At 60.1% G+C, this 210,821-nt stretch carries 189 protein-coding genes, 5 tRNA genes, 1 other RNA gene, 1 pseudogene and 1 riboswitch (1 of these 197 running past the window's edge); of the genes and pseudogenes, 133 read left to right on the top strand and 63 right to left on the bottom strand.

Annotated elements, in window-relative coordinates:
- Both U367_RS0115040 and U367_RS0115035 read right to left on the bottom strand, forming a co-directional pair.
- Window positions 1-1,139, bottom strand: a 1,139-nt coding sequence (locus tag U367_RS0115040) for a ribonucleotide-diphosphate reductase subunit beta (protein ID WP_028617623.1), incomplete at its 3' end; no start/stop codon positions are given.
- 484 nt (window positions 1,140-1,623) lie between these two features.
- Window positions 1,624-1,893, bottom strand: coding sequence for a DUF2790 domain-containing protein (locus U367_RS0115035; RefSeq protein ID WP_028617622.1), 270 nt, complete (start codon window positions 1,891-1,893; stop codon window positions 1,624-1,626).
- 397 nt (window positions 1,894-2,290) lie between these two features.
- Here U367_RS0115035 and acs point away from each other — a divergent pair, with 397 nt between their 5' ends.
- The 7 genes from acs (at window position 2,291) to U367_RS0115000 (ending at window position 10,338) form a co-directional block, all read left to right on the top strand.
- Window positions 2,291-4,246: an acetate--CoA ligase gene (acs, locus tag U367_RS0115030; protein WP_028617621.1), complete on the top strand. Its 1,956-nt coding sequence runs from the start codon at window positions 2,291-2,293 to the stop codon at window positions 4,244-4,246.
- 684 nt (window positions 4,247-4,930) lie between these two features.
- Complete coding sequence (locus U367_RS0115025; RefSeq protein ID WP_028617620.1) at window positions 4,931-5,716, top strand: ABC transporter substrate-binding protein; 786 nt, start codon at window positions 4,931-4,933, stop codon at window positions 5,714-5,716.
- Between the two features lie 91 nt (window positions 5,717-5,807).
- Window positions 5,808-6,497: an ABC transporter permease gene (locus tag U367_RS0115020; protein ID WP_010208305.1), complete on the top strand. Its 690-nt coding sequence runs from the start codon at window positions 5,808-5,810 to the stop codon at window positions 6,495-6,497.
- Window positions 6,494-7,192 carry an ABC transporter permease gene (locus U367_RS0115015; RefSeq protein WP_028617619.1) on the top strand — a complete coding sequence of 233 codons (699 nt, stop codon included), beginning with the start codon at window positions 6,494-6,496 and terminating at the stop codon, window positions 7,190-7,192. The genes U367_RS0115020 and U367_RS0115015 overlap by 4 nt, the downstream gene beginning before the upstream one ends.
- 1 nt (window position 7,193) lies before the next feature.
- On the top strand, window positions 7,194-8,306 hold the full coding sequence (locus tag U367_RS0115010; protein ID WP_028617618.1) for a succinylglutamate desuccinylase/aspartoacylase family protein: 1,113 nt from the start codon (window positions 7,194-7,196) through the stop codon (window positions 8,304-8,306).
- Between the two features lie 27 nt (window positions 8,307-8,333).
- Window positions 8,334-9,098: an ABC transporter ATP-binding protein gene (locus U367_RS0115005; RefSeq protein WP_010208310.1), complete on the top strand. Its 765-nt coding sequence runs from the start codon at window positions 8,334-8,336 to the stop codon at window positions 9,096-9,098.
- Window positions 9,099-9,357: 259 nt separating this feature from the next.
- Window positions 9,358-10,338 (top strand): GlxA family transcriptional regulator, encoded by a 981-nt coding sequence (locus tag U367_RS0115000; RefSeq protein WP_016979802.1) that lies wholly within the window; start codon window positions 9,358-9,360, stop codon window positions 10,336-10,338.
- Window positions 10,339-10,352: 14 nt separating this feature from the next.
- Here the strand turns inward: U367_RS0115000 and U367_RS0114995 are convergent, their stop codons facing one another.
- Complete coding sequence (locus tag U367_RS0114995) at window positions 10,353-16,280, bottom strand: leucine-rich repeat domain-containing protein (RefSeq protein ID WP_028617617.1); 5,928 nt, start codon at window positions 16,278-16,280, stop codon at window positions 10,353-10,355.
- A gap of 308 nt (window positions 16,281-16,588) precedes the next feature.
- Between U367_RS0114995 and U367_RS0114990 the strand changes: the two genes are divergently transcribed.
- The 7 genes from U367_RS0114990 to astE all read left to right on the top strand — a co-directional run bounded on the left by U367_RS0114990 (window position 16,589) and on the right by astE (window position 24,438).
- Complete coding sequence (locus tag U367_RS0114990; RefSeq protein ID WP_028617616.1) at window positions 16,589-17,809, top strand: aspartate aminotransferase family protein; 1,221 nt, start codon at window positions 16,589-16,591, stop codon at window positions 17,807-17,809.
- Window positions 17,810-18,009: 200 nt separating this feature from the next.
- Complete coding sequence (gene aruF, locus U367_RS0114985) at window positions 18,010-19,029, top strand: arginine/ornithine succinyltransferase subunit alpha (protein ID WP_003175655.1); 1,020 nt, start codon at window positions 18,010-18,012, stop codon at window positions 19,027-19,029.
- A gap of 51 nt (window positions 19,030-19,080) precedes the next feature.
- A complete protein-coding gene (gene astA / locus U367_RS0114980) occupies window positions 19,081-20,106 on the top strand; it encodes an arginine N-succinyltransferase (RefSeq protein ID WP_028617615.1) in 1,026 nt (341 codons plus the stop codon).
- On the top strand, window positions 20,103-21,572 hold the full coding sequence (gene astD / locus U367_RS0114975; RefSeq protein WP_161634126.1) for a succinylglutamate-semialdehyde dehydrogenase: 1,470 nt from the start codon (window positions 20,103-20,105) through the stop codon (window positions 21,570-21,572). The genes astA and astD overlap by 4 nt, the downstream gene beginning before the upstream one ends.
- Before the next feature lie 188 nt (window positions 21,573-21,760).
- Complete coding sequence (gene astB / locus U367_RS0114970) at window positions 21,761-23,107, top strand: N-succinylarginine dihydrolase (RefSeq protein WP_028617613.1); 1,347 nt, start codon at window positions 21,761-21,763, stop codon at window positions 23,105-23,107.
- A gap of 24 nt (window positions 23,108-23,131) precedes the next feature.
- Window positions 23,132-23,422 carry a hypothetical protein gene (locus U367_RS0114965; protein ID WP_003214319.1) on the top strand — a complete coding sequence of 97 codons (291 nt, stop codon included), beginning with the start codon at window positions 23,132-23,134 and terminating at the stop codon, window positions 23,420-23,422.
- 11 nt (window positions 23,423-23,433) lie between these two features.
- The gene (astE, locus tag U367_RS0114960) at window positions 23,434-24,438 is read left to right on the top strand and encodes a succinylglutamate desuccinylase (protein WP_028617612.1); all 1,005 of its coding nucleotides are present in this window, start codon (window positions 23,434-23,436) and stop codon (window positions 24,436-24,438) included.
- Window positions 24,439-24,631: 193 nt separating this feature from the next.
- Here astE and U367_RS0114955 read toward each other — a convergent pair whose 3' ends face one another.
- Window positions 24,632-25,138, bottom strand: coding sequence for a 6,7-dimethyl-8-ribityllumazine synthase (locus U367_RS0114955; RefSeq protein WP_010208324.1), 507 nt, complete (start codon window positions 25,136-25,138; stop codon window positions 24,632-24,634).
- 96 nt (window positions 25,139-25,234) lie between these two features.
- A riboswitch (FMN riboswitch) is annotated at window positions 25,235-25,404 on the bottom strand.
- Window positions 25,405-25,595: 191 nt separating this feature from the next.
- Here U367_RS0114955 and ltaE point away from each other — a divergent pair.
- From ltaE to mgtE, 8 genes are all read left to right on the top strand, one after another.
- Window positions 25,596-26,600 (top strand): low-specificity L-threonine aldolase, encoded by a 1,005-nt coding sequence (ltaE, locus tag U367_RS0114950; RefSeq protein WP_028617611.1) that lies wholly within the window; start codon window positions 25,596-25,598, stop codon window positions 26,598-26,600.
- A gap of 146 nt (window positions 26,601-26,746) precedes the next feature.
- Window positions 26,747-29,365 carry an alanine--tRNA ligase gene (alaS, locus tag U367_RS0114945; protein ID WP_028617610.1) on the top strand — a complete coding sequence of 873 codons (2,619 nt, stop codon included), beginning with the start codon at window positions 26,747-26,749 and terminating at the stop codon, window positions 29,363-29,365.
- A 95-nt stretch (window positions 29,366-29,460) separates the two neighbouring features.
- Window positions 29,461-30,702 carry an aspartate kinase gene (locus U367_RS0114940; RefSeq protein WP_028617609.1) on the top strand — a complete coding sequence of 414 codons (1,242 nt, stop codon included), beginning with the start codon at window positions 29,461-29,463 and terminating at the stop codon, window positions 30,700-30,702.
- 175 nt (window positions 30,703-30,877) lie between these two features.
- Window positions 30,878-31,066: a carbon storage regulator CsrA gene (gene csrA, locus U367_RS0114935; protein ID WP_003175645.1), complete on the top strand. Its 189-nt coding sequence runs from the start codon at window positions 30,878-30,880 to the stop codon at window positions 31,064-31,066.
- 62 nt (window positions 31,067-31,128) lie between these two features.
- Window positions 31,129-31,219: transfer RNA gene (locus U367_RS0114930), tRNA-Ser, on the top strand.
- Window positions 31,220-31,327: 108 nt separating this feature from the next.
- Window positions 31,328-31,404, top strand: a tRNA-Arg gene (locus U367_RS0114925).
- Window positions 31,405-31,476: 72 nt separating this feature from the next.
- A tRNA-Arg gene (locus tag U367_RS0114920) sits at window positions 31,477-31,553 on the top strand.
- A 340-nt stretch (window positions 31,554-31,893) separates the two neighbouring features.
- Window positions 31,894-33,336, top strand: coding sequence for a magnesium transporter (gene mgtE / locus U367_RS0114915; RefSeq protein WP_028617608.1), 1,443 nt, complete (start codon window positions 31,894-31,896; stop codon window positions 33,334-33,336).
- A 169-nt stretch (window positions 33,337-33,505) separates the two neighbouring features.
- On the opposite strand, the gene U367_RS0114910 is transcribed toward mgtE, so the two are convergent.
- The 3 genes from U367_RS0114910 to U367_RS0114900 form a co-directional block, all read right to left on the bottom strand.
- Entirely contained in the window at window positions 33,506-33,832 is a 327-nt protein-coding gene (locus U367_RS0114910; protein WP_003175643.1) for an Arc family DNA-binding protein, read from the bottom strand.
- Between the two features lie 379 nt (window positions 33,833-34,211).
- Window positions 34,212-34,391 carry a PA3371 family protein gene (locus U367_RS0114905; protein WP_028617607.1) on the bottom strand — a complete coding sequence of 60 codons (180 nt, stop codon included), beginning with the start codon at window positions 34,389-34,391 and terminating at the stop codon, window positions 34,212-34,214.
- Between the two features lie 10 nt (window positions 34,392-34,401).
- Window positions 34,402-34,629 carry a hypothetical protein gene (locus U367_RS0114900; RefSeq protein WP_028617606.1) on the bottom strand — a complete coding sequence of 76 codons (228 nt, stop codon included), beginning with the start codon at window positions 34,627-34,629 and terminating at the stop codon, window positions 34,402-34,404.
- A gap of 325 nt (window positions 34,630-34,954) precedes the next feature.
- Between U367_RS0114900 and U367_RS0114895 the strand changes: the two genes are divergently transcribed.
- A tRNA-Arg gene (locus tag U367_RS0114895) sits at window positions 34,955-35,031 on the top strand.
- Window positions 35,032-35,300: 269 nt separating this feature from the next.
- A complete protein-coding gene (locus U367_RS0114890; protein ID WP_028617605.1) occupies window positions 35,301-36,686 on the top strand; it encodes an MFS transporter in 1,386 nt (461 codons plus the stop codon).
- A gap of 60 nt (window positions 36,687-36,746) precedes the next feature.
- Here the strand turns inward: U367_RS0114890 and U367_RS0114885 are convergent, their stop codons facing one another.
- The 4 genes from U367_RS0114885 to flgA all read right to left on the bottom strand — a co-directional run bounded on the left by U367_RS0114885 (window position 36,747) and on the right by flgA (window position 39,340).
- Window positions 36,747-37,496 (bottom strand): flagellar brake protein, encoded by a 750-nt coding sequence (locus U367_RS0114885; RefSeq protein WP_028617604.1) that lies wholly within the window; start codon window positions 37,494-37,496, stop codon window positions 36,747-36,749.
- 95 nt (window positions 37,497-37,591) lie between these two features.
- Entirely contained in the window at window positions 37,592-38,062 is a 471-nt protein-coding gene (locus U367_RS0114880; RefSeq protein WP_028617603.1) for a flagella synthesis protein FlgN, read from the bottom strand.
- 48 nt (window positions 38,063-38,110) lie between these two features.
- Window positions 38,111-38,434: a flagellar biosynthesis anti-sigma factor FlgM gene (gene flgM, locus U367_RS0114875; protein ID WP_028617602.1), complete on the bottom strand. Its 324-nt coding sequence runs from the start codon at window positions 38,432-38,434 to the stop codon at window positions 38,111-38,113.
- A gap of 141 nt (window positions 38,435-38,575) precedes the next feature.
- The gene (gene flgA / locus U367_RS0114870; protein ID WP_028617601.1) at window positions 38,576-39,340 is read right to left on the bottom strand and encodes a flagellar basal body P-ring formation chaperone FlgA; all 765 of its coding nucleotides are present in this window, start codon (window positions 39,338-39,340) and stop codon (window positions 38,576-38,578) included.
- Between the two features lie 94 nt (window positions 39,341-39,434).
- On the opposite strand from flgA, the gene U367_RS0114865 reads away from it, so the two are divergent.
- The 7 genes from U367_RS0114865 to U367_RS0114835 all read left to right on the top strand — a co-directional run bounded on the left by U367_RS0114865 (window position 39,435) and on the right by U367_RS0114835 (window position 45,739).
- Window positions 39,435-40,367: a chemotaxis protein CheV gene (locus U367_RS0114865; protein WP_028617600.1), complete on the top strand. Its 933-nt coding sequence runs from the start codon at window positions 39,435-39,437 to the stop codon at window positions 40,365-40,367.
- A gap of 44 nt (window positions 40,368-40,411) precedes the next feature.
- Window positions 40,412-41,239, top strand: coding sequence for a protein-glutamate O-methyltransferase CheR (gene cheR / locus U367_RS0114860; protein ID WP_025854126.1), 828 nt, complete (start codon window positions 40,412-40,414; stop codon window positions 41,237-41,239).
- A 311-nt stretch (window positions 41,240-41,550) separates the two neighbouring features.
- On the top strand, window positions 41,551-41,958 hold the full coding sequence (flgB, locus tag U367_RS0114855) for a flagellar basal body rod protein FlgB (protein ID WP_028617599.1): 408 nt from the start codon (window positions 41,551-41,553) through the stop codon (window positions 41,956-41,958).
- A 3-nt stretch (window positions 41,959-41,961) separates the two neighbouring features.
- The gene (gene flgC / locus U367_RS0114850) at window positions 41,962-42,405 is read left to right on the top strand and encodes a flagellar basal body rod protein FlgC (RefSeq protein ID WP_010208347.1); all 444 of its coding nucleotides are present in this window, start codon (window positions 41,962-41,964) and stop codon (window positions 42,403-42,405) included.
- 16 nt (window positions 42,406-42,421) lie between these two features.
- Entirely contained in the window at window positions 42,422-43,150 is a 729-nt protein-coding gene (flgD, locus tag U367_RS0114845) for a flagellar hook assembly protein FlgD (RefSeq protein ID WP_028617598.1), read from the top strand.
- A 31-nt stretch (window positions 43,151-43,181) separates the two neighbouring features.
- Window positions 43,182-44,498 carry a flagellar hook protein FlgE gene (gene flgE, locus U367_RS0114840; RefSeq protein WP_028617597.1) on the top strand — a complete coding sequence of 439 codons (1,317 nt, stop codon included), beginning with the start codon at window positions 43,182-43,184 and terminating at the stop codon, window positions 44,496-44,498.
- A 275-nt stretch (window positions 44,499-44,773) separates the two neighbouring features.
- Entirely contained in the window at window positions 44,774-45,739 is a 966-nt protein-coding gene (locus tag U367_RS0114835) for a hypothetical protein (RefSeq protein WP_032864279.1), read from the top strand.
- Between the two features lie 89 nt (window positions 45,740-45,828).
- Here U367_RS0114835 and U367_RS0114830 read toward each other — a convergent pair whose 3' ends face one another.
- Window positions 45,829-48,723, bottom strand: a complete 2,895-nt coding sequence (locus U367_RS0114830; protein WP_028617595.1) for a ribonucleoside-diphosphate reductase subunit alpha — start codon at window positions 48,721-48,723, stop codon at window positions 45,829-45,831.
- A 553-nt stretch (window positions 48,724-49,276) separates the two neighbouring features.
- On the opposite strand from U367_RS0114830, the gene U367_RS0114825 reads away from it, so the two are divergent.
- Window positions 49,277-50,002: a response regulator gene (locus U367_RS0114825; RefSeq protein ID WP_028617594.1), complete on the top strand. Its 726-nt coding sequence runs from the start codon at window positions 49,277-49,279 to the stop codon at window positions 50,000-50,002.
- On the top strand, window positions 49,999-51,609 hold the full coding sequence (locus U367_RS0114820; RefSeq protein WP_028617593.1) for an ATP-binding protein: 1,611 nt from the start codon (window positions 49,999-50,001) through the stop codon (window positions 51,607-51,609). Before U367_RS0114825 ends, U367_RS0114820 begins: the two co-directional genes overlap by 4 nt.
- An 81-nt stretch (window positions 51,610-51,690) precedes the next feature.
- Here U367_RS0114820 and U367_RS0114815 read toward each other — a convergent pair whose 3' ends face one another.
- Window positions 51,691-52,407 carry a 4'-phosphopantetheinyl transferase family protein gene (locus U367_RS0114815; RefSeq protein ID WP_028617592.1) on the bottom strand — a complete coding sequence of 239 codons (717 nt, stop codon included), beginning with the start codon at window positions 52,405-52,407 and terminating at the stop codon, window positions 51,691-51,693.
- A gap of 147 nt (window positions 52,408-52,554) precedes the next feature.
- Between U367_RS0114815 and U367_RS0114810 the strand changes: the two genes are divergently transcribed.
- Genes U367_RS0114810 through U367_RS0114800 form a run of 3 tightly spaced genes read left to right on the top strand, consistent with a single transcriptional unit; the run spans window position 52,555 to window position 54,902 of the window.
- Window positions 52,555-52,863 carry a hypothetical protein gene (locus U367_RS0114810; protein ID WP_028617591.1) on the top strand — a complete coding sequence of 103 codons (309 nt, stop codon included), beginning with the start codon at window positions 52,555-52,557 and terminating at the stop codon, window positions 52,861-52,863.
- Between the two features lie 18 nt (window positions 52,864-52,881).
- A complete protein-coding gene (locus tag U367_RS0114805; RefSeq protein WP_016973689.1) occupies window positions 52,882-53,559 on the top strand; it encodes a response regulator transcription factor in 678 nt (225 codons plus the stop codon).
- Window positions 53,556-54,902 (top strand): ATP-binding protein, encoded by a 1,347-nt coding sequence (locus tag U367_RS0114800; protein ID WP_028617590.1) that lies wholly within the window; start codon window positions 53,556-53,558, stop codon window positions 54,900-54,902. The genes U367_RS0114805 and U367_RS0114800 overlap by 4 nt, the downstream gene beginning before the upstream one ends.
- Before the next feature lie 130 nt (window positions 54,903-55,032).
- Here the strand turns inward: U367_RS0114800 and U367_RS0114795 are convergent, their stop codons facing one another.
- Window positions 55,033-56,031 (bottom strand): AraC family transcriptional regulator, encoded by a 999-nt coding sequence (locus U367_RS0114795; protein ID WP_028617589.1) that lies wholly within the window; start codon window positions 56,029-56,031, stop codon window positions 55,033-55,035.
- Between the two features lie 339 nt (window positions 56,032-56,370).
- Between U367_RS0114795 and U367_RS0114790 the strand changes: the two genes are divergently transcribed.
- From U367_RS0114790 to U367_RS0114780, 3 genes are all read left to right on the top strand, one after another.
- Window positions 56,371-57,702 (top strand): dicarboxylate/amino acid:cation symporter, encoded by a 1,332-nt coding sequence (locus tag U367_RS0114790; RefSeq protein ID WP_028617588.1) that lies wholly within the window; start codon window positions 56,371-56,373, stop codon window positions 57,700-57,702.
- 139 nt (window positions 57,703-57,841) lie between these two features.
- Window positions 57,842-58,828, top strand: coding sequence for an XdhC family protein (locus U367_RS0114785; RefSeq protein ID WP_028617587.1), 987 nt, complete (start codon window positions 57,842-57,844; stop codon window positions 58,826-58,828).
- Window positions 58,825-59,415: a nucleotidyltransferase family protein gene (locus U367_RS0114780; protein WP_028617586.1), complete on the top strand. Its 591-nt coding sequence runs from the start codon at window positions 58,825-58,827 to the stop codon at window positions 59,413-59,415. The genes U367_RS0114785 and U367_RS0114780 overlap by 4 nt, the downstream gene beginning before the upstream one ends.
- A 103-nt stretch (window positions 59,416-59,518) precedes the next feature.
- On the opposite strand, the gene rne is transcribed toward U367_RS0114780, so the two are convergent.
- Window positions 59,519-62,677: a ribonuclease E gene (gene rne, locus U367_RS0114775; RefSeq protein WP_028617585.1), complete on the bottom strand. Its 3,159-nt coding sequence runs from the start codon at window positions 62,675-62,677 to the stop codon at window positions 59,519-59,521.
- Between the two features lie 768 nt (window positions 62,678-63,445).
- On the opposite strand from rne, the gene rluC reads away from it, so the two are divergent.
- Genes rluC through U367_RS0114760 form a run of 3 tightly spaced genes read left to right on the top strand, consistent with a single transcriptional unit; the run spans window position 63,446 to window position 66,059 of the window.
- Window positions 63,446-64,405, top strand: a complete 960-nt coding sequence (rluC, locus tag U367_RS0114770) for a 23S rRNA pseudouridine(955/2504/2580) synthase RluC (RefSeq protein ID WP_028617584.1) — start codon at window positions 63,446-63,448, stop codon at window positions 64,403-64,405.
- Window positions 64,392-65,054 carry an HAD-IA family hydrolase gene (locus tag U367_RS0114765; RefSeq protein WP_028617583.1) on the top strand — a complete coding sequence of 221 codons (663 nt, stop codon included), beginning with the start codon at window positions 64,392-64,394 and terminating at the stop codon, window positions 65,052-65,054. The genes rluC and U367_RS0114765 overlap by 14 nt, the downstream gene beginning before the upstream one ends.
- A 21-nt stretch (window positions 65,055-65,075) precedes the next feature.
- Window positions 65,076-66,059 carry a S49 family peptidase gene (locus U367_RS0114760; protein WP_028617582.1) on the top strand — a complete coding sequence of 328 codons (984 nt, stop codon included), beginning with the start codon at window positions 65,076-65,078 and terminating at the stop codon, window positions 66,057-66,059.
- Window positions 66,060-66,173: 114 nt separating this feature from the next.
- On the opposite strand, the gene U367_RS0114755 is transcribed toward U367_RS0114760, so the two are convergent.
- Window positions 66,174-66,752 (bottom strand): Maf family protein, encoded by a 579-nt coding sequence (locus U367_RS0114755; RefSeq protein ID WP_028617581.1) that lies wholly within the window; start codon window positions 66,750-66,752, stop codon window positions 66,174-66,176.
- A gap of 105 nt (window positions 66,753-66,857) precedes the next feature.
- On the opposite strand from U367_RS0114755, the gene U367_RS0114750 reads away from it, so the two are divergent.
- From U367_RS0114750 to U367_RS0114655, 20 genes are all read left to right on the top strand, one after another.
- Window positions 66,858-67,388 carry a YceD family protein gene (locus U367_RS0114750; RefSeq protein ID WP_010566563.1) on the top strand — a complete coding sequence of 177 codons (531 nt, stop codon included), beginning with the start codon at window positions 66,858-66,860 and terminating at the stop codon, window positions 67,386-67,388.
- Between the two features lie 13 nt (window positions 67,389-67,401).
- Window positions 67,402-67,584 (top strand): 50S ribosomal protein L32, encoded by a 183-nt coding sequence (gene rpmF / locus U367_RS0114745; RefSeq protein WP_008152339.1) that lies wholly within the window; start codon window positions 67,402-67,404, stop codon window positions 67,582-67,584.
- Between the two features lie 4 nt (window positions 67,585-67,588).
- Window positions 67,589-68,599, top strand: coding sequence for a phosphate acyltransferase PlsX (plsX, locus tag U367_RS0114740; protein ID WP_073860031.1), 1,011 nt, complete (start codon window positions 67,589-67,591; stop codon window positions 68,597-68,599).
- Between the two features lie 126 nt (window positions 68,600-68,725).
- Window positions 68,726-69,664: an ACP S-malonyltransferase gene (fabD, locus tag U367_RS0114735; protein ID WP_028617579.1), complete on the top strand. Its 939-nt coding sequence runs from the start codon at window positions 68,726-68,728 to the stop codon at window positions 69,662-69,664.
- A gap of 24 nt (window positions 69,665-69,688) precedes the next feature.
- Window positions 69,689-70,432: a 3-oxoacyl-ACP reductase FabG gene (fabG, locus tag U367_RS0114730; RefSeq protein ID WP_005790544.1), complete on the top strand. Its 744-nt coding sequence runs from the start codon at window positions 69,689-69,691 to the stop codon at window positions 70,430-70,432.
- Between the two features lie 191 nt (window positions 70,433-70,623).
- Window positions 70,624-70,860, top strand: coding sequence for an acyl carrier protein (gene acpP, locus U367_RS0114725; protein ID WP_003175607.1), 237 nt, complete (start codon window positions 70,624-70,626; stop codon window positions 70,858-70,860).
- Between the two features lie 128 nt (window positions 70,861-70,988).
- Window positions 70,989-72,233, top strand: a complete 1,245-nt coding sequence (gene fabF, locus U367_RS0114720; RefSeq protein WP_028617578.1) for a beta-ketoacyl-ACP synthase II — start codon at window positions 70,989-70,991, stop codon at window positions 72,231-72,233.
- A complete protein-coding gene (pabC, locus tag U367_RS0114715; RefSeq protein WP_028617577.1) occupies window positions 72,233-73,048 on the top strand; it encodes an aminodeoxychorismate lyase in 816 nt (271 codons plus the stop codon). The genes fabF and pabC overlap by 1 nt, the downstream gene beginning before the upstream one ends.
- A gap of 1 nt (window position 73,049) precedes the next feature.
- Window positions 73,050-74,183 carry an endolytic transglycosylase MltG gene (gene mltG, locus U367_RS0114710; protein WP_028617576.1) on the top strand — a complete coding sequence of 378 codons (1,134 nt, stop codon included), beginning with the start codon at window positions 73,050-73,052 and terminating at the stop codon, window positions 74,181-74,183.
- Window positions 74,184-74,202: 19 nt separating this feature from the next.
- Entirely contained in the window at window positions 74,203-74,835 is a 633-nt protein-coding gene (gene tmk, locus U367_RS0114705) for a dTMP kinase (protein ID WP_028617575.1), read from the top strand.
- Window positions 74,828-75,817 carry a DNA polymerase III subunit delta' gene (locus U367_RS0114700; protein ID WP_028617574.1) on the top strand — a complete coding sequence of 330 codons (990 nt, stop codon included), beginning with the start codon at window positions 74,828-74,830 and terminating at the stop codon, window positions 75,815-75,817. The genes tmk and U367_RS0114700 overlap by 8 nt, the downstream gene beginning before the upstream one ends.
- Before the next feature lie 63 nt (window positions 75,818-75,880).
- Window positions 75,881-76,666 (top strand): TatD family hydrolase, encoded by a 786-nt coding sequence (locus U367_RS0114695; RefSeq protein WP_028617573.1) that lies wholly within the window; start codon window positions 75,881-75,883, stop codon window positions 76,664-76,666.
- Between the two features lie 445 nt (window positions 76,667-77,111).
- Complete coding sequence (locus tag U367_RS0114690) at window positions 77,112-77,765, top strand: TetR/AcrR family transcriptional regulator (protein ID WP_028617572.1); 654 nt, start codon at window positions 77,112-77,114, stop codon at window positions 77,763-77,765.
- A gap of 115 nt (window positions 77,766-77,880) precedes the next feature.
- Window positions 77,881-78,849 carry a GTP 3',8-cyclase MoaA gene (locus U367_RS0114685; protein ID WP_028617571.1) on the top strand — a complete coding sequence of 323 codons (969 nt, stop codon included), beginning with the start codon at window positions 77,881-77,883 and terminating at the stop codon, window positions 78,847-78,849.
- A 95-nt stretch (window positions 78,850-78,944) separates the two neighbouring features.
- A complete protein-coding gene (locus tag U367_RS0114680) occupies window positions 78,945-79,550 on the top strand; it encodes a DUF4823 domain-containing protein (RefSeq protein ID WP_016979738.1) in 606 nt (201 codons plus the stop codon).
- A 16-nt stretch (window positions 79,551-79,566) separates the two neighbouring features.
- Window positions 79,567-80,127 (top strand): DUF1285 domain-containing protein, encoded by a 561-nt coding sequence (locus U367_RS0114675; RefSeq protein ID WP_028617570.1) that lies wholly within the window; start codon window positions 79,567-79,569, stop codon window positions 80,125-80,127.
- A 70-nt stretch (window positions 80,128-80,197) separates the two neighbouring features.
- Window positions 80,198-80,911 carry a GntR family transcriptional regulator gene (locus U367_RS0114670; RefSeq protein WP_050587884.1) on the top strand — a complete coding sequence of 238 codons (714 nt, stop codon included), beginning with the start codon at window positions 80,198-80,200 and terminating at the stop codon, window positions 80,909-80,911.
- A complete protein-coding gene (locus tag U367_RS0114665; RefSeq protein ID WP_028617568.1) occupies window positions 80,908-81,909 on the top strand; it encodes an ADP-ribosylglycohydrolase family protein in 1,002 nt (333 codons plus the stop codon). The genes U367_RS0114670 and U367_RS0114665 overlap by 4 nt, the downstream gene beginning before the upstream one ends.
- 78 nt (window positions 81,910-81,987) lie before the next feature.
- Window positions 81,988-83,454 carry a purine-cytosine permease family protein gene (locus U367_RS0114660; RefSeq protein ID WP_028617567.1) on the top strand — a complete coding sequence of 489 codons (1,467 nt, stop codon included), beginning with the start codon at window positions 81,988-81,990 and terminating at the stop codon, window positions 83,452-83,454.
- Window positions 83,447-84,364: a PfkB family carbohydrate kinase gene (locus U367_RS0114655; RefSeq protein WP_028617566.1), complete on the top strand. Its 918-nt coding sequence runs from the start codon at window positions 83,447-83,449 to the stop codon at window positions 84,362-84,364. Before U367_RS0114660 ends, U367_RS0114655 begins: the two co-directional genes overlap by 8 nt.
- Window positions 84,365-84,523: 159 nt before the next feature.
- Here the strand turns inward: U367_RS0114655 and U367_RS0114650 are convergent, their stop codons facing one another.
- The 3 genes from U367_RS0114650 to U367_RS0114640 all read right to left on the bottom strand — a co-directional run bounded on the left by U367_RS0114650 (window position 84,524) and on the right by U367_RS0114640 (window position 86,450).
- On the bottom strand, window positions 84,524-84,790 hold the full coding sequence (locus tag U367_RS0114650) for a hypothetical protein (RefSeq protein WP_028617565.1): 267 nt from the start codon (window positions 84,788-84,790) through the stop codon (window positions 84,524-84,526).
- A 51-nt stretch (window positions 84,791-84,841) separates the two neighbouring features.
- Complete coding sequence (locus U367_RS0114645) at window positions 84,842-85,174, bottom strand: hypothetical protein (RefSeq protein ID WP_028617564.1); 333 nt, start codon at window positions 85,172-85,174, stop codon at window positions 84,842-84,844.
- Window positions 85,175-85,259: 85 nt separating this feature from the next.
- Window positions 85,260-86,450 carry an MFS transporter gene (locus U367_RS0114640; protein WP_028617563.1) on the bottom strand — a complete coding sequence of 397 codons (1,191 nt, stop codon included), beginning with the start codon at window positions 86,448-86,450 and terminating at the stop codon, window positions 85,260-85,262.
- A gap of 184 nt (window positions 86,451-86,634) precedes the next feature.
- Between U367_RS0114640 and U367_RS0114635 the strand changes: the two genes are divergently transcribed.
- From U367_RS0114635 to U367_RS0114610, 6 genes are all read left to right on the top strand, one after another.
- Window positions 86,635-87,114 (top strand): GNAT family N-acetyltransferase, encoded by a 480-nt coding sequence (locus tag U367_RS0114635; RefSeq protein ID WP_010208407.1) that lies wholly within the window; start codon window positions 86,635-86,637, stop codon window positions 87,112-87,114.
- A 256-nt stretch (window positions 87,115-87,370) separates the two neighbouring features.
- Window positions 87,371-88,192 carry an SDR family oxidoreductase gene (locus U367_RS0114630; RefSeq protein ID WP_028617562.1) on the top strand — a complete coding sequence of 274 codons (822 nt, stop codon included), beginning with the start codon at window positions 87,371-87,373 and terminating at the stop codon, window positions 88,190-88,192.
- A gap of 32 nt (window positions 88,193-88,224) precedes the next feature.
- Window positions 88,225-89,205 (top strand): substrate-binding domain-containing protein, encoded by a 981-nt coding sequence (locus tag U367_RS0114625; protein WP_028617561.1) that lies wholly within the window; start codon window positions 88,225-88,227, stop codon window positions 89,203-89,205.
- Entirely contained in the window at window positions 89,202-90,701 is a 1,500-nt protein-coding gene (gene araG / locus U367_RS0114620) for an L-arabinose ABC transporter ATP-binding protein AraG (protein ID WP_028617560.1), read from the top strand. Before U367_RS0114625 ends, araG begins: the two co-directional genes overlap by 4 nt.
- A 17-nt stretch (window positions 90,702-90,718) precedes the next feature.
- Window positions 90,719-91,684: an L-arabinose ABC transporter permease AraH gene (gene araH / locus U367_RS0114615; protein WP_028617559.1), complete on the top strand. Its 966-nt coding sequence runs from the start codon at window positions 90,719-90,721 to the stop codon at window positions 91,682-91,684.
- 183 nt (window positions 91,685-91,867) lie between these two features.
- Entirely contained in the window at window positions 91,868-92,671 is an 804-nt protein-coding gene (locus tag U367_RS0114610) for an IclR family transcriptional regulator (protein WP_028617558.1), read from the top strand.
- Here U367_RS0114610 and U367_RS0114605 read toward each other — a convergent pair whose 3' ends face one another.
- A complete protein-coding gene (locus tag U367_RS0114605; RefSeq protein ID WP_028617557.1) occupies window positions 92,672-93,724 on the bottom strand; it encodes an NAD(P)-dependent alcohol dehydrogenase in 1,053 nt (350 codons plus the stop codon).
- A gap of 181 nt (window positions 93,725-93,905) precedes the next feature.
- Between U367_RS0114605 and U367_RS0114600 the strand changes: the two genes are divergently transcribed.
- A complete protein-coding gene (locus U367_RS0114600) occupies window positions 93,906-94,799 on the top strand; it encodes an AraC family transcriptional regulator (protein ID WP_028617556.1) in 894 nt (297 codons plus the stop codon).
- Window positions 94,800-94,992: 193 nt separating this feature from the next.
- Here the strand turns inward: U367_RS0114600 and U367_RS0114595 are convergent, their stop codons facing one another.
- Window positions 94,993-96,657 (bottom strand): electron transfer flavoprotein-ubiquinone oxidoreductase, encoded by a 1,665-nt coding sequence (locus U367_RS0114595; protein WP_010208416.1) that lies wholly within the window; start codon window positions 96,655-96,657, stop codon window positions 94,993-94,995.
- 506 nt (window positions 96,658-97,163) lie between these two features.
- Here U367_RS0114595 and U367_RS0114590 point away from each other — a divergent pair.
- The 14 genes from U367_RS0114590 (at window position 97,164) to U367_RS0114525 (ending at window position 108,745) form a co-directional block, all read left to right on the top strand.
- Window positions 97,164-97,913, top strand: a complete 750-nt coding sequence (locus U367_RS0114590; protein ID WP_028617555.1) for an electron transfer flavoprotein subunit beta/FixA family protein — start codon at window positions 97,164-97,166, stop codon at window positions 97,911-97,913.
- A gap of 2 nt (window positions 97,914-97,915) precedes the next feature.
- Window positions 97,916-98,845, top strand: coding sequence for an electron transfer flavoprotein subunit alpha/FixB family protein (locus tag U367_RS0114585; protein ID WP_028617554.1), 930 nt, complete (start codon window positions 97,916-97,918; stop codon window positions 98,843-98,845).
- 70 nt (window positions 98,846-98,915) lie between these two features.
- Window positions 98,916-99,731 (top strand): substrate-binding periplasmic protein, encoded by an 816-nt coding sequence (locus U367_RS0114580; RefSeq protein ID WP_028617553.1) that lies wholly within the window; start codon window positions 98,916-98,918, stop codon window positions 99,729-99,731.
- Window positions 99,732-99,740: 9 nt separating this feature from the next.
- The gene (locus U367_RS0114575; RefSeq protein WP_016980006.1) at window positions 99,741-100,103 is read left to right on the top strand and encodes a DUF4398 domain-containing protein; all 363 of its coding nucleotides are present in this window, start codon (window positions 99,741-99,743) and stop codon (window positions 100,101-100,103) included.
- Window positions 100,100-100,915, top strand: coding sequence for an OmpA family protein (locus U367_RS0114570; RefSeq protein WP_028617552.1), 816 nt, complete (start codon window positions 100,100-100,102; stop codon window positions 100,913-100,915). The genes U367_RS0114575 and U367_RS0114570 overlap by 4 nt, the downstream gene beginning before the upstream one ends.
- A 277-nt stretch (window positions 100,916-101,192) precedes the next feature.
- Window positions 101,193-102,632, top strand: a complete 1,440-nt coding sequence (locus U367_RS0114565; protein WP_015885400.1) for an aminotransferase-like domain-containing protein — start codon at window positions 101,193-101,195, stop codon at window positions 102,630-102,632.
- Between the two features lie 104 nt (window positions 102,633-102,736).
- Window positions 102,737-103,222: a hypothetical protein gene (locus U367_RS0114560; protein WP_028617551.1), complete on the top strand. Its 486-nt coding sequence runs from the start codon at window positions 102,737-102,739 to the stop codon at window positions 103,220-103,222.
- A gap of 162 nt (window positions 103,223-103,384) precedes the next feature.
- Window positions 103,385-103,639, top strand: a complete 255-nt coding sequence (locus tag U367_RS0114555; RefSeq protein ID WP_016979374.1) for a YkgJ family cysteine cluster protein — start codon at window positions 103,385-103,387, stop codon at window positions 103,637-103,639.
- 41 nt (window positions 103,640-103,680) lie between these two features.
- Window positions 103,681-104,286, top strand: coding sequence for an START domain-containing protein (locus U367_RS0114550; RefSeq protein WP_028617550.1), 606 nt, complete (start codon window positions 103,681-103,683; stop codon window positions 104,284-104,286).
- A 103-nt stretch (window positions 104,287-104,389) separates the two neighbouring features.
- Window positions 104,390-104,626, top strand: a complete 237-nt coding sequence (locus U367_RS0114545; protein WP_015885396.1) for a hypothetical protein — start codon at window positions 104,390-104,392, stop codon at window positions 104,624-104,626.
- A gap of 212 nt (window positions 104,627-104,838) precedes the next feature.
- The gene (locus tag U367_RS0114540; RefSeq protein ID WP_010208429.1) at window positions 104,839-105,180 is read left to right on the top strand and encodes a ribonuclease E inhibitor RraB; all 342 of its coding nucleotides are present in this window, start codon (window positions 104,839-104,841) and stop codon (window positions 105,178-105,180) included.
- Window positions 105,181-105,580: 400 nt separating this feature from the next.
- Window positions 105,581-106,990 (top strand): circularly permuted type 2 ATP-grasp protein, encoded by a 1,410-nt coding sequence (locus tag U367_RS0114535; RefSeq protein ID WP_028617549.1) that lies wholly within the window; start codon window positions 105,581-105,583, stop codon window positions 106,988-106,990.
- Window positions 106,991-106,994: 4 nt separating this feature from the next.
- On the top strand, window positions 106,995-107,945 hold the full coding sequence (locus U367_RS0114530; RefSeq protein WP_016979378.1) for an alpha-E domain-containing protein: 951 nt from the start codon (window positions 106,995-106,997) through the stop codon (window positions 107,943-107,945).
- Window positions 107,942-108,745: a transglutaminase family protein gene (locus tag U367_RS0114525; protein WP_028617548.1), complete on the top strand. Its 804-nt coding sequence runs from the start codon at window positions 107,942-107,944 to the stop codon at window positions 108,743-108,745. Before U367_RS0114530 ends, U367_RS0114525 begins: the two co-directional genes overlap by 4 nt.
- Window positions 108,746-108,784: 39 nt before the next feature.
- Here the strand turns inward: U367_RS0114525 and U367_RS0114520 are convergent, their stop codons facing one another.
- Window positions 108,785-109,591, bottom strand: coding sequence for a c-type cytochrome (locus U367_RS0114520; protein WP_028617547.1), 807 nt, complete (start codon window positions 109,589-109,591; stop codon window positions 108,785-108,787).
- A 647-nt stretch (window positions 109,592-110,238) separates the two neighbouring features.
- Between U367_RS0114520 and U367_RS0114510 the strand changes: the two genes are divergently transcribed.
- The 3 genes from U367_RS0114510 to U367_RS0114500 all read left to right on the top strand — a co-directional run bounded on the left by U367_RS0114510 (window position 110,239) and on the right by U367_RS0114500 (window position 114,446).
- Window positions 110,239-111,444, top strand: coding sequence for an acetyl-CoA C-acetyltransferase (locus U367_RS0114510; RefSeq protein ID WP_028617546.1), 1,206 nt, complete (start codon window positions 110,239-110,241; stop codon window positions 111,442-111,444).
- Between the two features lie 16 nt (window positions 111,445-111,460).
- Complete coding sequence (locus tag U367_RS0114505) at window positions 111,461-113,608, top strand: 3-hydroxyacyl-CoA dehydrogenase NAD-binding domain-containing protein (protein ID WP_028617545.1); 2,148 nt, start codon at window positions 111,461-111,463, stop codon at window positions 113,606-113,608.
- A gap of 112 nt (window positions 113,609-113,720) precedes the next feature.
- Window positions 113,721-114,446, top strand: a complete 726-nt coding sequence (locus U367_RS0114500) for an amidotransferase (RefSeq protein WP_028617544.1) — start codon at window positions 113,721-113,723, stop codon at window positions 114,444-114,446.
- On the opposite strand, the gene U367_RS0114495 is transcribed toward U367_RS0114500, so the two are convergent.
- From U367_RS0114495 to U367_RS0114485, 3 genes are all read right to left on the bottom strand, one after another.
- Window positions 114,443-115,414: a magnesium and cobalt transport protein CorA gene (locus U367_RS0114495; RefSeq protein WP_028617543.1), complete on the bottom strand. Its 972-nt coding sequence runs from the start codon at window positions 115,412-115,414 to the stop codon at window positions 114,443-114,445. The genes U367_RS0114500 and U367_RS0114495 overlap by 4 nt on opposite strands.
- A 130-nt stretch (window positions 115,415-115,544) precedes the next feature.
- Window positions 115,545-116,267 (bottom strand): 1-acylglycerol-3-phosphate O-acyltransferase, encoded by a 723-nt coding sequence (locus U367_RS0114490; protein ID WP_028617542.1) that lies wholly within the window; start codon window positions 116,265-116,267, stop codon window positions 115,545-115,547.
- 212 nt (window positions 116,268-116,479) lie between these two features.
- Entirely contained in the window at window positions 116,480-117,172 is a 693-nt protein-coding gene (locus U367_RS0114485; RefSeq protein WP_028617541.1) for a crotonase/enoyl-CoA hydratase family protein, read from the bottom strand.
- Between the two features lie 336 nt (window positions 117,173-117,508).
- Here U367_RS0114485 and U367_RS0114480 point away from each other — a divergent pair.
- Both U367_RS0114480 and U367_RS1000000132585 read left to right on the top strand, forming a co-directional pair.
- Window positions 117,509-117,598, top strand: a tRNA-Ser gene (locus U367_RS0114480).
- A gap of 116 nt (window positions 117,599-117,714) precedes the next feature.
- Window positions 117,715-117,912, top strand: a complete 198-nt coding sequence (locus U367_RS1000000132585) for a hypothetical protein (RefSeq protein ID WP_028617540.1) — start codon at window positions 117,715-117,717, stop codon at window positions 117,910-117,912.
- A 267-nt stretch (window positions 117,913-118,179) separates the two neighbouring features.
- Here the strand turns inward: U367_RS1000000132585 and U367_RS0114470 are convergent, their stop codons facing one another.
- Window positions 118,180-118,812 carry a hypothetical protein gene (locus U367_RS0114470; protein ID WP_028617539.1) on the bottom strand — a complete coding sequence of 211 codons (633 nt, stop codon included), beginning with the start codon at window positions 118,810-118,812 and terminating at the stop codon, window positions 118,180-118,182.
- A 268-nt stretch (window positions 118,813-119,080) separates the two neighbouring features.
- Here U367_RS0114470 and U367_RS0114465 point away from each other — a divergent pair, with 268 nt between their 5' ends.
- The gene (locus U367_RS0114465; protein ID WP_028617538.1) at window positions 119,081-119,449 is read left to right on the top strand and encodes a hypothetical protein; all 369 of its coding nucleotides are present in this window, start codon (window positions 119,081-119,083) and stop codon (window positions 119,447-119,449) included.
- Between the two features lie 145 nt (window positions 119,450-119,594).
- Here the strand turns inward: U367_RS0114465 and U367_RS0114460 are convergent, their stop codons facing one another.
- On the bottom strand, window positions 119,595-120,173 hold the full coding sequence (locus U367_RS0114460; RefSeq protein ID WP_028617537.1) for a DUF4337 domain-containing protein: 579 nt from the start codon (window positions 120,171-120,173) through the stop codon (window positions 119,595-119,597).
- A 54-nt stretch (window positions 120,174-120,227) separates the two neighbouring features.
- Window positions 120,228-120,592, bottom strand: a pseudogene (locus U367_RS01000000130160) (DUF2784 domain-containing protein).
- 109 nt (window positions 120,593-120,701) lie between these two features.
- On the opposite strand from U367_RS01000000130160, the gene U367_RS0114450 reads away from it, so the two are divergent.
- Window positions 120,702-121,388: an HAD-IA family hydrolase gene (locus U367_RS0114450; RefSeq protein ID WP_028617536.1), complete on the top strand. Its 687-nt coding sequence runs from the start codon at window positions 120,702-120,704 to the stop codon at window positions 121,386-121,388.
- A gap of 132 nt (window positions 121,389-121,520) precedes the next feature.
- Here the strand turns inward: U367_RS0114450 and U367_RS0114445 are convergent, their stop codons facing one another.
- A complete protein-coding gene (locus U367_RS0114445; protein ID WP_028617535.1) occupies window positions 121,521-122,267 on the bottom strand; it encodes a 3-oxoacyl-ACP reductase family protein in 747 nt (248 codons plus the stop codon).
- Window positions 122,268-122,393: 126 nt separating this feature from the next.
- Between U367_RS0114445 and U367_RS0114440 the strand changes: the two genes are divergently transcribed.
- Window positions 122,394-123,317 carry a LysR family transcriptional regulator gene (locus U367_RS0114440; RefSeq protein ID WP_028617534.1) on the top strand — a complete coding sequence of 308 codons (924 nt, stop codon included), beginning with the start codon at window positions 122,394-122,396 and terminating at the stop codon, window positions 123,315-123,317.
- A gap of 104 nt (window positions 123,318-123,421) precedes the next feature.
- On the opposite strand, the gene U367_RS0114435 is transcribed toward U367_RS0114440, so the two are convergent.
- From U367_RS0114435 to U367_RS0114425, 3 genes are all read right to left on the bottom strand, one after another.
- Window positions 123,422-124,150 carry an aspartate/glutamate racemase family protein gene (locus tag U367_RS0114435; RefSeq protein ID WP_028617533.1) on the bottom strand — a complete coding sequence of 243 codons (729 nt, stop codon included), beginning with the start codon at window positions 124,148-124,150 and terminating at the stop codon, window positions 123,422-123,424.
- 13 nt (window positions 124,151-124,163) lie between these two features.
- Window positions 124,164-125,690, bottom strand: a complete 1,527-nt coding sequence (locus tag U367_RS0114430; RefSeq protein ID WP_028617532.1) for an NCS1 family nucleobase:cation symporter-1 — start codon at window positions 125,688-125,690, stop codon at window positions 124,164-124,166.
- Between the two features lie 344 nt (window positions 125,691-126,034).
- Window positions 126,035-126,769, bottom strand: coding sequence for a phosphoadenylyl-sulfate reductase (locus U367_RS0114425; protein ID WP_028617531.1), 735 nt, complete (start codon window positions 126,767-126,769; stop codon window positions 126,035-126,037).
- Window positions 126,770-126,922: 153 nt separating this feature from the next.
- On the opposite strand from U367_RS0114425, the gene thrH reads away from it, so the two are divergent.
- Window positions 126,923-127,540: a bifunctional phosphoserine phosphatase/homoserine phosphotransferase ThrH gene (gene thrH, locus U367_RS0114420; RefSeq protein WP_028617530.1), complete on the top strand. Its 618-nt coding sequence runs from the start codon at window positions 126,923-126,925 to the stop codon at window positions 127,538-127,540.
- A gap of 124 nt (window positions 127,541-127,664) precedes the next feature.
- On the opposite strand, the gene U367_RS0114415 is transcribed toward thrH, so the two are convergent.
- The 6 genes from U367_RS0114415 to rloA all read right to left on the bottom strand — a co-directional run bounded on the left by U367_RS0114415 (window position 127,665) and on the right by rloA (window position 133,042).
- On the bottom strand, window positions 127,665-128,021 hold the full coding sequence (locus tag U367_RS0114415; RefSeq protein ID WP_028617529.1) for a helix-turn-helix domain-containing protein: 357 nt from the start codon (window positions 128,019-128,021) through the stop codon (window positions 127,665-127,667).
- Window positions 128,021-128,323 (bottom strand): type II toxin-antitoxin system HigB family toxin, encoded by a 303-nt coding sequence (locus tag U367_RS0114410; RefSeq protein ID WP_028617528.1) that lies wholly within the window; start codon window positions 128,321-128,323, stop codon window positions 128,021-128,023. Before U367_RS0114410 ends, U367_RS0114415 begins: the two co-directional genes overlap by 1 nt.
- 229 nt (window positions 128,324-128,552) lie before the next feature.
- Window positions 128,553-129,896: an aminodeoxychorismate synthase component I gene (gene pabB / locus U367_RS0114405; RefSeq protein ID WP_028617527.1), complete on the bottom strand. Its 1,344-nt coding sequence runs from the start codon at window positions 129,894-129,896 to the stop codon at window positions 128,553-128,555.
- A gap of 85 nt (window positions 129,897-129,981) precedes the next feature.
- Window positions 129,982-130,968: an alpha-L-glutamate ligase-like protein gene (locus U367_RS0114400; RefSeq protein WP_016979244.1), complete on the bottom strand. Its 987-nt coding sequence runs from the start codon at window positions 130,966-130,968 to the stop codon at window positions 129,982-129,984.
- Window positions 130,968-132,500, bottom strand: coding sequence for an osmotic stress tolerance membrane protein RloB (rloB, locus tag U367_RS0114395; RefSeq protein ID WP_028617526.1), 1,533 nt, complete (start codon window positions 132,498-132,500; stop codon window positions 130,968-130,970). Before rloB ends, U367_RS0114400 begins: the two co-directional genes overlap by 1 nt.
- Window positions 132,501-132,505: 5 nt before the next feature.
- Complete coding sequence (gene rloA, locus U367_RS0114390) at window positions 132,506-133,042, bottom strand: retropepsin-like aspartic peptidase RloA (protein ID WP_028617525.1); 537 nt, start codon at window positions 133,040-133,042, stop codon at window positions 132,506-132,508.
- A 272-nt stretch (window positions 133,043-133,314) separates the two neighbouring features.
- On the opposite strand from rloA, the gene U367_RS0114385 reads away from it, so the two are divergent.
- The 6 genes from U367_RS0114385 (at window position 133,315) to prpD (ending at window position 141,805) form a co-directional block, all read left to right on the top strand.
- The gene (locus tag U367_RS0114385; protein WP_016979247.1) at window positions 133,315-134,025 is read left to right on the top strand and encodes a GntR family transcriptional regulator; all 711 of its coding nucleotides are present in this window, start codon (window positions 133,315-133,317) and stop codon (window positions 134,023-134,025) included.
- Window positions 134,025-134,918, top strand: a complete 894-nt coding sequence (gene prpB, locus U367_RS0114380) for a methylisocitrate lyase (RefSeq protein ID WP_028617524.1) — start codon at window positions 134,025-134,027, stop codon at window positions 134,916-134,918. The genes U367_RS0114385 and prpB overlap by 1 nt, the downstream gene beginning before the upstream one ends.
- Window positions 134,919-135,068: 150 nt before the next feature.
- Complete coding sequence (prpC, locus tag U367_RS0114375; RefSeq protein WP_028617523.1) at window positions 135,069-136,196, top strand: bifunctional 2-methylcitrate synthase/citrate synthase; 1,128 nt, start codon at window positions 135,069-135,071, stop codon at window positions 136,194-136,196.
- Window positions 136,197-136,326: 130 nt separating this feature from the next.
- Window positions 136,327-138,921: a Fe/S-dependent 2-methylisocitrate dehydratase AcnD gene (gene acnD / locus U367_RS0114370; RefSeq protein WP_028617522.1), complete on the top strand. Its 2,595-nt coding sequence runs from the start codon at window positions 136,327-136,329 to the stop codon at window positions 138,919-138,921.
- 9 nt (window positions 138,922-138,930) lie between these two features.
- The gene (gene prpF / locus U367_RS0114365) at window positions 138,931-140,121 is read left to right on the top strand and encodes a 2-methylaconitate cis-trans isomerase PrpF (RefSeq protein WP_028617521.1); all 1,191 of its coding nucleotides are present in this window, start codon (window positions 138,931-138,933) and stop codon (window positions 140,119-140,121) included.
- Between the two features lie 199 nt (window positions 140,122-140,320).
- On the top strand, window positions 140,321-141,805 hold the full coding sequence (gene prpD, locus U367_RS0114360; protein WP_028617520.1) for a 2-methylcitrate dehydratase: 1,485 nt from the start codon (window positions 140,321-140,323) through the stop codon (window positions 141,803-141,805).
- 102 nt (window positions 141,806-141,907) lie between these two features.
- Here prpD and U367_RS0114355 read toward each other — a convergent pair whose 3' ends face one another.
- From U367_RS0114355 to U367_RS0114335, 5 genes are read right to left on the bottom strand one after another with little or no spacing between them, the layout of a single operon-like run.
- A complete protein-coding gene (locus tag U367_RS0114355; RefSeq protein WP_028617519.1) occupies window positions 141,908-142,636 on the bottom strand; it encodes an alanyl-tRNA editing protein in 729 nt (242 codons plus the stop codon).
- 2 nt (window positions 142,637-142,638) lie between these two features.
- Entirely contained in the window at window positions 142,639-143,631 is a 993-nt protein-coding gene (locus U367_RS0114350) for a serine O-acetyltransferase (RefSeq protein ID WP_028617518.1), read from the bottom strand.
- 37 nt (window positions 143,632-143,668) lie between these two features.
- Window positions 143,669-144,583 (bottom strand): PLP-dependent cysteine synthase family protein, encoded by a 915-nt coding sequence (locus U367_RS0114345; protein ID WP_025999978.1) that lies wholly within the window; start codon window positions 144,581-144,583, stop codon window positions 143,669-143,671.
- Window positions 144,584-144,598: 15 nt separating this feature from the next.
- Window positions 144,599-146,461 (bottom strand): molybdopterin-synthase adenylyltransferase MoeB, encoded by a 1,863-nt coding sequence (moeB, locus tag U367_RS0114340; RefSeq protein WP_028617517.1) that lies wholly within the window; start codon window positions 146,459-146,461, stop codon window positions 144,599-144,601.
- A gap of 26 nt (window positions 146,462-146,487) precedes the next feature.
- On the bottom strand, window positions 146,488-147,381 hold the full coding sequence (locus U367_RS0114335; RefSeq protein WP_161634125.1) for a DMT family transporter: 894 nt from the start codon (window positions 147,379-147,381) through the stop codon (window positions 146,488-146,490).
- Between the two features lie 160 nt (window positions 147,382-147,541).
- Between U367_RS0114335 and U367_RS0114330 the strand changes: the two genes are divergently transcribed.
- Window positions 147,542-148,966, top strand: a complete 1,425-nt coding sequence (locus U367_RS0114330; protein ID WP_016979259.1) for an aminotransferase-like domain-containing protein — start codon at window positions 147,542-147,544, stop codon at window positions 148,964-148,966.
- Window positions 148,967-149,042: 76 nt separating this feature from the next.
- Here U367_RS0114330 and ppsR read toward each other — a convergent pair whose 3' ends face one another.
- Window positions 149,043-149,861, bottom strand: coding sequence for a posphoenolpyruvate synthetase regulatory kinase/phosphorylase PpsR (gene ppsR / locus U367_RS0114325; RefSeq protein ID WP_003193298.1), 819 nt, complete (start codon window positions 149,859-149,861; stop codon window positions 149,043-149,045).
- A 178-nt stretch (window positions 149,862-150,039) separates the two neighbouring features.
- On the opposite strand from ppsR, the gene ppsA reads away from it, so the two are divergent.
- From ppsA to U367_RS0114285, 8 genes are all read left to right on the top strand, one after another.
- Window positions 150,040-152,415 (top strand): phosphoenolpyruvate synthase, encoded by a 2,376-nt coding sequence (gene ppsA / locus U367_RS0114320; protein ID WP_028617515.1) that lies wholly within the window; start codon window positions 150,040-150,042, stop codon window positions 152,413-152,415.
- Window positions 152,416-152,521: 106 nt separating this feature from the next.
- Window positions 152,522-153,511 (top strand): alpha/beta fold hydrolase, encoded by a 990-nt coding sequence (locus tag U367_RS0114315; RefSeq protein ID WP_028617514.1) that lies wholly within the window; start codon window positions 152,522-152,524, stop codon window positions 153,509-153,511.
- Window positions 153,512-153,699: 188 nt separating this feature from the next.
- Window positions 153,700-154,191, top strand: coding sequence for a ribonuclease E activity regulator RraA (gene rraA / locus U367_RS0114310; RefSeq protein WP_028617513.1), 492 nt, complete (start codon window positions 153,700-153,702; stop codon window positions 154,189-154,191).
- 13 nt (window positions 154,192-154,204) lie between these two features.
- Window positions 154,205-155,200 (top strand): zinc transporter ZntB, encoded by a 996-nt coding sequence (locus U367_RS0114305; RefSeq protein ID WP_028617512.1) that lies wholly within the window; start codon window positions 154,205-154,207, stop codon window positions 155,198-155,200.
- An 86-nt stretch (window positions 155,201-155,286) separates the two neighbouring features.
- On the top strand, window positions 155,287-155,532 hold the full coding sequence (locus U367_RS0114300; protein ID WP_005790375.1) for a hypothetical protein: 246 nt from the start codon (window positions 155,287-155,289) through the stop codon (window positions 155,530-155,532).
- 2 nt (window positions 155,533-155,534) lie between these two features.
- On the top strand, window positions 155,535-156,359 hold the full coding sequence (locus U367_RS0114295; protein ID WP_003175519.1) for a mechanosensitive ion channel family protein: 825 nt from the start codon (window positions 155,535-155,537) through the stop codon (window positions 156,357-156,359).
- A gap of 87 nt (window positions 156,360-156,446) precedes the next feature.
- Window positions 156,447-157,037, top strand: coding sequence for an RNA polymerase sigma factor SigX (gene sigX, locus U367_RS0114290; protein ID WP_003175518.1), 591 nt, complete (start codon window positions 156,447-156,449; stop codon window positions 157,035-157,037).
- Window positions 157,038-157,144: 107 nt separating this feature from the next.
- Window positions 157,145-158,125, top strand: a complete 981-nt coding sequence (locus tag U367_RS0114285; protein ID WP_010208496.1) for an OmpA family protein — start codon at window positions 157,145-157,147, stop codon at window positions 158,123-158,125.
- 60 nt (window positions 158,126-158,185) lie between these two features.
- Here the strand turns inward: U367_RS0114285 and cobA are convergent, their stop codons facing one another.
- From cobA to U367_RS0114260, 5 genes are all read right to left on the bottom strand, one after another.
- Entirely contained in the window at window positions 158,186-158,926 is a 741-nt protein-coding gene (cobA, locus tag U367_RS0114280; RefSeq protein ID WP_028617511.1) for a uroporphyrinogen-III C-methyltransferase, read from the bottom strand.
- A gap of 26 nt (window positions 158,927-158,952) precedes the next feature.
- Complete coding sequence (locus tag U367_RS0114275) at window positions 158,953-160,623, bottom strand: bifunctional protein-serine/threonine kinase/phosphatase (protein WP_028617510.1); 1,671 nt, start codon at window positions 160,621-160,623, stop codon at window positions 158,953-158,955.
- Window positions 160,623-161,834 (bottom strand): nitrate/nitrite transporter, encoded by a 1,212-nt coding sequence (locus tag U367_RS0114270; protein WP_016979267.1) that lies wholly within the window; start codon window positions 161,832-161,834, stop codon window positions 160,623-160,625. Before U367_RS0114270 ends, U367_RS0114275 begins: the two co-directional genes overlap by 1 nt.
- Window positions 161,835-161,991: 157 nt before the next feature.
- On the bottom strand, window positions 161,992-162,567 hold the full coding sequence (locus U367_RS0114265; RefSeq protein ID WP_028617509.1) for an ANTAR domain-containing response regulator: 576 nt from the start codon (window positions 162,565-162,567) through the stop codon (window positions 161,992-161,994).
- A 13-nt stretch (window positions 162,568-162,580) separates the two neighbouring features.
- A complete protein-coding gene (locus U367_RS0114260) occupies window positions 162,581-163,807 on the bottom strand; it encodes a CmpA/NrtA family ABC transporter substrate-binding protein (protein WP_028617508.1) in 1,227 nt (408 codons plus the stop codon).
- 274 nt (window positions 163,808-164,081) lie between these two features.
- Here U367_RS0114260 and sctC point away from each other — a divergent pair, with 274 nt between their 5' ends.
- The 5 genes from sctC (at window position 164,082) to U367_RS0114235 (ending at window position 167,865) form a co-directional block, all read left to right on the top strand.
- A complete protein-coding gene (sctC, locus tag U367_RS0114255; RefSeq protein WP_028617507.1) occupies window positions 164,082-165,509 on the top strand; it encodes a type III secretion system outer membrane ring subunit SctC in 1,428 nt (475 codons plus the stop codon).
- 15 nt (window positions 165,510-165,524) lie between these two features.
- Window positions 165,525-165,749, top strand: a complete 225-nt coding sequence (locus U367_RS0114250) for a FliM/FliN family flagellar motor switch protein (protein ID WP_028617506.1) — start codon at window positions 165,525-165,527, stop codon at window positions 165,747-165,749.
- A 155-nt stretch (window positions 165,750-165,904) separates the two neighbouring features.
- Entirely contained in the window at window positions 165,905-166,300 is a 396-nt protein-coding gene (locus tag U367_RS0114245; RefSeq protein ID WP_028617505.1) for a winged helix-turn-helix domain-containing protein, read from the top strand.
- Between the two features lie 31 nt (window positions 166,301-166,331).
- Complete coding sequence (locus U367_RS0114240) at window positions 166,332-166,754, top strand: transglycosylase SLT domain-containing protein (RefSeq protein WP_308907856.1); 423 nt, start codon at window positions 166,332-166,334, stop codon at window positions 166,752-166,754.
- Between the two features lie 85 nt (window positions 166,755-166,839).
- Window positions 166,840-167,865, top strand: coding sequence for a quinone-dependent dihydroorotate dehydrogenase (locus U367_RS0114235; RefSeq protein ID WP_028617503.1), 1,026 nt, complete (start codon window positions 166,840-166,842; stop codon window positions 167,863-167,865).
- Window positions 167,866-168,067: 202 nt separating this feature from the next.
- Here the strand turns inward: U367_RS0114235 and rmf are convergent, their stop codons facing one another.
- Window positions 168,068-168,283 (bottom strand): ribosome modulation factor, encoded by a 216-nt coding sequence (gene rmf / locus U367_RS1000000130940; RefSeq protein ID WP_002553055.1) that lies wholly within the window; start codon window positions 168,281-168,283, stop codon window positions 168,068-168,070.
- A gap of 532 nt (window positions 168,284-168,815) precedes the next feature.
- Here rmf and rlmKL point away from each other — a divergent pair.
- Both rlmKL and U367_RS0114225 read left to right on the top strand, forming a co-directional pair.
- The gene (rlmKL, locus tag U367_RS0114230; protein ID WP_028617502.1) at window positions 168,816-171,080 is read left to right on the top strand and encodes a bifunctional 23S rRNA (guanine(2069)-N(7))-methyltransferase RlmK/23S rRNA (guanine(2445)-N(2))-methyltransferase RlmL; all 2,265 of its coding nucleotides are present in this window, start codon (window positions 168,816-168,818) and stop codon (window positions 171,078-171,080) included.
- 140 nt (window positions 171,081-171,220) lie between these two features.
- Complete coding sequence (locus tag U367_RS0114225; RefSeq protein ID WP_028617501.1) at window positions 171,221-173,653, top strand: sensor domain-containing diguanylate cyclase; 2,433 nt, start codon at window positions 171,221-171,223, stop codon at window positions 173,651-173,653.
- Between the two features lies 1 nt (window position 173,654).
- Here U367_RS0114225 and dacB read toward each other — a convergent pair whose 3' ends face one another.
- Window positions 173,655-175,115, bottom strand: coding sequence for a D-alanyl-D-alanine carboxypeptidase/D-alanyl-D-alanine endopeptidase (dacB, locus tag U367_RS0114220; protein ID WP_028617500.1), 1,461 nt, complete (start codon window positions 175,113-175,115; stop codon window positions 173,655-173,657).
- A 237-nt stretch (window positions 175,116-175,352) separates the two neighbouring features.
- On the opposite strand from dacB, the gene U367_RS0114215 reads away from it, so the two are divergent.
- Window positions 175,353-175,697, top strand: a complete 345-nt coding sequence (locus U367_RS0114215) for a YggL family protein (protein ID WP_028617499.1) — start codon at window positions 175,353-175,355, stop codon at window positions 175,695-175,697.
- Window positions 175,698-175,733: 36 nt separating this feature from the next.
- Here the strand turns inward: U367_RS0114215 and U367_RS0114210 are convergent, their stop codons facing one another.
- Window positions 175,734-176,924, bottom strand: a complete 1,191-nt coding sequence (locus U367_RS0114210) for a benzoate/H(+) symporter BenE family transporter (protein ID WP_028617498.1) — start codon at window positions 176,922-176,924, stop codon at window positions 175,734-175,736.
- Between the two features lie 226 nt (window positions 176,925-177,150).
- Between U367_RS0114210 and U367_RS0114205 the strand changes: the two genes are divergently transcribed.
- Window positions 177,151-177,915, top strand: coding sequence for a GntR family transcriptional regulator (locus U367_RS0114205; protein ID WP_015885332.1), 765 nt, complete (start codon window positions 177,151-177,153; stop codon window positions 177,913-177,915).
- A 140-nt stretch (window positions 177,916-178,055) separates the two neighbouring features.
- Here the strand turns inward: U367_RS0114205 and guaD are convergent, their stop codons facing one another.
- The 4 genes from guaD to xdhA are packed head-to-tail and all read right to left on the bottom strand — an operon-like array spanning window position 178,056 to window position 184,077.
- On the bottom strand, window positions 178,056-179,360 hold the full coding sequence (gene guaD / locus U367_RS0114200) for a guanine deaminase (RefSeq protein WP_028617497.1): 1,305 nt from the start codon (window positions 179,358-179,360) through the stop codon (window positions 178,056-178,058).
- A 12-nt stretch (window positions 179,361-179,372) separates the two neighbouring features.
- Window positions 179,373-180,212, bottom strand: a complete 840-nt coding sequence (xdhC, locus tag U367_RS0114195) for a xanthine dehydrogenase accessory protein XdhC (protein ID WP_028617496.1) — start codon at window positions 180,210-180,212, stop codon at window positions 179,373-179,375.
- A gap of 21 nt (window positions 180,213-180,233) precedes the next feature.
- The gene (xdhB, locus tag U367_RS01000000130155; protein ID WP_050587883.1) at window positions 180,234-182,636 is read right to left on the bottom strand and encodes a xanthine dehydrogenase molybdopterin binding subunit; all 2,403 of its coding nucleotides are present in this window, start codon (window positions 182,634-182,636) and stop codon (window positions 180,234-180,236) included.
- A complete protein-coding gene (gene xdhA / locus U367_RS0114185) occupies window positions 182,629-184,077 on the bottom strand; it encodes a xanthine dehydrogenase small subunit (protein ID WP_028617495.1) in 1,449 nt (482 codons plus the stop codon). Before xdhA ends, xdhB begins: the two co-directional genes overlap by 8 nt.
- A 280-nt stretch (window positions 184,078-184,357) precedes the next feature.
- On the opposite strand from xdhA, the gene U367_RS0114180 reads away from it, so the two are divergent.
- The 10 genes from U367_RS0114180 to U367_RS0114140 all read left to right on the top strand — a co-directional run bounded on the left by U367_RS0114180 (window position 184,358) and on the right by U367_RS0114140 (window position 198,052).
- Entirely contained in the window at window positions 184,358-185,017 is a 660-nt protein-coding gene (locus U367_RS0114180; protein WP_028617494.1) for a GntR family transcriptional regulator, read from the top strand.
- A 2-nt stretch (window positions 185,018-185,019) separates the two neighbouring features.
- Window positions 185,020-188,508, top strand: a complete 3,489-nt coding sequence (gene smc, locus U367_RS0114175) for a chromosome segregation protein SMC (protein WP_028617493.1) — start codon at window positions 185,020-185,022, stop codon at window positions 188,506-188,508.
- 259 nt (window positions 188,509-188,767) lie between these two features.
- Window positions 188,768-189,637, top strand: a complete 870-nt coding sequence (gene zipA, locus U367_RS0114170; protein ID WP_028617492.1) for a cell division protein ZipA — start codon at window positions 188,768-188,770, stop codon at window positions 189,635-189,637.
- A gap of 88 nt (window positions 189,638-189,725) precedes the next feature.
- Window positions 189,726-192,083, top strand: a complete 2,358-nt coding sequence (gene ligA, locus U367_RS0114165; protein ID WP_028617491.1) for an NAD-dependent DNA ligase LigA — start codon at window positions 189,726-189,728, stop codon at window positions 192,081-192,083.
- 240 nt (window positions 192,084-192,323) lie between these two features.
- Window positions 192,324-193,487 carry a zinc-binding metallopeptidase family protein gene (locus U367_RS0114160; protein ID WP_028617490.1) on the top strand — a complete coding sequence of 388 codons (1,164 nt, stop codon included), beginning with the start codon at window positions 192,324-192,326 and terminating at the stop codon, window positions 193,485-193,487.
- Window positions 193,488-193,636: 149 nt separating this feature from the next.
- Window positions 193,637-193,733: signal recognition particle sRNA small type (gene ffs / locus U367_RS1000000130935), an RNA gene on the top strand.
- A gap of 127 nt (window positions 193,734-193,860) precedes the next feature.
- Window positions 193,861-194,274 carry a hypothetical protein gene (locus U367_RS0114155; RefSeq protein ID WP_028617489.1) on the top strand — a complete coding sequence of 138 codons (414 nt, stop codon included), beginning with the start codon at window positions 193,861-193,863 and terminating at the stop codon, window positions 194,272-194,274.
- A 20-nt stretch (window positions 194,275-194,294) separates the two neighbouring features.
- A complete protein-coding gene (locus tag U367_RS0114150; RefSeq protein WP_028617488.1) occupies window positions 194,295-196,256 on the top strand; it encodes an AAA family ATPase in 1,962 nt (653 codons plus the stop codon).
- A 157-nt stretch (window positions 196,257-196,413) separates the two neighbouring features.
- Window positions 196,414-197,460: an N-acetylmuramidase family protein gene (locus U367_RS0114145; protein WP_028617487.1), complete on the top strand. Its 1,047-nt coding sequence runs from the start codon at window positions 196,414-196,416 to the stop codon at window positions 197,458-197,460.
- Between the two features lies 1 nt (window position 197,461).
- Window positions 197,462-198,052 carry a hypothetical protein gene (locus tag U367_RS0114140; RefSeq protein ID WP_028617486.1) on the top strand — a complete coding sequence of 197 codons (591 nt, stop codon included), beginning with the start codon at window positions 197,462-197,464 and terminating at the stop codon, window positions 198,050-198,052.
- A gap of 127 nt (window positions 198,053-198,179) precedes the next feature.
- Here U367_RS0114140 and U367_RS0114135 read toward each other — a convergent pair whose 3' ends face one another.
- The gene (locus U367_RS0114135) at window positions 198,180-199,043 is read right to left on the bottom strand and encodes a LysR family transcriptional regulator (RefSeq protein ID WP_028617485.1); all 864 of its coding nucleotides are present in this window, start codon (window positions 199,041-199,043) and stop codon (window positions 198,180-198,182) included.
- A gap of 102 nt (window positions 199,044-199,145) precedes the next feature.
- Here U367_RS0114135 and U367_RS0114130 point away from each other — a divergent pair, with 102 nt between their 5' ends.
- Window positions 199,146-200,093 carry a DMT family transporter gene (locus U367_RS0114130; RefSeq protein ID WP_028617484.1) on the top strand — a complete coding sequence of 316 codons (948 nt, stop codon included), beginning with the start codon at window positions 199,146-199,148 and terminating at the stop codon, window positions 200,091-200,093.
- Here U367_RS0114130 and U367_RS0114125 read toward each other — a convergent pair.
- Together U367_RS0114125 and U367_RS0114120 are read right to left on the bottom strand one after the other, a co-directional pair.
- On the bottom strand, window positions 200,019-200,390 hold the full coding sequence (locus U367_RS0114125; protein ID WP_028617483.1) for a VOC family protein: 372 nt from the start codon (window positions 200,388-200,390) through the stop codon (window positions 200,019-200,021). The genes U367_RS0114130 and U367_RS0114125 overlap by 75 nt on opposite strands.
- A gap of 55 nt (window positions 200,391-200,445) precedes the next feature.
- A complete protein-coding gene (locus tag U367_RS0114120; protein ID WP_028617482.1) occupies window positions 200,446-201,195 on the bottom strand; it encodes a substrate-binding periplasmic protein in 750 nt (249 codons plus the stop codon).
- A 133-nt stretch (window positions 201,196-201,328) separates the two neighbouring features.
- On the opposite strand from U367_RS0114120, the gene dnaX reads away from it, so the two are divergent.
- The 5 genes from dnaX to U367_RS0114095 all read left to right on the top strand — a co-directional run bounded on the left by dnaX (window position 201,329) and on the right by U367_RS0114095 (window position 206,849).
- Complete coding sequence (gene dnaX, locus U367_RS0114115) at window positions 201,329-203,389, top strand: DNA polymerase III subunit gamma/tau (protein ID WP_028617481.1); 2,061 nt, start codon at window positions 201,329-201,331, stop codon at window positions 203,387-203,389.
- A gap of 43 nt (window positions 203,390-203,432) precedes the next feature.
- Window positions 203,433-203,771, top strand: coding sequence for a YbaB/EbfC family nucleoid-associated protein (locus U367_RS0114110; RefSeq protein WP_003175481.1), 339 nt, complete (start codon window positions 203,433-203,435; stop codon window positions 203,769-203,771).
- A gap of 134 nt (window positions 203,772-203,905) precedes the next feature.
- Complete coding sequence (locus U367_RS0114105; RefSeq protein ID WP_028617480.1) at window positions 203,906-204,931, top strand: NADP-dependent oxidoreductase; 1,026 nt, start codon at window positions 203,906-203,908, stop codon at window positions 204,929-204,931.
- A gap of 58 nt (window positions 204,932-204,989) precedes the next feature.
- Entirely contained in the window at window positions 204,990-205,592 is a 603-nt protein-coding gene (recR, locus tag U367_RS0114100; protein WP_028617479.1) for a recombination mediator RecR, read from the top strand.
- A gap of 108 nt (window positions 205,593-205,700) precedes the next feature.
- Window positions 205,701-206,849, top strand: a complete 1,149-nt coding sequence (locus tag U367_RS0114095; RefSeq protein WP_028617478.1) for an acyl-CoA dehydrogenase family protein — start codon at window positions 205,701-205,703, stop codon at window positions 206,847-206,849.
- On the opposite strand, the gene U367_RS0114090 is transcribed toward U367_RS0114095, so the two are convergent.
- Entirely contained in the window at window positions 206,850-207,398 is a 549-nt protein-coding gene (locus U367_RS0114090) for an adenine phosphoribosyltransferase (protein ID WP_028617477.1), read from the bottom strand.
- A gap of 80 nt (window positions 207,399-207,478) precedes the next feature.
- Window positions 207,479-208,213: a fumarate/nitrate reduction transcriptional regulator Fnr gene (gene fnr, locus U367_RS0114085; RefSeq protein WP_016979302.1), complete on the bottom strand. Its 735-nt coding sequence runs from the start codon at window positions 208,211-208,213 to the stop codon at window positions 207,479-207,481.
- A 153-nt stretch (window positions 208,214-208,366) separates the two neighbouring features.
- Between fnr and U367_RS0114080 the strand changes: the two genes are divergently transcribed.
- Complete coding sequence (locus tag U367_RS0114080) at window positions 208,367-208,834, top strand: hypothetical protein (protein ID WP_084651060.1); 468 nt, start codon at window positions 208,367-208,369, stop codon at window positions 208,832-208,834.
- Here U367_RS0114080 and hemN read toward each other — a convergent pair whose 3' ends face one another.
- Window positions 208,835-210,217 (bottom strand): oxygen-independent coproporphyrinogen III oxidase, encoded by a 1,383-nt coding sequence (hemN, locus tag U367_RS0114075; RefSeq protein WP_028617475.1) that lies wholly within the window; start codon window positions 210,215-210,217, stop codon window positions 208,835-208,837.
- 103 nt (window positions 210,218-210,320) lie between these two features.
- Window positions 210,321-210,821, bottom strand: the 3' portion of a protein-coding gene (locus U367_RS0114070; protein WP_028617474.1) for a sulfite exporter TauE/SafE family protein. The gene runs 183 nt beyond the window's last position; only the last 501 of its 684 coding nucleotides appear in the window; its start codon lies off the right edge, out of view; its stop codon occupies window positions 210,321-210,323.

Here is a 210,821-nt window from a genome sequence, read left to right as displayed (position 1 = left end):
GTCCCCGGATACTCTTCTTTCAGACCAATCTGCGACAGACGACGGTTGGCGATGAACTTGAGGTAGTCCTCCATCATCGCCGCGTTCATGCCCAGCACACCGCGTGGCATGGTGTCGCGCGCGTATTCGATCTCCAGCTGAGTCCCTTGCAGGATCATCTGGGTCGCTTCTTCCTTCATCTCGGCATCCCACAGGTGTGGGTTTTCGATTTTGATCTGGTTGATCACGTCGATACCGAAGTTCAGGTGCATCGACTCGTCACGCAGGATGTACTGGAACTGCTCGGCCACGCCGGTCATTTTGTTGCGACGGCCCATGGACAGGATCTGGGTGAAGCCGCAATAGAAGAAGATGCCTTCCAGCACGCAGTAGTAGGCGACCAGGTTGCGCAGCAGCTCTTTGTCGGTCTCGACGGTGCCGGTTTCGAACTTCGGATCGGAGATCGAACGGGTGTACTTCAGGCCCCAGGCGGCTTTCTTAGCGACCGATGGGATCTCGTGGTACATGTTGAAGATCTCGCCTTCATCCATGGCCAACGATTCGATGCAGTATTGGTAGGCGTGGGTGTGGATCGCTTCTTCGAAGGCCTGGCGCAGGATGTACTGGCGGCACTCCGGGTTGGTGATCAGGCGGTACACGGCCAGCACCAGGTTATTGGCGACCAGGGAGTCGGCGGTGGAGAAGAAGCCCAGGTTGCGCATGACGATGCGACGCTCGTCGTCGGTCAGGCCTTCAGGGTTTTTCCACAGCGCGATGTCGGCGGTCATGTTGACCTCTTGCGGCATCCAGTGGTTGGCGCAGCCGTCGAGGTACTTCTGCCAGGCCCAGTCGTACTTGAAGGGTACGAGCTGGTTGAGGTCGGCGCGGCAGTTGATCATGCGCTTTTCGTCAACGGCGACACGGGCGGCGGAGCCTTCCAGCTCGGCGAGGCCTTCGGCGACGTCGAGTTTGTCGAGGGCGGCCTTGGCGCGCACGATGGCGGCGGAGTCACTGGCGGTGACGGCGCGGGCTTCGAGGGCCGCTTTGGCGCCATCACCGTCGAGGCGGTCCATGTTGGCTTCGGTAGCGTGGCCAGCGTTGGCGCCTTTAGCGGCAACTTCGCCTTCTTCTTCTTTGTCGAATTCGTCCCAGCTCAGCATGACGTGTCGTCTCCTGCGTGAGGGCTCAAAGGTGCCCGTGTGAAACCGGATGGTTGGGTGTTCACACGGCCCTGAGGCCGCGGTGGATCTTAAGGAATCGTTTGTTGCAGCTAGCGCACGCATTAAACGGAATAGGGTTACGGGTGCTCTGCGTGAGGCTTGAGGTGCGGAGCGGTAGGTGCTTGCTCCAGCGGGATGCCTCAGGTCTGGCTCTTCATCCCAGCGTAAAGGGATATTGCAGGCCCGATTTACCCGCGCATTATAGGGAAAAAATCGGCTTTGTGTTGTGGCGGATGCTCACGGATCGCAGACAAAAAGCCTACTTTTCAAGCCAAGACGCGGGTTTGCTGGGGTTGGTCGGAGGGACGAGCGGCAGGATTTTTTTCGAGGGGGCGCAGCGAGGGGCGGAGGGGGCCGGTTCTTTGCCGCAAGAACGATTTCTTGCGGCGAATAAGATCAGGTTCAGATCGAACGCATCAAGTTATTACCCGTTAGAGCAACCGTTGCCCATCACATGGTAATTAAGAATATGGCGCTGACCTTGTGAGTCTTCATATTCCATCTTCACCGGTACAACTTCGCACACTTCCGGAATACTGCTCATGGACAATACTTTGGCAACATCCAAGTGGGTGCTGTAAGTGTAGTCTTCAACGATCGGGGTGTTGCGGCCAGCTACGTCAGTCGGGGCTTCGTCGGCCAGGGCGGCGGTTGCGCACAAGCTGCTGAGGGCCATAACTACTAAAGCTTTCATTTCTCTATTTACCTTATTTAGGTCGAATGGGGTCACGGGGCCCTTGTGAGGCCACGTGTGTAACTTAAGAGTTGGGAAGTTCGGATTAACGTTGCCTTCGTGGGGGCTGTTGCGTTGTTAATCACAGTGCCTTGTTGGCGGAGTTGATTTTAGGCCCCCAGGTTATATTCATATACCCGTACTTTTGATAAACACTATTGGCGGTTTTTGTAACAATCCCGTGGTAAAGCTTTTTTCACATAGCTGCGAAACGCCGCAGCCCGCGGGCTAGAGGTGCAAACGGGGATATCAGGGCAATTTGTAGGGGCTTGTTACTACCATCGTCGAATGGTTCTATAGGTCAGCCCCGGCTACAACAGGGCCATACAAAAACAACTATGTCACCGAGGTAAGAAAGATGAGTGCGGCTTCCCTGTACCCCGTTCGCCCCGAAGTAGCAGCCAACACGCTGACCGACGAGGCGACCTACAAGGCCATGTACCAGCAGTCGGTGGTCAACCCCGATGGCTTCTGGCGCGAGCAAGCCAAGCGCCTTGACTGGATCAAGCCTTTCACCACGGTGAAGCAGACCTCGTTCGACGATCACCATGTCGATATCAAATGGTTCGCCGATGGCACCCTGAACGTTTCCTATAACTGCCTGGACCGTCACCTCGCCGAGCGCGGTGACCAGGCGGCCATCATCTGGGAGGGCGACGACCCTTCCGAAAGCCGCACCATCACCTACCGCGAGCTGCATGAAGAAGTCTGCAAGTTCGCCAACGCCCTGCGCGGCCAGGATGTGCACCGCGGCGACGTGGTGACTATCTATATGCCGATGATCCCCGAAGCCGTGGTCGCCATGCTGGCCTGTACCCGCATTGGTGCGATTCACTCTGTGGTGTTTGGCGGTTTCTCGCCGGAGGCCCTGGCCGGTCGCATCATCGACTGTAAGTCGAAGGTGGTGATCACCGCCGACGAAGGCATCCGCGCCGGTAAGAAGATTCCGCTGAAGGCCAACGTCGACGACGCCCTGACCAACCCGGAAACCAGCAGCATCCAGAAGGTCATTGTGTGCAAACGTACCAATGGCAACATCAAGTGGAACCAGCATCGCGACATCTGGTACGAAGACCTGATGAAAGTGGCGGGCACCGTCTGCGCGCCAAAAGAGATGGGCGCCGAAGAAGCGCTGTTCATCCTCTACACCTCGGGTTCCACCGGCAAGCCCAAGGGCGTGCAGCACACCACCGGCGGCTACCTGCTGTATGCGTCCCTGACCCACGAACGTGTGTTCGACTATCGCCCGGGCGAAATCTACTGGTGCACCGCCGACGTCGGCTGGGTCACTGGCCACACCTATATCGTCTATGGCCCGCTGGCCAATGGCGCGACCACGCTGCTGTTCGAAGGTGTGCCGAACTACCCGGATATCACCCGGGTGGCGAAGATCGTCGACAAGCACAAGGTCAATATCCTCTACACGGCACCGACTGCAATCCGCGCCATGATGGCATCCGGCACCGCTGCGTGCGAAGGCGCAGACGGCTCCAGCCTGCGCCTGCTCGGTTCGGTGGGTGAGCCGATTAACCCAGAGGCGTGGGACTGGTACTACAAGAACGTCGGCCAATCCCGTTGCCCGATTGTCGACACCTGGTGGCAGACCGAAACAGGTGGCAACATGATGAGCCCGCTGCCGGGCGCCCATGCGCTCAAGCCGGGTTCGGCAGCACGGCCATTCTTTGGCGTGGTGCCGGCGCTGGTGGATAACCTGGGCAACCTGATTGAGGGCGCTGCCGAGGGCAACCTGGTGATCCTCGATTCGTGGCCAGGCCAGGCGCGTACGCTGTACGGCGACCATGACCGCTTCGTCGACACCTACTTCAAGACCTTCCGTGGCATGTACTTCACCGGTGACGGTGCGCGTCGTGACGAGGATGGTTACTACTGGATCACCGGTCGCGTGGACGACGTGTTGAACGTGTCCGGCCACCGTATGGGCACTGCCGAGATCGAAAGTGCCATGGTTGCCCACCCTAAAGTCGCTGAAGCAGCGGTGGTGGGTGTGCCACACGACATCAAGGGGCAGGGCATCTATGTGTATGTCACGCTCAAAAATGGCGAAGAACCGAACGAAGCGCTGCGCCTGGAGTTGAAAAACTGGGTGCGCAAGGAAATCGGGCCGATTGCTTCGCCAGACGTGATCCAGTGGGCACCGGGCTTGCCGAAGACGCGGTCGGGGAAAATCATGCGCCGTATCCTGCGCAAGATTGCCACGGCCGAGTATGACGGTTTGGGCGATATCTCCACTCTGGCGGACCCGGGCGTGGTGGCGCATTTGATCGAGACGCACAAGACCATGAACGTCGCTTAAAGCAGGTTTGAGCGATGGAGCCCCATTCGGCGTAGGCCGGGTGGGGCTTTTTTATGCGCTCTCAAAAACACTGAAGATCAACTGTGGGAGCGGGCTTGCTCGCGAAGGTGGTGTATCAGTTGGCTGATATGCTGACTGACACATCGCCTTCGCGAGCAAGCCCGCTCCCACAGTTTGATTGCATTCCAAGGTTGCTCATTGGTGGGACGACTTCATAAGGTCAATAAATATCGGATTGTGTTGTGGGATATGTCTGAATGTTACCGTCGAGCGCAAATGTGTAACCCGCCGCTCAAACATGAGGCAAAGCGCTACGCCAATGCCCCGAAAAACCGCGTTTTAGACACCCCAGCAAATAAGATTAAACGCCAGACTTGCCGTGCTAGAAGGGTTTGCGAATAATAGGCCCGCAATTTGCAGCGTCTACAGGTTTAATGTCTTTTGTCTCTGCATAAAATACAGAGGCTGTCAATGAGCTGGAACCGCTTTCTCGGTGCTTCTGTAAATTGTTGTCGCATTGAGGAAATATCGGCTTCCGGCCTGTCGTTAGAATGCCGATCACTCGCTCGTCGTCTCCGGTGTGTAACTGGCGTAGGACGCAGCACCGCAATTCGGTTTCCCTTAAGTCGCATCGTGGGCCATGGCTCATACTGCTGTTTTGCCCTATACCGATGGAGTCCCAAGATGAAGAAACTCGTGCTGTTGGGCGCCCTGGCGCTGTCCGTGCTGTCCATGCAGGCTTTTGCTGAAGGCAAGCCCCTGAAAATTGGTATCGAAGCGGCTTACCCTCCGTTTGCCTCCAAAGCGCCCGATGGCAGCATCGTCGGTTTCGACTACGACATCGGCAACGCCCTGTGCGCAGAGATGAAGGTCAAGTGCACCTGGGTCGAGCAGGAATTCGACGGCCTGATCCCTGCGCTGAAAGTGCGCAAGATCGACGCGATCCTGTCGTCCATGTCCATCACGGAAGACCGCAAGAAGTCCGTGGACTTCACCAACCGCTATTACCTGAGCCCAGCGCAACTGGTGATGAAGGAAGGCACCACCGTCAGCGACAGCCTGGATGAATTGAAGGGTAAGAAAATCGGCGTACAACGCGGTTCGATCCACGATCGTTTCGCCAAGGAAGTCCTGGCTCCTAAAGGCGCCACGGTTGTGCCTTACAGCTCGCAGAACGAAATCTACCTGGACGTTGAAGCCGGTCGCCTCGACGGCACCGTGGCCGACGCCACTCTGCTGCAAGACGGCTTCCTGAAGACGCCTGCCGGTAAAGGCTACGCGTTTGTGGGCCCACAGTTCACCGACGCCAAGTACTTCGGTGACGGCATCGGCATCGCCGTACGCAAAGGCGACAAGGAAAACCTCGACCGTATCAACGCAGCCATTGCCGCGATCCGTGCCAACGGTGAGTACAAGAAAATCCAGGACAAGTACTTCGACTTCGATATCTACGGCGCTGACGCCAAGTAAATCGTCGCAGCTGTCTGTCCAAAATGGCGCAAGCAACAGAATTCCTGAGGTTTGCGCCATTTTTTCATCCCCCTTTTCGAGGACCTGAATCATGTTGAAAGGCTACGGGGCCGTCATCCTCGATGGCGCATGGTTGACGCTTCAGCTCGCCTTGTCGTCCATGGCCTTGGCCATTGTTCTGGGTCTGATCGGGGTCGCGTTACGCCTGTCGCCGGTGCGCTGGTTGGCTTGGCTGGGTGACTTGTACTCCACGGTGATCCGCGGGATCCCCGACCTGGTGCTGATCCTGCTGATTTTCTACGGCGGTCAGGACCTGCTCAACCGCGTCGCGCCGATGCTGGGCTACGACGACTATATCGACTTGAACCCCTTGGCCGCCGGTATCGGCACCCTGGGTTTCATCTTTGGCGCCTACCTGTCGGAAACCTTCCGCGGCGCCTTCATGGCCATTCCCAAGGGCCAGGCCGAAGCCGGCCTTGCATATGGCATGAGCAGTTTCCAGGTGTTTTTCCGGGTGATGGTGCCGCAGATGATCCGGCTGGCGATCCCCGGTTTCACCAACAACTGGTTGGTCCTCACCAAGGCCACTGCGCTGATTTCGGTGGTGGGCCTGCAAGACATGATGTTCAAGGCCAAGCAGGCGGCAGACGCCACCCGCGAACCTTTTACCTTCTTCCTCGCAGTGGCGGCGATGTACCTGGTGATCACCAGCGTGTCGTTGCTGGCCTTGCGTCATCTTGAGAAGCGCTACTCGGTAGGCGTAAGGGCGGCTGATCTATGATCTTCGACTACAACGTCATCTGGGAGGCCATGCCGCTGTACCTTGGCGGCTTGCTGACCACCCTGAAACTGCTCGCCATCTCGCTGTTCTTCGGCCTGCTTGCCGCCTTGCCTTTGGGCTTGATGCGCGTGTCCAAGCAGCCGATCATCAACGGCGCGGCGTGGCTCTACACCTACGTGATCCGTGGCACGCCGATGTTGGTGCAGCTGTTCCTGATCTACTACGGCCTGGCTCAATTTGAAGTGGTGCGCGAAAGTTTCCTCTGGCCGCTGCTGTCCAGTGCCACGTTCTGTGCGTGCCTGGCGTTTGCGATCAACACCAGCGCCTACACCGCCGAGATCATCGCCGGTAGCCTCAAGGCCACCCCCAATGGCGAGATCGAAGCGGCCAAGGCCATGGGCATGTCGCGCTACAAACTGTATCGCCGCATCCTGTTGCCATCGGCCTTGCGCCGTGCGCTGCCGCAGTACAGCAACGAAGTGATCATGATGCTGCAAACCACCAGCCTGGCCTCCATCGTCACCCTGATCGACATCACCGGTGCTGCACGTACAGTGAACGCGCAGTTCTACCTGCCGTTCGAAGCGTATATCACCGCCGGTGTGTTCTACCTGTGCCTGACCTTCATCTTGGTGCGCCTGTTCAAGTTGGCCGAGCGCCGCTGGCTGAGCTACCTGGCTCCACGGAAGCATTGATATGGAACGTATCGATCACCTGTTGCCTTGGGGCCACCTGGGCTGCGAGCGTCAACTGAGCGTATTCCGTTTCGGCCAGGGCGAGCGCAAGGCGTATATCCAGGCCAGCCTGCACGCTGATGAATTGCCCGGCATGCGCGCCGCGTGGGAGCTGAAAAAGCGCCTCGCCGAACTGGAACAGCAAGGCGCGCTCAACGGCGTGATCGAGCTGGTGCCGGTGGCCAACCCAATGGGCCTGGGCCAACTGCTGCAAGGCAGCCACCAGGGCCGTTTCGAGGTGGGCAGCGGCAAGAACTTCAACCGTGATTTCGTCGAGTTGAGCGAGCCGGTTGCCGAGTTGCTCAGCGGCAAGTTGGGTGATGACCCCCACGCCAATGTGCGTTTGATCCGTCAGGCGATGAGCGATGTACTCAGCGCGTTGCCCGAGCCAAGCAGCCAGTTGCAAGGCATGCAGCGCATCTTGCTGAGCCACGCCTGCACCGCCGATGTGGTGCTCGACCTGCATTGCGACGCCGAAGCCGCACTGCACATGTACGCGCTGCCGCAGCACTGGCCGCAGTGGCGTTCGCTGTCGGCGCATTTGAATGTGAAGGTCGGCCTGCTGGCGGAGGACTCCGGCGGCAGTTCGTTCGATGAGGCCTGTTCGCTGCCGTGGTTGCGTTTGTCTCAGGCGTTTCCTGAGTCGCAAATCCCGTTGGCTTGCCTGGCGACTACGCTGGAGCTGGGCGGTCAGGCTGATACCGGGCGTGACGAGGCGATTTTTCACGCCGAAGGTATTCTCGCGTTCCTCGCTGAGCAGGGCTTGATCAAGGGCGAATGGCCTGCGCCGCAATTCGAACCTTGCGAAGGCGTGCCTTTCGAGGGCACTGAATTGCTGTTCGCGCCCCACGCCGGGGTGATCAGTTACCTGCGCAAAGCCGGTGAATGGATCGAAAAAGGCGAGCCGATTTTTGAAGTGATTGATCCCCTGGAAGACCGCGTCAGCACCATCTGCGCAGGTACTTCGGGGGTGTTGTTTGCCGTTGAACGGCTACGTTATGCCCAAGCGGGTTTCTGGCTGGCCAAGGTGGCGGGGCGCGAAGCGCTGCGTCACGGGCGCTTGCTCAACGACTGACCACCTGTTTTTGTGAGAACCGACCGCATGTACAAACTTGAAGTCCAAGACCTGCATAAACGCTATGGCAGTCATGAAGTGCTCAAAGGCGTGTCCCTGGCCGCCGCAGCCGGTGATGTGATCAGCATCATCGGTTCCAGTGGTTCGGGCAAAAGTACCTTTTTGCGCTGCATCAACCTGCTGGAGCAACCCCACGCCGGCAAGATTCTGCTGAACAACGAAGAGCTGAAACTGGTGGCCAACAAGGACGGCGCCATGAAGGCTGCCGACCCTAAGCAACTGCAACGCATGCGTTCGCGGCTGTCCATGGTGTTCCAGCATTTCAACCTGTGGTCACACATGACCGCGATTGAAAACGTGATGGAAGCCCCGGTGCACGTGCTGGGCGTGTCGAAGAAAGAAGCCCGTGAAAAGGCCGAGCACTACCTGGCCAAGGTCGGTGTGGGTCATCGTAAAGATGCGTTCCCCGGTCACATGTCCGGCGGCGAGCAGCAGCGCGTAGCCATCGCCCGTGCCTTGGCGATGGAACCGGAAGTGATGTTGTTCGACGAGCCCACCTCGGCGCTCGACCCGGAACTGGTCGGTGAAGTGCTCAAGGTGATGCAGGACCTGGCCCAGGAAGGCCGCACCATGGTGGTGGTGACCCATGAAATGGGCTTTGCCCGTGAAGTGTCGAACCAACTTGTGTTTTTGCACAAAGGCATCGTCGAAGAGCGCGGTAACCCGCGTGAAGTGCTGGTGAACCCGCAGTCCGAGCGTTTGCAGCAGTTCTTGTCCGGCAGCTTGAAATAATCAAGACTGCCGTTGTGCACTGAAGTAGTGCATGCTCCACAGTCTTGAAACTGGCCCCAATCCCTGTAGGAGCTGGCTTGCCAGCGATAGCGATCTACCTGGCCCACCGCGATCGCCGGCAAGCCGGCTCCTACAGTAGATCGTCAGTTGATCGTTATCGGGTTTGCGTAGCTCGCTGTTTGTTTTGAGATTTGTGTTGGTTTACGGGCTAGCATTAGCCCTTGTCTTCATTACTGTTACTGGCTCCGGATAGCACTCCATGACCGCCCACAAAATTGGTTTCCTGATTTGGCCCAGCACAAAAGCCCTGACGCTTGCGCTGGCTGAGGAGGCCTTGCGCGTTGCCCAGCGGGTGCATCCGGATGTGGTCTACGAGCTGTCGTTCCTGCAAGCCGAGCCGGCAACCGAAGGCGCCTGGCAACTGCCGGGCGAGCCGTGGGCTGGCAAACTGGAAGGCTTTCAGAAACTGTTCCTGCTGGCGGATGAACCGCCGACGGTCATCGCTTCCCAACTGAGCACCGCGCTCAAGCAACTGGTCCGCGCCGGCTGTGTGATCGGCGGCTTGTCGGCCGGTGTGTACCCGCTGGCCCAACTCGGCCTGCTCGACGGCTACCGCGCCGCCGTGCACTGGCGCTGGCAGGACGATTTCGCCGAGCGTTTCCCCAAGGTTATCGCCACCAGCCATCTGTTCGACTGGGACCGCGACCGTCTCACTGCCTGCGGTGGGATGTCGGTACTCGACCTGCTCTTGGCAGTGTTGGCCCGTGATCATGGCGCCGAACTGGCGGGTGCGGTGTCCGAAGAACTGGTGGTGGAACGCATCCGTGAAGGCGGTGAGCGTCAACGCATTCCGCTGCAAAACCGCCTGGGTTCCAGCCATCCAAAGCTGACCCAGGCTGTTCTGTTGATGGAGGCGAATATCGAAGAACCGCTGACCACCGACGAAATCGCCCAACATGTATGCGTGTCGCGACGACAGCTCGAACGGATCTTCAAGCAGTACCTCAACCGCGTCCCCAGCCAGTACTACCTGGAACTGCGCCTGAACAAGGCCCGCCAGATGCTCATGCAAACCAGCAAGTCGATCATCCAGATCGGCCTGTCGTGCGGCTTCTCCTCGGGCCCGCATTTCTCCAGTGCCTATCGCAATTTCTTCGGCGCCACCCCGCGTGAAGACCGCAACCAACGCCGTAGCAGCAGCCCGTTCGAGTTGTCGTCGGTGCCGTCCGAGCGCGGTTGACCGCTGGCGAGTCGTTATTCCTCCGTGGGCTCTGGGGAGCTGGACCTCGCCAGTGGATTGCCGTTTGCATCCAGGCCCGCTGCCGCCACCTCCAAGTCATCACCGGTTTGCATGTAGTACTGCCTGAGGATATCCAGACTCGCTGCCGACAATGGGTTGCCGCTCAGGTCTGATGCGGTGTCGAGCTGCGTGGCCAGTTGTAAAAAGTCCGCAGGCACCTCTTCGATCAAATTGTCGCTCAAGTCCAAGGTGCGCAACTCGCGCAAGGCGAATAGCCCTTGTGGGATTTGAGTAATGTCGGTGTCTGGCAGGTACAGCGTCTCCAGCTCGGTCAGTTGACTGACGTCAGGCGTGAGGCCCAGCCGGTTGCCGCCCAGGTCCAGGTACTGCAGGGTACTCATCCCCGACAAGGCGTCGGCACTGGTGGGTGTCAAACGGATAGCAGATTCAGTCAGGCTGAGCGCGTTGAGCTCAGCCAGGCTGAACGCGGTGAGGGGAATATCGCCCAGGCTGAATCGTGAGATGACCAGGCTCCTGAGTTTGGGGAAGCATTTGAGCAGTCCGTCGATACGGGTGGTGGTGCCATTGCCTTCTAGGTCGAGTGTTGTCACATGCTCAAACCGGGCGCTCAGTTCGGGTAGCTCCCCTAGGATCGGCGCGTCAAAGGTCAGCTTATGGCTCGGCTCAAACCTGTCGTCGTTGTCGTCCACTTCGCTTTCGCGGCGCCAGGCTTCTTCAAGCAGCGCTTTGAATGCCCGGCGATTGAGCTGATCCTGTGCCCGCGTTTGTTCATCCAAAAGCGTGTCCACGACGGGGTGCCGTTCTGGCACATCCACCACCCATTCTTCAAGGTCGGTGCGCAGTTGCGCGTATTCGGCTTCAAGCTGTTCGATGGCAGGCTCTGCCGCGTCCAGGTCACCGGGTAGCTCAAAAAAGAAGCGGCTGGCTTCGTTTTCGGTGAAAGTGGGGTACAGCGCTTCGATCCTTTCTCGCAACGACGTCGGCGCATCGACGCGCCAATGCTCGCCAGTGCGCTGGCAATGGCGTTTGATCTGCATCAGTGCCGAGCGGTTCAGTGGGTTGCGGGAGAGTTCGAAGACGGCGGTGACTGCGTCGGGCAGCCTGAACATGCTGTCGGGAACCTGGGTGATCAGGTTATTGCTCAGTTTGACGTGTTGGCGCTCCACGGCTGTCAGCAAGCTGTCGGGGATGGCCGTCAAGCCGATGTCTTCAAGGTCGATGCTGGAAAGCCTGGGCATCGCGCTGAAATCCGGCAGTTGCCCCAGAGGGTTATGGCTCAAGTCCAGTGTCCCCAGCTCGCTCAGCGTGGCCAGTGATGTGGCACCGTCGGTTGATAATGTGAGCGCGCATCGGGGTAGGCGCAATGATGACAGTTGCTGCAGGTCCCATAGCGATGCGGGAATATCGCCCATCACATAACCCTCGATAAATAAGTGGTTAAGCGTCGGGAATCCTCTAAAAAAAAGCGGCGACTGCAGGGGGAATGGACCTTGCGCACCCTTCAAGCGCAATGAAGACACGTGCTTGAACACGCCGCTGTCAAGTGACGGGAATGTGCCAGTCACAGGCTGTGGGCTTTCCACGGCGAACGTGGGAATGACCTGAGGGTTGCTCGCATCCAATGCACCTTCTCGGCGCCAGCAGGCTTGGAGTTCCTCTTTGAATTCCTCTCGCCAGGCTTGCTCCTCCGGTGCGGGGGCTTGCTGTGCCCACGTATCAAGCACGTCGGACAGGTCAGCATATTCAACTTCCAGTCGCGCCAGTTCGATCTGACCCATTTCAATATTGCCAGTCAGACCAAAGAGAAAGCGGTTGACTTCGTTCACGCTGAAGTCCGGGAAGAGCGTATTGACGCGCTGAATATCGATTGCCAATGCGTCTGTGCTCCAATAGAGGCCTGTTCGCTGGTAATAGCTTTTTACCTGCTCCAAGGTCGCTCGCGACAGCGGATTTCCCGAGAAGTCGAAGGTGGTTGGGGTGTCGGCGGGCAGATCGAAAAGCGCGGAAGGCAGCTGTGTAATCTGGTTTCGGGACAGCACTGCCAGCTCCAGCGATGCTCGGCTGAGCAGACCGGTAGGTACGGCGCGAATGCCAGTCTCGGACAGGTCCAGGTTGCGCAGATCAATCATGCGTTCAACGTTGGGGGTGAACCCCAGCGGGTTGTTGTACAGGTCCAGGGTTCGAAGTCTATTCATGGCCGTCAGCGCATTCAGGCTGTCGGGTGTCAGGGTGATACCGCAGTCGCTGAGGACCAATGTGTTGAGGCGTGGCATTGCGCTGAGAGAGGGTGGCAGTTGACCCAGTTGGGTATTGGCGATGCTGAGGTGGCGAATGTTGGGAAAGCTACGCAAAAAACCATCGACATTATTCAGTGCGGTCTGGTTGCCATTGAATTCAAGGTAGGAAATATGCTCGAAATTAGCCTGCAGCGCCGGTAGCTCTCCAGACAGAATGGCGTGCGATTTGAGTTTCTGACCGTTTTGGCTGGGATGCTCGAAGTAGGTATCTGTCTCGGTTTCCCGGCGCCAGGCGCTCAAGAGTTCACGCCAGAAAAGCACGCGGTTTTGCCGCATGTCACTGTATTCCTCACGGCCCATGTTCACCTCGGTGCCCGGGTAGCGGCGCGGGGTGCGGGCTGCCCAGTCGGCCAGGAGACGATTAAGTTGCAGATACTCCTGGCGTAGGGCGGTTAGTGCCGGAAAGGCTCCACCCGGACGGCGTTCCAGTGCCTGGATCATCTCGCCGATTTGTTCATCGGTGTGGGCTGGATACAGCTCTCGTGCCAACGCCTGCGCGTTGGGCTGTTCAGCCGGTGCAGCCGGTGGGTAGTTGTCCATGCCCAGCAGGCGCAGATGGGTGCGGGTGTCGGTAGGCGCGCGGGCGGGCTCGGCGGTGATCAGCTTGCGCAAGGGGGCGCGTTTCAGTGCATGGGTGCGCAGGGCCAGCCGCAGATCGGGGCCTTGGCCGATGCGCAGGCCTAGGGCGTTGCGCTCGGCATCGGGCAGGGCCTGGAGCACCGCGTTGTACAGGTCGGTTGCGCCGGACAGTTCGCCGCTGTCGTCTTGCGGGGTGTAACGCCCATCGGCCGAGCGCACCAGGACTCTTTTGATGCGTGCCTTGGGTTTGCCGATGGCATCCAGGAGGGTGGTCTCGGGTGTGGAGCTTCTGATCTCAATGCGCACCCTTTTTCCTGCCCAGCCGGGCAATTGCTCCAGGGAGTGCAAGGCCAGTCGGTGGGTGTCCAGGTTGTCCGTAGAGTCGAGGTATAAACCGTCGTAGGCATGGTTCACCCCGGCTTCGTCTCGCAACGCTTGCGCCAGCTCGGTCAAGCGCGCGGGAACTGTTCCTTCGTCAACGGCCTTGAGTTCCTGGCTGTTGGCGGTGTCCAGCAGGGCGTCGGCTGCGGTGAGCGGCAATCCGGGTGTGTTGTCGATCATGGCCTGTTGGCGAGGGGTGACAGGGCGATCCAGCTGTTGGTAGCGGGTGTTGAACAATTCAGCTCGATGCGATTGAGCCAGCCCGGCCAGTTTTTTCCTGAGTTTAAGCGCGCGATTGTCCAGGGAGGTTGGCGGGTCGCCGAATGCTTCTCCCAGCAAGGTTTTGCGTTGGGGTTCATCCAGCGCTTCCAGCAGGGTTTTCAGCAAGTCACCGTTTTTCAACTGGGCTTCGTGTATTTGCACCACGCTGGCGTTTGTTTCGCCGGGCAACTCCCAGGCGGTTCTGCCTTCGGCATCTACAAACCGAAGGGTCTTGGCTTTTGGCCAAAGGTCCAGGTTGGCCAGCAGGTGCAGTTGGGACTGCGCATCGGCCCGCTTGAAAAGCGCGGGATCATCGCTGTTCATTTGATCAATGAAGTCCTGCAGCGTCTGGTCGATCTGGACGCGGTCGACGGTATCGGTCAGCAAGGGCGGCGGCTGGTGCTGGTTGACGTACATCTTGCGCAACGCGCCGTCGTCCGTGGCGCTGATGCGCCGAGCGGTGACCAATTGTTCATCGCTGAGCCCGGCGGTTTTAGGGCCTTGGCGTTTCATGAGGGTGGCGCTGTCCCAGCTCAGGGGGGTGTCCAGTTCGCTCACCCAAGCGCCTTTGCCGTTGGTCAGCAGGGGCGGGCGGTAGGCGTTGGCCCGGGTGGGATGTTGAAGGTAAGGCTGCTGGGTGACAGGGTCCTTCTGTACAACAAACGGTTTGTCCGGGAGCAGCAGGATATTTTTACCGTTGTGGGCGTGCAGGCCCTCGGCGTTTGGATAGGCGTGGTCGGCCAGTTTTATAGCGTGGGCGTAGGGTGCAAGGTCTGGCTTCCAGAGTCGTGCCTTGCCGTTGGGCAATGTGACGGGCTTGAGACCATTGAAAAACGTGATGACTTCGGCAGGCAGCGCAGCACGCAAGGCGCCAGCGGCCAGCGGCGCGCCCGCGATGAACAGGCCCAATTCTAATCCTTGCTCCACGAATGACAGAAAATGCCCCCAAGCTACGGTCGCGTCGCCCACAGCCAGGTCGATGATCCATTCAAAAGCGTCATCAAGCATTTGATAGGCGGCGTAGCCGAGCATCAACAGGCCCACCGGGGGGGCAAATGGGGCGACAACCAGCGCTGCGATTTGCAGGATGGCCGCGGCCACTTTCTGCACGATGGCCCAGCGCTCCCAGCGTACTCGCTGATCGACGCTGGCGGTGGACACCGCGATGATGCGGGCATCGTTGAACACCTTGCTGAATTTTGTCTCAAACAGATGCTCGAACAGGTTGCCGCTGATGCTGGAGGCGCTGAACGTCAGGTGTGGCTTATCGATGGGTGTCTCGCGCCAGGAGGGCAGTGGATCGCCACGTGTGTGCTCGTGCCAAGTGACCTTGGACAGCCTGCGGTTGAGGTCGGCAAAGAAGAGGCCACGCTCTTCGTGATTGACGAAGCGGCTGAAGAACTGTTGATACTCAGCGGTGCGCAGGTTGTTGCCCAGTGCGGTCATGAAGTCGACGAGTGTGGGGTATTGCTTGAGCGGCGCGTAAGGGTCATCCGGGATATAGGCGATAACACCCACCGGGCGACGGCTGCCAATGTTCTCGGCAAACAGCACGATGCCGGTGAGTGGGGTGGACATGATGCTCAGGTTGTAACACCGCAGCGGGAAGCAGGTACTCAGGCTGCCGTCGCTGTTGATCAGGCGTTGCAGGAGTATGAATGACTGATCATCGTGCAGATCGTCTTTCATCCAGGCCATTTGCAGCGCGACGTGCAGGTTCGCTGCCTGGCTTTGCCTGACCTTCAATTTCAGGCTCGCCATGGCCACTGGGTTTTTGAAATCAAAGAATTGTTCAAGATAGCGCTGGTACTTGGCGCCGATGTCCAGTTCCCGGCACAAGGCAGTGAATTGCGCCACGGTGATTCGCGTGTGGAGCGCCGGCAGCTTGTCGAATTGCCCGGTGCTGGTGGGGTGGGTGATGAAGGCTGATTGCGCTTCGAATGCCTCGCCGTCTTCAAAGTTGTGCAGGGCGGCGTCGATCAATGACACCGTCCAGGTTCTTGCGCCGCCTGATCGAACGGGGAACCAAGGTATCGTTTGGGGAATGTAGAGCCGCAGGTAAGTGGTTTTGACGTCAGTTTCGATACCGAAGCGTTGCTTGAGTAACTGTTGTAGCAGCGGCGCGCCGAAGTCTTGCGCCGACTTCAGCTCGGCCAGGGTCTGGTCGAGTTGCAGTTGTGCCTCCCAGGCGGTATTCATGCGGTTTTTGAGGCGGTCATGATCTTCCGGGGAGGCCGTTTTGTACCACTGCGCAAAGTCTGGCTTTACCGTGCGAAACGCTGCGCGCTTGTCAGGAGAGAGCTTGGGCAGCCAGTCGGGAACCGCCTGCGTGAGGATCTCCAGATGCAAGTCGCGATAAGTCGACAGGTCCGGGAGCGGGATGGAAGGAGTAGGTGGGGTCACGAGAGAACGCCTTTGTGTGATGAATAGGCGTGAGAGCAGACCAATTTCTTCCGACCGACCAGAGGTAGATAGATAGCCGACCACCCCTTGCGTTGCATCTATCTTGCTGAACACCTGCCGCTGCGACACCACAGTGTTTAAACTGCGCCATTGCGACGCTATTTGTCGCATTGGCGTAAACCCGCCAAAATCGCGGGTTGGCGCTATAAGAAGTTGTCGCTTGGCGGCAAGGCCGCGCTGAAAACTGTCCTTACAATCCCTGCATCGCCCGCCAGTTCCAGGCAGGCGTTCCTCTTCAGGAGACTCCGATGTCCGTTGAGCAAGCCCCGGTGCAACGTGCCGATTTCGACCAGGTCATGGTGCCTAACTACGCACCGGCCGCATTCATTCCTGTACGTGGCGAAGGTTCGCGCGTGTGGGACCAGGCGGGTCGCGAGCTGATCGACTTTGCCGGCGGCATCGCGGTCAACGTATTGGGCCACGCCCACCCGGCGCTGGTCGGTGCACTGACCGAACAGGCCAACAAGCTGTGGCACGTCTCCAACGTTTTCACCAATGAGCCGGCCCTGCGCCTGGCCCACAAGCTGATCGACGCCACCTTTGCCGAGCGCGTGTTCTTCTGCAACTCCGGCGCCGAGGCCAACGAGGCCGCATTCAAACTGGCCCGTCGCGTTGCGTTCGACCGTTTCGGCAGCGAGAAATACGAGATCATCGCCGCGCTGAACAGTTTCCACGGTCGTACCCTGTTCACCGTCAACGTTGGTGGCCAGTCCAAGTACTCCGATGGTTTCGGTCCTAAAATCACCGGTATCACGCACGTGCCTTATAACGACCTGGCCGCGCTGAAAGCCGCCGTGTCGGACAAGACTTGCGCTGTGGTACTGGAGCCGATCCAGGGCGAAGGCGGCGTACTGCCGGCTGAGCTGGCTTACCTGCAAGGCGCCCGTGAGCTGTGCGACGCGAACAACGCGCTGCTGGTGTTCGACGAAGTGCAGACCGGCATGGGCCGCAGCGGCCATCTGTTCGCTTACCAGCATTACGGCGTGACCCCGGACATCCTTACCAGCGCCAAAAGCCTGGGCGGCGGTTTCCCGATCGCGGCGATGCTCACCACTGAAGCGCTGGCCAAGCACCTGGTCGTCGGCACTCACGGCACCACCTACGGCGGCAATCCGCTGGCGTGCGCGGTGGCCGAGGCGGTGATCGACGTGATCAACACCCCAGAGGTGCTGGCCGGCGTCAACGCCAAGCACGACCTGTTCAAGGCGCGCCTGGAGCAGATTGGCAAACAGTACGGCATCTTCACCGAAGTACGCGGCATGGGCCTGTTGATTGGTTGCGTACTAAGCGACGCATTCAAGGGCAAGGCCAAGGACGTATTCAACGCGGCCGAGAAAGAAAACCTGATGATCCTGCAAGCCGGCCCGGACGTGGTGCGTTTCGCACCGAGCCTGGTGGTGGAAGAGGCGGATATCAAGGAAGGCCTGGACCGGTTTGAGCGTGCCGTAAAAACACTGACGCAAGCCTGATAGCGACATATTTTGCTGGTCGGACCGTTTCCAAATGTGGGAGCGGGCTTGCTTGCGAAAGCGGTGGTTCAGTCGCTAGATGTATTGACTGACAGATTGCATTCGCGAGCAAGCCTGCTCCCACATTGGATCTGTGTGAATCAAAATTCCGTGTCCGGCATTTTTCCCTCTGTGAGTTTTTCGAGTTAAGGAGTGACACCATGCTGGTGATGCGCCCCGCGCAAATGGCTGATCTGGGCGAGGTACAGCGTCTGGCTGCGGACAGCCCGATTGGTGTCACCTCCTTGCCGGACGATGTGGAACGCCTGAGCGACAAGATCGCCGCCAGCGAAGCGTCCTTCGCGGCCGAGGTCAGTTTCAACGGCGAAGAGAGTTATTTCTTCGTGCTTGAAGACACCGAGACCGGCAAGCTCGCCGGTTGCTCGGCCATTGTCGCGTCGGCGGGCTACTCGGAACCTTTCTACAGTTTCCGTAACGAGACCTTCGTGCACGCCTCCCGCGAGCTGAAGATTCACAACAAGATCCACGTGCTTTCCCAGTGCCACGACCTCACCGGCAACAGCCTGCTCACCAGTTTTTATGTGGTGCCCGAGCTGGTCGGTTCGCCGTGGTCGGAACTCAATTCCCGTGGCCGCCTGCTGTTCGTTGCCAGCCACCCCGAGCGCTTTGCCGACTCGGTGGTGACCGAGATCGTCGGCTACAGCGACGAGAACGGCGACTCGCCGTTCTGGGACGCCATCGGGCGCAACTTCTTCGACCTCAACTATGCCGCCGCCGAGCGCTTGTGCGGGCTGAAAAGCCGTACCTTCCTCGCCGAGCTGATGCCGCACTACCCGATCTACGTGCCGCTGCTACCGGACGAAGCCCAGGAAGCCATGGGCCAGGTGCACCCGCGTGCGCAGATCACCTTCGACATCCTCATGCGCGAAGGCTTCGAGACTGACCATTACATCGACATCTTCGACGGTGGCCCGACGCTGCATGCACGGGTGTCGGGCATTCGCTCGATCGCCCAGAGCCGCGTGGTGCCGGTGAAGATCGGTGAGATGGTCAAGGGTGTCGGTCGCCAGTACCTGGTGAGCAACGCGCAGTTGCAGGATTACCGCGCGGTGATGCTGGAGCTGGACTATGCGCCGGGTAAACCGGTGACGTTGGACCTTGCAGCGGCCGAAGCCCTGGGTGTTGGTGAAGGCGCGAGCGTGCGCCTGGTAGCGGTTTAAAAAGAGAGTTTCGCGGGTGGCTGACAACAGCGGCCCGTTCGAGGAGATAGCATGATCGTTCGTCCCGTACGCAGCAGCGATTTACCGGCCCTGATTGATCTGGCGCGCAGCACCGGCACCGGCCTCACCACCTTGCCGGCCAACGAAGAGCGCCTGACCCACCGCGTGGGCTGGGCCGAGAAAACCTTTCGCGGCGAAGCCGGGCGTGGCGATGCCGACTACCTGTTCGTGCTGGAAAACGACGAAGGCCGTGTGGTGGGCATTTCCGCGATTGCCGGCGCCGTTGGCCTGCGTGAGCCCTGGTACAACTTCCGGGTCGGCCTGACGGTCAGTGCCTCCCAGGAGCTGAACATCTACCGCGAGATCCCGACGCTGTTCCTGGCCAACGATCTCACTGGTAACTCCGAGCTGTGCTCGTTGTTCCTGCACGCCGATTACCGCACCGGCCTCAACGGCCGCATGTTGGCCAAGGCGCGCATGTTGTTTATCGCCGAATTCCCGCAGTTGTTTGGCAATAAGATCATTGCCGAGATGCGCGGCGTGTCCAACGACGCCGGCCGTTCGCCGTTCTGGGAAAGCCTGGGCCGCCACTTCTTCAAGATGGAATTCAGCCAGGCTGACTACCTCACCGGCGTGGGCAACAAGGCGTTTATCGCCGAGCTGATGCCGAAGTTTCCGCTGTACAGCTGCTTCCTGTCCGAGGATGCGCGCAACGTGATCGGCAAGGTCCACCCGGACACCGAGCCGGCGCTGAGCATGCTCAAGAGCGAAGGCTTCAGCTACCAAGGCTATGTCGACATCTTCGATGCCGGCCCTGCGGTGGAATGTGAGACCACCAAGATCCGCGCTGTGCGCGACAGCCAGTCGCTGGTGCTGGCGATTGGTACGCCGGGGGACGATGCCACGCCGTTCCTGATCCATAACCGCAAGCGCGAAGAATGCCGCATCACCGCCGCCCCGGCTCGTCTGGCGGCAGGCACGCTGGTGGTCGATCCACAGACCGCCAAGCGCCTGCAACTGGTGGTGGGTGATCAAGTGCGCGCTGTTCCGTTGTCCGCTGCTCGGGAGTCGAAATAATGAATTCGTTGTATATCGCAGGTCAGTGGCTGACTGGCCAGGGTGAACTGTTTGAATCGCGCAACCCGGTGACCCAGCAGGTGCTGTGGGCCGGTAATGGCGCCACGGCCGAGCAGGTCGAGTCCGCCGTGCAGGCTGCGCGCCAGGCGTTCCCAGCCTGGGCCAGGCGCCCGCTGGAGGAACGCATCAGCGTGCTGGAAACTTTCGCCGCCACCCTGAAAAGCCGTGCCGACGAAATCGCCCGTTGCATCGGTGAGGAAACCGGTAAGCCGCTGTGGGAATCGGCCACCGAAGTGACCAGCATGGCCAACAAGATCGCGATCTCGGTGCAAAGCTACCGCGAGCGCACCGGTGAGAAGAGCGGCCCGCTGGGCGACGCCACCGCCGTGTTGCGCCACAAGCCCCACGGTGTGGTGGCGGTGTTTGGCCCGTACAACTTCCCTGGCCACTTGCCGAACGGGCATATCGTGCCGGCGTTGCTGGCGGGTAACACCGTGCTGTTCAAACCGAGCGAACTGACCCCTAAGGTTGCCGAGCTGACCGTGCAATGCTGGATCGAAGCCGGGTTGCCGGCGGGTGTGTTGAACCTGCTGCAAGGCGCGCGGGAAACCGGCATCGCGTTGGCGGCCAACCCAGGTATCGATGGATTGTTCTTCACCGGCTCCAGCCGTACCGGCAATCATCTGCACCAGCAATTCTCCGGGCGCCCGGACAAGATCCTCGCCCTGGAAATGGGTGGCAACAACCCGCTGGTGGTCGATGAAGTGGCCGATGTGGATGCGGCGGTCTACACCATCATCCAGTCGGCGTTTATTTCCGCCGGCCAGCGCTGCACCTGTGCGCGCCGCCTGCTGGTGCCGCAAGGTGCTTGGGGCGACGCGTTGCTGGCCCGCCTGGTGGCGGTCAGCTCGACCATTGAGGTGGGCGCATTTGATCAGCAACCCGCGCCGTTCATGGGCTCGGTAATCTCCCTCGCCGCCGCCAAAGCGTTGATGGACGCCCAGGAACTGATGCTCGCCAATGGCGCTGTGGCGCTGCTGGAAATGACTCAGCCTCAGGACCAGGCCGCCTTGCTGACCCCCGGCATCATCGACGTGACCGGCGTGACCGAGCGTGAAGACGAGGAACTGTTCGGCCCACTGTTGCAGGTGATCCGCTACGCTGATTTTGAAGCGGCGATTGCCGAGGCCAACAACACCCAATACGGTTTGGCCGCTGGTCTGTTGTCGGACTCCGAAGCGCGCTACCAGCAGTTCTGGCTGGAAAGCCGCGCGGGCATCGTCAACTGGAACAAACAGCTGACCGGCGCCGCCAGTACCGCGCCGTTTGGTGGGGTAGGTGCCTCGGGCAACCATCGCGCCAGTGCGTATTACGCGGCGGATTATTGCGCGTACCCGGTGGCCTCGCTGGAAACCCCGACCTTGGTGGTGCCAGCAACCCTGACCCCCGGCATTACGCTGATCTAATGCAGGAGCCGGTTTTGTGGTGAGCGGGCTTGCCCCGCGCTGGGCTGCGAAGCAGCCCCAGAATTCGGCGGTGTATCCGTCGGGGGGCAAGCCCCCTCACCACAGCAAGCCCGCTCCCACATTAGGTCGGTGGTGTGTTCAAGTAATTTGATGCCTATAAAAATACAGATGTTCGTGGAGCCTCGCCGATGAAATCCTATGAAGTCAATTTTGACGGTCTAGTGGGGCCGACCCATAACTACGGCGGTTTGTCTTTCGGCAACGTCGCGTCCCAGAGCAACAGCCAGCAGCATTCCAATCCCAAGGAAGCGGCGTTGCAGGGCCTGCAGAAAATGAAAGCCCTGATGGACATGGGCTTTGTACAAGGTGTGTTGGCGCCCCAGGAACGTCCTGATGTGGCTGCCTTGCGCAACCTGGGTTTCAGCGGCACCGACGCTCAAGTGATCCAGCAAGCGGCCAAGGATGCGATGCCGTTGCTGGTCGCGAGCTGCTCCGCGTCGAGCATGTGGGTGGCCAACGCCGCCACCGTCAGCCCAAGTGCCGACACCTTTGACGGCCGCGTGCATTTCACCGCCGCCAACCTCAACTGCAAATATCACCGCAGCATCGAACACCCGACCACCAGCCGTGTGTTGGGCGCGATGTTTGCCGATGATAAACACTTCGCCCACCACGCCGCCTTGCCGGCCGTGGCGCAGTTCGGTGATGAAGGCGCGGCCAACCACACGCGCTTCTGCCGTGAATATGGCGAGGCGGGCGTCGAATTTTTCGTGTTTGGTCGCAGCGCGTTCGATCCCCGTTATCCGGCGCCGCAGAAATATCCGGCGCGCCAGACCCTGGAAGCGTCCCAGGCGGTCGCACGGCTGCACGGCTTGAAGGATGACGGCGTGGTCTACGCCCAGCAGAACCCGGCAGTGATCGATGCCGGGGTGTTCCACAACGACGTGATCGCGGTCGGCAACGGCGAAGTGCTGTTCTATCACGAAGATGCCTTCCTCAATACCGAACAGATGCTCGCGGAACTGCAAGGCAAACTGGGTAAGTTGGGCGGTCACTTCCAGTCCGTCTGCGTGCCGCGCGCGCAAGTCAGTGTCGAAGACGCGGTACGTTCCTACCTGTTCAACAGCCAGTTGCTGAGCCGCGCTGACGGCTCGATGCTGCTGATCGTGCCGGAAGAGTGCCGTGCCAATGAGCGCGTCTGGCAGTACCTGCAAGGCCTGACCGCTGCCGGTGGCCTGATCCGCGAAGTGAAGGTGTTCGACCTCAAGCAAAGTATGCAGAACGGCGGTGGCCCGGCGTGCCTGCGTTTACGTGTGGCGTTGAACGAAACGGAACTGGCGGCGGTGAATCCAGGCGTTATCATGACCGCGCCGTTGTACGAAACACTGACCCAGTGGGTAGGCAGGCACTACCGCGACAGCTTGCGCGAAAGCGACCTGGCTGACCCGCAGTTGCTGCTTGAATGCCGGACGGCACTGGATGAACTGACGCAAATCCTTAAACTGGGCTCGGTTTATCCTTTCCAGATCAATTAAACGCCGCATGGCTGAGAGCTATTTATGACCACCGACACCCTGAAACTGATTCTTGAAGACACCGACGGCACCCAGCTGGAAACTTCCTGCACCCGCGTCGCCGTGGTCTGGCAGGGCAAGGAAATCTGGATCCAGCACGACGGCCGTGGCCAACTGCTGATCGGCGTTGACGTGGAAGAAGGCGATGCGGAATACGCCAATCTGCTGATGCGCCCACTGGCCACCAACCTGATGAGCCTGCAACTGGAAATGGAACCGGCCGACGTTGAAGGTGATGACGACGATCACGTCCACGGCCCAGGCTGCAACCACTAAGGAAGCTGCGTATGCTCGCCCTCGGCAAACTGCTTGAACTGACCCTCGCCGGTCGTGAACCGGCGCAAAAAATTCAACTGACTGTCGACGGCGTGCAGATGCGCTGGCTCAGCGAGGGCGCGCTTGAAGTGCGCCCACCTGAAGCGAAGGACAGCGGCGGCGACCTGCTGCTGTCGTCCGGCATCCATGGCAACGAAACCGCGCCGATCGAATTGCTCGACCGCCTGTTGCATGGCATCGCCCGTGGGGAGATCAAGCCCCGCACCCGTATTCTGTTCCTGTTCGGCAACCCCGAGGCCATGCGCCGCGGCGAGCGTTACCTGGAACTGGACGTCAACCGGCTGTTCAACGGCCGTCACGAACAAAATATCGGTCCGGAGGCCATGCGCGCCGCCGAGCTTGAGCAACTGGCCCGCAGCTTCTTCAGCCTGCCTGGCCGCTCGCGCCTGCATTACGACCTGCACACGGCCATTCGCGGCTCGAAGATTGAGCAGTTTGCACTGTATCCCTGGAAGGAAGGTCGCCAGCATTCGCGCCATGAGCTGGCACGCCTGAACGCTGCCGGCATGCAAGCGGTGCTGTTACAGAACAAGACCTCGATCACCTTCACCGCGTTTACCTACGAGCAACTCGACGCCGAGGCTTTCACCCTGGAGCTGGGCAAGGCGCGGCCGTTCGGGCAGAACCAGGGCGTGGATGTATCTCGCCTGGAAACCCGCCTGAAGCAGATAATCGAAGGCACCGAGCCGCCCACCGACAGCCTGGACGGCCTGCAATTGTTTGCCGTATCGCGCGAAGTCATCAAACACAGCGATGCCTTCCTGATGCACTTGCCCGCTGACGTGGAGAACTTCTCGCCGTTGGCGCAGGGCTACCTGCTGGCCGAAGACGTGGCCAAGACCCGCTGGGTGATCGAGGAGGAGGGTGCGCGCATCATCTTCCCTAACCCGAAGGTGAAGAATGGCTTGCGGGCCGGGATTCTGATTGTGCCCACCACCGACGCAGCACTGGTTTAAGCACGTGTCTGTGTCGACCTGGATGCAGTACGCGGCGGCAGCCCCAACTCTTTGCGCAAACCGTTCTCGCTGAAAGGTTCGGGGTTGGTCGTAGTGGGTTCGGTGCTTGGGTCGTTATCATGCAGCAGCGCCCCCATAAAAAACGCCCCGGCAAGCGAGCTTGTCGGGGCGTTTTTTATGGGCTCAGTCTGTGTCAGACCGCCAGTTTTTGCTCACTGCGGCGGATCGCCCGCACTTTATGCAAGGTGTCGGCGCAGGTGCGCGCAGCTTCCTGGCCTTTGTGTACGAAGTGCTCGTAGAAGAAGGTCTGGTGTTCGCTGCCGGCGTGGAAGTGATGCGGGGTCAGGGACACCGAGAACACCGGCACTTCGGTTTCCAGCTGCACCTGCATCAGGCCGCTGACCACCGACTGGGCGACGAATTCGTGACGGTAGATACCACCGTCCACCACCAGCGCGGCGGCGACGATACCGGCGTAGCGGCCGGTCTTGGCCAGCAGCTTGGCGTGCAGGGGCATTTCAAATGCGCCGCCGACTTCGAAGAAATCGATGTCCGACTCCTGGTAGCCCTGGGCGATCATTTCGGCGAGGAAACCTTTGCGCGATTGGTCGACAATATCCTTGTGCCAGCAGGCCTGGATAAACGCGACGCGCTCGCCGTGGTGGTTTTTGCTTTTGCTGTCGATTGCGGTGGGTTGCATGTTCTGACTCCTGTTTAAGAATAAAACAGGGCGTTATGAATCGAATGGGATTTAAGGGTACGCAAGCACAATTCGTGCGCGGCCCTTAGGTGCCAATCCCGTTCTCTCTTCATCCGGACTATGACCGTCGGCCCCGGGATCACACCGGGTCTGCTGACCTTGTCGCCGTCCTGCCGGAGCAGTTCGAGGCGCCAAGCGCTCGCGGGCTATACACATTGCGTGTAATTACCGCCGGTGGGGAATTGCACCCCGCCCTGAGAACGTTGCCACCAGAACCCTGGCGGCGGAGAGTTTTTAACACGCTTTTTCGAAAACTGCACGACCGCTGTATCGATAAGCTATATCGCTTTGTTTGGTTGGTATTCGATTGAATGCATTGGGGGCTTGATATTCCGTGGCGTTGCCCGCAGTAATCACTCACAAAAGGAACTTACTCAACCCTTCAGAGGCTTGTTTCATGTCTGTGATCGACCTGCGCAGCGACACCGTGACCCAACCCACCCCCGGCATGCGGGACGCGATGGCCGCTGCCGTCAGCGGCGATGACGTATATGGCGAGGACCCCAGCGTCAATCGCCTCGAAGCCGAACTGGCCAAGCGCCTGGGTTTTGCCGCCGCGTTGTTTGTGCCGACCGGCACCATGAGCAACCTGTTGGCGTTGATGGCCCACTGTGAACGCGGCGAGGAATACATCGTCGGCCAGCAGGCCCATACCTACAAATACGAAGGCGGTGGCGCGGCGGTGCTCGGTTCGATCCAGCCGCAACCCCTGGAAGTGCAAGCCGATGGTTCCCTGGACCTGGACCAGGTGCTGGCGGCGATCAAGCCCGACGACTTCCACTTCGCCCGCACCCGTTTGCTGGCGCTGGAAAACACCATGCAAGGCAAGGTACTGCCGCTGGATTACCTGGCAAAGGCACGGGCGTTCACCCGTGAACACGACCTGGCCCTGCATCTGGATGGCGCGCGGCTCTACAACGCAGCGGTCAAGCTCGGCGTGGATGCGCGCGAGATTGCCCAGCATTTCGATTCGGTGTCGGTGTGCCTGTCTAAAGGCCTTGGCGCGCCGATTGGCTCGGTGCTGTGCGGTTCCACGGCGTTGATCGCCAAGGCCCGGCGCCTGCGCAAGATGGTCGGCGGCGGCATGCGCCAGGCCGGCTCACTGGCGGCAGCGGGGCTGTATGCCCTGGATCACCAGGTGCAGCGCCTGGCTGACGACCACGCCAATGCCCAATGGCTGGGCGATGCGTTGCGCCAGGCCGGTTATGAGGTGGAGCCGGTGCAGACCAACATGGTCTACGTGCAGATCGGTGGCCAGGCTCAAGCCTTGAAGGCGTTTGCCGCCGAACGCGGGATCACATTGAGCGCCGCCCCGCGCCTGCGCATGGTCACGCATTTGGATGTCAGCCGGGCGCAGATCGAGCAGGTCGCGCAGACATTCGTCGAATTTTCGCGGAAATGACCGTGCAGACCGTCTAATTGAACGTTTCAATCGTATAAACACGCTGTACCACCGGCAAAGGGCCGATATAATGCGGCCCTTTGCCGTCGCTCCGTCTGATGATGTTGCGCACTGGCCTTTGGCCGCAGCCTCCGTGGAAGAACCTAATGAAAAGCGCAGAAATCCGTGAAGCCTTCCTTCGCTTCTTCGAAGAGCAAGGCCACACCCGTGTAGCCTCCAGCTCCTTGATCCCAGGCAATGACCCCACCCTGCTGTTCACTAACGCGGGAATGAACCAGTTCAAGGACTGCTTCCTGGGCCAGGAAAAGCGCGCCTACACCCGCGCCACCAGCAGCCAGAAGTGCGTACGCGCCGGCGGCAAGAACAGTGACCTGGAAAACGTCGGTTACACCGCGCGCCACCACACCTTCTTCGAAATGCTCGGCAACTTCAGTTTCGGCGACTATTTCAAGAAAGACGCGATCACCTTTGCCTGGACCTTCCTGACCGGCGTGCTGAAGCTGCCGAAGGAAAAACTCTGGGTCACCGTCTACGCGACCGACGACGAAGCGTATGACATCTGGACCAATGAAATCGGTGTACCTGTGGAGCGCATGATCCGCATCGGCGACAACAAGGGCGCGCCGTACGCCTCCGACAACTTCTGGACCATGGGCGATACCGGCCCGTGCGGCCCTTGCACCGAGATCTTTTACGATCACGGCGCCGACATCTGGGGCGGCCCGCCGGGCTCGCCGGAAGAAGACGGCGACCGTTACATCGAGATCTGGAACAACGTGTTCATGCAGTTCAACCGCACCGCCGATGGCGTGTTGCATCCGCTGCCGGCGCCGTCGGTAGACACCGGCATGGGCCTGGAGCGGATCAGTGCGGTGATGCAGCACGTTCACTCCAACTACGAAATCGACCTGTTCACCAACCTGCTGAGCGCCTCGGCTGCCGCGATTGGCTGCGCCAACGAAAACCAGTCGTCGCTCAAAGTAGTGTCGGACCACATCCGTTCCTGCGGTTTCCTGATCGCCGATGGCGTGCTGCCGTCGAACGAAGGCCGTGGTTATGTGCTGCGTCGCATCATCCGTCGTGCCTGCCGTCACGGCAACAAGCTGGGCGCCACCGGCAGCTTCTTCTACAAAATCGTCGCCGCGCTGGTTGCCGAGATGGGCGAAGCCTTCCCGGAACTCAAGCAGCAGCAAGACAACATCGAGCGTGTGCTCAAGGCTGAAGAAGAGCAGTTCTCCAAGACCCTGGAACACGGCCTGAAGATCCTGGAGCAGGACCTGGCCGGGCTCAAAGGCACCGTGGTGCCGGGCGACGTGGTGTTCAAGCTTTACGACACCTACGGATTCCCCATGGACCTGACCGCCGACATTGCCCGTGAACGCGAGCTGACCGTCGATGAGGCCGGTTTTGAGCGTGAGATGGAAGCCCAGCGCGTGCGCGCTCGCTCCGCCAGCTCCTTTGGCCTGGACTACAACACCCTGGTCAAGGTTGATGTGCCTACCGAGTTCATTGGTTACCAGGCGACCGTTGGCTCGGCCAAAATTGTTGCTATCTATAAAGACGGTAAATCGGTCGACGTGTTAAACGAAGGCGATGAGGCCGTTGTGGTCCTGGACCAGACGCCGTTCTACGCCGAGTCCGGCGGCCAGATTGGTGACTGTGGTTTCCTCAGCTCGACCTCCGGGCGTTTTGAGGTGCGCGACACCACCAAGACCGGCGGCGCGTTCCTGCATCACGGTGTGCTGGTGCTGGGCAACCTGACGGTCGGTGCGCCGGTAGACACCCAGGTCGATGCAGACGTACGGCATGCAACCGCTTTGAATCACTCCGCCACTCACCTGTTGCACGCCGCGTTGCGTCAGGTATTGGGTGATCACGTTCAGCAGAAGGGTTCGTTGGTCGACAGTCAGCGCCTGCGCTTCGACTTCAGCCACTTTGAAGCGATCAAGCCGGAGCAGATCAAGGCCTTGGAAGACATCGTCAACGCCGAGATTCGCAAGAACACAGCGGTGGAAACCGAAGAAACCGATATCGAAACCGCTAAAAAGAAAGGCGCCATGGCGCTGTTTGGCGAGAAGTACGGCGATGAAGTGCGCGTGCTGAGCATGGGCGGCAGCTTCTCGGTGGAGCTGTGTGGCGGTATCCACGCCAACCGTACCGGCGACATCGGCCTGCTGAAAATCATCAGCGAAGGCGGTGTGGCGTCCGGCGTGCGTCGTATTGAAGCGGTGACCGGCGCTGCGGCGCTGGCTTACCTCAATGCGGCTGAAGAACAACTCAAGGAGGCGGCGGGCCTGGTCAAGGGCAGCCGTGACAACCTGATCGACAAGCTGTCCGCCGTTCTGGAGCGCAACCGTGCGCTGGAGAAACAGCTGGAGCAGTTGCAGGCCAAGGCAGCCAGTGCGGCGGGCGATGATCTGTCGGCCAGCGCGCTGGACGTCAAGGGTGTGAAAGTCCTGGCCGTGCGCCTGGACGGTCAGGATGGCAAGGCGCTGTTGGCCTTGGTCGATCAGTTGAAGAACAAGCTCGGCCGCGCAGTGATCCTGCTCGGCGGTGTCCATGAGGAAAAGGTCGTTCTGGTTGCCGGTGTAACCAAAGACCTGACTGGCCAACTCAAGGCCGGTGATTTGATGAAACAAGCCGCCGCGGCAGTGGGCGGGAAGGGCGGTGGTCGTCCGGACATGGCGCAAGGCGGTGGTGTAGACGCCGGTGCCCTGGACGCGGCACTGGCCCTGACCGTGCCGTTTGTCGAGGCAGGTATTTAAGGCGCTGTTAATGAGCCCATGGTCTAGTCATGGGCTCGCTCGGTTGCTTGAATTTGTTTATTGGGCGCCCCTTTACGGGCTGAGGCGGCTTAGAAATGGCTTTGATCGTACAGAAATTTGGAGGCACCTCGGTCGGTTCTGTCGAAAGAATCGAGCAGGTGGCCGACAAGGTTAAGAAATTCCGCGATGCCGGCGACGACCTGGTGGTGGTGCTGTCGGCCATGAGCGGCGAGACCAATCGCCTGATCGACCTGGCCAAGGCAATCAGTGGTGATCAACAGCCGCTGCCACGTGAGCTGGATGTGATCGTGTCCACCGGCGAGCAGGTGACCATCGCGTTGCTGGCCATGGCGTTGAACAAACGCGGTGTGCCGGCGGTGTCCTACACTGGCAGTCAGGTGCGCATCCTCACTGACAGCGCGCATACCAAGGCGCGGATCCTGCAGATCGACGATCAGAAAATCCGTACGGATCTGAAAGCCGGGCGCGTGGTAGTTGTAGCAGGGTTCCAGGGGGTGGATGAGCACGGCAATATCACCACCCTGGGGCGTGGCGGTTCAGACACTACCGGCGTGGCACTGGCCGCGGCTCTGAAGGCCGATGAATGCCAGATCTACACCGATGTGGATGGCGTTTACACCACGGATCCGCGCGTTGTCTCCGTGGCCCAGCGCCTGGACAAGATCACCTTTGAAGAGATGCTGGAAATGGCCAGCCTCGGTTCCAAGGTGTTGCAAATCCGTGCGGTGGAATTCGCCGGCAAGTACAACGTTCCGCTGCGCGTATTGCACAGCTTCAAAGAGGGTCCGGGCACCCTCATTACTATTGATGAAGAGGAATCCATGGAACAGCCGATCATTTCCGGTATCGCTTTCAACCGTGATGAAGCCAAGCTGACTATCCGTGGCGTGCCGGATACCCCGGGTGTGGCTTTCAAGATCCTGGGCCCTATCAGCGGCGCGAACATCGAAGTCGACATGATCGTGCAGAACGTTTCGCACGATAACACCACCGATTTCACCTTCACCGTGCACCGCAACGAGTACGATGCGGCGGAGAAGATCCTGCAGAACACCGCGAGCGAGATTGGCGCCCGTGAAGTGGTCGGCGATACCAAGATTGCCAAAGTGTCGATCGTGGGTGTGGGCATGCGTTCCCATGCCGGCGTTGCCAGCCGCATGTTCGAGGCACTGGCCAAGGAAAGCATCAACATCCAGATGATCTCCACCTCGGAAATCAAGGTCTCGGTGGTCATCGAAGAGAAGTACCTGGAATTGGCTGTACGCGCACTGCATACCGCTTTTGAGCTGGACGCTCCGGCCCGACAGGGCGAGTGACGAAGTGCCAGGAAGGCGCGGTTTACCGCGCCTTTCCTTTTTTTGTAGGGCGCATGTTCTTTTGCGTGCGCTCGACAATACTTAGGCGGGTAGGGCTATGGCCTTTGGGTTGTAGGTCGAAGGCCTTTTTTTTGCAGACTGTTGTTCCTGAACTGAAATGCGTGAGGAGAAAGGTATGCTGATTCTGACTCGTCGTTGCGCAGAAAGCCTGATTATCGGTGATGGCGAAATCACCGTGACCGTGCTCGGCGTCAAAGGCAATCAAGTGCGTATCGGGGTTAACGCTCCGAAAGAGGTGGCGGTACACCGCGAGGAAATCTACCTGCGGATCAAGAAAGAGAAGGACGAAGAACCAAGCCTTTAATTTTTATCGTTTTTTATGTTTGCAAACGGGGATGAACGTGGTTAATATACGCCCCGTGTTGCGGAGAGCTGGCCGAGTGGCCGAAGGCGCTCCCCTGCTAAGGGAGTACACCTCAAAAGGGTGTCGGGGGTTCGAATCCCCCGTTCTCCGCCATTATTTGCTTAGTACGTTGCAATCTGGTTTTTTCGCTAAGTTGTTGAAAATTAACGAAAAAATAGCTTTACATAGAGATTGAACGGCCTATAATGCGCGGCAACAAATGCACTCGTAGCTCAGCTGGATAGAGTACTCGGCTACGAACCGAGCGGTCACAGGTTCGAATCCTGTCGAGTGCACCATTTAAGAGTCAGTTGCAGTAATGCAAGTGATTCGGTTACAACCAGTTGTGATCTGGTCTAAAAACACAATCTGCACTCGTAGCTCAGCTGGATAGAGTACTCGGCTACGAACCGAGCGGTCACAGGTTCGAATCCTGTCGAGTGCACCATACAAACAAAAAGCCCGCCTAGTGCGGGCTTTTTGCCGTCTGGGGTTTATGTAGGATTTTTTGTTTTTCTCTCGCGTCCATGTGTTTTCCTGCTTCACTGCGTCGTCGCAGTTCATAGATGCAGCCAATACTCAGCTTTGGCTCGCAAGCGCTTGTTCTTCCCAGTTTTTTGACGTTTAAAGTGGCCGGGCGGTGTATGATTGCGCCCGTCAGCCCCGCCGGGGCTTGTGGAATACCTCCATGGACTTACCCAGTAGTTGCTCAGTACCCCGTTTTACCAATCATGAATTGACTGATTGATCCTTCCGGCGTGCCCCGCTGCTGGGAGTGGAGTTCGCCTATGACCGAAGTAGAAGTAAAGAAAACACAAGAAAGCCTGCAGGACCGTCTGGCTCAAGTCATCGAGCTGCTGCAGCGCCAACGCGTGGTCGAAGACCTCACGCACCGCCAGGATGGCCCGAACAACAACCTGGTCGAAAACCTGGTTCACCGGCAAAACCTCGTTGAGTTGCAACGCAAGCTCGACGACCTTCACTCTGCCGACGTCGCCTACATTCTCGAAGCCTTGCCGCTGGACGATCGACTGACCCTCTGGCAGTTGGTCAAGGCTGAGCGAGATGGCGACATCCTGCTCGAAGTATCCGACTCGGTTCGTGAAACCCTGATCGCCGACATGGACGATCACGAACTCCTGGCTGCGGCCAAGGAGATGGATGCCGACGAACTGGCCGACCTGGCCCCTGAACTGCCCCGTGATGTTGTCCATGAGCTGATGGAAGCCCTCGATGGCCAGCAACGTGAGCGTGTGCGCTCCGCGCTGTCCTACGACGAGGATCAAGTCGGCGCGCTGATGGACTTCGAGATGGTCACCATCCGCGAAGACGTCAGTCTGGAAGTGGTCTTGCGTTACCTGCGTCGTCTCAAAGAGTTGCCGGGCCATACCGACAAGCTGTTTGTGGTCGACTATGAAGGCATTCTCAAGGGTGTTTTGCCAATCAAGCGGCTGCTGGTGAATGATCCAGACAAGAAAGTCGCAGACCTGATGGCCAGCGACACGGTGAGTTTCCACCCGGATGAAGACGCGTACGAGGCCGCACAGGCGTTTGAGCGTTATGACTTGATCTCGGCGCCGGTGGTCGACAAGAACGGCAAGCTGATCGGCCGTTTGACCATCGATGAAATGGTCGACCTGATTCGTGAAGAGAGTGAGACTGAAGTCCTCAACATGGCAGGTTTGCGTGAAGAGGAAGATATCTTTGCCTCGGTCTGGCGCTCACTGCATAACCGCTGGGCGTGGCTGGCCATTAACCTGATCACCGCTTTTATCGCGTCGCGGGTTATCGGATTGTTCGAGGGTTCGATCGAGAAGCTGGTGGCGCTCGCAGCACTGATGCCGATTGTGGCTGGTATCGGCGGTAACTCCGGTAACCAGACGATTACCATGATCGTGCGCGCCATGGCGCTGGATCAGGTGAGTACAGCGAACTCGTCGCGTCTGCTGCGCAAAGAGTTGGCGGTTGGCCTGATCAATGGCCTGGTGTGGGGTGGGGTGATCGGTGTGGTGGCCTACTTGCTGTATGGCAGTTGGTCGCTCGGTGTGGTGATGACCGCAGCTATGACGCTCAACCTGCTGCTGGCGGCGCTGATGGGGGTACTGATCCCGATGACCCTGGCCCGCCTTGGGCGCGACCCGGCAATGGGTGCCAGCGTAATGATCACGGCCATGACCGACAGTGGTGGCTTCTTCATATTCCTGGGTTTGGCAACGATCTTCCTGCTCTGATCTTGCATGGCGCGCCGGCTTCCTCTGCAGGAGCTGGCTTGCCTGCGATCGCATCCCCTCGGTTTAACTGATAGACCGTATCGCTGGGATCGCCGGCAAGCCGGCTCCTACAAAAAATCCCACGCAAAAAAAAGCCAGCACAGGGCTGGCTTCGGCTTTCAGTTGCAGATCAATTGGCTTCTGCGGCCGCCTCAACGTCATGCGCGATAAGCGAGACGAGAGCATTTTGCTGGCGGTGGGAGAGCTGACGAAAACGCTGCAGCAGTTCGCGTTCGTGCAGCGACAGCTCGGGGCTGTCCAGGCGCATGCTCAACTCGTCGCCCAGCGCACCTTCCTGAATGAGGCTTTGTTCCAGGCGCGCGATGATTTCGGAGTTCATGCTGCGGTGATGATTGCGAGCCACCTCGGCAATGCGTTCCCGCATTCCGTCTGGCAGACGTACGACGAACTTGTCAGCCGTACGGCTGGAATAAATTGCCTGTTTCAATGGGCGCATATATTTAACCGGTTAGTTCAGGGGAGCGGTTTTTGGAATTGGCCGCAAGATGAGTGTTAAGACAAGGCTCACGACCAAAGTTCAACCTGAATTGCAAAGAGGCCGCATCATGCCTCAGATTTGACATTTCCTTGGCGTCAATTCTGTGACAAATATTGAACTGGCTAAAGGCTTTATGCCAGCACTGATTTGCATTTTTGCGGACTGGTTGGAAAAATTTTCAACGCGTGAATCCGCGATGGAACTTGCCGTCAGCCCATGCCGCCACAGGGTTTGAGGCCGCACATCCTATAGCAAAGTGGCCTTTTGCCCTTAAGTTTAAGACTAGTGGCAATTTGCCGATTAGCGAGGGGAAGGCGACATAAGGTAGGGAGGTGGGTTAGCGCAAGACTGGGTCGAATTTGATGCGTCGACCCACGATCAAGGTGAGCAACAACAGGCTGGCAAACACGCCACTGGCGACGAATGCGGTCGTTTGGCCGTCTTGGGATTCAGCCCCCAGGCCGAGAATCCCTGTTGATGCGGTCATGCATAAAAACAGCCAGGCAAATTTGTTCATCAGAGGTTCCTCAGAAAACCCAGTGCCCAGAGGCGGGTGCGGACTGAGTGTCTTGGGTAAGGCGTACAGGCGATTGCGCATTGGGGGTCATCACCGCCAGTTGCGGGCGTTGCTGCAGGTGATGTGGCACGGCCTGGCTGATCTGCGCAGGATCGTTGCTGCCGGTCGATTGAAAGTGAAACATCAGCAATGCAGCCAGGGCTACGGTGTTGAGGGCTAACAGAAGGGCACTGTTCATGGTCATGTTCTCCGCTTAACGCCGTGGCTTATTGGGTTTGTAGGAGAAGTATTGCAGGTGTCGTGCCAATCTATTAGTTCAATAAAATCAAAGGCTTGAGTCTACTTTAAACGATTGAAAGGTTGCAATTTGCAATGATGGCTTTTTGGGGGAGTGCATTTTGCACGATGGGCTCGCGGGCCTGTATTTTCGGGGTCAGGGCGGGATAAATGAGGTCGGTATCGGCCTACACTCAAAAAGCCTACGGACGACATGACAAAACCCACCTCGGCCGTTAACATGCACGCCGTCCGTCGCCGCGCCTTCAGCGCAGCGGCTGTCATTTGTCCCAGTAGCTCAATTGGATAGAGCATCCCCCTCCTAAGGGGAAGGTTGGCCGTTCGAACCGGCCCTGGGACACCAGATCCAAAGCCCCGCACAGATCCGTCTGGCGGGGCTTTTTTGTGGGCATTTTCTGAAGATGCGTCGAACCTTGCCAGGGTTCTGGGTTCACACCCCTTGCGTCGTGTATTTATCGCAATCCGTGTATCCCGCGAGCAGCCAGACAGCGTCTGAGCCTTAAAGCAAAATAATCCCCGGAAACAGCGCATACCGCCTGTCCGGACCCGGCCACCCCGGACTATCATGCCGATAGCCCTGTCTCTCACCGCAAGGAGCCGCTCGGAACGCCGATGCGCCAGATCTGGAAATCTTTTCGAGCCCTTTATTTCGCCTCCTTGATGATGCTGATCGGCTCCGGCCTGCTCAGTACTTACCTTGCCCTGCGCCTGGCGGCTGATCATGTCGACAGCCTGTGGGTGGGTGCGTTGATGGCGGCCAACTATTTTGGCCTGGTACTGGGTGGCAAGATCGGGCACCGCCTGATTGCCCGGGTCGGGCATATCCGCGCCTATGCAACCTGCGCCGGGATTGTCGGTGCGGCCGTGCTGGGCCATGGCCTGGTCGACTGGCTGCCGGCGTGGATCGTGCTGCGGATGATCGTGGGCCTGGGCATGATGTGCCAGTACATGGTTATCGAGAGCTGGCTCAATGAGCAGGCGGACGCCAAGCAGCGTGGCGTGGTGTTCAGCGGTTACATGATCGCTTCCTACCTGGGCTTGGTCCTCGGTCAACTGATCCTGGTCATGCACCCTCAGCTTGGCCTTGAATTGCTGATGCTGGTGGCGCTGTGTTTCGCCCTGTGCCTGGTGCCGGTGGCCATGACCCGGCGGATTCACCCGGCGCCGCTGCATCCTGCGCCGATGGAGCCGCGCTTCTTTATCAAGCGCGTGCCGCAGTCGTTGAGTACAGTACTTGGGGCGGGTGTAATCGTGGGCTCGTTCTACGGCCTGGCGCCGCTCTATGCCTCTCAGCAAGGCTTGACCACCGAGCAGGTGGGTCTGTTCATGGGTAGCTGCATTTTCGCCGGCCTGTTGGTGCAGTGGCCGTTGGGCTGGTTGTCGGACCGTTATGACCGTGCGCTGCTGATCCGTTGTTTTGCCCTGTGCCTGGCGGTGGCTGCATTACCGCTGGCGATAATGACTCAGGTGCCGCTTGAAGTGTTGTTCGTGGCGGGCTTCCTGTGTTCGCTGGTGCAGTTCTGCCTGTATCCACTGGCGGTGGCGTTCTCCAACGACCATGTGGAAGGTGACCGCCGCGTGTCGCTAACGGCGATGCTGCTGGTGACCTATGGCGTCGGCGCGAGTGTCGGGCCGTTGCTGGCGGGTGTGGTGATGAAGATGTTCGGTAGCCACATGCTGTATGCGTTTTTCAGCCTGTGCGCGTTGATCCTGGTGTGGCGTATCCGGCCAAAAGCTGTGACCAACCTGCATCAGGTGGACGATGCACCGTTGCATCACGTCGCGATGCCCGACAGCATGTCCAGCTCGCCGCTGGTGGCCGCATTGGACCCGCGTGTGGATGAACAGGTGGTGCAGGAGCAAATGCAAACCGCCGTCCCGGACGCTGAGCCGCAAACGGATCCGAACCCAGAGCCGGATGAGCCGCTCTTTGAAGGGCCGCCTGAACCCGTGGGACCAGACGAGCACCCTCACGACTTGAGCCGGGCGCGTCCCTGAAAGCAAAAACGGGCAGATCCCATCAGGATCTGCCCGTTTTTTTGCCGCGATCTTTAAGTTTTAAAAATCATCGTCTTTGTCGAAGCGCCGTGCTTCGCGTTGCAGCTGATACACAAAACGCTCGACTTGGCGCTGCACCAAGCCACTCATGTTGTGGAAGCGCACACCGGCGAAGGTGGTATTGATCTTCTCTTCGAAGTGCAGGTAACGCAGTTCGACCGAGGTGGTCATGCTGCCAAAGGGCAGGGCGGCGATAAAGCGGTCGTAGACCTGGCCCAGTTGCAAGCGCTCGGAGATATCCCCTTCAAAGCGCAGCTTGCAGCCGGTGGCGGAAATATCCAGCAGCTTGCCGCTGATCGGTGCCTTGAGCTTCTCGCCGCCCAGTTCGATGTTGACCAGTTGGGCCAGTTTCAAGGCGGCGCGGAAGGCATTGCGGCGCTGGTGGTAGACCACTTCGTCGGGCATGCCGCCGGTGTAGATGCGGTGGCCGTCTTTTTCACTGATGGTGTAAGTACCGTTACTTTCCCATGCGACGCGCACGCCTTCATGAAAACCTTCGATACGAAACGGCTCGCCGCTTTCGAGGAAGCGCTCACCGTCACGCGGAATCATTTCGTCCAGTGCCAGGGTCTTGCTGTCCCGGTCCACGTCGACCAGGTAGCTCTGGAAGCGCTGGCTGCGCTCATGAAAGGTGATGATCAGCGGGTCATGGCTGTCTTGCAGCATCCGCAAGGTGCTGGCGATTTCCAGAGGCGTGGTGAGGACCTTGGGTGGCTGCGGGGCATCTTCCGCATTAAGGGCGTTGAACACGGTTCTTCCATCTCCAGACAAAATACGACTACACGCAAGAGCAGGCATTCTGCCAGTATGTGGCGCGCCTTGGATAGGTGCGCTGTAAACCGGCGTCAGGCTTGGCTGCGGGTGCTTGGCTTGACCAGGCGCGAGGTGGAACCCTGGGCATTGTAAAGCGCCGGAGGCTCTCCGCCGTGAAGTATACGCAACTGGTTGGCGGTCGTGGCTTGCTGAAGCTGGATCGACTGACCGTTGAGCAGGTTAGCTTCCTGGCACTGGGTGAGCAATTGATTGAGTTCTTTGCTCTGGGCCAGTAGTTGATCGCCAACCGAAGAGTGGCTAGCCAGCTGCGTCAGGCCATCATGGTCTGCGGGCAGGCCCAGGCTGACGAGGATCTGGCTGCGTTTTTTGCCGTGCTGTTCCAGCAGGACAATCAGCGACTGCTTGCGCGCCAGGATTTCTTCCAGCAGGGGCATGTCCCGGCCGTAGAGGGCCAGGGATTCTTCCCTGAGCAGCTCGAGCAGCTGTTGCGTCGGCGCTAGATCATCAATGATCAGTTGAAGCAGATTTTCGTCGTGATGCATGGCTGGCCTTGGGGTTTAAGCGTCCAAAAGCCCTGCGCAGGCCTGTGCCTAGCGCTCGGCTTCGAAATTAAGCAGCTTGCTGGCTACACGGTTGCTGTCGACTTTATAGCTGCCATCGGCGATTGCCTGTTTCAATTCGGCCACACGGGCTTTATTGACCACCGGTTGATCGCGCAGCGAGTCAGTGACCTTCTGCAACTGTTGAGCCTCATTGCTCAGGTGTACGGATTCCCCGCTCTGGCTGACGCTGGCCTGTTCTGCCTTGGCGGGCGTTGGCTGGGCCTTGGCTTCTACGCTGTCTTTAGTGCCAGTAGCTCGCGTAGGGGCCGACGTTGTCGGGGTGTTATTTAAACGACTGAAATCGATGACCATGATCAAAAAACCTCTGGGTATTTGGACGCTTGCCATGTTTTCGGCCATACCCGGACAAACTTTAGGCTCGATTGACAATAAAACCTGCAGGCCGGCATCCAACCGACAGTGTAGGAAAAGCGCGCGCCCGATACCAGTAGTCTATAAAGCCACCTCCACCTGACCCGGTGCGGTGACCCGTGCCTTGATCACTCGGTTGGAGTTGAGGTTCTTCACGCGAATCTGTTCGCTCATGCCGCCATTGGACAGGGCTTCCCCCGGCATCTTTACCTGCAGCGCACCGCTGCTGGCGGAAATCACCACTTGGTCGCCCTTGCGAATCACCTCTGCCTGCTCCAGATGCACCAACGTGATGACCTGGTCGGTGACCACTGGTCGGGTCAATTTCTGCCCGACCGCCTGGTCGAGGGAGGTCAAGTAGCCCTGGCTGATCATGCTGATGTCGCGTTCGCGTAGTACCACGTCCTCGAAACCGATGATCCCGGTACGTTTGAGCGGGCGGGCAACCACCACCACATCACGGAAGAGCTTGACCTGCGCCGGTACGAAGACGGTCCAGGGCGAGGCGCCGTCGCAGCGCACCTTGACCGTCACACGGCCGATGGGCTGGGCGGGGCTTTCCAGGGTGGCTGTCAATTCCTTGTCGCACATGGGCATGCGCAGGCGTGGGTCCAACTGGTTGACCTGGATTTCATAACGCCCTGGTGTCTGGGTAGTTGCCAGATAATCTTCTACAGTGAACTCAAGAAAGCCTTGGGTGACGCCGATAAGTAGATCAGGCAAGGTGACGTTGTCTGCGCGGGCCGCGGTGCCCAGGCCGAAGGCAAGCAGCACCAGCGGTGCGCAAAGCAATGTGCGGTACCGTGTCAGGATGGGGCGTCGGGAAACTGTCGTTTTAATATCCATGACCAATAAATAGCAAAGGCCGTGCCGTTTAGAGTTGGGTGCGCGTCACTGCCCTTATAGGTATGGCCAAAGGTTTTAGCGTGGGAGTCAAGGCATGGCAGGAGTAATGGATTCAGTAAACCAGCGCACACAGCTGGTAGGGCAGAATCGCCTGGAGTTGTTGCTTTTTCGCCTGGATGGCAAGCAGTTGTATGGCATCAACGTGTTCAAGGTGCGGGAAGTGCTGCAATGCCCCAAGCTGACGATCATGCCCAAGTCGAGCCCGGTGGTGTGTGGCGTCGCCAATATCCGTGGCGCGACCATCCCGATTCTTGACCTGTCCCTGGCCACGGGTTCTGCGGGTTTGCAGGACCGTGAGAACCCGTTCGTCATCATTACCGAGTACAACACCAAGACTCAGGGTTTCCTGGTGCGCTCGGTGGAGCGCATCGTCAACATGAACTGGGAAGAGATCCATCCGCCGCCCAAGGGCACCGGTCGCGATCACTACCTCACGGCGGTGACGCGGGTGGATAACCAGTTGGTGGAAATTATCGACGTGGAGAAGATCCTCGCCGAAGTGGCACCTACCTCGGAATCGATTTCCGTGGGGGTGGTGGACGCCGAAACCGCGCACAAGGCGATCTCCCTGCGTGTATTGACAGTGGACGACTCCTCGGTGGCGCGTAAACAGGTGACCCGTTGCCTGCAAACCGTCGGCGTGGAAGTGGTGGCCCTCAATGATGGTCGCCAGGCGTTGGATTACCTGCGTAAGCTGGTGGATGACGGCAAGAAACCGGAGGAAGAATTCTTGATGATGATCTCCGACATCGAGATGCCGGAAATGGACGGCTACACCCTCACGGCCGAGATACGTAACGATCCACGCATGCAAAAACTGCATATCATCCTGCATACTTCGTTGTCGGGTGTATTCAACCAGGCGATGGTCAAGAAAGTCGGTGCCGATGACTTCCTGGCCAAATTCCGTCCTGATGACCTGGCATCCCGGGTTGTCGACCGGATCAAGGCAGCAGATCACGGCTAGGGGGATTTCCCCCTGGCGGTCACACGATTTAAGAGGCGGTATCATTGTCTACGGGTAATTTGGATTTCGAACAGTTCCGGGTCTTCCTGGAAAAAGCCTGTGGCATATTGCTCGGTGAAAACAAGCAGTACCTGGTATCCAGCCGTCTCAACAAACTGATGGAGCAGCAGGGCATCAAGTCGTTGGGTGAGCTGGTCCAGCGCATCCAGGGGCAGCCGCGCAGCGGGCTCAAGGAAATGGTGGTCGATGCCATGACCACCAACGAAACCCTGTGGTTTCGCGACACCTATCCGTTTGAAGTGCTCAAGAGCAAAGTGCTCCCGGAAGCCATCAAGGCCAGCCCGGGCCAGCGCCTGCGCATCTGGTCGGCCGCCTGTTCCTCGGGGCAGGAACCGTACTCGATTTCGATGTCGATCGATGAGTTCGAGCGGACGAACATGGGCCAGTTGAAGGCTGGGGCGCAAATCGTGGCCACTGACCTGTCCGGCACCATGCTCACCAACTGCAAGACTGGCGAGTACGACAGCCTGGCCCTGGGCCGTGGCTTGTCGCAGGAGCGCCTGCAACGTTACTTCGATCCGAAAGGGGCGGGGCGCTGGGCGGTCAAGGCGCCGATCAAGAATCGTGTGGAGTTCCGCTCGTTCAACCTGCTCGACAGCTACGCCAGCCTGGGCAAGTTCGACATGGTGTTCTGCCGCAACGTGCTGATCTACTTCTCGGCCGAAGTGAAGAAAGACATCCTGCTGCGCATCCATGGCACGCTCAAGCGTGGCGGTTACCTTTTCCTGGGTGCTTCCGAAGCGCTGAACGGTCTGCCGGATCATTACCAGATGGTGCAGTGCAGCCCGGGGATCATTTACCAGGCTAAGTAAGTCGTACGCGGTAAAAATGTGGGAGCGGGCTTGCTCGCGAAAGCGCAGTGTCAGTCGATGCATGTATCAACTGACAGACTGCATTCGCGAGCAAGCCCGCTCCCACATTTGTTTTTGCGGCAAACCTTTCAATAGCGGCAACCCGGATTGCCGCTTTACTGGCACCGCGCGGAAACCCGTTGCCGCTTTTCTGGCATTGCCGCCCGGCAATCCGCCCCCAAGCCCTTTAAATACGGGCTTCCCACAAACTGGCACACACCTTGCTATAACCCAGTTAACGAAAAGCAGGTCAGCCCTTAAAGGTTTCCACCATGAGCATCAGCTTCGATAAAGCGCTCGGTATCCACGAACAAGCCCTGGGCTTCCGCGCCCAGCGTGCCGAAGTCCTGGCCAACAACATTGCCAACGCCGACACCCCGAACTACAAGGCTCGGGACCTGGACTTTTCCGCCGTGCTCGCTGCACAGCAGGACAAGACCAAGAACGGCAGCTTCGCCTTGAACATGACCAACAGCCGTCATATCGAAGCCCAAGGCCTGAGCAATGGTGACGAGTCGTTGCTGTATCGCACGCCGATGCAGCCGTCGATCGACCAGAACACCGTCGACGCGCAGCTGGAGCAATCGGCCTACGCCGAGAACTCGGTGAACTTCCAAGCCAGCTTCACCCTGCTTAACAGCAAATTCAAAGGGCTGATGTCAGCCCTGCGTGGAGAGTAAGCCATGTCCCTGTCCAGTGTTTTCAATATTGCCGGCAGTGGCATGAGCGCGCAGACCACGCGTTTGAACACTGTCGCCAGTAACATCGCCAACGCCGAGACCGTGTCTTCGAGCATTGACCAAACCTACCGCGCCCGCCACCCGGTGTTCGCCACCATGTTCCAGGGTGGCCAGGCGGGCGGCAGCGATTCGTTGTTCCAGGACCAGGGTGCAGCAGGCTCCGGCGTGCAAGTGCTCGGTGTGGTCGAAGACCAGAGCAACCTTGAAGCCCGTTACGAACCCAACCATCCCGCCGCGAACGAAAAGGGTTATGTCTATTACCCCAACGTCAACGTGGTCGAGGAAATGGCCGACATGATTTCCGCCAGCCGCTCGTTCCAGACCAACGCGGAAATGATGAACACCGCCAAAACCATGATGCAGAAGGTCCTGACCCTGGGTCAGTGATAAGGGGCGCCAAATAATGGCCATTGTTGATACGAGTAACAACACGCCAGTCCAGGACCTTTTCAATTCCAAGGTCAAGACCGCCACAGACAACGCCAGCAGCTTGGGCGACGCTTCCAAGGCCGCGACCGGCAAACAGTCGCTGGGCAAGGATGCGTTCCTGCAACTGTTGGTTACCCAGCTGAAGAACCAGAACCCTCTGTCGCCGCAAGACAACGGCGCGTTCGTGGCTCAGTTGGCGCAGTTCAGCAGCCTGGAGGGCATCAATACGCTGAATGACTCGGTGAATGCGATCTCCAGCAACTTCAGCTCGTCGCAAGCGCTGCAGGCATCGTCGCTGGTAGGCCGCTCGATCATCATCCAGACCGACAAGGCCATGGTGGATACCAGCAAGAGCATGACCGGTTCGGTGGATGTGAAAACGGCGACGGGCAACGTCACCGTCAAGGTCACCGACAAAGACGGCAACCTGGTGCGCACCATCGAAATGGGCGCCCAGGCTGTCGGCAGTCAGAGCTTTATCTGGGATGGCAAGAACGAGAAGGGCGAGGTCGCTCCTGCGGGCACCTACACCTTCAATGCCACCACCAAGAATGACAAGGGCGACGCCGTTGCCCTGACCACTTCGCTGCCAGCAACGGTAACGAGCGTGACCTTGAGCAAGACCGGCGGCGAAATGCTGTTGAACCTGGCTGGCGGCATGGGCAGCGTCAAGCTGTCGCAAATTCAGACTATCGGTACATAGAGCCGGCTAAATACGGCAGAGGGAGAGAAACATGTCTTTTAACATCGGCCTTAGCGGCCTCTATGCGGCCAACAAACAACTGGACGTGACTGGCAACAACATCGCCAACGTCGCGACCACTGGCTTCAAGTCGTCCCGTGCGGAATTCGCGGACATCTACGCCGCCTCCAAGCTGGGCACCGGCCAGAACAGCATCGGTAACGGTGTGAACCTGGCGGCGGTATCCCAGCAGTTCACCCAAGGTGACGTGAACGGTAGCGGCGGCATCCTGGACATGGCGATCCAGGGCGGCGGCTTCTTCGTGCAGAAGGGCAGTGACGGTTCGCTGGAATACACCCGTAGCGGTGCCTTCCGTGCCGACAAAGACGGCTACATCACCAACAACACCGGCACCTCGCGCCTGCAAGGTTATGCGGCGGATGCGGATGGCAAGATCATCAAGGGCGGCCTGACCGACCTGCAACTGAACCTGTCGAACCTGCCGCCCAAGGCGTCCACCAAAGTGGACTCCACCAGTAACCTGAACTCTTCGGAGCCGGTGATCGACCAGGCGGCCAAGCCGTTCAACCCGAACGACACCAGCACCTTTACCACCCAGTACAGCACCACCTTGTACGACTCCCAGGGCAATGCACACCCAATGGTGCAATACCTGGTGAAAACCGACGGCAACAAGTGGAATGCCTATACGCTGATTGACGGCCGCAACCCGGACGGTTCACCTCCTTTCGGCACCGGTGCCGATGTAAAGGCGCCAGTTCCGTCGACATTGAGCTTTGACGGTGCCGGCAAACTCACCAGCGTCGTGACGGGTACTGTTTCCAACAAGACCTTGACCATCACCGGTTGGGTCCCTGGCACCGTGACCGATGGTGTGTGGAAGAAAAATGGTGCTGATGCGAACCCGGCCGGCATCGCCGTCAACATGGCCAACATCACCCAGTACAACTCGGCCACTTACCGTAACCCACCGGTCACCGATGGCTACGCCACCGGCCAGATCACCGGCCTGAAAATCGACGGCAGCGGCGTACTGTTCGCAACGTTCAGCAACCAGCAGAGCAAGGCCATCGGCCAGATCTCCCTGGCCAGCTTCAACAACGAACAAGGCCTGCAGCCGGCTGGCGGAACCACCTGGAGAGAGACCTTCGCTTCGGGCCAGCCAGGTTATGACACCCCGCAAGCCGGCACCCTGGGCTCGATCGTGGCCAACTCCCTGGAGAACTCCAACGTCAACCTGACCAACGAGCTGGTGGACCTGATCAAAGCGCAGAGCAACTATCAGGCGAACGCCAAGACCATCTCCACCCAGAGCACCATCATGCAGACCATCATTCAGATGACGTGATGCGGTAGCGCTCCACAAGAAACCCCTCGTAAGAGGGGTTTTTTGTGGGCGTGAGAAAAGAACCTGCAACCACTGAGTTTTCGCGTTGAATTGCTTGATGAGGAACGCCCAGTCCCTGTCTTGCCACTGATCGGAGCAGAGCCCAAGAGGTTCACCAATCAATGGGGGAGCGTATGTGGAGTGCTGCAGGTATTTACGGGTCAGGTGGCGGTCGTGCTGTTCCGATAGGCGTCGTAGCCCGAGGGGAGTCAGCGCCCATCACGCCCGTTGCGCAAATGATTGCGGCGAAGCAGCTTCTTAGCGAGCTGTTTGATGCGCAGCAAACCGGCAAGAATCAAACGGTTCAAGACACGCGCGATAAATTGAACAGGCTGCGTGAGCAACTGGGTGATGAAAAATTCAAGACAATCCTGAACACGCTGATCGAAGAGGCGAATCAGCCGTTTCTTGAGTTTCTCAAACGGCTGCTGAGAGCGTTGTTTCCGGAGGACAACGACGACATAGCGCCACCTCTGCCATCACCGGGAGGTGGAGGCAGCGGTCGCAGGGTCAACCCGCGTGATTTTGGCGGCAGTGAGCCCATGACCAACAAGCCCTTCAGTGAAGGGGCGCGCCACTTTGACTACAAACCTGATCACAGTAATCCCGGCAAGAGGCCGGGTGTCGGCAAGGGAGATGGCAACATCTGGAGTGGTTTCAAGCAGGGGCCGGATGGGAACTGTGTCACCGTTTCAGCCATAAAGGCCGCCATGATGAAGTTTGGTCAGAAACCCACCGATGTCTTCAAGGACGTGCGGCAAGCGGGCGACGGTTATGACGTGAAGATGCGAGATGGATTCGAGCTGCATCTGTCTAAGGACGAATTGAAGCAGGCTGCAAGGTATGCGCAGTTCCAAGGAGATGATCCGGCCATGATGACCGATGCTAACTTCATGTACGCGGCAAGTGCCAAGCGAGCGCAGAAAGAGGGCAATGGGTTCGACGACAATACCAATACTGCAAAACAGAGCTTTGCCCATGCGATGCAGAGTTTGAACAATGGCGAAATGGGCTGGGAGGCGCTGAATAGGCTTGGGTTGAACGGTCTTTACCGGAGCTCTTCGAGCGCTGAACTCGCAAGCGGTAAGTTAGGCGTCGTGGATTACGGTGGCCATTCGATGGCTGTGATAGAGGGCAGCATAGAGCTTTGGGGACGGCGGGGTGGCGCGCCACGGCCGGGTAATGCGTACACGTTTAAATGATCGCTCATAAAAAAACCGATAAGCCCTGTGAGTACAGGCCTTATCGGTTTTACGCGATCCCGGGCAGTTAGGCCCGGGACCGGCTCAGCTTATTGGCAAGCTTCGCAATCCGGCTCATCGATCGCGCAAGCCTTTGGCACTGGGGCCGGGCCGGCTGGAGCAGCCAGTACCGAATCATCACCGTGGTTGCCGCTGGAAACCGCGTTCAGCTTACCGGTGTTGATGGTCGACTTCTCGGTGCTGGTCGCGGCCAGGGCACGGAGGTAGTAAGTGGTTTTCAGGCCACGGTACCACGCCATGCGGTAGGTCACGTCGAGCTTCTTGCCCGAAGCGCCGGCGATGTACAGGTTCAGCGACTGAGCCTGGTCGATCCACTTCTGACGACGGCTGGCGGCGTCAACGATCCACTTGGTGTCCACTTCGAAGGCCGTCGCGTAGAGCTCTTTGAGTTCTTGCGGGATGCGCTCGATCTGCTGCACGGAGCCGTCGTAGTACTTCAGGTCGTTGATCATGACCGAGTCCCACAGGCCGCGGGCTTTCAGGTCGCGGACCAGGTACGGGTTGATCACGGTGAATTCGCCCGACAGGTTCGATTTCACATACAGGTTCTGGTAAGTCGGTTCGATCGACTGCGATACGCCGGTGATGTTGGCGATGGTCGCGGTCGGTGCGATGGCCATGATGTTGGAGTTACGAATACCTTTCTGCACACGGGCACGTACTGGCGCCCAGTCCAGGGATTCTTCCAGGTCAACATCAATGTACTTCTGGCCACGTTGCTCGATCAGGATCTGTTGCGAATCCAGCGGCAGGATGCCTTTGGACCACAGCGAGCCCTGGAACGTCTCGTAGGCACCGCGCTCGTCGGCCAGGTCGCAGGAAGCCTGGATCGCGTAATAGCTGACCGCTTCCATGGACTTGTCGGCGAACTCGACCGCCGCGTCCGAACCGTATGGAATGTGCTGCAGGTACAGCGCGTCCTGGAAGCCCATGATGCCCAGGCCCACGGGACGGTGCTTGAAGTTGGAGTTCTGCGCCTGTGGCACCGAGTAGTAGTTGATGTCGATCACGTTATCGAGCATGCGCACGGCGGTGTTGACGGTACGTTCCAGCTTGGCGGTGTCCAGCTTGCCGTTGACGATGTGGTTCGGCAGGTTGATCGAGCCCAGGTTGCAAACGGCGATCTCGTCCTTGTTGGTGTTCAAGGTGATCTCGGTGCACAGGTTCGAGCTGTGGACCACGCCCACGTGCTGCTGCGGGCTGCGCAGGTTGCACGGGTCTTTGAAGGTCAGCCATGGGTGGCCGGTTTCAAACAGCATGGACAGCATTTTGCGCCACAGGTCTTTGGCCTGGATGGTCTTGAACAGCTTGACCTTGCCTGGGTACTCGGTGAGGGCTTCGTAGTACTCGTAGCGCTCTTCGAAGGCTTTACCGGTCAGGTCGTGCAGGTCCGGCACTTCGGATGGCGAGAACAGAGTCCACTTGCCGTCATCGAAGACACGCTTCATGAACAGGTCAGGGATCCAGTTGGCGGTGTTCATGTCGTGGGTACGACGACGGTCATCACCGGTGTTCTTACGCAGCTCGATGAACTCTTCGATATCCATGTGCCAGGTTTCCAGGTAGGCACAGACAGCGCCTTTGCGCTTGCCGCCCTGGTTGACCGCAACGGCGGTGTCGTTCACGACTTTCAGGAACGGAACAACGCCCTGGGACTTGCCGTTGGTGCCCTTGATGTACGAACCCAGTGCGCGCACCGGGGTCCAGTCGTTACCCAGGCCGCCAGCGAATTTGGACAACATGGCGTTGTCGTGGATCGCGTGGTAGATGCCCGACAGGTCATCCGGCACGGTGGTCAGGTAGCAGCTGGACAGCTGTGGACGCAGGGTGCCGGCGTTGAACAGGGTCGGGGTCGACGACATGTAGTCAAAGGACGACAACAGGTTGTAGAACTCGATGGCACGGTCTTCTTTCTGCTTCTCTTCGATCGCCAGGCCCATGGCCACGCGCATGAAGAACACTTGCGGCAGTTCGAAGCGGATACCGTCCTTGTGGATGAAGTAACGGTCGTACAGGGTTTGCAGGCCCAGGTACGTGAACTGCTGGTCGCGCTCGTGGTTGATCGCCTTGCCGAGTTTTTCCAGGTCGAAGGTGGCCAGGACCGGGTTCAGCAATTCGAATTCGATACCCTTGGCGATGTAGGCCGGCAGGGCCTTGGCGTACAGGTCGGCCATTTCGTGGTGGGTAGCGCTGTCGGCGACTTTCAGGAAGCCCAGGCCTTCGGCACGCAGGGTGTCCATCAGCAGGCGCGCGGTCACGAACGAGTAGTTCGGCTCACGTTCAACCAGGGTACGGGCGGTCATCACCAGGGCGGTGTTGACGTCGGTCAGGGCCACGCCGTCGTACAGGTTTTTCAGGGTTTCGCGCTGGATCAGGTCACCATCGACTTCTTCCAGGCCTTCGCAGGCCTCGGTGATGATGGTGTTCAGGCGGCCCAGGTCCAGCGGTGCAAAGCTACCGTCGGCCAGGGTGATGCGGATCGACGGGTGAGCCTGTACGGCGGCTTCTTCGGCCGGGGAACGTACGGCACGTTCCTTGGCGCGCGAGTCGCGGTAGATCACGTAGTCGCGGGCAACTTTCTGCTCGCCGGCACGCATCAGGGCCAGTTCGACCTGGTCCTGGATTTCTTCGATGTGGATGGTGCCGCCCGAAGGCATGCGACGCTTGAAGGTCGCGGTGACTTGTTCGGTCAGGCGGGCAACGGTGTCGTGGATGCGCGACGAGGCAGCAGCGGTGCCGCCTTCAACTGCAAGAAACGCTTTGGTGATGGCGACGGTGATTTTGTCATCGGTGTAAGGAACGACAGTGCCGTTACGCTTGATCACGCGCAATTGGCCAGGTGCGGTGGCGGACAGATCCAGGTTCGAATCGGCGGCCTGCGGCACGGAGCCTTGCGGGTTCTCGCGAGTTGTGTCGGTTTGCATGGGGGGTTGTCTCCACGTTCTATATTTGATTGCGAGTGCCAGGCTCTTCCTGCAACACCCGTACCGTTTTCCATATCGGGGATGGGAAACAGCTGCCATCCGCGTGAGCGGTTTGGTCTACTGAAAATCGGTTGGTTCCATGCTGCGCTAGCAATAAAACGCTTGAATTTCTTGCCACTTGTGTGGTTGGGCGCTTTCTTCAAAAACCCCACATGTAGGGTCTTCTCCAGTGCCGAGGTACAAGATAATGCGTTTTCGAGGGGTTAGCAACGCAGTAACCTGTGGATAACGCTGTGGGTAAAATGTGTAAGAAAGGTTGAATGGGTGTGTAGGCCGCACTGCTGCTGGATTACGCCGTTTGTCATTAAATGTTTCGGGCTTAAAACAACCTGCCCATTTTCGAAGGGCGCGAACCCTATCACAAAAAAACGTGATCACCGAATGGATTTCCCGGCTTGTGTTTGAGGGTTGGCCCGTGGCTACAATCGGCCGTATCGGGCTACGAAGTTACCCAGATCATGCCCGCCTTTTATGACAGACATTGAGGTCACCCGTGGAGCAAGAAGCCTGGCAGGTATTGATAGTCGAAGACGACCAGCGATTGGCCGAATTGACCCGTGAGTATCTGGAGAGCAATGGCCTGCAGGTGTCCGTGGAAGGCGATGGCGCCCTGGCAGTGGGGCGCATCATCGACGAGCAGCCGGACCTGGTGATCCTCGACCTGATGCTGCCCGGCGAAGACGGCTTGAGCATCTGCCGCAAGGTGCGCGAGCGCTATGACGGCGTGATCCTGATGCTCACCGCGCGGACCGATGACATGGACCAGGTGCTGGGCCTGGACATGGGCGCCGACGACTACGTGTGCAAGCCTGTGCGCCCGCGCCTGTTGCTGGCACGCATCCAGGCCTTGCTGCGGCGCAGCGAACCGGCGGAACCGGCTGTCGTGGAGAACCAGCGTCGCCTGCAATTCGGTCCTCTGGTGGTGGACAACGCCCTGCGCGAAGCCTGGCTGAACAATGCCAGTATCGAGCTGACCAGCGCCGAGTTCGACCTTTTATGGCTGCTAGTGGCCAATGCCGGGCGGATCTTGTCCCGCGAAGAAATCTTCATCGCCCTGCGCGGCATCGGCTACGACGGCCAGGACCGCTCCATCGATGTGCGCATCTCACGTATCCGCCCCAAGATAGGTGACGATCCGATTCATCCGCGCCTGATCAAGACCATTCGCAGCAAGGGCTACCTGTTCGTCCCCGAAGCCGCCGCCGACATGCCGCTGTGAACTCGATCTTCCTGCGCATCTACGGCGGCATGTGCGCAGCGCTGATTCTGGTGGCGTTGCTCGGCGTGCTGGCCCTGCACCTGCTCAACGAGGTGCGTAGCGGCCAATACCGCGAGCGCCTGGCCCACGGCACCTTCGCCTTGATGGGCGACAACCTCCAACCCATGAGCCCCATCGAACGCCAGCGCGCCCTGGCCGTGTGGGAGCGCTTGCTCGGCATTCCCTTGGACCTGCGCCCTCTGGCCGAGGCGCAACTGGACTTGAGCCAGCGCAATCGCCTGCAACGCGGCCAGGTGCTGGTGGAGCAGACCGGGCCTCATGCCGCACGGGTGCTGCGCTTGGTCAGTGATCAGTCGCAGTTGGTGCTTACGGGCGAAGTGCAGCAGATCAGCGAACAGCTGGCGCGTGCGACTATCTACCTGCTTGCCGACGAACTGGTGCGCTTTCCGGTGGCTGAACAGCCGCAGCGCCTGGCGGATATAAAAGAAGCCAAGGGGTTTGGCTTCGACATGCACCTGATGACCCTCGACCAGGCCGACATGGACGAAGACCAGCGCCGCCGTGTCTCGGAAGGCGACACGGTGATGGCCCTGGGCAAGGGCGGCGACTCGATCCGCGTGTTTGCCGGCATGGTCGGTACGCCGTGGGTGCTGGAACTCGGGCCGCTGTATCAGATGAACCCTTACCCGCCGCAATGGCTGATCCTGATCGCTTTGATCGGCCTGACCCTGATCGGTTTGATCGTCTATCTATTGGTGCGTCAGCTTGAGCGGCGGCTGCGCGGCCTAGAAGCCGCCGCCACCCGCATCGCCAAGGGCAACCTGGAAGTACGTGTGCCTGCCCGTGGCGCTGACTCGGTGGGGCGTCTGGCCGCAGCCTTCAATGGCATGGCTGAGCACTTGCAGCAGTTGCTGGCGATCCAGCGTGAGCTGGTGCGCGCGGTGTCCCACGAACTGCGCACGCCGGTGGCGCGCTTGCGTTTCGGCCTGGAAATGGTCGGCGATGCCACCACGGCCGAGGCGCGGCGTAAATATCTGGAGGGCATGGACAGCGATATCCAGGACCTCGATGGCCTGGTCGATGAAATGCTCACGTATGCGCGCCTGGAACAAGGCTCGCCGGAGCTGAATTTCCAGCGGGTCGACCTCGATGCGCTGCTCGATCAGGTGATAGGCGAATTATCGCCACTGCGTCCGCAAGTCAACGTGAGCAGGGGTATTTGCCTGTCGTCGGCGCACTTGGACGATGCCTGGGTCGACGCCGAGCCGCGTTACCTGCACCGTGCGCTGCAGAATCTGGTGAGCAATGCCATGCGCCATGCCCAGGGCCAGGTGTTGATCAGTTACCAGGTGGGCCAGGTGCGCTGCCGCATCGATGTCGAAGATGATGGTCCCGGTGTGCCTGAGAGTGCCTGGGAGCGGATCTTCACGCCGTTCCTGCGCCTGGACGACAGCCGCACTCGTGCGTCTGGCGGGCACGGGTTGGGGTTGTCGATCGTGCGGCGGATTATCTACTGGCACGGCGGGCGGGCATTGATTGGCAAGAGCAACAATTTGGGTGGGGCGTGCTTTAGCCTGAGTTGGCCGAGGGATCAGGAGAAACCCTGATACTGCTATCGCCGGCAAGCCGGCTCCTACAGGAAAATGCATTCCAAATGCAGAAGCCGGCTTGCCGGCACTAGCGCCCTATCAGGCGCCGACAGCCACCAGGCTCAACAGCTGCCCATCATCCACTGCAAACTGCCCTGCCAATTCCTTGCCATGGCACCACTCCTCGGACAAGTCCGTCAGCAGTCGCAGCCTTATATACCCGGCCTCAGTCCACTCCATCACCTCGGCATGCTCAAAGTAGAAGCGCTTCTGCACCATCGGGTAGAGCGCCTTGAACAGGCTCTCCTTGGCCGAAAACGTCAATGTCACCAATTGTGCAATCTGCTCCCTCGGCAAGGCGGCCAGACGCTGCAGTTCATCGGCAGTAAGAATTTCTCCCGCCAATCGCTCCGCCCGCTCCAGGCTCAGCACAGTCTCCAGGTCCATCCCCAGCCCACGCCATTGCGCCTTGTGCGCGACAATCGCGGCCGCATGCCCGGTGCTGTGGGTGATGGAGCCACAGATATGCGCAGGCCACACCGGCGCGCGGTCTTCACCGATGGCGGGGATGTAGTTGAGGTGATCGAGTTGGTGCAGCGCGGCGCGGGCGCACAGTCGGCCGGCCAGGAATTCGGCCTGGCGCTTGGCTACTGAGCGCTGGATGCTGGCCGGGGGCGGGACGGCGCTGCGCTGGAAATCGCCGGCCGTTAATAAGGCGGGGTCAAAGCGCGTGCTGAGAAACACCGTGCCGGGCAAGGATTCGGGCAGCGGCCAATGGGCGTCGAGTGGGGTGCAGCAAGCGGGTAGGGAGTTCATGGGCGGTATTTTGCCGAGTTGATGCAAAACAGGATAGCCCGCTGCGGTTCAGGCGAGGTTCAGAGCTCGTTCAGGGGGAGTTCAGGGGCGCCTGCGTAGTCTGGATTCATACCCAAGGGCAACAGCCAAACGCATAGAGGTAACACCATGACTGCGATCAAACAGCTGATGTTGGCGTTGACCATGCTCAGTGCCGCCACGGGGGCCCAGGCCGCAGACGGTGCCTTCGCCGCATTCGGCGGTGAGAAAACCAAGAAATCCAGCACTTTGATCCAGCGTGTCAGTTTCGAAGAATCTGCCAGCCAGCCCACGCCCTGGGGCCAGTCCCTGGGCCTGGCAACCCCGCAGCCGGCCTATCGCGCCGGCTATGAACACCTGACCGGCCAGTTCAATGGCATTCAATTGCGCCCGCAAGACCTGCAGGGCCGCTATGATATCCCTCTGTCGGACAGTTGATTTGCTTTGGAGAGCCTTATGAAATTGCTGGTGGTAGAAGATGAGGCGCTGCTGCGTCATCACCTGTTGACCCGCCTGACCGACAGCGGGCACGTGGTGGAGGCCGTGGCCAATGCCGAAGAGGCCCTGTACCAGACCGGCCAGTTCAACCATGACCTGGCGATCATCGACCTGGGCCTGCCCGGCATGGGCGGCCTGGACCTGATCCGCCAACTTCGCACCCAGGCCAAGACCTTCCCGATCCTGATCCTCACCGCCCGTGGCAATTGGCAGGACAAGGTCGAAGGCCTGGCGGCCGGTGCCGACGACTACGTGGTCAAGCCGTTCCAGTTCGAAGAGCTGGAGGCGCGGATGAACGCCTTGCTGCGCCGCTCCAGCGGGTTTACCCAGTCGACGATTGTCGCGGGCCCGCTGCTGCTGGACCTCAACCGCAAGCAGGCGTCCCTCGACGAACAGCCTTTGGCGCTGACGGCCTACGAATACCGAATCCTTGAGTACCTGATGCGCCATCACCAGCAGGTGGTGGCCAAGGACCGTTTGATGGAACAACTCTACCCCGATGATGACGAGCGTGATCCGAACGTGATTGAAGTGCTGGTCGGTCGCCTGCGCCGCAAGCTGGAAGGCCCGGCCGGGTTCAAGCCGATCGACACCGTGCGTGGCCTGGGTTACCTGTTCAATGAGCGCTGCCGTTGATTCGCTCGCTACGCGTGCGCTTGATGCTGGCGGCCGCCACCCTGGCCGTGCTGTTCATGCTGGGTTTGTTGCCGGCGATGCAAGGGGCGTTCAGCCTGGCGTTGCAGGATTCCATCGAGCAACGCCTGGCATCGGACGTCACGACGCTGATCTCGGCCGCGCGGGTGGAAAACAACCGCCTGTTGATGCCGGCGCAGTTGCCGGATGAGCGCTTCAACCTCACCGACAGCCGCTTGCTCGGCTACATCTATGACCGTGAAGGTCACTTGGTGTGGCGTTCGCGGGCGACCAAGGAAGAAAACATCAACTACAAGCCGCGCTACGACGGGCGCGGCAATGAATTTGCGCGGATCCGTGAGGCCAACGGCCAGGAATTCTTCGTCTACGACGTCGAGGTCAGGTTGCTGGGCGGCAAGAGTGCAGCGTTCAGTATCGTTGCCCTGCAACCGGTGCGCGAATACCAACTGACCCTCGAAGGCCTGCGCGAAAATCTCTACCTGGGCTTTGGCGCCGCGTTGCTGGTGCTGCTGACCTTGCTCTGGCTGGGTCTGACCTGGGGGTTGCAAGCCCTGCGGCGGCTGAGCCAGGAACTTGACCAGATCGAAGGCGGCACCCGCGAGAGCCTGTCCGAACAACACCCTCGCGAACTGCTGCGCCTTACCGGCTCCCTCAACCGTTTGCTGCACAGCGAGCGTGAGCAACGGGCGCGTTACCGTGACTCCCTCGACGACCTGGCCCACAGCCTGAAAACCCCGCTCGCCGTACTGCAAGGTGTGAGCGAAGACATGGCCCAGCGCCCGGAAGACCGCGACCAGGCCTGGGTGCTGCAATCGCAGATCGAGCGCATGAGCCAGCAGATCAGTTACCAGTTGCAGCGCGCCAGCCTGCGTAAAAGCGGCCTGGTGCGTCACCAGGTGCGGCTGGAACCGGTGCTGCAAAGCCTGTGCGACACGCTGGACAAGGTCTACCGCGACAAAGGCGTCACAGTGTCCTTTGAACTGCCGCAAGCATGCGACGTGCCGATCGAGAAGGGCGCCTTGCTGGAGTTGCTCGGTAACCTGCTGGAAAACGCCTACCGCCTGTGTTTGAGCGAAGTGCGCATCAGCTTCGTGGAAAACCTCGAAGGCAGTGAGCTGTGTATTGAAGATGATGGCCCTGGTGTGCCGCCGGATCAGCGTGCAAGGATTCTGCAGCGAGGTGAACGGCTGGACCGCCAACATCCGGGGCAGGGTATCGGCTTGGCGGTGGTCAAGGACATCATTGAAAGTTATGGCGCTCGGCTGACCTTGGGTGATTCGCCTCTGGGCGGCGCCGCGTTCAAGATTCACTTCCCCGCCGTTTAATCGGTTTTTGTGGTGAGCGGGCTTGCCCCGCGCTGGGGCGCGAAGCGGCCCTAATAGCGATGTCTGATATGGGACTGCTTCGCAGCCCAGCGCGGGGCAAGCCCGCTCACCACCGAGATAACTTTTTCCTCTAACTCTCTTGGGCCCGGTAAGCCCCCGGCGTCAGCCCCGTCCACTTCTTGAACGCCCGATGAAACGCCGACGGTTCCGAAAACCCGAGCTGTTCGGCAATCTCCTGCAGCGACAAATCCGCCCGGCCCAAATGATAGATGGCGATGTCCCGCCGCAACTCATCCTTGAGCGCCTGAAAGCTGCTGCCTTCTTCACGCAAATGCCTGCGCAGGGTCTGCGGGCTGATATGCAGGTGCTGGGCGACGGCTTCCAGGTCCGGCCAGGGCGTGCGGTCGCGGCTGAGCAAGCGGCGTATCTGGCTGCTCAAGCTGTCGCCTTCATCCGGCCGAGAGAGCAAGTCGGCGGGTGAGCGCTCGAGGAAGTGCTTGAGGGTGCGTTCGTCCTGCAACAACGGCAGGTTCAAATAGCGTGCGGGAAACACCAGGCTGCTGTTCGGTGCACCGAATACCTGGACACAGGGAAACAGCAGGTCATATTCACCGGCGTGCGCCGGCATTGGGTAGCTGAAAGTGGCCTGATGTAGCCGGATACGTTGGCCGATCAGCCAACTGCCCAGTCGATGCCAGATCACCAGCAGGCACTCACTCAAGAAATGATCCGGGTCCCACAACTGCGAGTCGTCCAGGCTCAAGCGGGCCATTTCGCCTTCGCGTGTCAGCTGCCAGCGCGGGCCTTGTGGGAATAGGCTATAAAATAATAAACCGCGCTCCAGAGCCTTCTCCAAGGTGCGGCAGTGGATCAATGCGTGGCACATCATGGCGAAGGTGCCGCGTTTACTCGGGCCGTCGGCGAACCCCAGGTATTCGTCGTCCAGTGCCAGCCACAGCATTTGCAGCAGGCGGGTGAACTGCTCCGGCGCGATGCGGGCGCGGGGTTCGGTAAGCAGTTCCGGGGTGATGCCCACCTGCTGCAGCAAGCCCGAGTAGTCATAGCCGGCCCGACGCGCCCCGCCGAGGGCCGCCCTGGCGTAATGACTGGCGATGGTACGTTCACGCATGCGAAGGCCTCGTCCATGGAGGGGCTGATGGTAGTCAGCCCCGAATGCGGTCACAAGGCGGATATCCGCCAAATTGTAGGACGGGATTGGACGAGTGGGCGGAAATCCGCCACCTGTTTTACCGCGTGGAGGGGCACCTCAGAACCCCAAGCCCTGATGTCTAAAGGCCTTCAGGGTTTTTCAGCGAAGTGGCACGGCGTTTGCGATAGGGATTACAGCGCAGGCTTGTTCCTACAGGGCTCGCAAACAACAAATCCCTCCAGTGCAGGAGGGTTCGCAATTCAAGTGTCGTGGGCAATGGCGGATCTTTGCCACACGGGACGATTGAGGAACTTTGCAATGACGACTCGTCAGCCAATCTACAAATCCCTGTACTTCCAGGTGATCGTTGCAATCGTTATCGGTATTTTGCTCGGTCACTTCTACCCGCAGACCGGTGTGGCCCTCAAGCCGCTGGGTGACGGGTTCATCAAACTGATCAAAATGGTCATCGCCCCGATCATCTTCTGCACCGTTGTCAGCGGCATCGCTGGCATGCAAAGCATGAAATCGGTCGGCAAGACCGGCGGCTATGCGCTGCTCTACTTCGAGATCGTTTCGACCATCGCGCTGCTGATCGGCTTGATCGTGGTAAACGTCGTGCAACCGGGCGCCGGCATGCACATCGACGTAGCGACCCTGGACGCGTCCAAAGTGGCGGCCTACGTCACTGCCGGTAAAGACCAGAGCATCGTCGGCTTTATCCTCAATGTGATCCCTAACACCATCGTCGGCGCCTTCGCCAACGGCGATATCCTGCAAGTGCTGATGTTCTCGGTGATCTTCGGTTTCGCCCTGCACCGCCTGGGTGCCTACGGCAAGCCGGTGCTGGACTTCATCGATCGCTTCGCCCACGTGATGTTCAACATCATCAACATGATCATGAAGCTCGCGCCAATCGGTGCCCTGGGTGCCATGGCGTTCACCATCGGCGCCTACGGTGTGGGTTCCTTGGTGCAGTTGGGTCAGCTGATGATCTGCTTCTACATCACCTGCATCCTGTTCGTGCTGGTGGTGCTGGGTGGTATCTGCCGCGCCCACGGTTTCAGTGTGATCAAATTGATCCGCTACATCCGTGAAGAGCTGCTGATCGTTCTGGGTACTTCGTCTTCCGAATCCGCACTGCCACGCATGCTGATCAAGATGGAGCGTCTGGGTGCGAAGAAATCCGTAGTAGGCCTGGTGATTCCAACCGGCTACTCCTTCAACCTCGACGGTACTTCGATCTACCTGACCATGGCTGCCGTGTTCATCGCCCAGGCGACTGACACCCACATGGACATCACCCACCAGATCACCCTGCTGCTGGTGCTGCTGCTGTCCTCCAAAGGCGCTGCAGGTGTGACCGGTTCGGGCTTCATCGTACTGGCTGCCACCCTGTCGGCCGTAGGCCACCTGCCGGTTGCCGGCCTCGCGCTGATCCTGGGTATCGACCGCTTCATGTCCGAAGCCCGCGCGCTGACCAACCTGGTGGGTAACGCGGTTGCCACCATCGTTGTGGCCAAGTGGGTCAAGGAACTGGACACCGACAAGCTGCAAAGCGAGCTGGCGTCCGGCGGTACCGGTATCTCGGAAACCCGCGAGCTGGATGACCTGGGCGTGGCCGAAGGCCCTGCACCTGTCGTCAAGTAAGCCGCTGCTGGCGTGACCTGACGCCACAGCAACCGACAAACGCCCCGACTGGTTCGGGGCGTTTGCGTTTCTGGCGCATTACTTTGGCTGCTTTTGTTTTACAGTAAGTGAAACGGTTGTGACGCTTGCAGGAGGTTTTGTGGACAGTGTTGATTTGAATGTCCTGCGCAGCGTGCTCGAATGGCGCCGCGCCGGGCAGCGAGTAGTGTTGTACAGCGTGGTCCAGACCTGGGGCAGCGCACCACGCCCGCCAGGGGCGATGCTGGCGTTGCGTGGCGATGGTGTGGTGATCGGCTCGGTGTCGGGTGGTTGCATCGAGGATGACTTGATTGCGCGCCTGCAGGATGGTCGCTTGCCTGAAGACGGGCCGCCGGTGCAATTGGTGACCTACGGTGTGACCCGCGATGAAGCTGCGCGTTTTGGTCTGCCATGCGGTGGCACCCTGCGCCTGACCGAGGAACGCGTGGACGAGTGGGAGTGGGTGTGTGAGCTGCTGGCGCGGTGTGAAGATCACCAGATCGTCGCACGCGAGCTTGACCTGGCCACCGGCAAGGTCACCTTGGGCGGCGCGAGCAAGACGGATGTCGTCACTTTCGATGGCGAACGCTTGCGCGCGATCTATGGCCCGCGCTGGCGCCTGCTGTTGATTGGCGCCGGCCAGTTGTCGCGTTATGTGGCGGAAATGGCGCGCTTGCTGGATTTCGAAGTGCTGATCTGCGACCCGCGCGACGAATTCGTCTACGGCTGGGAAGAGCAGCATGGCCGCTTTGTACCCGGCATGCCCGATGAAGCGGTGCTGAACATCCAGACCGATGAGCGCACGGCCATCGTCTGCCTCACCCATGACCCGCGCCTGGATGATATGGCGTTGCTGACAGCGCTGAATTCATCGGCGTTCTATATCGGCGCACTGGGTTCGCGGGTCAATAGCCAGAAACGCCGGGAAAACCTCGCTGCGCTGGGGCTGTCCTCCGAGGCGATCGCACGCCTGCATGGGCCGATTGGCTTGCATATCGGCAGCCACACTCCGTCGGAGATCGCGTTGTCGCTGATGGCGGAAATTGTCGCGATCAAAAACGGTGTGGCGCCGATGCAGAAGAAACCATTGCCGGTGGTGGCTGAGTGACTGTCACAGCAATTGTGCTCGCGGCGGGGCAGGGCAGTCGCTTTCGTGCCGTGGCGGGGGTAGACCAGGATAAGTTGTTGGCTGATTGTGTGGGGCTGGATGGCGTAACACGGCCGGTGATCGAGCAGGTGCTGATGAGTCTGCCGGCAGCTGTGGTTGAGCGCTGGGTGGTGACTTCACCGGACCGGCTTGAAGTGATTCGCTTGGCAGAGGCCTACGGTTGCAAGGTCTTGCTGCTGCGCTCAGCAGGCATGGGTGACAGTATTGCGGCGGCGGTTGCAGCCAGTGCGGCGGCGGACGGCTGGCTGGTGGTGCTGGGAGATATGCCGTTTATCTGGTCGTCCAGCGTTGAACGGGTGATTGATGGGCTGGAGGAGGGTGACATCAGTGTGCCGGTGCAGGATGGGCAGTATGGGCACCCTGTGGCGTTTAGCCGGGCATCTGGGCCAGGGCTGATGGCGTTGAAAGGTGATCGTGGTGCCAGGCCGTTGTTTGCGCAGGCGAAGGTATGTGAAGTGTCTGTTGATGATCCGGGCGTGCTCTGGGATGTCGACCTGCCACAGTCTTTACATTACTCCCCACCCTAATTGTAGGCGCCGGCAAGCCGGCTCCTACGGTTGAATGTGTATCCGTAGTCAATAAAAAGCCCCGCCTGATCACTCAGGCGGGGCTTTTTAGTCGCTGCGCGAATCAGGCGAGAGGTTTGCTCTCGTGCTCTGCTTCCTGTGCTGCGGCAGCCGCTGCGGCGGCTTCGGCTTCCTTGCGACGACGACGCACTTCACGTGGGTCGTTCGGGGCACGGCCGTTTTCGGTCAGCGCGCTGACCGGTGCTGCTTCAACCACGGGGGCGGCAACTTCGGCAACCACCGGCGCTTCAACCACTGGCGCAGGTTCAACGACCGGAGCAGGCTCAACCACTGGGGCTGGCTCGGCAACCACGACTTCGGCAACCGGTGCTGGCGCTTCTTCTACCACAGTGGCAGGTTGTGGCGCTTCAACCGGCGCGGCAGGCTCGGCAGTCCATTGGAAGGCGGTCTGTTCTTCACGAACTTCGCGGACTTCACGTACTTCTGGCGCTGCTTCGACAACCGGTGCTTCAACCACCGCTTCAACCACTGGCTGAGGCTCAACCACTGGGGCGGGCTCAACCGCTGCCACTTCAACTTCTGGCTGGGCTTCTTGAACCGGGGCAACTTCCACTTCCGGAACAACCGGCGCTTCGATTGGGGTGGTGGCTTCGACAACCGGAGCCTCTACGACTGGCGCTTCAACTGCAGGCGCTTCAACAACCGGCGCTTCAACCACTGGGGTCTCGGCAGCAGGTGCTTCAACCGCTACGGTTTCTTCAACAGCAGCAGTGGCACGTTCAGCCTGTTCGTGAGCCTGGGCTTCAGCCGGTGCGCTGATGACCGAGCTGGCAACCGCAGCGGTAACGGCCAGGCCGGCAGCCAGTTCGGCGCCAGTCGGTTCGCTGGTAGCGGCTTCTGCGTTCTCGCCGGTCTCTTCCGAGCCTTCGATCACGTTGCCGTTGGCATCACGTTGACGCTCACGACGGTTGCTGCGACGACGCTGGCCACGGGAGCGGCGGCGTGGACGATCGCCTTCGGCGCCTTCCTGACCGTCTTCCTGCAGTTGCTCTTCGCCGGTCAGCACTTCTTCTTCGCTGGCGGCAGCGGCTTGTTCGGCACGCGGTTGACGCTCTTCACGCGGGGCGCGAGGTTGGCGTTCTTCACGTGGCGCACGCTCTTCACGCGGCTGGCGAGCTGGACGCTCTTCGGTAGCAGCAGCGGCGGCACCGGCTACAGCAGGGGCTGCGTCCAGCGGCTCACGCAGTTCGCGCACACGTTCTTCACGCTCGCCACGTGGCTTGCGGTCTTCACGCGGGGCACGTGGAGTGCGCGGTGCACGCTCTTCGCGTGGTGCGCGTTCTACGGTCGGGGTTTCTTCACGGGCTTCGCGAGGGGCACGTTCTTCGCGTGGAGCGCGTTCTTCACGCGGTGCACGTTCTTCGCGCGGCTTGCGCTCTTCGTCACGACGACCATTGCGGTTACGGCTCTGCTGGCGACCGTTGCGACGTTCTTCGTTGCGCGCAGGGCGCTCGGCGGCAGGTTTCTCAACCACAACCGGAGCAGCTGGCTCTTCCTTGGTGGCGAACAGGCTGACCAGCGACTTCACCAGGCCTTTGAACAGGCTTGGCTCAGGCAGGGCGGCCGGTGCGGCAACTGGCGCGGCGACTTCGGTCGGAACCGGTGCGTTGGCGCGGGCCGGCGCGGTCTTGACTGCGGCTTCCTGGCGAACCAGGGTGCGGGTCGCGGCAGCAGGCTGGACCTCTTCCACTTCGGCAGCGGCAGCGGCGATTTCGTAGCTGGACTGGCCGCTGTGGGCTTCCGGGCTGTCGTCACGCAGGCGCTGCACTTCGAAGTGCGGGGTTTCGAGGTGATCGTTCGGCAGGATGACGATACGGGCACGGGTGCGCAGTTCGATCTTGGTGATCGAGTTGCGTTTTTCGTTGAGCAGGAACGCTGCAACCGGGATCGGCACTTGCGCGCGGACTTCGGCGGTGCGGTCTTTCAGGGCTTCTTCTTCGATCAAGCGCAGGATCGCCAGCGACAGCGATTCAACGTCACGGATGATGCCGGTGCCGTTGCAACGCGGGCAGACGATGCCGCTGCTTTCGCCCAGGGACGGACGCAGGCGCTGACGGGACATTTCCAGCAGGCCGAAGCGCGAAATGCGGCCGACCTGTACGCGGGCACGGTCAGCTTCCAGGCATTCGCGGACTTTTTCTTCCACGGCGCGCTGGTTCTTGGCCGGGGTCATGTCGATGAAGTCGATCACGATCAGGCCGCCGATGTCACGCAGGCGCAGCTGGCGGGCGATTTCTTCAGCCGCTTCCAGGTTGGTTTGCAGGGCGGTTTCTTCGATGTCGCTGCCTTTGGTCGCACGCGCCGAGTTGATGTCGATGGACACCAGGGCTTCGGTCGGGTCGATCACGATGGAGCCACCGGAAGGCAGTTCGACCACGCGCTGGAAGGCGGTCTCGATCTGGCTTTCGATCTGGAAACGGTTGAACAGCGGAACGCTGTCTTCGTACAGCTTGATCTTGCTGGCGTACTGCGGCATCACCTGGCGGATGAAGGTCAGGGCTTCGTCCTGGGCTTCAACGCTGTCGATCAGCACTTCGCCGATGTCCTGGCGCAGGTAATCGCGGATGGCGCGGATGATCACGTTGCTTTCCTGATAGATCAGGAACGGCGCGGAACGATCCAGGGACGCTTCTTTGATAGCGGTCCACAGTTGCAGCAGGTAGTCGAGGTCCCACTGCATTTCTTCGCTGCTGCGGCCCAGGCCTGCAGTGCGAACGATCAGGCCCATGTCGGCCGGTGCGATCAGGCCGTTCAGCGCTTCACGCAGTTCGTTGCGCTCTTCGCCTTCGATGCGACGGGAAATGCCGCCGGCACGTGGGTTGTTTGGCATCAGGACCAGGTAGCGGCCGGCCAGGCTGATGAAGGTGGTCAGGGCTGCGCCCTTGTTGCCACGTTCTTCTTTTTCTACCTGGACGATGACTTCCTGGCCTTCGCTCAGGACGTCCTTGATGTTCACGCGGCCTTCAGGAGCTTTCTTGAAGTATTCGCGGGAGATTTCTTTGAGTGGCAGGAAGCCGTGGCGCTCGGAGCCGAAATCGACAAAGGCAGCCTCAAGGCTTGGTTCGATGCGAGTAATACGGCCTTTATAGATGTTGGCCTTCTTTTGCTCGCGTGCACCGGATTCGATGTCCAGGTCGTAGAGGCGTTGGCCATCTACCAGTGCAACACGCAACTCTTCGGGTTGAGTTGCGTTAATCAGCATTCTTTTCATGTTGTACCGTCGGTTTCCGGGCTGCCGGAAACGGCGTTCGGCACACACGACTTCTCACGGTCGGTGTCAGGTGCGTCAAGAGTGGTTGGCCACTCCAGTGTCCAGCAAAAACCAGCCAATTGGGCCGGTATCGCGACGGACGCGTCCTGCTTGTTAGCGGTGGTGACAAAGGCACCACTTCAACAAAAGCTAAGGTCAGGAGGAGGAATCAACCGGCGACTGTGGACGAGATGAAGCGTCTAAATATAAGCCTAGTGCTACACAGTCCGACGGTTGTGCATCTCCACCCTACACGTATCCCTGATAATTCGGGTGCTGCCGCGCGCAGAATCCGCAGCGGGTTGGCATTTACCGTGTTCTCCAATGGGGAGTCCACGCTCATGGCTAAACAAGACTAGGTGTGGGCGGTTGCGCTCTCACTCAGCTCTTAACAGGCGTTGTTTCCGAAGTATTCGCCGTGGTCTGGTCCAAGACTGACTGCACTTTGTGAACTGGCCGTAAATATCGGCGCAGAACGCGAGTATTCACTCTGCTTTCTGCACTCGCTTCAGGCCTCATGTCACCTGCGCTTGTTACAATCTTGAGCCTTCCAGGGTGGCGAAAGCCCCGTAGGACGGCCTCGCGTCCTGATGAATTGCGATGGTCAGGGCCGGCAGTTTGCCGCAAGTCCTCTGTCCAGGCCGCTTTTGGCGGCGTTCGCGACTATAGCAGCAATGATTAAGTGCTTCAATTCCATAAAAAATTGTTATCATCGCCGCCATGACGACTACCGCCCCCCAGACCCCCAGCGTCCAGCTGCTTGAGGTCTCGCCGGAATATGCCGGCCAACGCATCGACAATTTTCTCCTGGCCAGGCTCAAAGGCGTGCCCAAGACCTTGATTTACCGCATCTTGCGTAAAGGTGAAGTGCGGGTGAACAAGGGCCGGATCAAGCCCGAGTACAAGTTGCAGGCGGGCGATATCGTCCGTGTGCCGCCGGTTCGCGTGCCGGAGCGTGACGAGCCTGTGCCATTGGCGCAGGGGTTGCTGCAACGCCTGGAAGCCTCGATTGTCTTCGAAGACAACAAGCTGATCGTGATCAACAAGCCTTGCGGCATTGCGGTTCACGGCGGCAGTGGACTGAATTTCGGCGTGATCGAAGCCTTTCGTCAGTTGCGCCCGGACGCCAAGGAGCTGGAGTTGGTCCATCGCCTGGACCGTGACACCTCTGGCCTGCTGATGATCGCCAAGAAGCGCAGCATGTTGCGCCACCTGCACACCGCCCTGCGTGGCGATGGTGTGGACAAGCGCTACATGGCGCTGGTGCGCGGTAACTGGGCCAGTTCCATCAAGAGCGTCCGTGCGCCGTTGCAGAAGAGCAACCTGCGTTCCGGCGAGCGCATGGTGGAAGTGGACGAGGAGGGCAAAGAGGCCCTGACCCTGTTCAAGGTGCTGCGCCGCTTCGGTGACTTCGCCACCCTGGTCGAGGCCAAACCGGTGACTGGGCGTACCCACCAGATCCGCGTGCACACCCTGCACGCTGGTCATTGCATCGCTGGCGATACCAAGTACGGCGACGAGGATTTCTCCAAGGAGATTCGCGATCTGGGCGGCAAGCGCCTGTTCCTGCACGCTTACATGCTCACCGTGCCGCTGCCCGATGGTGGCGAGTTGAAGCTGCAGGCGCCGGTCGATGAAATGTGGGCCAAGACCGTGGAGCGCTTGAGTGTCGCACCTTGATTACAAACTGCTGATTTTCGATTGGGACGGCACTCTGGCCAACTCCATTGGCCGGATTGTCGAGTCGATGCATGCAGCGTCGACCCGCTCGGGCTACGCGCTGTGCACCGATCATGCGGTCAAGGGCATTATCGGCCTGGGCCTGCCTGAGGCCATTCGTACCTTGTACCCCGAGATCAGTGACGCCGAGCTGGTCACCTTCCGTGATCACTATGCCGATCACTACATCGCCCTGGAGGCCACGCCTTCGCCCTTGTTCGACGGTGTGGTGCAGTCTCTGGAGACGTTCCGCGCCGAGGGTTATCACTTGGCCGTCGCCACCGGCAAGGCGCGTCGCGGGCTGGACCGTGTGCTCAAGGCTCACGGTTGGGAAGATTATTTCGATATCACCCGTGCCGCCGATGAAACTGCCAGCAAGCCTCACCCTCTGATGCTGGAGCAGATCCTGGCCCATTGCGGCGTGTCGCCACGCCAGGCCTTGATGGTGGGTGATGCTTCCTTCGACTTGATGATGGCGCGCAATGCGGGCATGGACAGCGTGGCGGTCAGTTATGGCGCCCAGGCTGCCGAGGCCTTGCAGCAATACGAGCCGCGTCTGACGATCGATCATTTTTCCGAATTGCAGGCCTGGCTCGGCCGGGTCCGATAAGTCTTTGCTGGGGTTGATGGCATGAGTGACGAGTGGAAAGCGCCCGAAAAGGCTGAAAGCAGTGATGACAAAAGCTGGAAGCTGCTGGAGAAAACCCTCCTGGCCAGCGTTCAGGAGCAGCGTCGTGCACGGCGTTGGGGGATCTTCTTCAAGCTGCTGACGTTCGTCTGGCTTATCGCCATGCTCGCCTTGTTCAGCCCGCTGATGGACATGGAAAAAAGCGCAACCCGTGGCGCCAATTACACCGCGTTGATCGAAGTGCGCGGGGTGATTGCCGACAAGGAGTCCGCCAGTGCCGACAACATCGTCAGCAGCCTGCGTGCTGCGTTTGAAGACCCCAAGGTCAAGGGCGTGATCCTGCGCATCAACAGCCCGGGTGGCAGTCCGGTGCAGTCCGGCTATGTGTATGACGAAATTCGCCGTCTGCGTGGCTTGCACCCTGATATCAAGCTGTATGCGGTGATTTCCGACCTGGGGGCTTCGGGTGCTTATTACATCGCCAGTGCTGCTGATCAGATTTACGCCGATAAGGCTAGCCTGGTGGGGTCCATTGGTGTGACGGCGGCCGGTTACGGGTTTGTCGGCGCCATGGAGAAGCTGGGGGTGGAGCGTCGCACCTACACGTCGGGCGAGCACAAGTCGTTCCTTGATCCGTTCCAGCCGCAGAAGGCTGACGAGACCCAGTTCTGGCAGGGCGTGCTCGACACCACCCATCGCCAGTTCATCGCCAGCGTGAAGCAGGGGCGCGGCGATCGTCTGAAGGATAAGGATCATCCGGAGTTGTTCTCCGGCCTGGTGTGGTCGGGCGAGCAGGCGTTGCCGCTGGGTCTGATCGATGGCCTGGGCAGTGCAAGTTCGGTGGCGCGGGATGTGATTGGCGAGAAGGAGCTGGTGGACTTCACGGTTGAGGAATCGCCGTTTGATCGTTTTTCCAAGCGGCTCGGTGCCAGCGTGGCGGAGAAGCTGGCCTTCTATATGGGCTTCCAAGGCCCATCCCTACGCTGAAATACCCTGTAGGAGCCGGCTTGCCGGCGATAGCGATGGGTCAGCCGGCATTGGCGGTGGCTGATCCACCGTTATCGCTGGCAAGCCAGCTCCTACAGTGGTTTTGTGGTGTTCTCAGGGGATTTGCACACCTTCGGCGAGCAGCATGTCGACCAGTCGTATCAGTGGTAGGCCCACTAAGCTGGTCGCGTCCGGCCCTTCGGTGCTCTGGAACAGGCTCACACCCAATCCTTCTGCCTTGAAGCTACCTGCGCAGTCATACGGCTGCTCAATCCGCAGATAGCGCTCGATGCGTTCAGCATCCAGTTCGCGCATGTGCACGCTAAAGGGTACGCAGTCGACCTGGCAGTGCCCCGTCTCGCTGTTCAGCAGTGCCAGTCCGGTGAGGAAGCTGACGCGCTTGCCGCTGGCCGCCAGCAATTGTTGGCGGGCGTTCTCGAAGGTGTGGGGCTTGCCGATGATCCGGCCGTCGAGTGCCGCGACCTGGTCGGAGCCTATAATCAGATGCCCTGGATGGCTGGCGGCGAGTGCACGGGCTTTCTGTTCGGCCAGGCGCTTGACCAGTTCAATGGCGGATTCATTTTCGCGGTGGCTCTCGTCGATATCCGGCGAGCTGCAGATGAACGGCAGGTGCAGGCGGCTCAGCAATTCCCGGCGATAAACCGAGCTGGATGCGAGTAATAAAGGCAGCATGGGCGTCTCCTCAGGGTAGTCGGGGATTCTAGCGGGGCGACCGGCTGACGCACAGGGCTGAATTTCCTTTGACATGGCTGGGTGCATCCCTATAATGCTGCGCCTATGTTGAATGACCCGATTCCACCTCACGTTGACCCGCGCAAATTGGCTGATCGTGGCACTTCCCTTCAAGGTGAGTTGCTGCTGGCCGATTTGGAGAGACTCTGCGACCCGCTTTCCGACACTGTCGGTACGGTGCAGGCCAAATTCGTTTTTGAACGAGATGAACGTAAGTCTGTGGTAATCCACAGCTTTATCGACACCGAGGTCAAAATGGTTTGCCAGCGTTGTCTTGAGCTGGTCACCCTGCCGATCCACAGCGAGTGCAGTTATGCTGTGGTGAAGGAGGGTGCGAATACCCAGTCGTTGCCGAAAGGTTATGACGTGCTGGAACTGGGCGAAGATCCTTTGGATCTGCATGCACTGATCGAGGAGGAGCTTCTGCTCGCCTTGCCCATTGTGCCTGCTCATCATCCGGAAGAATGCCAGCAGCCGGCGGGTCTCGATGACGAGCCCGAACCGAGCGAGGACGAGGTAACGCGGTCCAACCCGTTCAGTGTATTGGCGCAGTTAAAGCGTGACCCAAACGTTTAGGAGTTAATCAATTATGGCTGTTCAGCAGAACAAAAAATCCCGCTCTGCCCGTGACATGCGTCGTTCGCACGATGCCCTGACGGCGAGCACTCTGTCTGTAGAAAAAACCACCGGTGAAATTCACCTGCGTCACCACGTATCGCCAGAAGGCGTATACCGTGGTCGTAAAGTGATCGACAAGGGCGCTGACGAGTAATCACTTGTCTGCTCTAGTCATCGCGATAGACGCAATGGGCGGGGACTTCGGTCCCCGCAGCATTGTTCAGGCCTGCATTGCCAGCCTGACTGCAACACCCTCGCTGCACCTGACCCTAGTCGGTCAACCCTCCCTACTTGAAGAACTGATTGCCAGCCATCCGGCGGTGGATCGCGCGCGCCTGACGATTACTCCGGCCAGCGAAACCATCACCATGGATGAAAAGCCGGCCTCTGCCCTGCGTGGCAAGCCCGACTCTTCGATGCGGGTGGCGCTGGAGCTGCTGCGTGATGGCAAGGTGCAAGCCTGTGTCAGCGCCGGCAATACCGGGGCGTTGATGGCGTTGTCTCGGTTTGTACTCAAGACCTTGCCCGGCATTGACCGGCCGGCGATGGTGGCGGCAATTCCAACGCAGAAAGGCTATTGCCAACTGCTGGACCTGGGGGCGAACGTCGATTGCAGTGCCGAGCACCTGTTCCAGTTTGCGGTGATGGGCTCGGTGGCCGCCGAGGCGCTGGGCGTGGCCCGCCCGCGGGTGGCGTTGCTGAATATCGGTACCGAAGACATCAAGGGTAACCAGCAGGTCAAGCTGGCCGCCACTTTGCTGCAAGGCGCGCGTGGCTTGAACTACATCGGCTTTGTCGAGGGGGACGGCTTGTATCGCGGTGAGGCGGATGTAGTGGTGTGCGACGGGTTCGTCGGCAATATCCTGCTCAAGTCCAGCGAAGGCCTGGCTACCATGATTGCCACGCGTATCGAGGCTTTGTTCAGGCGGAACCTGGCGTCCCGTCTCGTTGGCGCCCTGGCGCTGCCGTTGATGCGCCGCCTGCAGGCCGACCTGGCCCCGGCGCGGCATAATGGCGCGAGTTTCCTGGGCTTGCAGGGCATTGTGGTGAAAAGCCATGGATCGGCGGGTGTGGAAGGCTTTCAAAGCGCGATTGCGCGGGCCCTGATCGAGATCCAGGAAAACTTGCCGCAACGCTTGCACGGCCGTCTTGAGGACCTGTTGCCTTAGGCGAATCGGCCCGAGAGTGCTTAAATGTGACCGGCCAGTTCAATTGTCCATCCAATCTGTCAGTTTCGTGCGCTCCCACCGTAGGAGTGCGCATTTTTGACGACCAGATCATTAGGGGCTTGTTACATGTCTACATCCCTCGCATTCGTCTTTCCAGGGCAGGGTTCACAGTCCCTCGGCATGTTGGCCGAGCTGGGCGCGCAGTACCCGCTGATCCTGGACACCTTTAAAGAGGCTTCCGACGCCCTCGGTTACGACCTGTGGGCACTGACCCAGCAAGGGCCGGAAGAGCAACTCAATCAAACCGATAAAACCCAGCCGGCCATCCTGACCGCTTCGATCGCCCTGTGGCGCTTGTGGCTGGCGGAAGGCGGCGAGCGTCCGGCATTCGTTGCCGGTCACAGCCTGGGCGAATACAGCGCCCTGGTGGCTGCGGGCAGCCTGACCCTTGCTGAGGCGGTCAAACTGGTCGAGCGCCGTGGCCAACTGATGCAAGAAGCCGTTCCGGCCGGGCAGGGCGGCATGGCCGCGATCCTGGGTCTGGACGACGCCGTGGTGATCGAAGTTTGTGCTGAAGCGGCCCAGGGCGAAGTGGTCAGCGCCGTGAACTTCAACTCGCCTGGCCAGGTGGTGATCGCCGGTGCCAAGGCGGCCGTTGAGCGTGCCATCGAAGGCTGCAAGGCCCGTGGCGCCAAGCGTGCGTTGCCGCTGCCGGTGAGCGTGCCGTCGCACTGCGAGCTGATGCGCCCGGCGGCCGAGCGCTTTGCCGAGTCCATCGCCGCCATCAACTGGCAGGCGCCGCAGATCCCGTTGGTGCAGAACGTCAGCGCAGCCGTGGCTGCCGACCTCGACACCCTCAAGCGCGACCTGCTGGAGCAACTCTACAAGCCCGTACGCTGGGTTGAATCGGTCCAGACCCTGGCGGCCAACGGCGCCACCGAGCTGGTCGAGTGCGGTCCGGGCAAAGTCCTGGCCGGCCTGAACAAGCGCTGCGCCGACGGCGTGTCGACTGCCAACCTCAATACCCCGGATGCCTTCGCTGCCGCTCGCGCGGCACTGGCCTAATCCCCGAACTAAGGAGAAGCCTGCATGAGTCTGCAAGGTAAAGTTGCACTGGTTACCGGCGCAAGCCGTGGCATTGGCCAGGCGATCGCCCTGGAACTGGGCCGTCAGGGCGCCGTTGTGATCGGCACCGCCACGTCCGCTTCGGGCGCCGAGCGTATCGCCGCGACCCTGAAGGAAAATGGCGTGCAAGGCACTGGCCTTGAGCTGAACGTGACCAGCGATGAGTCCGTGGCTGCCGTATTGGCCGAGATCACCGCGCAATTCGGTGCGCCGGCGATTCTGGTGAACAACGCCGGTATCACCCGCGATAACCTGATGATGCGCATGAAAGACGACGAGTGGTACGACGTGGTCGACACCAACTTGAACAGTCTGTTTCGCCTGTCCAAGGGCGTTTTGCGCGGCATGACCAAGGCGCGTTGGGGCCGAATTATCAATATTGGCTCCGTAGTGGGTGCCATGGGCAACGCAGGCCAAGTAAACTACGCCTCCGCCAAAGCCGGTCTGGAAGGTTTCAGCCGTGCCTTGGCACGTGAAGTCGGCTCGCGGTCGATTACGGTCAACTCGGTGGCCCCAGGGTTCATCGACACCGATATGACCCGCGAACTGCCGGAAGCACAGCGTGAAGCCTTGCTGACGCAGATTCCGCTGGGCCGTCTGGGCCAGGCTCAAGAGATCGCGAATGTGGTCACTTTCCTGGCATCCGACGGTGCGGCATACGTGACTGGGGCTACAATCCCGGTGAACGGCGGGATGTACATGAGTTAAATTGTGACGGATCGCTTCAAAAAAATGTCATACGAGCTGTCTAAAATCCGTTATAAAGCTGCAACTTAATTTATAGGCAGGTGGCCGACCGGGTACAGGGTGAAGCTTTCAGTTGAAAAGCTGAAATGGCTTTCTATACACTTACCCACTGGCCAGCTGCCTGAATTTGTCCATTAGGAGTTAAACAAGGTATGAGCACCATCGAAGAGCGCGTCAAGAAAATCGTCGCCGAGCAACTGGGCGTTAAAGAAGAAGAAGTGGTCAACACTGCTTCCTTCGTAGAAGACCTGGGTGCCGATTCCCTTGACACCGTTGAGCTGGTGATGGCTCTGGAAGAGGAATTCGAGACCGAAATCCCGGACGAAGAAGCTGAAAAAATCACTACTGTTCAAGCTGCTATCGACTACGTTACTAGCCACCAGGCGTAATAGTTTGTAGTCGTCGCTTGCTGTCAGGGAAAAACCGCACTGCTGTAACGGCGTGCGGTTTTTTCTTTAGCCCTGATGAAAAACAAGCGCTGAAGCAAAAGTGTCGTCATTAGAAAAAGGAGAGTGCTGTGTCGCGTAGACGCGTCGTAGTCACCGGTATGGGTATGTTGTCGCCACTGGGCACGGATGTGCCGAGCAGTTGGCAGGGCATTCTGGCTGGCCACAGTGGTATTGGTCTGATCGAACACACGGACCTTTCTGCCTATTCCACCCGTTTTGGCGGCTCGGTAAAGGGTTTCAATGTCGAGGAATATCTCTCGGTCAAAGAATCCCGCAAACTCGACCTGTTCATTCAATACGGCTTGGCAGCCGGTTTTCAGGCAGTGCGTAACGCTGGCCTGGAAGTCACCGACGCCAACCGTGATCGCATCGGCGTGGCCATGGGTTCGGGTATTGGCGGTTTGACCAATATCGAAGAAACCAGCCGCACGTTGCACGATTCCGGCCCCCGTCGAATTTCACCGTTCTTCGTTCCGGGCTCAATCATCAACATGATTTCCGGTTTCCTGTCGATCCACTTGGGCGCACAGGGGCCTAACTACGCTATCGCCACGGCGTGCACCACCGGCACGCACTGCATCGGCATGGCTGCACGCAACATCGCTTATGACGAAGCCGACGTGATGATCGCTGGTGGCGCCGAGATGGCGGCCTGCGGTCTCGGCATGGGCGGCTTCGGCGCGTCCCGTGCGCTGTCGACCCGCAACGACGAGCCGACCCGCGCCAGCCGTCCATGGGACAAAGGCCGTGACGGTTTCGTCCTGTCAGACGGTGCCGGTGCCCTGGTGCTGGAAGAGTTGGAACACGCCAAGGCGCGTGGCGCCACCATCTACGCCGAGCTGATCGGCTTCGGCATGAGCGGCGATGCTTACCACATGACTTCGCCACCGTCCGACGGTGCCGGTGCTGCGCGTTGCATCACCAACGCCTTGCGTGACGCGAAGGTCAATGCGGACAAGGTGCAGTACATCAACGCCCACGGCACGTCGACTCCGACTGGCGACTTGGCGGAAGCCGAAGCCATCAAGTCGGTGTTCGGCGAGCATGCCTACAAGCTGGCGGTCAGCTCCACCAAGTCCATGACCGGCCACTTGCTGGGTGCGGCGGGCGCGGTCGAAGCGATCTTCAGCGTCATGGCCATCAAGGACCAGGTCGCTCCGCCGACCATCAACCTGGATGAGCCGGACGAAGGCTGCGACCTGAACTTCGTGCCCCACGAAGCGCAACCGATGCCGATCGACGTGGTGATCTCCAACTCGTTCGGTTTTGGCGGCACCAACGGTTCCCTGGTGTTCCGCCGGTTCGCCGAGTGATGCACAGCTGGGTCGACGGTCAGCCAGCGGACAGCGTGCCCCTGAAAGATCGTGGCCTGGCGTATGGCGATGGGCTGTTCGAGACCATCGCCGTCAGAGCCGGGCAGCCGGTGCTGCTCGACCGTCACCTGCAACGCCTCGCTGAGGGTTGCAGGCGCCTCGCCTTGGTTGCGGATCATGGGTTGATTCGCAGCGAAGTGCTGGCCTATGCCGCCGCCCTCGGCGACGGTGTCCTCAAGTTGATCCTCACCCGTGGCGACAGCCTGCGCGGTTATGGCATCAACCCTGGCGCGCCGGTGCGCCGTATTTTGCAGGGCAGTCCGCCCGCTACCTATCCTCACGCCCATGCAGTCGACGGCATCCGTCTATTTGCGTGTGCGACCCGCTTGGCCGAGCAGCCGTTGCTGGCCGGTCTCAAGCACCTCAATCGCCTCGAACAGGTAATCGCCCGTGCCGAGTGGCAAGACGCGGAGCACGCTGAAGGCTTGATGCTGGATGTGTCCGGGCGTGTCATCGAGGGCGTGTTCAGCAACCTGTTCCTCGTGCGCAACGGCTTGTTACTAACCGCTGATCTGACCCGTTGCGGCGTTGCCGGCGTGATGCGTGCCGAGATTCTGGCCCAGGCAGATCGACTGGGCCTCCCGGTGGCCGTGGCCCACATCGATCTTGAGCAGTTGCAGCAGGCCGACGAAGTCTTCGTGTGCAACAGCGTTTATGGCATTTGGCCGGTGCGCGGTTGTGCTGGGATGAGCTGGCCGGTTGGGCCGCTCACCCGTAAACTGCAAGGCATTGTTCGCGCGCTATTGGAAATTTGAGTTGATACGAAAACTGGTTGTACTGCTGCTGATCGGTCTGTTCTCGGCGGCTTTGCTGTTGGGCTATGGCGCCTGGAAATACGACGCGGCCCTGAAGCAGCCCTTGAACGTGACTCAGGAGCAATTGCTCGATGTGCCGGCCGGGGCGACCCCCACCGGCACCTTCAATCGCCTGGAAGCCGAGGGTGTGCTGGATGGCGCCTTCTGGTTGCGCCTGTACTGGCGCTTCAACCTTGACGGCCAGCCTCTGCACAGCGGCGAATACCGCATGACCCCTGGCATGACGGCGCAAGGCCTGATCGGCCTGTGGCAGCGTGGCGAAGTGGTGCAATACAGCCTGACGCTAGTGGAAGGCTGGAACTTCCGTCAGGTGCGCTCGGCGTTGGCCAAGCATGAAAAGATCGTGCAGACCCTCGCAGGCCTTAGTGACAGCGAAGTCATGGACAAGCTCGGCCACCCCGGCGTGTTTCCCGAAGGGCGGTTCTTCCCCGATACCTATCGCTTTGTGCGTGGCATGACCGACGTCGAATTCCTGAAAAAAGCCTACAACCGCCTGGATGATGTCCTCGCCCAGGAGTGGAGCAAGCGCTCTCCCGATGCGCCGTACACCGACCCTTATCAAGCGTTGATCATGGCCTCCCTGGTGGAAAAAGAGACCGGCGTACCCGAAGAACGTGGGCAGATCGCCGGGGTATTTGTGCGGCGCCTTAAGGTCGGCATGCTATTGCAGACTGACCCGACGGTGATCTACGGCCTGGGTGAACGCTACAACGGCAAGTTGACCCGCGCCCACCTCAAGGAAGCCAACCCCTACAACACCTATATGGTCGCCGGCCTGCCGCCGACGCCCATCGCAATGGTCGGCCGCGAGGCGATTCATGCCGCGCTGAACCCGGTGCCGGGCAGCAGCCTGTATTTCGTTGCCCGAGGTGATGGCAGCCATATTTTCTCTGATGATCTGGATGCGCATAATGCCGCCGTGCGGGAGTTCCAGCTCAAGCGCCGCGCTGATTATCGCTCCAGCCCGGCGCCAGTGGTGAAGCCTGCGGAAGATGCAACGCCGCCGGCCGATGTGCCCGTTGAAAAGCCTGCCGAGTCTGCGCCAGATGTTGAAGCGCCGCAAAACCCGCAATAATTCTGACTAAGGACTGCCTGTGACTGGCTTGTTTATAACCCTGGAAGGCCCCGAAGGCGCCGGCAAAAGCACCAACCGTGATTACCTGGCTGAGCGTCTGCGCAGCGAAGGCATTGAGGTGGTGTTGACCCGCGAGCCCGGCGGCACGCCACTGGCCGAGCGTATCCGCGAAGTGCTGCTGGCGCCGGGTGAAGAGCAGATGAACCCGGACACCGAGCTGCTGTTGGTGTTCGCCGCCCGTGCCCAGCACCTGGCCGAAGTGATTCGTCCGGCCCTGGCACGCGGTGCCGTGGTGATCTGCGACCGGTTCACCGATTCCACCTATGCCTACCAGGGCGGTGGTCGGGGCCTGTCCCTGGAACGCATCGCCACCCTGGAAACCTTCGTTCAAGGCAACCTGCGCCCTGACCTGACCCTGGTCTTCGACCTGCCGGTGGAAGTGGGCCTGGCTCGCGCCAGCGCCCGGGGTCGCCTGGATCGCTTCGAGCTGGAAGGTCAGGCCTTCTTTGACGCCGTACGCACCGCGTTCCTCAAGCGTGCCGCGGCCGAACCTGCACGCTACTACCTGCTGGACGCCGCCCAACCGCTGGCCCAGGTGCAGCACGCCATCGACGCGCTGTTGCCGACACTGCTGGAGCGCGCCCGTGGCTGAAGCCTATCCGTGGCAGGACAGCCTGTGGCAACAACTGGCCGGCCGCGCGCAGCACGCCCACGCCTACCTGTTGCATGGGCCGGTCGGGATCGGCAAGCGTGACCTGGCCGAGCGCCTCATGGCCAGCCTGCTGTGCCAGCGCCCGGTCAACCTGGAAGCCTGCGGCGAGTGCAAGTCGTGCCTGTTGCTCAAGGCCGGCAGTCACCCGGACAACTACCTGCTGGAGCCCGAGGAAGCCGACAAGGCGATCAAGGTCGACCAGGTGCGTGACCTCGTCAGCTTCGTGGTGCAGACCGCGCAGATGGGCGGGCGCAAGGTCGTTTTGATCGAGCCGGTGGAGGCGATGAACATCAACGCCGCCAACGCCTTGCTCAAGAGCCTGGAGGAGCCGTCCGGCGATACCGTGTTGCTGCTGGTGAGCCACCAGTCCAGCCGTCTGTTGCCGACCATCCGCAGCCGCTGTGTGCAGCAGGCATGCCCGCTGCCGAGCGAGGCCATGAGCCTCGAATGGCTCGCGCAGGCGTTGCCGGACTGCGGTCAGGACGAGCGGGTCGAACTACTGACCCTAGCGGCCGGTTCGCCATTGGCGGCGGTCAAGCTGCAAGCCCAGGGCGTGCGTGAGCAACGCGCGCTGGTGGTGGAAGGCGTGAAGAAACTCATCAAGCAGGAAGTGTCCGCCACTCAACTGGCCGAAAGCGCCTGGAAGGACATTCCCCTGCTGCTGCTGTTTGACTGGTTCTGCGACTGGTCGAGCCTGATCCTGCGCTACCAACTGACCCAGGATGAAAACGGCCTGGGCCTGCCGGACATGCGCAAAGTGGTGCAATACCTGGCGCAGAAAAGTGCCCAGGACAAGGTGCTGACGATCCAGGACTGGATCCTCGCGCAGCGCCAGAAGGTACTCGGCAAGGCCAACCTTAACCGCGTGCTGTTGCTTGAGGCGCTGCTGGTGCAGTGGGTTGGCTTGCTCGGCCGCCGTTAAATTCTGTGGCCGACAGGTGTATCGTCGGCCAGACACTTTTCGTGACTGAAGTTGTAGATCCCTATGCTCGTAGATTCCCATTGCCACCTCGATCGCCTTGACCTGACCCAGCACGGCGGTTCCCTTGATGCTGCCCTCGAAGCCGCGCGCCAGCGCGGAGTAGGGCACTTCCTGTGCATCGGCGTCAGCGCGGAAAACGCGGCCGACGTCAAAGCCCTGGCCGAGCGTTATGCCGATGTGGATTGCTCGGTGGGCATTCACCCGCTGGACCTGAAGCCTGGCGAAGCACCTGCCCTCGACTGGCTGCTGAATGAGCTCAATCACCCGCGCGTAGTGGCCATCGGCGAAACCGGCCTGGATTACCACTACGAGCCCGAAGCCGCCGAGATGCAGCAGGCTTCGTTTCGCCTGCACCTGCAAGCCGCCCAGCAGACCGGCAAACCGGTGATCGTCCACACCCGTGGCGCCCGTGCCGACACCCTGACCCTGCTGCGCGAAGCCGCGCTGCCCCAAGCCGGCGTGTTGCATTGCTTCACCGAGGACTGGGACATGGCCAGGGCGGCCCTGGACCTGGGGTTCTACATTTCCCTGTCGGGCATCGTCACCTTCCGCAACGCCGACGCCCTGCGCGACGTTGCGCGCCAAGTGCCGGCCGACCGCTTGCTGGTGGAAACCGACTCACCGTACCTGGCGCCCATTCCTCATCGCGGCAAGCCGAACCTGCCGGAATACGTGCGTGATGTGGCGGATTACCTGGCAATGCTGCGTGGCGAGTCCTACGAGCGTTTTGCCGAGCAGACCACCGAGAACTTCAAGCGCCTGTTCCCGCTGGCTCACGTCGCCGGCTGACGCGGCCAAATCGCAGGCAAAAAAAACCCGGGTTCTGGGGGGTGAATCCGGGCTAAGACCATTAGGAGTAAAACAAGGGCACACGGTCCGTTGGTACCCAGGTCGGCGCTTCACTTGGGGGAGATGTCACGCCGACAGTTCAAGTATTGATCAGTATCCGATTCAGTCCAGTCGCGACTGGTCGTTTTTTAAACAGATTTGGAATACGAGCGCTTCGCTTGAGTTCTCATTGGGCAGGTGCACGGCGGCGGTTGTTGCGTATTATTTCTGACTGAGATCCATGAAAACGTTGGCGCGCTGAAAGTAAAGTGCGTTTGCGGTTCACATAGGCATTGCCCAGCGACCGTTCAGTCGGGATAATCCCTCGCACCGGGTAAATCGTATCGCCGCGTATCCGTGGCCGTGCGTAACCCTCCCTATTTTGACCTTTGCAGACCTCTTCCTCATGCACAAAGAACCCCGTAAGGTCCGTGAGTTTCGCCGCCGTGAGCAGGAAATTCTCGACACCGCCCTCAAGCTGTTCCTCGAACAGGGTGAAGACAGCGTCACCGTCGAGATGATCGCGGATGCCGTGGGTATCGGCAAAGGCACGATCTACAAGCACTTCAAGTCCAAGGCGGAAATCTACCTGCGCCTGATGCTCGACTACGAGCGCGACTTGAACGAGTTGCTGCATTCGGCCGACGTCGACAAGGACAAGGAAGCCCTGTCCCGCGCCTACTTCGAGTTCCGTATGCGCGACCCGCAGCGCTACCGCCTGTTCGACCGCCTGGAAGAGAAGGTGGTCAAGGGCCATCAGGTGCCGGAGATGGTCGAGGAGCTGCACAAGATCCGTGCTTCCAACTTCGAACGCCTGACCCTGCTGATCAAGGGCCGCATCAGTGAAGGCAAGCTGGAAGATGTGCCGCCGTACTTCCACTACTGCGCCGCCTGGGCCTTGGTGCACGGCGCCGTGGCGCTGTACCACTCGCCGTTCTGGAGCAATGTGCTGGAAGACCAGGAAGGTTTCTTCCAGTTCCTGATGGACATCGGCGTGCGCATGGGCAACAAGCGCAAGCACAGTACCGAGCATCCACCGCTGGAATCGCCTTCCACGTAATGATTTGCTGCCACGCGTAGTACCCCAGGAATATACTCAGGCAAGGACTCTTGCTAAAAGCTGATTTATCAGTCAGCTTTTAGCGCGCCCGAATCATCCTCTGCCGGAGTGATCCATGATCGTTGATCGTCAAGGCAGGCGTTTTCGCAATTTGCGGATCAGCCTGACCTCAGCCTGCAATTACGCGTGTACCTACTGCGTGCCGAATGGCAAGCGGCTGGTGGCTGCCCAGGACGAGCTCTCGGCCGAGGCCATGGCCCGTGGTGTGGAATACCTGATCGAAGCGGCGGGCATCGACCGCCTGCGCATCACCGGCGGCGAACCGCTGGTCAGCCCCAAGCTGGAAGCCTTCATGGGCGCCGTCGGGCAGATGGGCCTCAGTGACATCAGCCTGACCACCAATGGCCAACTGCTGGCGCGCAAACTGCCGCTGCTGGTGGACGCCGGGATCAAGCGCATCAACGTCTCCCTCGATACCCTGGATGCGGATGCCTTCCGCAGCATCGCGCGTGGCGGCGACTTGGCCACCGTGCTCGACGGCATGGACCAGGCCCGCGCTGCCGGAATCAAGATCAAGGTCAACATGGTGCCGTTGCGCGGCCAGAACCTCGACCAAGTGATGCCGCTGCTCGATTACTGCCTGGAGCGTGGTTATGAACTGCGCTTTATCGAGCTGATGCGCATGGGCCATCTGGCCAAGGACTCCAACGCGTTCCTGCAGCAGTTTGTCAGCCTGCAACAGCTGCTGGGTTTGATTGGTGAGCAGCATGAATACCTGCAAGCCAATGCGCCTGTGGATGCCACTGCCGTACGCTACGAAATCCCCGGTAAAGGTTTCTTTGGTGTGATTGCCAACGAAAGCGTGCCGTTCTGCCGGACCTGTTCGCGGTTGCGGTTGTCGTCCACCGGCTGGTTGCATGGTTGCCTGTCGTCGAGCAACCGTCACTATGTCGGTGACCTGCTGGACAAACCCCGCCATCAAGCGCTGCCAGCGCTGCAGGGCCTGTTGATGAAGGCCTTGGGCGACAAGCAGGAAGTTGCCTTCTCCGGCGGCGCGACCATCATGAAGATTATTGGCGGCTGACGCCGAGCTTGAAGCTTGTAGCTGCTCCCCTGGCCCAGAACCTGCATCTCACGCCCATTCGCCGGTTTTCCGTCACCGGCTTCTGGAGGATTAGGATGCGTAGTCTGGTTTTGTTGCTGGCGTCGTTGACGCTGAGTGGTTGCATGACCGTCAGCGATATGGCCGAAGGCACCCGCTATCAGATGAGCGATGCCGGTTTGCTGGACCACAGCGATACCCGTCGCACCGCCTCGGTTCGCATACAGCCGGACTCTTTCGTGTTTATCGCCCAAGGTGCCTTTGTGCCGCCGGGCAGCGCTTATCCGCGTCCAAACGTGGTGGCCGAGGAAGCCTTCAACGGTTTCATCGAATATTTCCCCATGGTGCGTCGCGCCCGTCAGCCGGAAGGTCTGGAGCAGGCAATGTCCGAAGCCCGTGCGGCCGGCGCTCACTACCTGCTGTACTGTCGTTTCGCCAAGGCGGATGACCGTATCGGCAACGCCGATGAGTGGGCCGACCAGGAAGCCCTCGACCGTGTCGGGCTGGACAGCGGGGTCATCCAGATCATGTTGATCGAGACCAGCACCCAGTATTTGATCGATACTGCACGTATTCGCAGTCGTGGTGGTTTACTGACGTTCCACGACAACAAGCCACAAGATCTGATTGCCCGTCCACTGCGCCAGTACGCCCGCAGCCTGCTGGGCATGAGTGATCAATAAGCACCAGGAGAGCCCCATGACCGATTCCGCCAAGGCTAACGATCTGTTGGCCCAACTGCCCAAGGGCAAGGGACCGGCGCCGGTACACCTGTGGAACCCGGACTTCTGCGGCAACATCGACATGCGCATCGCCCGCGACGGCACCTGGTTCTATCAGGGTACGCCGATCGGGCGCAAGCCAATGGTCAAGCTGTTCTCCAACATCATCCGCCGCGATGGCGATGACTACTTCCTGGTCACTCCCGTGGAAAAGGTCGGCATCAGCGTCGATGATGCGCCGTTCGTGGCGGTAACGCTGGAGGTCGAAGGGCAGGGCGAAGGCCAGGTTCTGCGCTTTACCACCAACGTGGACGATCAGGTCGAAGCGGGCCTTGAACACCCCTTGCGGGTGGTGATCGACCCGGTCACCCAGGAGCCTGCCCCCTATCTGCGGGTGCGCACCAACCTCGAAGCCCTGGTGCACCGCAACGCGTTCTACCAATTGGTGGAGTTGGCGGTGAGCCGTCCGATCAACGGTCAGAACTGGCTGGGCGTCTGGAGCGGCGGGGAGTTTTTCCGTATCGGCCTGGAGCCTTGAAGCCGGTTTTTTCATCTCCCTGAAATAATTCGCTTGCTGCAAACGGCCGCTTTCGGTTATCAATTTGTACATGATTAGACATGTTCGATTTGATAAGAAAAAACGCGTCGTCGACGAGCTCATCCGCCGTATCGAGGGTGGAGTGATGGCCGACGGTTTCCTGCTGCCGGGCGAGCACCAACTGGCCGAAGAGTTCGCGGTCAGCCGCGGCACCCTGCGCGAAGCCCTCGCCGAACTCAAGCGACGCAACTACATCGCGACCCAGAGCGGCGTCGGCTCCATCGTCACGTTTGACGGTATGGTGCTCGACCAACGCAGTGGTTGGGCTCAGGCCCTGGCCGACACAGGCGCGCGGGTGAACACCGACATCCTGCGCCTGGAAGCGGTCACCCGCCCGGACCTGTTCAGCCGTTTCGGCACCGATCAGTTCATCGCCCTTGATCGCCGCCGCCGCACCACCGATGGCACGGCGGTGTCCCTGGAACGTTCGCTGATGCCTGCGTCTGGCGGCCTGGAGAGCCTGCCTAAAGTCGGCCTGATCGATGACTCCCTGACCATCACCCTGGCCGCCTACGGTTACGTCGGCGCCGAAGGGGACCAATGGATCGGCGCCGAACCCCTCAGCGATGAAGATGCAGAATTGCTCGGTCGCCCCGCAGGCACGGTGTTCCTCAAGGCGTCGCGTACCACCTATGACCGTCGCGAGCGCTTCATGGAGTACGTCGAAAGCTTGCTCGATCCACTGCACTTTCGCCTGCACCTCCAGTTTGGAAACTCGAAATGACCCCGCACAACCGCGCCCTCGGCGCCTTCTACGGCTTGGCCTTGGGCGATGCCCTGGGTATGCCGACCCAGTCCTTGAGCCGCGAGCAGGTCCGGGCGCGCTTCGGCGCCATCACTGGCCTGGAAGATGCCGACGCCGACCAGCCGATTGCGCCGAACATGCCCGCCGGCTCCATCACCGATGACACCGAGCAGGCGATCCTGGTGGGGGAATTGCTGGTGGAAGGGCAGGGCGTCATCGAACCGACGGTGCTCGCCCAGCGTTTGATCGATTGGGAAGCAGTGATGCGCGCCAAGGGCTCGCAGGATTTGCTCGGCCCCTCCACCAAGCGCGCGATCGACATGATCCTCGCCGGTCACACGCCGGAAGAGTCCGGCCGCTACGGCACCACCAACGGCGCTGCGATGCGCATCACCCCGGTGGGGATCGCCGCCGACGTCAGCGACCCGGCGCGGTTTATCCAGGCGGTGATCCAGGCCTGTCAGGTCACCCATAACACCACCCTGGGGATTTCCAGTGCGGCGGCGGTGGCTGCGGTGGTGTCGGCCGGCATCAACGGTGTGGACCTGGGCGAAGCACTGAACATAGGCACCCAGATTGCCCGGCAGGCTGAAGGCTATGGTCACTGGATTGCCGGCGGGCGTATTTCCACGCGCATCAGTTGGGCACGCACTTTGAGCGTCGGCAGTGGCGACAAGGCCCTGTTCGCCGATCTGCTGTATGAATTGATCGGTACTTCGGTCGCGTCCCAGGAGTCGGTGGTGGTGTCGTTTGCCCTGGCCCAGCAAGTGGCGGTGGGTGAGATGAGTGCGTTGGAGGCCTTGTGCCTGGCCGCCAGCCTTGGCGGTGACACAGACACGATTGCCGCCATTCTCGGCGCCATGCTGGGTGCGTGCCTGGGCATGCAGTGCTGGCCTGACGCGATGATCGAACAGGTCAAAGAGGTCAATGGCCTGGAGTTGCAGCCGCTGGTTCAAGAGCTGTTGAAAATGCGCTGAGTCAGGACGACCGGAAACACGATTCGCTTTGTACCCCTGCCACAACCACAACAATACAGGCACCAGGAGCACCCCCTCATGAGCAGCACCTCTTCCGGCCAAAGTGCCGGGCAATTGGAAACACGCGGCATCGAACCGGTCCCTGAAGGCGAGTGCAACGGGCACCCGCTGCAACTGTTCTGGGTGTGGTTCGCCGCCAACATCAGCATCCTCGGTTTGCCGCTCGGCGCCACATTGGTGGCGTTTCGCGGCCTGGCGATCTGGCAGGCGATTATCGTGGCGATCCTCGGCGCTGCCGGTTCGTTCGCGGTGGTGGGCATCATCTCCATCGCCGGCCGTCGTGGGCGTGCGCCGAGCCTGACGCTGTCCCGCGCCATCTTCGGTGTGCGCGGCAATATCGGGCCGACGCTGGTGTCATTGATGTCACGCCTGGGTTGGGAGACCGTCAACACCACCACGGCCGCCTTTGTGCTGCTGTCGTTATGCTCGATCCTCTTTGGTTCGCCGGTCGAGGCGAAAAGTGCGCCGGTGCTGACCCTGATCTTCATCGCCATCTTCGTCTTGCTGACCCTGTCGGTTTCCGGCCTGGGCCATGCCACGTTGCTGGTGATCCAGAAGTGGGCCACGTATGTGTTTGGCGCCCTGAACATTCTGGTCGGCGGCTTCCTCTGCGCCACTATCGATTGGAGCGCGGTGTTCAACGCCACCCCGGCGCCGCTGAGCGCGATGATCATCGGCGTCGGCACCATGGCTGCGGGTACCGGTATTGGCTGGGCGAATGCCGGTGCCGACATGTCGCGCTATCAGCACCGCAGCGTCACCGCCGTGCGCCTGGTGGCATCCGCCGCGTTTGGCGCGGGTATTCCGCTGGTGTTGCTGATCACCCTTGGCGGCTTGTTGTCGGTGGGCAACAACGACCTGGCCTCGGCCACTGACCCGATCGTCGCGATCCGCGACATGCTGCCGACCTGGATGGCGGTGCCGTACCTGATCACCGCGTTTGGCGGGCTGCTGCTGTCCAACAACCTGTCGGTGTACTCGGCGGGCCTCACCACCCTGACCCTCGGCTTGAAGGTCAAGCGCGTGCATGCGGTGATCGTCGACATCGTGGCGATCTTTGCCGGCTCGATCTACTTCATGTTGGTCGCCGACAGCTTCTACGGCCCCTTCATCACCTTCATCTCGTCGCTGGCCGTGCCGATCACGGCGTGGGTCGGCATCTTCGTGGTTGACCTGATCCACCGTCACTACTACAGCCCCAAGGACCTGCTGGACGTGAGCCCAAGCAGCGCCTACTGGTATCGCAGCGGTGTGGAGTGGCGTGCGTTCGGCGCCTGGGCGGTGGCGATTGCGCTGGGCTTCAGCTTCACCACCATCGGCACCACCGCCGAAAACATCTGGTTCGCCGGGCCTTTGTCCGACTCCTGGCTGGGCCACAACGGCCTGGGCTGGATCGTCACCTTCCTGGTGGCCGGCGGGATTTATGCAGTCCTGGGTGGTGCGGCTGACCGTCGCCCGGCTTTGGTAGAGCGTCCTAATGTCTAGATTGCTGCACACCGGCCAGGTCATCGTCGACCTGGTGATGGCCCTCGATACCTTGCCCGCCACCGGCGGCGACGTGCTGGCGCAATCGGCCAGCTTTGAGGCCGGAGGAGGCTTCAATGTGATGGCGGCCGCGCGGCGCAATGGGTTGGCGGTGGTTTACCTCGGCCGTCATGGCAATGGGCGCTTTGGTGACCTGGCGCGCGCGGCGATGCAGGCCGAAGGGGTGGAAATGGCCCAGACGGCCAGCACCGATAAAGACACCGGTTTGTGTGTATCGCTGACCGAGGCTACCACTGAGCGCACCTTCATTTCCCATATCGGCGCTGAAGGTGACTTGAGTGCCGATGACTTGGCGCGAATGGTCCCGCAAGCGGACGATTACGTGTATGTCAGCGGCTACAGCCTTTTATTGGAAGGCAAGGCGCAGGCGTTGCTCGATTGGCTGCTGGCGCTGCCGCGAGCGATCACCGTGGTGTTCGATCCGGGCCCGTTGGTCAAGGCGCCGGATTCGGCGCTGATGATGGCGTTGTTGCCGCGCATCGATATCTGGACCAGTAACGGCCCGGAAGCCCTGGCATTTACCGGAGCGGGTACGTTGGCGGATGCGCTGGTCGATCTCAATCGTCACCTGCCCGTTGATGCCTTGCTAGTGGTGCGGGATGGACCGAATGGTTGCTGGGTCAGCCGCAATGGCCAGGCGGAGCATGTGCCGGGTTTCAAGGTAAAAGCGGTGGACAGCAATGGAGCAGGGGATGCCCATGCAGGGGTGTTTATTGCTGGCCTTGCTAAAGGTTTGAAACCTGCTGAAGCGGCACGCCGTGCGAATGCGGCAGCGGCGTTGGCGGTGACACGCTGGGGGCCTGCAACTTCCCCGGGCACTGCAGAAGTCGACACACTCCTCACAGAGTAAACGCAGCAAAACCTGTAGGAGCTGGCTTGCCAGCGATGGCGGTTTATCTGCAACCGTTACGGTGACTGATGCGCCGCCATCGCCGGCAAGCCGGCTCCTACAGTGGGTTTGTGTTCAGCCGGTTTTTTCAGCGCTTCGATCAGACCAGCCAACAACGTATTACTGGGAGCTGGCACTGTCCAACTTACGCGCCTCATCCACACCCGACGCTGTCAGCTTGATCGGCAGATTCAACGCATACTCGCCGGCAGCGTCAGTGGTCACATGCCCATCCTTGATCAACCCACGGTCCTGCAGGAACGCCAAGACACTGGCCACCTCTTTTTCGCCGCGGTAGTTATCCAGCACCTCCTTGCCCAGGCCTTGCGGATGGGCGTGCAGCAGGCGGGTGAGGACTTCTTTTTCAAGGTTTCTATCGACGTTCATGCGTACCTCTTCACTGGGAAATGATCGGGTGTTCGTCTTGCGTTCGATGGGTCAAGGCGCAGGTTGTTTCGGCGCACCTGGGACGTTGGAGTCATCGCCCTTGTTGATGTTGGGCTGGTTGATCGCCGGGCCCATTTTGCCGTTACCGACGGCAGCAGGCGCTTGACGCTGGGTATCGTTGCCTTGGGTGCGCGGGTCAGCGCCGGGTTCAATGACCGCGCCACCATTGGTGTCCATGCCAGTACCCATGGATTTCTGCGACTCGGTGGTGGCATCCGGCGTTGGATCGGTTGGCCCGGTGGTCGAGCTGGCGGCAAAGGCGCTCAGCGACGCAGCAGACAACAGGCCTGTGAGGGCGAGGGCAGCAAACTTGGAATTTTTCATGAGGGTGTCTCCATATGATTAATGTCCTTACCCTCTATTGGTCAGCCCGGCTTTGGCGTTCGTGCCTTGATGGCGACGAACGGTCTTAGCTCACCTGTAAGATTTTGTGTGCCGAGGCCCGCCGCCAGATCAGTCTCGCGAGGCTGATCAACCAATTGAGCAACGCCACTGCGGTCACACTCAGCAGCAGCGATTGCAGGCCATACTCGACGATGATCCGCCCCGCCAGCATCGGGAACCCGAACACCCCGACGAAGTACCCGAGGCTGAACAGCAGCAACGCTTGGGACGTGGTGCCAGCGGGGGCTTCATTCGCCACCAGCCCGTTGATCACCGAGTACGTCAGCCCATAACCCACGCCCAGGGTGATGGCGGCGAGCAGGTAGCTGAAGCTCCCCGATACCTTGAAGCCAAACATCAACACCGACACCAGCATCAGCCCCGACAGTACGCACGCCGAGCGATAGGCATCACGCTTGACGACAAGCCCGGCAATCAACAAGCGGCTGGTAATCGCCGCGCTCAGGAAACCCACGAAAAACAGCGAATAGTCCAGGGAATGCGCCGCTGCGTAGCTGGTCTGGAATGAGGACAACCCGCCGAACACACAACCGCCCAGGCCGACCATGATGATCGCGAACACGGCCCTCGATGACAGCACCTGGCGGGTGGCACGCCAGGAAATTTTTGCCACAACCGCGTCTTGTTTGAGATGGGCACCCAGTCGCCAGAACATCACCACGCCCACCAGGCTGGCGAAGGCGGCGATGTAAAACGCGCTGGTCAGCGGCAGCTCCAATGCGCTCGCCGCACGCCCGAGCAAGGGGCCGGCCCCGATCCCGCTCATCATGCTGCCGGACAATAACGCAAAGTACTTGGCCCGCTGCTGCGGTTCTACCAGCATGGCCACGATGATCGGTCCCAAGGTATAGAACACCCCCCAACCGAGCCCCAGGGCCAGGCCAAACCCCATCAAGCCCAGGCCGAAACCTGGCATCAGGGCAAAACCCAGGCATGCCACCACCAACAGCAGGCCCAATCCCGCAATCGCCCGCGCCGCGCCCAGCACATCAGCCAAATGCCCGGAGACCAACACCGCCACAAAGGTGCTGAGCATCGCCATGGAGATCACACTGCCTGCATCGTGCTCGTTACCGCCGCGCGTATGAATCAGCAACGACAACAGAAAGGTCGAGCCGTAAGACAGCGACAACAGAAAACTGGCAAGGCAAAACAGGGCGAACAACGGCGTGCTCACCGCAGACTTGGAATGCATAAGATGGCCTGGAAGTCATTGGAGTTATGCCGGACTTTTTACCATGCACCGCTTTGCCGATTGTTGTGTGGTTGGTGGTGCCAGCGTTAGCCGTGGACGGAGTAAGGGGATGCAGTGAAATTGCACTGCAATCCGTCACGAAAGCGTCTTAGTATGTGTGCTTTGAAATTGCCAAGGCTCGCCCATGACCATCGAGATTCGCCCCGCCGTGCCCAGCGATGCTGCGCAGATCCTGACGTTTATTACCGAGCTGGCCGAGTACGAGAAGGCCCGGCACGAAGTGATCGCCAGTGTGGTGGACATCGAGCGTAGCCTGTTCAGCGAAGGCGCCACCGCCCATGGCCTGATCTGCCTGCGCGACGGCTTGCCGATTGGCTTTGCGGTGTTCTTTTTCAGCTATTCCACCTGGCTGGGCAGCAATTGCCTGTACCTGGAAGACCTCTACATCAACCCGGAACAACGCGGCGGCGGGGCGGGCAAGAAGCTGCTGCGTCACCTGGCGAAGATCGCCTTTGACAACGGTTGCGGGCGCTTTGAGTGGAGCGTGCTGGACTGGAACGAACCGGCGATTGCCTTCTACAAATCCATTGGCGCCCAGCCGCAGGAAGAGTGGGTGCGCTATCGCATGGAAGGCGATGCGCTGCGCGATTTCGCCCTGGGCTGAAGCGCTCCTTTCAAAAACACTGAAGATCAAAATGTGGGAGCGGGCTTGCTCGCGAATGCGGTGGATCAGTCAACTCATATATGGCTGACACACCGTATTCGCGAGCAAGCCCGCTCCCACATTCGATTTTGTTCGCCTTGAAGACCATGCTTTGCTCACTATATGGGATGCAAATTTATATATTGAGATATTTCAAATGATAGGTTTATAGTCGGCTGCATCAGCACTCACTACCAAAAATAAAACAGGTGAAGCGATGCAGGCACAACCGTTGTCACTCCCCGCCGTGCCCGAGCCAACCTATGGCGAGCGGCTCAAAGGCAAAGTGGTGATCATCACCGGTGCCGCCCAAGGCATTGGCGAGGCAATCGTCGCGTGTTTTCAGGCCCAGCAGGCGCGCTTGATCATTGCGGATGTCCAGGGCGAAAAAGTCGAGAAGGTCGCCGCCCACTGGCGCGAACGCGGCGCCGACATCTATGCACAAGCCGTCGACATCACGTCCAAAGATCAATGGCAGGCGCTGGTCAACCTGGCTATCGAGCGCTTTGGCCGCGTGGATGTGCTGGTCAACTGCGCCGGCGTCAACGTGTTCCGCGACCCGCTGGAGATGACCGACGAAGACTGGCGCCGCTGCTTCGCCATCGACCTCGACGGCGCCTGGTTCGGCTGCCGCACGGTGTTGCCGCACATGATCGAGCAGGGCATTGGCAACATCATCAATATTGCCTCCACCCATTCCAGCCACATCATTCCCGGCTGCTTCCCGTATCCCGTGGCCAAGCACGGCCTGCTCGGACTGACCCGCGCCCTCGGCATCGAATACGCGCCCAAAGGCATCCGCGTGAATGCCATCGCGCCGGGTTACATCGAAACCCAGCTCAACGTCGACTACTGGAACGGTTTTCCCGACCCCCACGCCGAGCGCCAGCGCGCCTTCGACCTGCACCCGCCCAAGCGCATTGGCCAGCCGGTCGAGGTAGCCATGACGGCACTGTTCCTGGCGACCGACGAGGCGCCCTTTATCAATGCAACCTGCCTGATGATCGATGGCGGGCGGTCTGTGATGTACCACGACTAAACCGTTTTCCAATAACAAGAACGAGGTGGTTCATGCTCAAGAAGACACTCGGCACCCTGGCCCTCGCGGTCGCGTTCAGCGGTGTTGTATCCGCCGAAGAAGTGAAAATCGGCTTCCTGGTCAAGCAGGCCGAAGAACCCTGGTTCCAGACCGAATGGGCCTTCGCTGAAAAAGCCGGCAAGGAGCAGGGCTTCACCGTGATCAAGATCGCTGTGCCCGATGGTGAGAAAACCCTGTCGGCCATCGACACCCTGGCCGCCAACGGCGCCAAGGGCTTCGTCATCTGCCCGCCGGATGTGTCCCTCGGCCCGGCAATCATGGCCAAGGCCAAGCTCAATAACCTTAAGGTGCTGGCGGTGGACGACCGTTTTGTCGACGCCAAGGGCAAGCCCATGGAAGACGTGCCTTACGTCGGCCTGGATGCCTACAAGATCGGCCAGAAACAAGGCGAAGCCATGGCCGCCGAAGCCAAGCATCGCAACTGGGATTGGAAGGAAACCTACGCCGTCATCAACACCTTCGACGAACTTGAAACCGGCAAGAAGCGCACCGACGGTTCGGTAGAAGGGCTCAAGGCTGCCGGCCTGCCAGCAGACCATATCCTGTTCAGTGCGCAGAAAACCCTCGACGTGCCCGGCAGCATGGACGCCACCAACTCGGCCCTGGTGAAACTGCCCAGCGCTGCGAAAAACCTGATCATCGGCGGCATGAACGACAGCACCGTACTGGGCGGCGTGCGCGCCACCGAAAGCGCCGGTTTCAAGGCGGCCAACGTGATCGGCGTCGGCATCAACGGTACCGATGCGATTGAAGAACTGAAGAAAACCGACACCGGTTTTTACGGCTCGATGCTGCTAAGCCCTGACGCCTCCGGCTACAAAACCGCCAGCGCCATGTTCGAATGGGTCACCAAAGGCACCGAGCCTGCCAAGTTCACCGCGTTGGACAACGTGACCCTGATCACCCGCGCCAACTTCAAGGAAGAGCTGAGCAAAATCGGGCTGTGGAAATGACCGGCGCGGCCCTGCGATTCAATGGCATCGGCAAGGAGTTTCCCGGTGTGAAAGCCCTGGCGCAAATCAGCTTTGAAGCGCGGCCGCGCGAGGTGCATGCGTTGATGGGTGAAAACGGCGCGGGCAAGTCGACGCTGCTGAAGATTCTCGGCGGCGCCTACCTGCCCAGCAGCGGAACACTGCAGATCGGCGAGCAGACCATGGACTTCAAGTCCGCCGCCGACAGCATTGCCAGCGGCGTGGCGGTGATCCACCAGGAGCTGCACCTGGTGCCGGAAATGACCGTCGCCGAAAACCTGTTCCTCGGGCATTTGCCGACGCGCTTCGGGGTGGTCAACCGCAGTCAATTGCGCAAGCAAGCGTTGGCGTGTCTCAAAGGCCTGGCCGATGAAATCGATCCGGACGAAAAGCTCGGACGCCTGTCCCTCGGCCAGCGCCAACTGGTGGAAATCGCCAAGGCGTTGTCCCGTGGCGCCCATGTGATTGCCTTCGACGAACCCACCAGCAGCTTGTCGGCGCGGGAGATCGACCGCTTGATGGCGATCATCACCCGCCTGCGCGATGAGGGCAAAGTCGTGCTCTATGTGTCGCACCGTATGGAAGAGGTGTTCCGCATCTGCAACGCGGTGACTGTGTTCAAGGACGGCCGTTATGTGCGCACTTTCGACGATATGAACGCGCTGACCCACGACCAGTTGGTGACGTGCATGGTCGGTCGCGATATCCAGGACATCTACGATTACCGGCCACGGGAACAGGGCGACGTGGCGCTTAAGGTCGAGGGTTTGCTCGGACCAGGCCTGCGTGAGCCGGTCAGTCTGCAGGTGCACAAGGGCGAGATTCTTGGCCTGTTCGGATTGGTCGGGGCAGGGCGCACGGAGCTGTTTCGGCTGCTGAGCGGTTTGACTCGCTGCACCGCCGGTAGCCTTGAACTCTGCGGGCAAACATTGCAATTGCGTTCACCCCGCGACGCGATTGCTGCCGGCGTCTTGCTGTGCCCGGAAGACCGCAAGAAGGAGGGGATCATTCCGCTGTCCAGTGTGGCCGAGAACATCAATATCAGCGCGCGCGGTGCCCACTCAACCTTTGGCTGGCTGTTGCGCGACGGCTGGGAAACCACCAACGCCGACCGGCAGATCAAGGCGATGAAGGTCAAGACGCCCAACGCCGAACAGAAAATCATGTACCTCTCCGGCGGCAACCAGCAGAAGGCCATTCTCGGTCGCTGGCTGTCGATGCCGATGAAGGTGCTGCTGTTGGACGAGCCCACCCGTGGTATCGACATCGGCGCCAAGTCGGAGATCTACCAGATCATCCACAACCTCGCCGCCAGCGGTATTGCGGTGATCGTGGTGTCCAGCGACCTGATGGAAGTGATGGGCATCAGCGACCGCATCCTGGTGATGAGCGAAGGCGCCCTGACCGGCGAACTCACCCGCGACCAGGCGGACGAAGCACGGCTGTTGCAACTGGCTCTCCCGCGTTCGCGGGCTTGAAGAATTCGAGGTGAATGATGTCTGAGGTAAAAACTGCAAAGGGCTTCTGGCCGGGTTTCAACCAGCGCAAGTTCCTCGATGACTGGGTGATGTTGCTCGCCGCGTTGAGCATCTTTGTGCTCAGTGCGTTGTTTATCGATAACTTCCTTTCGCCGCTGAACATGCGCGGGTTGGGTTTGGCGATTTCTACCGTGGGTATTGCGGCGTGCACCATGCTGTTCTGCCTGGCGTCGGGGCACTTCGACTTGTCGGTGGGCTCGGTGATTGCCTGTGCCGGTGTGGTCGCGGGCATTGTGATCCGCGACACCGACAGCGTGGTACTCGGCGTGTCCGCTGCGTTGGCCATGGGCCTGGTGGTGGGGCTGATCAACGGCATTGTCATCGCCAAGCTGCGTATCAACGCATTGATCGCGACCTTGGCGACCATGCAGATCGTGCGTGGACTGGCGTACATCTTTTCCAACGGCAAGGCCGTCGGCGTGATGGACGAAGGTTTCTTCGTGTTCGGCAACGGCCAACTGATGGGCGTGCCGGTGCCGATTATCATCACCGTGCTGTGCTTTGTGTTCTTTGGCTGGCTGCTTAACTACACCACCTACGGGCGCAACACCATGGCCATCGGCGGTAACCAGGAAGCGGCGTTGCTGGCCGGGGTGAATGTTGATCGCACCAAGATCATCATCTTTGCCGTGCACGGCCTGATTGGAGCGTTGGCCGGGGTGATTCTGGCGTCGCGCATGACCTCGGGCCAGCCGATGATTGGCCAGGGGTTTGAGCTGACCGTGATCTCGGCGTGTGTATTGGGCGGGGTGTCGCTGAGTGGCGGCATCGGCATGATCCGTCACGTGATTGCCGGGGTGCTGATTTTGGCGATCATCGAGAATGCGATGAACCTGAAGAACATCGACACCTTCTACCAGTATGTGATCCGGGGTTCGATCCTGCTCCTTGCGGTCATCATCGACCGCATGAAACAACGCTAGGAAGAACATCGCCTAACCCCTGTGGGAGCGGGCTTGCTCGCGAAGGCGGTGGTTCAGTAAGAACATCTTTGACTGACACACAGCATTCGCGAGCAAGCCCGCTCCCACATTTGGATCTCCACTGTATTGAGGTCCGTGATTTGCCATAATGGCGCCGTTTTCGTACTTCCCAATAGGCCCGATATGCAGGAAAACGCCCACACCTCCGTCAAAGACGCCGCCCCCACCGGCACCCAGACCCTGCTGCGTGGCCTGGGCGTGGTGCAGGCGGTGGCGGCCGGTGCGCGGGATCTGAAAGAGATCGCCAAGCGCATCGGTACCACCCGCAGCACCACCCACCGTCTGGCCAGTTGCTTGGTGGAAGAGCGTTACCTGCGCGTGGTGCCGCAGGTCGGTTACCTGTTGGGGCCGAAGTTGATCGAGCTGGGTTTTCAGGCACGCGAAGAGCTGCCGCTGGTGACCTTGGCCATTCCGTATCTGGATGAGTTGTCGGCGCTGACCGGCGACACCATCCACCTGGCCATCCGTGAATACGACGACGTGCTGTACCTGCACAAGAACCCCGGCCGCAATGGCCCGGAAATGCGCTCACGGGTCGGCCATCGCATGCCGCTGGCACGCACCGGGATCGGCAAGGCATTGCTGCTGGATGACACGGTCGCAGAGTGGCAACGACTGTACGAAGCCAGCCTGCCAGCCGGTGGGAAAAGCCTGCAGTGGCCGCAGCACCCGGAGCAATCCTGGGCGCAGTTCGAGCAGCGCATGCATGAATACGTGGTGGGCGGTTATGCGTTCGACCTGGAAGACAACGAACCATCGATCCGTTGCGTGGCGGCACCGGTGCGCGATGCCAGCCGGCGCATTGTCGCCGGTATCAGCATCGCCAGTACCGTGCCCTACATGCCGCTGGAGAAAATGGCCGAGCTGATTCCTGTGGTCAAACAGGTCGCAGCCCGGCTGTCGGCGGAGTTGGGCGCGAAGGCCTGATCAGGCCTTCAGGGTCGCCATGTCGATGACAAAGCGGTACTTCACGTCGCCGGCGATCATGCGGCTATAGGCTTCGTTGATATTGCGGATGTCGAGCATTTCGATGTCGCAGGTGATGCTGTGCTCGGCGCAGAAATCCAGGACTTCCTGGGTTTCGGCAATGCCGCCGATCAGGGAACCGGCCAGTACCTTACGGCCCAGCACCAGCTTGGCGGCGTTGACGGGCGGGTCCACCGGCTCGATCAGGCCGACCAGGATGTGCACGCCGTCAAAGCGCAGCACGTCTAGGTAGGGGTTCAGGTCGTGTTGCACCGGAATGGTGTCCAGCAGGAAGTCAAAGTGCCCGGCGGCGGCTTTCATCTGGGCTTCGTCGGTGGACACGATCACATGATCGGCGCCCTGGCGACGGCCTTCTTCGGCCTTGCTTGCCGAGCGCGTGAACAAGGTCACTTCCGCGCCCATGGCCTTGGCAAACTTGATGCCCATATGGCCCAGGCCGCCCATGCCGAGCACGCCGACTTTATCGCCGGCCTTCACGCCGTAGTGCTTGAGCGGCGAGTAGGTGGTGATGCCGGCACACAGGATCGGCGCGGCGCTGGCCATGTCGAGCTTGGCCGGGATCTTCACCACGAAATGTTCGCTGACCACGATGCTGTCGGAGTAACCGCCCATGGTGTTGCTGCCGTCAACGCGGTCCGGGGTGGCGTAGGTCATGGTCGGGCCTTCGAGGCAGTATTGCTCCAGGTTCGATTGGCAGGCGTCGCAGTGACGGCACGAATCGACCATGCAGCCCACGCCGACCAGATCACCGATTTTGTGCGCGGTGACGTTGGCGCCAACGGCGGTGACTTTGCCGACGATCTCGTGGCCGGGCATCAGCGGGTACACGGCGATGCCCCACTCGTTGCGTGCCTGGTGGATGTCGGAGTGGCACACGCCGCAGTACAGGATCTCGATCGCCACGTCATCGGCGCGTGGGCTGCGGCGCTGGAACGACATGGGGGCGAGGGGAGTGGTGGCCGACTGGGCGGCGTAACCGATGGCGGTGTACATGGGGAGACCTCGCAAAAGCAATGACAGGTGAGGTGGCGCATTCTCCGCGCCGGGTCCTGATGCGGCCATGGCGATTGCTCCGAGTCTCATGCCTATTCGTCCGGGAGTGCCCCGTGTTTGGATCCTTGTGACGCGAGACCTGCGATGATGCTCTCATCCCCTTTTCGCGAAGTTTTTTGCCATGTTGCTCACCCGCCATCTCGATGCCAACGCCACGCTGGTTGCCTTGATTGAAGGGCTCACGCCCTGCGACGGTTTCTCGCCGACGAACTTGCCTGGCGTGCAGGTGCTGCGCGCCAGTTGCGACGTGGCGCGTGGGCCGCAGATCTACGAGCCAAGCCTGATGTTCGTGGCCCAGGGCAGCAAAGTTGCCTACCTCGGCCCGCGTACGCTGGAGTATGGCGCCGGGCATTACCTGATCCAGGCGATGCCGGTGCCGTTCGAGTGCGAGACGTTTGCCATGGCGTCCGATGCGCCGTTGTACGGCGTCACGGTGGGCATTGACCGCGTGGTGCTGGGTGAACTGGTCATGGCCATGGGCATTCAGGCCGGACCGCCACCGACCGCACAGACGCTGGAGTCGATGAGCTCGGTGATGCTCGATGACGCAATGCGCGGCGCTGTCGAGCGACTATTGCAATGCCTGCACGATCCGCTGGAAAGCCGGATCATGGGCCCGGCGCGTGTCAGGGAAGTGTTGTTCACCGCGTTGCGTGGCCCGCAGGCGGATGTGTTGCGGGCGCTGGTGGAACAACAGGGACAGTTTTCGCGGATCGCCACGTCGCTGAATCACCTGCATGCCCATTACGCCGAGCCGCTGAATATCGAGACGCTGGCGGGGTATGCGCACATGAGTGCGTCGACGTTTCATGAGCATTTCAAACGCTGCACGTTGTTGTCGCCGGTGCAGTACCTGAAGCGGCTGCGCTTGCTCAAGGCCCAGCAACTGCTGCTGGTGGAGGGCATGGGCGTAGCGCAGGCGGCGCATAACGTGGGGTATCAGAGTACGTCGCAGTTCAGTCGGGAATATAAGCGCTATTTCCTGCGCAATCCTGGTGAAGAACGCGCCGCATAATTCCACCAGGCACAACACCGTAAATGTGGGAGCGGGCTTGCTCGCGAATACGGTGGGTCAGCTAACACATTCCTCAACTGACAGGCCGCCTTCGCGAGCAAGCCCGCTCCCACATTTGACCGAGGTGACTGGCTTTTTTCGGGCCACAAAAAAGGCTCCCATTTGGGAGCCTTTTTTTATTCAAGCAGCGGGCTTACATATTCGGGTAAGTCGGCCCGCCCGCGCCTTCCGGTGTGACCCAGGTGATGTTCTGCGAAGGGTCCTTGATGTCACAGGTCTTGCAGTGCACGCAGTTCTGGGCGTTGATCTGGAAGCGCTTCTCGCCGTCTTCTTTGGTGATCACTTCATACACGCCGGCCGGGCAGTAGCGCTGCGCCGGTTCATCGTAGAGCGGCAGGTTGGTGCCGATCGGGATGCTCGGGTCCTTGAGCTTCAAGTGGCACGGTTGCTCTTCTTCGTGGTTGGTACCGGAGATGAACACCGAGCTCAACTTGTCGAAGCTCAGCTTGCCGTCGGGTTTCGGGTAGTCGATTTTCTTGCTGTCCTTGGCCAGCTTGAGGCAGGCGTAGTCCGGCTTGGTGTCGTGCAGGGTGAACGGCATTTTGCCGCCCAGGATGTTCTGGTCGAACCAGTTGAAGCCGGCGCCGATGATCGGGCCGAACTTGTGCATCGCCGGGCCGAAGTTGCGGCTGGCGAACAGTTCTTCGTAGAGCCAACTGGACTTGAAGCTGTCGACGTAAGCGGTCAGTTCATCACCGCCTTCGGATTCGGCGAACAGGCGGTCGGCCACGGCGTCGGCGGCGAGCATGCCGGACTTCATCGCGGTATGGCTGCCCTTGATCTTGGCGAAGTTCAGGGTGCCGAGGTCGCAACCGATCAGCGCGCCGCCCTTGAAGACCATCTTCGGCAGCGAGTTCAGGCCGCCTTTGCAGATGGCGCGTGCGCCGTAGCTGATGCGTTTGCCGCCTTCCAGGTATTGGGCCAGCACCGGGTGGTGCTTGAGGCGCTGGAACTCATCGAACGGCGACAGGAAGGTGTTGCTGTAGGACAGGTCGACGATCAAGCCGACCACCACCTGGTTGTTTTCCAGGTGATAGAGGAACGAGCCGCCGGTGTTTTCGGCGCTCATGATGTCCAGCGGCCAACCAGCGGTGTGCACCACCAGGCCAGGTTGGTGCTTGGCTGGGTCGATTTCCCAGATTTCCTTCAGGCCGATGCCGTAATGCTGGGCGTCGGCGTCGCTGTCCAGGTTGAAACGCTGGATCAGCTGCTTGCCGATGTGGCCACGGCAACCTTCGGCGAACAGCGTGTACTTACCGCGCAGTTCCATGCCGGGGGTGTAGACGCCTTCTTTCGGGTTGCCTTCACGGTCGACGCCGAGGTCGCCGGTGATGATCCCGCGCACCACGCCGTTTTCGTCGAACAACGCTTCCTGTGCGGCGAAGCCTGGGTAGACTTCCACGCCCAGGTTCTCGGCCTGCTGGGCCAGCCAGCGGCACAGGTTGCCCAGGGAGATGATGTAGTTGCCTTCGTTGTGCATGGTCTTGGGCACAAAGAAGTCAGGCACCTTGGTGGAGGCTTCGGGGCTGCGCAGTACATAGATGTCATCGCGCACCACCGGAGTGTTGAGCGGGGCGCCGAGTTCTTTCCAGTCCGGGAACAGTTCGTTCAGGGCGCGTGGTTCGAACACGGCACCGGAGAGGATATGCGCGCCGACTTCGGAGCCTTTCTCGACCACGCAGACGCTGATTTCCTTACCGGCTTCGGCGGCCTTCTGCTTCAGTCGGCAGGCGGCAGACAGTCCCGCCGGGCCAGCGCCGACGATGACCACGTCGAATTCCATGTATTCGCGTTCCACAGGCTATCTCCTACTCAAGGCTCAACAGGCTTTTTTTTCTAATGGGTGGAGGTTCGGTGTTGTCTTGCGGCAACGGCAAGACCCACCTTTCTCTCTAGGTGGCGCATTATATCTACACCACTGCTAGCGTCCAATACAAACGTTTGTTTGAATTGCCCGCAGGCTAGGTAAATCAAAGTGGTGCGGCTTATGACTGGCTATTTTGCCGTATTGACCAGAATAGGTGTTCCGGTCAATATACGGTCGGTTTTGCGCTAACCGTAGGCAGACTGCAGGTTTCAAGAGCACGTCCAAAAGCGAGACAGGTGGCGCGCGTCCAGACAATGGCGCGCAGTTTACACGCTGCGATAAAGAATGACCTCTCAGTCACCCCTGACGAACGGTCATCATTTCCCGTGAGCAAGGTCGCCGCCTGCGTTTTTGGAGGTGCCCTTGTGTGCCGATGAGCATCAACCGCCAGGTTCGCCTAGGCGACTTTCTTTTCACCGGAGAGTAACGAGGAATCCATGAAGGTTCTTGTAGCTGTCAAACGCGTTGTCGATTACAACGTGAAAGTTCGCGTCAAGGCGGACAATTCCGGCGTCGACCTTGCTAACGTCAAGATGTCGATGAACCCTTTCTGCGAAATCGCTGTGGAAGAAGCCGTCCGCCTGAAAGAGAAAGGCGTGGCAACTGAAATCGTCGTGGTTTCCATCGGCCCTACCACTGCTCAAGAGCAGCTGCGTACCGCCCTGGCACTGGGTGCCGACCGCGCCATCCTGGTCGAGTCCGCTGAAGAGCTGACCTCCCTGGCCGTGGCCAAGCTGCTCAAAGCCGTTGTCGACAAGGAACAGCCTCAGCTGGTGATCCTCGGCAAACAGGCCATCGACAGCGACAACAACCAGACCGGCCAGATGCTGGCTGCACTGACCGGTTACGGCCAGGGCACCTTCGCTTCCAAAGTCGAAGTGAGCGGCGACAGCGTAGCTGTAACCCGTGAAATCGACGGCGGCGCGCAGACCGTTTCCTTGAAGCTGCCGGCCATCGTCACCACCGACCTGCGTTTGAACGAGCCGCGCTACGCGTCCCTGCCAAACATCATGAAAGCCAAGAAGAAGCCGCTTGAGTCGGTTACTCCTGAAGCTTTGGGCGTTTCCACCGCCTCCACCAACAAGACCGTCAAGGTTGAAGCACCGGCTGCACGCAGCGCGGGCATCAAGGTCAAGTCGGTGGCCGAACTGGTCGAGAAACTGAAAAACGAAGCGAAGGTGATCTGATCATGACTATCCTCGTAATCGCCGAACACGATAACAAGGTGCTGGCCCCGGCCACCCTGAACACCGTGGCTGCCGCCGCTAAAATCGGTGGAGACATTCACGTACTGGTTGCCGGCCAGGGCGCTGGCGCCGTGGCTGAAGCCGCTGCGAAAATCGCGGGCGTGAGCAAAGTCCTGAACGCTGACAATGCCGCCTACGCGCATCAGTTGCCAGAAAACGTTGCGCCGCTGGTAGCTGAGTTGGGCGCTGGCTACAGCCACATCCTGGCTGCTGCTACCTCCAACGGCAAAAACATCCTGCCACGCGTTGCCGCGCAGCTGGACGTTGACCAGATCTCCGAGATCATATCGGTTGAAAGCGCCGACACCTTCAAGCGCCCAATCTACGCCGGTAACGCCATCGCTACCGTACAGTCCAACGCTTCGGTCAAAGTCATCACTGTGCGTGCTACCGGTTTCGACCCGGTTGCCGCCGAAGGTGGTTCGGCTGCCGTTGAAGCCGTTGCGGCTGCCCACGACGCTGGCACTTCCAGCTTCGTAGGCGAAGAGCTGGCCAAGTCGGATCGTCCTGAGCTGACCGCTGCCAAGATCGTCGTTTCCGGCGGCCGTGGCATGCAGAACGGTGACAACTTCAAGCACCTGTACGCCCTGGCCGACAAGCTGGGCGCTGCGGTCGGCGCTTCCCGCGCGGCCGTTGACGCAGGTTTCGTACCCAACGACATGCAGGTCGGCCAGACCGGCAAGATCGTTGCGCCACAGCTGTACATCGCCGTCGGTATCTCCGGCGCGATCCAGCACTTGGCCGGTATGAAAGACTCCAAAGTGATCGTTGCGATCAACAAGGACGAAGAAGCGCCGATCTTCCAGGTGGCTGATTACGGCCTGGTGGCGGACTTGTTCGAAGCCGTCCCTGAGTTGGAGAAGCTGGTCTAATCCAGTCGCTTCACTTATAAAGAGCCCGGTCCTTGTGACCGGGCTTTTTTTTGACTTGGAGACACACGCCATGGAATTGCGCCCTTGGGCGGTACTGCTGGGCCTCACATTGCTGCCGACGCTGTCGCTGGCAGCCGGCAAATGCGATCGCCTGGTGATCACCGGCAGCCCGGACGCACCGCCGTTGCTCTGGCGCGACCCGCAAGATCCCACGCACCTGATCGGCGCCACCGCCGATGTATTGCAACAAGTGGGCAAGGACCTCGGCTTGAAAGTCGACCTGCTCTACGGTGGCAAACGCTCCCTGGCCCTGGAGGAAGTGCGCAGCGGGCGCATGGATATCCTCGCCGACGCGCCGCTGAACCTGGGCGAGCTGGAAACCCTCGACTACATCCATCCGGCGCTGGTGCAGCTCGACTATCTGGTGTGGACGCGCAAGGACTCGGCGCTGGCCTATGTCACGCCCGCCGACCTGCACGGGCACAAAGGCGCAGTGTCGGAACGTGCGCGTTTGAGCGCGGCCTTCGAAACCTTCGCCGGTGAGCAACTGAGCCTGCAACGCCTGCCGTCGCTGACGCCAGCGTTCCAGAAACTGCTGCTGGGTGAAGTGGACTACGTGCTCGCCGGGCGTTATTCCGGTATGGCCATGGCGCAGACCTTGGGCATGAGCAACGACTTGGTTGCCCGTGATATTCCCATCGACCAGCCGGGCCTGTACCTGGCGATTTCCCACAACTCGGCCTGCAATGATCCGTGGCTGCGCGGACAGCTGGCCAAAAAGATGACAGAATTGCCCGCGTCCGGTGTGGCGCAAGCTGCGTTGCAGAGCAATCTGGAGCGCTGGAAAGCGCAATTGCAGCAACCCGTCGGCACCCCAACAAAGTAGGGATTTTCAGTGACTCTTCGACCTCTTTTCGCGGCCCTCGCCGTTGTCGCTCTGGCGGGATGTGCAGCCGATCCTGCGCCGAATGAACAAATGCGCCTCACCCAGCAAGCCTTGGAGCAAGCCAGTGCCGTGGGGGCCAACGCGGATGAATCGCCTGAATTGAAACTGGCTGAAGCCAAGTTCGCCCGGGCCAAGTCGAGCATGGCCGACCAATCCTACAAAAACGCACGTATGCGTTTCGAGCAAGCCGAACTGGATGCACGCCTGGCCGAAGCCCAAGTGCTGACCCGCAAGAGCCAGGAACAGTTGAACGTGCTCAACGCCCGCATCACCCGTCTGCGCAAGCAGTTGCAGTTGGGAGAAGCCCAATGAGCCCGATGATCCGCGGTTTGAGCTGTGCGGTACTGTTGGGCACCGCCGTGTTGGGCGGTTGCGCCACTCATCCCGACAGCGAGCAGGCCTTGCAGCAGGCAAGTAACGACTTCCAGCAAGTCAAGGAAGACGCCAACGTGCTGCGTTTTGCGCCCAAGGACGTGATCCGCGCCGGTGAATCCCTGGCGCGCGCCGATCGCTTGTCCAGCTACTGGGGCAGCGGTGCCGATGTAGTGCATTACGCCTACCTGAGCCAACGCTACAGCGCCATCGCCCGCGAACATACCGAACAGGCGCTCAACCAAGAGCGGGGTGTAAAGCTCGAACTGGAGCGCCAACGCCTGCAATTGGCCCTGCGTGAAAACAAGCTGATCAGCGTGCAGCAGCAGGGCAAATGGCTTGAAGAACAGATCGCCAGCCTGGCTACTACCCAAACCGACCGTGGCCTGGTGATGACCCTGGGCGATGTGCTGTTCGATACCGGTGAAGCAGAGCTGAAAAACTCGGCCAACCGCACGGTGCTGAAAATCGTACAGTTCCTGCAACTCAACCCCAAGCGCGTGGTGCGCATCGAGGGGTATGCCGACAATACCGGCGGCGAGCGCGAAAACCTCAAACTGTCGCGTGACCGCGCACAGTCGGTGGCGGATGTGCTGGTTGACCTGGGCATCGACGAAAAACGCATCCAGGTCGAGGGGTATGGCGACCAGTACCCGGTGGAGGCCAATGCGTCCGAGCGGGGCAGGGCGCAGAACCGACGCGTGGAAATTGTGTTCTCCGACGAAAAAGGCCAATTGGGCGCCGCTCGTTAGGCAACTGACACAGATCAACCTGTAGGCGCTGGCTTGCCGGCGATAGCATCGCCTCGGTTTACTTGATAGACCGAGTTGCCTGCATCGCTGGCAAGCCAGCTCCTACAGGTGGCGTAAGCCGGTCAATGATCGGTTTTTTTATGCGCCTTAGCATTACAGTTTTTACTGTCACTCCCGCCCGCGCTCGACTATTGTGGCAACTGTCCCCGTACACTTCTAAACTGTGCCGGTATGTTTCACACAAAAATAAAATACCCGTGAAATCGAGTGCTGCGTCATGACCAATCTGTTGCTTTACCAACGCATCGCCCAGCAACTGGCCGAGGATATCCGGCGCGGTGTCTATCAACCGGGCGAGCGCGTGCCTTCGGTGCGCAAGATGAGCTCGCAGTTGAACGTGAGCCACGCCACGGTGTTGCAGGCCTACGCCAACCTGGAAGACCAGGGGCTGATTCGGGCGCGGCCGCAGTCCGGCTATTACGTGCACCAGACGCCAGCACTCACCGCACCGACGCCGGACATCGCCCGGGTCGAACGCCCGGGCCTGGTCACCCGCAGCAGTATCATCCAGCAGGTATTGGGCGAGTCGCGCCGCGAAGGGGTGTTCCCGCTGGGCGCCGCCGTGCCGAGCGTGGATTACCTGCCGGTACGCGCGCTGCACCAGCAGTTGGCCAAGGTCACGCGCTTCCAGAGCCCACGGGCATTCAGCTACATGTTCAGCCCCGGTTTCGAACCGCTGCGTCGCCAGGTGGCGATCCGCATGCGTGATGCAGGCGTGGTGGTGGACCCTTCCGAAGTGGTGATCACCCACGGTTGCGTCGATGCCTTGCAAATGTCGCTGCGCGTACTGACGCGGCCTGGCGACCTGATTGCCGCTGAATCACCGACCTATTACGGCTTGCTGCAATTGGCCGACCTGTTGGGCCTCAAAGTCATTGAGATCCCCAGCGACCCGTCCACAGGCATGAGCCTGGAAGCCCTGCAACTGGCGGCCAACCAATGGTCGATCAAGGCGCTGGTGCTGACCACGCGGTTGAGTAACCCGCTGGGCGGTACCATGCCCGAAGAACGGCAGAAACAGTTGCTGCGCCTGGCGTCGGACTTCGATATCCAGATTGTCGAGGACGATATCTACGGCGAGCTGATGTTCGAACTGGGCCGCACCAAGGCCCTGAAGGCCTATGATCGTCTGGATCGGGTGATCTATTGCTCCAGCTTTTCCAAGACACTGTCTCCCGGCGTGCGCATCGGTTGGATGATTGCCGGCAAGTACCAGCAGGAGATCCAGCGCTTGCAGATGTTCAGCACCCACTCCGCGTGCAGCGTCACGCAGATGGGCGTCGCTGCGTACCTGGAAAACGGCGGTTACGACCGGCACCTGCGTTACATCCGCCAGGAGTACCGCAAGAACCTCAGCGCCTTCCAACTGGCCGTGCAGCAATATTTCCCGGAAGGCACCCAGATGACGCGTCCGACCGGCGGCTTCATCCTGTGGGTCAGTTTGCCCGGCCGGGTCAATACCCAGGAACTGCACGTACGTGCACTGCAACAGGGCATCAGCATCGCGCCGGGGCTGATCTTCAGTAACACCGAGCAGTTCAACCACTGTATTCGCCTCAACTGCGGCACGCCGTGGAACCGCGAGGCAGAGCGGGCGCTGATGACGTTGGGGATGCTGGCGAGCCAGCTCTGCCAGGAAACCGCCGCCGGACTGTGACGCTCAGATAGGGGACAAATCCTATAGCAAGCTAATCACCGCGCTTGTCATGCCGCGCACAACAAGCGAGCATATGGCCCTCTGCCGTTAAAGCTGTAGGCAATATGACTTCGATTTTTCGTGCGGTTTTGGTGATTGGCCTGTTAAGCCTGTGCAACGTCGGCACAGCGCTGGCGGCGGCACCTGTGAGCGAAACCAAGCCGGTCGCCGGTACCGAGCAGATTACCCCCGCAAAAAAACCGGCCCCCGTAAAAAAAGCGCCAGCGGTGAAGAAACCAACTGCTGCCGCCAAAAAACGTGCGGCCAGTAAGTCCAAGGCGTCGCGCGAAGTGACGCAGACACAATTGCCACCGGCGCAGTTGGACCTGTCGTTGCCGTCGGACATGGTCAGGCACTTGCAGCCCATCGGCACCATGCCCAAGCCCAAGAGTGTGCCCCTGCTGCCGCCGATGTTTGGCGAGAAACCCACCGACAACAGTGCCTTCCAGATCAACGGCCGCCTGCTCAGCAATGAGATGAAGCTGCAATTGCGCAACGAAGAACGGCGTGAGGTGGAAGGTGCAGCGTTGGATTTCGAGTTCAAGCAGTAAACTTTCCCCACAAAGGTGACGTGGACCGCCGACCATGTGTCGGAGACTGGTCAGTCACTTTTGTTTTCTGCGAAAAACCCCTGTTAGACCATTTTAAAACGGCTGTTTTAGGGCGTACTCTAGCCCGGCCATCCACATTGAGTCGTCGAGGACCTGCTGGTCATGAATTGCCGTGAAGGCTGTGGCGCGTGCTGCATTGCCCCCTCCATCAGTTCGCCTTTACCCGGAATGCCACAGGGCAAACCGGCAGGCGTTCGCTGTGTGCACCTATCGGTCGAACTGTTATGTCAGATTTTCGGCCAGCCGGAGCGACCGGCGGTGTGCAGTGATTTCAAGGCGGATCTCGAGGTCTGCGGCACCGACCAGGCCGATGCAATCCGTTTGATCGGCTGGTGGGAGCAGATGACGGCGGCTTGATGGGCTTTACTATCGGAACTTCAACAATAAGGAATACAACAATGGGTTCGCTGAAACGAATGGCTGTGTTGTGCGGTTTTACGGTGTTGTTTGCTGCCACTGCCCAGGCTGAAGATTGGCAAGTCGCCAAGGACGAAGACGGTATCAAAGTGTCCCTGAGCGAGATTGCCGGCTCCAAATACAAGGCGTATCGCGGTGTGACCGTGATCAAGGCGCCGTTGGCAAAAATCGTCGCCCTCCAGGAAGACGTAGCCGGTGCCTGTGCCTGGATCCACGAGTGCAAATCCCAGAAGCTGGTCGACAAGAAAGGCGACGAGAGTTGGACCTACACCCAATTCAAGGCCCCGTTCCCCGTGACGGATCGTGATTCCTACCTGCATATCACCACCACCAAGGCGGCCGACGGCACGCTGACCCGTAAGCTGGAAGGCGTGCCGACTTACAAGCCCGAAGAAAAAGGCTACGTACGTGTCGCCCAGGTCGACGGCTTCTGGAAACTGGTGCCTAAGGGCGACAACCAAACCGAAGTTACCTACCAGGTGCACACCGAGCCAGGCGGCAGCGTGCCCTCGTGGCTGGCCAACAAGTTCGTGGTGGATGCGCCGTTCAACACCTTGAAAGCCTTGAAAGAACACGCTGAAAAGTAAGCGCAACTGATCAGGTGTCTCCTACCTTGGGTGGAACGTTTTCCGAGCCCCCAAGGTCCAGATAGAGGTAAGCCCACACATGGGTTTTATCGAGGAGGCACCGATGCAAAAGTGGCAGATTACCTTCGTTGATGATCACGGCGTGCAGTCCGTCGAGCAGTTCACCTGCGACCAGAAGCCCAGCCTCGAAGATGCGGCACACATGATTCGCAACAAGCTGGTGCCCGTCGCCGCCGAGTTGGACCTCAATGACCTTGAGGGCCGCAAGCCCGAACCTACGGTCAAGATCCTCAAAGACCAGAACAGTATCCAGATCCTCGACATCTCTCCCGCCGCCTGAACATTCCCTGTACACCCTTAAAGCACCTCTGGTGGAGGTGATAGCTTCGCGCTACTCTGCAAGTGAGATCAGCGAATGAATCGCTAGTTCTGGTCTTGTCAGCTACATGCTTGTTTTCCAGCGGTGATGTTGTTGCCGTAGTCCCCACGCCAGTAGGGCGTGGGCTTCGGGAAGCACGGAAAGTCTATCCATCAATTCGAGGAGCACTTTTCATGAGCACAGCCTATCAAGAAGACATCAGCACCAACGTTCTGCGCCGCATGAAAGAGGGCGGCTTCGACTTCTCGCGTTTCCACCCCATCGAGTTCTACGCCATTTTCCCGGATGAGGAACGTGCGCGCAGGGCGGCGGGTGAGTTTCGTGGGGAATCCCTGAATGCCCAGGTCAGTGCGCGCGACGATGGCGCCTGGTACCTGGAGCTGAGCAAAATCATGTCCGCCACCTACGATGGCATTGGAGACTTTGAGCAAGACTTCGGGGCGGTGGTCGAGCCGCTGGGCGGGATCATCGAGGGATGGGGCGTGAAGCAGGAGGTGCGTGGGTTACCCATGTAGCAGCTTGAAGTATGAGAAACGCAGCGTATCGGCTGACCTTTGGGTCGGCCGATTTTGTTTGTGCCGTAGGAAAATTCTCGGAACTTGCGCGCTATTTTTACGCACCAAAAAAAAACCACCCAAGAGGGTGGCTTAAAGGGAAGAGCGGTTCGCTGAAGGCAGTTCAGCAGATGGGGCGATTATCCGTAGCTTGGGCCGGGCAGTGAAATCAACTCTGACTATGCTGTTGATAGTCAAAGCCCGCATTGCGATGAAGCGTCGGGCGGTGCACCGGGTATTCTGCGCACCAGGACGGTGCGGCTGGATTCTGGTTGTAATTCAACTCACTGATTCTTAAGTGTTTATGCCGCTGGCACGGGCCTTGCGATGGTTCTAGCGCCCGGGTGACAAGGAGTTCGGCATGATCCGCACTTATTACGATGAAATGTACGATGGGGCAGGCCAGGTCCGGCCTCATTACCGCGAGTTCGCCCGCTGGTTGGCCGACACCCCAGATGATCTGCTGGCCCAGCGCCGGCGCGAAGCCGATTTGCTGTTTCACCGTGCCGGGATCACCTTCACGCTTTACGGGGACGAGCAAGGCACCGAACGGTTGATTCCCTTCGATACCATCCCGCGCAGCATCCCCGCCAGCGAATGGCGGATTGTCGAGCGTGGCTGTATCCAACGGGTCAAGGCGCTGAACATGTTTCTCGCTGACCTGTATCATGAACAGCGCATCATCAAGGCCGGAATCATTCCCGCCGAACAGGTGCTGGCGAACGAGCAATACCAGTTGGCGATGCAGGGCCTGGACTTGCACCGTGACTTGTACTCCCACATCTCCGGCGTCGACCTCGTACGCGACGGTGACGGCACTTACTACGTGCTGGAGGACAACCTGCGTACACCGAGCGGCGTCAGCTACATGCTCGAAGACCGCAAGATGATGATGCGCCTGTTCCCCGAACTGTTCGCTGCCCAGCGCATCGCGCCTATCGACCATTACCCCAATTTGCTGCTCGACACGCTGAAAAGCTCAAGCCCCCTGGATAACCCCAGCGTGGTCGTGCTGACCCCCGGGCGCTTCAACAGCGCGTTCTTCGAACATGCCTTTCTCGCTCGAGAAATGGGCGTGGAACTGGTGGAAGGCGCCGATCTGTTCGTGCGTGATGACCGCGTCTTCATGCGCACCACCGACGGGCCCAAGGCCGTGGATGTGATCTACCGTCGCCTGGATGACGCGTTCCTCGATCCGTTGGCCTTCAACCCGGACTCCATGCTCGGCGTGCCCGGCCTGCTCGCAGCCTATCGCTCCGGCAATGTGGTGCTGGCCAATGCCATCGGCACCGGCGTGGCGGATGACAAGTCGGTGTACCCCTTCGTCACCGAGATGATCCGTTTTTACCTGGATGAAGAACCTATCCTGAAGAATGTTCCGACCTTCCAGTGCCGTAAGCCCGACGAACTGTCCCACGTGCTGGCCAATCTGCCCGACCTGGTGGTGAAGGAAACCCAGGGTTCGGGCGGCTACGGCATGCTGGTCGGCCCCGCGTCCACAGCGGCGGAAATCGAAGCCTTCCGTGCGCGTATCAAGGCCAAGCCCCACGCCTATATCGCCCAGCCAACCCTGTGTTTATCCACCTGCCCGACCTTTGTCGAAAACGGCATTGCGCCACGTCATATCGACCTGCGCCCGTTCGTGTTGTCCGGCAAGGAAACCCGTGTGGTCCCCGGTGGCCTGACCCGTGTGGCATTGCGCGAAGGCTCGCTGGTGGTCAACTCGTCCCAGGGTGGCGGCACCAAAGACACCTGGGTGGTCGAGGACTGATGCCATGTTGAGTAGAACTGCCTCGGATTTGTACTGGATGTCGCGCTACCTGGAACGTGCGGAAAACCTCGCACGCATGCTCGATGTCAGCTATTCGCTGTCGCTGATGCCGCAGGACGGGCGTGGTGATGGCCTGCATGAACTGGCCATGCCGCTGTTGATCACCGGCACCCTGGAGGATTACCACGAACGCCACGGCGAACTGCACGCCGAGCGCCTGTTGCACTTTTTTGCCCTGGATGCGGCCAACCCGGCCAGCATCTACAGCTGTCTGGGCGCGGCGCGGGCCAGCGCCCATGCGGTGCGTGGGCGAATTACCGCCGACATGTGGGAAAACATCAACGCGACCTGGCTGGATATTCGCGACATCGCCCAGCAGGGCTTGAGCCGCTATGGCATGAGCCGTTTCTGCGAGTGGGTAAAAGAGCGTTCCCATCTGTTTCGCGGCGCCACCTACGGCACCATCATGCGTAACGATGCGTTTCGCTTCATTCGCCTGGGCACCTTTATCGAACGTGCCGACAACACCCTGCGCCTGCTGGACGCCCGCTATGAGATGGCGGGCGACCGCGCCGAAGCCGTCACCGATGGCACGGCCCACGCCTACTATCAATGGAGCGCCTTGTTGCGCGCGTTGTCGTCGTTCGAGGCCTACACCGAGATCTACCGCGATGCCCCCGGTGCCCGGCAAGTGGCGGAATTGTTGCTGCTGCGTGCCGATGTGCCGCGCTCGCTGCGTGCCTGCAGCGAAGAGATCGACCAGATCCTCGCCAGCCTACCCGGCCTCAATGGTCGGCCGGCCCAGCGCCTGGCCGCCGAGATGGACGCGCGCCTGCGCTTCACCGCCATCGATGAAATCCTCGAGGAAGGCCTGCACGCCTGGCTGACCGACTTTATCCCCTTGGTCCGCCAGTTGGGCGACGCCATCTACAGTTCCTACCTGGAGGCGGCATGAGACTCTCCATCAGCCACGAAACTACCTACCACTACGAAGACCAAGTGCGTGCCAGCATCCAGTACCTGCGCCTGACGCCCCACGACAGCGAACGCCAGCACGTACTTAGCTGGCAGCTCGACCTGCCGCGCCCGGTGCGGGCGCAGGTGGACCCATTCGGCAACATCCTGCATGTGCTGACTCTGGACGAACCCCACGATGCCATCATCATCGGCGCCCGTGGTCAGGTGGATATCGACGAGTTACGCGAGGCCGAACATGAGCACCAATCCGCATTCCCGTTTCTGCGTTGCACCCGCCTGACCGAACCCGATGAAGCCTTGCGCAGCTTTGCCGACCAGCAGTGCCATCAACGTCGTGATCGCACCGCGTTGATCGACCTGATGCACGCACTCAACCAGGCGATGGTCTACACGCCTGGCGCCACCGAAGTCGACACCTGCGCCGCCCAGGCCTTCGCTGGCCGCGCAGGCGTTTGCCAGGACCACACGCATGCGTTCCTGGCGTGTGCACGCAGCCTGGGGATTCCGGCGCGGTATGTGTCGGGGTATTTGTACTCGGAGGACAGCACGCACCTGGCCAGCCACGCCTGGGCCGAGGCCTGGCTGGAGGACGCCTGGTACAGCTTTGATGTGACCAACCAACTGGCCCGCCCGGAGCGGCATTTGAAGTTGGCGGTGGGGCTGGATTACCTCGACGCCTGCCCGGTACGCGGCATGCGCCGTGGCGGCGGGCATGAGCAGATGCATGCCAAGGTGTTCGTGGCGCCGACGCCGGTGATTTCCGTCCAGCAGCAATAATTCACCACTGATCAACTGTAGGAGCCGGCTGCGTCAGGCTCAGGGTTGTTGCTTGCGCCCGGCCATATGCTTCAAATACCCCACCAACAAATCCAGCTCACCGTCCGGCAACACACTGGCAGCAAACGCCGGCATCTTCGCCTGCGGCCAATGCCGCAAGCTCTGCGGGTCGCGAATATAGCGCTTGAGGAAATCACCGCCAAAATACTCAGTGGGGTTATACGGAATGTTCAAATCCGGCCCCACCTGCGCATCGCCGGCGCCATTTAGGCGATGGCAAGCCAGGCAGTTTTTCTGGAACAGCACAAAGCCCTGGTTGATCGGGTCATTGGCTGCCAGTTTTGGATCGGGCAACAAAGCCGGAAAGCGCTCCGCGACCGTCTTCAACTGTTTGATCCCGGAGATCTGGAACGGCCACTGCTCCGGGCTGATGCGCCCGGCTTGCGGGTCAGTCCACACCAGGTAGAACGGCCCGGCACTCGGTTTGCCTTCCGCCAGTGCAGGCCATGGCTGGGCAGGATCTTCCACCGCCAGCCAGGCGCGTGCACCGTGGGTCTCCAGCAGCGGCGCAGCCGTGAGTTCGGCGGCGAAACCATCCAACGCAACGGCTTGCAGATGGCTTTCAGGTTTCAGTCCCGTTAGGAGTGCGGCCAAGGGCACTGCGCGATAACTCATGGTGCGTTTGTAGGAAACGTCATCGACGATCTGCACCGTTTGCGCCTGTGGATGCTTGAGCAGGTCAGCGGTCTGCCACGTCTTGCGGGTGTGGTCGAGTTCGATGGTCAATTGTGCTGCCGAAACGGGAAGCGCGATCAGCAAGGCGAGGAGGGCGAAGATCGGTTTCAAGAGGGAGGCCCGGTGGAAAGTGGCAATGACGCTCACGATACCGGAAATCGGCGCGCAAAAAGGCAGCCCCTGCAGGACCGCTATGCGCAATGTCCCGGCAGGTGCTGCCAAAAGCTGCAAACCCGGTGCTGTGAAGGCACGGAATGTGGGCGTTGAGGGATCACCCAATGACCTTGGTCAAATTGGGCAAGATCAGAATCAGTGTGGTGGCGAACAGAATGAGTCCCGCCTGACGTACTTTCGAATGTTTGAACATGGCTGACTGCCTTTTGTTGTTATTCCTGAGCGTCAAATGCGTGCCGGTTTTATTTCAGTATGGCGAGATGACGTGTCGCTTTTCTTACAGCCGCTCCAGCAAAACCCGGCAGCGACTTCCTACTGATTCAACCTTAGAGCCCTCGTTCTTCTTGGCTTAGACTCATTTCATATCAACTAATAAGCAATTCAGCTTAAAAAGGCATGAGGCATATCGCCATCTTGGCGCCAATGCCTTGGCTAGACAGCTAAAACGATTAACCCGGCAATTATCTTAGGACACTACCGTTCGTCCGAGCGAGGGGGTCAAAAGCAATGAGCGCATCCGTCATTGAAACCGTGTCAATCGGGCCTAAGGTAGAGGCACACATGCACAGCGGTTCGAGGACGTCATGACCCAAGCTTTGATCTTTGATGCGATACGCACGCCCCGTGGCAAAGGCAAGGCCGACGGTGCCTTGCACAGCGTCAAGCCGGTGAACCTGGTGGCCGGCCTGCTCACCGCGCTGGCCCGACGCAGCGACCTCGACACCCACCAGGTGGACGACATCGTGCTCGGCTGCGTGACCCCGATCGGCGATCAGGGCGCCGACATCGCCAAGACTGCCGCCCTGGCTGCGGACTGGGACATCAGCGTCGCCGGTGTGCAGATCAACCGCTTTTGCGCGTCGGGCCTGGAAGCCGTCAACCTGGGCGCAATGAAAGTGCGCTCCGGCTTCGAAGACCTGGTGGTGGTTGGTGGCGTCGAGTCCATGTCGCGCGTGCCCATGGGGAGTGACGGCGGCGCCTGGGTGCTCGACCCGCAGACCAATATGCACAGCCACTTCACTCCTCAGGGCATCGGCGCGGACCTGATTGCGACCCTGGAAGGTTTTACCCGTGAAGACGTCGACACTTTCGCCCTACATTCCCAACAGAAAGCGGCTAGGGCGCGTGCGGAAGGTTCCTTCAATAAATCGTTGATAGCGGTGCAGGACCAGAACGGTATTGTGCTGCTGGACCATGACGAATTCATCCGGGGCGATTCGACCCTGGAAGGCCTGGGCAAGCTCAAGCCCAGCTTTGAAATGATGGGGCAGATGGGCTTCGACGCCACCGCGTTGCGGGTCTACAGCCATGTGGAGCGCATCCACCATGTGCACACGCCGGGCAACAGCTCCGGCATCGTCGATGGCGCCGCGTTGATGCTGATCGGCTCCGAGGCCAAGGGCCGCGAACTGGGCCTGCAACCCCGCGCGCGTATCGTCGCCACGGCGGTCACCAGTACCGATCCGACCATTATGCTCACCGGCCCCGCGCCCGCTACGCGCAAGGCTCTGGTCAAGGCCGGGTTGCGCGTCGAAGACATCGACCTGTTCGAGGTCAACGAAGCCTTTGCTTCGGTGGTACTCAAGTTCATCAAGGACATGCGCATCGACGCGGCGCGGGTCAACGTGAATGGTGGCTCCATCGCCATGGGCCACCCACTGGGTGCCACCGGTTGCGCCATCCTCGGCACCTTGCTCGACGAGCTGGAAGTGCGCCAGCAGCGCTACGGCCTGGCCACCCTGTGTGTCGGCGGTGGCATGGGCATCGCCACCATTATCGAACGCCTCTGAGCCCAAGGAATTTGTCATGACCCAAGCTATTCGTTACGAAAAAGGCCAGGACGGCGTCGTGGTGCTGACCCTCGATATGCCCGGCCAGAGCGCCAACACCATGAACGGCGCGTACCGTGAGGCCATGGCGGCTACGGTGGAGCGCCTGGAGGCGGAAAAAGACAGCTTTGCCGGGGTGGTGATTACCTCGGCCAAAAAGACATTTTTTGCCGGCGGCGACCTCAATGAACTGATCGCGGTCGACAAGGCCCATGCCAAGGATTTCTACGACGGCGTGCTAGTACTGAAAGCGCAACTACGCCGGCTGGAAACCCTCGGCAAACCGGTAGTGGCCGCCATCAATGGCGCGGCTTTGGGGGGCGGCTGGGAGATTTGCCTGGCATGCCATTACCGCGTGGCGCTGGACGACAAATCGGTGCAGCTTGGCTTGCCGGAAGTCACTTTGGGCCTGCTGCCGGGTGGCGGCGGGGTGGTGCGCATGGTGCGCATGCTCGGGTTGGAAAAGGCCTTGCCGTATCTGCTCGAAGGCAAGAAGGTCCGGCCGCAACAGGCGCTGCAAGCCGGGCTGGTGCATGAGCTGGCGGCGGATCGCGATGAACTGCTGGCCAAGTCCCGCGCCTGGATCCTGGCCAATCCGGACGCCAAGCAACCGTGGGACAACAAGGCCTACCAGATTCCCGGTGGTACACCATCGAGCCCGAAAGTTGCGCAGATGCTGGCGATTGCGCCTTCGATTTTGCGCAGTAAAACCCAGGGCTGTTTCCCCGCTCCGGAGAAAATCCTCTGCGCCGCCGTCGAAGGCGCCCAAGTGGATTTCGACACCGCACACCTGATCGAAACGCGCTATTTCACCGAGCTGGTGACGGGGCAAGTGGCGAAGAACATGATCGGCACGTTCTGGTTCCAGCTCAATGAGATCAACGCAGGCAGTTCTCGGCCGCAAGGTTTTGCGCCCAACGTTACCCGCAAAGTCGGCGTGCTCGGTGCCGGGATGATGGGCGCAGGCATCGCTTACGTCAGCGCCAGCGCGGGAATTGAGGTGGTGCTCAAGGACATCAATCTTGCGGCCGCCGAGAAGGGCAAGGCGCATTCGGCGGCGTTGCTGGACAAGAAAGTCAGCCGTGGGCAACTGACCGCCGAACAGCGGGAAACCACCTTGTCGCGGATTCTTCCTACGGCCAGCGATGACGACCTGGCCGGTTGCGACCTGATCATCGAAGCGGTGTTCGAAGATCGCGAACTCAAGGCCAGGGTCTCAGCCGCCGCGCAACACGTGGTCGGCACCGACGCCGTGATCGCCTCCAACACCTCCACCTTGCCCATCAGTGGGCTGGCCACGGCGGTGCCGGATCAAGCCAAGTTCATCGGCCTGCATTTTTTTAGCCCGGTGGACAAGATGCCTCTGGTGGAAATCATCAAGGGTTCCCACACCAGCGACGAAACCCTGGCCCGTGGTTTCGACTTCGTGCTGCAAATCAAGAAAACCCCGATCGTGGTCAATGACAGTCGTGGGTTCTTCACCTCAAGGGTGTTTGGCACCTTCACCAACGAAGGTATTGCCATGTTGGGCGAAGGCGTGGCGGCGCCGATGATCGAGACCGAAGCGCGCAAAGCCGGCATGCCGGTGGGGCCGCTGGCGGTGTCGGATGAAGTTTCCCTCAGCCTGATGAGCCATATAAGACAGCAGACGGCCAAGGATCTGCAGGCAGAAGGCAAGGCTGTGCCGACGCATCCGGCAACGGCGGTGATCGATCTGTTGGTCAACGAATACAAGCGCATGGGCAAGGCGGCGGGGGGCGGTTTTTATGAATATCCCAACGGTGGACAGAAATACCTTTGGCCAGAGCTGAAAAGCCGCTTTGAACGGCCCGACCAACGCATCTCGCCACAGGATGTGCGCGACCGCTTGCTGTTTATCCAGGCCATCGAGACCGTGCGTTGCGTGGAGGAGGGTGTGTTGATGTCTACGGCGGACGCGAACGTGGGGTCGATTTTCGGCATTGGTTTCGCGGCCTGGAGCGGCGGCGCGTTGCAGTTCATCAACCAATATGGGCTGAACGACTTCATTGCCCGCGCTCGCTACTTGGCTGAGCAATATAGCGAACGCTTCACGCCACCGGCGTTGTTGCTGGAGAAAGCGGCGCAAGGTGACGTGTTCCGGTGACTATGTTCCGATGACTATGTTCCGGTGAAGCAGGAGGGGCTTGCCTTGAAGGGGTATTTCAAGGCAGGCTCTGGGGTGTGCAATATTCCCATCACCGTGTCAGGTATTTTTTATGTCGCTACGCGTCTGTATCCTGGAAACCGATATCCTGCGTCCAGGCTTGATCGATCAATACCAAGGGTACGGGCAGATGTTCAAGCGCCTGTTCGCCAAGCAGCCCATTCCCGCCGAGTTTGTCGTGTACAACGTGGTGAATGGCGAATACCCGTCGGACGATGAAGTGTTCGATGCCTACCTGGTGACCGGCAGCAAGGCCGATTCCTTTGGAACGGACCCTTGGATCCAGACCCTCAAGACCTACCTGCTCGAACGTTATGAGCGCGGCGACAAGCTGCTCGGCATCTGCTTCGGTCACCAACTGCTGGCACTGTTGCTCGGCGGCAAGACTGAACGCGCCGGCCAGGGCTGGGGCATGGGCATCCACGACTATAAGCTGGATGCCAAGACGCCGTGGATGAGCCCGGAAGTGGAAGAGTTGACGCTGTTGATCAGCCACCAGGACCAGGTGACCACGCTGCCGGAGAACGCCACGGTGATTGCATCCAGCGCGTTCTGCCCGTTTGCGGCGTACCACATCGGCGACCAGGTGCTGTGCTTCCAGGGCCACCCGGAATTTATCCACGACTATTCCCGCGAGTTGCTGGAGATCCTTCAGACAACCTTGGGCGAAAAGGTCTACACCAACGGCGTCGCCAGCCTGGAGCGTGACCACCACGGTGCAACCGTGGCGGAATGGATGATGCGTTTTGTGGCACACAAGCCCGAGGCCCGGGTTTAAAGCCAACCCGAACGTTTGAAGCTCGCCCACAAACCCGTGCAGCCTGCCGCAATAAACCCGAGCACCGCAAAATAGCCGTAGTGCCATTGCAGCTCGGGCATGTTCTGGAAGTTCATCCCGTAGATCCCCGCCACCGCGGTGGGGAAGGCGAGTATCGCTGCCCACGCGGCGAACTTGCGCTGGACTACGCTCTGGCGCGAAGCCTCCAGTAACACACCGATCTCGATGGTCTGGCTGGCGATATCGCGCAGGGTGGTCAGGTCTTCCATCTGCCGCGTCACGTGAATCTGCACGTCGCGGAAATACGGGCGCATGTTCTTGTCGATAAACGGAAAGCTGAGTTTCTGCAGCTCCTGGCTGATCTCCACCATCGGCGCTACGTAGCGCTTGAGCCGCAGCACGTCGCGGCGCAGGCCGTGGATCTTCTGGATATCACGCTCGCTCAACGAACTGCACAGCACATTGCGCTCCAGCTCATCGATCTCGGCATGGATCGCTTCGCTCACCGGCTGGTAGTTCTCGGTGACGAAATCCAGCAGCGCATAAAGTACGAAATCTTCCCCATGCTCCAGCAACAGCGGCCGCGCCTCACAGCGCTGGCGCACAAAACCGTAGGACGCCGAGTGACCGTTGCGGGCGGTAATGATGTAGCCGTTGCCGGCAAAGATATGGGTTTCGATGAACTCCAGCTTGCCGTTCTCGCGCACCGGTGAGTAAGTGACGATAAACAGTGCGTCGCCGAAGGTTTCCAGTTTGGGGCGGCTGTGTTTTTCCAGGGCGTCTTCAATGGCCAATTCATGCAGGTTGAACTGGCGTTGCAGGTTGGCCAGCTCTTGGGCATCGGGTTCTTCCAGGCCGATCCACACAAAGTGGTCGGGTTTGGCGGCCCAGGCCGCGCCTTCATCAAGGGTGATATCCGTGACTTTCTTACCGGCGCTGTAGACGGCGGCCGCAACAACTCTACCCATGGTGCTGATCGCTTCTTATTGGGAGGACAGGTGTTGGGCAGCTTAGCCTGAATGGCGTTCCGTCGTAGCGGCAAGCTTTTTTGTGGTGAGCGAGCTTGCTCGCGCTGGGTGCGAAGCGTCCCCAGAATGTTCAGACAGCTCGCAACTCGCGGTCCATCTGCGCGATGCATTCATCCATCTGCACATGACACGCCTGCATCAACGCCGGGATGTCATCCGAAGTCAGGCCAGTCGTAGGAATCGGCGGCAACGACCGTATGAGCACATCCCCACTGTTCCAGCGATTGAGCTGCATGTGTGTCACGTAATTACTGACACACACCTGCACGATCGGCACACCGGCCGCAATCGCCATATGGAACGCGCCTTTCTTGAACGGCAGCAAGCCCTTGCCCAGGTTGCGCGTGCCCTCCGGAAACACCCAGATCGACGTGTCTTCATGCTGCAAAGTGTGAGTCGTGGTGAGCATCGCGCGGCGAGCCTTGTGCGCATTGCTTCGGTCGATCAGCACATTGCCCGCCAGCCAGAACAACTGACCGAACAGCGGCACCCACTTCAGGCTTTTCTTGGCGATGCACACGGTGCGGTAGGGCACCACGTTGCCGAACACAAACAGGTCATAATTGGACTGGTGGTTGGCGATGATCACGCAGGTACCAGGCTTGTTGCGCAGCGAGTCCACATCGGCTTTCACGTTCAGGTGCAGAATCCACATGGCCGGTAGCGCATAGAGACGAGCACATAGGCGACTGTTGTCCGGATTGAACGGTCGACACAGACCGACCAGCACGCCCAGCACACCGGCGAGCATAAAGTGCAGGCCCATCAACAACATACGCAGCAGAAAAAGCATCGACACGGCCCATCGGGAAAAAAGGTGGCGCAGTGTACGGTTGTGCACTGTATTCGGCAATTACCCCTGTAGAGGTAGGAGATAGCCGATGTTTAAGAGCATGTTTCAACATCTATCGACACGGGCAGGCTAGAGCGGCTAAAGATGATTCGGATTTATTTGTAAGAAAAAGCCCGACTCAAGGTCGGGCTCTGACATATCAGGGGTAGGACTTAGCTAAGGATATGCCCTTGGTCCTGGATGATTGCATCGTCCAATGCCTCCAGAAGCTCTTTACGCACCTTCAACTTGGTGTGTTTGTGCGCATTCATGTTCAGCTTCTTCAACTGACGTGCCGCCTCCAGCGCAGCCGCATGCAATTCCTCCGGTGCCACCACCTTATCGAGGAAACCGGCTTGTAACGCGCCCTGCGGGTCAAACATCTCGGCATTGATCACCGAACGATGGAAGGCCGACTTCCGCAAACGATCCCGCGCCAGCTCGATACCGGCGTAGTGCATGGTCATGCCGATTGCCACCTCGTTCAGGCCAATGCTGAACGGGCCTTCCACCCCAATCCGATAATCCGCCGACAACAGCAGGAACGCACCCTTGGCCACCGCATGCCCAGGGCACGCCACAATCACCGGGAACGGGTGCGACAACAGACGACGCGCCAAGGTCGAACCGGACGTCACCAGGCCGATCGCCTCTTTAGGACCGGCGGTCATCACCTTCAAATCATAACCACCCGACAGAATCCCCGGCGTGCCGGTGATCACCACCACCGCCCGGTCCTTCTCGGCCTGATCCAGCGCTTCATTAAAGGCACTGACCACCGCCGGAGAAATGGCATTTACCTTGCCGTTGCTCAAGGTCAGGGTCGCGATACCGTCTTCGAGGTGGTAGGCAATCAACTCACTCATGACGCGGTTCCTTGTAGGAATTGTTATAGAAGGCTTTTAAATAGCAGTGCATGCGCAGACGTTACCCACCACGCCTGCCCCGGTAAAGCGCTGTGACTGACTGCCCAGTCAGACTTTTCCCGCACACAGGCGTTTGGAAAGCCTAGGGCAGGGCGCAATCGCCGCCCCAGACGCATCCTGCCGATGCCTGAGAATGGCACAATCACCGCCCCTTGCCGGGAGCGGATCGGCATAACCGGCTAACCGCATGAAAATTCTGAAAAAAACCTTTGCCATCAGAAAGGCTTTCGACTACATTAGCGCGCCTCGACAGACTGAACTGGTTTGACGAGATACGGTGAAGTGTCCGAGTGGCTTAAGGAGCACGCCTGGAAAGTGTGTATACAAGAAATTGTATCGAGAGTTCGAATCTCTCCTTCACCGCCAAATTCGATGTAAACAAAACCCCTGGTTTCGAGAGAAACCAGGGGTTTTGTAGTTTCTGGGTTTCGAAAATCTTACCTTTATCGAATCACGCGCTTGGCATATCTATGCGTCGCCCTATGACATCCAGCAAATCGCACCCACCGCGCAGCGGGATCGAGCACAGCAAGGCAAAGTCTCTGGAGTACAACCGCATCGCTACTTATTTCACTGCGAAGCGCAAGGTTCTCAAGCACCTGCGTCACGGCACGAAGTCGATAGGTCGCGGCGTCGAGGAAGATTTCAAGCGGGACGGTTGTGTCGACGAAAAAGGTTAGGAATGATGCTGTCGTTGCTGGTGGGCCATGTATTGATTCATGACTGACTCCATTAATACAAAGATAAAAACGACGAAGCTTTCATAGGCCGCAATCAACTGGGGCGGTCGTCCGAAATAATGTTGTTTACATTCCATCTTGTCATCGAGTCGCCAAACTCGGTCGCCATATGAGCGACCGCTGGACTATAGGCGGAGTGAATTTGGATCGGGTGTGTGGTGCTTCTCAATAGGCCGTAGGAATCGGCCCAATTCAAAGGCCACAGCCTTAAGGCGCCTCTTCCGTATTCAACAAGGGCCCCACCGACCCAAAGGGATAGCTGCCCATTCCAATCCGCAATGGCGTTATCGGGCTCGCTGCTGCACCCATCAGCAGTACATTGTCTATGACAATGGTTTCCCCTGGCGCGCGGTTATCGGCTGCTACGATAAGGTAGTAAGTCCCGCTGCTTTTCACCGTGCCCTTCAAGACTTGGCTGATAACCCCCACGATGCCCGTCGCCTTGCCAAAGCCTTCAGCCTGCACGTTGCCTTGGGCGTCCATCAAGATCAAATAAGGGTTCAGGGCGTATTTGCTGAACCCCAGGCACGAGTTGACGCACCAAGAGTTAACGTCGATATGGAAAGGTTTGTCCTTTATCAAGGCGACGCTGAACAATCGGTAGTTCGACGGCACTCCGTTGATCAGGATACGCGGTTCCGCGGCAGTGATTTTCCACTGGGGCGGCCGCCATCCCGGGTCGATCGGCATGGGCACCGCCTGCGTATTGTGCATGGCCTCGGAGGGAGTTAGTGCTAACGGCGTGGTGCTATTTTTGACGTGTTCTTCAAACAGTATTTTCGGGTTGCTTGAACAGGCGGTGATCAATAAACAGCCCAGCGCTAAAAACAGAATCCGCATCAGTACTTCCCTGTAGTCGACTTTTTCGAGGTGGCAAGACTACCACCCCGCGCTTCAGGCCTGCGCGTACACCCAAGCCGTCGACCCCGAAGCCACGGCTTCTTTGGGTTATGCGGACACCCGTCTCCCTCGGCTTGAAGTGAGTTGTTCGCCATTCCTTTTACTCTGCAGCGCTGTAATGGCAAAGGGCTTACAACAACGCTGGAGAAGATTTCCAAGCTTTGTTAAGGTCGCCGCCTTTCCAATAAAGCCATTCAGAGGGATCTAAATGCACCCGGTACTTCGCAAGACATTTGGCGGGCTTTCTGCTCAGTACTACATCCGCAACTTCCTGTTCGGGCTGATTTTTCCCGTGCTGATCTATACCGCGCTAACCCATTCGAAAACCGGTGTGTTCACACTGGGCGCGCTGTTCTATTGCGTGGTCAATAGCCTGCTTTATCCCTACGCGCGTTTCGTTTACGAAAGCATCATGGATTACATTTTTGGCAACAACGTGTTCTTTGTGAATGCCATTCTGATGCTGACCGTCAAGGTGTTCACCATGGCGATCTGCTGGACCATGGCGATTTTCATTGCGCCTATCGGGCTGGCGTATCTGTACTTCCACCATAGCCGTGCGGCGAACCGAGCCTGATTCGATGCTGCGTAGTGCATAGACTGTGGCGCTGGAGCTTGTCGCAGCGTCCCGTTGGGCCGCGAAGCGGCCATGAAGATGGGACTGCTGCGCAGTCCAGCGGGAGCAAGCTCCCTCGCCACAGGTACTGTGTGTTTGGAAGTGGTCAGATATGCAGCCAGGCGAGGCTCCCTAGTATCACTGCTGCGCCGCCTGCGGTGTACGACATCCGCTTCAACCACTCCCGCCGCGTCAGCAAGGTAATCGCTGCCAACGAAATCGCGATCTGGATCGCGGTCATTGCCTGGGCCCAGCGATGATGCTGGTGCAGCGCCTGTTCCGATTTTTCATCCCATTCCTTTGATGTGGCTTCAAGCTTCTCGGCCTGCTTGCGCACGTCTTCCTTCTGGTTCTTGTAGCGCTCGATTTCTTCCTTGTAATGCACCGCGTCCACACCGGGAATGTGAGTGGCCAGTTCCGCGAGGTTTTGCCGGCTGGACTTGGCCTGGTAGTAGTTCCATTGGTTGGCCGCTTCGGTCTTGAAGATGGCGGCGTTGTTCTTGTCCATCGCCGCTTCGCTTTCGGTCGAGCCGGCCTGGTAGCTGAGCATCGCGCCGAGGGTGGCCATGAGGGCGGTCATCACGGCGATACGGCTGGCGAAATTATCGCCGCGGCCGTGGGCATGCTCGGTGGTGTGTTCGATGTGTTTTTCGTGGGGGCTGGGGACTTCGAAGGCTTCGGACATGGGGGCGTCTGTGAAGGGAATGAGGGAGTTTGATTGTTGACCAGTGAAGCTGTCTCAAGCCTGTACATAACGCCGGATCAACCATCCGTATACTGCGATGTTGATCGTCAGCACCAACGCGCCCAGGCCCAACTGGATCTGCGGAGTCAGGCCGGCGGGGTAGATCAGCGTGAGAATGTAATGCTCGATAATCCACCGCCATAGCCGTCCTGCCCGGCGAAGTGACGAAACAGATTCTCCCAGCGGGTCAGTGGGCAGGGCAGGTGGAACACTTCGACCGCCACGCCCCATGCCGCGGCGGGCAGGTGCAGCCAGATCGCCGGGCGCCATTTCAGCGCAAGCAACCCGCCGAACAGGACAAAGAGGATGAAGCTCAAGTGAAATAGCACGAGGCTGTCGGCAGCTAGACGGTAAAGCATTGCGGGTACTTTGAAAGGTGAGGTTCATAGTCTAAAGGGTTGCTTGCTGACAAGTGTGACCGTTATTGTGCTGAATCCTTTTAGTCCTTCCCCCCAAGGATCTGTTTTGATGAACGCACCGCGTAGAGTCGGCCCAATCAAGGCTGTGATATTCGATATGGACGGGCTGTTGCTGGACACTGAAGGCATCTACACCGAAGTCACACAGATCATCGCCGAACGCTACGGCCGCACCTACGATTGGAGCATCAAGCAGCACATCATCGGGCGCGGCGCCCAGGATTTGGCTGACTACGTGGTGAAGGCGCTGGATCTTCCGATCACGCCCGCCGAATTCCTGACGATCCGTGAACCGCTGATGAGCGAGCGCTTCCCAAAAGCCTTGGGCATGCCCGGTGCTGAAGCCTTGGTGCGGCACTTGAAGGCACATAACATCCCGATTGCCGTGGGCACCAGTTCGTCGCGCAATTCGTTTGGCCACAAGACCACCTTGCACCGCGAATGGTTTGGCCTGTTCGACACCATCGTGACCGCTGACGACCCGGAAGTCGGCGCCGCCAAGCCCGCGCCGGACATCTTCCTCACCGCCGCCCGCCGCCTGGGTGTTGCACCGGAGGATTGCCTGGTATTCGAAGACTCACCCTTCGGCGTCACTGCTGCCAAAGCTGCCCATATGACTGCCATCGCCGTACCGGATGAAGCCATGGCCGACAGCAAATACCACCATGCCGACCAGATCATCCGCAAGCTCGCGGACTTTGACCTGGCGGCCTACGGCCTGCCACCTCGACCTTGACTGATCGCGGTTAAAAATGTGGGAGGGGGGCTTGCCTCCGATTGCGGTGGGGCAGCCACGAATCAGCTGACTGTTACACCGCCATCGGGGGCAAGCCCCCTCCCACATTTGATTTGCGGTGTTCAGGAAGCCCTAGGCGCTGAAGCCACCATCAATGGTCAGGCTTGCACCGGTGATGTAGCCTGCTTCCGGCCCTGCGAGGTAAGCCACAAAGCTGGCAATTTCCTCGACATGCCCATACCGACCCACCGCCATCAACCCGATCAGGCTTTCGGCAAAATCGCTGTTCGCCGGGTTCATATCGGTATCCACCGGTCCAGGCTGCACATTGTTGATGGTGATACCCCGTGGCCCCAGATCTCGCGCCAGACCCTTGGTCAACCCCACCAGCGCTGCCTTGCTCATTGCATACGGGCCACCGCCACCAAACGGCATGCGCTCGGCATTGGTGCTGCCGATATTGATCACCCGACCCCCTTCACCCATATGCTTGGCCGCTTCCTGGGTGGCGATAAACACGCTGCGTACGTTGATCGCCAGGGTCTGGTCAAAATCTTCCAGCTTGAAGTCTTCCAGCGGCGCGATGGCCAGCACACCGGCGTTGTTCACCAGAATGTCCAGGCGGCCAAAGGCTTCGACCGTGGCGTTGACCGCGTTGCGGATGGCGCCGGCATCGGCACTGTCGGCGTGGATCGCCAGGGCTTTGCCGCCTTCGCTGATCACGCTGTTCTGCAATTCTTCAGCCTTGGCGGCTGAGTTGACGTAGGTAAAAGCGACTGCTGCACCCTGCGCCGCGAGGCGTTTGACGATAGCGGCGCCGATGCCGCGAGAACCGCCTTGAATCAAGGCGACTTTGCCGCTGAGGTTCTGTGTGGTCATGTCGATCTCCTAGCTGTTCAAGGCGGGATGCCTTGTTGTTGGAACCGAGTATCGACCTCGCCAGCCCCTCCCGGTAGACCGTGATTGCTATAGTCTGTGTAAACCAAAAGTTTAGAGTGGGGCGATATGGAAAGCTTTGGCAGTATCGAATGCTTTGTGCGCAGCGCCGAAGGTGGCAGCTTTGCCGAGGCGGCCCGGCACCTGAGCTTGACCCCTGCAGCCGTCGGCAAAAGTGTCGCCAAGCTGGAGGCGCGCCTGGGTGTGCGCTTGTTCCAGCGCAGCACTCGGCGCCTGACGCTGACCGAGGCTGGCAAACTGTTTCTTGACGAAGTCAGTGGCAGCCTCACCACCATCCAGAACGCCGTGGCCAACCTGGCCAGTGCCGAAGGACGGCCAGTGGGCACGCTCAAGGTCAGCATGGGTACGGTGTTTGGTAATCGGTATGTGGTGCCGCTGCTGGGGACGTTCATGCAGCGGTTTCCGGATATCAGCCCGGACTGGCATTTCGATAACCGCCAGGTCGACCTGATCGGGCAGGGCTTCGATGCCGCCATTGGTGGTGGTTTCGAGCTGCCCCAGGGCGTGGTTGCGCGCAAGTTGACGCCGGCTCATCGCGTGCTGGTGGCGTCACCGGGCTACTTGGCGCAACGCGCTTCGGTATCAACCCCAGAGGACTTGGCGCGTTGCACCGGGATTCTCATCCGCTCACCGCAAACCGGCCGCATCCGCTCCTGGCAATTGACCAGCACCGAGCGCGAACACCGCCCGCTGGTGCTCAAACCAGGCATGACCATGAGCGACTCCGAAGCGGCCTGCTGCGCCAGCGCCCAGGGCCTGGGCATCGCTTTGGTGAGCATGCCCATGGCCGTGCCGTTCTTGGACAGCGGCGCGGTGGTGCGGGTGCTGCCCGACTGGTACGTCGACGACGGTAACATCTCCATTTACTACGCCGAACACAAACTGCTGCCCGGCAAGACCCGTGCATTCGTGGATTTCATCATCGAGCAGTTTGCCGAACAGCAGTTGGGGCAGCGATTCAGTGCCATTTGATTGCACGCTCACACCGCATCGCGGCCATCGCAGGCAAGCCAGCTCCCACCTTGGAATGCATTCCCCTGTGGGAGCTGGCTTGCCTGCGATGGCCACACCTCGGTCTACCGTCCGAACTGGCCCGGCCAACCGATGACTTTTTTCGGCCTCGGCGTCGCATAAGTCCTGATCTTCGACGTCGACAAACCCAACCGCACCAGCGACTCCGCGATAGTCACCGCAGCGGTCACACCGTCCACCACCGGCACACCGGTGCGCTGGCGAATCTGCTCATCCAGCCCGGCCATGCCACCACAGCCCAGGCAGATCACCTCAGCCTTGTCTTCGCTGATGGCCAATTCCGCCTGACGCACGATGGCCTCCATCGCCGCCAACGGATTTTCTTCCAACTCCAGCACTGCCATGCCGCTGGCCCGCACCGAGGCACAGCGTTGGTACAGGCCGGCCAGTTTCAGGCGGTCTTCGATCAGCGGGACGGTGCGGTCCAGGGTGGTCACCACCGAGTAGGCGTGACCGAGGTACATCGCCGTACTGGCGGCCGCTTCGGTGATGTCCACCACCGGCACGTTCAGCAGTTCCTGCAAGCCTTCGCGACCGTGCTCGCCGTAGCCGGCCTGGATCACCGCGTCGAATGGCTGGTCGTAGGCCATCACCCGGTCCATCACCGCGATGGCCGCCAGGTAGCTTTCAAAGTTGCCTTCCACCGACTCCGCGCCGAAGTAGGGCGTGAGCCCGACAATCTCAGTGCCGGGCGCAGCCACCGCCCGTGCCTGCTGGGCGATGGTTTCAGTGATGGATTCGGTGGTGTTGACGTTGACCACGAGGATACGCATGGAAAGTCCTTGATTAATGACTGACGTTATCGACTGCAATGCTTTCGCCGCTGACATCGGCGTAGAACGGCTGACGCTTGGCGATCAGCAGGTACAGCACCCCTGCAATACCGGCGCCAAACATCCAGGAAAACGGAGACACGCTGGCGAAACCGGGCAGCAGCGCCAGGAGAATGGCAATCACGGCTGCGGGAATGAAGGCCGCTACTGCGCGTAAATTGACCCCACGGCTGTAGTAATAAACGCCATTCGGGTCTTCGCTATACAGCTGCAATACGTCCACCCGGCTTTTACGGATCAACCAGTAATCCACCATGATCACCCCATACAGCGGCCCCAGCAGGGCGCCCAGGCCGGAAAGGAAATAGACGATCACCAACGGGCTGTTGTAGAGGTTCCACGGCAGAATCAGCACCGCCACGGTGGCGCTGATCAACCCGGCGCGACGGAAGTTCAGGTACTTGGGCGCCAGGTTGCTCAGCACAAAGGCCGGTGCGACGAAGTTGGCCATGATGTTCACTGCCACGGTGACGATCAGGAACGCCAGGCAACCGAGCACCAGGAAAAAGGTGCTGGGAATCGCCGCGATGATTTCAGTGGGGCTTTCGATCACCCGGCCATTGAGCTGGAATTGCCCGCCACACAGCAGCACAGTGATCACGGCAAACACCAGGATATTCACCGGCAAGCCCCAGAAGTTGCCGACTTGGATGGTCTTGCGGCACGGCGAAGAGCGGGCGAAGTCGCAGAAATTGAGGATCAGCGTGCCGTAGATCGCCAGCCACAGCGCGCCACCGGCAAAGATATTGCGCCACATCTCGCCGCCGCGCAGCGGTTCGCGGATCGACCAGGCGATGTTACCGCCGGTCTGGAAATACATCCAACCGGCCAACGACGCTACCGTCAGCAGAATCACCGGCCCGGCGAAGCCTTCGTAGCGGCGGACCATCTCCATGCCGTAGGCCAGGATCACCAATTGCACCAACCAGATCGCCACGAAACAGGCCCAGCCGAGCGACGACAGGCCCAGGATCGAGTTGTGGTCGTAGTCGGCAAAACCCGGATGAATTGCCGTTAAAAGCACTCGGAAAACTACCGAAGCCAGGTAGGTCTGGATACCGAACCAGGCAATCGCAATCACCGCGCGAATCAACGCCGGAATCTGCGCGCCATGAATGCCGAAGCTGATACGGCTGATCACCGGAAAGGGCACGCCGGTCTTCTGCCCCATGTATCCCGACAGGTTCATGAAGAAGTACACCAGCGCCGCGCCGATACCGAGTGACAACAGAATCTGCCAGCCACCCAAGCCCAAGGCATACAAGCCAATGGCGAAGGAATAGTTGGCGATGTTGTGCACGTCATTGGTCCACAGCGCAAAGATGCTGTAGCGCCCCCAGCGCCGGCCTTCGACTTTGGTGGGTGCCAAGTCCTTGTTGTGCAGGCGCGGGCTGAGCACCAGCGGGCCTGGCTCGATGGCTTCGGGCTTCAGGGAGGAGGGCAGATCCAGTGCGATGTTATTCGAGAGGCTTGTACGCATTCCGGCAGGCTCCAGCGCATCGGCAGCCAAGCCGCAGATGGCAAAGTGTATGTAGGTTTTGTATTTATTGTATACAAAGCGCATTTCACCTTAAGCCACTTGCGTGCCAGTTTTTGATCTATGAAAACTGTGGGTAATTTCGTTTTTATAGGCGAATGGAATAACTGGCTGAATTCAAAGCGATATAAATTGACCGTTTGAACAGCTATTTATTTTGTTGGGTGAAGCGTGTGCAAAACAGCGAGGGTGTTGAGGCGGGGAAGAATGTAACTTTTCGGTGCGTAATTTTATAAGTGCACACAAGAATGGCACTAATGGTGACATTCTTGTGTACAGATCGAGGGTCATCCCTTGCTGATGATATTCCCCGCATGCAGCCCGCATTCCTTCTGCGTGGCTTCTTCCCACCACCAGCGGCCTTCGCGTTCGTGCTGGTTCGGCAGCACCGGGCGGGTGCAGGGTTCGCAGCCGATGCTGATAAAGCCGCGCTCATGCAGGCTGTTGTAGGGCAACTCCAGCATACGGATGTAACCCCAGACTTCCTCACTGGTCATCTGCGCCAGCGGGTTGAACTTGTACAGGGTGCGTTCCGGGGTGGAGAAGGCTGCGTCGATTTCCAGCGCCGCCACCTGGCTGCGGGTGCCCGGGCTCTGGTCACGGCGCTGGCCGGTGGCCCAGGCACTGACGCCGGAAAGTTTGCGGCGCAGCGGCTCGATCTTGCGTACGCCGCAGCATTCGCCATGGCCGTCCTTGTAGAAGCTGAACAGGCCCTTTTCTTTGACGAAGGGTTCCAGTTTGCTCTGGTCCGGCGAGATCAGTTCGATGTCGATTTTATAGAACTCACGCACCTGCTCGATAAACCGGTAGGTCTCCGGGTGCAGGCGGCCGGTGTCGAGGCTGAACACCTTGACGTTCTTGTTCAGCTTCCAGGCCATGTCCACCAGCACCACGTCCTCGGCGCCGCTGAAGGAAATCCACAGGTCATCACCGAACTGGCTGAATGCCAGTTTGAGAATGTCTTGGGCAGATTTGTTGGCGTAAGTCGCGGCGAGTTCAGCGACGTCGAAGGCTTGGTTCATCAGGACGGTTCCTACAGGTCAGTGGCGCTGAGCGCTCTATAGGGGAGCGATGGTATCAAAATCCGCTCTGCGTTGCGGCGGCGAGCTTGAATCGCTAGAGTTCGGCAGTCCTTTTGCTCGCTCAACCGATAACATCAACAATGGGAGTGTCTTGTGGAAATTGCCTGTCTCGACCTGGAAGGGGTGCTGGTTCCGGAAATCTGGATCGCCTTCGCCGAAAAAACCGGTATTGAATCCCTGCGGGCCACCACTCGGGACATTCCCGACTACGACGTGCTGATGAAGCAGCGCCTGCGTATCCTCGATGAACACGGGCTCAAGCTCGCGGATATCCAGGCAGTGATCGCTACCCTCAAGCCGCTGGACGGCGCTGTCGAGTTCGTCAACTGGCTGCGCGAGCGATTCCAGGTGGTGATCCTGTCGGACACCTTCTATGAGTTCTCCCAGCCGCTGATGCGTCAACTGGGTTTCCCGACCCTTCTGTGCCATCGCCTCATCACCGACGAAACCGACCGCGTGGTGAGTTACCAACTGCGCCAGAAAAACCCCAAGCGCCAATCGGTATTGGCCTTCAAGAGCCTGTACTACCGCGTGATTGCCGCGGGTGATTCCTACAACGACACCACCATGCTGGGCGAAGCCGACCGTGGGATTCTGTTCCATGCGCCGGAGAATGTGATTCGCGAGTTCCCGCAGTTCCCGGCGGTGCATACCTTTGAGGACTTGAAGAAAGAGTTCATCAAGGCGTCGAATCGGGCGTTGAGCCTGTAAGTTTTTCAGTGCGGCGGATGGCCTCTTCGCAGGCAAGCCAGCTCCCACCTTTGGGTGGTGTGAACCCGATCAATTGTGGGAGCCGGGCTTGCCCGCGATGGGGCCTTCACAGACGCCGCAAATCTCAGATGCCAGCCAGTAAGCGCTCATAAGGAATACGCAAGCCTTCATGCAGGCGCTTGATCATCGACAAGCTCAACTTGCGCTTGTGATTGAGCACTTCGGACACCCGCCCGCTTGTGCCGATAAATGGCTCAAGATCCCGGGCGGTCATGCCCAGTTGCTCCATGCGAAATTTAATCGCTTCCACAGGGTCCGAGGGCGGCATCGGAAAATGCTCTGCCTCGTACTTCTCAATGAGGACAGCAAGAATTTCCAGCTCGTCACCCTCAGGTGAGCCGATTTCCGCTCCCCATATCTGCTCCACGCGCGCAAGCGCAGCAGTTAGATCCTCATGGGAATGTATAGGTTTGATGTTCATCACACGCTCTCCGCGTTGATCTGATCGTACTGGGCATGAGTCCCCACGAAACGTATGAACCCAAGCTGTCGCTGATAGTCGATCGCCATGATCACTCGATACTTGTTGCCGCCCACGTTGAAGACAACCCTGCCACTTTTAAGAATGCTTGCCGCTCTAAGCTCTGCTTTGAGCGCTTGCGGCGTTGGGTAATTCGCCTTTTGCATAGGGCGATGCAGCTCGACAAGAGGCGCTTTGGCGTCGGAATAAGCTGAGTGGCTTTCCCAGAATATTCGCAAGGTAGAGAGAGCGATTATTCGCATCGCTGCCACCTCCCAATTTGGGAGATAATGAGTGTGGTTGGGTCGAGATGCAATCTCGGAAATAATTTCTGACGAGTAAGCAGACGCTTCACGTGATCCCTCACAAACGGCGGGTGGACGGTCGGAGCTGGACGCTATCTTCCAGTTCACTCACCGTCCACACGCGTTCTGAATCAGGATCTTTCTTGCTGCCTGGCCCTATGTTGCAGAGCCAGGAGGAGCTTGGGGGCTACAGGTTTTCCAAAGTTTGTAACAGCACCCGCACCTTGGTCAGCGACTCCTGATACTCCGCCTCCCACTGCGAATCCGCCACAATCCCGCCGCCGCCCCAGCAGCACACCTGCCCATCCTTGACCAACAAACTGCGAATGGCGATGGAGCTGTCCATCTCTCCCCGCACATCGAGATACACCAGCGACCCGCAGTACAACCCGCGTCGCGTCGGCTCAAGTTCGTCGATGATCTGCATCGCGCGGATCTTCGGCGCGCCAGTGATGGAGCCGCCGGGGAAGCTGCCGGCGATCAGGTCGAGGGCGTCTTTGCCATCGGCCAATTCGCCGATGACGCTGCTCACCAAGTGGTGCACGTTGGGGTAGCTCTCCAGGCTGAACAGCTCCGGCACGCTCACCGAGCCGGTGCGGCAGGTGCGGCCAAGATCGTTGCGCAGCAGGTCGACGATCATCAGGTTTTCGGCGCGGTCCTTGGGGCTGGCCAGCAGTTCGGCGGCGTTGGCGGCGTCGTCTTCGGGCGTCAGGCCGCGGGGGCGGGTGCCTTTGATCGGCCGGGTTTCGACGCGGCGCTCGCTGATATGCACAAAGCGCTCGGGCGACAGGCTCAGCACCGCGCCGTCGTCCGGCAGGCTCTGGAATCCGGAGAATGGCGTCGGGCAGGCTTCGCGCAGGGCGCAGTAGGCAACCCAGGGATCGCCCGTGCACGACGCTCGGAAGCGCTGGGCAAAGTTGACCTGGTAGCAGTCGCCGGCCTGGATGTAGTCCTGGATGCGCACGATAGCCTGGCGATAGGCCTCGGCGCTGAGGTCCGGAGCCATGGGGCCTTTAAGCTTGAAGGTCGCCGCGTTGCTGGCTACCGGCTGGCCGAACAGAGTGATCAAGCGTTGTTGCTCGCTCTCGGCCAGTGCCGGATGAAACACAAGCTGGCTGGTCTGCGCCTGATGATCGCTGATCAATGCCCAGGCATATAGCCCGAAGCGCGCGTCCGGCAGGTGCAAATCGTCCGCGGCAAGGTGCGGCATGTGCTCAAGATGGCGACCAAAATCATAGCTCAGGTAGCCGATCAGCCCGCCCGCAAACGGCAGCTCATAGCCCGCGGGCAGATCCGCCTCGCCCAACTGCGTAAGGTTTTCCCGCAAGCGTTGCAGGAAATCACCACCGCTTTCGTCAGGTGAAACCGTCAATGTCGCTTGTGGCCAAGCGCTCAGCAGGTCATAACGCCCGCGCTCAGCTGCCGGTCGGCCGCTGTCCAGCAGCACCGCGCCAGGCGCATTGCGAATCGCAGCAAAATACGCAGCGGGGTTGGCCTGGTAAGGCAGTGGGTATACAGAGCAGGTCGACATGCGAGGCGAATCAGCTATGGGCATAGAAGGGGCGGCAATTGTACCGCATTCCTCTGTAGGAGCCGGCTTGCCGGCGATGCGATCTTCAGCCTTCCACAGGTGGAATATGCCCAAACATTTCCTGCACGAACTTCACGCGTTCTTCCGGGGTTTCCGTCACGCCGGCGGCTTTCAGCTCTTCTAGCCGGGCTTCCACTGCATGGGTGCGCAGGGTCAGGCCACAGTCGTTGGCGATCTGGATATTCAGCCCAGGCCGCGCATTCAGCTCCAGGATCAGCGGGCCTTTTTCCTGGTCGAGCACCATGTCCACGCCGATATAGCCCAAGCCGCACAGCTCATAGCAGCCCGCCGCAAGCTTCATGAAACCGTCCCAGTTGGGCAGTTGCACGCCATCCACCGCGTTGGTGGTGTCGGGGTGTTTGGTGATGATGTTGTTTAGCCAGGTGCCCCGCAGGGTCAGGCCGGTCGCGAGGTCGACACCCACGCCAATCGCCCCTTGGTGCAGGTTGGCCTTGCCGCCCGACTGACGGGTCGGCAAGCGCAGCATGGCCATCACCGGGTAGCCCATCAGCACGATGATGCGGATGTCCGGCACGCCTTCATAGCTGATGCTCTTGAAGATCTGGTCAGGCACCACGCGGTATTCGATCAACGCACGGTCGCGGTGGCCGCCCAGCGAGTACAGGCCGGTGAGGATGCTGGAGATCTGGTGCTCGATCTCTTCATGGCTGATGATCTTGCCGGACACCGTGCGATAGCGACCTTCAAAGCGGTCTGCCACCACCAGGATGCCGTCACCGCCGGCGCCCTGGGCCGGCTTGATCACGAAGTCGCTGCGCCCGCCGATGATATCGTCGAGCTTGTCGATCTCCTTCTCGGTGGAAATCACCCCGTACATCTCCGGCACATGAATGCCGGCGGCCAGGGCGCGCTCCTTGGTGATGATCTTGTCATCCACGATCGGGTACAGGCTGCGCTTGTTGTACTTGAGCACGTAGTCGGCATTACGCCGATTGATGCCCATGATTCCCCGCGCTTCCAGGGCTTTCCAGGTCTTCCAGAAACCGAACATTACTGGTCAGCCTTCAGGAAGGCCTTGAAACGCACCAGCTCGGTCAAGCGGTAGCCGCGATAACGACCCATGGCCAGCATGAAGCCCACCAGAATCAGCAGGATTGCCGGGAAGGTAAACACGAAGTACACCAACTCCGGCACGCTCATGATCAGGTGCGCCAGGGATGCGGCGAACAGCGTACCAATCGCCACTTTCAGCGCATGGTTGGCGCCACGCTCTTCCCAGGTGATCGACAGGCGTTCGATGGTCATGGTCAAAATCACCATCGGGAACAGCGCCACCGACAACCCGCGCTCCAGCCCCAGTTTATGGCTGAACAGGCTGATCGCCGCGATCAGCACCACCACGAACGTCAGCACCACCGACAACCTCGGCAGCATCTGCAATTTCAGGTGTTCCAGGTACGACCTGAGGGACAGCCCCAGCGCCGTGATAATCGTAAACAGCACAATCCCGAAGCCCAGTTGTGTCTCGCGGAACGCCAGGGCGATCAGCACTGGCGTGAACGTGCCCAAGGTCTGCAGGCCGATCAAGTTGCGCAGGATCAAAATCACCAGCACGCCAATCGGGATCATCACCATGATCATGAAGGTCTGCTGGGTTTGCAGCGGCAGGCCGTACAGCGAATATTCGAGGAAGTTGGCGTCGGTGTTCTCGTCCGTGAGCTTGGCCAGGCGAATCGCGTTCATTTCGCTGTTGTTCAAGCTGAACGTCACCATGGCCTTCTTGCCGCCATCGACGGTGATCAGGTTTTCATCACCGGTCCACCACAGCAGGCGGTCGGTGGGCAGGCCCTGTTCGCCGGTTTCCGGGTTGAAGTACAGCCAGTCATTGCCATTGAAGCTGCGCAGCCAGAGTTCAGGGGTTTGCGGCTGGTCGGCCACTAGGCGGATGGTGTGGACCTTTTCCACCGGTACGTGGGCGATGGACAGCAGCAACTCGACGATCTTGGCCTTGTGCGGGATGGAGGGGTCGCCCGCCAGCAGCAGCTTCACATTGTCGTCATTGAGGTTGTTGGTGCGCTTGATGGCTTCGCTGATAAAGGTCTCGACGTCGGCCGAGTGCTGGCGGATCGGCGCCAGCAGGGCTTCGGCGGCGATTTTTTCCGGGCCTTCCACGGCAATGCTGTCGCGGAAGGTCGGGCCCTTGACCTTGACCTTTTCACCGCTGTAACGCTTGGTGAGGACCAGGCGGTAATACAGGGTCTGGTTGCCCTTGGCGCGGCGTGCCGACCAGGTCACCTTGCGGTTGCCGTCGGTGCGGTTGACGCTCACGCCGTAGTTGTTCGAGATAAAGCTCTCGTTGAGGCTGACGAAGTCGCGGCTCAGGGGCGGCACGAACATCTGGATCTTCACCGGGTCTTTCGGGTTGGCGACGAACTCGACCTTGGCGTCGATGTTCCACAAGTCGTCGGTGGCGTCCTCGGTGACGGGGATCCCCAGCACGAAGATCTGGTAGGCGGTGACCGAAATACCCAACACCACCAGGATGGCGATGAGGATTTTCAGGTGCAGGGTCAGAGAGCGCATTCGGTTTACTCGGCGGTATGAGCGTCGGCGGCGCAGGCGGGTTTGCCTGCTGCGTATTTAAGACTGGGGTCGACCAGCGCATCAAAGCGTTTCAGCGCTTCGGAGCCGATCAGCAGCGGGTATTGGAATGCGCTGCGGTCAGTCAAGTTCACTTCGATGCTGCGTAAAGCGGTGCCCATGCAGATATCCAGGGCAATCACCGGACGGGCGGTGTAGTTCTTGTCCTCATCGGGGTCATAGTCACCGGCGCGGCGCTTGATCTTGCTGACGCGTGCCAGGGGGCGTTCGATGGGGTGGGAATGGGCAGTGTCGATGGCCAGGTAGAAACGCACCCAGGATTCACCGTTGCGCTTGAAGCGCTTGATATCACGGGCACTGAGGGAGGCGGTCTTGGCGCCGGTGTCCAGTTTGGCGGCGACTTCCAGGTCGATCCCGGCCAACTGGGCGTATTCGTTGAGGCCGTACACGGTCTTCTCGGCGGCGACGCCAAGGCCCGGTGCAGCCAGGAGGCAAATCAATAGAAGGAAGGGCTTGAGTCTCATAAATCCCGAGGCGGTGCAGTGCGATGTTCAATTCAAGGCGACTGGCATTACTGCGCAAGCTCCCTCGTGCGCCGTTTCATCTCGCGATGTCAGGCAAAAGTGGCGGGCATTCTAACATGATGCTTTTTTGGCGCCAGCGCTGGCAGGCGGCCATGCCCTGCAAGGGTGCATCGGCGGTTATTAGACGATTGTCGACAATATGGATTTATTCTTTGACTATCCTGGGCTGATTGGCTAGTTTTTGCGGCATTGCTTTTGAAGGTGTCGACAATATGCTGGATCAGCTGGAATCCCCAGTGGTGGCGCAAGACGATTCCCAGACCATGTCCGAGAACGTCTTCCGGCGTATCCAGGCCGCCATCGTCAAGGGTGAGATCGCTCCCGGCAGCAAGATCTCCGAGCCGGAACTGGCGCGCACCTATGGCATCAGCCGCGGCCCGCTGCGCGAGGCAATCCATCGGCTGGAAGGCCAGCGGCTGCTGGTGCGCGTGCCGCATGTCGGCGCGCGGGTGGTTTCATTGAGCCACGCCGAGCTGATCGAGCTCTATGAAATCCGCGAATCCCTCGAAGGCATGGCCTGCCGCCTGGCCGCCGAGCGCATGACCGATGCGGAAATCGAAGAGCTGCGCCAGGTGCTGCATACCCATGAGCGCGATGAAGCCTTCCAGGCCGGCCTTGGTTACTACCAGCAGGAGGGCGACTTCGATTTTCATTACCGGATCATTCAAGGTGCCGGCAACCGCACCCTGACCCAAATGCTCTGCGGCGAGCTGTACCAATTGGTGCGCATGTACCGCATCCAGTTCTCCGCCACCCCCAATCGTCCACGCCAGGCCTTTGCCGAGCACCACCGCATCCTTGACGCGATTGCCGATCGCGACGGTGAACTGGCCGAACTGTTGATGCGCCGGCATATCGGCGCATCCAAACGCAACATTGCCCGTCACTTCCCGGACGGCACTGCCCAATCACGAGGTGAATGATGAGTTCCAATAATAAGACGACTCCAGGCCAGCGTTTCCGTGACGCGGTCGCCAGCGAGCATCCTTTGCAGGTGGTCGGTGCGATCAATGCCAACCACGCGCTGCTGGCCAAGCGCGCCGGTTTCAAGGCGATCTACCTGTCGGGTGGCGGTGTGGCTGCCGGTTCTCTTGGCGTGCCGGATCTGGGGATTACTGGCCTGGATGACGTGCTGACTGACGTGCGCCGCATCACCGACGTCTGCGACCTGCCGCTGCTGGTGGACGTGGACACCGGTTTCGGCTCCTCGGCGTTCAACGTGGCGCGCACGGTCAAGTCGATGATCAAGTTCGGCGCGGCCGCGATCCATATAGAAGACCAGGTCGGCGCCAAGCGCTGCGGACACCGCCCGAACAAGGAAATCGTGTCCCAGCAGGAAATGGTCGACCGCATCAAAGCTGCCGTGGATGCGCGCACCGATGACAGCTTCGTGATCATGGCCCGCACCGATGCCCTGGCGGTGGAGGGGTTGGAGTCTGCGCTGGAGCGCGCCGCCGCTTGCATCGAAGCCGGCGCCGACATGGTGTTCCCGGAAGCCATCACTGAACTTGAGATGTACAAGCTCTTTGCGTCAAAGGTGAAGGCCCCGATCCTGGCCAACATCACCGAGTTCGGCGCCACGCCGCTGTACACCACCGAACAGTTGAAATCTGCCGATGTTTCCATCGTGCTGTACCCGCTCTCGGCCTTCCGCGCCATGAACAAGGCCGCCGAGAATGTCTATACCGCGATCCGTCGCGATGGCACCCAACAGAACGTGATCGACACCATGCAGACCCGCATGGAGCTTTACGATCGCATCGACTACCACACCTTCGAGCAGAAGCTCGACGCGCTGTTTGCCGCCAAGAAATAAATGCCTGACGAACAACTGTAGGAGCCGGCTTGCCGGCGATTGCGCCTTCGAACCTGGCGCAAGCCTCAAGGGCCTATCGCCGGCAAGCCGGCTCCTACAGGGCCGCGATTAACCAAGGCCTCCTTATAAATACAAGATTGGAGAAGAAAAATGGCTGAAGCAAAAGTATTGAGTGGCGCCGGCCTGCGTGGCCAGGTGGCCGGGCAGACTGCACTGTCCACCGTGGGCCAGGCCGGCGCCGGCCTGACTTATCGCGGCTACGACGTGCGCGAACTGGCCGCCGATGCGCAGTTTGAAGAAGTCGCTTACCTGCTGCTGTACGGCGAACTGCCGACCAAGGCCGAACTGGCCGTCTACAGCGCCAAGCTGAGCAAGCTGCGCGACCTGCCGCAAGCGCTGAAAGAAGTGCTGGAACGCATCCCCGCCGACGCTCACCCGATGGACGTGATGCGCACCGGTTGCTCGTTCCTGGGCAATATCGAGCCCGAGAAAGATTTTGGCGCGCAGCACGACGTCACTGACCGCCTGCTGGCCGCCTTCCCGGCGATCATGTGCTACTGGTATCGCTTCAGCCATGACGGCAAACGCATCGATTGCGTGACCGATGAACCCTCCATTGGCGGCCACTTCCTGCACCTGCTGCACGGCAAGAAGCCGAGCGAGTTGCACGTCAAGGTCATGAACGTTTCGTTGATCCTCTACGCGGAACACGAATTCAACGCTTCGACCTTCACTGCGCGGGTGTGTGCGTCAACCCTGTCCGACCTGTATTCCTGCGTCACCGCCGCCATCGGCTCCCTGCGTGGCCCGCTGCATGGCGGCGCCAACGAAGCGGCGATGGAGATGATCGAGCGTTTCTCGTCCGCTGAAGAAGCGGTCGAAGGCACCCTCGGTATGCTGGCGCGCAAGGACAAGATCATGGGCTTCGGCCACGCGATCTACAAAGATAGCGACCCGCGTAATGAAGTGATCAAGGGCTGGTCGAAAAAACTCGCTGACGAAGTAGGTGACAAGGTGCTGTTCCCGGTCTCCGAAGCCATCGACAAGACCATGTGGGAGCAGAAGAAGCTGTTCCCCAACGCCGACTTCTACCATGCCTCGGCGTACCACTTCATGGGCATCCCGACCAAGCTGTTCACGCCGATTTTCGTGTGCTCGCGCCTGACTGGCTGGGCCGCCCATGTGTTCGAGCAGCGCGCCAACAACCGCATCATCCGTCCAAGCGCCGAGTACACCGGCGTAGAGCAGCGCAAGTTCGTGCCAATCGAACGTCGCTGAATGGGAACACCTCGATCCCTGTAGGAGCCGGCTTGCCGGCGATGGCGGTCTCAAGGGCCTCATCGCCGGCAAGCCGGCTCCTACAGGGGAAGGGGCAACCCTGAAACCTACCGTGACCGAGTCCTGACCGATGAACACTGAATTCCGCAAACCGCTCCCCGGCAGCCGCCTGGACTACTTCGACGCCCGTGCGGCGGTCGAGGCAATCACCCCCGGCGCCTACGCTACCTTGCCTTACACCTCCCGCGTACTCGCGGAAAACCTGGTGCGTCGCTGCGATCCGGCCACCCTCAACGCTTCCCTCAGCCAACTGATCGAACGCAAGCGCGACCTCGACTTTCCGTGGTTCCCGGCGCGTGTGGTGTGCCATGACATTCTCGGCCAGACCGCGCTGGTTGACCTTGCCGGCCTGCGCGATGCCATCGCCCAGCAAGGCGGCGACCCGGCCCAGGTCAACCCGGTGGTGCCGACCCAACTGATCGTCGACCACTCCCTGGCCGTCGAAGCCGGTGGTTTCGACCCGGACGCGTTCGAGAAAAACCGGGCCATCGAAGACCGTCGCAATGAAGACCGTTTCCACTTTATCGAGTGGACCAAAAAGGCTTTCAAGAACGTCGACGTGATCCCGCCCGGCAACGGCATCATGCACCAGATCAACCTGGAGAAAATGTCTCCGGTGATCCAGGTGCGTGACGGTGTGGCATTCCCGGACACCTGCGTCGGCACCGACAGTCACACCCCTCACGTTGACGCGCTGGGCGTGATCGCCATTGGCGTCGGCGGCCTGGAAGCGGAAAGTGTGATGCTCGGCCGCGCTTCATGGATGCGCCTGCCGGAAAGCGTCGGCGTGGAACTCACCGGCAAGCTGCTGCCGGGCATCACCGCCACCGACATGGTGCTGGCGCTGACCGAGTTCCTGCGTAAGCAGAAAGTGGTCGGCGCCTGGCTGGAGTTCTTCGGTGAAGGCGCTTCGGCACTGACCCTGGGCGACCGCGCGACCATCTCCAACATGGCCCCGGAATACGGCGCCACCGCGGCGATGTTCTATATCGACCAGCAGACCATCGCCTACCTCAAGCTCACTGGCCGTGAAGACGAACAAGTCACCCTGGTTGAGCAATACGCCCGCCACACCGGCCTGTGGGCGGATGACCTGAAAGGCGCGCAATACGAGCGCGGCCTTACGTTCGATCTGTCCAGCGTCGTGCGTAACATGGCTGGCCCGAGCAACCCGCATGCCCGTGTTGCCACCAGCGACCTGGCGTCCAAGGGCATTTCCGGCCAGTGGGACCAAGTGCCGGGGCAAATGCCCGACGGCGCGGTGATTATCGCGGCCATCACCAGTTGCACCAACACCAGCAACCCGCGCAACGTGATTGCTGCAGGCCTCTTGGCGCGCAATGCCAACAAGCTGGGGCTGACGCGCAAACCATGGGTCAAATCGTCCCTGGCGCCCGGCTCGAAAACCGTGGCCATGTACCTGGAGGAAGCGGGTCTGGGCCACGAGCTGGAAAAACTCGGGTTTGGCGTGGTGGCGTTTGCCTGCACCACCTGCAACGGCATGTCCGGCGCGCTCGACCCAGTGATCCAGCAGGAAATCATCGACCGCGACCTGTACGCCACCGCCGTGCTTTCGGGCAACCGCAACTTCGACGGGCGTATCCACCCGTATGCCAAGCAGGCTTTCCTGGCGTCGCCGCCGCTGGTAGTGGCCTACGCGATTGCCGGCACCATCCGTTTCGACATCGAGAAAGACGTGCTTGGCCTGGACGCCCACGGCAAGGAAATCCGCCTGCAGGACATCTGGCCGAGCGACGAAGAGATCGACGCGGTGGTCAAGGCCTCGGTCAAGCCAGAGCAGTTCCGCGCGGTGTATATCCCGATGTTCGCCATCCACGAAGACACTGGCCCGAAAGTCGCGCCGCTGTACGACTGGCGCCCACAAAGCACTTACATCCGCCGCCCGCCTTACTGGGAAGGCGCGCTGGCCGGTGCTCGTCCGCTCAAGGGCATGCGCCCGCTGGCGGTGCTGCCCGACAACATCACCACCGACCACCTGTCGCCGTCCAACGCAATCATGCTCGACAGCGCCGCCGGCGAATACCTGGCGAAAATGGGCTTGCCGGAGGTCGACTTCAACTCCTACGCGACTCACCGTGGCGACCACTTGACTGCGCAGCGCGCCACCTTCGCCAACCCGAAACTGTTCAACGAAATGGTGGTGGAAAACGGCAAGGTCAAGCAGGGTTCCCTGGCGCGCATCGAGCCTGAAGGCCAGGTCACGCGGATGTGGGAAGCCATCGAGACCTACATGGAGCGCAAGCAGCCGCTGATCATTATTGCCGGTGCCGACTACGGCCAGGGCTCGTCCCGCGACTGGGCGGCCAAGGGCGTGCGCCTGGCCGGTGTTGAAGCGATTGCCGCTGAAGGTTTCGAGCGCATCCACCGTACCAACCTGGTGGGCATGGGCGTGTTGCCGCTGGAGTTCCTGCCGGGCACCGACCGCAACACCCTGAAGATCGATGGCAGCGAAACCTATGACGTGGTCGGCGCACGCACCCCGCGTGCGCAGTTGACGCTGGTGATCAACCGCAAGAATGGCGAACGTGTCGAAGTGCCGGTGACCTGCCGCCTGGACACCGCCGAAGAAGTGTCGATCTACGAGGCGGGCGGCGTGTTGCAACGTTTCGCCCAGGACTTCCTGGAATCGGCGGCGACGGCCTGAGAGGACACCATGGCACACGTAGCGCAAATCAAGATTCCCGCCACCTACATGCGTGGCGGCACCAGCAAAGGCGTGTTTTTCAGCCTCAAGGACCTGCCCGAATCGGCGCAGGTGCCAGGTGCCGCGCGCGATGCCTTGCTGTTGCGGGTGATCGGTAGTCCCGATCCCTACGACAAACAAATCGATGGCATGGGTGGCGCCACCTCCAGCACCAGCAAGACGGTGATCCTGGCCAAAAGTACCCGCGCCGAGCATGACGTGGACTACTTGTTCGGCCAGGTCTCCATCGACAAACCGTTCGTGGACTGGAGCGGCAACTGCGGCAACCTGTCGGCCGCTGTCGGCTCCTTTGCCATCAGCGCCGGCCTGGTCGACCCGACCCGCGTCCCGCACAACGGCGTGGCCGTGGTGCGGGTGTGGCAGGCCAATATCGGCAAAACCATCATCGCTCATGTGCCGATCACCGACGGTGCGGTGCAGGAAACCGGTGATTTCGAACTGGACGGCGTGACCTTCCCAGCCGCCGAAGTGCAGTTGGAGTTCATGGACCCGGCGGCGGAAGAAGAGGGTGGCGGTGGTTCGATGTTCCCCACCGGCAACCTGGTCGACGACCTGGAAGTGCCCGGCGTCGGCACTTTCAAGGCCACGCTGATCAACGCCGGCATTCCGACGATCTTCATCAACGCCGAAGACCTCGGCTATACCGGCACCGAGTTGCAAGGCGCGATCAATAGCGACCCGAAAGCCCTGGCGATGTTCGAGACGGTGCGAGCTTATGGCGCCTTGCGCATGGGCCTGATCAAGCACCTGGACGAAGCCGCCCAGCGCCAGCACACGCCGAAGGTGGCGTTTGTGGCCAAGCCTTTGGACTACGTGGCGTCGAGTGGCAAGGCGATCAAGGCCAGTGATGTGGACCTGCTGGTGCGTGCGCTGTCCATGGGCAAGTTGCACCACGCGATGATGGGCACCGCTGCGGTGGCGATTGGCACGGCGGCGGCAATTTCCGGGACTTTGGTCAACCTGGCGGCGGGTGGTATTGAACGCAATGCGGTGCGCTTCGGGCACCCGTCCGGCACCTTGCGCGTGGGCGCAGAAGCCACCCAGGTAGACGGCGAATGGGTGGTGAAGAAAGCCATCATGAGCCGCAGCGCGCGCGTGCTGATGGAAGGCTTCGTGCGCGTCCCCGGCGACGCCTTCTAAGGTTCAATACTGGACCCATGTGGGAGCGGGCTTGCTCGCGAATGCGGTGGAACAGTGACATTTCAGTGCCTGACACACCGCCTTCGCGAGCAAGCCCGCTCCCACAGGAGATATCTATTCCAAGGCAGGCATCCAAGATCTGCTTTTTGACAACCGTGAGCCCGAGGACTGATCCCAACCCTCTTCTTGGAGTACTGCCATGAGCGCCAACGTCGACCTGAACAACCGCCCGGACTACGATCAGGTCCTGCAGGATATTGCTGACTATGTCCTGAACTACCGGATCGACTCCCGGGATGCACTGGACACCGCCCGCAACTGCCTTATGGACACCTTGGGCTGCGGCCTGCTGGCCCTGCGTTTCCCCGAGTGCACCAAGCACCTGGGGCCGATTGTCGAGGGCACGGTGGTGCCGTTTGGCGCGCGGGTGCCGGGCACGTCGTTTCGGTTGGACCCTGTCAAGGCCGCGTGGGACATCGGCTGCATCGTGCGCTGGCTCGATTACAACGACACCTGGCTCGCCGCCGAATGGGGCCACCCCTCGGACAACCTCGGCGGCATCCTCGCCGTGGCCGATCACCTGTCGCAGAAACGCGTGGCCAATGGCGATGCGCCGCTAACCGTGCGCGCAGTGCTGGAAGCGATGATCATGGCCCACGAAATCCAAGGCGTGATTGCCCTCGAAAACTCCTTCAACCGCGTGGGCCTTGACCATGTGCTGTTGGTGAAAGTCGCCTCCACGGCGGTCACCGCCAAGCTGATGGGCGCCAACCGTGAGCAGTTGCTGGCGGCGCTGTCCCATGCGTTTGTCGATGGGCAGGCATTGCGTACGTACCGGCATGCACCGAATGCCGGCTCGCGCAAATCCTGGGCAGCGGGCGATGCCTCCAGTCGGGGCGTGCGCCTGGCGGATATCGCCATGCGTGGCGAGATGGGTATTCCGGGTGTCTTGAGCGCGCCGCAGTGGGGTTTCTATGACGTGCTGTTCAGCCACACCAACAAGGACCTGGCGCTCAAGCCGGAGGACAAACGCGCGTTCAGCCTGGCCCAACCCTACGGCACCTATGTGATGGAAAACGTGCTGTTCAAGATCAGCTTCCCCGCCGAATTCCACGCGCAAACCGCCTGCGAGGCTGCGGTGACGCTACATCCGTTGGTGAAAGACCGCCTACAGGAAATCGAGCGCATCGTGATCACCACCCATGAATCGGCGATTCGTATCATTTCCAAAGTCGGCCAACTGGCCAACGCCGCTGACCGCGATCACTGCCTGCAATACATGACCGCCGTGCCGTTGGCATTCGGCAACCTGGTGGCCGAGCAGTACGAGGATGAATTCCACGCTGCCCACCCGATCATCGATCAGTTGCGCGACAAAATGGTCATCGTCGAAGACCCACGTTACAGCCGCGAATACCTGGAGGCCGACAAGCGCTCCATCGCCAATGCCGTGCAGGTGTTCTTCAAGGATGGCAGCAGCACCGAGCAGGTGGCGGTGGAGTACCCGATTGGCCATCGCCGGCGTCGGGTGGACGGCATTCCGTTGCTGGAAGACAAGTTCAAGGCCAATCTGGCCACACGGTTTACCGCGCAGCGCAGTGCCGAGATTTTTGCGCTGTGCAAGGATCAGGCACGGCTTGAAGCCACACCGGTCAATCGGTTTGTGGACCTGTTCGTGATCTAATTGGCATCACGTATTCCTCTGTCGGAACCCGATCAATGTGGGAGCGAGCAAGCCCGCTCCTACATTTTTTCACTACCAGTGCCATCGTGTCCGGGCCAGGCGTTATTCAAACCGCAGGATCACCCGGCGGTTGTGCTTACTTTTCTTCTCGATCTTCTCGCAAAACACCCGGCCGATTTCTTCGGTGTTGATCACATGGGTACCCCCACACGGCTGGATATCAATGCCGGCGATTTCAATCACCCGTACCGATCCCTGAATCACCGGCGGAGCCACTGCCTGTGTACGCGTGATCTGTAGCAGGGTCGAATATTCGGAAGCCGGCATCGACAAGGTTTTCACCGCGTGAGCCTGTTCGATCAGCGCATTGAGGTCGCGGGTGATGCTGTCTTTATCGAGGGTCATTTCGGGCAGGTCGAAATCCAGCCGGCCCTTGTCCGCACTGATGCTGCATCCGGTGACCGGCGCATCGATGATCGAACACAGCAGGTGCAGGCAGGTGTGCATTTTCATGTGCTGGTAGCGCCGGTCCCAATCGAGGCCGGCATCCACCTGTACCCCGGCGGTCAGTTGCGCGGGGCAGTGTTCCACTTGGTGCCAGATGATCGAGCGCAGCACCGGGTCGCGCACCGTGCCGGTCACTTCGACCCGCGTACCGTCGGCCAGTGTGAGGTGGCCCGTGTCGCCTGGCTGGCCGCCGCCCGTGGGGTAGAACAGCGTGTGCTCCAGGGCGATGCCGTGTTCGCTGATGGCAATCACTCGGGCGCTGAATGCGTTCTGGTAGGGCGCGCTGTCGAACAGCGCCAGGGTTTCCATGGTGTGCACGGACATGTTCAACCTCCGACGATCAGTGGGCTGGCTTGCAGCAGGGAGCGCACCATTGCACTCAGGCCAGGGGGGGAGAGCAGGGTGATTTCGAATTCCGGCCCGCAGACTTTCAGGTTCAGCGGCAAGCGCGGCAATGGAGTGCCCGACTCGACACGGTGCAGACGAAATTGCAGGTGGTGGCGCTCCTTGACCGTGGGCTCCAGCATCAGCCCCGGCAGGGGGTGGAAATCGGCGTCCAGCACGGTCACCTTATGGCTGGCGTTGATTTCGCCCACCACATGCAATCGCTCATCCAGGGCGAAGGCTCCGAGGTAGTTGCTGTGGTCCGATTCATCGTTTTTTTGCAGCTGGATCTGGTTCACCACCTTCACTTTAGTGCCGGCGGGGACGTCCTGGGTGATCACGCAGGACGGGCTGATAAACACGTTGTCGCCAATCAGCACATAACCCAGCACGCGGGCACCGGAGCCGACCTCGACGTTGTTGCCCAGGCGTGGGTGACGCTTGCCGTCGGGGTTGTTGGCGATGCCTCGGGCGCCCAGGGTCACGCCGCAGAGGATGTAGCAGTCGTTGCCAATTTCGCAGGTTTCGCCGATCACCGTGCCGTAGCCGTGGTCCAGCACGAAGCGTCGGCCGATGCGCGCCGCCGGGTGAATCTCGGCGCCGGAAAGCACCTTGCCCTGGTTGCTCAGCTTGAGGGCAATACGCGAAAACACGCCGTTGGTCTGGTCGGGAAAATTCCATACAAGGTGCGCCAGGCGGTAATACAGCACCGCCTTGAACGAGGCGTAGGACTCCAGGATCAACTCACCGCGCCCGCGTGAAGCCGGATCACGGTAGGCGTAGGCGATCAGGTCTTCGGCTACTGCCTGGGCAGCATTCTGGATCAGGGGCGCCAGATGCGGTTCCAGCTGCTTCATCTGTAGGGGCGTAAGGGTTTTGATGAGGTGAGTGATCAACTCATCGTGCAACTGTTGCATGTCGATAAAACCGCCCATGGAGGCACCCCTGCATTCTGGTTGGCTGGAAACCCGTTTATTCGAAACTGGGCAGGTAGCTGTCGGCATTGTCGTAGACCATGGTCAGCACCACTGTTTCGGGCGGCAGTTCGGGGGCGAGCTTGGCAATGGCCACCATGTTGGCGGCGGAAGACAGGCCCAGGCTGATAGCGTCGGTGCGCATGATGCGTTTCATCATGTCGATGCAGTCCTGGCGCGAGACCTTGAGCATGCCGTCGATCACGTCCAGGTTGAGAATGCTCGGGATCAAACCGATCGACAGGCCCTGAATGTGATGCGGTGCGTGCTGGTTTTTCAGCAGGTCGCACTCCTCCGGTTCCACGCCCATGACGCGTAGTTGCGGCCAGGCGGCTTTCAGGGTTTCACCGATGCCAGTGATATGCCCCCCGGTGCCGATGCCGCTGACAAAGTAGTCGGCGCGCAGCTCACCGAAGGCACGCAGGATTTCCGGTGCGGTGGTGTCGCGATGGGTCTGTGGGTTGGCGCCGTTGCGCTGCTGGTTGAGCATCACGTAGCTGGGGTTTTCCAGCTGCAGTTCCATGCACTTTTCGCCGTGAGAGTTGTTGCCCAGGCGGCTGTCCGACAGCACCACCTTGGCCCCGTATAAACGCAGCAGCTTCTGTTTTTCCGGGCTGTAGTTGTCGGGAATCACCAGCACCACTTTGTAGCCCAATACATTGCCCGCCATCACCAAGCCGATGCCGGTGTTACCGCCACTGGGCTCGATGATGGTCTGCCCGGAATCGCGGATCAGCACGCCTCGGCGCTCGGCGTCGAGGATCATGCCCAAGGCGATGCGCGCCTTGTGGCTGCCGCCTGGGTTGAGGGATTCGAGCTTGGCGTAGACCTCGATACCGAGGTCTTCGGAGAACTGCGCCAGACGCACGATCGGCGTCTGGCCGATCACGTCGAGGATGGAGTTATGCAACATCATTCAGCCCCCGGCTCAATACAACGGCATGTCGGGTTCGACGTCACGAACCCAATGTTTCATGCCGCCCTGCAGGACTTTGGTGTTGGCGAAACCAGCCGCCAGCAAGGTACTGGCGGCTTGCTCAGCACGGGTGCCGGCGTAGCAGATCAGGTAATGGGTATTGTCCCGGCTGAGGCTGTCGAGGTGGCCGTCCAGTTCGGCCAGGGGGATATGCACCACGCCCGGCAATTTGCACACTTCCAGTTCGCTGGCGTCGCGCACATCCAGCAGCACATCGGCGCTGCTGGGGTGTTCGAGTACTTGCTTGAGTACGCGCGGCTTGATGTAGCGTTCTTCGGCCAGCGACGGTTGGCTGGGCACGGCATCCGCGCAGGCGGTCGGTGCCAGGGTTTCGCTGTGGCGCGCCTCGGAGCAGCATGGGCAGTCGGCGCGGCGCTTGAAACGGATCTCGCTGAACTTCATCGCCAGCGCATCGAAGCGCATCAAGCGGCCTGACAGCGGTTCGCCGATGCCAATCAGCAACTTGATTGCCTCGGTGGCCTGGATCATCCCGACCACACCGGGCAGCACGCCGATCACGCCCCCGGCGCTGCAATTGGGCGCCAGCTCGGCGGGCGGCGCGCTCGGAAACAGGCAGCGGTAGCACGGCCCGCCTTTATAGTTGAGCACGCTGATCTGCCCGTCGAAGCGGTAGATGGCGCCGTACACCAAGGGCTTGCCCAGTTGCACGCAAGCGTCGTTGACCAGGTAGCGGGTGTCGAAATTGTCGGTGCCGTCGATCACCAGGTCGTAGGCGCCTACCAGTTCCAGGGCGTTGTCGACATTCAACGCGGTGTCGTGGGCGTTGATCTGGATATGGCGGTTGAGGTCTTGCAGGCGCTGCTTGGCGGATTCGACTTTGGGCATGCCGAGGGTGCTGTTGCCGTGGACGATCTGGCGTTGCAGGTTGCTGCTTTCCACCACATCAAAGTCCACCAGCCCCAGGGTGCCGACCCCGGCAGCCGCCAGATACAGGCTGATCGGCGAGCCCAGACCGCCGGTGCCGATGATCAGCACCTTGGCTTTCTTGAGGTTCAACTGACCTTCGCGACCCACACCGGGCAGGGTGATGTGGCGCACGTAGCGTTGTACTTCTTCATTGCTCAGCGCGTCGACGTCCATGCCGCCGGACGTGGCCAGCAGCACCTCGATTCTGGCTTTCTCGGGCAGTGGGTCATCCGCGCCAACCAGCTCTTCCTCGGCGGTAAACAGGAAGTGCTCCTTGAGCTGGTTGTTCTTCTCGTGAAACAGGTGCGGACGCAACTGCGGGTGACTGCTGCAGAGGTTTTCAATGACTTCGCGCAATGTCGATCCGGTGCCCTCGAGGGTCGATTCCGGCAGCTTGGCCACGCGGACCAGAATGTCGGGGAAAGAAACAGCGTTCATGGACAACTCCGTGTGCAGGTCGTTGAAAGGTTGAAGGGCGAAATGCTTGCCATCCCAGGCAAACAGCTTGGAACCAAGGGGCTGGCCCTGGCGAACGTCGACCACCAGGTAGCTGACGGGGTAGATCGGCTCGCCTATGAACAGCGCCTTGTCCTGGTCTTCGTCGCTGAAATAGGCACCTACATCCGGGTGCGAGTGGTAGATCACTACCACCGGGTTGTCGCTGCGAAACGCCTTGTTCATCAACAGGGTGTCGGCCACCGAGAAGGTGTAGCCGTTGGCAGCGCTGCGCGGATACATCTCGGGGTTCGTGTGGTGCAGTTCATTCTGGATATTGCTGCCCAGGTACACGCTGCCGTCGGCGAAGACAAAACCACAGCATTCTTCGGGGTAGCTGCGGCTGGCGTGGGCGTAGATCTGTTCCAGGGCTTTGGGGCGGAGGACGTCCATGTTTCTCTCGCGTGGTTGTAGAAGGGTCAATTTTTCTTGGCCAGGAGTTTTTCAACCGGCAACTTGGTGATCGCAAAGCCGGCCAGCAGGATGGCCGAATACAGCATCAGGTCGCGGGAAATCGACACGCCTTCGTACCAGGCGCCGATGATCACCGCGAACACCGGGAAGATGATGAACACGAATGACAGGATGATCGGGCTCAAGCGCTTGAGCAGCATGAAGTACACGATGAACCCGCCCACTGAGGCCACTAGCCCCAGGTAGAACAGTGCGCCCCAGGAGCGCAGGGTGATGGCGTCGAAGGTCGGCGCTTCAAACCACAGCCCGGCGACGAACAGCATCAGCCCGGCAATGCCGATGGGCAGGGTGTTGTAGGTGATCACGCTGATGGCGCTGCCTTTCTGCTTGGTAATCACGTAGCACAAGGCATGCATGATCGCTGCGGTCAGAATCGCCAATACGCCGAAGAACTCCGCGTGGTCCAGGTGCAGGCCCTGGCTCTTGATGATCATGTAGAGGCTGCCGAAACCAATACCGATGCCGACCACCTGGGAAAAGTAGATGCGCTCACGCAGGAACAGCGCAGAGAAAATCAGGATGAACACCGGCATGCAGCTGAACAGCAGCGCGGTCAGGCCGGACGAGACATGCATCTCGCCGTAGTTGAGCAGGTAGTAGGGCACGCTGAAGTAGGAGAGGGTGACGAACACGAAGAACCAGCGGCTCTCGCGGGGGAACAGGATCGGCTCGCGGCGCACCATGGCAAAACACAGGAACAGCGGGAAAGCGATCAGGAAGCGCAGGCCCGCGGACGTCAGTGGCGGCACGCTCTCCACGGCAATCTTGATCCCCAGCCACGTGGTGCCCCAACTCAGACAGACGATCAGGAACATCACGCTGGTGATCAGCCCGGCCAACCACTGTTTTTGGGTTTTTGTCTTGGCGGTATTTTCGAGAACGGCGGACATTGGCATCGTTTATTGCTTCCCTGAGCCGAAATTGAACTCTATATTGAGCTTGTAATGAGTTGTAAAATCCGGCGATTGAACCCGTAAAAGCACACTATTAGGGCGAAAGATGGCTGTCAAAACAAATATTGACATGGTGTCAATTATGCGTGAGGGGTTGTCCAACGGGCAGGGCGTGAAGTACAAGCGCCTGTCCGATGTCATGGAACGGGGCATCCTCGAAGGCTTGATTGAACCAGGACGAAAACTGCCGCCCCATCGGGTGCTTTCCGACAATCTGGGTGTGACGATCGGCACCATCAGCCGGGCCTACGGCGAACTGGAGCGCCTGGGGTTGGTGGTGGCGCGGGTTGGTGACGGTACTTTCGTGCGCAAGCGTGGGATGGAGCGCCAGCGCGATGAAGGTTTTCGCAACTTCAGCGAAGAACCGCGCCAGTACTTCGACATGAGCCGCAATATGCACATCCCCGGTCAGGAAACCGTGTTCCTGGCCCAGAGCTTCCAGACCCTGTCGACCAACGCCAAATTCCTCCAGGACATCAGCGCCTACACCCCGGACGCCGGCCTGCCGCGCTACCGTGAAGCGGGCGCGCAATGGCTGGTGCAGCGTGATTTTCATCCGATCCCCGAGCAGGTCATCTGCGTCAATGGCGGCCAGCACGGCTTGCTGTGCTCAATGATGGCGCTGTTGCGGGCCGGCGATACGGTGGTCACCGAGCAACTGACGTATCCAGGCCTGATTACCGCCGCGCGGATGCTGGGTATCCGGTTGATCGGCCTGGAGATGGATGAAGAAGGCGTGCTGCCGGGCGCGCTGGATGAAGTCTGTCGAAATCACCGGGTTTCAGCGCTGTACTGCACACCGACGATCCAGAATCCGACCACGGCGGTACTTTCGGTGGCGCGCCGCGAAGCCTTGGTCAAAGTGTGTCGCGAGCACAACCTGCTGATTCTTGAGGACGAGGCCCACGGTGTACTGGTCGAGGACCGGCCGCCGCCCCTCAGCCATTTCGCCCCCGAGCGTACGATTTTGATCAGCAGCCTGAGCAAAGCCGTATCGGCCGGGCTGCGTGTGGGTTATGTGCACGCGCCACCGGCGTTGGTCAGCCGTATTTCGGCGGCGCTGCGTTCGACCTGCTGGATGGCTACGCCCGTCACCTTGGAGCTTGCTACCCAGTGGATCGAAAACGGTACGGCGGAGTACCTGCTGCGCCAGCAGATCAACGAAATCAGCCGGCGCAAGGCCCTGGTCCGTGACCTACTGATCGGCCTGGAGTACCGCACCCACCTCAACAGCCCGCACTTCTGGATTGAAGTACCGGAGCCGTGGCGGGCGTCGGAAATCGAGGCGGAGCTCAAGCAGAATAATTACCTGATTGCCACCGCCGAGGCGTTTGCGGTCGGGCAGACGGCGGTGCCGCAATTTATTCGGGCGAGTATCTGCAATACGTCGGGAGATGACCAGCTGTTGCGGGCGGGGTTTGATGCGTTGGCGACGGCGTTGGGGCAGGGGGGAGGGAGGTTTCAGTTGTAGGCCTTGATCCTTGTGGTGAGCGGGCTTGCCCCGCGCGAGGCAAGCTCGCTCACCACAAGGTAATAGGCAGACAACATTATTTGAAGCGCCGCTCCACGCCCTTCTCCACCAGAATCTTCGCCGAAATCTCTTCCACCGAAAAATGCGTGGAATTGATGTGCGCAATATTCTCGCGACGGAACAGATTTTCTACTTCTCGCACTTCGAACTCGCACTGCGCATAGCTGGAATAGCGGCTGTTGGGCTTGCGTTCATTGCGGATCGCCGTCAGCCGATCCGGATCAATGGTCAGCCCGAACAGCTTGTGCGAATGCGCGCGCAGGGCGGCCGGCAGCGTCAAATGCTCCATGTCGTCCTCGGTCAGCGGATAGTTGGCCGCGCGGATGCCGAATTGCATGGCCATGTACAGACAGGTGGGCGTTTTGCCGCAGCGGGACACGCCCACCAGGATCAGGTCGGCCTTGTCGTAGTAGTGGGTGCGGGCGCCGTCGTCGTTGTCGAGGGCAAAGTTCACCGCCTCGATACGCTCCATATAGTTGGAGTTATGGCCAATGGAATGGGACTTTCCTACCGAGTACGACGAATGTTCACTCAGCTCTTGTTCCAGTGGCGCGAGGAACGTCGAGAAGATGTCGATCATGAAACCATTCGACGTTGCGAGAATCTCACGAATGTCTTGATTGACGATGGTGTCGAAAATGATCGGACGAAAACCGTCTTTTTCGGCCGCCAGATTGATTTGTTGTACCATGGCCCGCGCTTTATCCACGCTGTCGATGTACGGTCGCGTGAATTTGGCGAAGGTAATGTTTTCGAACTGCGCGAGCAGGCTTTGACCCAATGTTTCGGCTGTGATGCCGGTGCCGTCGGAGATAAAGAAAGCAGATCGTTTCATTTGAGCCCTGGGCCTTAAGCTGATGGCGAATCTTGGATATGATAGGCGCGATTTTGCCGTCCCGCAGTGGGCCGCATTCTCACTTATTTTCCAGGTCCAGGCCACAAGCGCTGGCACTCGCTCCTACTGAGCAGCCGGCGTCCTGAGCTTTTCCAACACAGTTAGTGGAGAGATCACCTTGGTAGAGTACGTAGTTTCCCTCGATAAGCTCGGCGTCCATGATGTAGAGCACGTGGGGGGCAAGAACGCATCCCTCGGCGAGATGATCAGTAATCTTGCAGGCGCTGGTGTGTCGGTGCCCGGTGGTTTCGCCACCACGGCCCAGGCTTACCGCGATTTCCTCGAACTGAGCGGGCTCAACGCTCAGATCCACGCCGCGCTGGACGCCCTGGACGTCGATGACGTCAATGCCCTGGCCAAGACAGGCGCCCAGATCCGCCAATGGATCATGGAAGCCGAGTTCCCCGAGAAGCTCAACGAAGAAATCCGCACCGCCTTCGCCGCGCTGTCGGCCGGTAACCCGGACGTCGCCGTTGCCGTACGCTCCTCTGCCACCGCCGAAGACTTGCCGGACGCTTCCTTCGCCGGCCAGCAAGAAACCTTCCTGAACATCCGCGGCGTTGAAAACGTGATCCGCGCGGCCAAGGAAGTGTTCGCCTCGCTGTTCAACGACCGCGCCATTTCCTACCGTGTGCACCAAGGTTTCGACCACAAGCTGGTGGCCCTGTCTGCCGGTGTGCAGCGCATGGTGCGTTCGGAAACCGGCACTGCTGGCGTGATGTTCACCCTCGATACCGAATCGGGCTTCCGTGACGTGGTGTTTATCACCGGCGCCTACGGCCTGGGCGAAACCGTCGTACAAGGCGCGGTCAACCCCGACGAATTCTACGTACATAAGCACACCCTTGAAGCCGGCCGCCCGGCCATCCTGCGCCGCAACCTGGGCAGCAAGGCCATCAAGATGATTTACGGCGACGAGGCCAAGGCCGGTCGCTCGGTGAAAACCGTTGAAGTCGACAAGGCCGAACGCGCGCGTTTCTGCCTGACCGACGCTGAAGTCAGCGAACTGGCCAAACAAGCGATGATCATCGAAAAGCACTACAAGTGCCCGATGGATATCGAGTGGGCCAAGGACGGTGACGACGGCAAGCTCTACATCGTGCAGGCCCGTCCGGAAACCGTGAAAAGCCGCACCTCGGCCAATGTCATGGAACGCTACCTGCTCAAAGAAACCGGCACCGTGCTGGTGGAAGGCCGTGCCATCGGCCAGCGCATCGGCGCCGGCAAGGTGCGGATCATCAAGGACGTGTCCGAAATGGACAAAGTCCAGCCAGGCGACGTGCTGGTTTCCGACATGACCGACCCGGACTGGGAGCCGGTGATGAAACGCGCCAGCGCCATCGTCACCAACCGTGGCGGGCGTACCTGCCACGCGGCGATCATCGCCCGTGAACTGGGCATCCCTGCAGTCGTGGGCTGCGGCAACGCGACCCAGCTGTTGAAAGACGGCCAAGGCGTCACTGTTTCCTGCGCCGAAGGCGACACCGGTTTCATCTTTGAAGGCGAGCTGGGCTTCGATATCAAGCAGAACTCCATCGACGCCATGCCGGACCTGCCGTTCAAGATCATGATGAACGTCGGCAACCCGGACCGCGCCTTTGACTTCGCGCAACTGCCAAACGCCGGTGTGGGCTTGGCCCGCCTGGAGTTCATCATCAATCGCATGATCGGCGTGCACCCCAAGGCTCTGTTGAACTACGACGGCCTGCCGTTGGACATCAAGGAAAGCGTCGACAAGCGTATCGCGGGCTACAACGACCCGGTAGGCTTCTACGTCGAGAAGCTGGTGGAAGGCATCAGCACCCTGGCGGCGGCGTTCTACCCGAAAAAGGTCATCGTGCGTCTGTCGGACTTCAAGTCCAACGAATACGCCAACCTGATCGGCGGCAAGCTTTACGAGCCGGAAGAAGAAAACCCGATGCTGGGCTTCCGTGGCGCCTCGCGCTACATCAGCGAAGCGTTCCGTGACTGCTTCGAACTCGAATGCCGCGCCCTCAAGCGCGTGCGCAACGAGATGGGCCTGACCAACGTCGAGATCATGGTGCCGTTCGTGCGCACCCTGGGCGAAGCGAGCCAGGTGGTGGACTTGCTGGCTGAGAACGGCCTGTCCCGTGGTGAGAACGGCCTGCGCGTGATCATGATGTGCGAGCTGCCGTCCAACGCCATCCTGGCCGAAGAATTCCTGGAGTTCTTCGACGGGTTCTCCATCGGCTCCAACGACCTGACCCAACTGACCCTGGGCCTGGACCGTGACTCCGGGATCATCGCTCACCTGTTTGACGAGCGAAATCCTGCGGTCAAGAAGCTGCTGGCCAACGCCATCCAGGCCTGCAACAAGGCCGGCAAGTACATCGGTATCTGCGGCCAAGGCCCTTCCGATCACCCGGACCTGGCCAAATGGCTGATGGAACAGGGCATCGAAAGCGTCTCGCTGAACCCCGATTCCGTGCTGGAAACCTGGTTCTTCCTGGCGGAAGGCCAAGCGTCCGCCTAAGATCGTCACGTCAAAAGTGCCGGTCACCCTTCGTGGGTGACCGGCATTCTTATCTGTACAGGGCGGGCATCCTCGCGGACGCCGCCCTTTTTTGTGCAAGAGCATTATGCAAAGCAGCAGCAACCTGTTTCCCGTCGCCCTGATCAGCGCTGAACGTCGTGGCGACCTGAGTGAAGACGTGTACCGCCTCAAACCCGGTAACAGCCCCGACGGCACCGTCGAGCTGGCGGTTACCCGTTTAGGCCTGGCCGACGTCCCGGAAAACCGGGGCATCCCAGTTATTTTATTGCACGGCAGTTTTTCCAACCGGCGCTTCTGGTATTCGCCCAAGGGGATCGGTCTGGGCGCTTACTTGGCGCGCGAGGGGTTTGATGTCTGGATCCCGGAAATGCGCGGTCATGGCCTGTCCAAGCGCAATCATGACTACGCCCGCAACCGCGTCGCTGACTATGCACGTTACGATTTGCCGGCCATCGGCGCATTCGTGCGTGAACAAAGCGAGCAGATTCCTCACTGGATTGGCCATTCCCTGGGTGGCACCAGCTTGGCAGCGGCGCTAGGCGGTCAGCACCTGGGCACGCCGGCCGTGGCTTCGGTGGCGCTGTTTGGTTGTCAGGTCAGTCGCACCCATTGGCCGTTGAAACTGCCGCCAGTGGAGTGGACCGGCCGCTTGCTGTTGAAGCGCTTTGGCGAAGTGTCCGGCTCGCGCCTGAAACTTGGCCCCGAGGACGAACCGGCGGGGGTGATGATCGAAGCCATGCGCTGGAATGGCCTGTTTGGTCGCTTTGGCGAAGGTAAAAACGATTGGTGGAAAGGCTTGGCAGAGGTCGATGTGCCGCTGTTGGCGGTCAGTGCAGCCGGGGATCATCAAGACCCCGACTGGGCCTGTCGCAAGCTGTTCGAGCAAGTCGGCTCCGAGCACCGTCAGTACCTGTGCCTGGGCCGACAGCAAGGCTTTACAGGGGATTTTGGGCATGTGGAAATGCTGGTGAGCAAAGCCGCCCAGGCCGAAGTGTGGCCATTGGTGGCGCAGTGGTTGAAAGATCCGCTCACACCATTGTCCGGTGCGCAGGCGCAGGTGTTGGCCACGGTTTGACGCAGCGCTCTGCCAAGGGCGTTTCGCTCGTGTGTGGTTGCGGCTAAGATATGACGCGTTAAACGCTTCTGGTCATATTCAGTCGCGCAGTGGCTATTGCGTTGCGGCGAGGCGAATGGGATGTTTCGCACCTGCTCTGGCTGGCGCTTCTTTCGAAAGACACCTCTTTGACGGAAAGGAATTTTTCAATGAACCATTACGTGACCCCCGATCTGTGCGACGCCTACCCGGACCTGGTGCAGGTGCTCGAACCGATGTTCAGCAACTTCGGCGGCCGGGATTCCTTCGGCGGCGAGATCGTCACCGTCAAATGCTTCGAAGATAACTCCCTGGTCAAGGAACAAGCCGATCAGCCGGGTGCCGGCAAGGTGCTGGTGGTCGACGGTGGCGGCTCCCTGCGTCGGGCGCTGCTGGGCGACATGATCGCCGAGAAAGCGGCGAAAAACGGTTGGGAAGGGCTGGTGATCTACGGTTGCATCCGCGATGTGGACGTCATTGCCCAGACCGATCTGGGTGTACAGGCCTTGGCCAGCCATCCGATGAAGACCGACAAGCGCGGTATTGGCGATTTGAACGTGGTTGTTACTTTCGCGGGTGTGACCTTTCGTCCGGGTGAATACATCTACGCCGATAACAATGGCGTGATCGTTTCTCCCAGCCCGCTGAAAATGCCCGAATAAGACAGGAGTAAGGATGTTCGAGGAAGAAAACGCGCAATGGGGCCTGGTGCATGCCCTGGTGCTGGACGGTAAAGGCGGTGCGCGTTCGATTGCCCGGACAGAGCTCGACGACTTGCAACTGCAGCCCCAGGAGAGCCTGTGGCTGCATTGGGATCGCAGCCATCCGCAAACCCAGACGTGGCTGCGCAAATCCAGCGGTTTGAGCGAATTTGCCTGTGACTTGTTGCTGGAAGAGAACACCCGTCCGCGCCTGTTGCCGCTGCCGGAATCGGAATTGCTGCTGTTCCTGCGCGGGGTCAACCTAAACCCCGGTGCGGAGCCGGAAGACATGGTCTCGGTACGCATCTTTGCTGCCGCCAGCCGCGTGATTTCCCTACGTCTGCGCCCGTTGCGCGCCACTGATGAACTGTTGGTGCAACTGGCGGACGGCAAGGGGCCTAAGACCGCGTCGGAACTCATCCTTTATATGGCGCAGTACCTGACCAATAAAGTGCAGGATCTGGTCTCCGACCTGTCTGAAATCGTCGATATCGAGGAAGAAAAACTCGATACCGACGAACGGTATACGCCGGAACATGGCAGCGTGTTGCAGATCCGTCGACGAGCGGCTGGGCTGAAGCGATTTTTGGCGCCGCAGCGGGATATTTTTGCCCAGCTCACGCGAATCAAATTGCCGTGGTTCTGTGACGACGATGCCGACTACTGGAACGAATTGAACAACAGCCTGACCCGCTACCTGGAAGAACTCGAATTGACCCGGGAGCGCGTGGGGCTTGTGCTGGAGGCCGAAGACCGGCGTTTGAGCGTGCGTATGAACCGCACCATGTATCGCTTCGGGATCATCACCGGAATCTTTCTTCCGATGAGTTTTTTGACTGGTCTGCTGGGGATCAATGTGGGCGGTATTCCGTTCTCCGCCAGCCCCTATGGATTCATGGTGGCGTGCCTGTTAATGGTCTCGGTTGCACTCGGACAATGGTGGCTTTTTCGACGATTGCGCTGGGTTTGAGCTGAATATGACCTGAACGTACGTACGGTCCTATGTGACCTCAAGAATTTTACCCTCGTCTTTTAAATCACTTGCGAGAGGTCTTTATGCACGATCCGTTCGAACAGTCTTTGCGTGACATGCTCAATGCCTCGCCGTCCAACCGCGACGACGATGCCTGCCTGGGCCGCGTGTTGAAAACCGCCAACCGCCAGGTCGGTGCGGGTGACCTGTTCGGTCTGCTCGGCCGCTGGCTGCCGGCGCTGATGATGGCCCTGAACAACGGTTCGGCCCATGTATCGCCGGTTTCCCGTCGTAAACCTCTTGCTCGCACTGCTGATAAGGCTGATTGAATATGGAACTTGATCTCTGGACTCAGAGCCTGGTCACCGCGATGACCGCATTGTGGACCAAGGTGGCGAACTTCATTCCCAACCTGTTTGGTGCTCTGGTCCTGGTATTGCTGGGCTTTGTCGTGGCCAAGCTGCTCGACACCCTGCTGTCCAAACTGCTCGCAAAACTGGGCCTCGATCGCCTGATGGCGGGCACCGGACTGACCAAGCTGCTGGGGCGTGCCGGGCTGCAAGTGCCGATCTCTACCTTGATTGGCAAGATCGTTTATTGGTTTGTTTTGCTGATTTTTCTGGTTTCTGCGGCTCAATCCCTTGGACTTGAGCGAGTTTCAGCTACGCTCGACATGCTGGCGCTGTATTTGCCGAAGGTTTTTGGCGGCGCGCTGGTGCTGCTGGTAGGCGTTTTGCTGGCGCAACTGGCCAATGGGCTGGTGCGCGGTGCCGCTGAAGGCGTGGGGCTGGACTATGCTGCGGGCCTGGGGAGAATTGCCCAGGGCCTGGTGATTATCATCAGTATTTCGGTCGCGATCAGCCAGTTGGAGGTCAAGACTGACCTGCTCAACCATGTGATTGTGATTGTTTTGATTACCGTTGGTCTGGCCGTTGCGCTGGCCATGGGCTTGGGAAGCCGGGAAATTGCCGGTCAGATTCTTGCGGGAATCTACGTGCGTGAGTTGTATCAAGTGGGGCAACAGGTGCGTGTGGGCGAGGTCGAAGGGCAAATCGAGGAGATCGGCACAGTCAAGACGACGGTGCTGACCGATGACGGCGACCTGGTGTCGCTGTCCAATCGGATTCTCCTGGAACAGCAGGTCAGTAGCCGCTAATCCGGCAAACCCTGCTAATGTACGCCGCCGCTGGCCCGGCTGACCGGGTTGTGGCGGACATTGACCTGACTGTCGGCACGACTTGTTTTGAATAAAGCCCAAACGCTGTCCACGCGCTATGACCCCCGTGAGCTCTCTGATGAGGAGTTGGTCGCGCGCGCACACACGGAGCTGTTTCACGTAACTCGCGCGTACGAAGAATTGATGCGCAGATATCAACGCACTCTGTTCAACGTTTGTTCAAGGTATTTAGGGAACGATAGAGATGCGGATGATGTCTGTCAGGAAGTGATGCTCAAGGTGCTGTACGGCCTGAAGAACTTCGAGGGAAAATCGAAGTTCAAGACGTGGCTATACAGCATCACGTACAACGAGTGCATCACGCAGTATCGGAAGGAACGGCGAAAGCGTCGCTTGATGGACGCGTTGAGTCTGGACCCCCTTGAGGAAGCGTCTGAAGAGAAGGCGCCGGCACCCGAGGAGAAGGGCGGACTTGATCGCTGGTTGGTGTATGTGAACCCGATTGACCGGGAAATTCTGGTGCTACGATTTGTCGCAGAGCTGGAATTTCAGGAAATCGCTGACATCATGCACATGGGTTTGAGTGCTACAAAAATGCGTTACAAACGTGCTCTTGATAAATTACGTGAGAAATTTGCGGGCGAGACTGAAACTTAGTGCGTGGCAAATATCTCTTACGTGTAGGCAAGTTCTGTTAGACTTGTCGCCGAGTTGTCCCCCGGTTTGTGGGACTGCTTTACAATCACCAGATGGGGATTTAACGGATGAAACTGAAAAACACCTTGGGCTTGGCCATTGGTTCTCTTATTGCCGCTACTTCTTTCGGCGTTCTGGCACAAGGCCAAGGCGCAGTTGAAGGCGAGCTGTTCTACAAGAAGCAGTACAACGATAGCGTCAAGCACATCGAAGACGGCTTCAATCCTGGCGCTCGCATCGGTTACTTCCTGACCGACGACCTGTCCTTGAACCTGTCCTACGACAAGACCAACCACACCCGTTCGAACGACGGTACTGGTAACCAGAAGATCAAAGGCGATACCGGCAGCCTGGTTGCCCAGTATCACTTCGGTCAAGCTGGCGTAGACAGCCTGCGTCCATACGTTGAAGGCGGTTTCGGCCACCAGAGCCGTACTAACGTTCAAGCTGACGGCCACAGCGGTCGCGACCAGACTACCTTCGCTACCGTTGGTACTGGCGTGAAGTACTACTTCACCAACAACCTGTACGCTCGTGCCGGTGTTGAAGCTGACTACGGTCTGGACAACGGCAAGTGGGACTACTCCGCACTGGTCGGCCTGGGCGTAAACTTCGGCGGTAACGCTGGCGCAGTTGCTCCAGCTCCTACCCCAGCACCAGCTCCAGAGCCAACTCCAGAGCCAGAAGCTCCAGTTGCTCAGGTTGTTCGTGTTGAGCTGGACGTTAAGTTCGACTTCGACAAGTCGGTTGTTAAGCCTAACAGCTACGGCGACGTTAAAAACCTGGCCGACTTCATGGCTCAGTACCCAGCTACCAACGTAGAAGTTGCTGGTCACACTGACTCCGTCGGTCCAGACGCTTACAACCAGAAGCTGTCCCAGCGTCGTGCTGACGCTGTTAAGCAAGTCCTGGTTAAAGACGGCGTTGCTCCTAGCCGCATCACCGCGGTAGGTTACGGCGAATCCCGCCCAGTTGCTGACAACGCAACTGAAGCTGGTCGTGCTGTTAACCGTCGCGTAGAAGCGTCGGTAGAAGCTCAAGCTCAGTAATTACTGAGTGTTAGAAAAAAGCCCGGCTTAGGCCGGGCTTTTTTTCGCCTGGAATTTGCCTCAGGCAGTAGCTGCTGCGAGGTATGCGGCCTGTTCGCTGCCGGCGACACGGCCGATCACCAGGATTGCCGGGCTCTTCAAGGCAAATGCCTGTGCATCTTCATGCATACGCCATAGTTCGCTGCGGCATTCCCTTTGCTGGGGCAGCGATGCATTCTCGATCATCGCCACCGGCATATCCGCCGCCATTCCGCCGTCGAGCAGTTGCTGGCGGATTTCCTCCAGTTTCGCCACGCCCATGTACACCACCAACGTAGTCCCGCCCTCGGCCAGGGCGCGCCAATTCAGGCGGCTGTCGTCCTGGGTATGCGCCGTGACCAAGGTCACGCCACGACTCACCCCACGCAACGTCAACGGCACCGCGCAATTCGTCGCGCCCGCCAGGCCTGCGGTAATACCGTTGACCAATTCCACCTCGACACCCTGTTCACGCAGCCACATCGCCTCTTCGCCGCCGCGTCCGAAAATGCACGGGTCGCCGCCTTTGAGCCGCACCACGCATTTGCCCTGGCGCGCATAGCGCAGCATCAGGCGGTGGATAAAGTCCTGCGGGGTCGACCGGCAGCCGCCGCGTTTGCCCACTGTGACCACGCGCGCGTCCGCGCAATGTTCCAGCACTGCCGGGTTGACCAAGTCATCGATCAGCACCACATCGGCCTCACGCAGGGCGCGTACCGCCTTGAGGGTCAGCAGTTCCGGGTCACCCGGACCCGCGCCTACCAGCCAGACTTTTGCATTCATAGGGTGTTCCTCGTCCAGGGATGACGTCAGCGGTGAAAGAGTGAGTACAACAGCACCAGATTGATCAATAACGAGAGCAGCGCCAGCGTGCGCCAGACCTTCATGGGCTCCCGCTCCAGCAAAGGCCGGGGGCGAATGCTCATTTCCTGGCGGTCAGCCTGTTCCAGCACGCGCAACCACTCTTCGGCGGTTTCATAGCGATGGGCGGGTTGGGCCGCCACGGCCCGTTCCAGGCTGAGGGGCAGCCAATCCGGCAGGTCGGGACGGTAGCGGCTGGCGCTGACAGGCTGAGTAAACCGGGGCCGTTGGAAGGCCTCGATTTCGCCGTAGGGGTAATGTCCGGTCAGCAGGTAATACAAGGTAACGCCGACGCCGTATAAGTCCTGTTGGGCCGTAGGACGCTCGCCGTTGAAGGCTTCAGGTGCAATAAAGCTGGGCGTGCCTGGCAGCGCATGAGCGCCGTCTTCCGACAGGCCTGGGCAATACGCCAGGCCGAAATCCAGCACTCGCAACTCTCCGTCGTCTCCCAGCAGCAGGTTTTCCGGCTTGATATCGCGGTGCAGGATCTGCCGCCGATGCAGCATGCCCACAGCCCGCAGCAGACGCTCGGCAATCGACTGCCATTGCGCCAAGGGCAAAGGGCCTTGATGTAGGAACAGTTCGGCCAGGGTCTGGCCGGAATATTCACGCATCACGTAGTACAAATGCTGGCGCCCGCTGCCGGCATGGACTTCAGGGAATGCCCGCCCCGCAACCCGACGCAGAAACCATTCCTCCGACAGCAAGGCTTGGCCGGCATCGTGATCGTCGTCACGGCTCAACGGCAGGGTTTTCAACAGCCAGGGTTGTTGCTGGGCATCGCGCACCCGGTAAAGCAGTGACTGCCGGCTTTGCGCCAACACGCTCTCCACCTGCCAGCCTTCAAAGTGCTGCCCGGCTTTCAACAGCGGTGGCAGTGGCCATTGCTGCAACTGTACCAGCGCATCGCCGAGCGTGGCTGCGCCGAGGGCGTCGACACGTACCAACAGCGCGCTGGCATTGTCCTGGCTACCCGCAAGGTGTGCGGCGTTGACTAGGGTGTTGACCGCCACATCCAGGTTGGTTTGTTCGCGCAAAATCGCCTGGATACTGTGATCGCCCAGCGTTGCCCACACGCCATCACTGAGCAGTAGGAAACATTCGCCTTCACGCAACTGGCCATCGAGAAAATCCACCACCAGATGTTGATCCAGGCCAAGGGCGCGCTTGAGCACATGCTGCATGCCCGGTTGCTCCCAGACGTGATCCTCGGTGATGCGCTGCAATTGGCCGTCGAGCCAACGATACGCTCGGCAATCGCCGACATGCGCCAGGGTGAAGCGCTGGCCGCGAAACACCAGTGCACTCAGGGTGGTCAACAGAGGCTGACCACCACCATTGGCTTGCAACCAGCGATTCTGTGCCAGCAGCAAACGCTCCAGGGCCTGAGCCACGCCCCAGGTTTGCGGCGTGGCGTAGTAATCCAGGGCGAGGGCCTGCAAGGTCGAGCGCGCGGCCAGGCCGCCGTCGGCGCACTGGCTCACGCCGTCGGCGATGGCGCACAGGTAGCCCTTGCTCGCCGCCAGTTCGGCCACGGGTGTGACCATCCGCAACGCGTCCTGGTTTTCCGCCCGGGGGCCAATGGCACTGGCTTGGGCGACGCTCAGTTGCAGGCTCATCAGACCCGCGCAGCCGTCACGGCAGCCGAGCCCCAGGTGGTTCTCCAGCGACGCTTCACGCCGTGCAGGCCGAACCAGGCCAATACGCCCAGGCTGGCGAACAACCACAACGCCATCTGATAGCTGCCGGTACTTTGTTTGATCGCGCCCATGCCGGCTGCCAGGGCAAAGCCGCCGATACCGCCAGCCATGCCGATCAGGCCGGTCATCACGCCGATCTCACGGCGGAAACGCTGCGGCACCAATTGGAACACTGCGCCATTTCCTGCGCCGAGACCCAGCATGGTGCAGACGAAAAGCGCCAGCGCTGCGTAGGAACTCGGCAGGTTGAAACCCACCGCCGCGATGCAGATCGCCGCCACGCTGTACATGCCCAGCAAGGTTCGAATCCCGCCGAAGCGATCCGCCAACGCGCCACCCAGCGGGCGCATCAGGCTGCCGCCGAACACGCAGGCGGCGGTGTAGTAGCCGGCTGTCACCGGGCTCAGGCCGTATTGGTCATTGAAATAGCCGGGCAGGGCGCTTGCCAGGCCGATAAAGCCGCCGAAGGTCACGCTGTAGAAAAACATGAACCACCAACTGTCCCGGTCACCCAGGGCCTTGAAGTAGTCGGCCATGGACTTGGCCTTCGGGCGTTCCGGGGCATTGCGTGCCAGCCAGGCAAAGACGATCAGGGTCAGCACCAGGGGGATCAGCGCGAAGCCGAACACGTTGCTCCAGCCAAAGGCGGCCGCCAATACCGGTGCCAGCAACGCGGCGAACACTGTGCCGGAGTTACCCGCACCGGCGATACCCATCGCCTTGCCCTGATGTTCAGCCGGGTACCACTGGGAGGCCAGTGGCAGCGCGACGGCAAACGATGCACCGGCCATGCCGAGGAACACACCCAGCAACAGCGCTTGTTCGTAGCTATGGATCCCGAGTTTCCAGGCGCCGAACAGGGCGCAAATCACAATCACCTGGCCAATCAGGCCTGCCGTCTTGGGCGACAACTTGTCCGCCAGCATACCCATCAAAAAGCGCAAAATCGCACCCGCGAGGATCGGCGTTGCGACCATCAGGCCACGCTGCTGAGTGGTCAGGTGCAGGTCGGCGGCAATCTGTATCGCCAAGGGCCCCAGCAGGTACCAGACCATGAAGCTCAGGTCGAAATACAGGAACGCGGCAAACAAGGTCGGGGTGTGCCCGGATTTCCAGAAGCTTGATTTCATCACGCACCTCAACGGTTGGGAGTCTTGTAAGAAGGCCAAAACGAAAAAACGCCGCCACCGGGTTCGCGAGGGCAAACCGGGTGTGCGACGTCTTTGTCGGGGAGGGGCAACCGCCGTTGGCTACCTGTGGTGAATGCTTAGCAAGAGCTGCGCCAAATCAGCCGAGCAACTCGCTCATGGCGATAATCTGCTCCGCCACCTGGATCAGCTTCTGCTGGCGGCTCATGGCCTGGCGGCGCATCAGGGTGTAGGCCTCTTCCTCGTTGCAGTCCTTCATTTTCATCAGCATGCCCTTGGCCAACTCGATACGTTTGCGCTCGGCCAACTGCTGGTCGCGGGCTTGAAGCTGCGCGCGCAAGGCCTGATCGCTTTCGAAGCGGGCCATGGCCACATCAAGGATCGGCTGCAGGCGCTGGGCCTGGATGCCTTCGACGATGTAGGCGCTGACGCCGGACTTGATCGCCTGGCGCATCACGTTCGGGTCGTGTTCGTCGGTGAACATCACGATGGGCCGGGGTTGGTCACGGCTGACCAGCACCACTTGCTCCATCACATCGCGCCCCGGTGACTCGGTATCGATCAGGATCACATCCGGGCGCACCGTTTCGACGCGTGCGGGCAGGTCAATGGTCAGGCCGGACTCGTCGATCACGTCAAAACCGGCTTCGATCAGCGCAGTCTTGAGTCGGCCTACCTTGCGTGGGGTGTCGTTGATCAGCAGGATTCGCAACATGGAGGTCCTCCTGTCAGCGCAAGGCTTGGCGGTGGGTCGGATCGGCCAGCGCATGCAGCCGGAAGCTGCGGGCATAGCCGGCGGGGTCGGAACCGTCCCAGATTTTGCCGTCGATCAGTTGGCTGCTGCGCATGTCCTGGTCGTTCGTGGCGATCCCCAGTCCATCGGCGGCCTGGCGATACAGCGCCAGTTGCTGCACCTGGCGCGCAACACCGAGGTAGTCGGGGTCTTCGCGCAACAGACCCCAGCGCCGGAACTGGGTCATGAACCACATGCCGTCAGAGAGGTAGGGGAGGTTGACCTCGCCGTCGGCAAAAAAACGCAGCGCGTGGGGATCCTGCCACTGATTGCCCAGGCCGTCGTCATAGATCCCCAGCAGGCGCGGCTCGATGCAGTCGAGCGGGGCATCGAGGTATTCGCGGCCACTGAGCAGTTGTGCGGTGGAGCGGCGGTTTTCGCGGCTTTCTTCGATAAACCGACTGGCTTCCAGGATTGCCCTCACCAGCACGCGGGCCGTGTTCGGGTTTTGATCCACGAACGCCTGGGTGCAGCCGAGCACCTTTTCCGGATGATCCGGCCAGATAGCCTGGGTCGTCGCCAGGGTAAACCCTTGGTTCTGTTTGACCGCGCTGGCGCACCAGGGCTCGCCGACGCAAAACCCATCGATGCGCCCGGCTTGCAGGTGCGCAACCATTTGCGGTGGTGGGACCACTACGCTGTCCACATCCTGTAATGGATGAATGCCCTGGCTTGCCAGCCAGTAATACAGCCACATCGCATGGGTGCCTGTGGGAAATGTCTGGGCGAAGGTCAGTTTTGTTCGGCTTTGGTGCACGTGGCGATCCAGTGCCTCAGGAGTGATCACCCCCTGTTGTTGCAAACCGTGGGACAGGTTGATGCTTTGGCCGTTCTGGTTGAGCCCCATCAGCACGGCCATGTCGGTGGGCGCGACACCACCGATACCCAGGTGCACGGCGTAGATCAGCCCGTACAGGCTGTGGGCGGCGTCCAGTTCGCCGCTGACCAGTTTGTCGCGCAGGTTGGCCCAGGACGATTGGCGCTTGAGGTTCAAGGTCAGGCCATAGGGTTGCGCGAAGCCCTGGGTGGCCGCCACCACCATCGAGGCGCAGTCACTCAAGGCCATGAAGCCCAGGTCGAGGCTGCCTTTTTCCGGTGCATCACTGCCGTTGACCCAGGCCAGCGGGTCGTTCATCGGGCTGTTGCCCACCGAATCGTTCATCTACACCTACCTTTTCTTCCAAAAAAAAGCGTCGTTCCCTCAGATGGCGATGTAAGCCAATGCGGGTAACGACGCCTTTGTCCGTAAGCTCGCTCCGCCTTTGGTGCGTGCTCTGATACAGAGTTCATAGCAAGGCACATGCCACGGCCGAGTGGACCTGGAGACTCATCAACTTTCCATCAAGATTGAAAGCGGGCGGGCTCTCAGTATGGCGACTCTCCCACTGCCAGACCGCCGAGGAACGCCCACGGTGTACGCCGAAGTCCCAGCAACGATGCCTCGCCTCTGGCTATACCGTCGACTGTTGTTTGTCGCGCTGCTCTTGATCAACACGCGGGCCTGGGGCGAGCTTTACCAAGCGCAGGACCAAAGCCTGCATACCGTGTTCACTGCGCTGTCGGTGCCACTTGGGTTGCCCATCGTTGTGAGTCGCGAAGTCGCACGCAAACGCCTCAGCGCAGCACTGGATTTCGATGCGCCACAACAGGCCCTGGAGGCGCTTGCACTTGAGCAAGGGTTGATCTGGTACAGCGACGGGCAAGCGCTGCATGTCTATGACGCAGGCGAAGAAAAAAGTTCTGCGGTGACCTTGCGGCATATCTCGGTCGACAGGCTACGTAGCCTGATGCGCCGCTCCGGCCTCGATGAATCACGTTATCCATTGCGTGAAAGTGGAGCGCGCACGTTCTATGTGTCCGGCCCACCGAATTATATCGACCAGGTACTGCGCCTGGCTCAGTTGATGGACCGCAAAAGGGCTGACTTGCGAGTGGGCGCTCAGTCCTTTGCCGTCGTCCAAGTGCTCAATACCGATGTGGTGGATCGACAGTACGGCACGCGCGACAACCCGGTCACCGTGCCGGGGATGGCGACGATGATCGAGACCCTGTTGGCCAGCGAGCAAAAGGGGTTGCTCTCGGACAAGAGCCTGGGCGTGATCGCGTACCCGGACAGCAACAGCCTGTTGATCAAGGGCAAGCCGGCCCAAGTGAGTTTCATCCAGAAACTGGTGGCGGAACTCGACGTGCCCAAGCGAGCGATCGAGGTCTCGCTGTGGCTGGTGGATGTTGAACGCGATGAATTGAAGAAACTGGGCCTGGACTCGGATGAAGAACCGAAGGCGTCGACCACGCGAGTCTTGGCCCCCTTGGACGATAGCCTCCTCATGGCAAAGGTCGCTGCATTGGAGCGTCGCCGACGAGCGAAGGTGGCGACGTTGCCGGTGATTCTCACCCAGGAGAATGTGCCGGCGGTGTTCCAGGACAACCACACGTTTTACATGCCGCCCCGCGGAGACAATCGCGCCGACTGGAAACCGCTGCGTTATGGCACCCAGGTCAGCGTGCTGCCACGTTTTGCGCAGGGTAACCAGATTGAAATGCGCCTTGAGGTGGACGAAGGGCGCCAGATGAGTGAGGCGGGGCAGCGTGAAAAAAACGCGGCGGTGGGGCGGGTGGGTATCAACAGCGTGGTCCGAGTGCCTCAGGGCAGACGCCTATGGCTGGGTGCGTTTCAGCGGGAATCTGAAGGGCGGGGGGCAGGTCGTCCAGCCCAAGTACGCCTGTTTGTGATCCAGGCCAGGGCGGTGGGCAGCGAGTTGAAGGGGTTGGAAGAGGCAGGAGGGCCACCACCCCTGACTGCGGCGCAATACGAGCGTGTCCAGCGTGCATTTGTGCGACCGCAGCGCGATGTCTCACCGTAAACAAGGTGTTAACTCATGCATCTGGAAATTCTTCTACAGGAACAACTGATCAGCCGCAGGCGGCTGGCTGCCTTTGCGCCCGGAAAGGTGTTGCCGCTGATGCCGGAGATCATCCATTGCGTGGAGGTTCGGGTGAATGGGCAATTGTTGGCGTTGGGCGAGTTGGTGCAATTGGAAGACCGGCTAGGGGTTGAGTTGCATGAGGTATATCAGGCGTGGCTGCCTGTCGAAGAGGGATAGCGAAACGTCTTACAGCATGTTTTCAAAAGCCGCTGGATATATGGGTTTTTTCCTAGCGTGAGTCGTGAGCCGGTTTTTTATAGTCGTGACATGGGCACATGAGTCAGTGATTGAAATGAGGACGTCAATGTCAGGAGTTGGATGCCGAGGTAACCATGGCCGTCATGGATGATGGAGGGACGGCGGTTTCCCTGGTGTTTGCGCGTTGGACCCTGCATGACCACGGTCGCCTGACGGGCGAGGGGTCGGATGTCCAGTTACCCCCTAAGGAGTGGCAAGTATTACGGCTGCTGTTGGTCTCTGATGGTACGTTGATGACCAAGGATCGCTTGCTCGAACTGGGCTGGCCGCAGGGAGAGGTTGCCGAGGAGTCGTTGACGCGCTGCATCTACTCGCTGCGTAAATACCTCGGTGCCGATAAGGGGTTTATCAAGACGATCTACGGTCGGGGATATCGTTTTACCTGTCCGGTGAGCACGGTGTCGGGGCGTGCGCAACAGGTGTGTTCGGCCTGCGGCCAAGTCAGCCAGGGGTTGTTGAAGCGTGGTTAGGTTGTGGAGCACGGGCTGGGTGTTGGGTGCCATGATGGTCAGTCAGCAAGCGTTGGCCTACTGTTGGAAAGAGGCCGCGACGCAATACAACATCGAGCCGGAGTTGCTGCAAGCGATCGCGGTCGTGGAATCGGGTAATCGTGCGCAAGCGATGAATCATGCCAACCGTAATGGCACCCGAGACATCGGCCTGATGCAGATCAACAGCATTCATCTGCCACGCTTGCTCAAGCAGGGCATTACCGAGGATCGCTTGATCAATGAGCCCTGCCTGTCGGTTGAGGTGGGGGCTTCGATCCTGGCCGAGTTCATCCAGCGCTTTGGCTACAACTGGACGGCAGTGGGTTCCTACAACGTGGGGACAGGCACCGGGCCCGAGCGCGAGGCGTTGCGCATGCAGTATGCGCAGAAAATATGGGCGTATTACGAGCAGTTGGTCGCGCACCGTTACTGACGATTGAGGTTCACGCCTCGCGCGCTACCTGTCACCCCGGCTATAATCGCCGCCACCTTTCGCCGCCACCGAGTCTAGCCCGCCCATGTATACCCTGGCCCGCCAGCTGTTGTTCAAACTTTCCCCGGAAACTTCCCACGATCTGTCCCTGGACCTGATCGGTGCCGGTGGACGCCTGGGGCTCAATGGCCTGGTATGCAAGGCACCGGCGAAAATGCCGGTCTCGGTGATGGGGCTCGACTTCCCCAACCCGGTCGGGCTGGCGGCCGGTCTGGATAAAAACGGTGCGGCCATCGATGGCTTTGCGCAGTTGGGTTTCGGTTTCGTCGAAATCGGCACCGTGACCCCACGACCACAGCCGGGCAACCCCAAGCCGCGCATCTTCCGCCTGCCGGAAGCCGAGGCGATCATCAACCGTATGGGCTTCAACAACCTGGGCGTTGATCATCTGCTGTCGCGGGTTCAGGCGGCGAAGTACAAGGGCATCCTCGGTATCAATATCGGCAAGAACTTCGATACGCCGGTCGAGCGTGCCGTCGATGATTACTTGATCTGCCTGGACAAGGTTTACGCCCACGCCAGCTATGTCACGGTCAACGTCAGTTCGCCCAACACCCCGGGCCTGCGCAGCCTGCAGTTCGGTGATTCCCTCAAGCAATTGCTCGAAGCCCTGCGCCAGCGCCAGGAAGACCTGGCCGTGCGCCATGGCAAGCGCGTGCCGCTGGCGATCAAGATTGCCCCGGACATGAGCGACGAAGAAACCGTATTGGTCGCCCAAGCCCTGGTGGACGCTGGCATGGACGCGGTGATCGCGACCAACACCACCCTCAGCCGCGTAGGTGTCGAAGGCTTGGCCCATGGTGACGAGGCGGGTGGCCTGTCGGGCGCGCCGGTGCGTGAGCAGAGCACCCATATCGTCAAGGTGCTGGCCGCCGAGCTGGCTGGACGTTTGCCGATCATCGCCGCAGGAGGCGTCACCGAAGGCAAGCACGCTGCCGAGAAGATCGCCGCGGGTGCCAGCCTGGTGCAGTTGTACTCTGGGTTTATCTACAAGGGCCCGGCGTTGATCCGCCAGTCGGTGGACGCGATCGCAGCATTACCGAAACAGTAGGAGTCCGGCTTGCCGGCGATGGTGTATCCAAGATCAACGTCGATTCCTAAGGCCTCATCGCCCGCAAGCCGGCTCCTACAGGCCCATTAAAAAGGGCTCCATTAAGGAGCCCCCTGGGCCGAAGCCCGCCGCCCGGATAGGACGTGCGTGGTTAAGTCGTTACATCTTCATCGGTGGTGATGTCGGAATGAGTTGCCCTTGATTAGCCGACGGCGTGAAGTTCGTTGAGTCTGTGGATTCCCGCAGTGCCAGTCATACCGTCCCAGTTGTCGCCGCGTCCTTCTCGCCAGCCGTTGATCCAGGCTTGGCGTACCGACGGTAGAGTAAATGGGCAAAGCTCACGGGATTTGCCATGAACGCCATATTGATATCCGCGTAAAAATGCTCTTTCCAACGGATCACGCTTAAGTCTTCTCATAGGGTGTTTCCCTCACTTGTTGACTGTCTTGATATCCTTCGGCCCCGCGTAGGGCCGGGCAGAGTTTTTCTGCCGTTGGTGGGCTCGCTGCCGGCGTGGCGAGCCTGTGTGTCGGCGTCGTTACGGCGCCAACCTGTGTTGAGTTCTAACCAATAGGTCACATGGATTCAATGATCGTTTTGTCATAAGCACGTAACGATAACGATGCTATAGCCATAAGCTGGGATGGCTTTTCGCCCCATTTATCTGGCAAAGCCAGCTATGATGCACCCTGCAAAGAGGATGGGTTTAATCCTTTAGTGAGAATGTCCGCTCGTTGCAGTCGGTTATTATTCGACGAAGGGTCGGAATATTTCTTTTTGTTACAGCTAATTGTTTATCTGCCCCGTCAATAAAGGCCCAAGGGCCTGTCGGACGGGGTGGGACGGCACATTCGTGCCACGCGAGCACTCTTCAAGAAAAGTGCTTGATTGAAAACCGAGCCGGCGATGCGTCGCCCGTTCATTTATTGCTGAAAAGCCTGGAATGCCCCATGTCGGACCGTTTTGAACTCTTCCTCACCTGCCCCAAGGGCCTCGAAGGCCTGCTGATCGAGGAAGCCGTCGGGCTTGGCCTTGAGGAAGCCCGCGAGCACACCTCGGCCGTGCGCGGCATGGCCGACATGGAAACCGCTTACCGCCTGTGCCTCTGGTCGCGCCTGGCCAACCGCGTGCTGCTGGTGCTCAAGCGCTTCCCGATGAAGGACGCCGAAGACCTTTACCACGGCGTGCTGGACATCGAGTGGGCCGACCACATGGTGCCGGACGGCACCCTGGCCGTTGAGTTCAGTGGTCACGGCTCGGGCATCGACAACACCCACTTCGGCGCGCTGAAGGTCAAGGATGCGATCGTCGACAAGCTGCGCACCCCGACCGGCGAACGCCCGTCCATCGACAAGATCAACCCGGACCTGCGCATCCACCTGCGCCTGGACCGTGGCGAAGCCATCCTGTCCCTCGACCTGTCCGGCCACAGCCTGCACCAGCGCGGTTACCGTCTGCAGCAGGGCGCGGCACCGTTGAAGGAAAACCTGGCCGCCGCGATCCTGATCCGTGCCGGCTGGCCGCGCATTGCGGCTGAAGGCGGCGCGCTGAGCGACCCGATGTGCGGCGTGGGCACCTTCCTGGTGGAAGGCGCGATGATCGCTGCCGACATGGCGCCCAACCTGAATCGCGAACTGTGGGGCTTCACCACCTGGCTGGGTCACGTCCCGGCGCTGTGGAAGAAGCTGCACACAGAAGCTACTGAACGTGCCGCCATCGGCATGAACAAGCCGCCACTGTGGATCCGAGGCTACGAAGCCGACCCACGGTTGATCCAACCCGCGCGCAACAACATCGAACGCGCAGGCCTGAGCCATTGGATCAAGGTGTACCAGGGCGAAGTCGGCACTTTCGAGCCGCGTCCGGACCAGAACCAGAAAGGCCTGGTCATCTGCAACCCGCCGTACGGCGAGCGTCTGGGTGACGAAGCCAGCCTGTTGTACCTCTACCAGAACCTCGGCGAGCGTCTGCGCCAGGCCTGCATGGGCTGGGAAGCGGCGGTGTTCACCGGTGCGCCGGACCTGGGCAAGCGCATGGGTATCCGCAGCCACAAACAGTATTCGTTCTGGAACGGCGCGTTGCCGTGCAAGCTGTTGCTGATCAAAGTCAATCCGGACCAGTTCGTCACCGGCGAGCGTCGTACCCCGGAACAGCGTCAGGCTGAGCGTGAGCAAGCCGCTTACGATCAAGCCCCGGCTGAGCCGCAAGAGCGCCAGTACAACAAGAACGGCAACCCGATCAAACCCGCTCCGGCCCCGGTGGTCGAGCAGGCGCGCCTGAGCGAAGGCGGGCAGATGTTCGCCAACCGCCTGCAGAAGAACCTCAAGTTGCTGGGCAAGTGGGCCAAGCGCGAAGGCGTGGATTGCTACCGTGTGTACGATGCCGACATGCCGGAATACTCCATGGCCATCGACCTGTACCACGACTGGGTCCACGTGCAGGAGTACGCTGCGCCGAAATCCATCGACCCGGAAAAAGCCTCCGCGCGTATGTTCGATGCGCTGGCGGCGATTCCCCAGGCGCTGAACATCGACAAGAGCCGCGTGGTGGTCAAGCGTCGCGAGCGTCAGAGCGGCACCAAGCAGTACGAGCGCCAGAGCGCCCAGGGTAAGTTCACCGAAGTCAGCGAAGGCGGCGTGAAGTTGCTGGTCAACCTCACCGACTACCTGGACACCGGCCTGTTTCTCGACCACCGCCCAATGCGCATGCGCATCCAGAAAGAAGCCGCCGGCAAGCGCTTCCTCAACCTGTATTGCTACACCGCCACCGCCAGTGTGCACGCGGCCAAAGGCGGCGCGCGCAGCACCACCAGCGTCGATCTGTCCAAGACCTATCTGGACTGGGCGCGTCGCAACTTCTCCCTCAACGGTTTTTCCGACAAGAACCGCCTGGAGCAGGGTGATGTGATGGCGTGGCTGGAGGCCAGCCGCGATGAGTTCGACCTGATCTTCATCGACCCGCCGACCTTCTCCAACTCCAAGCGCATGGAAGGCATCTTCGACGTGCAGCGCGACCACGTGCAGTTGCTCGACCTGGCCATGGCGCGCCTGGCACCGGGCGGCGTACTGTATTTCTCGAACAACTTCCGCAAGTTCGCGCTGGAGGACAACCTCAGCGAACGTTATGCGGTCGAGGAAATCAGCGACAAGACCATCGACCCGGATTTTGCGCGCAACGCGAAGATCCATCGGGCGTGGAAAATCACCGCACGCTGATCGCTGCACCAAAAAGCCGCAAGCCTGGATTATTCCGGGCTTGCGGCTTTTTTACGCTGGTCAAACACAGGGCCGATGGCTATAACTTAAGGCCTAGCCAAAGTGACACCCCCCGCACGCTGGCGTTGTGAGTGTTGCCTATGCCGTTGCAAGCCGTACGCCCGAAAATCCTAGGCTTTATCAGTGAGCAGGCGTCGGCTTGGCTGGTGGCATTGGTGGTGTTATTGGCAGGGTTTGCCTTGACGGCGGTTGTCGCCTGGGCGGCCGCCGACCTCTATCAGCAACAGGTGCGCCAGCGCTTTCAATTGCTGGTCAATGAGCGCTACACCCGCCTGCAGGAACGTTTCGAAGACCAGGAGCAACGGCTGAACAGCCTGCGGCGCTTCTTCGTCAATTCCGATGATGTGTCCCGCGAAGAATTCGACGGTTTTGCCCAGCCTTTGTTGTTGCGCGCCCGTGCGTACTCATGGGCGCCACGGGTGTACCGCGAGCAGCGCAGCCAGTTTGAGCAGGACGTCTCCCGCCAGCGCGGCCTGCCTTTCGTGATCCGCGAACTGAATACAGCCGGTGAGCTGGCCCCTGCGCCCCAGCGTGAGGAATACGTGCCGGTGCTGTACAGCCAGACTCAAAGCCTGTTGGGCGCGCCCCTTGGCTTTGATCTTTTGGCCCAGCCCTTGCGGCGTTCAACCCTTGAGCGTGCGCAAAAGACCGGCAAGCTGGCGGTGTCCCAGCCTATGCAATTGGTGGGAGTGGAGCCGGCCTATGCCACCGGGGTTTTACTGGTCGCGCCGGTGAGTCAGCTGCCCACCTCCGATCAGTCGCAGAACGAGCCCTACGGCTATGTGATGGCAGTGATCAGCATGCGCCAGCTGGTGGCCGACGGTCTGCCCAAGCCCGAGCGGGACAACCTGGTGATGCAGATCATCGACTCGTCCGACCTGCAGAAACGCGTGCTCTTCGAATCCAGCAATGACGTCGGTAGCAGCGACCTGGTCGGTGCGCGTCGTCTCACGCTGGGTGACCATGTGTACGCCTTGAAACTGCGCCCCAGCCAGGTGTTCGACCAGGCCAACCATTCCTCGCTGAACACCATCCTGACCATGGGCTGCCTGCTCAGCCTGCTGCTCAGTGCCTTGCTCTATGTGCTGGTAAGCCAGCGTCAGCGCGCCGTGAAGCTGGTGGAGCAGCGCACTGCCCAGTTGCGCCTGCGTGAACAGGAACTGCGCGGTGCCCATGGCCAATTGCGCAGCGTGCTGAACGCCGCGACTCAGGTGGCGATCATTGCCACCGACCTGCGCGGCGTCATCAATACCTTCAACGCCGGCGCCGAGCAGATGCTGGGTTTCAAGGCCGAGCACGTGGTAGGCACGCACACATTGGAGAGCCTGCACCTGGCGTCGGAGCTGGAAGCGCGCGCGGGCAGCCTGAGTGTGGCGTTGGGCAAGCGTATTCCCGCCAGCCAGGCGATGCTGGTGGAAAGCCCGGACACCCTGCACGAAGCCCGCGAATGGAGCTTGATCCGCGAAAACGGCACTCAGTTGACCGTGAACATGCTGGCCACGGTGTTGCTGGACGACCATGGTTTGTGGATCGGCCACTTGGCGATTTACCTGGACATCACCGAACAGAAACGTGCCTACGAGGCCTTGGCGGCCCGCGATCGCCTGCTCAAGAAGCTCAGCGCCCATGTGCCCGGCGGGATCTTCCAGTTCACCCTGGAGCCCCAGGACAACTGGAAATTCATCTACGCCAGTGACGGCATGCGTGACATCTATGAAATCGAACCCAAGGTGTTGCAGCAGGATGCGAATAAAGTGTTCGAGCGCATCCACCCGTTGGATGCGGAGCGGGTGCGCGCTTCGATTCGCTTGTCAGCATTGCAGTTGAGCCATTGGCGCGAGGAATACCGCGTGTTGTTGCCGCAACGCGGCCTGCGTTGGATTCGTGGCGAGGCAACGCCGGAAGAGTTACCCGCAGGCGGTACGTTGTGGCATGGGTACGTGTCGGATATTTCCGATCTGAAGCGGGTGGAAGAAGAGCTGCGTGCGCTGTCCATCACCGACGCTTTGACTGGCATTCATAACCGCCGCTATTTCCAGGATCGTCTCAAGGCCGAAATGGTGAGGCTCAATCGCACCTCGGGTAACTTGTCCGTGATCATGCTGGATATCGATCACTTCAAACGCATCAACGACCAGCACGGGCATGCCGTGGGCGATGGGGTGCTGCAGGAACTGTGCAAGCGCATCAGCCAGCGCCTGCGCCGCACCGATGTGTTCTGCCGCCTGGGCGGCGAGGAGTTCATGGTGCTGTGCCCGCACACCGATGGTGCACAGGCCTACAGCCTGGCGGTGGAGTTGTGGACGGCGCTGCGCAGTGCGCCGATGGAACCGGTAGGCATCGTCACCGCCAGCTTTGGCGTGGCCAGTTGGCGGGTGGATGAGGGCATTGACGGGTTGCTGCTGCGCGCCGACTCGGCCGTGTATGTGGCCAAGCAGGCGGGCAGGGATCGGGTGGAAGTTGTGGCGAGGGAGCTTGCTCCCGTCGGACCGCGCAGCGGTCCCGTGCAATAAATCAGAGGACTGGAGCGGCCGCCACTGCCTTCGGCTGACGATACAAGTCCAGCAGCACCTGATCCAGCACCGACGAAGCACCCCATGGCTTCGGATCGTTGAGGATTGCCACCACGGCCCAGGTATTGCCGTTGTTGTCGCGGCTGAACCCGGCGATGGCACGTACGGTGTTCAAAGTACCTGTCTTGACGTGGGCTTCGCCGCGCATGGCAGTGGTCTTCAGGCGTTTGCGCATGGTGCCGTCGGTGCCGGCGATCGGCATCGAGCTGATGTATTCGGCGGCGTAAGGGCTTTTCCACGCAGCTTGCAGCATGGCCGCCATTTCGCGGGCGCTGACGCGTTCGGCACGCGACAGGCCAGAGCCGTTCTCCATTACCAGGTGCGGCGCGGTGATGCCTTTCTTCGCCAGCCACTGGCGCACCACACGTTGTGCCGCCTTGGCATCGTCGCCATCGGCGTCGTTACGGAACTGCGCGCCCAGGCTCAGGAACAGTTGCTGGGCCATGGTGTTGTTACTGTATTTGTTGATGTCGCGGATGATTTCCGCCAGGTCCGGTGAGAACGCCCGGGCCAGCACCTTGGCATCCTTGGGCACGGGTGCCTGGATGTCACGGCCCTGGATGGTACCGCCCAGTTCCTGCCAGATCGCCCGCACGGCGCCGGCGGTGTAGGTGGCGTGATCGAGCAAGGACAGATAAGTCTGCGAGCTGCAGCCATCGGCCAACTGGCCGCTGACCGTCACTGTCACGCTGCCATCGGCGGCGGTCACCGGGTTATAGCGTACATCGCCAGTGCACTGCTTGGCGTTGGACACCTTGACCTGATTGTCGATGCGGATGCTCGCAATCGGCGGCTCGACCGACACCAGCACGCGGCCGGAATCATTCCGCGTCACAAAACGCAGGGCTTTGAGGTTGACCAGCAGCGCGTCCGGCTTGACCAGGAACGGTTTGTTCTCGTCGTTGCCATCGTCATTGAATTCCGGCAACACCGGTTGGTTGAAGAAACCACGGTCCAGCACCAGGTCGCCAGTGACTTGCTGCACGCCGTTGGCGCGCAGGTCGCGCATCAGCAGCCAGAGTTTTTCCATGTTCAGCTTGGGATCGCCGCCGCCCTTGAGGTAAAGGTTGCCGTGCAACACGCCACCGCTGAGGGTGCCGTCGGTGTAGAACTCGGTTTTCCACTGGTGATTGGGGCCGAGCATTTCCAGGGCCGCATAAGTGGTGACCAGCTTCATGGTCGACGCCGGGTTCACGGAGACGTCAGCGTTGAAGACAGTCGGCGTGCCCGGACCGTTCAGGGGGATCATTACCAAGGACAACGCAGTGTTTTGCAGCTTGGCTTTGGCCAGCGCCTGTTGAACATTGGGCGGCAGGGTGTTGTTGACGGGGGCGGCGGAGACGGAAAAGGCCAGTGGCAGAATAAGACCGGCGAAAAACACTGAACGCAAAGATTTGATCATAAGAAGTAAAACCCTACTGCTGAGGAGGGTGAAAAAGGCGAGGGGTAAATAAGAAAAATCCCTCAATGGTCATGAAAGTGTCGGCATTATGCCCCAAGGTGGATCCACTTGTAGCTGAACGATAGCTGGAATTCGGCGTTTTTTTACACGCAAAGTGCCGCCTGTCCCAGAGAGTCGGGCAATCGCCGCCTTAAACTGCTAAAGTGCCGCCCGTTATTACTTATGAGGATTGTTCCAATGGCGACTAACCGTTCCCAGCGTCTGCGCAAAAAACTGTGCGTTGATGAATTTCAAGAGCTGGGTTTCGAACTGAACCTGGACTTCAAAGAAGACCTGAGTGAAGAAGCTACCGACGCTTTCCTCGAAGCATTCATCAAAGAAGCCATGGAAGCCAACGGTCTGGGCTATGTTGGCGGCGATGACTTCGGTCTGGTTTGCCTGCAGAAGCGTGGCTCGGTCAACGAAGAACAGCGCGTAGCTGTTGAAAGCTGGCTCAAAGGCCGCAGCGAACTGAAAAACGCTGAAGTCAGCCCACTGCTGGACGTGTGGTATCCGGAAAAGCCGATCAACGCGGCTAAGTGATACTAAAAAAACGGCGACCTCAGGGTCGCCGTTTTTTTATGCCTTGCGCCAGTTCAGAATCAGCAACGTCAACACCCCCGCCACGATTCCCCAGAACGCCGACCCGATGGAAAACAGCGTCAAGCCAGACGCGGTGACCATAAAGGTGATCAGCGCCGCTTCCCGTTCCTTCGGCTCATTCATGGCGATGCTCAAGCCATTGATGATCGAGCCAAACAGTGCCAATGCCGCAATCGACAGCACCAGTTCCTTGGGCAAGGCTGCGAACAACGCTGCCAAGGTCGCGCCGAACACCCCGGCAATCCCGTAGAACACTCCGCACCACACGGCGGCGGTGTAGCGTTTGTTACGGTCTTCATGAGCATGGGGCCCGGTGCAGATGGCCGCGCTGATCGCCGCCAGGTTGATGCCGTGGGAGCCGAAGGGCGACAGCACCAATGAGGCCAGGCCGGTGGCGGTGATCAGCGGCGAGGCGGGTACGTTGTAACCGTCGGCCCTGAGCACGGCGACGCCGGGCATGTTCTGGGATGTCATCGCCACGACGAACAGCGGGATGCCGATGCTGATGGTGGCAGCCAGCGAGAAGTGCGGCGTGGTCCACACCGGCGTCGCCACTTCCAGGTGAAAACCGCTGAAGTCCAGCAGCCCCATCAATCCGGACAATACGGTGCCGATCACCAATGCCGCCAGCACTGCATAACGCGGCGACAGGCGCTTGATCACCAGATACGTGAAGAACATCCCCAGTACCAGCCCGGTGCGATGCTGCGCGGCGACGAAGATCTCGCTGCCGATCTTGAACAGAATCCCTGCCAGCAAAGCGGCCGCCAGCGAGGCCGGGATGCGCTTGACCAGTTTTTCAAAGCTGCCGGTCAACCCGCAAATTGTCACAAGGACGGCGCAGGTGATGTAGGCACCGATGGCCTCGCCATAACTCACACCGCCCAGGCTGGTGATCAGCAGTGCCGCGCCCGGCGTCGACCAGGCAATGGTGATCGGTGTGCGATAGCGCAGGGACAAGCCGATGCTGCACACCGCCATGCCAATGGAAATCGCCCAGATCCATGAAGAAATCTGCGCCGTGGTCAAACCGGCGGCTTGCCCGGCCTGAAACATCAGGACCAGGGAGCTGGTGTAGCCGGTCATCATGGCGATGAAGCCGGCGACAACGGCCGAGGGAGAAGTGTCGGCCAGCGGGCGCAAAGGCGCTTGGGTGGCGTCGTTCATGGAGAGGTGTTCCTTTTACCTGGATTTTTGCCGTTGTCGGCACGGATTCAAGCCTAAACTCAAACGTAACGACTCATTGCAATACAGCCGACGGCGCAAACAGCCGTACAGTGTGTTGGCGCATCCGGTTGTGTACAATGTGCCCTGATTTTAGGTGATACTTGCCAGCGACACGCTGTTGCCGTATTACCGTTAATTCGCCGCCGTTCTCCAAACCCGAGTGCCCATGAACGAACAGTTGCAACCTCTCAAGAAACAACCGCGTGCCGGCAAGGCCGGTCGCAGCGGAACCCAGGACGATATCGTCTACGCGCATATCTTCGAGGCGATCCTCGAACAACGCCTGGCACCCGGCACCAAATTGAGTGAAGAGGCACTGGGCGAAATCTTCGGCGTGAGCCGCACCATCATTCGCCGCGCCCTGTCGCGCCTGGCCCATGAAGGCGTGGTACTGCTGCGGCCCAATCGCGGTGCGGTGGTGGCCAGCCCGAGTGTCGAGGAAGCGCGTCAAGTGTTCCTTGCGCGGCGTCTGGTGGAGCGGGCGATCACCGAGTTGGCCGTGCAACACGCCACGGCTGAACAACTGGCCGAGCTGCGCCAGATGGTCAACGACGAGCGCGACAGCTTCTCCCGTGGCGATCGTGGCGCCGGTATCCGTCTCTCCGGCGAATTCCATCTCAAGCTGGCCGAAGCGGCGAAGAACGCGCCGCTGATCAGCTTCCAGCGCAGCCTGGTGTCCCAGACTTCATTGATCATCGCCCAGTACGAAAGCGGCAACCGCTCGCACTGTTCCTACGATGAGCACACCCAGTTGATCGATGCGATCGAAGCGCGGGATGCGGCGCTGGCGGTGAACTTGATGATGCATCACATGGACCATATCGACAGCAAGCTCAACCTCGATGAAGAGAGCGCGTCGGATGATTTGCATGCGGTGTTCTCACATCTGTTGCAGACCAAGAAGCCGGGGCGTTCCTCAATAAAGCTGTAGTTTCCCTGATTCACCGGGGAAAAAAATGTGGGAGCGGGCTTGCTCGCGAACGCGGTGGATCAGCCAATACATCTGTTGACTGACACTGCGCATTCGCGAGCAAGCCCGCTCCCACATTTGGTTTTGTTGTGTGGCTGAAATTAGCGTTGGTGCACCAGTTGCCCGGCCGCATAGGTCTGCAACACCGTCCGGTCATCCCCCAGCGTCATCAGCACAAACAACGTCTCGGCAATATTCTTCGCCTGCTTCAAGCGATAGCTCAGCAGCGGCGTGGCGTTGTAGTCCAATACCAGGAAGTCCGCATCGGTGCCCGGTTGCAACGTGCCGATCTTGTCTTCCAAGCGCAATGCACGCGCACCACCCAACGTCGCCAGGTACAGCGATTTGAACGGGCTCAACCGCGCGCCCTGCAATTGCATGACCTTGTACGCTTCGTTCAGGGTTTGCAGCAGCGAGAAACTGGTGCCGCCGCCCACGTCCGTGCCCAAGCCCACATTCAGTTTGTGCTTCTCAGCCATCGGCAGGTTGAACAAACCGCTGCCGAGGAAGAAGTTCGAGGTCGGGCAGAACGCGACAGCCGAACCGGTTTCCGCCAACCGCGCACATTCGTCATCACACAGGTGCACTCCATGGGCAAACACCGAGCGCTCGCCCAGCAGTTTGTAGTGGTCGTACACATCCAGATAGCCCTTGCGCTCCGGGAACAGTTCCTTCACCCACTCGACTTCCTGCTTGTTCTCACTGATGTGAGTCTGCATGTACAGGTCCGGGTATTCCCCCAACAGTTGCCCAGCCAGCGCCAGTTGCTCGGATGTGCTGGTCGGTGCAAAACGTGGGGTGACCGCGTAGTGCAGGCGACCCTTGCCGTGCCAGCGTTCGATCAGCGCCTTGCTTTCCTGGTAGCCGGATTCGGCGGTGTCGGTCAGGTAGTCCGGCGCATTGCGGTCCATCATCACCTTGCCGGCGATCATGCGCAGGTCGAGTTTTTCGGCGGCTTCAAAGAACGAATTCACTGACTGCGGGTGCACGCTGCCAAACACCAACGCGGTGGTGGTGCCATTGCGCAGCAGTTCCTTGATGAAAATATCCGCGACTTCTTCGGCGTGGGCCTTGTCGGCGAACTGGCTTTCGCACGGGAAGGTGTAGGTGTTGAGCCAGTCGAGCAACTGCTCGCCATAGGCGCCGACCATGCCGGTTTGCGGCAGGTGGATGTGGGTGTCGATCAGGCCGGGCGTGATCAGCGCGTCCTGGTAGTGGGTGATTTCGATGTCGGCAGGCAGGGTTGGCAGCAAATCGCTGGCATGGCCAAGGGCACTGATCTGACCGTTTTCGATCACCAGCAGGCCGTCTTCGAAATATTCGTAGGAGGCTTCTATCCCCACTTCAGCAGGGTCGGCGATGCTGTGCAGAAGGGCGGCACGGTAGGCTTTGCGAGTCAAAGGCATGGTGATCTCAATTCAAATGGCTTGGCTGCGACGTGAAGCCGGCAGCAGTTTGGCAATAGGTTCGGCGCTGGCGGTGTGCTGGCCGAAATTGGCGTTGTAGGTGGCGATGATTTCGCCTGCGATGGAGATGGCGATTTCCACCGGCAACTTGCCCTTCACCTCGGTGAGGCCCATGGGGCAGCGCATGCGTTGCAACTGCGCGGCATCGAAACCGCGATCACGCAGGCGGTGTTCGAACTTGACGCGTTTGGTCTTCGAACCGATCAGGCCGAAGTAGGCAAAGTCATTGCGTTTGAGCAGCGCGGCGGTGAGCTCCAGGTCCAGCGCGTGATTGTGGGTCATGACGATGCAGTAACTGCCCACCGGGAGGTCGGCAATTTCGTCGACTGGCTCTTCGCTGACGATTTTACGCACGCCCTGGGGGATATGTTCCGGAAACTCCTGATCCCGCGAATCGATCCAGCGCACCCGGCACGGCAGGCTGGCCAGCAATGGCACCAGCGCACGGCCGACATGGCCGGCGCCAAACACCGCGATCTGCGCTTGCACCTGGCCCATGGGTTCGAACAGCAGCACCGTTACGCCGCCGCAGCACTGGCCCAGGCTGGCGCCCAGGCTGAAGCGCTCCAGGTGGGTGTTCTGCTGACCGCGCACGAGCATGTCGCGGGCGATCTGCATCGCCTTGTATTCCAGGTGCCCGCCACCGATGGTGTCGAAGGTCTGCGCGGCGCTTATCACCATCTTCGAACCGGCATTGCGCGGCGTGGAGCCGAGCTCTTCGATGATGGTCACCAGCACGCAGGGTTCACCCCGGTTTTGCAGGTCTGCGAGGGCGCTGATCCAGTTGTTCATAGTCACCTCTTGTGGTGTCTGTCAGGCCGTCATCGCTGGCAAGCCAGCTCCTACAGGGGGTGGGGTTGTTTGCAACTGCCGCATTTGTTCGCAGCCCCACAACACCCGTTCCGGCGTCGCTGGCGCATCGATCTTGGGTTGATGGCGATAGTCACCCAGGCTCGCTACCGCGTCCTTGATCGCGCACCACGAAGCAATCCCGAGCATGAACGGCGGTTCGCCCACGGCCTTGGAATGGAACACCGTGTCTTCCGGGTTCTTGCGGTTTTCCACCAGCTTCACCCGCAGGTCCAGCGGCATGTCGGCCACGGCCGGGATCTTGTAGCTGGCCGGGCCATTGGTCATCAGCTTGCCCTTGTTGTTCCACACCAGCTCTTCCATGGTCAGCCAGCCCATTCCCTGGATAAACCCGCCTTCTACCTGGCCAATGTCGATGGCCGGGTTCAGCGAGGCGCCGACGTCGTGGAGGATGTCGGTGCGTAGCATCTTGTATTCGCCGGTCAGGGTGTCGACGATCACTTCACAGCACGCCGCACCGAACGCGAAGTAGTAGAACGGCCGACCACGGGACTGGCTGCGGTCATAGAAGATTTTCGGGGTCTTGTAGAAGCCGGTGCTCGACAGCGAGACCTGGGCAAAATACGCCTGTTGGATCAACGCTTCGAAGGTGAGGATCTGGTCACGCACGCGCACGTGGCCGTTGTGGAATGCCACATCCGCTTCACTCACGTCGTATTTGCGCGCGGCAAACTCCACCAGGCGCTGCTTGATGGTTTCGGCGGCGTTTTGCGCGGCCTTGCCGTTCAGGTCGGCACCGCTGGAAGCGGCGGTTGGCGAGGTGTTGGGCACCTTGTCAGTGTTGGTGGCGGTGATCTGTACACGGTCGATGTCCACTTGGAACACTTCGGCCACCACCTGCGCGACCTTGGTGTTCAAGCCTTGGCCCATCTCGGTGCCACCGTGGTTCAGGTGGATGCTGCCGTCGGTGTAGATATGGATCAACGCACCGGCCTGGTTGAGGAAGCTGGCGGTAAACGAAATGCCGAATTTCACCGGGGTCAGCGCCAGGCCTTTTTTCAGGATCGGGCTGTGGGCGTTGTACAGGCGAATCGCTTCGCGGCGCTCGGCGTACTGGCTGCTGGCTTCAAGCTCGGCGGTCATCTCTTCGAGCATGTTGTGCTCGACGGTCTGGTAGTAGTGGGTGACGTTGCGCTCGGTCTTGCCGTAGTAATTGACCTTGCGCACCGCCAGCGGATCGAGGGCCAGGTGACGGGCGATGGCGTCCATCACTTCCTCGATGGCAACCATGCCTTGCGGGCCGCCGAAACCGCGATAAGCGGTGTTGGAGGCGGTGTTGGTCTTGCAGCGGTGGCCGTTGACCGTGGCATCGCCCAGGTAATACGAATTGTCGGCGTGGAACATCGCACGGTCGACAATCGAGTTGGACAGGTCCGGCGAACAGCCGCAGTTACCCGCCAGCTCCAGGTTGATCCCGTGCAGGCGGCCGCTGTCGTCGAAGCCCACGTCGTATTCGATATAGAAGGGGTGGCGCTTGCCGGTCATCAACATGTCTTCGACGCGCGGCAGGCGCATCTTGGTCGGCTGACCGGTCAGGCGCGCGACTACCGCGCACAGGCACGCCGGGCTGGCCGCCTGGGTTTCCTTGCCGCCGAAACCACCGCCCATGCGGCGCATGTCCACGACGATTTTGTTCATCGACACGTCCAGCACTTCGGCTACCAGCTTCTGCACTTCGGTGGGATTCTGCGTGGAGCAGTAGACAATCATGCCGCCATCTTCGGTGGGCATTACCGAGGAAATCTGGGTTTCCAGGTAAAAGTGTTCCTGGCCGCCGATATGCAGCGTGCCTTGGATGCGGTTTTTTGCGGTGGCCAAGGCGCCGGCCGAATCGCCGCGTTGGTGAGTGTGGCTGTCCAGCACGAAATGCTTCTTGCGGAAGGCCTCGACCACGTCCAGCACCGGCTCCAGGTCTTCGTATTCGATCACGGCGGCCATCGCGGCCCTACGCGCGGTTTCCAGGTCGCGGGCGGCGACCGCCAGTACGACCTGGCCGACGAACTGCACGGTGTCGATCGCCAGCAATGGATCGCCCGGCATCAATGGGCCGATGTCTTTTAGCCCCGGCACGTCTTCGTGGGTGATGACAATGCGCACGCCTTCAAAGGCATAGCAGGGCGTGGTGTCGATGCTGATGATGCGGGCGTGGGCACGGTCGGACATGCGCGCATACAGATGCAGCTGGTTAGGGAATTCCAGGCGATCATCGATGTACTGCGCTTCGCCGGACACGTGCTTGGCGGCGCTGTCATGCTTGACGCTGCGACCGACCCCGGAGGTGAGGTCCTGGGCGAACAGCTCGGCGAGTTCGGCCTGGGTTTTAACGACGGCGTGATGGTTAGACATAAGCGGTCACCCGAGTCTCGATGTGCGGCGTTTGCAGTTCGATGAAGTATTTGCGCAGCAGGTTCTGCGCGCTGAGCAGGCGGTATTCCTTGCTGGCGCGGAAGTCCGACAGCGGGGTGAAATCCTCGGCCAGGGCGGCGCAGGCCTTTTCCACGGTGGCGGAGTTCCAGGTGGCGCCAACCAACGCGGCTTCGCAGCTCTTGGCACGTTTTGGCGTGGCAGCCATGCCGCCGAACGCGACGCGGGCCTCGTTGATTACACCGTTTTCGATCTTCAGGTTGAATGCGGCGCACACGGCGGAAATATCATCGTCCAGGCGCTTGGAGACCTTGTAGGCGCGGAACAGCGTGTGGCCTTTCGGCACGATGATCTTCTCGATGAACTCGCTGTCCTGGCGCGCGGTGACGCGGTAATCGATGAAGTAATCTTCCAGCGCCAAGGTGCGGCGGGTTTCGCCTTTGCACAACACGATCTGCGCGCCCAAGGCAATCAGCAGCGGTGGTGAGTCCCCAATGGGCGAGGCGTTGCCGATGTTGCCGCCCAAGGTGCCCTGGTTGCGGATCTGCAGGGAGGCGAAGCGGTGCAGCAGCTCGCCGAAGTCCGGGTACTCATGGTGCAGCGCGGTGTAGCAGTCGGAGAGGGCGGTGGCGGCGCCGATTTCCAGGCGGTCGTCGAAGTCGTCGACACGTTTCATTTCTTCAATATTGCCGACGTAGATCATCACCGGCAGCGTGCGGTGGAACTGGGTGACTTCCAGCGCCAGGTCGGTGCCGCCCGCCAACAAGCGAGCTTGTGGGTAGGCGTCATAGAGGTCGGCCAGGTCGGCGACGGTCAGCGGCACGAGGCAGCGTTTGTCACCGCTGTTGAGTTCACCGGTTTGCGTCGGCGCGATGGCTTTGAGGCGGGCAATGGTCTCAGCCTGCCGGCTGTCGAACTGATCCTGGGGTTTGTTGCAGCAGGCCTGTTCGGCGGCCGCAAGAATCGGGCGATAACCGGTGCAGCGGCACAGGTTGCCGGCCAGGGCTTCGTGGGCTTTTTGGCTGTCGGGCGCGTCACTGTTCTTTTGCAGGGCGAACAACGACATCACGAAGCCCGGGGTGCAAAAGCCGCATTGCGAGCCGTGGCATTCGACCATGGCTTGCTGGACGCTGTGCAGTTGGCCCTGGTGCTTGAGGTCTTCGACGCTGATCAGTTGCTTGCCGTGCAACGACGACACAAAGGTCAGGCACGAATTGAGACTGCGATAGCGAATCTGCTCGGCGCCTTGATCATCGGCGTGCAGTTCGCCGACCACCACGGTGCAGGCACCGCAATCGCCGCTGGCGCAGCCTTCCTTGGTGCCGGATTTGCCTAGATGCTCACGCAGATAGTTGAGCACCGTCAGGTTGGGGTCCAGGGCGTGCTCGCTACGGAGTTCCTGGTTAAGTAAAAACTGGATCACGGAAGGCCTCGCAGACTCATTATTGTTGTTAACCGCTTTGCGCCGAATCTAGTCATGTCTGACTTTTCGGTCAACGATTTTCTGACCAGAAGGTCAAGAAAATACAGTCACAACACTTTCAATTATGGTCCAGTCTTCTAGAACCGGTGTTTTTGGGGGCTTGTGGGTGTTCATCGCTGCTTATTCCGTGCCAAATTCTGAAAGGTGGGCGTAGCGCCATCAGCCAGCCAATGCGCTACACTGCCGCGCTTGTACCGATAGAAGATTTTGAAGGGAAAACATGACGTTCAAGGCGCCGGACAGTCTCGCCGAGCAAATTGCTCACCACCTCGCCGAACGCATCATTCGCGGCGATCTCAAGCCTGGGGAGCGGATCCAGGAGCAAAAGGTCACGCTGGCACTCAATGTCAGCCGTGGTTCCGTGCGCGAAGCCTTGCTGATCCTCGAACGCCGCCACCTGATCGCGATCCTGCCGCGCCGTGGCGCCCACGTCACAGAACTCACGGCGCACAAGGTGCAGAGCCTGTGCACCTTGATGGGCGAGCTGTATATCCTGCTCGGCAATGCGGTGGCTCAAGGCTGGCAGACTCAGGCCGACATGGCGCCGTTCATGCAGATCCAGCAGCGGCTGATCGCCAGCTTCGAGCGCCAAGACATCCGCGCCTTTGTCGAAGAAAGCTTCAATGTGATGCGCGCCGCCTATCCCTTCGCCAACAACCCGTACCTGCAGGAAACCGTCGAGAACCTGCAACCGGCGATGAACCGCGCCTACTACCTGGCGCTGGATCAACGCAAGGCGTCCATGAGCGAGTACCTGGCGCTGTTCGAACAACTGCTCGCCGCCGTACTGGCCCGTGACCTGCCGCAGATCCGCCAAGTGCTGTCGGCCTACGGCGAGCGCAGTTGCTCGCTGGTCATCGCTGCGTTGGCGGACGCCTAAACGTGCGGCTCAAGTGCATCAAACTGGCGGGGTTCAAATCCTTCGTCGACCCGACCACGGTGAACTTCCCCAGTAATATGGCGGCGGTGGTCGGGCCCAATGGTTGCGGCAAGTCGAACATCATCGACGCCGTCCGTTGGGTGATGGGCGAGAGCTCGGCTAAAAACCTGCGTGGCGAGTCGATGACCGACGTCATCTTCAACGGCTCAACCAGCCGCAAGCCGGTGAGCCAGGCCAGCATCGAACTGGTGTTCGATAACTCCGATGGCACCTTGATCGGCGAGTACGCGGCCTACGCGGAAATTTCCATTCGCCGCAAAGTGACCCGCGACAGCCAGAACAGTTACTTCCTCAACGGCACCAAGTGTCGCCGTCGGGATATCACCGATATCTTCCTCGGCACCGGCCTGGGCCCGCGCAGCTACTCGATCATCGAGCAGGGCATGATCTCCAAGCTGATCGAAGCCAAGCCCGAAGACCTGCGTAACTTCATCGAGGAAGCGGCCGGCATCTCCAAGTACAAGGAGCGCCGCCGCGAGACCGAAAACCGTATTCGCCGCACCCATGAAAACCTCGCCCGTCTGACCGACCTGCGCGAAGAGCTGGAGCGCCAACTTGAACGCCTGCACCGCCAGGCCCAGGCCGCCGAGAAGTATCAGGAATACAAGGGCGAAGAACGCCAGCTCAAAGCGCAACTCTCGGCCCTGCGCTGGCAGGCGCTGAATGATCAGGTCGGCCAGCGCGAAGCAATCATCGGCACCCAGGAAATCAGCTTTGAGGCCCTGGTAGCCGAGCAGCGCAACGCCGACGCCAGCATCGAACGCCTGCGTGACGGTCACCATGACCTGTCCGAACGCTTCAATCTGGTGCAGGGCCGTTTCTATTCGGTGGGTGGCGACATTGCCCGCGTCGAGCAGAGCATCCAGCACGGCCAGCAGCGCCTGCGCCAATTGCAGGATGATTTGAAGGAAGCCGAACGCGCACGCCTGGAGACCGAATCCCACCTGGGCCACGACCGCACCTTGCTGCTGACCCTTGGCGAAGAGCTGGACATGCTCACCCCCGAGCAGGAAATCACCAGCGCCGCCGCCGAAGAAGCCGCCGCCGCCCTGGAAGAATCCGAAACCACCATGCACGGCTGGCAGGAGCAGTGGGACACTTTCAACCTGAAGTCCGCCGAGCCACGCCGCCAGGCCGAGGTGCAGCAATCGCGCATCCAGCAGCTGGAAACCAGCATGGAGCGCCTGGCCGAGCGCCAGCGTCGAATGCAGGAAGAGCGCGCATTGCTGTCCGCCGACCCGGAAGACGCGGCGATCATGGAGCTGAGCGAGCAACTGGCCGAAAGCGAAATGACGCTGGAAGAGCTGGAAGCCAGTGAAGAACAACAAGTGGAGCGCCTGGAGCAATTGCGTCAGCAACTGCAACAGGCGACCCAGGCGCAGCAACAGGCCCAGGGCGATTTGCAGCGGCTCAATGGTCGGCTGGCTTCCCTTGAAGCCTTGCAGCAAGCCGCCTTGGACCCCGGTACCGGCACCGCCGAGTGGCTGCGTGACCAGCATCTGGCCGAGCGCCCGCGCTTGGCGGAAGGCTTGAAGGTAGAGGCAGGTTGGGAGTTGGCGGTTGAAACGGTCCTCGGTGCCGACCTTCAAGCCGTGCTGGTGGATGATTTTGGCGGTTTCGACCTGGCCGGTTTTGCCCAAGGCGATTTGCGTTTGCTCAGCCCAGCGGCGGACGGCACGCGGGTGCCGGGCAGTCTGCTGGATAAGGTTGAAGCGGCGATTGATCTGTCGCCGTGGCTGGGCCAGGTCAAACCGGTCGAATCCCTTGAGCAGGCGTTGGCCCAGCGCGGCCAGCTCGGCGCCGGTGAAAGCCTGATCAGCCGCGACGGTTACTGGGTCGGCCGCCATTTCCTGCGCGTACGTCGCGCCAGTGAAGCCGAAAGTGGCGTATTGGCCCGTGGCCAGGAAATCGTCAACCTGATCGCCGAGCGTGAAGAGCGCGAAGCGACCCTGGAAAGCCTGGAAACCGAACTGCAAACCCTGCGCGCCACCCAGCGCCAGCAAGAGACCGGTCGCGAACACCTGCGGCGCCTGTTGCAGGACGAAGCGCGCCAGCAAGGCGAATTGAAAGCCCAGCTTTCCGCGAGCAAAGCCAAGGTCGAGCAACTGACCCTGCGCCGCACCCGCCTCGACGAAGAAGTGGCAGAGATGGGCGAGCAACGCGCCCTCGAACACGAACAGATCGGCGAAGCGCGCCTGCAGCTGCAGGAGGCCCTCGACAGCATGGCGCTGGACACCGAGCAGCGCGAACTGCTGCTGGCCCAGCGCGACAGCCTGCGCGAACGCCTCGACCGCGTGCGCCAGGAAGCCCGTCAGCACAAAGACCATGCCCACCAATTGGCGGTGCGCCTGGGTTCGCTCAAGGCCCAGCACGCGTCCACGTCCCAGGCCCTTGAACGCCTGGAGATGCAGTCCGAGCGCCTCACCGAAAAGCGCGAACAACTGAGCCTCAACCTGGAAGAGGGCGAAGCGCCGCTGGAAGAGCTGCGCCTCAAGCTGGAAGAATTGCTCGACAAGCGCATGACTGTCGACGAAGAGCTCAAGACCGCACAAATCGCCCTGGAAGACGCCGACCGCGAACTGCGTGACGCCGAAAAACGCCGGACCCAGGCCGAGCAGCAATCCCAGTTGATCCGTGGCCAGCTCGAACAACAGCGCATGGAATGGCAAGCCCTGACCGTGCGCCGCAAGACCTTGCAAGACCAGTTGCTGGAAGACGGCTACGACCTGCACGGCGTGCTCAATACCCTGACCGCCCAGGCCAACGAGAAAGACGCCGAAGAAGAACTTGAGCGGATTGCTGCGCGTATTCAGCGTCTGGGCGCGATCAACTTGGCGGCCATTGACGAATACCAGCAGCAATCCGAGCGTAAACGTTATCTGGATGCCCAGGACGCCGACTTGGTCGAAGCCCTGGACACCCTGGAAAACGTGATCCGCAAGATCGACAAGGAAACCCGAAACCGCTTCAAAGATACCTTTGATCAGATTAATAGCGGTTTACAGGCGTTATTCCCAAAAGTTTTCGGCGGTGGCAGCGCTTACTTGGAACTGACGGGCGAAGATCTACTCGATACAGGGGTGACGATCATGGCGCGGCCTCCGGGCAAGAAGAACAGCACCATCCATTTGTTGTCCGGCGGCGAGAAAGCCCTGACCGCATTGGCCCTGGTATTTGCCATTTTCAAGTTGAACCCGGCGCCGTTTTGCATGCTCGACGAAGTTGACGCCCCGCTGGATGACGCTAACGTTGGACGGTACGCGCGGTTGGTCAAAGAGATGTCCCAGACCGTGCAGTTCATCTATATCACCCACAACAAGATCGCCATGGAGATGGCGGATCAATTGATGGGCGTGACGATGCACGAACCGGGCTGTTCGCGTCTGGTGGCGGTGGATGTGGAAGAAGCGATGGCGATGGTGGAGTCTTGATCCATGCCGGGACAGAATTTTTATAGCGCGCGGTAAGACGCTTTACCGGTCTGGCGAAAGTGGCAAATGGACATATTTGTTCAAGGCATTTTGACAGACGGTGTAAAGTTATCTTTGGTCGTGCTAGTTTAATGTCAAATTTTCGTATGCGTGGGCAAAACGTCAGTCAGAACATAGAGTTGGCGCCACGTTTTAAAGCGGTTTGCACGTTGCTAAACCCCTTATTTTTCAGCATTTTTTATTAGAGGCACGGGATTACATGGAAATCGGTCTGCGCGAGTGGCTGATCGTCATCGGCATTATTGTCATTGCCGGTATTCTTTTTGATGGCTGGCGCCGCATGCGCGGTGGCAAGGGCAAGCTTAAATTCCGTCTGGACCGCAACCTGTCCAACTTGCCTGACGACGACGGCGCCGCCGAGCTGCTGGGGCCGCCCCGTGTGCTGGATACGCATAAAGAACCGCAACTGGACGAGCACGACTTGCCGTCGATGAGCGCGCCGGTGCGTGAAGCCCGCGAGCCGTCCTCCAAGCGTGGCAAGCGTGCCAGTGCCGCCGTGGCTGAACCGCATCAGGGTGACCTGAACCTCGACGTGGATGAAGGCCCGAGCTTCAGCAGTCGCGACGATGATTTCCCGGATGAAAACCTGAGCAAGACTTCCGCCGCGCCGCGCCAATCGGTCAACGACCAGCCTGCCGCTGAAGAAGTGTTGGTGATCAGCGTGATCTGCCGCGACGCCGCCGGCTTCAAGGGCCCGGCTTTGTTGCAGAATATTCTGGAAAGCGGCCTACGTTTCGGTGAGATGGATATTTTCCATCGCCACGAAAGCATGGCCGGCAACGGCGAAGTGCTGTTCTCCATGGCCAACGCGGTCAAGCCGGGCACCTTCGATCTGGACGATATCGACCTGTTCAGCACTCCGGCGGTGAGCTTCTTCCTTGGCCTGCCAGGTCCGCGTCACCCGAAACAAGCGTTCGACGTGATGGTGGCTGCAGCCCGCAAGCTATCGCAGGAACTGAATGGCGAACTCAAGGACGACCAACGCAGTGTCCTGACCGCCCAGACCATCGAGCATTACCGTCAGCGCATCGTCGAGTTCGAGCGTCGCGCCCTGACACAAAAACGCTGAGGATTGCTCCTCGGCGTTGTCGGATAGAATAAGCGCACTAACATATTGAGCAGCTTCGGCTGCTCTTTTGCTTTCTGAGAGAACACCCATGACCGCCGCCCACACCCGCATCCTCGAACTGCGCGCTGAACTGGATCAGCACAACTACCGTTACCACGTCCTCGACGAACCGAGCATTCCCGACGCCGAGTACGACCGGCTGTTCCATGAACTCAAGGCCCTCGAAGCCGAGCACCCAGAGCTGGTCACGCGCGATTCTCCGACGCAGCGGGTCGGCAGTGCGGCGTTGTCGGCGTTCACCCAGGTCAAGCATGAGACCCCCATGCTCAGCCTCGGCAACGCCTTTGACGAAACCACCATGCTGGAATTCGATCGCCGGGTCACCGAAGGACTCGACCTGCCGGCCGGCGATCTATTTGGCGGTGGCGCGGTGGTGGAGTACAGCTGCGAACCTAAGCTGGATGGCCTGGCGGTCAGTCTGCTGTATCAGGACGGCGAACTGGTGCGCGGCGCCACCCGTGGCGACGGCACGACCGGCGAGGACATCAGCATCAACGTGCGCACCGTGCGCAATATTCCGTTGAAACTGCACGGCAGCGGCTGGCCGGCGACCCTGGAAGTGCGTGGCGAAGTGTTCATGTCCAAGGCCGGTTTCGAGCGGCTCAACGCCTCGCAACTGGAAGTCGGCGGCAAGACGTTCGCCAACCCGCGCAACGCCGCTGCCGGCAGCCTGCGTCAGTTGGATTCGAAGATCACCGCCAGCCGACCCTTGGAGTTCTGCTGCTACGGTGTAACCACCGACATCAGCGACACCCACATCGGCAACCTGCAACAGTTGCAGAAATGGGGCATGCCCATCAGTCACGAACTGAAGCTGGCCAAAGGCATTCAGGATTGCCTGGACTACTACCGCGATATCGGCGAGCGGCGCAACAGCCTGCCGTATGAGATCGACGGCGTGGTGTTCAAGGTCAACAGCATCGCTTCCCAACGTGAGCTGGGCTTCCGTGCCCGCGAACCGCGCTGGGCCATCGCGCATAAATTCCCGGCCCTGGAAGAACTGACCGAATTGCTCGACGTGGAATTCCAGGTCGGCCGTACCGGCGCCGTCACGCCGGTGGCGCGGTTGAAGCCGGTCAAGGTCGCGGGTGTCACCGTGTCCAATGCCACCTTGCACAACATGGATGAAGTGGCGCGCCTGGGCGTGATGATCGGCGATACCGTGATCATTCGCCGCGCCGGGGATGTTATCCCGCAGGTGGTCTCGGTGGTGCTTGAGCGCCGTCCGGAAAACGCCCGTGCGGTGCCGATCCCCGAGAGCTGCCCCGTCTGCGGTTCCCACGTGGAGCGCACGCAACTGGTCAAGCGCAGCAAGGGCAAGGAAACCGTCAGCGAAGGCGCGGTGTACCGTTGCGTCGGGCGGCTGGCCTGTGGCGCGCAACTCAAACAGGCGATCATCCATTTCGTCTCGCGCCGCGCCATGGACATTGATGGCCTGGGCGACAAGACCATCGAGCAACTGGTGGATGAAAAGCTGATTGGTTCGCCGGCCGACCTCTACAAGCTCAAGTACGAACAGATCATCGACCTGGAAGGCTTTGCCGACATTTCCAGCAAGAAGCTGATCACCGCCATCGAAAACAGCAAATCCCCGACCCTGGCGCGCTTTATCTACGCCCTGGGCATTCCCGACGTCGGCGAGGAGACCGCCAAGGTGCTGGCGCGCTCCCTGGCCTCCCTGGAGCGCGTGCAGAAGGCCTTGCCGGAAGTGCTGACGTACTTGCCGGACGTGGGCCTGGAAGTGGCGCATGAGATTCATAGTTTCTTTGAAGACAGCCATAACCAGGACGTGATCGGCGCGCTGCTGTCGCCGCAGGAATGCGGCCTGCAACTGCAGGATCAGGGCGACCTGAGTGCCGAATTCGCCGCCAGCGCCACCTTGGGCGGGTTGCTCGACAAGTTGCACGTACCGAGCGTCGGCCCCGGCGCGGCGCAGAAGCTGGCGGACAAATTCGTCACCCTTGAAGGCGTGATCAAGGCCGACTGGCTGGACATGCGCCAGGCCCTGCCCGAGAAACAAGCCAAGGCCGTGCGCGAGTTCTTCGATAACGCCGATAACGCGAGCCGCGCCCTGGCCATCGAGCAGCAGCTCAAAGACTTCGGCATGCATTGGAACAGCGAGAAGAAGGTCGTCGAAGGCTTGCCTGAGGCTGGGCACACCTGGGTTCTCACTGGCTCCCTGGAACTGATGAGTCGCGACGTGGCCAAGGAAAAACTCGAAAGCCTCGGCGCCAAGGTGGCGGGTTCCGTGTCGGCGAAGACTCATTGCGTGGTGGCGGGGCCGGGGGCCGGATCCAAACTGGCCAAGGCCAGCGAGTTGGGCCTGAAGGTATTGGACGAAGAGGCTTTCGTCGCCTTCTTGGCCAAGCACAACATCACTGTCTGATGTGGACTGTGGGGTAAACAAGCGTGTTGTGGTGAGCGGGCTTGCTGTGGTGAGCGGGCTTGCCCCGCGCTGGGTGGCGAAGCCGCCCCAACAAGGACGCCGAAGTGTTTCGGATAGACCGAAGTGCCGGGTTTGGGGCCGCTACGCAGCCCAGCGCGGGGCAAGCCCGCTCACTACAACAATGTGGAACGATTCTGAAGCGAAAGTGATCTAGTCTCAGTCACCCAGGGAGAGATCGCCATGTTTCGCTACTTCGAGCAACTCAGTTCGCGCATTGCCGCACCGTTCGTGGCCGGCTCGTCTCGTGACAGCAAGGTCTGGCAGTGCCGTTGCGGCCAATCCCTGTTCTTTCGCAACAGCCAGTGCCTGGCCTGCCAGGCGCTGCTGGGCTACCAACCCCAACAAGCCCGGTTGGACTCCCTGCGGCCCGGCCCGGTGGAAGGCACCTGGCTGCAAGATGGCAACCTCGACGCCGGCGCTTTCCGTCGCTGCGCCAACCTCGACACGCCGGCCGCCTGCAATTGGCTGATCCCGGCCCACAGCACCGCGCCGCTGTGCGTGGCCTGCAGCCTCAATCGCACCATCCCTGACCTGTCGATCGCAGAAAACCATGAGCGCTGGCGCAAAGTCGAAACCGCCAAGCGCCGCTTGGTCGCGCAATTGATCAGCCTTGGCCTGCAAGTGGTGCCCAAGAGTGTCGACGAAGACAACGGTCTGGCCTTCGACTTCGTCGGTATCGACCTGGAGGGCAACGCGCCGATGACGGGCCACGCGAACGGCTTGATCACCCTCGACATCAAGGAAGCCGACGATGCCCACCGTGAAAAGGTACGCGTACAAATGCGCGAACCCTACCGCACGCTGCTCGGTCACTTTCGCCATGAGGTTGGCCACTATTACTGGGATCGCCTGATCGCGAATACCCACTGGCTCGAACCGTTTCGCGCCCTGTTCGGCGACGAACGCGCCAGTTATGCCGATGCTCTCGACCAGCACTACCAGAACGGCCCACGACCGGACTGGCAGCAAACCTGCGTCAGTGCCTACGCCACCATGCACCCCTGGGAAGACTGGGCCGAAACCTGGGCGCACTACCTGCACATGATGGACGCCGTCGACACCGCCCTCGGCTTTGGCATGAGCGCCCGCGAGATGGACCTGGATTACCAGCCATTCCCGCTCACCACCCTCTACGACCCCGAACACCCCGGCGGCGCGGCGTTCCTGTCGTTCGTCAACGCCTGGATCGAGCTGGCCGGCATGCTCAACGAACTGTCGCGCAGCATGGGCCAGCCGGATTTCTATCCCTTCGTGCTGCCACCGGCGGTGATTGCCAAGCTGCACTTCATCCACCTGGTGATCCAGGAGGAAGGTGGCCGAGCAGACGAAGCCGTCACCCTGTAGGAGCCGGCTTGCCGGCGATGCCCGCGCCGCGATAGACACAAGTGCTTGAACCATCGGATATTTTTAATCCAGCCCCAACGGTTGTAACTTCCGATGAGATCGGTACAATGGCCCCGCTTGCCGAGAGGCAGGCGTCGTTATGGTGACCCCATCGGTCCCCCCGCAACGATTACCCGTGAACCTGGTCAGAGCCGGAAGGCAGCAGCCACAGCGGGAACATTGTGTGCCGGGGTGTGGCTGGTGGGGTTGCCTCCATAACGCTCTTCCTTGCAACACCTCCTCAAATTCAATTCAAAAAAATGCTTTCAAGCCATCTGCCATCGTGCAGTCCATGGCGGCATACTCCAGTGCCTGGCATCCGGAGACAACACACGTGGAAAAAGTCGACGACCTCACGCGCGAAAAACTGCGGGAGTGGCAGATGCGGCGCCTGGAGATCAAGGACCGCATCCAATCCCATCCTGAACAGACCCTGGAATTGTCGCGGGTGCTGGACCTTATGGACGACGAGCACGCGGAAATCCTCAGCCAGGCGGAAATGATCCGGTCTGCGGACGTGGCCAATGAGCCCATGCCGCCGCCACTCACTGGCGCCTACACGCTGCAGTTGAATGTAGCCGCACAGAGTGCCGAGGACCTGCGCCGGCTGCTGGATATGGCGGTGTTCGAACTCCAGCAGCAGGTCAATGCGATGACTGCCACGGCTGACGCGGGTCCCCATCGCGGCAATATGTCGGGCTCCCTGGGGGAGTATCGGTTTGAACTGGGCGGTCATGGCAATGCCTGATTCCCTGGCGGCGAGGCACTATGCAACCGGAACACTTTGACTTATCCAGCCCTGTCTTCCTGCCTGTCACGGAGGAAACCTGCACGGCCCTGCTCGGCGCGGACGGCGCCAAGGCCCTGGTCGGTCTGACAGACCCAGAGCTGGCCGCCGTGCTGGTTATCCAGAACCTGGCCCAAGCGGCCGAAAAGGACCTGACCTGCGCGGGCGCCGAGCGCATCTTGGCCAAGTTGCTCGACTGGGCGGTCGATACCCGCGGAGCGGGCGCCGCCACGTTGTTGTCAGAAGCCCAGCGGCTGTTCGATCCACGCAAGTTGTACTTCGGCTTCAACGCCCTTAAAACGGTCAATCTGCGCCTGTTGTCGGTTGAAGAAGTCGCAGCGCGGAATTACCTGTTGCCTACTGGCAAATGGGATATCGGCTACAAGGTCCGCCATCTACGTAGCAATGATCCGTTCAGCCAGCAGATGGTCACGCCCCGGCACCGTGAGCGCTGGCTCAGCCCGGCGCAGGACAAGCTGGTGCGGACTTTCCGTGCCAACCTGAACGAAGACCTGCATGTCCAAGGCTACGCCGGCATTGGCAAGAGCCACCTCCTTGGCGCCTTGATGGAGTGCCTGCGGCCGGCCCAAACCCTGATACTGGCGCGCACCGGGGCAAAACTCGCGACCCTGCGTGAACGCATGGGACTGGCCAAGGACAGCAAGACCGGTTCGACCTTTGCTGCCTTCGCCAAGGCGCTGTTGCAGGGGCAACGACCCGCCGCGCAGGCCACGCCAACTCGGTTGCCCAGCAAACACGAAGTGTCGCAGACCCTGAATATCCACGGCTGGCGTGGTCACGATGGCGTGGCAACGCTTGATATCTGCCTGAAGGTGCTCGACAGCTACTGCCACTCCAACCATCACAGCCTGTCGGCCAGGCATTTGCCGCATTTCAAGCAAGCCTTGTCCAGCGTGGACGCCCAGGCGTTGCTGGAGTATTCCAGCCGGTTGTGGACGTATCTGGACGCCAACCAGCAGTGGGCCGGTCAGACGGCCTTCGCAGCCTTGTTGCTGATCAAGCGCGCGAGCCTCGATGGATGCGTGGTGCCGCCGCGGTACACCCATGTGCTGATCGATGAAAGCCAGGACATTCCACCCTCGTTGTTGCAGATTATCGAACGTGGCCGCCAGGTGCTGATCACCCTTGGCGATGAGTACCAATTGGCCAGCGGTGTAATGGTCAGGCGCAAGCGTGAAGTCCGGCACACCGATATCAATTACTCGGTGCGCTCGGGCCGCAACGTCGAGCGCCTGGTCAACCCGCTGATCAGCGTGCACTCGCAGAAGGGCAAGACGCCCTTCGAAGGCGCGCGGGATGCCGACGTTGGCATTGAGCATTACCCTCAGGGTTTCGTGCCACCCGAAGGCTGCGTGGTGTTGACTGCGTCCCTTTGGGACACCATGAAATGGGCCATTCAGTTGCAGCAGGCTAACTGCCCGTTTGGCTTCCTCGACAGTGGTGCGCAACAGGATTTGCAGCGCTTCATGATCAGCGTCATCGCGCTGTTCAAGCCAGAGTTCTACAGCAACGAGCACAACGACAACGGCCCCCATGCTTACTTCAGCGACATGGACGACTGGCAACAGGTGCGCGATGCCAGCCAGTACGACGAGTCGTTCCTGTGGGTCGAGAGCGAGCTGGAAAAAGGCTTCAACGTTGCCGATATCACGCGCTTGAACCGCCTGAGCGGCGTCCCCGGCAAGCGCTGCCTGCTGATGCTGGCGGAGGAGGCGGGCGGCATGGAGTTCGACCGAGTGCTGCTGACGCCCGAACTGCTGACCAACGTGAAGTTCAAGGACGCCTACGCGTTCGACCAGCGGCTGTGCGCGGTGTACATCGCCATTTCCCGAGCGCGGATGCAGCTTTACCTGCCTTACGACGTGGTCGAGTGGATTGATTTCCACACCTACCAGAAAACCCGTGAATTTCACGGTTACTGATTTATTTAATTCGGCTGTTTCACAACTTTCAGCGGTCGCTCTGGACAACCTAAAACCACCTTGTTAGTTTCCGCCAGCCACTTGTTTCAGAGTATGACAAGGGTGTGCGGTTGATATTGAAGTGCCATCACTTCTTTAACTAACAAGGATGTCTGTGATGAAAAGCCTGCAAGGGTTGCCCCGTCTTATCAGTGCTTCAGTAGGCGCGCCCGGTAAAGCCCGCAACTTGCCTTCCGATGTGCAGTGCATCCAATATTTATTCAATCTGATCATTCCCAAACTGGGCTTCCCACTGGCCGAAAACGGCAAGTGCGACGGTCAGTTGGTGCAGTGCATCAGCCAGTATCAGTTCCGTCATCTCAAATACGCGCACCCCGATGGTGTGATCGACCCGACCGGTAAAACCTTCAACAGCCTGATCGAAGAGGCGGTGAAGGTACCGGTGAAGGCCTTTCCGAGCATGCGCATTCCAAGCTTTCTGAATGCATTCGGTAACAACCAGGGTGACGCGGTGCAAGCCACCGTCAACGTGTACCTGGACCGTATGCGGGCAATGATCGAGGCTGAGCGGCGCAATCGCCAATTGATGCTCCAGGCCACGTGCGATGGCGGCATGACGCTCACCGATACCGATTTTCAGAATGCCGCCAAGCAGTTAGGCAACGGCATTTCGGTGAATGTCATCAGGGCCTTCGCCACGGTGGAGTCCGGTGGTCGCTCGGGATTCGGGCCGGCCAAGTTACCGATCATTGCGTTTGAAGGGCACCAATTTCGCAAGTACACCAAGCATATCTACGACCAGGCGCATCCGCTGCTTTCGTACATCTATGTGAGAAAGGCCGGGCCGCAGTGGCAGGTCAATAACAAGGATCAGGTCAAGGCCTGGGAAACCATGGCCACTGCATTCGCCCTGGACCAGGAAGCGGCGTTGATGTCGGCGTCGTGGGGCATGTTTCAGACCATGGGGTTCAACTACGCCTCATGCGGTTACAAAACGGTGTTTGAGTTTGCCGCGGCATTAAAAGTGAATGTCGGTAACCAACTGAAGGCGTTCCTCGCGTTTTGCGCTAACAGCCCGGCGTTGATGACGGCCATGAAAGCCAAGGATTTCACTTCGATGGCCCGTAACTATAACGGCAAGGACTACGGCAACTATGACGTCCTGATGAAAGAAGCCTACGAGAAACTTGAAGGAAAAAAATAAGATGATCCGTTTTCTAGCAGTGGGTGTGTTGTCGTTGTGCGCCGTTGTCCCCGTATTTGCCGGTTCGCCTGCATTGCATTCCGGAAAATACGAAGGGCTGATGCTGGCGGTGACGCCTGAGCATCAGGTGGAAGGCTATTACGCGGAAGAGATGGGCGAGGGCGTTACTCGCAGCTGCACGTTCTACCTGCAAGGCAAGCCCTCAGCGCTGACCACCTGGAACGACACTGCCTATCCCGGCAGCGTGGCGCCTTCTTCGGACGGCGTGACCCTCACCGTGGCAGAAGGCCGTCAGCATCCGGGTTGCCTCAATGTGCTGATGCCGGAAATTGCCACCGGCCTGGACCTGACCCAGACCGCCAGCAAAAAATGGATCGGCCTGGTCAAGGTCTCAGCCGACAAGGCTTACCTGCTGAAAAATCCAAGTGCCAAGGCGGCTAAACGTCCCTACATCGTCAAGAACGACGTGGTCGGTGTGCTGGCATTCAAGGATGGCTGGGCCCAGGTCGAGTTCATCAACGCAGAGGGTCGCTCGTTTACGGGGTGGATCAGCCAGGATCAATACGCGCGGTTGGCGGCCCCCAAAAGCTGATCTCGAAAACGGCAAAAATCTAGATGTGGGAGCGGGCTTGCTCGCGAATACGGAGTGTCAGTCGCTGGATGCAGTGACTGAGCCACCGCTTTCGCGAGCAAGCCCGCTCCCACATTTTGGATCTTCATCAACCGAATATTTCGCGGAGTAACCCGGCAAACGCATCCCGTGCCAGATGCCGCTGGGTGTCCTTGTGCCAGAACAGCAGGTTGTCCACCGCCTGCAGTTCATCGAACCGGTACGATGCCAGCTGATTGGCCTGCTCATAGCGGGCCAGGATGCCTTCCGGCGCCAGCGCCACGCCAATCCCGGCACTCACGCAACCAATGATCGTGCCCCAACTGGCATAGCTGGCAATGGTCGGCTTGAACGCATGGGGCTTGACCCAGTTCTCCAGCGCTGCCCGATAGGGGCAACCCGGTGGCCATACCAGCAAGGTGCGGCCGGCCAGGTCTTCGGCGCTGCGGATCGGTTCGCTGGAGGCGCTGGCGATCAGCACTAGGCGCTCGCTGTAGACCACGCTGTGTTCGAGCTTTGCGCGTTTGTTGCCAGCGGCCACCAGCGCCACATCCAGGCGATGGTGTTGCAGGTCATCGAGCAGCTCGCCCCAGGCGCCGGTCACCAGTTCCAGGCTGACATCCGGGTAGCGTCGGTGGTATTCCGCCAGCAGCGGCGGCAGACGGCCACTGGCGCTGGACTCCACTGCGCCGATGCGCAGGGTGCCACGGGGTATGGCGTTGGCGTCCACGGCGCGTTTGGATTCGTCCACCAAGGCCAGGATGCGTTCGCAGTATTCGAGGAAAATCTCCCCCGCCGCACTGATTGCCAGCCCACGCCCGGCTCGAATGAACAGCGGCGTGCCCAACTCGCTTTCCAGTTGCTTTATCCGCGTAGTGATGTTGGACGGCACGCAATGCAAGTGCACGGCGGCCTGGGCCACGCTGCCGGTTTGCGCCACGGCTCGCACCATTTTCAGTTGGGCCAGTTCCATTGCTCAGTTCCAGTGATTTCAGAAGTCAGAAACGGTTAATTGTCCTGCGTCTTGTGCGGGCCAAGACTGACGGTATTCCTTCTTTGTTTTCGGATGCCGTCGATGAACACCCCGTCACCCCTGAAGCTTACGCTAGTCATCGCCAGCGTCATCCTCTGTTGGGCCTATTCGCCGATTGGCGTGCACATGGGGCTGCACAGCTACAGCCCTGGCCAGTTGGCGTTGCTGCGGTTCTTGATTGCCTCGATGTTCATGGCGTGTGTGGCACTGGTGATGGGCATTGGCAGGCCGCGCCTGCGGGATCTGCCGTGGCTGCTGGTGTTGAGTTTTTTCGGGGTGTTCCTGCATCACACCAGCCTCAATTACGGACAGCAATTCGTGACGGCAGCGGCGTCCAGCGTGCTGGCGCAATCGGCGCCACTGTTCAGTGTGTTAATCGCGTTCTTCTGCTTGAAGGAGCGGATCAGCGTCTGGCGTTGGAGCTGTGTGTTGCTCGGCCTGCTGGGTGTGCTGGTGGTGATCTGGGGCGATCACGGCCTGGGCGATATCGATCCGCGCGGTTTGTTGATCCTGTTGGCGGCGGTGTCGTGGAGCCTGTACTTCGCCATCCAGAAACACTATGCCCATCGCTATAGCCCGTTGACCATGGCGTGTTACATGGTGTGGGCGGGCACCTTGATGCTCTGCGTGAATCTACCGGGCCTGCCCGCTGCCATGATGCAGGCGCCATTGCCGGAAAACCTCGCGGTGCTGGTGCTGGGGATCTTCCCCAGTGCCCTGGCGTACCTGGCCTGGGGTTATGTGTTGAAACATGTCGAGGTCAGCCGTGCCTCGGTGGCGATGTACCTGATCCCGCCCGTGGCCATGACGATGGCGGCGACGCTGCTGGGCGAGCACATCGCCCTGCAAGTGGTGCTGGGCGGTTTGATCGTGTTGGCCAGCGTGGCCGCCATCAGCCTGGAAGGGCGCTGGCGGTCACTCGCTCAGGCAAAACGCGCGCAGGCGGTGGCCGTCGAGGTCCTCGGCGACGAAGGTGTAGCCGAAATCTAGGGGGGTCGGTGACTGGATAATCGTTGCGCCGCGCTCTACCCACAGGTTGTGCAGGGCATCCACGGCGGCCTTGTCGGCCAGGGACAACCCCACTTCGCCGCCACCGCCCGTGAACTGCGCTGCCGGTTGCACGGTATGGCGTGACCACAGTCCCAGCTTCACGCCATTGTCGAGAATGAACAAGGCGAACTTCGGGTTGAGTTCCACCGGCGGCTTGTCCAGCAGGCGGCTATAGAAGTTGGCGCTGGTGGCCGGGCTGTCGACGTAGAGCAAAAAGTAATGGGCGACGGTGTGCATGCGGGCTCCTTGGCAGCGCGTGTGGTGAGGGAGCCGAGTCTATAAGGCAGTGCTGTCAGTTCCTGTCAGGAGTCTCTCCGGTGTACAGCTGGATGATCTGGTCGATCTCGCCCGACATCTTCATCCGCAACAAGGTACGCAGGATCAACTGCACCGGCACGTTCGGGTCATTGCGTACGGTGCAGCCCAGGTTCTGTTCATCGATCACCGCCACCTTGTGCAGGCGTTTGCCCACCGGCATCCGCTGGTTGAAGCGGTCGAGTATCCATTCATTGACCACTGCGAACTTGAAACGCCCGGCCACCAGTTTGTGCAGCACCTGCTCTTCGCTGCGCGCATCGTCGCGGCTGAGTTGGCCGCCGGCAAACAGCGGGTCGAGGGTGACGTAGCGGTAATTGAGCACGGTGCCGATGGCTTGCGGCGCGAGCTGGTCGATGTGTATGGGGTGCGGGGGAATGTGGGTGCTGACCAACAGGTTGCGCTGCACCATCAGCGGAATGCTCCAGGTGTAGTCGCCGGACTGGTCGTCGACCCAGGCCTGGGTGACATAACAGCGCACATCGATATCACCGTGTTCCATGGCGCTGGAGATGCGCGCCCGTGCCAGTACATGGAATTGCGCAGGGCGGCCGACCTGGGTGGCCAGGCTTAACATCACGTCATACCAAATGCCCTGGGTAGGCCGGCCATCTTCCAGTTGCACCATGGGCATCGCCCAACTGTCGGAAACCGAGAAGCGCAGCGGTGCGGGCGCTGCAAGGCTGGCCGTGGCAATCATCCATAAAACGCCCAGGACTGCGCGCATAAGCTCTCCGGGTTCAGGCCTTTTCGGGGCCAGTCACATGAGCTTAGTCAGATTAGGCAAGCGTGCCGGATGCAATTTCCCCCTTGCTCCGCTAGCATTACCGGCTTCTGTTTCCCAGTTGCGACGGTTTTCGATGAGTTATCAGGTTCTTGCACGTAAATGGCGTCCGCGCTCGTTCCGCGAAATGGTCGGCCAGACCCATGTGCTCAAGGCTCTGATCAATGCCTTGGACAGCCAGCGGCTGCACCACGCCTACCTGTTCACTGGTACGCGGGGGGTGGGCAAAACCACCATTGCGCGCATCATCGCCAAATGCCTGAACTGTGAAACCGGTATTACTTCGACGCCGTGCGGCACCTGTTCGGTGTGCAAGGAAATCGACGAAGGGCGTTTCGTCGACCTGATCGAGATCGACGCCGCGAGCCGCACCAAGGTCGAAGACACCCGCGAGCTGCTCGACAACGTGCAGTACGCGCCGAGCCGTGGCCGCTTCAAGGTCTACCTGATCGACGAAGTGCACATGCTCTCCAGCCATTCCTTCAACGCCTTGTTGAAAACCCTGGAAGAGCCGCCGCCCTACGTCAAATTCATCCTGGCCACCACCGACCCGCAGAAACTTCCTGCAACGATTCTGTCGCGGTGCTTGCAGTTCTCGCTGAAAAACATGACCCCCGAGCGGGTGGTCGAGCATTTGACCCACGTGCTGGGCGTCGAGAACGTACCGTTCGAAGACGACGCGCTGTGGCTGCTCGGCCGCGCTGCCGATGGCTCGATGCGTGATGCCATGAGCCTCACCGACCAGGCCATCGCCTTTGGTGAAGGCAAGGTCATGGCCGCTGATGTGCGCGCCATGCTTGGCACCCTCGACCACGGCCAGGTATTCGACGTGCTGCATGCGCTGATCGAAGGCGACGCCAAGGCGTTGCTCGAAGCTGTGCGTCACCTGTCGGAGCAAGGCCCGGACTGGAACGGCGTGCTCTCGGAAATCCTCAATGTGCTGCACCGCGTTGCTATCGCCCAGGCGCTGCCTGAGGGTGTCGACAACGGCCATGGCGACCGCGACCGTGTGTTGGCCCTGGCCCAGGCGTTGCCGGCCGAAGATGTACAGTTCTACTACCAGATGGGCCTGATTGGCCGCCGCGACCTGCCGCTGGCGCCTGACCCGCGTGGTGGCTTTGAAATGGTGCTGCTGCGGATGCTGGCGTTCCGGCCCGCCGATTCGGCCGATGCGCCGAGACAGCCGCTAAAGCCAGTGGGGATCAGCCAGGCCACAGTTGATTCCGCCAAACCAGTGGCTGGCGCGGCGGTGGTTGCGCCAGTGGTTGCTGCGCCTGCGCCTGCGCCGGTTGCTGCGGCGCCCGAGCCTGAGCCTGTGGTCGCTGCGCCGGTGATCGAGCCCGAATCCGTCGTCGAACCTGAACCGGTTGTAGACCTGCCTTGGAATGACCCGGTAGACGCTGAAGTCGAAGCCGAGCAAGCGCCCGCCGTGGAGCCCGTGCTGGAAACCATCGGCGAGCAGCCCGAGCTGACCCCGATGCCCACGCCGACCCCGGACAGTGTGGTGCCGGACGCGCCCGAATGGGTGTCGGCGCCGGTTCCCGAGCCGACCGTGGCCCAAGTGGAAGCCGCCACGCCGGGCATCGACCTCGACGACGAACCGCCGCTGGACGAAGACTACATCGAGCCGGACATGGATTCGGCCTACAGCTACTTGGACGATCTGGCCAGCGAACACACCGCCGAGCCGGCCCCCGAGCCTGAGGCGGAACCCGCTGCCGCGCCGGCCACCGGCCTGGCCCTGCAATGGCTGGAATTGTTTCCGAAGCTGCCGATTTCCGGCATGACCGGTAGCATCGCCGCGAACTGCACGCTGATTTCCATCGATGGCGATCACTGGCTGCTGCACCTGGACCCGGCCCACAGCGCCCTGTTCAACGCGACCCAGCAACGCCGCCTGAATGACGCACTGAACCAGTACCATGAGCGCACGCTGACCATTACCATCGAGCTGATCAAGCCGGAGCAGGAAACCCCGGCCCAGGCCGCGACCCGCCGGCGTATCAACCGTCAGCGTGAGGCCGAGGACTCGATCCACGGTGATCCGCTCATCCAGCAAATGATGCAACAGTTCGGTGCGGTCGTCCGTCACGATACTATTGAACCTGTCGAAGCCCCGGTGCCCCAGGCGTCCTGACACCGGGCTACTAACTTGATCCACGTACTTTGAGGTGATTCCCATGATGAAAGGTGGCATGGCCGGCCTGATGAAGCAGGCGCAGCAGATGCAGGAAAAAATGGCCAAGATGCAGGAAGAACTGGCCAACGCCGAAGTCACCGGTAAAGCCGGTGGCGATATGGTCAGCGTGGTGATGACCGGTCGTCACGACATCAAGCGCGTGAGCATCGACCCAAGCGTATTGCCAGGCGTCGGTGAAGATGACTTGGAAATGCTCGAAGCCTTGTTCGCTGCCGCCGTCAACGACGCCGTGCGCAAGATCGAAGCCAACAGCCAGGAAAAAATGGGCGGTGTGACCGCTGGCATGCAATTGCCACCGGGCATGAAGCTGCCGTTCTGATCCGGTAGCTTTAGCTAGACTCCAATGCCAGGCCTTGTGCCTGGCATTTTTGTTTGTGCCGAATCTGATCGAACCCTGGCACGGCACGCATGGTCTGCACCCTATACCGATGGATTCGATAAAGGAGCCCTTTCATGCCTCAAGAACCAACCCTGAACCAGCGCATTGTCCTGGTCTCACGCCCCCAAGGCGCACCGACCCCGGAAAATTTCCGCCTGGAGCGCGTGAATCTACCGGAGTTGGCAGACGGCCAAGTCCTGCTGAAGACGTTGTACCTGTCTTTGGACCCTTACATGCGTGGACGTATGAGCGACGCACCGTCCTACGCCGCTCCGGTGGAAATCGATGAAGTGATGACCGGTGGCGCTGTCAGCCGTATCGAGCAATCGCGCAATCCGAAATTCGAAGTGGGTGACCTGGTAGTCGGTTCCACCGGCTGGCAGAGCCATAGCATCTCCGATGGCCGGAACCTGATGCCGGTGCCCAAGGGCCTGGCCAGCCCGTCCATGGCCCTGGGTGTGCTGGGCATGCCGGGCATGACCGCCTACATGGGCCTGATGGATATTGGCCAGCCCAAAACCGGGGAAACCCTGGTCGTCGCCGCAGCGTCCGGCGCAGTGGGCTCGGTGGTGGGGCAGGTGGCCAAGCTCAAGGGCTTGCGCGTGGTCGGGATCGCAGGGGGCGCGGACAAGTGCCGCTACGTGGTGGAGGAGTTGGGCTTCGATGCCTGCGTCGACCACAAAAGTGCACACTTCGCCGACGAATTGGCCCACGCCTGCTTCAAGGGCGTCGACATCTATTTCGAGAACGTCGGCGGCAAGGTATTCGACGCCGTGGTGCCCTTGCTTAATCCCAAGGCCCGGATTCCGCTGTGCGGGTTGATCGCCGGCTACAACGCCCATGAAGCACCCAGCGGCCCCGACCGGTTGCCGGCGCTGCAGCGCACGCTGCTGACCAAGCGCGTGCAGATCCAGGGCTTTATCGTGTTCGATGACTACGGTGATCGCCAGCCCGAATTCCAAAGCGCCATGGCGCCGTGGGTGCGCGACGGCAAGATCAAGTTCCGCGAGGATGTGGTCGAGGGCCTGGAGCGGGCGCCCGAGGCCTTTATCGGTCTGTTGGAAGGGCGCAACTTCGGCAAGTTGGTCGTGCGCATTTGACGCTTATCCGGGGCGCGGGTATAAACCGCGTCTCGTTGTTTTGTCGGACCCTTCGCCCATGAGCTTCAGCCCCCTGATTCGCCAACTGATCGACGCCCTGCGCATTTTGCCGGGTGTCGGCCAGAAAACCGCCCAGCGTATGGCGCTGCAACTGCTGGAGCGTGATCGCAGCGGCGGCGCCCGGTTGGCCCAGGCCTTGAGCCAGGCCATGACCGGTGTCGGTCACTGTCGCCAGTGTCGCACCCTCACTGAAGAAGAACTCTGCCCGCAATGCGCCGACCCACGCCGCGACGACACGCTGCTGTGCGTGGTAGAAGGGCCGATGGATGTGTACGCGGTGGAGCAGACCGGCTATCGCGGCCGTTACTTCGTACTCAAGGGCCACCTGTCGCCGCTGGACGGTCTGGGCCCGGAAGCCATCGGCATTCCGCAACTGGTGGCGCGCATTGAAGAACAGGGCACTTTCACTGAAGTGATCCTCGCCACCAACCCGACGGTGGAAGGTGAGGCGACCGCGCACTACATTGCGCAATTGCTGACCAACAAAGGCTTGATCACCTCGCGTATTGCCCATGGCGTACCGTTGGGTGGCGAGCTGGAGTTGGTGGACGGTGGAACGTTGGCGCATTCCTTCGCCGGCCGCAAACCCATCGCCCTCTAAGGTTCACCGCTCCCACATTGGCATTGAGTTGTTGGTAAAAGTTGTACATGTCTTGATAACCAAGCAAGCGCTTGGTAAGTTCGCTCCACCTCACCGTGGAGCTTGCCGATGTCTGCCTATCAGGACTACTTCGACCCCAGCCACCAATTGGTCCGCGACAGCGTGCGCCGTTTCGTCGAGCGCGAGATGTTGCCGGGCATCGAACAGTGGGAGGAGGCGGAAAGCTTTCCCCGCGAGCTGTACCTCAAGGCCGGCGCGGCGGGGATTCTTGGCATCGGCTACCCCGAAGCTCTCGGTGGCAGTCATGAAGGTGATCTGTTCGCCAAGGTGGCTGCCAGCGAAGAATTGATGCGTTGCGGCTCTGGCGGCGTCGTCGCAGGGTTGGGTTCATTGGATATTGGCTTGCCGCCTATCGTCAAATGGGCCCGGCCCGAGGTGCGCGAGCGCGTGGTGCCGCAGGTCCTGTCCGGTGAAAAGATCATCGCCCTGGCGGTCACCGAGCCGGGCGGCGGTTCGGATGTGGCCAGCCTGCAAACCCGTGCCGTTCGCGAGGGCGACCATTACCGCGTCAGCGGCAGCAAGACCTTCATCACCAGCGGCAGCCGCGCCGACTTCTACACCGTGGCCGTGCGCACGGGTGGACCGGGATTTGCCGGCATCAGCCTGCTGCTGATCGAAAAAGACACCCCCGGTTTTACCGTTGGCCAGCCTCTGAAGAAAATGGGCTGGTGGGCGTCGGACACCGCTGAATTGTTCTTCGACGATTGCCGCGTGCCCGTCGGCAACCTGATCGGCGCTGAAAACATGGGCTTTGCCTGCATCATGGGCAACTTCCAGAGCGAGCGCCTGGCCCTGGCGCTCATGGCCAACATGACCGCGCAGTTGGCCCTAGAGGAAAGCCTCAAATGGGCCGCCGAGCGCGAAGCCTTCGGCAAACCCATTGGCAAATTCCAGGTGATCAAGCATCGCCTGGCGGAAATGGCCACCGCCGTGGAAGTCTCCCGCGAATTCACCTACCGGCAGGCGGCAAAGATGGCCGCCGGTATCAGCGTGATCAAGGAAATTTCCATGGCCAAGAACCTTGCCACCGACACCGCCGACCGCGTCACCTACGACGCGGTACAGATCCTCGGGGGCCAGGGTTACATGCGCGGTAGCCTGGTGGAGCGGCTATACCGCGACAACCGCATCCTGTCCATCGGTGGCGGTACCCGCGAAGTGATGAATGAAATCATCAGCAAGCAGATGGGGCTTTGATCACTGTTCGGTCAGCGCAAATTGCGTCAAACAAAACGTCGGAATCCCCATGTCTTCCAGACGCTGCGACCCACCCAGTTCCGGCAGATCAATAATCGCCGCCGCTTCAAAGATCTTCGCGCCCATGCGCCGCACCAGGTTCGCCGCCGCGATCAGGGTGCCGCCAGTGGCTATCAGGTCATCGAACATCAATACCGAATCGCCCTCGCACAGGCTGTCGGCATGCACTTCGAGGAACGCTTCGCCGTACTCGGTCTGGTAACCCTCGGCCAGCACGTCAGCCGGCAGCTTGCCTTGCTTGCGGAACAGGATCAGCGGCTTGTTCAGTTGGTAGGCGATGATCGAACCGATCAGGAAACCCCGCGCATCCATCGCGCCGATATGCGTGAACTCGGCCTCGACATACCGATGGGCAAAGCTGTCCGCCACCAGGCGCAGGGCGCGGGGCGATTGGAACAATGGCGTGATGTCACGGAAGATCACCCCAGGCTTGGGGAAGTCGATGACGGGGCGGATCAGGGATTTGATGTCGAACGAATCGAAGGTCATCGTCGAAGAGTCCTGGGGCTGGAAACGGACTCGAAGTATACCTGCGGCCTTGCCGGATGGCGCGGCCGCAAGTGTCTGCATCAACCTTCTAGCGAGCCACCGGCCAGCGCACACAACTGGATCGGGTCGAGGATATGCACTTCTTTACCTTCGGCGGCGATCAGTTCGTTTTGCTGGAAGCGGGTAAACACACGGGACACGGTTTCCACCGCGAGGCCCAGGTAGTTGCCGATTTCATTGCGCGACATGCTCAGGCGGAACTGGTTGGCCGAGAAACCACGGGCACGGAACCGCGCCGACAGGTTGACCAGGAAGGTCGCGATGCGCTCGTCGGCGGTTTTCTTCGACAGCAGCAGCATCATTTGCTGGTCGTCACGGATCTCGCGGCTCATCACACGCATCAACTGACGGCGCAGTTGTGGCAACTGCAGGGCCAGTTCGTCCAGGCGTTCGAAGGGGATTTCGCAAACGGATGTAGTCTCCAGCGCCTGGGCCGACACTGGATGAATCTCGGTGTCCATGCCCGACAAGCCCACCAGTTCGCTGGGCAGGTGGAAACCGGTGATCTGCTCTTCGCCACTGTCGCTCAGGCTGAACGTCTTCAACGCACCCGAACGTACTGCATAAACGGAATCGAACTTGTCGCCCTGGCGAAACAGGAACTCGCCTTTTTTCAGCGGGCGGCCACGTTTAACGATGTCGTCCAGCGCATCCATGTCTTCCAAATTCAACGAAAGTGGCAAGCAGAGGGGCGCCAGGCTGCAATCCTTGCAATGAGCCTGGCTGTGAGCGCGCAGTTTAACTGGCTCGGACATTTCTTAAATCCTTGTGGGAAAACACACATAAGACGTAAGGGTAACGCACTGGGGGGCGGTGAGGCCAGCCTGTACAAAAAACCGGCAGCGGTATAAAGGTTTTTGTATCGGGGCCGATACAGCCGGCATACCTATTGAGTCGGAGCTTGGATCATGTCTGTTATAGCTGCCTACAACCCTGCCATCCGCATTCCGACGGTGCCGGATGCAAAGCCAGCGGCTGAGGCCCAGGAAAAAGCACCTGAAGTTGAAACGACCACTGCACCCAAAGTGGTGGAAGGTGTGACGGTGACTATTTCCGCCGATGCATTCAAGGCCGCCGGTGCAGCCAAGAGCTCCAATGCGGATATCGATGAAAGTGGCCTGGACGACAACGTCAAACAAGTGCTGAAAATGATCCGTCAGTTGAAACAACAGATCGCCGAAAAACAGGCCGAGCTGGCGGCTGTTGCAGCGGCCACTAATCTTTCCCCTGAAGAGGCCCGCGCAAAGGCCAGCGCTTTGCAGAGCGAGATCAGTTCTCTGCAGGCGGGCCTGATGTCGGCCCAGACTTCACTCGCTAAGTCGATGAAAGGGATGAGTGCCGAGGATTCGATGAAGACTGCCTCGCTGTCGATGTAATCAAATCACCCGGGAAAATCGCTGCCTGTTCTGGTGCTCCAGATAGGCATCGAACACCATGCACACCGAACGCACCAGCAGTCGCCCGGCTGGCAACACGCGAATGCCTTGGGCGTCGAGTTCGATCAGGCCATCCTCGGCCATCGCCGTCAGTTGCGGCCAGATGTCGTCGAAATACCCGCGAAAGTCGATGTTGAAGGCCTGCTCGATCGTCTCGAATGCCAGGCTGAAATTGCAGATCAACTGCTGGATTACTTCCCGCCGCAACCGATCGTCCGTGGTGCAGACCAGGCCGCGACTGGTAGCCAGTTGCGCGCCGGCCAGGGTGTTCTGATAGCCGTTGAGGTCGCTGCTGTTCTGGCAGTACAGGTCACCGATCTGGCTGATCGCCGACACCCCGAGCCCGATCAAGTCGCAGTGGCCGTGGGTGGTGTAGCCCTGGAAGTTGCGTTGCAGGGTGCCTTCTTCCTGGGCAATGGCCAACTCGTCGTCGGGCAGGGCGAAATGGTCCATGCCGATGTAGCGGTAGCCGGCCTGGGTCAGTTGCTCGATGGTGGTTTGCAGCATCAAGAGCTTTGACGCAGGGGAGGGCAGTTCGTCGGTGCTGATACGCCGCTGGGGCATGAAACGCTCCGGCAGATGCGCGTAATTGAACACCGACAGACGGTCGGGTTGCAGCCTGATGACTTCTTCCACGGTGCGCGCAAAATTGATCGGTGTTTGCTTGGGCAAGCCGTAGATCAGGTCGATATTGATCGAGCGAAATTGCAGGGTGCGCGCCGCATCGATGACCGCACGGGTTTCCTCCAGGCTCTGCAGGCGATTCACTGCCCGTTGTACCTCGGGGTCAAGGTCTTGCAGGCCGATGCTCACGCGGTTGAAGCCAAGTTCACGCAGCAGGCCCATGGTCGCCCAGTCCGCTTCACGGGGGTCGATCTCGATGCCGTAGTCGCCGGAATCGTCATCCAGCAAATTGAAGTGCTGGCGCAGGCAGCCCATGACCTGGCGCAGTTCATCGTGGCTAAGAAAGGTCGGGGTGCCGCCGCCGAAGTGCAGTTGCTCAACCCGCTGTTTCGGATCGAGGTGGCAGGCCACCAGTTGGATCTCTTGCTCCAGGCGTTGCAGGTAGGCCTGGGCGCGGCCACGGTCCTTGGTGATGACCTTGTTGCAAGCGCAGTAGTAGCAGATGTTCGCGCAGAACGGCACATGCACATACAGCGACAACGGTCGCACGGCTTTGCGGCTGTCGCGCAGGGCGTGGAGCAGGTCGAAAGTGCCGACCTGGCTGTCGAATTGTACGGCGGTGGGGTAGGACGTGTAACGCGGTCCCGCCAGGTCGTAGCGGTGAATCAGATTGGTGTCCCAACGAATGGCGTCGAGCATGCGGGCGTTCCCCCGGATAGGCTAGTGGGCCGAGTCTAGGGGCGTGGCGGGGATGGCATCTTGATTTGCATCAACGGGGAGCGGCGCTATGCCACATGGCGCTTTAATGGCCCATCAACCAGTGCTGGTGCGGGCCGGGCAACGTCCAGATACCGAAGAGTATGACCAGCACGCCACCGGTCATCCGCACGCTGCGTTTGCGCAATAATGCAGTGACCCGTTCGGCGGCTAGGCCGGTAGCCAACAGCACCGGCCAGGTCCCCAGCCCGAACGCCAGCATCAGCAACCCGCTGTCCAGTGCATTGCCCTGGCTCGCTGCCCATAGCAGCGTGCTGTAGACCAATCCGCACGGCAACCAGCCCCACAGCGCGCCCAGTAGCAAGGCGCGCGGTACGCTGGACACCGGCAGCAAACGGTTGGCGACTGGCTGGATGTAGCGCCACAGGCCGCGTCCGAGGCTTTCGATACGGGTGAGGCCGCTCCACCAGCCGGCCAGGTACAGGCCCATGCTGATCAACAACAACCCGGCCAGTACGCGCATGAACATCGCCGCCGGGCTGTTCGCCACTGCCCAACCGGCCAGGCCGATCAACACCCCGGCAGC

The organism is Pseudomonas canadensis, from assembly GCF_000503215.1.
Taxonomy (GTDB): domain Bacteria; phylum Pseudomonadota; class Gammaproteobacteria; order Pseudomonadales; family Pseudomonadaceae; genus Aquipseudomonas; species Aquipseudomonas canadensis.
Note: the sequence above shows the minus strand (reverse complement) of the source record. Positions and strands in the feature narration are given on the sequence as shown.

Bases quoted from the DNA above. Each gene is read 5' to 3' on its own strand.
- U367_RS0115035 (WP_028617622.1), bottom strand. From the start codon at position 1,893: ATGAAAGCTTTAGTAGTTATGGCCCTCAGCAGCTTGTGCGCAACCGCC.
- acs (WP_028617621.1), top strand. From the start codon at position 2,291: ATGAGTGCGGCTTCCCTGTACCCCGTTCGCCCCGAAGTAGCAGCCAAC.
- U367_RS0115025 (WP_028617620.1), top strand. From the start codon at position 4,931: ATGAAGAAACTCGTGCTGTTGGGCGCCCTGGCGCTGTCCGTGCTGTCC.
- U367_RS0115020 (WP_010208305.1), top strand. From the start codon at position 5,808: ATGTTGAAAGGCTACGGGGCCGTCATCCTCGATGGCGCATGGTTGACG.
- U367_RS0115015 (WP_028617619.1), top strand. From the start codon at position 6,494: ATGATCTTCGACTACAACGTCATCTGGGAGGCCATGCCGCTGTACCTT.
- U367_RS0115010 (WP_028617618.1), top strand. From the start codon at position 7,194: ATGGAACGTATCGATCACCTGTTGCCTTGGGGCCACCTGGGCTGCGAG.
- U367_RS0115005 (WP_010208310.1), top strand. From the start codon at position 8,334: ATGTACAAACTTGAAGTCCAAGACCTGCATAAACGCTATGGCAGTCAT.
- U367_RS0115000 (WP_016979802.1), top strand. From the start codon at position 9,358: ATGACCGCCCACAAAATTGGTTTCCTGATTTGGCCCAGCACAAAAGCC.
- U367_RS0114990 (WP_028617616.1), top strand. From the start codon at position 16,589: ATGTCCGTTGAGCAAGCCCCGGTGCAACGTGCCGATTTCGACCAGGTC.
- aruF (WP_003175655.1), top strand. From the start codon at position 18,010: ATGCTGGTGATGCGCCCCGCGCAAATGGCTGATCTGGGCGAGGTACAG.
- astA (WP_028617615.1), top strand. From the start codon at position 19,081: ATGATCGTTCGTCCCGTACGCAGCAGCGATTTACCGGCCCTGATTGAT.
- astB (WP_028617613.1), top strand. From the start codon at position 21,761: ATGAAATCCTATGAAGTCAATTTTGACGGTCTAGTGGGGCCGACCCAT.
- U367_RS0114965 (WP_003214319.1), top strand. From the start codon at position 23,132: ATGACCACCGACACCCTGAAACTGATTCTTGAAGACACCGACGGCACC.
- astE (WP_028617612.1), top strand. From the start codon at position 23,434: ATGCTCGCCCTCGGCAAACTGCTTGAACTGACCCTCGCCGGTCGTGAA.
- U367_RS0114955 (WP_010208324.1), bottom strand. From the start codon at position 25,138: ATGCAACCCACCGCAATCGACAGCAAAAGCAAAAACCACCACGGCGAG.
- ltaE (WP_028617611.1), top strand. From the start codon at position 25,596: ATGTCTGTGATCGACCTGCGCAGCGACACCGTGACCCAACCCACCCCC.
- alaS (WP_028617610.1), top strand. From the start codon at position 26,747: ATGAAAAGCGCAGAAATCCGTGAAGCCTTCCTTCGCTTCTTCGAAGAG.
- U367_RS0114940 (WP_028617609.1), top strand. From the start codon at position 29,461: ATGGCTTTGATCGTACAGAAATTTGGAGGCACCTCGGTCGGTTCTGTC.
- csrA (WP_003175645.1), top strand. From the start codon at position 30,878: ATGCTGATTCTGACTCGTCGTTGCGCAGAAAGCCTGATTATCGGTGAT.
- mgtE (WP_028617608.1), top strand. From the start codon at position 31,894: ATGACCGAAGTAGAAGTAAAGAAAACACAAGAAAGCCTGCAGGACCGT.
- U367_RS0114910 (WP_003175643.1), bottom strand. From the start codon at position 33,832: ATGCGCCCATTGAAACAGGCAATTTATTCCAGCCGTACGGCTGACAAG.
- U367_RS0114905 (WP_028617607.1), bottom strand. From the start codon at position 34,391: ATGAACAAATTTGCCTGGCTGTTTTTATGCATGACCGCATCAACAGGG.
- U367_RS0114900 (WP_028617606.1), bottom strand. From the start codon at position 34,629: ATGAACAGTGCCCTTCTGTTAGCCCTCAACACCGTAGCCCTGGCTGCA.
- U367_RS0114890 (WP_028617605.1), top strand. From the start codon at position 35,301: ATGCGCCAGATCTGGAAATCTTTTCGAGCCCTTTATTTCGCCTCCTTG.
- U367_RS0114880 (WP_028617603.1), bottom strand. From the start codon at position 38,062: ATGCATCACGACGAAAATCTGCTTCAACTGATCATTGATGATCTAGCG.
- flgM (WP_028617602.1), bottom strand. From the start codon at position 38,434: ATGGTCATCGATTTCAGTCGTTTAAATAACACCCCGACAACGTCGGCC.
- flgA (WP_028617601.1), bottom strand. From the start codon at position 39,340: ATGGATATTAAAACGACAGTTTCCCGACGCCCCATCCTGACACGGTAC.
- U367_RS0114865 (WP_028617600.1), top strand. From the start codon at position 39,435: ATGGCAGGAGTAATGGATTCAGTAAACCAGCGCACACAGCTGGTAGGG.
- flgB (WP_028617599.1), top strand. From the start codon at position 41,551: ATGAGCATCAGCTTCGATAAAGCGCTCGGTATCCACGAACAAGCCCTG.
- flgC (WP_010208347.1), top strand. From the start codon at position 41,962: ATGTCCCTGTCCAGTGTTTTCAATATTGCCGGCAGTGGCATGAGCGCG.
- flgD (WP_028617598.1), top strand. From the start codon at position 42,422: ATGGCCATTGTTGATACGAGTAACAACACGCCAGTCCAGGACCTTTTC.
- flgE (WP_028617597.1), top strand. From the start codon at position 43,182: ATGTCTTTTAACATCGGCCTTAGCGGCCTCTATGCGGCCAACAAACAA.
- U367_RS0114835 (WP_032864279.1), top strand. From the start codon at position 44,774: ATGATTGCGGCGAAGCAGCTTCTTAGCGAGCTGTTTGATGCGCAGCAA.
- U367_RS0114830 (WP_028617595.1), bottom strand. From the start codon at position 48,723: ATGCAAACCGACACAACTCGCGAGAACCCGCAAGGCTCCGTGCCGCAG.
- U367_RS0114815 (WP_028617592.1), bottom strand. From the start codon at position 52,407: ATGAACTCCCTACCCGCTTGCTGCACCCCACTCGACGCCCATTGGCCG.
- U367_RS0114810 (WP_028617591.1), top strand. From the start codon at position 52,555: ATGACTGCGATCAAACAGCTGATGTTGGCGTTGACCATGCTCAGTGCC.
- U367_RS0114805 (WP_016973689.1), top strand. From the start codon at position 52,882: ATGAAATTGCTGGTGGTAGAAGATGAGGCGCTGCTGCGTCATCACCTG.
- U367_RS0114795 (WP_028617589.1), bottom strand. From the start codon at position 56,031: ATGCGTGAACGTACCATCGCCAGTCATTACGCCAGGGCGGCCCTCGGC.
- U367_RS0114790 (WP_028617588.1), top strand. From the start codon at position 56,371: ATGACGACTCGTCAGCCAATCTACAAATCCCTGTACTTCCAGGTGATC.
- rne (WP_028617585.1), bottom strand. From the start codon at position 62,677: ATGCTGATTAACGCAACTCAACCCGAAGAGTTGCGTGTTGCACTGGTA.
- rluC (WP_028617584.1), top strand. From the start codon at position 63,446: ATGACGACTACCGCCCCCCAGACCCCCAGCGTCCAGCTGCTTGAGGTC.
- U367_RS0114760 (WP_028617582.1), top strand. From the start codon at position 65,076: ATGAGTGACGAGTGGAAAGCGCCCGAAAAGGCTGAAAGCAGTGATGAC.
- U367_RS0114755 (WP_028617581.1), bottom strand. From the start codon at position 66,752: ATGCTGCCTTTATTACTCGCATCCAGCTCGGTTTATCGCCGGGAATTG.
- U367_RS0114750 (WP_010566563.1), top strand. From the start codon at position 66,858: ATGTTGAATGACCCGATTCCACCTCACGTTGACCCGCGCAAATTGGCT.
- rpmF (WP_008152339.1), top strand. From the start codon at position 67,402: ATGGCTGTTCAGCAGAACAAAAAATCCCGCTCTGCCCGTGACATGCGT.
- fabD (WP_028617579.1), top strand. From the start codon at position 68,726: ATGTCTACATCCCTCGCATTCGTCTTTCCAGGGCAGGGTTCACAGTCC.
- fabG (WP_005790544.1), top strand. From the start codon at position 69,689: ATGAGTCTGCAAGGTAAAGTTGCACTGGTTACCGGCGCAAGCCGTGGC.
- acpP (WP_003175607.1), top strand. From the start codon at position 70,624: ATGAGCACCATCGAAGAGCGCGTCAAGAAAATCGTCGCCGAGCAACTG.
- pabC (WP_028617577.1), top strand. From the start codon at position 72,233: ATGCACAGCTGGGTCGACGGTCAGCCAGCGGACAGCGTGCCCCTGAAA.
- U367_RS0114695 (WP_028617573.1), top strand. From the start codon at position 75,881: ATGCTCGTAGATTCCCATTGCCACCTCGATCGCCTTGACCTGACCCAG.
- U367_RS0114690 (WP_028617572.1), top strand. From the start codon at position 77,112: ATGCACAAAGAACCCCGTAAGGTCCGTGAGTTTCGCCGCCGTGAGCAG.
- U367_RS0114685 (WP_028617571.1), top strand. From the start codon at position 77,881: ATGATCGTTGATCGTCAAGGCAGGCGTTTTCGCAATTTGCGGATCAGC.
- U367_RS0114680 (WP_016979738.1), top strand. From the start codon at position 78,945: ATGCGTAGTCTGGTTTTGTTGCTGGCGTCGTTGACGCTGAGTGGTTGC.
- U367_RS0114675 (WP_028617570.1), top strand. From the start codon at position 79,567: ATGACCGATTCCGCCAAGGCTAACGATCTGTTGGCCCAACTGCCCAAG.
- U367_RS0114670 (WP_050587884.1), top strand. From the start codon at position 80,198: ATGATTAGACATGTTCGATTTGATAAGAAAAAACGCGTCGTCGACGAG.
- U367_RS0114665 (WP_028617568.1), top strand. From the start codon at position 80,908: ATGACCCCGCACAACCGCGCCCTCGGCGCCTTCTACGGCTTGGCCTTG.
- U367_RS0114660 (WP_028617567.1), top strand. From the start codon at position 81,988: ATGAGCAGCACCTCTTCCGGCCAAAGTGCCGGGCAATTGGAAACACGC.
- U367_RS0114655 (WP_028617566.1), top strand. From the start codon at position 83,447: ATGTCTAGATTGCTGCACACCGGCCAGGTCATCGTCGACCTGGTGATG.
- U367_RS0114650 (WP_028617565.1), bottom strand. From the start codon at position 84,790: ATGAACGTCGATAGAAACCTTGAAAAAGAAGTCCTCACCCGCCTGCTG.
- U367_RS0114645 (WP_028617564.1), bottom strand. From the start codon at position 85,174: ATGAAAAATTCCAAGTTTGCTGCCCTCGCCCTCACAGGCCTGTTGTCT.
- U367_RS0114640 (WP_028617563.1), bottom strand. From the start codon at position 86,450: ATGCATTCCAAGTCTGCGGTGAGCACGCCGTTGTTCGCCCTGTTTTGC.
- U367_RS0114635 (WP_010208407.1), top strand. From the start codon at position 86,635: ATGACCATCGAGATTCGCCCCGCCGTGCCCAGCGATGCTGCGCAGATC.
- U367_RS0114630 (WP_028617562.1), top strand. From the start codon at position 87,371: ATGCAGGCACAACCGTTGTCACTCCCCGCCGTGCCCGAGCCAACCTAT.
- U367_RS0114625 (WP_028617561.1), top strand. From the start codon at position 88,225: ATGCTCAAGAAGACACTCGGCACCCTGGCCCTCGCGGTCGCGTTCAGC.
- araG (WP_028617560.1), top strand. From the start codon at position 89,202: ATGACCGGCGCGGCCCTGCGATTCAATGGCATCGGCAAGGAGTTTCCC.
- araH (WP_028617559.1), top strand. From the start codon at position 90,719: ATGTCTGAGGTAAAAACTGCAAAGGGCTTCTGGCCGGGTTTCAACCAG.
- U367_RS0114610 (WP_028617558.1), top strand. From the start codon at position 91,868: ATGCAGGAAAACGCCCACACCTCCGTCAAAGACGCCGCCCCCACCGGC.
- U367_RS0114605 (WP_028617557.1), bottom strand. From the start codon at position 93,724: ATGTACACCGCCATCGGTTACGCCGCCCAGTCGGCCACCACTCCCCTC.
- U367_RS0114600 (WP_028617556.1), top strand. From the start codon at position 93,906: ATGTTGCTCACCCGCCATCTCGATGCCAACGCCACGCTGGTTGCCTTG.
- U367_RS0114590 (WP_028617555.1), top strand. From the start codon at position 97,164: ATGAAGGTTCTTGTAGCTGTCAAACGCGTTGTCGATTACAACGTGAAA.
- U367_RS0114585 (WP_028617554.1), top strand. From the start codon at position 97,916: ATGACTATCCTCGTAATCGCCGAACACGATAACAAGGTGCTGGCCCCG.
- U367_RS0114580 (WP_028617553.1), top strand. From the start codon at position 98,916: ATGGAATTGCGCCCTTGGGCGGTACTGCTGGGCCTCACATTGCTGCCG.
- U367_RS0114570 (WP_028617552.1), top strand. From the start codon at position 100,100: ATGAGCCCGATGATCCGCGGTTTGAGCTGTGCGGTACTGTTGGGCACC.
- U367_RS0114565 (WP_015885400.1), top strand. From the start codon at position 101,193: ATGACCAATCTGTTGCTTTACCAACGCATCGCCCAGCAACTGGCCGAG.
- U367_RS0114560 (WP_028617551.1), top strand. From the start codon at position 102,737: ATGACTTCGATTTTTCGTGCGGTTTTGGTGATTGGCCTGTTAAGCCTG.
- U367_RS0114555 (WP_016979374.1), top strand. From the start codon at position 103,385: ATGAATTGCCGTGAAGGCTGTGGCGCGTGCTGCATTGCCCCCTCCATC.
- U367_RS0114550 (WP_028617550.1), top strand. From the start codon at position 103,681: ATGGGTTCGCTGAAACGAATGGCTGTGTTGTGCGGTTTTACGGTGTTG.
- U367_RS0114545 (WP_015885396.1), top strand. From the start codon at position 104,390: ATGCAAAAGTGGCAGATTACCTTCGTTGATGATCACGGCGTGCAGTCC.
- U367_RS0114540 (WP_010208429.1), top strand. From the start codon at position 104,839: ATGAGCACAGCCTATCAAGAAGACATCAGCACCAACGTTCTGCGCCGC.
- U367_RS0114535 (WP_028617549.1), top strand. From the start codon at position 105,581: ATGATCCGCACTTATTACGATGAAATGTACGATGGGGCAGGCCAGGTC.
- U367_RS0114530 (WP_016979378.1), top strand. From the start codon at position 106,995: ATGTTGAGTAGAACTGCCTCGGATTTGTACTGGATGTCGCGCTACCTG.
- U367_RS0114525 (WP_028617548.1), top strand. From the start codon at position 107,942: ATGAGACTCTCCATCAGCCACGAAACTACCTACCACTACGAAGACCAA.
- U367_RS0114510 (WP_028617546.1), top strand. From the start codon at position 110,239: ATGACCCAAGCTTTGATCTTTGATGCGATACGCACGCCCCGTGGCAAA.
- U367_RS0114505 (WP_028617545.1), top strand. From the start codon at position 111,461: ATGACCCAAGCTATTCGTTACGAAAAAGGCCAGGACGGCGTCGTGGTG.
- U367_RS0114500 (WP_028617544.1), top strand. From the start codon at position 113,721: ATGTCGCTACGCGTCTGTATCCTGGAAACCGATATCCTGCGTCCAGGC.
- U367_RS0114495 (WP_028617543.1), bottom strand. From the start codon at position 115,414: ATGGGTAGAGTTGTTGCGGCCGCCGTCTACAGCGCCGGTAAGAAAGTC.
- U367_RS0114490 (WP_028617542.1), bottom strand. From the start codon at position 116,267: ATGCTTTTTCTGCTGCGTATGTTGTTGATGGGCCTGCACTTTATGCTC.
- U367_RS0114485 (WP_028617541.1), bottom strand. From the start codon at position 117,172: ATGAGTGAGTTGATTGCCTACCACCTCGAAGACGGTATCGCGACCCTG.
- U367_RS1000000132585 (WP_028617540.1), top strand. From the start codon at position 117,715: ATGACATCCAGCAAATCGCACCCACCGCGCAGCGGGATCGAGCACAGC.
- U367_RS0114470 (WP_028617539.1), bottom strand. From the start codon at position 118,812: ATGCGGATTCTGTTTTTAGCGCTGGGCTGTTTATTGATCACCGCCTGT.
- U367_RS0114465 (WP_028617538.1), top strand. From the start codon at position 119,081: ATGCACCCGGTACTTCGCAAGACATTTGGCGGGCTTTCTGCTCAGTAC.
- U367_RS0114460 (WP_028617537.1), bottom strand. From the start codon at position 120,173: ATGTCCGAAGCCTTCGAAGTCCCCAGCCCCCACGAAAAACACATCGAA.
- U367_RS0114450 (WP_028617536.1), top strand. From the start codon at position 120,702: ATGAACGCACCGCGTAGAGTCGGCCCAATCAAGGCTGTGATATTCGAT.
- U367_RS0114445 (WP_028617535.1), bottom strand. From the start codon at position 122,267: ATGACCACACAGAACCTCAGCGGCAAAGTCGCCTTGATTCAAGGCGGT.
- U367_RS0114440 (WP_028617534.1), top strand. From the start codon at position 122,394: ATGGAAAGCTTTGGCAGTATCGAATGCTTTGTGCGCAGCGCCGAAGGT.
- U367_RS0114435 (WP_028617533.1), bottom strand. From the start codon at position 124,150: ATGCGTATCCTCGTGGTCAACGTCAACACCACCGAATCCATCACTGAA.
- U367_RS0114430 (WP_028617532.1), bottom strand. From the start codon at position 125,690: ATGCGTACAAGCCTCTCGAATAACATCGCACTGGATCTGCCCTCCTCC.
- U367_RS0114425 (WP_028617531.1), bottom strand. From the start codon at position 126,769: ATGAACCAAGCCTTCGACGTCGCTGAACTCGCCGCGACTTACGCCAAC.
- U367_RS0114415 (WP_028617529.1), bottom strand. From the start codon at position 128,021: ATGAACATCAAACCTATACATTCCCATGAGGATCTAACTGCTGCGCTT.
- U367_RS0114410 (WP_028617528.1), bottom strand. From the start codon at position 128,323: ATGCGAATAATCGCTCTCTCTACCTTGCGAATATTCTGGGAAAGCCAC.
- pabB (WP_028617527.1), bottom strand. From the start codon at position 129,896: ATGTCGACCTGCTCTGTATACCCACTGCCTTACCAGGCCAACCCCGCT.
- U367_RS0114400 (WP_016979244.1), bottom strand. From the start codon at position 130,968: ATGTTCGGTTTCTGGAAGACCTGGAAAGCCCTGGAAGCGCGGGGAATC.
- rloB (WP_028617526.1), bottom strand. From the start codon at position 132,500: ATGCGCTCTCTGACCCTGCACCTGAAAATCCTCATCGCCATCCTGGTG.
- rloA (WP_028617525.1), bottom strand. From the start codon at position 133,042: ATGAGACTCAAGCCCTTCCTTCTATTGATTTGCCTCCTGGCTGCACCG.
- U367_RS0114385 (WP_016979247.1), top strand. From the start codon at position 133,315: ATGCTGGATCAGCTGGAATCCCCAGTGGTGGCGCAAGACGATTCCCAG.
- prpB (WP_028617524.1), top strand. From the start codon at position 134,025: ATGAGTTCCAATAATAAGACGACTCCAGGCCAGCGTTTCCGTGACGCG.
- prpC (WP_028617523.1), top strand. From the start codon at position 135,069: ATGGCTGAAGCAAAAGTATTGAGTGGCGCCGGCCTGCGTGGCCAGGTG.
- acnD (WP_028617522.1), top strand. From the start codon at position 136,327: ATGAACACTGAATTCCGCAAACCGCTCCCCGGCAGCCGCCTGGACTAC.
- prpF (WP_028617521.1), top strand. From the start codon at position 138,931: ATGGCACACGTAGCGCAAATCAAGATTCCCGCCACCTACATGCGTGGC.
- prpD (WP_028617520.1), top strand. From the start codon at position 140,321: ATGAGCGCCAACGTCGACCTGAACAACCGCCCGGACTACGATCAGGTC.
- U367_RS0114355 (WP_028617519.1), bottom strand. From the start codon at position 142,636: ATGTCCGTGCACACCATGGAAACCCTGGCGCTGTTCGACAGCGCGCCC.
- U367_RS0114350 (WP_028617518.1), bottom strand. From the start codon at position 143,631: ATGGGCGGTTTTATCGACATGCAACAGTTGCACGATGAGTTGATCACT.
- U367_RS0114345 (WP_025999978.1), bottom strand. From the start codon at position 144,583: ATGTTGCATAACTCCATCCTCGACGTGATCGGCCAGACGCCGATCGTG.
- moeB (WP_028617517.1), bottom strand. From the start codon at position 146,461: ATGGACGTCCTCCGCCCCAAAGCCCTGGAACAGATCTACGCCCACGCC.
- U367_RS0114330 (WP_016979259.1), top strand. From the start codon at position 147,542: ATGGCTGTCAAAACAAATATTGACATGGTGTCAATTATGCGTGAGGGG.
- ppsR (WP_003193298.1), bottom strand. From the start codon at position 149,861: ATGAAACGATCTGCTTTCTTTATCTCCGACGGCACCGGCATCACAGCC.
- U367_RS0114315 (WP_028617514.1), top strand. From the start codon at position 152,522: ATGCAAAGCAGCAGCAACCTGTTTCCCGTCGCCCTGATCAGCGCTGAA.
- rraA (WP_028617513.1), top strand. From the start codon at position 153,700: ATGAACCATTACGTGACCCCCGATCTGTGCGACGCCTACCCGGACCTG.
- U367_RS0114305 (WP_028617512.1), top strand. From the start codon at position 154,205: ATGTTCGAGGAAGAAAACGCGCAATGGGGCCTGGTGCATGCCCTGGTG.
- U367_RS0114300 (WP_005790375.1), top strand. From the start codon at position 155,287: ATGCACGATCCGTTCGAACAGTCTTTGCGTGACATGCTCAATGCCTCG.
- U367_RS0114295 (WP_003175519.1), top strand. From the start codon at position 155,535: ATGGAACTTGATCTCTGGACTCAGAGCCTGGTCACCGCGATGACCGCA.
- U367_RS0114285 (WP_010208496.1), top strand. From the start codon at position 157,145: ATGAAACTGAAAAACACCTTGGGCTTGGCCATTGGTTCTCTTATTGCC.
- cobA (WP_028617511.1), bottom strand. From the start codon at position 158,926: ATGAATGCAAAAGTCTGGCTGGTAGGCGCGGGTCCGGGTGACCCGGAA.
- U367_RS0114275 (WP_028617510.1), bottom strand. From the start codon at position 160,623: ATGAGCCTGCAACTGAGCGTCGCCCAAGCCAGTGCCATTGGCCCCCGG.
- U367_RS0114270 (WP_016979267.1), bottom strand. From the start codon at position 161,834: ATGAAATCAAGCTTCTGGAAATCCGGGCACACCCCGACCTTGTTTGCC.
- U367_RS0114265 (WP_028617509.1), bottom strand. From the start codon at position 162,567: ATGTTGCGAATCCTGCTGATCAACGACACCCCACGCAAGGTAGGCCGA.
- U367_RS0114260 (WP_028617508.1), bottom strand. From the start codon at position 163,807: ATGAACGATTCGGTGGGCAACAGCCCGATGAACGACCCGCTGGCCTGG.
- sctC (WP_028617507.1), top strand. From the start codon at position 164,082: ATGCCTCGCCTCTGGCTATACCGTCGACTGTTGTTTGTCGCGCTGCTC.
- U367_RS0114250 (WP_028617506.1), top strand. From the start codon at position 165,525: ATGCATCTGGAAATTCTTCTACAGGAACAACTGATCAGCCGCAGGCGG.
- U367_RS0114245 (WP_028617505.1), top strand. From the start codon at position 165,905: ATGGCCGTCATGGATGATGGAGGGACGGCGGTTTCCCTGGTGTTTGCG.
- U367_RS0114240 (WP_308907856.1), top strand. From the start codon at position 166,332: ATGATGGTCAGTCAGCAAGCGTTGGCCTACTGTTGGAAAGAGGCCGCG.
- U367_RS0114235 (WP_028617503.1), top strand. From the start codon at position 166,840: ATGTATACCCTGGCCCGCCAGCTGTTGTTCAAACTTTCCCCGGAAACT.
- rmf (WP_002553055.1), bottom strand. From the start codon at position 168,283: ATGAGAAGACTTAAGCGTGATCCGTTGGAAAGAGCATTTTTACGCGGA.
- rlmKL (WP_028617502.1), top strand. From the start codon at position 168,816: ATGTCGGACCGTTTTGAACTCTTCCTCACCTGCCCCAAGGGCCTCGAA.
- U367_RS0114225 (WP_028617501.1), top strand. From the start codon at position 171,221: ATGCCGTTGCAAGCCGTACGCCCGAAAATCCTAGGCTTTATCAGTGAG.
- dacB (WP_028617500.1), bottom strand. From the start codon at position 175,115: ATGATCAAATCTTTGCGTTCAGTGTTTTTCGCCGGTCTTATTCTGCCA.
- U367_RS0114215 (WP_028617499.1), top strand. From the start codon at position 175,353: ATGGCGACTAACCGTTCCCAGCGTCTGCGCAAAAAACTGTGCGTTGAT.
- U367_RS0114210 (WP_028617498.1), bottom strand. From the start codon at position 176,924: ATGAACGACGCCACCCAAGCGCCTTTGCGCCCGCTGGCCGACACTTCT.
- U367_RS0114205 (WP_015885332.1), top strand. From the start codon at position 177,151: ATGAACGAACAGTTGCAACCTCTCAAGAAACAACCGCGTGCCGGCAAG.
- guaD (WP_028617497.1), bottom strand. From the start codon at position 179,360: ATGCCTTTGACTCGCAAAGCCTACCGTGCCGCCCTTCTGCACAGCATC.
- xdhC (WP_028617496.1), bottom strand. From the start codon at position 180,212: ATGAACAACTGGATCAGCGCCCTCGCAGACCTGCAAAACCGGGGTGAA.
- xdhB (WP_050587883.1), bottom strand. From the start codon at position 182,636: ATGTCTAACCATCACGCCGTCGTTAAAACCCAGGCCGAACTCGCCGAG.
- U367_RS0114180 (WP_028617494.1), top strand. From the start codon at position 184,358: ATGACGTTCAAGGCGCCGGACAGTCTCGCCGAGCAAATTGCTCACCAC.
- zipA (WP_028617492.1), top strand. From the start codon at position 188,768: ATGGAAATCGGTCTGCGCGAGTGGCTGATCGTCATCGGCATTATTGTC.
- ligA (WP_028617491.1), top strand. From the start codon at position 189,726: ATGACCGCCGCCCACACCCGCATCCTCGAACTGCGCGCTGAACTGGAT.
- U367_RS0114160 (WP_028617490.1), top strand. From the start codon at position 192,324: ATGTTTCGCTACTTCGAGCAACTCAGTTCGCGCATTGCCGCACCGTTC.
- U367_RS0114150 (WP_028617488.1), top strand. From the start codon at position 194,295: ATGCAACCGGAACACTTTGACTTATCCAGCCCTGTCTTCCTGCCTGTC.
- U367_RS0114145 (WP_028617487.1), top strand. From the start codon at position 196,414: ATGAAAAGCCTGCAAGGGTTGCCCCGTCTTATCAGTGCTTCAGTAGGC.
- U367_RS0114140 (WP_028617486.1), top strand. From the start codon at position 197,462: ATGATCCGTTTTCTAGCAGTGGGTGTGTTGTCGTTGTGCGCCGTTGTC.
- U367_RS0114135 (WP_028617485.1), bottom strand. From the start codon at position 199,043: ATGGAACTGGCCCAACTGAAAATGGTGCGAGCCGTGGCGCAAACCGGC.
- U367_RS0114130 (WP_028617484.1), top strand. From the start codon at position 199,146: ATGAACACCCCGTCACCCCTGAAGCTTACGCTAGTCATCGCCAGCGTC.
- U367_RS0114125 (WP_028617483.1), bottom strand. From the start codon at position 200,390: ATGCACACCGTCGCCCATTACTTTTTGCTCTACGTCGACAGCCCGGCC.
- U367_RS0114120 (WP_028617482.1), bottom strand. From the start codon at position 201,195: ATGCGCGCAGTCCTGGGCGTTTTATGGATGATTGCCACGGCCAGCCTT.
- dnaX (WP_028617481.1), top strand. From the start codon at position 201,329: ATGAGTTATCAGGTTCTTGCACGTAAATGGCGTCCGCGCTCGTTCCGC.
- U367_RS0114110 (WP_003175481.1), top strand. From the start codon at position 203,433: ATGATGAAAGGTGGCATGGCCGGCCTGATGAAGCAGGCGCAGCAGATG.
- U367_RS0114105 (WP_028617480.1), top strand. From the start codon at position 203,906: ATGCCTCAAGAACCAACCCTGAACCAGCGCATTGTCCTGGTCTCACGC.
- recR (WP_028617479.1), top strand. From the start codon at position 204,990: ATGAGCTTCAGCCCCCTGATTCGCCAACTGATCGACGCCCTGCGCATT.
- U367_RS0114095 (WP_028617478.1), top strand. From the start codon at position 205,701: ATGTCTGCCTATCAGGACTACTTCGACCCCAGCCACCAATTGGTCCGC.
- U367_RS0114090 (WP_028617477.1), bottom strand. From the start codon at position 207,398: ATGACCTTCGATTCGTTCGACATCAAATCCCTGATCCGCCCCGTCATC.
- fnr (WP_016979302.1), bottom strand. From the start codon at position 208,213: ATGTCCGAGCCAGTTAAACTGCGCGCTCACAGCCAGGCTCATTGCAAG.
- U367_RS0114080 (WP_084651060.1), top strand. From the start codon at position 208,367: ATGTCTGTTATAGCTGCCTACAACCCTGCCATCCGCATTCCGACGGTG.
- hemN (WP_028617475.1), bottom strand. From the start codon at position 210,217: ATGCTCGACGCCATTCGTTGGGACACCAATCTGATTCACCGCTACGAC.